185 protein-coding genes, 2 pseudogenes and 1 CRISPR repeat array (1 of these 188 cut by a window edge) are annotated in these 230,686 nt (G+C 42.1%); of the genes and pseudogenes, 96 read left to right on the top strand and 91 right to left on the bottom strand.

The genetic code is table 11. The annotated features are described in order from the left end of the window. Window positions 1-28: the 3' end of a hypothetical protein gene (locus EAG18_RS07870; protein ID WP_125251824.1), read on the top strand. Its footprint begins 869 nt before the window's first position; 28 of the gene's 897 nt are visible here — the last part of the coding sequence; its start codon lies beyond the left edge, outside the window; the stop codon is at window positions 26-28. Here the strand turns inward: EAG18_RS07870 and EAG18_RS07865 are convergent. Further along, window positions 6-884, bottom strand: a complete 879-nt coding sequence (locus EAG18_RS07865) for a tetratricopeptide repeat protein (protein WP_125251823.1) — start codon at window positions 882-884, stop codon at window positions 6-8. The genes EAG18_RS07870 and EAG18_RS07865 overlap by 23 nt on opposite strands. Before the next feature lie 114 nt (window positions 885-998). On the opposite strand from EAG18_RS07865, the gene EAG18_RS07860 reads away from it, so the two are divergent. Beyond that, window positions 999-1,700, top strand: coding sequence for a transporter substrate-binding domain-containing protein (locus tag EAG18_RS07860; RefSeq protein WP_275557247.1), 702 nt, complete (start codon window positions 999-1,001; stop codon window positions 1,698-1,700). Window positions 1,701-2,036: 336 nt separating this feature from the next. Here the strand turns inward: EAG18_RS07860 and EAG18_RS07855 are convergent, their stop codons facing one another. The 3 genes from EAG18_RS07855 to EAG18_RS07845 all read right to left on the bottom strand — a co-directional run bounded on the left by EAG18_RS07855 (window position 2,037) and on the right by EAG18_RS07845 (window position 4,846). After that, window positions 2,037-2,942 carry a histone deacetylase gene (locus tag EAG18_RS07855; protein WP_125251821.1) on the bottom strand — a complete coding sequence of 302 codons (906 nt, stop codon included), beginning with the start codon at window positions 2,940-2,942 and terminating at the stop codon, window positions 2,037-2,039. Window positions 2,943-3,114: 172 nt separating this feature from the next. Continuing rightward, complete coding sequence (locus EAG18_RS07850; protein ID WP_125251820.1) at window positions 3,115-3,741, bottom strand: response regulator transcription factor; 627 nt, start codon at window positions 3,739-3,741, stop codon at window positions 3,115-3,117. Continuing rightward, window positions 3,734-4,846 (bottom strand): histidine kinase, encoded by a 1,113-nt coding sequence (locus EAG18_RS07845; RefSeq protein ID WP_125251819.1) that lies wholly within the window; start codon window positions 4,844-4,846, stop codon window positions 3,734-3,736. Before EAG18_RS07845 ends, EAG18_RS07850 begins: the two co-directional genes overlap by 8 nt. A 202-nt stretch (window positions 4,847-5,048) precedes the next feature. Between EAG18_RS07845 and EAG18_RS07840 the strand changes: the two genes are divergently transcribed. Then, the gene (locus tag EAG18_RS07840; protein ID WP_125251818.1) at window positions 5,049-7,814 is read left to right on the top strand and encodes a methyl-accepting chemotaxis protein; all 2,766 of its coding nucleotides are present in this window, start codon (window positions 5,049-5,051) and stop codon (window positions 7,812-7,814) included. Between the two features lie 57 nt (window positions 7,815-7,871). Here EAG18_RS07840 and EAG18_RS07835 read toward each other — a convergent pair whose 3' ends face one another. Beyond that, a complete protein-coding gene (locus tag EAG18_RS07835; protein WP_125251817.1) occupies window positions 7,872-8,600 on the bottom strand; it encodes an alpha/beta hydrolase in 729 nt (242 codons plus the stop codon). Between the two features lie 361 nt (window positions 8,601-8,961). Beyond that, the gene (locus tag EAG18_RS07830; protein ID WP_125251816.1) at window positions 8,962-11,553 is read right to left on the bottom strand and encodes a M1 family metallopeptidase; all 2,592 of its coding nucleotides are present in this window, start codon (window positions 11,551-11,553) and stop codon (window positions 8,962-8,964) included. A 1,098-nt stretch (window positions 11,554-12,651) separates the two neighbouring features. On the opposite strand from EAG18_RS07830, the gene EAG18_RS07825 reads away from it, so the two are divergent. The 3 genes from EAG18_RS07825 to EAG18_RS07815 all read left to right on the top strand — a co-directional run bounded on the left by EAG18_RS07825 (window position 12,652) and on the right by EAG18_RS07815 (window position 14,675). After that, window positions 12,652-13,554, top strand: a complete 903-nt coding sequence (locus EAG18_RS07825) for a LysR substrate-binding domain-containing protein (RefSeq protein WP_125251815.1) — start codon at window positions 12,652-12,654, stop codon at window positions 13,552-13,554. 388 nt (window positions 13,555-13,942) lie between these two features. Beyond that, the gene (locus EAG18_RS07820) at window positions 13,943-14,191 is read left to right on the top strand and encodes a hypothetical protein (protein WP_125251814.1); all 249 of its coding nucleotides are present in this window, start codon (window positions 13,943-13,945) and stop codon (window positions 14,189-14,191) included. Between the two features lie 325 nt (window positions 14,192-14,516). Beyond that, the gene (locus tag EAG18_RS07815; RefSeq protein ID WP_010369885.1) at window positions 14,517-14,675 is read left to right on the top strand and encodes a YqaE/Pmp3 family membrane protein; all 159 of its coding nucleotides are present in this window, start codon (window positions 14,517-14,519) and stop codon (window positions 14,673-14,675) included. A gap of 33 nt (window positions 14,676-14,708) precedes the next feature. Here the strand turns inward: EAG18_RS07815 and EAG18_RS07810 are convergent, their stop codons facing one another. Beyond that, entirely contained in the window at window positions 14,709-15,314 is a 606-nt protein-coding gene (locus EAG18_RS07810) for a LysE family translocator (protein WP_125251813.1), read from the bottom strand. A 145-nt stretch (window positions 15,315-15,459) separates the two neighbouring features. On the opposite strand from EAG18_RS07810, the gene EAG18_RS07805 reads away from it, so the two are divergent. Next, window positions 15,460-16,812: a hypothetical protein gene (locus EAG18_RS07805; protein ID WP_125251812.1), complete on the top strand. Its 1,353-nt coding sequence runs from the start codon at window positions 15,460-15,462 to the stop codon at window positions 16,810-16,812. Between the two features lie 242 nt (window positions 16,813-17,054). Here EAG18_RS07805 and EAG18_RS07800 read toward each other — a convergent pair whose 3' ends face one another. From EAG18_RS07800 to EAG18_RS07790, 3 genes are read right to left on the bottom strand one after another with little or no spacing between them, the layout of a single operon-like run. Then, the gene (locus EAG18_RS07800; protein ID WP_125251811.1) at window positions 17,055-17,549 is read right to left on the bottom strand and encodes a GNAT family N-acetyltransferase; all 495 of its coding nucleotides are present in this window, start codon (window positions 17,547-17,549) and stop codon (window positions 17,055-17,057) included. 18 nt (window positions 17,550-17,567) lie between these two features. Continuing rightward, a complete protein-coding gene (locus tag EAG18_RS07795; protein WP_125251810.1) occupies window positions 17,568-18,170 on the bottom strand; it encodes a TetR/AcrR family transcriptional regulator in 603 nt (200 codons plus the stop codon). A gap of 3 nt (window positions 18,171-18,173) precedes the next feature. After that, window positions 18,174-19,034 (bottom strand): alpha/beta hydrolase, encoded by an 861-nt coding sequence (locus tag EAG18_RS07790; protein WP_125251809.1) that lies wholly within the window; start codon window positions 19,032-19,034, stop codon window positions 18,174-18,176. Window positions 19,035-19,209: 175 nt separating this feature from the next. On the opposite strand from EAG18_RS07790, the gene cas3 reads away from it, so the two are divergent. The 12 genes and pseudogenes from cas3 (at window position 19,210) to EAG18_RS07730 (ending at window position 33,133) form a co-directional block, all read left to right on the top strand. Next, window positions 19,210-21,690, top strand: coding sequence for a CRISPR-associated helicase Cas3' (cas3, locus tag EAG18_RS07785; protein ID WP_125251808.1), 2,481 nt, complete (start codon window positions 19,210-19,212; stop codon window positions 21,688-21,690). A gap of 31 nt (window positions 21,691-21,721) precedes the next feature. After that, the gene (cas5c, locus tag EAG18_RS07780; protein ID WP_125251807.1) at window positions 21,722-22,426 is read left to right on the top strand and encodes a type I-C CRISPR-associated protein Cas5c; all 705 of its coding nucleotides are present in this window, start codon (window positions 21,722-21,724) and stop codon (window positions 22,424-22,426) included. After that, the gene (gene cas8c, locus EAG18_RS07775; RefSeq protein ID WP_125251806.1) at window positions 22,423-24,390 is read left to right on the top strand and encodes a type I-C CRISPR-associated protein Cas8c/Csd1; all 1,968 of its coding nucleotides are present in this window, start codon (window positions 22,423-22,425) and stop codon (window positions 24,388-24,390) included. The genes cas5c and cas8c overlap by 4 nt, the downstream gene beginning before the upstream one ends. A gap of 16 nt (window positions 24,391-24,406) precedes the next feature. Beyond that, window positions 24,407-25,276 carry a type I-C CRISPR-associated protein Cas7/Csd2 gene (gene cas7c / locus EAG18_RS07770; protein WP_125251805.1) on the top strand — a complete coding sequence of 290 codons (870 nt, stop codon included), beginning with the start codon at window positions 24,407-24,409 and terminating at the stop codon, window positions 25,274-25,276. Next, complete coding sequence (gene cas4, locus EAG18_RS07765) at window positions 25,276-25,899, top strand: CRISPR-associated protein Cas4 (RefSeq protein WP_125251804.1); 624 nt, start codon at window positions 25,276-25,278, stop codon at window positions 25,897-25,899. Before cas7c ends, cas4 begins: the two co-directional genes overlap by 1 nt. Beyond that, complete coding sequence (gene cas1c, locus EAG18_RS07760) at window positions 25,896-26,927, top strand: type I-C CRISPR-associated endonuclease Cas1c (RefSeq protein WP_125251803.1); 1,032 nt, start codon at window positions 25,896-25,898, stop codon at window positions 26,925-26,927. The genes cas4 and cas1c overlap by 4 nt, the downstream gene beginning before the upstream one ends. Window positions 26,928-26,939: 12 nt before the next feature. After that, complete coding sequence (cas2, locus tag EAG18_RS07755) at window positions 26,940-27,233, top strand: CRISPR-associated endonuclease Cas2 (protein WP_125251802.1); 294 nt, start codon at window positions 26,940-26,942, stop codon at window positions 27,231-27,233. A gap of 176 nt (window positions 27,234-27,409) precedes the next feature. Beyond that, window positions 27,410-28,567: a CRISPR direct-repeat array (repeat unit 32 nt; unit sequence GTCGCGCCTCCCGCAGGCGCGTGGATTGAAAC). A gap of 521 nt (window positions 28,568-29,088) precedes the next feature. Beyond that, complete coding sequence (locus EAG18_RS07750; RefSeq protein WP_125251801.1) at window positions 29,089-29,958, top strand: helix-turn-helix transcriptional regulator; 870 nt, start codon at window positions 29,089-29,091, stop codon at window positions 29,956-29,958. A gap of 228 nt (window positions 29,959-30,186) precedes the next feature. Then, a pseudogene (locus EAG18_RS07745) lies at window positions 30,187-30,459 on the top strand (helix-turn-helix transcriptional regulator); the annotation flags it as partial. 141 nt (window positions 30,460-30,600) lie between these two features. Beyond that, window positions 30,601-31,221 carry a hypothetical protein gene (locus tag EAG18_RS07740; RefSeq protein WP_125251799.1) on the top strand — a complete coding sequence of 207 codons (621 nt, stop codon included), beginning with the start codon at window positions 30,601-30,603 and terminating at the stop codon, window positions 31,219-31,221. 151 nt (window positions 31,222-31,372) lie between these two features. Further along, window positions 31,373-32,236 (top strand): helix-turn-helix transcriptional regulator, encoded by an 864-nt coding sequence (locus EAG18_RS07735; protein ID WP_125251798.1) that lies wholly within the window; start codon window positions 31,373-31,375, stop codon window positions 32,234-32,236. A gap of 30 nt (window positions 32,237-32,266) precedes the next feature. Further along, window positions 32,267-33,133, top strand: coding sequence for a helix-turn-helix transcriptional regulator (locus tag EAG18_RS07730; protein WP_125251797.1), 867 nt, complete (start codon window positions 32,267-32,269; stop codon window positions 33,131-33,133). 486 nt (window positions 33,134-33,619) lie between these two features. Here the strand turns inward: EAG18_RS07730 and EAG18_RS07725 are convergent, their stop codons facing one another. Together EAG18_RS07725 and EAG18_RS07720 are read right to left on the bottom strand one after the other, a co-directional pair. Then, on the bottom strand, window positions 33,620-33,853 hold the full coding sequence (locus tag EAG18_RS07725) for a hypothetical protein (RefSeq protein ID WP_125251796.1): 234 nt from the start codon (window positions 33,851-33,853) through the stop codon (window positions 33,620-33,622). Window positions 33,854-33,942: 89 nt separating this feature from the next. Then, window positions 33,943-34,842, bottom strand: a complete 900-nt coding sequence (locus EAG18_RS07720; protein WP_125251795.1) for a LysR family transcriptional regulator — start codon at window positions 34,840-34,842, stop codon at window positions 33,943-33,945. A gap of 396 nt (window positions 34,843-35,238) precedes the next feature. Here EAG18_RS07720 and EAG18_RS07715 point away from each other — a divergent pair, with 396 nt between their 5' ends. Then, window positions 35,239-36,393, top strand: coding sequence for an iron-containing alcohol dehydrogenase (locus tag EAG18_RS07715; RefSeq protein ID WP_125251865.1), 1,155 nt, complete (start codon window positions 35,239-35,241; stop codon window positions 36,391-36,393). A 206-nt stretch (window positions 36,394-36,599) separates the two neighbouring features. Here EAG18_RS07715 and EAG18_RS07710 read toward each other — a convergent pair whose 3' ends face one another. The 3 genes from EAG18_RS07710 to EAG18_RS07700 form a co-directional block, all read right to left on the bottom strand. After that, window positions 36,600-37,424 (bottom strand): hypothetical protein, encoded by an 825-nt coding sequence (locus tag EAG18_RS07710; protein WP_125251794.1) that lies wholly within the window; start codon window positions 37,422-37,424, stop codon window positions 36,600-36,602. Window positions 37,425-37,715: 291 nt separating this feature from the next. Continuing rightward, a complete protein-coding gene (locus tag EAG18_RS07705; protein WP_125251793.1) occupies window positions 37,716-39,683 on the bottom strand; it encodes a TonB-dependent receptor in 1,968 nt (655 codons plus the stop codon). A 296-nt stretch (window positions 39,684-39,979) separates the two neighbouring features. Beyond that, window positions 39,980-40,330 (bottom strand): hypothetical protein, encoded by a 351-nt coding sequence (locus EAG18_RS07700; protein WP_125251792.1) that lies wholly within the window; start codon window positions 40,328-40,330, stop codon window positions 39,980-39,982. Between the two features lie 414 nt (window positions 40,331-40,744). On the opposite strand from EAG18_RS07700, the gene EAG18_RS07695 reads away from it, so the two are divergent. Next, complete coding sequence (locus tag EAG18_RS07695) at window positions 40,745-41,524, top strand: transporter substrate-binding domain-containing protein (RefSeq protein ID WP_125251791.1); 780 nt, start codon at window positions 40,745-40,747, stop codon at window positions 41,522-41,524. A 40-nt stretch (window positions 41,525-41,564) separates the two neighbouring features. Here EAG18_RS07695 and EAG18_RS07690 read toward each other — a convergent pair whose 3' ends face one another. Beyond that, window positions 41,565-42,500 (bottom strand): DMT family transporter, encoded by a 936-nt coding sequence (locus EAG18_RS07690; RefSeq protein WP_125251790.1) that lies wholly within the window; start codon window positions 42,498-42,500, stop codon window positions 41,565-41,567. A gap of 93 nt (window positions 42,501-42,593) precedes the next feature. Here EAG18_RS07690 and EAG18_RS07685 point away from each other — a divergent pair, with 93 nt between their 5' ends. Both EAG18_RS07685 and EAG18_RS07680 read left to right on the top strand, forming a co-directional pair. Next, complete coding sequence (locus tag EAG18_RS07685) at window positions 42,594-43,487, top strand: LysR family transcriptional regulator (protein WP_125251789.1); 894 nt, start codon at window positions 42,594-42,596, stop codon at window positions 43,485-43,487. A 319-nt stretch (window positions 43,488-43,806) separates the two neighbouring features. Further along, the gene (locus EAG18_RS07680; RefSeq protein WP_275557246.1) at window positions 43,807-44,463 is read left to right on the top strand and encodes a LysE family translocator; all 657 of its coding nucleotides are present in this window, start codon (window positions 43,807-43,809) and stop codon (window positions 44,461-44,463) included. Between the two features lie 178 nt (window positions 44,464-44,641). Here EAG18_RS07680 and EAG18_RS07675 read toward each other — a convergent pair whose 3' ends face one another. From EAG18_RS07675 to EAG18_RS07655, 5 genes are all read right to left on the bottom strand, one after another. Beyond that, on the bottom strand, window positions 44,642-45,775 hold the full coding sequence (locus tag EAG18_RS07675; RefSeq protein WP_125251788.1) for a PepSY-associated TM helix domain-containing protein: 1,134 nt from the start codon (window positions 45,773-45,775) through the stop codon (window positions 44,642-44,644). 227 nt (window positions 45,776-46,002) lie between these two features. After that, window positions 46,003-46,845 carry a helix-turn-helix domain-containing protein gene (locus tag EAG18_RS07670; RefSeq protein ID WP_125251787.1) on the bottom strand — a complete coding sequence of 281 codons (843 nt, stop codon included), beginning with the start codon at window positions 46,843-46,845 and terminating at the stop codon, window positions 46,003-46,005. Window positions 46,846-46,938: 93 nt separating this feature from the next. After that, entirely contained in the window at window positions 46,939-48,474 is a 1,536-nt protein-coding gene (locus tag EAG18_RS07665) for a S8 family serine peptidase (protein ID WP_125251786.1), read from the bottom strand. Window positions 48,475-48,940: 466 nt separating this feature from the next. Continuing rightward, window positions 48,941-49,933 carry a helix-turn-helix domain-containing protein gene (locus EAG18_RS07660; protein ID WP_125251785.1) on the bottom strand — a complete coding sequence of 331 codons (993 nt, stop codon included), beginning with the start codon at window positions 49,931-49,933 and terminating at the stop codon, window positions 48,941-48,943. Continuing rightward, window positions 49,933-50,838, bottom strand: a complete 906-nt coding sequence (locus EAG18_RS07655) for a diguanylate cyclase (RefSeq protein ID WP_125251784.1) — start codon at window positions 50,836-50,838, stop codon at window positions 49,933-49,935. Before EAG18_RS07655 ends, EAG18_RS07660 begins: the two co-directional genes overlap by 1 nt. Window positions 50,839-51,482: 644 nt before the next feature. On the opposite strand from EAG18_RS07655, the pseudogene EAG18_RS07650 reads away from it, so the two are divergent. The 6 genes and pseudogenes from EAG18_RS07650 to EAG18_RS07625 all read left to right on the top strand — a co-directional run bounded on the left by EAG18_RS07650 (window position 51,483) and on the right by EAG18_RS07625 (window position 60,051). Beyond that, window positions 51,483-54,150 (top strand): annotated as a pseudogene (locus EAG18_RS07650) (TonB-dependent receptor). 104 nt (window positions 54,151-54,254) lie between these two features. Beyond that, on the top strand, window positions 54,255-55,514 hold the full coding sequence (locus EAG18_RS07645; protein ID WP_125251783.1) for a metallophosphoesterase: 1,260 nt from the start codon (window positions 54,255-54,257) through the stop codon (window positions 55,512-55,514). 265 nt (window positions 55,515-55,779) lie between these two features. After that, complete coding sequence (locus EAG18_RS07640; protein ID WP_125251782.1) at window positions 55,780-57,714, top strand: diguanylate cyclase; 1,935 nt, start codon at window positions 55,780-55,782, stop codon at window positions 57,712-57,714. A gap of 338 nt (window positions 57,715-58,052) precedes the next feature. Beyond that, a complete protein-coding gene (locus tag EAG18_RS07635; protein WP_125251781.1) occupies window positions 58,053-58,520 on the top strand; it encodes a hypothetical protein in 468 nt (155 codons plus the stop codon). 102 nt (window positions 58,521-58,622) lie between these two features. Beyond that, window positions 58,623-58,988 (top strand): VOC family protein, encoded by a 366-nt coding sequence (locus tag EAG18_RS07630; RefSeq protein ID WP_125251780.1) that lies wholly within the window; start codon window positions 58,623-58,625, stop codon window positions 58,986-58,988. A 181-nt stretch (window positions 58,989-59,169) separates the two neighbouring features. Next, window positions 59,170-60,051 (top strand): hypothetical protein, encoded by an 882-nt coding sequence (locus tag EAG18_RS07625; protein ID WP_125251779.1) that lies wholly within the window; start codon window positions 59,170-59,172, stop codon window positions 60,049-60,051. A 56-nt stretch (window positions 60,052-60,107) separates the two neighbouring features. On the opposite strand, the gene EAG18_RS07620 is transcribed toward EAG18_RS07625, so the two are convergent. The 3 genes from EAG18_RS07620 to EAG18_RS07610 form a co-directional block, all read right to left on the bottom strand. Then, entirely contained in the window at window positions 60,108-60,575 is a 468-nt protein-coding gene (locus tag EAG18_RS07620; RefSeq protein WP_125251778.1) for a hypothetical protein, read from the bottom strand. Window positions 60,576-60,835: 260 nt separating this feature from the next. Further along, the gene (locus EAG18_RS07615) at window positions 60,836-61,420 is read right to left on the bottom strand and encodes an FMN-binding negative transcriptional regulator (RefSeq protein WP_125251777.1); all 585 of its coding nucleotides are present in this window, start codon (window positions 61,418-61,420) and stop codon (window positions 60,836-60,838) included. Further along, entirely contained in the window at window positions 61,417-61,992 is a 576-nt protein-coding gene (locus tag EAG18_RS07610) for a GNAT family protein (protein ID WP_125251776.1), read from the bottom strand. The genes EAG18_RS07615 and EAG18_RS07610 overlap by 4 nt, the downstream gene beginning before the upstream one ends. A gap of 94 nt (window positions 61,993-62,086) precedes the next feature. Between EAG18_RS07610 and EAG18_RS07605 the strand changes: the two genes are divergently transcribed. From EAG18_RS07605 to EAG18_RS07585, 5 genes are all read left to right on the top strand, one after another. Next, window positions 62,087-63,532, top strand: a complete 1,446-nt coding sequence (locus EAG18_RS07605; protein ID WP_275557245.1) for a PLP-dependent aminotransferase family protein — start codon at window positions 62,087-62,089, stop codon at window positions 63,530-63,532. Window positions 63,533-63,724: 192 nt separating this feature from the next. After that, window positions 63,725-65,836 carry a multicopper oxidase family protein gene (locus EAG18_RS07600; protein WP_125251775.1) on the top strand — a complete coding sequence of 704 codons (2,112 nt, stop codon included), beginning with the start codon at window positions 63,725-63,727 and terminating at the stop codon, window positions 65,834-65,836. Window positions 65,837-65,857: 21 nt separating this feature from the next. Continuing rightward, window positions 65,858-67,690 carry a tyrosinase family protein gene (locus tag EAG18_RS07595; protein WP_185745570.1) on the top strand — a complete coding sequence of 611 codons (1,833 nt, stop codon included), beginning with the start codon at window positions 65,858-65,860 and terminating at the stop codon, window positions 67,688-67,690. Between the two features lie 12 nt (window positions 67,691-67,702). Beyond that, complete coding sequence (locus tag EAG18_RS07590; protein WP_125251773.1) at window positions 67,703-68,218, top strand: hypothetical protein; 516 nt, start codon at window positions 67,703-67,705, stop codon at window positions 68,216-68,218. A 456-nt stretch (window positions 68,219-68,674) separates the two neighbouring features. Next, the gene (locus tag EAG18_RS07585; protein WP_185745569.1) at window positions 68,675-69,223 is read left to right on the top strand and encodes a hypothetical protein; all 549 of its coding nucleotides are present in this window, start codon (window positions 68,675-68,677) and stop codon (window positions 69,221-69,223) included. 100 nt (window positions 69,224-69,323) lie between these two features. Here EAG18_RS07585 and EAG18_RS07580 read toward each other — a convergent pair whose 3' ends face one another. The 3 genes from EAG18_RS07580 to EAG18_RS07570 all read right to left on the bottom strand — a co-directional run bounded on the left by EAG18_RS07580 (window position 69,324) and on the right by EAG18_RS07570 (window position 70,811). Further along, complete coding sequence (locus EAG18_RS07580; protein WP_125251772.1) at window positions 69,324-69,587, bottom strand: hypothetical protein; 264 nt, start codon at window positions 69,585-69,587, stop codon at window positions 69,324-69,326. Between the two features lie 210 nt (window positions 69,588-69,797). Beyond that, window positions 69,798-70,313, bottom strand: a complete 516-nt coding sequence (locus tag EAG18_RS07575) for a TRAP transporter TatT component family protein (RefSeq protein WP_125251771.1) — start codon at window positions 70,311-70,313, stop codon at window positions 69,798-69,800. A 42-nt stretch (window positions 70,314-70,355) separates the two neighbouring features. Further along, on the bottom strand, window positions 70,356-70,811 hold the full coding sequence (locus tag EAG18_RS07570; protein WP_125251770.1) for a DUF6326 family protein: 456 nt from the start codon (window positions 70,809-70,811) through the stop codon (window positions 70,356-70,358). Between the two features lie 347 nt (window positions 70,812-71,158). On the opposite strand from EAG18_RS07570, the gene EAG18_RS07565 reads away from it, so the two are divergent. Further along, on the top strand, window positions 71,159-72,205 hold the full coding sequence (locus EAG18_RS07565; RefSeq protein WP_125251769.1) for an AraC family transcriptional regulator: 1,047 nt from the start codon (window positions 71,159-71,161) through the stop codon (window positions 72,203-72,205). A gap of 92 nt (window positions 72,206-72,297) precedes the next feature. Here the strand turns inward: EAG18_RS07565 and EAG18_RS07560 are convergent, their stop codons facing one another. After that, window positions 72,298-73,017 carry a DUF4386 family protein gene (locus EAG18_RS07560; RefSeq protein WP_125251768.1) on the bottom strand — a complete coding sequence of 240 codons (720 nt, stop codon included), beginning with the start codon at window positions 73,015-73,017 and terminating at the stop codon, window positions 72,298-72,300. 221 nt (window positions 73,018-73,238) lie between these two features. Continuing rightward, window positions 73,239-75,521 carry an InlB B-repeat-containing protein gene (locus EAG18_RS07555; RefSeq protein WP_185745568.1) on the bottom strand — a complete coding sequence of 761 codons (2,283 nt, stop codon included), beginning with the start codon at window positions 75,519-75,521 and terminating at the stop codon, window positions 73,239-73,241. A gap of 485 nt (window positions 75,522-76,006) precedes the next feature. Between EAG18_RS07555 and EAG18_RS07550 the strand changes: the two genes are divergently transcribed. The 3 genes from EAG18_RS07550 (at window position 76,007) to EAG18_RS07540 (ending at window position 78,232) form a co-directional block, all read left to right on the top strand. Further along, the gene (locus EAG18_RS07550; protein ID WP_125251766.1) at window positions 76,007-76,537 is read left to right on the top strand and encodes a GNAT family N-acetyltransferase; all 531 of its coding nucleotides are present in this window, start codon (window positions 76,007-76,009) and stop codon (window positions 76,535-76,537) included. A 72-nt stretch (window positions 76,538-76,609) separates the two neighbouring features. Continuing rightward, window positions 76,610-77,080 (top strand): energy transducer TonB, encoded by a 471-nt coding sequence (locus tag EAG18_RS07545; RefSeq protein ID WP_125251765.1) that lies wholly within the window; start codon window positions 76,610-76,612, stop codon window positions 77,078-77,080. 186 nt (window positions 77,081-77,266) lie between these two features. Next, window positions 77,267-78,232, top strand: a complete 966-nt coding sequence (locus EAG18_RS07540; protein WP_125251764.1) for a hypothetical protein — start codon at window positions 77,267-77,269, stop codon at window positions 78,230-78,232. Window positions 78,233-78,393: 161 nt separating this feature from the next. Here the strand turns inward: EAG18_RS07540 and EAG18_RS07535 are convergent, their stop codons facing one another. Next, the gene (locus tag EAG18_RS07535) at window positions 78,394-81,000 is read right to left on the bottom strand and encodes an ExeM/NucH family extracellular endonuclease (RefSeq protein ID WP_125251763.1); all 2,607 of its coding nucleotides are present in this window, start codon (window positions 80,998-81,000) and stop codon (window positions 78,394-78,396) included. Between the two features lie 304 nt (window positions 81,001-81,304). Here EAG18_RS07535 and EAG18_RS07530 point away from each other — a divergent pair, with 304 nt between their 5' ends. The 3 genes from EAG18_RS07530 (at window position 81,305) to EAG18_RS07520 (ending at window position 85,236) form a co-directional block, all read left to right on the top strand. Then, the gene (locus EAG18_RS07530; RefSeq protein WP_275557252.1) at window positions 81,305-83,284 is read left to right on the top strand and encodes an alpha-amylase family protein; all 1,980 of its coding nucleotides are present in this window, start codon (window positions 81,305-81,307) and stop codon (window positions 83,282-83,284) included. 339 nt (window positions 83,285-83,623) lie between these two features. Continuing rightward, window positions 83,624-84,409, top strand: coding sequence for a hypothetical protein (locus tag EAG18_RS07525; protein ID WP_125251762.1), 786 nt, complete (start codon window positions 83,624-83,626; stop codon window positions 84,407-84,409). Between the two features lie 644 nt (window positions 84,410-85,053). Next, window positions 85,054-85,236 carry a magnesium transporter gene (locus tag EAG18_RS07520; RefSeq protein ID WP_125251761.1) on the top strand — a complete coding sequence of 61 codons (183 nt, stop codon included), beginning with the start codon at window positions 85,054-85,056 and terminating at the stop codon, window positions 85,234-85,236. A gap of 61 nt (window positions 85,237-85,297) precedes the next feature. Here EAG18_RS07520 and EAG18_RS07515 read toward each other — a convergent pair whose 3' ends face one another. The 7 genes from EAG18_RS07515 to EAG18_RS07485 all read right to left on the bottom strand — a co-directional run bounded on the left by EAG18_RS07515 (window position 85,298) and on the right by EAG18_RS07485 (window position 94,641). Beyond that, window positions 85,298-85,510: a cold-shock protein gene (locus EAG18_RS07515; RefSeq protein ID WP_010369631.1), complete on the bottom strand. Its 213-nt coding sequence runs from the start codon at window positions 85,508-85,510 to the stop codon at window positions 85,298-85,300. 252 nt (window positions 85,511-85,762) lie between these two features. Beyond that, a complete protein-coding gene (locus EAG18_RS07510) occupies window positions 85,763-86,581 on the bottom strand; it encodes a transporter substrate-binding domain-containing protein (RefSeq protein ID WP_125251760.1) in 819 nt (272 codons plus the stop codon). A gap of 261 nt (window positions 86,582-86,842) precedes the next feature. Further along, window positions 86,843-89,014: a S9 family peptidase gene (locus EAG18_RS07505; RefSeq protein ID WP_125251759.1), complete on the bottom strand. Its 2,172-nt coding sequence runs from the start codon at window positions 89,012-89,014 to the stop codon at window positions 86,843-86,845. Between the two features lie 110 nt (window positions 89,015-89,124). After that, window positions 89,125-91,083, bottom strand: coding sequence for a methyl-accepting chemotaxis protein (locus EAG18_RS07500; RefSeq protein WP_125251758.1), 1,959 nt, complete (start codon window positions 91,081-91,083; stop codon window positions 89,125-89,127). Between the two features lie 329 nt (window positions 91,084-91,412). Beyond that, window positions 91,413-92,741, bottom strand: coding sequence for a sigma-54 dependent transcriptional regulator (locus tag EAG18_RS07495; protein WP_125251757.1), 1,329 nt, complete (start codon window positions 92,739-92,741; stop codon window positions 91,413-91,415). Beyond that, entirely contained in the window at window positions 92,738-93,274 is a 537-nt protein-coding gene (locus tag EAG18_RS07490; RefSeq protein ID WP_125251756.1) for a hypothetical protein, read from the bottom strand. Before EAG18_RS07490 ends, EAG18_RS07495 begins: the two co-directional genes overlap by 4 nt. Next, window positions 93,271-94,641 (bottom strand): ATP-binding protein, encoded by a 1,371-nt coding sequence (locus EAG18_RS07485; RefSeq protein ID WP_125251755.1) that lies wholly within the window; start codon window positions 94,639-94,641, stop codon window positions 93,271-93,273. The genes EAG18_RS07490 and EAG18_RS07485 overlap by 4 nt, the downstream gene beginning before the upstream one ends. A 373-nt stretch (window positions 94,642-95,014) precedes the next feature. Between EAG18_RS07485 and EAG18_RS07480 the strand changes: the two genes are divergently transcribed. The 6 genes from EAG18_RS07480 to EAG18_RS07455 all read left to right on the top strand — a co-directional run bounded on the left by EAG18_RS07480 (window position 95,015) and on the right by EAG18_RS07455 (window position 96,624). Then, window positions 95,015-95,236 (top strand): EF-hand domain-containing protein, encoded by a 222-nt coding sequence (locus tag EAG18_RS07480; RefSeq protein ID WP_010369619.1) that lies wholly within the window; start codon window positions 95,015-95,017, stop codon window positions 95,234-95,236. A gap of 43 nt (window positions 95,237-95,279) precedes the next feature. Next, window positions 95,280-95,501, top strand: a complete 222-nt coding sequence (locus tag EAG18_RS07475; RefSeq protein WP_125251754.1) for an EF-hand domain-containing protein — start codon at window positions 95,280-95,282, stop codon at window positions 95,499-95,501. A 64-nt stretch (window positions 95,502-95,565) separates the two neighbouring features. Then, window positions 95,566-95,787, top strand: a complete 222-nt coding sequence (locus EAG18_RS07470; protein WP_125251753.1) for an EF-hand domain-containing protein — start codon at window positions 95,566-95,568, stop codon at window positions 95,785-95,787. Between the two features lie 57 nt (window positions 95,788-95,844). After that, window positions 95,845-96,066 (top strand): EF-hand domain-containing protein, encoded by a 222-nt coding sequence (locus EAG18_RS07465; protein WP_125251752.1) that lies wholly within the window; start codon window positions 95,845-95,847, stop codon window positions 96,064-96,066. A gap of 57 nt (window positions 96,067-96,123) precedes the next feature. Then, the gene (locus tag EAG18_RS07460; RefSeq protein WP_125251751.1) at window positions 96,124-96,345 is read left to right on the top strand and encodes an EF-hand domain-containing protein; all 222 of its coding nucleotides are present in this window, start codon (window positions 96,124-96,126) and stop codon (window positions 96,343-96,345) included. 57 nt (window positions 96,346-96,402) lie between these two features. Beyond that, entirely contained in the window at window positions 96,403-96,624 is a 222-nt protein-coding gene (locus tag EAG18_RS07455) for an EF-hand domain-containing protein (RefSeq protein ID WP_125251750.1), read from the top strand. Between the two features lie 440 nt (window positions 96,625-97,064). Here the strand turns inward: EAG18_RS07455 and EAG18_RS07450 are convergent, their stop codons facing one another. From EAG18_RS07450 to EAG18_RS07425, 6 genes are all read right to left on the bottom strand, one after another. Beyond that, on the bottom strand, window positions 97,065-97,406 hold the full coding sequence (locus tag EAG18_RS07450) for a hypothetical protein (protein WP_125251749.1): 342 nt from the start codon (window positions 97,404-97,406) through the stop codon (window positions 97,065-97,067). 42 nt (window positions 97,407-97,448) lie between these two features. After that, complete coding sequence (locus EAG18_RS07445; protein ID WP_125251748.1) at window positions 97,449-98,024, bottom strand: hypothetical protein; 576 nt, start codon at window positions 98,022-98,024, stop codon at window positions 97,449-97,451. 447 nt (window positions 98,025-98,471) lie between these two features. Further along, window positions 98,472-98,918: an Hsp20 family protein gene (locus EAG18_RS07440; RefSeq protein WP_125251747.1), complete on the bottom strand. Its 447-nt coding sequence runs from the start codon at window positions 98,916-98,918 to the stop codon at window positions 98,472-98,474. 256 nt (window positions 98,919-99,174) lie between these two features. Then, complete coding sequence (locus EAG18_RS07435; RefSeq protein ID WP_125251746.1) at window positions 99,175-99,387, bottom strand: 4-oxalocrotonate tautomerase family protein; 213 nt, start codon at window positions 99,385-99,387, stop codon at window positions 99,175-99,177. Window positions 99,388-99,397: 10 nt separating this feature from the next. Then, window positions 99,398-99,766 carry a nuclear transport factor 2 family protein gene (locus tag EAG18_RS07430; protein ID WP_125251745.1) on the bottom strand — a complete coding sequence of 123 codons (369 nt, stop codon included), beginning with the start codon at window positions 99,764-99,766 and terminating at the stop codon, window positions 99,398-99,400. Window positions 99,767-99,773: 7 nt separating this feature from the next. Then, entirely contained in the window at window positions 99,774-100,388 is a 615-nt protein-coding gene (locus EAG18_RS07425) for a glutathione S-transferase family protein (protein WP_125251744.1), read from the bottom strand. Between the two features lie 124 nt (window positions 100,389-100,512). On the opposite strand from EAG18_RS07425, the gene EAG18_RS07420 reads away from it, so the two are divergent. The 3 genes from EAG18_RS07420 (at window position 100,513) to EAG18_RS07415 (ending at window position 101,990) form a co-directional block, all read left to right on the top strand. Further along, window positions 100,513-101,394 carry a LysR family transcriptional regulator gene (locus tag EAG18_RS07420; RefSeq protein WP_125251743.1) on the top strand — a complete coding sequence of 294 codons (882 nt, stop codon included), beginning with the start codon at window positions 100,513-100,515 and terminating at the stop codon, window positions 101,392-101,394. 125 nt (window positions 101,395-101,519) lie between these two features. Then, a complete protein-coding gene (locus EAG18_RS22150) occupies window positions 101,520-101,678 on the top strand; it encodes a hypothetical protein (protein WP_185745567.1) in 159 nt (52 codons plus the stop codon). A 60-nt stretch (window positions 101,679-101,738) separates the two neighbouring features. Further along, a complete protein-coding gene (locus tag EAG18_RS07415; protein WP_125251742.1) occupies window positions 101,739-101,990 on the top strand; it encodes a TIGR03643 family protein in 252 nt (83 codons plus the stop codon). 35 nt (window positions 101,991-102,025) lie between these two features. Here the strand turns inward: EAG18_RS07415 and EAG18_RS07410 are convergent, their stop codons facing one another. From EAG18_RS07410 to EAG18_RS07400, 3 genes are all read right to left on the bottom strand, one after another. Further along, window positions 102,026-102,571 carry a GNAT family N-acetyltransferase gene (locus EAG18_RS07410; protein WP_125251741.1) on the bottom strand — a complete coding sequence of 182 codons (546 nt, stop codon included), beginning with the start codon at window positions 102,569-102,571 and terminating at the stop codon, window positions 102,026-102,028. A gap of 60 nt (window positions 102,572-102,631) precedes the next feature. Next, a complete protein-coding gene (locus EAG18_RS07405) occupies window positions 102,632-104,686 on the bottom strand; it encodes a S9 family peptidase (RefSeq protein WP_125251740.1) in 2,055 nt (684 codons plus the stop codon). Between the two features lie 118 nt (window positions 104,687-104,804). Beyond that, entirely contained in the window at window positions 104,805-105,110 is a 306-nt protein-coding gene (locus EAG18_RS07400; RefSeq protein ID WP_125251739.1) for a hypothetical protein, read from the bottom strand. A gap of 95 nt (window positions 105,111-105,205) precedes the next feature. On the opposite strand from EAG18_RS07400, the gene EAG18_RS07395 reads away from it, so the two are divergent. Next, window positions 105,206-106,111 (top strand): LysR family transcriptional regulator, encoded by a 906-nt coding sequence (locus EAG18_RS07395; RefSeq protein WP_125251738.1) that lies wholly within the window; start codon window positions 105,206-105,208, stop codon window positions 106,109-106,111. Here the strand turns inward: EAG18_RS07395 and EAG18_RS07390 are convergent. Next, complete coding sequence (locus EAG18_RS07390; RefSeq protein ID WP_125251737.1) at window positions 106,094-108,694, bottom strand: TonB-dependent receptor; 2,601 nt, start codon at window positions 108,692-108,694, stop codon at window positions 106,094-106,096. The two genes, EAG18_RS07395 and EAG18_RS07390, sit on opposite strands and share 18 nt — an antisense overlap. Before the next feature lie 99 nt (window positions 108,695-108,793). Between EAG18_RS07390 and EAG18_RS07385 the strand changes: the two genes are divergently transcribed. Next, the gene (locus tag EAG18_RS07385; protein WP_125251736.1) at window positions 108,794-110,899 is read left to right on the top strand and encodes a winged helix-turn-helix domain-containing protein; all 2,106 of its coding nucleotides are present in this window, start codon (window positions 108,794-108,796) and stop codon (window positions 110,897-110,899) included. Between the two features lie 35 nt (window positions 110,900-110,934). On the opposite strand, the gene EAG18_RS07380 is transcribed toward EAG18_RS07385, so the two are convergent. The 4 genes from EAG18_RS07380 to EAG18_RS07365 form a co-directional block, all read right to left on the bottom strand. Next, window positions 110,935-112,263 (bottom strand): TonB family protein, encoded by a 1,329-nt coding sequence (locus tag EAG18_RS07380; protein WP_125251735.1) that lies wholly within the window; start codon window positions 112,261-112,263, stop codon window positions 110,935-110,937. Between the two features lie 258 nt (window positions 112,264-112,521). Next, window positions 112,522-115,098: a TonB-dependent receptor gene (locus tag EAG18_RS07375; protein WP_125251734.1), complete on the bottom strand. Its 2,577-nt coding sequence runs from the start codon at window positions 115,096-115,098 to the stop codon at window positions 112,522-112,524. Between the two features lie 443 nt (window positions 115,099-115,541). Further along, window positions 115,542-116,768 (bottom strand): threonine/serine exporter family protein, encoded by a 1,227-nt coding sequence (locus EAG18_RS07370; RefSeq protein WP_125251733.1) that lies wholly within the window; start codon window positions 116,766-116,768, stop codon window positions 115,542-115,544. 543 nt (window positions 116,769-117,311) lie between these two features. Beyond that, complete coding sequence (locus EAG18_RS07365) at window positions 117,312-118,319, bottom strand: LacI family DNA-binding transcriptional regulator (RefSeq protein WP_125251732.1); 1,008 nt, start codon at window positions 118,317-118,319, stop codon at window positions 117,312-117,314. A 304-nt stretch (window positions 118,320-118,623) separates the two neighbouring features. Between EAG18_RS07365 and EAG18_RS07360 the strand changes: the two genes are divergently transcribed. Together EAG18_RS07360 and EAG18_RS07355 are read left to right on the top strand one after the other, a co-directional pair. Next, window positions 118,624-121,074: a prolyl oligopeptidase family serine peptidase gene (locus EAG18_RS07360; protein WP_185745572.1), complete on the top strand. Its 2,451-nt coding sequence runs from the start codon at window positions 118,624-118,626 to the stop codon at window positions 121,072-121,074. Window positions 121,075-121,224: 150 nt separating this feature from the next. Next, a complete protein-coding gene (locus EAG18_RS07355) occupies window positions 121,225-121,833 on the top strand; it encodes a MarC family protein (RefSeq protein ID WP_125251730.1) in 609 nt (202 codons plus the stop codon). Window positions 121,834-122,127: 294 nt separating this feature from the next. On the opposite strand, the gene EAG18_RS07350 is transcribed toward EAG18_RS07355, so the two are convergent. From EAG18_RS07350 to EAG18_RS07330, 5 genes are all read right to left on the bottom strand, one after another. After that, window positions 122,128-122,976: a DMT family transporter gene (locus EAG18_RS07350; protein ID WP_125251729.1), complete on the bottom strand. Its 849-nt coding sequence runs from the start codon at window positions 122,974-122,976 to the stop codon at window positions 122,128-122,130. Between the two features lie 178 nt (window positions 122,977-123,154). Beyond that, entirely contained in the window at window positions 123,155-123,943 is a 789-nt protein-coding gene (locus tag EAG18_RS07345; RefSeq protein ID WP_125251728.1) for a class I SAM-dependent methyltransferase, read from the bottom strand. A 261-nt stretch (window positions 123,944-124,204) separates the two neighbouring features. Further along, window positions 124,205-125,287, bottom strand: coding sequence for a methyl-accepting chemotaxis protein (locus tag EAG18_RS07340; protein WP_125251727.1), 1,083 nt, complete (start codon window positions 125,285-125,287; stop codon window positions 124,205-124,207). A gap of 148 nt (window positions 125,288-125,435) precedes the next feature. After that, window positions 125,436-126,278, bottom strand: a complete 843-nt coding sequence (locus tag EAG18_RS07335; protein ID WP_275557244.1) for a GGDEF domain-containing protein — start codon at window positions 126,276-126,278, stop codon at window positions 125,436-125,438. 67 nt (window positions 126,279-126,345) lie between these two features. After that, the gene (locus EAG18_RS07330; protein ID WP_125251726.1) at window positions 126,346-126,768 is read right to left on the bottom strand and encodes a DUF3429 domain-containing protein; all 423 of its coding nucleotides are present in this window, start codon (window positions 126,766-126,768) and stop codon (window positions 126,346-126,348) included. Between the two features lie 228 nt (window positions 126,769-126,996). Here EAG18_RS07330 and ahpC point away from each other — a divergent pair, with 228 nt between their 5' ends. The 3 genes from ahpC to EAG18_RS07315 all read left to right on the top strand — a co-directional run bounded on the left by ahpC (window position 126,997) and on the right by EAG18_RS07315 (window position 130,031). Beyond that, the gene (gene ahpC / locus EAG18_RS07325) at window positions 126,997-127,566 is read left to right on the top strand and encodes an alkyl hydroperoxide reductase subunit C (RefSeq protein ID WP_125251725.1); all 570 of its coding nucleotides are present in this window, start codon (window positions 126,997-126,999) and stop codon (window positions 127,564-127,566) included. A gap of 106 nt (window positions 127,567-127,672) precedes the next feature. Next, window positions 127,673-129,241 (top strand): alkyl hydroperoxide reductase subunit F, encoded by a 1,569-nt coding sequence (gene ahpF, locus EAG18_RS07320; RefSeq protein ID WP_125251724.1) that lies wholly within the window; start codon window positions 127,673-127,675, stop codon window positions 129,239-129,241. Between the two features lie 667 nt (window positions 129,242-129,908). After that, the gene (locus tag EAG18_RS07315) at window positions 129,909-130,031 is read left to right on the top strand and encodes a DUF4177 domain-containing protein (protein WP_275557243.1); all 123 of its coding nucleotides are present in this window, start codon (window positions 129,909-129,911) and stop codon (window positions 130,029-130,031) included. A gap of 50 nt (window positions 130,032-130,081) precedes the next feature. Here the strand turns inward: EAG18_RS07315 and EAG18_RS07310 are convergent, their stop codons facing one another. Then, a complete protein-coding gene (locus tag EAG18_RS07310; RefSeq protein ID WP_275557242.1) occupies window positions 130,082-130,564 on the bottom strand; it encodes a DM13 domain-containing protein in 483 nt (160 codons plus the stop codon). A gap of 648 nt (window positions 130,565-131,212) precedes the next feature. On the opposite strand from EAG18_RS07310, the gene EAG18_RS07305 reads away from it, so the two are divergent. Continuing rightward, window positions 131,213-132,787: a lytic polysaccharide monooxygenase gene (locus EAG18_RS07305; RefSeq protein ID WP_125251723.1), complete on the top strand. Its 1,575-nt coding sequence runs from the start codon at window positions 131,213-131,215 to the stop codon at window positions 132,785-132,787. Window positions 132,788-132,878: 91 nt separating this feature from the next. Here EAG18_RS07305 and EAG18_RS07300 read toward each other — a convergent pair whose 3' ends face one another. Continuing rightward, on the bottom strand, window positions 132,879-133,415 hold the full coding sequence (locus EAG18_RS07300; RefSeq protein ID WP_125251722.1) for a YaeQ family protein: 537 nt from the start codon (window positions 133,413-133,415) through the stop codon (window positions 132,879-132,881). A 355-nt stretch (window positions 133,416-133,770) separates the two neighbouring features. Further along, on the bottom strand, window positions 133,771-136,446 hold the full coding sequence (locus tag EAG18_RS07295; RefSeq protein WP_125251721.1) for a hypothetical protein: 2,676 nt from the start codon (window positions 136,444-136,446) through the stop codon (window positions 133,771-133,773). A gap of 954 nt (window positions 136,447-137,400) precedes the next feature. On the opposite strand from EAG18_RS07295, the gene EAG18_RS07290 reads away from it, so the two are divergent. The 17 genes from EAG18_RS07290 (at window position 137,401) to EAG18_RS07205 (ending at window position 155,489) form a co-directional block, all read left to right on the top strand. Then, entirely contained in the window at window positions 137,401-137,991 is a 591-nt protein-coding gene (locus EAG18_RS07290) for a UpxY family transcription antiterminator (RefSeq protein ID WP_125251720.1), read from the top strand. Window positions 137,992-137,999: 8 nt separating this feature from the next. After that, complete coding sequence (locus tag EAG18_RS07285) at window positions 138,000-139,742, top strand: hypothetical protein (protein ID WP_125251719.1); 1,743 nt, start codon at window positions 138,000-138,002, stop codon at window positions 139,740-139,742. Between the two features lie 30 nt (window positions 139,743-139,772). Continuing rightward, a complete protein-coding gene (locus EAG18_RS07280; RefSeq protein WP_125251718.1) occupies window positions 139,773-140,372 on the top strand; it encodes a type VI secretion system contractile sheath small subunit in 600 nt (199 codons plus the stop codon). After that, the gene (gene tssC / locus EAG18_RS07275) at window positions 140,369-142,348 is read left to right on the top strand and encodes a type VI secretion system contractile sheath large subunit (protein ID WP_125251717.1); all 1,980 of its coding nucleotides are present in this window, start codon (window positions 140,369-140,371) and stop codon (window positions 142,346-142,348) included. The genes EAG18_RS07280 and tssC overlap by 4 nt, the downstream gene beginning before the upstream one ends. A 28-nt stretch (window positions 142,349-142,376) precedes the next feature. Continuing rightward, complete coding sequence (locus EAG18_RS07270) at window positions 142,377-142,952, top strand: hypothetical protein (RefSeq protein ID WP_125251716.1); 576 nt, start codon at window positions 142,377-142,379, stop codon at window positions 142,950-142,952. Between the two features lie 83 nt (window positions 142,953-143,035). Continuing rightward, window positions 143,036-144,493 (top strand): type VI secretion system baseplate subunit TssK, encoded by a 1,458-nt coding sequence (gene tssK, locus EAG18_RS07265; protein ID WP_185745566.1) that lies wholly within the window; start codon window positions 143,036-143,038, stop codon window positions 144,491-144,493. Beyond that, entirely contained in the window at window positions 144,477-144,821 is a 345-nt protein-coding gene (locus tag EAG18_RS07260; protein WP_125251714.1) for a GPW/gp25 family protein, read from the top strand. Before tssK ends, EAG18_RS07260 begins: the two co-directional genes overlap by 17 nt. After that, window positions 144,818-145,246 (top strand): hypothetical protein, encoded by a 429-nt coding sequence (locus tag EAG18_RS07255; protein ID WP_125251713.1) that lies wholly within the window; start codon window positions 144,818-144,820, stop codon window positions 145,244-145,246. The genes EAG18_RS07260 and EAG18_RS07255 overlap by 4 nt, the downstream gene beginning before the upstream one ends. Before the next feature lie 4 nt (window positions 145,247-145,250). Then, window positions 145,251-146,801, top strand: a complete 1,551-nt coding sequence (iglH, locus tag EAG18_RS07250) for a type VI secretion system baseplate subunit TssF/IglH (protein WP_125251712.1) — start codon at window positions 145,251-145,253, stop codon at window positions 146,799-146,801. Continuing rightward, window positions 146,798-147,037 (top strand): hypothetical protein, encoded by a 240-nt coding sequence (locus EAG18_RS07245; protein ID WP_125251711.1) that lies wholly within the window; start codon window positions 146,798-146,800, stop codon window positions 147,035-147,037. The genes iglH and EAG18_RS07245 overlap by 4 nt, the downstream gene beginning before the upstream one ends. Then, window positions 147,030-147,875 carry a type VI secretion system baseplate subunit TssG gene (locus EAG18_RS07240; RefSeq protein ID WP_125251710.1) on the top strand — a complete coding sequence of 282 codons (846 nt, stop codon included), beginning with the start codon at window positions 147,030-147,032 and terminating at the stop codon, window positions 147,873-147,875. Before EAG18_RS07245 ends, EAG18_RS07240 begins: the two co-directional genes overlap by 8 nt. Next, a complete protein-coding gene (locus EAG18_RS07235) occupies window positions 147,862-148,920 on the top strand; it encodes a type VI secretion system protein IglI family protein (RefSeq protein ID WP_125251709.1) in 1,059 nt (352 codons plus the stop codon). The genes EAG18_RS07240 and EAG18_RS07235 overlap by 14 nt, the downstream gene beginning before the upstream one ends. Before the next feature lie 5 nt (window positions 148,921-148,925). Then, complete coding sequence (locus EAG18_RS07230) at window positions 148,926-150,521, top strand: hypothetical protein (RefSeq protein ID WP_125251708.1); 1,596 nt, start codon at window positions 148,926-148,928, stop codon at window positions 150,519-150,521. Window positions 150,522-150,523: 2 nt separating this feature from the next. After that, on the top strand, window positions 150,524-150,913 hold the full coding sequence (locus EAG18_RS07225; protein ID WP_125251707.1) for a DUF4280 domain-containing protein: 390 nt from the start codon (window positions 150,524-150,526) through the stop codon (window positions 150,911-150,913). 93 nt (window positions 150,914-151,006) lie between these two features. Further along, entirely contained in the window at window positions 151,007-152,320 is a 1,314-nt protein-coding gene (locus tag EAG18_RS07220; protein WP_125251706.1) for a hypothetical protein, read from the top strand. 670 nt (window positions 152,321-152,990) lie between these two features. After that, on the top strand, window positions 152,991-153,746 hold the full coding sequence (locus EAG18_RS07210) for a hypothetical protein (protein ID WP_125251705.1): 756 nt from the start codon (window positions 152,991-152,993) through the stop codon (window positions 153,744-153,746). Between the two features lie 264 nt (window positions 153,747-154,010). Next, on the top strand, window positions 154,011-155,489 hold the full coding sequence (locus EAG18_RS07205) for a hypothetical protein (RefSeq protein WP_125251704.1): 1,479 nt from the start codon (window positions 154,011-154,013) through the stop codon (window positions 155,487-155,489). Here EAG18_RS07205 and EAG18_RS07200 read toward each other — a convergent pair. The 18 genes from EAG18_RS07200 to nudB all read right to left on the bottom strand — a co-directional run bounded on the left by EAG18_RS07200 (window position 155,486) and on the right by nudB (window position 180,220). Further along, window positions 155,486-156,223: an AraC family transcriptional regulator gene (locus EAG18_RS07200; RefSeq protein WP_125251703.1), complete on the bottom strand. Its 738-nt coding sequence runs from the start codon at window positions 156,221-156,223 to the stop codon at window positions 155,486-155,488. The genes EAG18_RS07205 and EAG18_RS07200 overlap by 4 nt on opposite strands. A 618-nt stretch (window positions 156,224-156,841) precedes the next feature. Then, window positions 156,842-157,978 (bottom strand): hypothetical protein, encoded by a 1,137-nt coding sequence (locus EAG18_RS07195; RefSeq protein ID WP_125251702.1) that lies wholly within the window; start codon window positions 157,976-157,978, stop codon window positions 156,842-156,844. Window positions 157,979-158,083: 105 nt separating this feature from the next. Then, complete coding sequence (locus EAG18_RS07190; protein ID WP_125251701.1) at window positions 158,084-159,592, bottom strand: hypothetical protein; 1,509 nt, start codon at window positions 159,590-159,592, stop codon at window positions 158,084-158,086. An 11-nt stretch (window positions 159,593-159,603) separates the two neighbouring features. Beyond that, window positions 159,604-160,443 carry a GEVED domain-containing protein gene (locus tag EAG18_RS07185; protein WP_125251700.1) on the bottom strand — a complete coding sequence of 280 codons (840 nt, stop codon included), beginning with the start codon at window positions 160,441-160,443 and terminating at the stop codon, window positions 159,604-159,606. Window positions 160,444-160,454: 11 nt separating this feature from the next. Then, window positions 160,455-161,696 carry an internalin gene (locus tag EAG18_RS07180; protein ID WP_125251699.1) on the bottom strand — a complete coding sequence of 414 codons (1,242 nt, stop codon included), beginning with the start codon at window positions 161,694-161,696 and terminating at the stop codon, window positions 160,455-160,457. 57 nt (window positions 161,697-161,753) lie between these two features. Next, on the bottom strand, window positions 161,754-163,703 hold the full coding sequence (locus EAG18_RS07175; protein ID WP_125251698.1) for a Hint domain-containing protein: 1,950 nt from the start codon (window positions 163,701-163,703) through the stop codon (window positions 161,754-161,756). Window positions 163,704-163,713: 10 nt separating this feature from the next. After that, window positions 163,714-167,385 (bottom strand): PKD domain-containing protein, encoded by a 3,672-nt coding sequence (locus EAG18_RS07170; RefSeq protein ID WP_125251697.1) that lies wholly within the window; start codon window positions 167,383-167,385, stop codon window positions 163,714-163,716. A 352-nt stretch (window positions 167,386-167,737) separates the two neighbouring features. Further along, the gene (locus EAG18_RS07165) at window positions 167,738-168,274 is read right to left on the bottom strand and encodes a hypothetical protein (RefSeq protein ID WP_125251696.1); all 537 of its coding nucleotides are present in this window, start codon (window positions 168,272-168,274) and stop codon (window positions 167,738-167,740) included. A 783-nt stretch (window positions 168,275-169,057) separates the two neighbouring features. Further along, complete coding sequence (locus EAG18_RS07160; RefSeq protein ID WP_125251695.1) at window positions 169,058-171,475, bottom strand: PAS domain-containing hybrid sensor histidine kinase/response regulator; 2,418 nt, start codon at window positions 171,473-171,475, stop codon at window positions 169,058-169,060. Between the two features lie 236 nt (window positions 171,476-171,711). Next, window positions 171,712-172,284, bottom strand: coding sequence for a hypothetical protein (locus EAG18_RS07155; RefSeq protein ID WP_125251694.1), 573 nt, complete (start codon window positions 172,282-172,284; stop codon window positions 171,712-171,714). Window positions 172,285-172,525: 241 nt separating this feature from the next. Continuing rightward, on the bottom strand, window positions 172,526-173,761 hold the full coding sequence (locus tag EAG18_RS07150; protein ID WP_125251693.1) for an ABC transporter permease: 1,236 nt from the start codon (window positions 173,759-173,761) through the stop codon (window positions 172,526-172,528). After that, window positions 173,761-174,951: an HlyD family efflux transporter periplasmic adaptor subunit gene (locus EAG18_RS07145; RefSeq protein ID WP_125251692.1), complete on the bottom strand. Its 1,191-nt coding sequence runs from the start codon at window positions 174,949-174,951 to the stop codon at window positions 173,761-173,763. Before EAG18_RS07145 ends, EAG18_RS07150 begins: the two co-directional genes overlap by 1 nt. After that, a complete protein-coding gene (locus EAG18_RS07140; protein ID WP_125251691.1) occupies window positions 174,948-176,102 on the bottom strand; it encodes an HlyD family efflux transporter periplasmic adaptor subunit in 1,155 nt (384 codons plus the stop codon). The genes EAG18_RS07145 and EAG18_RS07140 overlap by 4 nt, the downstream gene beginning before the upstream one ends. Next, complete coding sequence (locus tag EAG18_RS07135; RefSeq protein WP_125251690.1) at window positions 176,092-177,042, bottom strand: HlyD family efflux transporter periplasmic adaptor subunit; 951 nt, start codon at window positions 177,040-177,042, stop codon at window positions 176,092-176,094. Before EAG18_RS07135 ends, EAG18_RS07140 begins: the two co-directional genes overlap by 11 nt. Beyond that, window positions 177,024-177,710, bottom strand: coding sequence for an ABC transporter ATP-binding protein (locus EAG18_RS07130; RefSeq protein ID WP_125251689.1), 687 nt, complete (start codon window positions 177,708-177,710; stop codon window positions 177,024-177,026). Before EAG18_RS07130 ends, EAG18_RS07135 begins: the two co-directional genes overlap by 19 nt. Window positions 177,711-178,078: 368 nt before the next feature. After that, the gene (locus tag EAG18_RS07125; protein WP_125251688.1) at window positions 178,079-178,531 is read right to left on the bottom strand and encodes an NfeD family protein; all 453 of its coding nucleotides are present in this window, start codon (window positions 178,529-178,531) and stop codon (window positions 178,079-178,081) included. A gap of 5 nt (window positions 178,532-178,536) precedes the next feature. Continuing rightward, window positions 178,537-179,487, bottom strand: coding sequence for an SPFH domain-containing protein (locus EAG18_RS07120; RefSeq protein WP_125251687.1), 951 nt, complete (start codon window positions 179,485-179,487; stop codon window positions 178,537-178,539). A 280-nt stretch (window positions 179,488-179,767) separates the two neighbouring features. Next, complete coding sequence (gene nudB, locus EAG18_RS07115) at window positions 179,768-180,220, bottom strand: dihydroneopterin triphosphate diphosphatase (RefSeq protein WP_125251686.1); 453 nt, start codon at window positions 180,218-180,220, stop codon at window positions 179,768-179,770. A 505-nt stretch (window positions 180,221-180,725) separates the two neighbouring features. Between nudB and EAG18_RS07110 the strand changes: the two genes are divergently transcribed. The 4 genes from EAG18_RS07110 (at window position 180,726) to EAG18_RS07090 (ending at window position 187,350) form a co-directional block, all read left to right on the top strand. Further along, entirely contained in the window at window positions 180,726-182,627 is a 1,902-nt protein-coding gene (locus tag EAG18_RS07110; protein ID WP_125251685.1) for a M6 family metalloprotease domain-containing protein, read from the top strand. 699 nt (window positions 182,628-183,326) lie between these two features. After that, a complete protein-coding gene (locus EAG18_RS07100; RefSeq protein WP_125251684.1) occupies window positions 183,327-184,628 on the top strand; it encodes a PAS domain-containing methyl-accepting chemotaxis protein in 1,302 nt (433 codons plus the stop codon). Window positions 184,629-185,131: 503 nt separating this feature from the next. Then, the gene (gene tmpT / locus EAG18_RS07095) at window positions 185,132-185,767 is read left to right on the top strand and encodes a thiopurine S-methyltransferase (protein WP_125251683.1); all 636 of its coding nucleotides are present in this window, start codon (window positions 185,132-185,134) and stop codon (window positions 185,765-185,767) included. 206 nt (window positions 185,768-185,973) lie between these two features. Beyond that, complete coding sequence (locus tag EAG18_RS07090) at window positions 185,974-187,350, top strand: glycerophosphodiester phosphodiesterase family protein (protein ID WP_125251682.1); 1,377 nt, start codon at window positions 185,974-185,976, stop codon at window positions 187,348-187,350. A 480-nt stretch (window positions 187,351-187,830) separates the two neighbouring features. On the opposite strand, the gene EAG18_RS07085 is transcribed toward EAG18_RS07090, so the two are convergent. Both EAG18_RS07085 and dgt read right to left on the bottom strand, forming a co-directional pair. After that, window positions 187,831-189,225 carry a hypothetical protein gene (locus EAG18_RS07085; protein WP_125251681.1) on the bottom strand — a complete coding sequence of 465 codons (1,395 nt, stop codon included), beginning with the start codon at window positions 189,223-189,225 and terminating at the stop codon, window positions 187,831-187,833. A 1,588-nt stretch (window positions 189,226-190,813) separates the two neighbouring features. Next, window positions 190,814-192,337 carry a dGTPase gene (dgt, locus tag EAG18_RS07080; RefSeq protein WP_125251680.1) on the bottom strand — a complete coding sequence of 508 codons (1,524 nt, stop codon included), beginning with the start codon at window positions 192,335-192,337 and terminating at the stop codon, window positions 190,814-190,816. A 616-nt stretch (window positions 192,338-192,953) separates the two neighbouring features. Between dgt and EAG18_RS07075 the strand changes: the two genes are divergently transcribed. From EAG18_RS07075 to EAG18_RS07060, 4 genes are all read left to right on the top strand, one after another. Further along, window positions 192,954-193,556 carry a class I SAM-dependent methyltransferase gene (locus EAG18_RS07075; protein WP_125251679.1) on the top strand — a complete coding sequence of 201 codons (603 nt, stop codon included), beginning with the start codon at window positions 192,954-192,956 and terminating at the stop codon, window positions 193,554-193,556. 4 nt (window positions 193,557-193,560) lie between these two features. Then, window positions 193,561-196,551, top strand: a complete 2,991-nt coding sequence (locus EAG18_RS07070) for a DEAD/DEAH box helicase family protein (RefSeq protein WP_125251678.1) — start codon at window positions 193,561-193,563, stop codon at window positions 196,549-196,551. Between the two features lie 16 nt (window positions 196,552-196,567). Then, window positions 196,568-196,969, top strand: a complete 402-nt coding sequence (locus EAG18_RS07065; protein WP_125251677.1) for a PD-(D/E)XK nuclease superfamily protein — start codon at window positions 196,568-196,570, stop codon at window positions 196,967-196,969. Between the two features lie 145 nt (window positions 196,970-197,114). Beyond that, window positions 197,115-197,489, top strand: a complete 375-nt coding sequence (locus EAG18_RS07060; protein ID WP_125251676.1) for a hypothetical protein — start codon at window positions 197,115-197,117, stop codon at window positions 197,487-197,489. A gap of 1,696 nt (window positions 197,490-199,185) precedes the next feature. Here EAG18_RS07060 and EAG18_RS07055 read toward each other — a convergent pair. Together EAG18_RS07055 and EAG18_RS07050 are read right to left on the bottom strand one after the other, a co-directional pair. Then, a complete protein-coding gene (locus tag EAG18_RS07055; protein WP_125251675.1) occupies window positions 199,186-200,877 on the bottom strand; it encodes a hemolysin D in 1,692 nt (563 codons plus the stop codon). A gap of 387 nt (window positions 200,878-201,264) precedes the next feature. Next, window positions 201,265-201,570, bottom strand: a complete 306-nt coding sequence (locus tag EAG18_RS07050; RefSeq protein ID WP_125251674.1) for a hypothetical protein — start codon at window positions 201,568-201,570, stop codon at window positions 201,265-201,267. Window positions 201,571-201,684: 114 nt separating this feature from the next. On the opposite strand from EAG18_RS07050, the gene EAG18_RS07045 reads away from it, so the two are divergent. Further along, window positions 201,685-202,569, top strand: a complete 885-nt coding sequence (locus tag EAG18_RS07045; protein WP_125251673.1) for a LysR substrate-binding domain-containing protein — start codon at window positions 201,685-201,687, stop codon at window positions 202,567-202,569. A gap of 183 nt (window positions 202,570-202,752) precedes the next feature. On the opposite strand, the gene EAG18_RS07040 is transcribed toward EAG18_RS07045, so the two are convergent. From EAG18_RS07040 to azu, 6 genes are all read right to left on the bottom strand, one after another. Next, window positions 202,753-204,663 (bottom strand): S9 family peptidase, encoded by a 1,911-nt coding sequence (locus tag EAG18_RS07040; protein ID WP_125251672.1) that lies wholly within the window; start codon window positions 204,661-204,663, stop codon window positions 202,753-202,755. Between the two features lie 159 nt (window positions 204,664-204,822). Continuing rightward, on the bottom strand, window positions 204,823-207,009 hold the full coding sequence (gene katG, locus EAG18_RS07035) for a catalase/peroxidase HPI (protein ID WP_125251671.1): 2,187 nt from the start codon (window positions 207,007-207,009) through the stop codon (window positions 204,823-204,825). A gap of 318 nt (window positions 207,010-207,327) precedes the next feature. Continuing rightward, a complete protein-coding gene (locus EAG18_RS07030; RefSeq protein WP_125251670.1) occupies window positions 207,328-208,920 on the bottom strand; it encodes a PepSY-associated TM helix domain-containing protein in 1,593 nt (530 codons plus the stop codon). A gap of 3 nt (window positions 208,921-208,923) precedes the next feature. Continuing rightward, entirely contained in the window at window positions 208,924-209,178 is a 255-nt protein-coding gene (locus EAG18_RS07025; RefSeq protein ID WP_125251669.1) for a hypothetical protein, read from the bottom strand. Further along, window positions 209,168-209,503 (bottom strand): hypothetical protein, encoded by a 336-nt coding sequence (locus EAG18_RS07020; protein ID WP_125251668.1) that lies wholly within the window; start codon window positions 209,501-209,503, stop codon window positions 209,168-209,170. Before EAG18_RS07020 ends, EAG18_RS07025 begins: the two co-directional genes overlap by 11 nt. A 423-nt stretch (window positions 209,504-209,926) precedes the next feature. Further along, window positions 209,927-210,382 (bottom strand): azurin, encoded by a 456-nt coding sequence (gene azu, locus EAG18_RS07015; protein ID WP_125251667.1) that lies wholly within the window; start codon window positions 210,380-210,382, stop codon window positions 209,927-209,929. A 124-nt stretch (window positions 210,383-210,506) separates the two neighbouring features. Between azu and EAG18_RS07010 the strand changes: the two genes are divergently transcribed. Continuing rightward, window positions 210,507-211,181 carry a TorF family putative porin gene (locus tag EAG18_RS07010; protein WP_125251666.1) on the top strand — a complete coding sequence of 225 codons (675 nt, stop codon included), beginning with the start codon at window positions 210,507-210,509 and terminating at the stop codon, window positions 211,179-211,181. Window positions 211,182-211,338: 157 nt separating this feature from the next. After that, the gene (locus EAG18_RS07005; protein WP_125251665.1) at window positions 211,339-211,758 is read left to right on the top strand and encodes a DUF4920 domain-containing protein; all 420 of its coding nucleotides are present in this window, start codon (window positions 211,339-211,341) and stop codon (window positions 211,756-211,758) included. Between the two features lie 29 nt (window positions 211,759-211,787). Here the strand turns inward: EAG18_RS07005 and EAG18_RS07000 are convergent, their stop codons facing one another. The 4 genes from EAG18_RS07000 to EAG18_RS06985 form a co-directional block, all read right to left on the bottom strand. Beyond that, window positions 211,788-212,087: an AzlD domain-containing protein gene (locus EAG18_RS07000; RefSeq protein ID WP_125251664.1), complete on the bottom strand. Its 300-nt coding sequence runs from the start codon at window positions 212,085-212,087 to the stop codon at window positions 211,788-211,790. Continuing rightward, entirely contained in the window at window positions 212,084-212,767 is a 684-nt protein-coding gene (locus tag EAG18_RS06995) for an AzlC family ABC transporter permease (protein ID WP_125251663.1), read from the bottom strand. The genes EAG18_RS07000 and EAG18_RS06995 overlap by 4 nt, the downstream gene beginning before the upstream one ends. A 2-nt stretch (window positions 212,768-212,769) precedes the next feature. Next, window positions 212,770-213,570: an AraC family transcriptional regulator gene (locus tag EAG18_RS06990; protein WP_125251662.1), complete on the bottom strand. Its 801-nt coding sequence runs from the start codon at window positions 213,568-213,570 to the stop codon at window positions 212,770-212,772. Window positions 213,571-213,642: 72 nt separating this feature from the next. After that, window positions 213,643-214,116 carry a nuclear transport factor 2 family protein gene (locus EAG18_RS06985; RefSeq protein WP_125251661.1) on the bottom strand — a complete coding sequence of 158 codons (474 nt, stop codon included), beginning with the start codon at window positions 214,114-214,116 and terminating at the stop codon, window positions 213,643-213,645. Between the two features lie 509 nt (window positions 214,117-214,625). Here EAG18_RS06985 and EAG18_RS06980 point away from each other — a divergent pair. From EAG18_RS06980 to EAG18_RS06935, 10 genes are all read left to right on the top strand, one after another. Then, the gene (locus tag EAG18_RS06980) at window positions 214,626-217,280 is read left to right on the top strand and encodes a glycoside hydrolase family 16 protein (protein ID WP_125251660.1); all 2,655 of its coding nucleotides are present in this window, start codon (window positions 214,626-214,628) and stop codon (window positions 217,278-217,280) included. 67 nt (window positions 217,281-217,347) lie between these two features. Further along, window positions 217,348-220,347, top strand: a complete 3,000-nt coding sequence (locus EAG18_RS06975; RefSeq protein ID WP_125251659.1) for a TonB-dependent receptor — start codon at window positions 217,348-217,350, stop codon at window positions 220,345-220,347. Window positions 220,348-220,764: 417 nt separating this feature from the next. Beyond that, the gene (locus EAG18_RS06970; RefSeq protein WP_125251658.1) at window positions 220,765-221,013 is read left to right on the top strand and encodes a helix-turn-helix transcriptional regulator; all 249 of its coding nucleotides are present in this window, start codon (window positions 220,765-220,767) and stop codon (window positions 221,011-221,013) included. A gap of 34 nt (window positions 221,014-221,047) precedes the next feature. Further along, complete coding sequence (locus tag EAG18_RS06965) at window positions 221,048-221,458, top strand: hypothetical protein (RefSeq protein WP_148098521.1); 411 nt, start codon at window positions 221,048-221,050, stop codon at window positions 221,456-221,458. A gap of 9 nt (window positions 221,459-221,467) precedes the next feature. Next, a complete protein-coding gene (locus tag EAG18_RS06960; protein ID WP_125251857.1) occupies window positions 221,468-223,000 on the top strand; it encodes a type I restriction-modification system subunit M in 1,533 nt (510 codons plus the stop codon). Then, the gene (locus tag EAG18_RS06955; RefSeq protein WP_125251656.1) at window positions 222,990-224,234 is read left to right on the top strand and encodes a restriction endonuclease subunit S; all 1,245 of its coding nucleotides are present in this window, start codon (window positions 222,990-222,992) and stop codon (window positions 224,232-224,234) included. Before EAG18_RS06960 ends, EAG18_RS06955 begins: the two co-directional genes overlap by 11 nt. Window positions 224,235-224,288: 54 nt before the next feature. After that, window positions 224,289-225,650, top strand: coding sequence for an AAA family ATPase (locus EAG18_RS06950; RefSeq protein ID WP_125251655.1), 1,362 nt, complete (start codon window positions 224,289-224,291; stop codon window positions 225,648-225,650). A 2-nt stretch (window positions 225,651-225,652) separates the two neighbouring features. Next, the gene (locus EAG18_RS06945; protein ID WP_125251654.1) at window positions 225,653-226,282 is read left to right on the top strand and encodes a retron system putative HNH endonuclease; all 630 of its coding nucleotides are present in this window, start codon (window positions 225,653-225,655) and stop codon (window positions 226,280-226,282) included. Between the two features lie 24 nt (window positions 226,283-226,306). After that, entirely contained in the window at window positions 226,307-229,633 is a 3,327-nt protein-coding gene (locus EAG18_RS06940; protein WP_125251653.1) for an HsdR family type I site-specific deoxyribonuclease, read from the top strand. Window positions 229,634-229,653: 20 nt separating this feature from the next. Further along, window positions 229,654-230,436 (top strand): SprT family zinc-dependent metalloprotease, encoded by a 783-nt coding sequence (locus EAG18_RS06935; RefSeq protein ID WP_125251652.1) that lies wholly within the window; start codon window positions 229,654-229,656, stop codon window positions 230,434-230,436. Window positions 230,437-230,686 lie beyond the last annotated feature (250 nt).

Raw genomic sequence — 230,686 nt, 5'->3', positions numbered from 1 at the left:
ACACCTTAACTATTCACCAGCTCGTTAAAGCTTTGGTTGTCTGCAAGGCTAGCAAAAGCTGGTTCATGCTGTAACTCATTCTTTAAGTTCGGTGCATACTCAAGCGCCATACGAATATCAGCCATTGCATCTGCATGTTGATAGAGCATGGCGTATGCACAAGCCCGTTGCCAGTAGGCATAGCCGTAATCGCTGTCGATTTCTAATGCCTGATTACATAGGTCGATAGCGGTGTTAGTTTGCCCAAGCTCCAATAGCGCATCGGCTTTGTAAGCAATAGCCTCAACATCTTCGGGCTTACGGTTGAGGATCTCATCGTAAATTTCAATCTTAGAATTCATATCACTTTCTAGGTTTGCTCGCATCCAAAGTGAGTGTACTTCGTTGGTGATTGAAATTTTCTTTTGATTATTGAGGATCTCCTCAGAGCGCTCACGTAGTTTTTCTTCTAATACTTGTAGGCGCTTTTCGTATTCATCGGTAATAGTACCTACACGCTGACTAACAATATCTTCAACTTTACTTTTTATGTCTCTAAATGATGACCATCCAACGACCACTAAAATTGAAGCAGCTGCGGTTATAAGAAAGAGCACGTTATTAATGGTGTCGGTGGTATAAGTGATAGCACGATCAGCGGTATCTAATTGTGAATGGCTGATTTTTTTTTCAATGTCAGCTCTAAGACGCATTTGATCTTCTCTTACCGCTTTTAGCTCATCAAGGATGTAACGCTCGATTAATGGACGGTACATGGGTTCTTGTAATTGGCTTAAAGCCTGTTGTTGTTGGTTTTCTGATGGCTTGTTCTGTGAGGGCGGCTCTGAAGCTGAAGAAGTCAAACTAAAAGCGGCAAGAAAAATAAATAGTACTATGCTTTTCATATTAATAATCTAAAAATTATATTTTGCAATATGGTGCATGAGTTAAATAGGAATTGCAAAAGCTTAACTGAGAAAGCCGCTTGGCGTTGTCCTTTTTTCGTAATGCGGCCTTTATTGCTGATATTACTATTAAGTGGTGTAAGTTATGCCAACACTTTGCTTGTGGTGACTGAGGAGTGGCGTCCCTACAACTATACCAATGATGAGGGAGTCATTGTCGGTAGAGCGACCGACAAAGTACGTGAAGTGCTGTCGATGGCAGGGGTTAACTATGAAATAAAAAGTTTTCCGTGGATCCGCGCAATGGAGACGGCAAAGAGTAGGCCGAACACCTTGATTTATACCATCTACCGCACGACGCAGCGTGAGGAAGACTACGAATGGGCGTGTCCCTTGATCCGTCCCGTACCAATGTACTTTTTTAAACTGAAATCAAGAAAGGATATTAAGGTTACTCAACTTGAAGACGCGAAAAATTATACTTCGGCAGTGCTCAAGGGCAGCCTTTATCATGAATTTTTGCTTAAAAATGGCTTTATAACTGATAAACATTTGATAGTTTCAGCGGAGCCTACTAGTTTTTACAAGCCATTCTTTAGAGGACGTATCGATCTTGTTATGTCAACGGAGTACTTGATGGGGGAGGCGCTTGCTGCCGCTGACATGGAATACGAAGATGTTGAACTGTTAGTAGAAGTAACAAAAGCGAATCAACAACGCGGCTGTATGGCTTTTAATAAACAAACCGATCCGCTGATAATTAAAAAAGTTCGAAGAGCATTGGCTGAACATAATAATAACTTTGTTGGTCCATAGCTGTTACCTTTGTTATTTGCAGGCAACGTATGAGTTATGTGCTGTATTTTTTATTGAAGCTTAAAAACCTTGCCTCGGATTACCTAGATGACACTTTTAGTTCTGTTATTGCAGTGGTAACGCTAACGCTATTGTCTTCAAGCTGTGCGATATATTTATTCAGGAAGAAACTTCGTTTATTTGAGTGACGGGGAGTAATACCAAAAAAGAGAAACGCGCACCATTGGTGCGCGTATTCAGTGCCATCGTGAAGGGGGGTTGTCCTAATAGCCCGAGGGCTGTTCAAACCCTTCATGATAGTAAACGAAGAGTGACAGAAAAAAGATCAATTATTTTTTAAATTTTTGCAGCTTGTTGAACTACTATTGCGTGACGCTTTGCAAGACGCTGATGATTTTTGTCGTAGCCACCGCCAATCACGGTGGCTACGGGAACACCATGTTTATGGCACAACCCTAAAACCAGCGCATCTCGTTTTGCAATGCCAAGCCAAGATATATCGAGTTTTCCAAGGCTATCTCCTTGCCAAACATCGACCCCAGCATCATAAAAAACAATATCAGGGTTAAGGTCCAGCAGCAAAGACTCTAGCGTGTTCGCTACGATATCGAGGTAGCGGCTATCTGTTAAACCAATATCTAACCCTATATCTAAGTCACTTTGGTGTTTACGAAATGGAAAATTCTTTTCACAGTGAATTGAGCAGGTGAATACGTACGGGTTGTGCTTCAGCATAGCTGCTGTGCCATCGCCTTGGTGAACATCTAAATCAAAAATGAGCGCATTGGTGATCTTTTGTGTGTTGATAAGCTCTGTTGCGGCAAAAGCAAGGTCATTTACCATACAAAAGCCAGAACCAAAATCGAAATGTGCGTGATGTGTGCCTCCTGCAAGATGGCAAGCTGTACCGTATTGCAATGCTAACTCTGCTGTTTTCAGTGTGCCAAGTGGCGCAGTAAAGGTACGTGCCATCAGTGCATCTGACCACGGTAAGCCAATTCTTCGCATTGCCTTTGGGTCAAGTCGATTATGCCACAAGTCCCAAAGGTACTGTTCACAATGCACCAACTCAAGAGGCGATGGCGAGCCAAGCTCTGGCTCATAGACATTATTTTGTATTAGCCCTAGTGTCTTGAGCTCTTGATATAGACGTGCAAACTTACTCATCACAAAGCGATGTTGCGGATCAAAGTTAAATGAGTAATTGGGGTGGTAAACCAGCGGTAAGTTTGGGTTGTTCAAAAAAAGCTCAGGAAAAGTTACAAATAGGTATGTTAACCATTGTATTAGCGAACGGCGCTATTTTGAAGCATGGGAAGACACAAATCGTATGGACTGACATACTGCCACGTCTTCGTACTGTCCGTTTGAGTAAGCAAATAGAAGCAAAATTACCTCACTCTAATTAGTAATTCTACTCTCCAAACCCCAATTCTTTTGCTTTTAATGTTGCTTGTGTCCGGTCTCGAACTTGCAACTTTGATAGCAAACAAGATACGGAGTTTCGGATAGTACCTTCTGCTTTATATAAGGTGTTGGCTATTTCTTTATTAGAATAGCCTTTGGCAATTAGTTGTAATATATCTCGCTCGCGGGTGGTCAGTTTGTCTAACGTGAGATCTGGCTTTTCCATTGTCTCAGCCAACTCTTCTTGAACAATAATCTCACCTTGATGAACTTGTCGGACAGCGGCGATTAGCTCTTCTAATTCTATATCTTTGAGTAAACAGCCTTTGGCGCCAAGCGCCATAGCTTGTTTCAGCTTGGTAGTGTCATTAAACGTGGTGAGAATAATCACTTTAAAATTCACGTTGATATTATCTAATGCGCTCAGTACATCAACACCATCTAAAGTAGGCATGCGCATATCCAAAAGAACAATATCGGTACTGATCTTATGCTGTCGTACTAGCTGTAAAAATTCGTCGCCACTGCCGCAGTGACCTGCACACACGATGTCATCACTAAGTGACAGCAATGCTCGCATTCCCTGTCGTACAAGCGCTTGGTCGTCGACCAGGTACACCGAAATTTTAGTCATTAGTCACCCCAAATTGGATAGTTAATGTGACACCTTGTTTGGTTACAACCAACAGGCTGCCACCAAGCTCTTCAATCCGCTCTTGCATACCGACTAGTCCATTACCAAACCGTATACTGTTAAGTGTGATACCATTATCACTGATCTTTATGGTTAACCCATTGTGGTTATATACGGCCACCTGCATTTTGTCAGCTTTTGCATGTTTTAACGTATTGGTAATCGCTTCTTGGCAGCACTTTAAAACACAGTTTGCATAACTCAGCTTTTCAAGTAATGGATGATGTTCGTAATCAAGTTCGATGTTCAATCTAGGTATAGACTCAGTTAGTTTGATGAGGGCATCGTATAAATCTATATGCTCATTGCTACGCTTATCACTTACTAGGTCACGAATACACGTAAGTGTCTCTCTGGCTTGCTGGTAACAACTATCAAGCAATTCGTTCAGCGGCTGCGCAGCGGTTCGACGTGCAACGTCTAAGTTGACAATGAGGCTGGTAATTTGGTGTCCAACATCGTCATGTAACTCACGCGCAAGTTGTAACCTTTCTTGCTTAGCAATACTTTGGCTGAGTAGAGACTGGGTTGCAGAAAGCTGACTATGCGCCAGTTGTAGCGCTTCTTTAGCCTCTTGCTCTTTTTGCATTCGCTTGCATACAACAAAAGCAAAAAGTTGAAAGCATGCAAACAACACGGCATTTAAGTATTCAAATCCATTGTGCCAGAAGAAGTACTGCGAACCGACGTAAAAGCACGATGTAAATATAATGTAGCCAAGTGCAAAGCTAAGGGGCACATAGAATGCCAGTATACCGACAACTTTTACATTATAAATGAGATGGATGGCAGCAGGCGAGGTGATACTGATAGACTGGATCAGTATTGCAAGTACAACGAGCATTGCATATCTTGCCTTATATCCATAGTGCTTTTCAGATTCGTTGATACATAATAATACCAATAGCAGTATTGCGATATGCTGAAACCAAGGCAGCCACTGAACACTTTGCTTTACATACGTTAAGCTCGGTATAGCAACCGCTAGCCAAGTGACAAGCGTAGTTATTAGCCAAGAAGTTGGGTAGCGAAAAAAGCCAGGCATCTAGTTACTCCTACCCAACAGCTGTTATTGGGTATCGTTATTCCTTTATCACTCAATAAATTATCCTATCAAATAAATATGACGCTGTGATGATGACGAATGTCACAACTTTTACCTTATGAATAAAATTGCAATATTTGTGACATCCCTAATCCTGCTCTATCTTTATGTAATAATCTTTTCATAATTAGGGATACGTGCGATGAAAAGTGTCAAAGCAAAACTGATCATAGCAGTCACGGTTGGGTTAGCGGTGATGTTAGTCGGAGCCATGATGACCGTTTTTACGATGAAACAGGTTTCCGAGCAATATGATGAACTTATCGACAATGAGTTGACGGCCAGAGAGCAGATTAATTTAGTGCTGGATGACTTTAAAACTCAAGTACAAGAATGGAAAAATGTACTAATTCGAGGTAGTGATCCTGCCTTATTAGATAAATATTGGACAAGATTTGAAGCGAAAGAGCGTAACGTTCAGTCACAGGTGGACACAATTTTATCGCGCTACACATTGCCACAGTCTCTTCAAGATAAGCTTAAAAGCTACCAAAAAGAGCATCTCATATTAGGACAAAAGTATCGCGAGTCTTTTGCTGTATTTAAACAATCAGGGTTTGATACTCAACTAGCAGATCGCCTTGTTCAAGGAATTGATAGAAAAGCAAGTGCTTACTTACTTGAAATAAACAAACAGATCAACACCCTTGTTGAAGAACGTACAGCCGTGACTGTAGCGACGAAGCATCAGGTGATCCTGTTAAGCACGATCGGCTCTATTATAAGCGCATTGCTGACTTTAGCGCTATTGACATGGTATATGCAGCGTTTAATTACGCGACCAATTCATCATGCTTCTATTGTTGCTAAAGCTATTGCACAGGGACGACTCGACAATGAGGTTGAAGTTCACAGCAACGACGAAATTGGTGACTTACTACTCAACCTGCGGCAAATGCAAACTAACCTACTTGACGCGACTAAAAAACTTGAATTACAAGCTCGAGAAAATCAAAGGATCCGTTATGCGCTCGACAATGTAGCGGCTCCTGTCATGCTATGTGATGACCACAATCAAGTTATTTATGTAAACCGTCAATGTGAGGCTTTATTCCAGCGCTATCAAGCACAACTAGAGTTACCACAGCAAGTAGTACACAGCGCGATTCCCAGTGCATTACTCCATAGCTCAGATGCCCTTGCGCAAGCCGCCGGGTCGCTGCTGAAGCAACTGGAGTGGGAATGGTGTGTTGACACCGTCRTTATTGCAGCGACGGCCAATCCGGTCACTGATCAAAATGGTGTGTTGCTTGGAACCGTGTTTGAATTTGCAGATTTGAGTCAAGTAAGACGCGCCGAAAAACAAGTTGAACAGCTTATTCAATCAGCATCTGATGGCAAGCTGTCTGAACGTGTGAATTTGGAAGGCTATGTCGGTTCAATGAAGCTGATTGCCAATGGTTTAAATAAACTGCTTGATGCAGTAGAGCAACCTATAAAACAAACAAAACAGCACCTCATCGCACTTTCTAAAGGAGAGATCCCTGAGCAAGTTAATACGCAATTTAAAGGCGAGTTTGCCCAGATCCATACCGCATTAGAACATGCAACGGCATCCCTATCGCTACTGATTGAAGATACGTATAGCTTGGTTGAAGCAGCAGGCAAAGGAGCCTTATCTACACGTGTTGATGAAACCAAGCATCAAGGTGAATTTAGAAAAATTATCCGTGGTGTTAATGAAACATTAGATGCGGTATCAAAGCCCGTAGCATTGACGAGTGACTACCTAGAAAGTATAGCAAATGGCCAACTTCCAGAGCTAAATAAAGCTGGCTACAAGGGTGAATTTGAGCGTATTTATCAAAGCTTGGTGCGTAGTATTGATGCGATTGAGAAAATGCTGACAGATGCAGAGAAGCTTGCAGAAGCTGCCAGCGAGGGGGATTTACATCATCGAGCAAAGGCTGATACACATCAGGGCGCTTATGCCAGCATAATTTTGGCGATGAATGAGACCTTAGACTCCATTGAAGCACCACTAACTGAGTGTATGAATGTGATGGACGGCCTGTCGCAGGGAAATTTAACTCGACAAGTCGAGCAAAGTTACAGTGGAGATTTTGCCTTGCTGAAACAGTCTGTGAATACCAGTGTTGCGAATTTGGCAGATATGATCCAAAAACTGATTGCGATGGCTGAGTCGATCACTGTTTCAGTTCAGCAGATCACCACAGGTATCGAAGAGCTAAGTGAGCGCTCATCTTCACAGGCTGCTTCTATTGAAGAAACACGTGTATCTGTGGGAGAAATCACCGAAACCGTACATTCTAATGCTAGTAATGCACAATCAGCGAACCAACTTGCAATTTCGGTTAATCAACAAGCAAAACAAGGTGGAGAAGTGGTCGAAGCGACGATTGGGTCAATGGCAGAAATCACGAAAAGTGCGAGCGAAATCCTTACGGTGATAGAGGTTATTGATTCAATTGCTTTTCAAACCAATTTGTTGGCGCTTAATGCGTCTGTTGAAGCTGCAAGAGCTGGAGAAAAAGGCAAAGGGTTTGCAGTAGTAGCTGCTGAAGTGAGGAATTTAGCATTACGCAGCGCAAGTGCCTCAAAAGACATTTCAAAGCTTTTGAGCGATAGTACCAGTAAGGTGAAGCAAGGCTCGAAATTGGCTTCAGAGTCAGGCAAAACCTTGAAAACCATAGTTGAAAATGTCTATGGTTTAGCCTCACAAGTGCAAACAATAGCAGAAGCTTGCGATACACAATCTTCTGGCATTGAGCAAATCAACCTTGCAATTAAGCAAATTGATGGCATTACACAGCAAAATAATACATTGGTTGAGATGACCAACGCCTCAGGACTTTCTTTACTGAGTAAAGCGAATGAGCTTCGCGATATGGTTGAGCAGTTTGATATTGGGAAACCCAAAACCGAATTAATAAAATGTGTGGGCTAACAAGACCTTACCAATAAGACAGTGTGTTTTTGATAAAGTCTTTACTATAAGTATCGTTTAATTCTGGCAGGGTGACCCGTTAAGGTGGGCGGTCACCATTTGCGCAACACTGTGCTTCAACCAATGAGGTCCTTCATCTGACATATCGTTATGCTTTGCTTTTGCTATGGTCACTACGCAGCTATGATACTTTTTAAGCTCTTCGTTATTTGGCAATACGCCCGGATCTGCTGGGAAATCACTTGCTCGGATGGAAAGCACCTTGATTTTTGGATCCCTTGGTAGCGGTACGCGGCGGTGATCCAATGTAATAATATGATCAGCAAATGTAGCACCATGATTGATAAGCCATGCGGATATATCTCCACCATTGGAATGTCCAATAAGCAATACTTTATCGAAGTTATACGCTGGAAGCTGAGTTTTAAAATGGGCGCGAATAAAAGATAAGGTGTCTGCACCTCTTTGCCAATTTTCAGCGCGTGTTTCGTATAAGTTACCTTCTACAGACAGCGGTGGATCGCTTGGTAATTCGTGTCCAACCGCGACGACTAAATAACCGGCTCGATTGAGCGTTTTCGTCAAAAATTGGTAGTCTTTATGCGACACTCCATACCCTGCACTTAACATTGCAACGGCGCAGCGAGCAGTGGGTGAGCAGTTAACCGCGTTATCAGGAAAGTAGGTTTCAATGGGGATCTCTCTATCACGAGAGGGATCTGTTACTGTTTGTGCAAGTGCACAAAAAGGTAGAAAAAGTAAGCAGATTACTAACGCTCTGAACATGTATGCAGTCCTAAAAATGGCGGCGTCTAATTGCTACGCCGCCTTTGGTTGGTGATTAATATCAATTAGACTTAATACTTGCTCAATTTGAAAGAGTAAATCTGACGCTAACCGCGTTAAAAATTTCTTATTTAGAACAACTAAATAGCGAAATTTTTGCCTTGCCTACAGGACGTAGGTACCTTGGCGTGAGCAGGACGCGGACAAGATTTTCTCGCCTCAAAACAGACCACTTAATTAAGATAATTGGTATAAATATAATTTTGTTTTAGGATAATTATTGGTTGCCCTTAGCTATTATCCTTTGTCGAAGTTTTAAATCGACTTTGTGTCAACACTGTTGGGTATAACTACCACAAGCTCAACTTAATTGGTTTAAAAATGCCGTTATTGAACTTAATTCTCTTTGCTTTTTATTGACGCATGTTTTTGTAGCTAACTCAAGCTGWTGTAAACTCTTTTCTAGCCCATCAATATCGGAACGCATCGGTTCGAAAAACTGCTTAGCTTGATTGAGGTGTGATGTATCACAACGCGAAAATAAATAGAAAGGTAACCTTGGAACCGCAAATGGCGGGAGTTTTGTTTTAAGGCTTGTAAAGTTGTTATAAAACCATTTTTGATAACGCGCTTTTCGCGCTTTACCTTGTTTGTTACCCGCTAAGATATACCCTAAATCAGAGGCCGTGATCTGCTTAGTGAGCGCATACTTAAGCATTTCTTGTTGCAAAGCTGGCTCACCAAAATAACCCATCGCTGACAGCAAGTGCGTACGTTTGCTTGGATTAGTCGTTGACTCAAACTGCTGCTGATATGCCTTTAATAGCTCAGCACTGCCATAATAAGCTGCTATTTTTAAAAAGCTTTCTACTAGGTATGGGTCAACCTTATCTGCGTCGCTGAGATAAAGTAGCGCTTGCTTTTTGGCGTGGGTAATAATCTCACTATGCTTAGTCTCAAAAGCCAGTATTTCTATTAGCTGAGCGCGGATCTCAGAGCTAGCTGGCTGCTCCTCTTTAGTCGCTGTTAGCCCATAATGCTTAAATGCAGGCTCAATATAGGTGGCAAAAAATGCCGCCCAGCGCTTTTGGTCAATATTCTCTTTATACAAATGATATTGACTGAGTAAACTCGTCAATGCGGTTTTAGCGACCTCAGGGTGATCATCATTCGTATAGTGGCCTAATGTTGTCATGAGGGTGGCAGTATCAATCTTTCCGGCATCTAATAGCGCCTCGACATTATCAAGCACATCCAGTTTTTCACGTGTATTGAGCTTGCTGGTGGCGTGCTGCGTTAAGCCAATGAGGTTTTCCGATGAAAGCTGCCAGCGGTAGTAACCTGTGACATTGGCATTAGGTAATATCCACTCAGGTTCAAATGCCAGCGTGACTTGCTTAGATTGTGCGTCGAGTAGCAGCGATGTGGTGGCCGATTGTTCCCCTTTCCCATAACGTAGAATGATTGGAATGTGCCAAGTTTGAGATGGTACTGTTTGCCCGTGAATAGCAAAACGTTGTTGTGATATTGTCAGTGTTGTGCCCTTTTGTTCCACGGTTAAAAGTGGAAAAGAAGCTTGAGAAACAAAAGAGTTTAACACAGCGGCAACCTCTTTATTCGAGACTTTACTCAATGCGCTCCAGAGATCTTTTGCCTCGGCATTTTTATGTGCATACTGGCGGACATAGTTTCGCATGCCTTGCTTAAAAACGTCCTCTCCTAACCATTGTTCGACCATATACAAAATGGCACTGCCTTTACTGTAAGCTAGCCATAAGCCATCCATAATGTCAGCTTCGGTATTGATTGGTTTTTGAATAGGAGAGGTCGTGGCTTGAGCATCAAAGTCCATCGCGTAGTGTTGCAGCAATGCCAAGTTAGATTCCAGTTCAGGATGGAGCTGGTGGGTGATTTTGGATGCAATCCATGTCGCAAATGCTTCGTTGAGCCATAAATCGTTCCACCACTTCATTGTTACTAAATTTCCATACCATTGATGTGCTAACTCGTGAGTAATAATATTGAGGTGATCAATACGAGCACGTTGAGTTGAACGAGCTGGGTCGATAAGTAAAATATCTTCTCGGTATGTTACTAGGCCTGCGTTTTCCATTGCTCCAAAAGGAAACTCAGGTACGGCGACTTGATCCAATTTTTTATAGACATAGGGAATGTCAAAATACTTTTCCAGTGCTCTTAATATTTTTGGCGTATTTTCAATGCTATATGCGGCAAGACTTGACTTGTTTTGCGGTGTAATTAGGTTTCCAGGAACAGACATTCCCGGTACTTTTAGCACTTCAAATGGTCCAACCGCGATCGCTAGTGAATAGGATGGTAGTGGAAGTGTTTTATCAAAGTAATGAGTAACCAGCCCTTTTGATTTTGTTGTTTTTAGCAATGGTGTATTGGTAAAGACTTTTTGATCTTCAGGCGCTGTGATGGTTATTTTAAAGGGGATCTTATATTCAGGTTCATCAAATACAGGAAATGCACGGCGTGCGTCGCTCATTTGAAATTGGCTGAATAGATAGGGAACTCCATTATCAATCGTTTTATATAAACCAACACTTTTCCGATTATAAGGTGCAGTATAATCCATCGTCAGGGTGTAACGACCTTTGGGGAAGCTATGCTCACAGCTGAGCTTAACTTTACCAGTTTTAAGCATTTGACTTTCAAGATTGCAAAATTGTTTACCGTTTAATTTTGCGGTTTCAATGTTGTAATCAAGGCCGTTAACTTCAATGAATGACGTCTCGTTTAAAACCTCCAGTGTAATGACTGTACTGCCCGAAAATACATCTTTTTTGGGATCTAAATTAAAAGCCACAGTTTGCGATAGTGGCTTTGCTACTGGTGCCAAGCGATGGAGTGCTGCGTTATCCTGTGCGAGAGATACAGTACTTATCATTAACAAGACAGTACCGACTGATTGATGTGTATTTAGCATAAAATTCCTTGCCTATTGTGATAGTGTTATTTTTGCTTGGCTAATTATCAATTTGACCAGAAAACCCCTAAATAAAACAGGTGAGTCGCAATGCTGCTTCTATGTCGGCATGGCTTTCTTACATCATAGCGATAAGTTAAATTAACCTGAGTTTCGGATCATTAATGCCTTCCTAGCAGCCAGTTTTAGCGCTAACTGCGTTAAATTCACCTCCAATAGCCAGCTATTGGTACGTAAATTCGCCTTGCCTACAGGATGTAGTTACCTTAGCGAGAGCAAGATGCGGTAGCGGTGTTTCCCCCAAAACTGTCTAACTAGAGAAGGGATAATTTAATGTGGTTTTGAAAACAATGAGTTAGCCCACTCCTTATCCAAACCTCAGGTTAAATTGAGCAAAAAATATTATTATTATAAGGGCTTGTTGATCTTTACCGTTTTACTTTTTTCTCCTGAGTGAGTTTTAGTCGCAGCGCTCGGTTTGCCGTTTAGTGATCTAGGCAAATGTTGAGCAACAATGAACTAAGTGCACTCAAGTGAACCCAAGCTGCTGTAAAAACAAACTTGAAAGATAAACAGAGTCCAACTTTTCAGCACGTTGAATGGCTTATCGATACCAAGCAATCGTGGTGAGCAGGGGTTACCTGCGTCCCCTTTACCATAACAATTTCTCTGTCTGTAGGTAGGCAATTTATCGTTAAATTTTATGTAACAAAAAGTGTTCTTCAACAGCTTTTGTGCTTCACCTTGAAAGTTAACTACAGGATAGTTTAAATAGCAAAAATACAAATGTATTGCGCGTTTTAGTATCTAATGTGCTCAAGGTATACCACGGCTAAATAAGCAAATTTACGTGCAGAATGTAGGTGGCTCGAAAAGTAATAATTATCGAGCGCTTGGCTATTTATGCTTTATCACGTGTTCAAGTTTTAAGTATGAGCCAATGAAATTTAACCAGTTCACGATCGTCCATTTAGGCTTGGGTTTGCTGTAGTGCATCGTCTTTCCTTTACTAATTTTACGTAATCAATAACTGTATATTGGTTCAAAATATGGCAGGATACCAACGATGTTTAATTACAATTAATATAAGTTGAACTTATGGATAAGAGGCTCAGATACCTAAATGCGTTACGTTGCTTTGAAAGTGCAGCTAGGTTGCAAAGTTATACACAAGCCGCATCAGAATTGAATATTACACAAGCTGCGGTGAGCCAACAAATGCGCCAACTAGAAACAGCCCTGGAAGTTAAATTATTTGTTAGAAAAGGTCGTAACATGCACCTAACTGAAGCCGCTGAGGTACTGTTGACGTCAACTCAAGGTGCATTTAACCGTCTAATTGATGGCTTAAATCAGATCCAAATGCAAGAAATGGCAGGGAGTTTAACTATTACTTCAACACAGTCATTTTGTTCACTATGGTTAATGCCCAATTTATGCTCCTTCTATGACGCTTATGATGATATTCAAATTCGTGTACTTGGCTCTAACCGCTTAGAAGACATCAGGCTTAATCATATTGATGTAGCGATCAGGTTCTCAACTAAGGCCGATTTAGCTTGCCCTACAGGACTTGAACAGATTTACTTGGGGGGAGATAAAAGTTACCCAGTTTGCTCAGCAAATTATAAAGCAAAACTCGATCTTAAAACGCCCGCGGATTTAGCAAGATGCGATTTAATCCATCACGATGACAATAAAGTGAGCTGGAAGGAGTGGTTTGAGGCGCAAGGTTTATGTGCCACGAGTGCTTGTGCAAAAGGGCCGCATACACGTGTTTCATCCAATGATTTAGCGCTGAGTGCAGCATTAAAAGGGCAAGGCGTTGCATTGGTTTCTAAGGAATTATTTTTAGACTTTCAACAAGCAGGGCTTATTGTACAGCTTTTTGATATTCCGCATCCTGTAGTCTGGCAGCGTTATGTACTTTATGACCCTCATTCACCTAAACGCAAACGTATTCAAGTATTTATAGACTGGCTAATCGACAGCCTTCCTTAAATAGCGCTAATCGGTATGCGCACTAGCAAAGTCATATTATGTCTTTCTTATGGCTAGTTTTCACGTTTTTCGCATAAATTCGCCTTGCTTACTTTGGGAGGCACCCAGCTACCGCTAAGGTACCTACATCGATGTAGGCAAGGCAAAAGCTTTGCTATTTAGTTGTTCTAAATAAGAAATTTTTAACGCTGTTAGCGTCAGATTTACGCCTTCAAATTGAGCAAGCATAAAGTCTAATTGGTATAAGTATTGCCATTATCTGGCTATGTTAATTTTTGGTTTTTATTCTGTGTGCTTTTTGTATTGTTTGTATATTGCGTGCAATCGCTATAAAAAGGAGGTACACTGCCAATAGGTTGCTTAACGGACAAATTAAAAGGACATTAATTTGAAATTTATTATTTCGCTATTTCCAGCACTGATCTTAACCAAAGTGGTCTTTTATGTATGGGATTTCGATTATCTCATGATAGGTGAACCCTTGGATGTTGGTAAGTTGCTAATAGATATTAGTGTGTTCGGTTTTTTCTATTTTATTGCGCTTTTAGCATACGATCACTTCTTTGGTGAGAAACTACAATTGGAGCGCTCATCGGCAAAACAAGTTGTTAATAAAAAGAGAGGAAGTTCAACTTAATATTTACACTTCTCCTGTTTTGGTTTAACGATTTTTGAATGTGCATGTCAATTACTTCTACATGGTCAACTCACTTATAATTGTTGGGTATAATTTACATCCCTCTGCATTTTTTATCTTCTATACTGTAAATAATTCTCTAACTAACTATGGCCAGAGCTAGTTGTTAGTCCAGCAACGCATAATATTACGAGACAACCGATTAGATGCGAACGCCTGATTAACGCCGGTGTTACCCCCGTTCTCTCTGGCTAGAAAGGAAGTAAGTTTATTGCTGGCATCAWTGTTGCTGCTACATCGTATTCATCACGTCTAGGAGAAAAATATGGATTTATTGAGAATTATTATCGCAATTTTACTACCACCTCTGGGGGTTTTCTTACAAGTAGGCCTTGGTGGTGCTTTTTGGTTGAACATCTTGCTTACGTTACTTGGATACATTCCGGGGATTGTGCATGCTGTATGGGTCATTGCTAGAAGGTAATAAGCGTCACGGTCATCTTTGCAGGTCTGCCGTTTAACCTGCAAAGATCTCAATGATGATGGGGACAACTGAAAGTACCAAGAACATTGCCATTATAAAATTAAACCACCGACGTGCTTTAGCACTCTTCAAAACATGTTGGAGTGTTGAACCGAACACCAGCCAAACTCCCACGCAGGGAAATGACACCAAAAGAAAGACGACACTAATCATGACATGCTGATGCGTAAACTCTGTACCCGTCGTTGTATAAGTTGAAACCGCCCCAACTGCAACTATCCACGCTTTAGCGTTCACCCACTGAAATAATGCACCTTTTAGAAATGAAAATGGCATTGTGTGGGTTTCGGCGAGTTTGATACTTGATGACTTGGCAATTTGATATGCGAGGAAAAGCAGATAAACAACGCCTATGCACTTGAGTAAATAATGCAGTATGGGATAGCGGGCAAACAGTGTTGCAAACCCAAGACCGACTAGCAGTAGCATGATGGCAAAGCCTGCACATATACCACTAAGTAATGGGATACTGTTTTTTAACCCAAAGTTCATGCCTGACGACATCACCATGATGTTGTTGGGTCCGGGGGTTACTGAAGAAGCAATAGCAAATAAGGTGACTGCAATCAGATAATCCAAGTTTCTTTCCTTAATACTTGTCACTTTACTTTTTTATATCACAACGCAGTAGAAAGCAAATTAAACCTCGAGTTGTTTTTTGTTTTGTTATAATGTAGCATTTATTAAAGTTATAACATCACATATGTATGAGTAGGACTCTTTCATGGTACTAAAAGGTAAACTTTTGGCTGTTGCCATTTCTGCACTTGTTCTTTCTGCTTGCGGCGGTACTGAACACACAATTGTAAAAGCTGAGTCATCAACTCATGATGATAGCAGCCACAATGATGATCACGATACCGATCACCACACTAGTATTACAGATACACTGGGCCGTATCCTAGTTACTAGCGCTGAGAGTAACGTTGTCAATTTGTATTCAGCAGCAGATAAGTCATTAATTGATGCAATCGGTGCGACTAGCTACCCACAGTATATTTACCCATCAGAAAATCATCGCTTTGCAATTTTAGTACAGCGCGATGAGGGTAGAGTTGAATTTGTTGATGGTGGCTTATATCAAGAAGCACACGGTGATCATTATCATGCCTATCAACATGCGCCTGCTTTGGTTGATTTTCAGTTAAGTTCGGTAAAGCCTACTCATGTAACCGTTGGCGAGTCAGGTATTGCGGTATTCTCCGATGGTGACGAAGAAACTGCACAAAATGCAGGCGTTACTATGTTTAGTGAGCATCACATTAGTGGCGAGCAAAGTGAGGCTGCAACACTGCATTATAACACCTATATGCACGGCGCTGCGCAAGCTAGAGGCGAGTATTTGGTCAGCACTATAAGAGCACCAGAGAGTGAAACGTCACTGCCTTCGCAAATCGGTTTGTATCATGCCCATGGCGACCACTTTCATCAAGAGCAAGTGTTTGACTTGAGCTGCCCTGCTTTACACGGCAGTGCACAAAACGAAGACGTTGTTGCGTTTGCGTGTGCTGACGGTGTTGCACTTATCAGTCAGCAAGGCCCAAGTTTTAGTGCTACTAAAATAACAAACCCCGACTTTTTTGCACAGGGGCAGCGGATCTTCGCCATAAAAGGGCACCATGAAGTAAACCAGTTTATCGCTGCTGCCGGTAATGATCTTGTGCTGCTAGCGCCAGCAACTGGTCATATTGAGAAGTTGGAGTGGCAAGCGAGTGAACAATATCGTATTGCTAGCTATGGCTTTAGTTTTGGTGGAGAGCACTTGGTAGCAATGGACACCGCGGGTAAATTGAGCGTTTTCACAGCCCATGAGCATGACAATGAACAGCACTGGGAAATAACCGGTGTGACTCAAGTGAGCGACGCAGATCTTACCGCCATGCCGGCAGGCCACAAGTTTCAAATGACATTTTCTCAAGCAGAGCAAGCGGTCTACGTGAGTGACCCAATTGCTCAGCAAATTAAAAAATATGACTTAGCATCAGCAACATTGCAAGACACTATCGAGCTTGACTATGTACCTGAAAAGCTTGTTTGGTTAGGTATTGCTGAAGAAGCGTCTCACGACCACGAATAACTCCCTCGACGAGTTCTATTAACCCAAGCATGTGGGTTGATATAACACACTGTAGATAGTGGTTTTGCCACCTTAGTAACGCTAAGGTGGCATTTTTTTGGCGTTAAAGAATAGAGGATGAATTCGGTAATAATGTGCCTAGTTAATACCTATCTTAAAACTTGCTAATTTGAAGGAGTAAATCTGGCGCAAGCTGAACTACTGGCGCTTGCTAGAGTACCAAGTCCTAATAACAATACATATTAGCGCTTTGCGTTATAAGTATAGATGTTGCGTTCAGCGACAGAGCCATTCATTGTTGTGGTGTAATTTGCGACCAATTCAAAACCGTGGGTGCTAAACAGGTGATTTACAGCTAATGCGTCCACGCGACAGCGTGTATGGATCTCTTGCTGAGCTTCACTTAATGCAGCGTGTAATAGCTGCTTACCAATGCCTTTACCACGAGTTTCGGTGTCTACCATAAAATTAGAAATATATAAGCCAGTTTGTAATTTGAAACGTGCTCTATCTTTAAAGTGTGCTATTGGTACAATAGACAAACTACCGATCAACTTTTGTGTTGAGGCATCAAAAATCACATGTACATCGCCTTCTGTGATTTCCTTTATCATCAGTAAACGGATCTCAGCACTATCAATTTCCTCATTACGAGGAGGGGCTGAAAAGGTTGCAATGTACAACTCAGTCAGTTGTTCAACTATCTCATCGGTTGGTGTAGAAACACGTTCTATCATGCCCTAATGGCTCCTGTTTTAAGTTTTGTTGGTATAGCTGGTGAGTAAGTGCTCAATATTGCGTTTAAATAGTTCACTTGCGTGTTCGGTTAATACGGTGTTTTTTGCGATGGCATGTCCTAAATACAAGTTGTACAACTCGTAAGCTGCACACTGAGGATCCAACTGAGGGTTAAAAATACCAGCACGAATACCGAGCTCTACTTTGTGTTTTATGTAACCAAAAAGCCGATTATGCTGCTCGGTAACTTTTTTGTGAATGGGGCTATTGGTATGGCAGTTAAACTCAACCAAGGCTTTTATAAAAGGACAGGTTAAATGCGGCTCGTTAAATAACTCACGTGTCCAATCAGCCCAAATAGAGAACAATTTTGTTAACTGAGTCAGTGGTTCGTCATCTCTTGCTGGCGCTACAACGTGAAGCATAAACTGCGATTCGCAGTAATCTAAAATCGCCAGCTGCATATCTTCTTTACTGTCAAAGTGAGAGATAAGTCCACTGCGAGATAAGCCACAAAGTTTTGCCATAGCGCCGATAGTTACTTCAATCAAGCCATATTGGCTACTAAAGCGCATCCCTTGTTCTAATATGCTTAGCCGTGTTTTCTCGCCTTTATTCATCAGTTACGCGGTTATTCTTTGAGTAATACTTTTGATAACGCCAGTATCGCCTAAAATGCGGCGATGTCCAAGACCTGAAGTTTGAATTAAACGCTCAGGTGCTGTCGCTATGAGCGCATGCACATGCTCAAATGGCGCAAATTTATCCTGAGTATCGTGAATAAAAGTAGGTTGAAACTGAGCCACACTATCATGAAACTTATCTCGGATACGGTGCCAGTGAGTACCATATTTAGCTGTAATAGCGTCTAACACTTGGGCTAGCATTTTTTCAGAAATTCCCGCACGGGTTACACGCTCGAACATTAACTCAAAAAACTGTACCGGTGTTGCAATATTGATGATAACACGGTTATGCAAATGGTAATCGGGTAAGTTCATTAATGCTACCGCGCCCATGGAGTGCCCAACTAATGCTACAATTTCATGGCGTTGTGCTTCAAGCTGCTCTATCAAGGTGTCAAGGGCTTCAATAAACGCCAGCAAATGTGCACGTTTACCACAAGATTGACCATGACCTGCATGATCTATGGCAACCACGCAATAGCCTGCTGCGACTAGCTCAGGTATTAAGGTATCGAAACAACTGCTATTATCGGCCCAGCCATGGCTGAGAATAACCGTTTTTGAACCAAGCCCAAAGATGTTCACATGCACACGCCCAAGAGAAGTCAAAATATTCATCTCGCCACTAGGCTTTTTATTTTTAAACCGATAGTCACGTTTACCATGTGGACTCATTAATAGTACTTGCCCAAGCCTTGCCGTTACTGGTGGCGCAAGCGTACACATCAATCCTGTTATCCCTCTGCTTGCACGAGTTAATACAGACCCATCTTTATCGTTAAAGTAGCTGAATTTCATCCTTATCTCCAAAAAAGAACACTTGTACTTTTTTAAAATAGAACACTTGTACTTTTTTGTAAAGCGCAATTTTTCGCCACTAGTTTTCTTGCTTAGGATGAATTTACTTGTTTCCAAGAAAGTAAATAGATATGTTTATTATGTTAATGGATGGTGTGAAAAGACAGGGATGGGAATGAGTAACTTTCAGCAGGCAAAGTCATTAGCGCATATTGCGCATCCAGATATTCAGCATGGTAATCATCAAAGTGTATTTGCACACTTGCAGGGGGTAAGCCAGATTAGCGCGGTGCTAGCAACTAAAATAGGCTTTACTGAGCAAGGACAGTTAATCGGTTTACTGCATGATTTTGGTAAATACAGCAGCGCATTCCAGCATTACATGCGCCTTATTATTCAAGATCAAACAGACTATAACCCTGATAATGATGAAGGAAGCACTGAGAGTTCAGCGAGTAAACGTCTCAAAGGTAAAATTGACCACTCCAGTGCGGGTGCGCAGTGGGTCTATCAGGCATTACTGGCGCATTTGGACAAGTTACAGCAACAAGACCAAACGCTAGTGCCTTTCGGCCTTGCGATTGTACAAGCGTTAAGTATCTGTATCGCATCTCACCACAGTGGATTAATTGATTGCTTGTCAAAAAATGAGCATGTGTTTGCTAATCGGATCAAAAAACACGACGACTTAACGCATCTGAGTGAATGCGTAGAAAAAGCTGATCCTGAGGTACTTACGCAAGCACAATCTCTTGCCAGCTATAACGGTCTTTTTAAGTGCAGTCAAAATCTTAAAAGTATGTTTCAAAAGTACGAGCTTTCTGTAATTGAGCAGGATTATTATTTTGGCATGTTTACCAAATTGCTATTTAGCTGCTTAATTGATGCCGATCGGATCGACAGTGCGGACTTTGAGCAACCAGATAATCGAGCTGAACGCTTTAAGCCAGCTGATTGGGGGCTGGCATGCGATAAAATAGAAAGTTTCATTGCTAAGTATGTACCAGTTAACCCGATAGACCACATTCGCTCAGAAATATCAGAAAACTGCGTTAATCGCGCCCAAGAAGAGATTGGTATTTATAGCTTAACGGTACCTACTGGTGGAGGAAAAACTTATGCGAGCCTGAGATTCGCTTTGCACCATGCCAATAGGCATAACCTTGATCGGATCATCTATATTATTCCATTTACTTCAATTATCGAGCAAAGCGCCGCGGCTATTCGTGATGTACTCAAGGGGCTAAATACAGACGATTGGGTGTTAGAGCACCATTCTAATTTGGAACCAGAGCAACAAACGTGGCGCTCAAAGCTGGCCTGTGAAAATTGGGATAAGCCCATCATACTGACCACCATGGTGCAATTTCTTGAAACAGTATTTGCAAGTGGTACACGTGGCTCAAGGCGATTACACCAGCTTAGTAATGCGGTGCTGGTGTTTGATGAAATTCAAACGCTTCCAATTCGTTGTGTGCACTTATTCAATAATACCCTTAATTATTTGACGCGCTTTTGCCGCACCACAGCACTGATGTGTACAGCAACTCAACCTTTACTTAATCAATTACCACAACAGATAAAACATTTCGGCGAGCTGCAATTACCACAAGAAAATGAATTAACTCCAAATATTGCCGAGCTTTATCAGCAATTGGAGAGAGTAAGTATAAAAGACATCACTAAAAAAACAGGGTGGAATGCAGCTGAGATCACCGAACTTATTCAAAAACAGCTAGCGGCAGAGCAAAGCTGTTTGGTGATTGTGAACACCAAAGCGTGGGCTAAAACTCTATTTCAAGCGTTGCAACACCAAGTTAGTGATGAAATAGCAATATTCCATTTAAGTACGGGGATGTGCCCTGCGCATCGTAAAGCGATTTTAGATGAGATCAGAATGCGGTTATCAGAGGGGGGGATGACACTTTGTATCAGTACACAACTTATTGAAGCGGGTGTTGATGTCGATTTTGGCTGTGTGATCCGCTTTGTGGCAGGCCTTGATTCGATTGCTCAGGCGGCGGGGCGTTGTAACCGTAATGGTAAGCAGCAAAAAGGTAACGTGTTTGTGCTTAATCCAAATGACGAGAATATTGGCATGTTACACGATATTAGGACTGGAATTGCAGCCACAAACCGCATATTTACGGAGTTTGATGAAGCTGATTTACTAAAACCAGAGGCGATGGAGCGCTATTTCCAATACTACTTTTTCGAGCGTCTTAAGGAGATGACATATCCACTCAAGGGCGACCAAAGCTTACTGAATTTGTTAAGTAGCAACCTAAATAATATCAACCCAACACAGTTTACTTTAAAGCAGTCATTTATGACTGCCGCCAAACAATTCAAAGCGATAGATGCGCCGACCCACTCAGTGATCGTGCCATTTAATGATGAAGCGCAATCCATCATCACACAGCTATGTGCTATCAATAAGGCTTTTGATGCAGTGACCTTTCACAATTTATTAAAAGCTGCGCAAAAGTACAGTGTGAACATTTTTCCTAACGTATGGCAAAAGCTCAATGAGCAACAGGCTGTATACCCAATCGCGCAAGACGAAGCTGTGTTTTATTTAAGTGAAGCATTTTACAGTCAAGATTTTGGCTTGAGCCTAGAGGTAGCAAATGCTCAGCAAGATTTAATTTTTTAAAAATAATTGTGTTTTTAACAAGGAGAGCTAAGTGAAAAACAGTATTAGCTTTAGATTATGGGGAAGGTACGCATTGTTTACCGATCCTATAACAAAAGTAGGAGGTGAAAAATGCACATACCACCTTCCAACTTACGAAGCAATAAAGGGGGTACTAAAGTCAATTTACTGGAAGCCGACGCTCGTTTGGCATGTTGACCGAGTTAGGGTGATAAAACCACTACGCACTCAAACCAAGGGTACCAAACCATTAAACTGGGGCGGGGGAAATACCTTAGCTTATTACACCTTTTTGCATGAGGTTGAATACCAAGTAGAAGCCCATTTTGAGTGGAATGAACACAGACCTGAACTAGCACGAGATAGGGTTGATGGAAAGCACTTTGCCATAGCAAATCGCATGCTTGAAAAAGGTGGCCGACAAGACATTTTTTTAGGCACTCGTGACTGCCAAGGATATGTTGAGCCTTGCGTGTTTGGCGAAGGAGAAGGCGCTTACGACAACATTGACGAGCTAGGTTTTGGCCTAATGTTCCACAGTTTTGGGTATCCTGATGAAACCGGCAACAACGAATTGACCAGCCGATTTTGGCATGGCGTAATGAAAAACGGAGTGATTGATTATCCTCATGTAAGCGCATGTCCGGTTACGCGCCATGTGAGAAAAATGAATGCCAAAAGTTTTGAGCTTGAACATAATATTCAGAGCGCTGAACAAACGGAGCGCTGCCTATGACTTGGTTAACAACACTCTATAAAACTTACGATGAGCTTGAAAAACGCAACGATACATTGCCGTTTGAACAGCAAGTCATGCCGATTTGTCATACTCTTCAAAATGCACACATTCATATTGTCATCAACAATCGAGGTGAGTTTCTTCGTGCTGAGGTGCTTGAAAAAGCGCAAATTGTATTACCTGCAACCGAGCAGTCTGCGGGGCGTAGTAGCGGTTTATGTGCACACCCGTTGGCGGATAAAATTCAATACGTTGCGAAAGACTACGCTGATTTTGGTGGGGTTAAAAAGCCAGGGTTTGAATTATATCAAGCGCAATTAAAAGCGTGGTGTGATTCAGAGTATAGCCACCCCGCTGTAACTGCTGTGCTTCAATACATTGCCAAAGGTACTGTGGTAGCAGACCTCATTGCTGAAAAAGTGCTGCATCAGCAAGATAGAAAGTTACTGACAAAGTGGCAAGATGCTGGAGAAGCTCCCACATTACTCAAAACACTACCAAAAGAAAAAGGACTATTTGATCAAGGCTCAGCACTTGTGTGCTGGAGCGTAGAAACTCCCGGCGAACCGCAAGCGAAAACTTGGCGTGACCCCAGTATTCAGCAAAGCTGGATTGCTTTTGACAGTCAAAATGGTGATAACTCAGCGTTGTGCTATGCCACCGGAGAAAACAAACTGGTTGCTAGCAATCATCCTGCAAAAATACGCCACAGTGGTGATAAAGCCAAATTAATCTCCGCAAACGACAAAAGCGGTTATACCTTTAGAGGTCGTTTCTTATCTAATGAAGAAGCGTGCAACATTAGCTTTGAAGTGACACAAAAAGCCCATAATGCACTGCGTTGTTTGTTAACGAAGCAAAGTGTATTTAGAAATGGTGATCAAGTTTATCTGGCATGGGCGGTGTCAGGCAAAACGGTGCCAAAAGCCACCGAGCCAGACTTTATTGACTTCGTAAACTTACTAGAAACAAGCAACATTGTTGATCATACACAGGATTTAGGGCGGGAATATGCCAGTCAGTTAACGCGCTATTTTAACGGCATAAAAGTAAAAAACCAATTAGACGATAATGAGCAAATTGCTCTGCTGGGGTTAGACTCTGCCACACCGGGGCGTATGGGTATTTTGTATTATCGTGAAACCATAGCAAAAGAGTTTTTAGCTCGGTTAGAGCAATGGCAGCGAGATCTGGGTTGGCAGCAAAGAGTCAAAATCAACGAGCATTGGCGATGGGTGTATAGCGCACCGAGTTTATTCAGGGTACTTGATGGCGTCTATGGAGACGTGCTTAAGTCAGCCGATACACTAAAGAAAAACCTGATCACACGCTTATACCCCTGCATTGTTGAGGGTAAATCTATTCCGCAAGACATCATGCAAAGCGCTTTCCACCGCGCCATTAACCGAGCTGCATATAAATCGGATCAAACATGGCTTTGGTTACAAAACGTGGGGATAGCTTGCTCACTGATCAAAGGGTTTTATATCAGAACCACCAATTCAATTCTTCAAAAGGAATACCCAATGGCATTACAACAAGATAATACCAGCCGCGACTACTTGTTTGGTCGCTTACTGGCGGTGGCAAATAAGATTGAAAAAATTGCGCTTTCAAGTAGTGAGACAAACCGTTTAACAACAGCTGAGCGTTTTATGACGCAATTTGTCAACAAACCTTCTGATACTTGGCTGAATATCAGCAATGCGTTAGTGCCTTACCAGCAAAGGCTATTTAATAATTACCAAGGATATGACAAAGCAACTAAAACAGTAATTAGTCAAATAACGGATATGTTTGACCCCGCTGACTTTACATCAAACCAAAAGCTAAGCCCCGAGTTTTTACTTGGCTTTCACAATCAAATGATGTGGTTAGAGAGCCACAAGGTTGAGCAAGGTCTGTGGGTTAAAAAAGTAACTGATACGCAAACAACAGCGCCACTAGAAGAAACCGTTTAAGAAAAGGAATATCACAATGAGCTTACAAAATAAAATCGACTTTGCATTAATTTTTAACGTGTTAAACGCTAACCCAAATGGCGATCCACTCAACGGCAATCGTCCTCGAACAGATTATGATGGTTTTGGCGAAATTACCGATGTGTGCTTAAAGCGCAAAATACGAGACCGTTTGCAAGAAGTGGGAGAGAGTATTTTTGTACAATCTGATGAAAAGAAAACTGACGGTATGACTAGTTTACGCAACCGTGCTGAGTCTGATGAATTTGGGTTAGGCAAAGAGACGTTTAACAGCAAAAAAACAGCGCCTGATGAAGCTGCTAAAAAGTGCTGTGAAAAATGGTTAGATGTGCGTGCATTTGGCCAAGTGTTTGCGTTTAAGGGGACAGGTACGGATGGCGTATCTATTCCGATCCGCGGCCCCGTCACTATTCAAAGTGCCTTTAGTATTGAACCTGTGAGCATTACGAGTACCCAAATTACCAAAAGTGTCAGCGGTGAAGGGGATGGCAGTAAAAAGTCCTCAGATACGATGGGGATGAAACATCGAGTTGACAAAGCCACGTATGTTGCATTTGGCGCGATGACTCCGCAACTGGCTGAAAAAACCGGCTTTAGTGATGCAGATGCAGAAAAGATAAAAGCAGTATTAGTGAAATTATTTGAAGGAGACGCATCATCAGCTCGGCCTGAGGGGTCAATGGGGATTTCACACCTTGTGTGGTGGCAGCACGGCTCAAAGTCGGGGCAATATTCTTCAGCCAAAGTACACCAAAGCCTAAGAGATCATATTGAGAAAGGTTTACCACTTGAAACCGCAGCATTAAATGATTCATTGATCAGTGCATTGCAAGGGCTGGAGCCTGAAGTCATAGAGGGCTTCTAGTGACTGACGCACGCCTTATCAACATTTCCGCTCTACAACACTTTGCTTTTTGTCAGCGTCAATGTGCGTTGATCCACCTTGAGCAAGTGTGGCAAGAAAATTATTTAACCGCGCATGGTAGGCAGCTACATGAGCGAGTAGATAATGGCGAGCCAGAAACGCGAAAAGGCGTGCGGTTTGAACGTGGCGTAGTGGTGACTGCGCCCATTTTAGGCTTAACAGGAAAACTCGATTTGCTTGAACACCATAAGACAAGTAACCAGTTTATTCCTGTTGAATACAAACGCGGTAAGCCAAAAACTAACGACATAGATAAAGTGCAACTGTGTGCGCAGGCAATGTGCATTCAAGAAATGCTCGCCGTTGAAGTAAAGCAAGGTGCGCTGTGGTATTGGCAAACTCGTAAACGCATTGAAATTGAATTCGACACAAGCTTGCGAAGGCAAACTAAAGATTTAATAGCACAAGTACAACAATTATTTATAAACGGCAGCACACCCGCACCGACAACAGGCAAACATTGTAAAGCTTGCTCACTCATTGATATTTGCCAACCAAACTTAACTGAACATGATGCTTCAAACCGTTATATCGAGTCGTTATTTAACATGGAGGCTGAATGAAAAAGCTACAAAATTCGCTCTATATCACCAAAGACGGCGTGTATTTACACAAACAACGAGAAACTTTGTTGATTGAGCAAAAAATAGCAGGCGAAAAGCAAAAGTTGATGCAGCTGCCAATCCACTCCATAGGCAGTATATTTTGCTTTGGTAACATTATGGTTTCGCCGCAGTTATTGGGTTTTTGTGGCGAAAACGGTACACACTTGGCTTTTTTTGATATGCACGGCCGCTTTTTAGCTAATGTAGTCGGTAAGCAAACGGGTAATGTATTGCTGCGCAGGCAGCAGTTTAATGTTGATGAATTAACCGCAAACGAACTGGCAAAACATACTGTTGCTGCAAAAATTCGTTCATCACGTATGTTACTGTTACGTTTTAGGCGTAATCACACAGCCACACCACAAATCGAAAAAGCCATAGAACGCTTAAAACAAATTATTGAGCAACTAAAAGGTGCAACTGCCTACGAAACCATTTTAGGGCTAGAAGGTGAAGCCGCATCGCATTACTTCGCTGCATTTGCTGATATGTTCAAAGGCAATGCTGAAAAGCAGCTATTTGATAAACGCACACGCAGGCCACCTAAAGATCCAGTCAATGCCGTTATTTCTTTACTCTATTCAGTCCTTGGGCAAGAGATAAGCGGTGCATTGCAAGGCGTCGGGCTTGATCCTCAAGTAGGTTTTTTACATAAAGAAAGACCCGGCAGAAACAGTTTAGCCCTCGATATTTTAGAAGAGTTTAGAGCCTATATCGTCGATAGTATTGCGTTAAAACTGTTTAACAACCAAACCCTCACTTTGAGAGATTTTGAAACGGATTGTTTAGGTGGCGTGACCATTAAAGATGATGCTCGAAAGCAAGTGTTCCAAGCATATCAAGCCAAGAAACAAGAAGAAGTACTCCACCCCTTTTTACAAGAGAAAGTGCAAATTGGTTTGTTGCCTCATGTGCAGGCAATGTTATTAGCACGCCACTTACGTGGTGATTTAGCAAGTTATCCGCCATTTGTGATTAAAAAATAAGGATTATGAACCATGATGGTATTGGTCACTTACGATGTCTCGTTTACTAGTGAAGATGGGCAAAAGCGCCTTAGGCAATTAGCAAAAGTATGTTTAGATTATGGCGTTCGCGTACAATACTCTGTATTTGAGTGTGAAATAGATGCAACGCAATGGCTTATTTTTAAAAATAAGCTTTTATCTATCTATGACCCTGAAGTCGATAGCCTGCGTTTTTACAAGCTTGGCAAAAATTGGCATAACAAAGTTGAGCATCATGGTGCTAAAGTTGCGTTAGATATTTTTCGTGACCCATTAGTTTTGTAATCGCTAGGGCTTGGTTCTCATGAAATCCCTGTGGATCTAGCGATTTTATAAGCTCTTTAAAAATATAAGAAAAATTTTATTCTTGGTGATTAGCTTTAAGGATATTGATACATTTGCTCATGGCTAGCGGAAACCTCTACACCATGATAGTGTATTTGTGCCTTTGAGAGAAGGCCGTCGCGCCTCCCGCAGGCGCGTGGATTGAAACAAATATAATTCAAGTATTTGATCCACAGTGCTAGGTCGCGCCTCCCGCAGGCGCGTGGATTGAAACTCAATTTCTTTGGTAAAGCGCTCAAACTGCTCAGTCGCGCCTCCCGCAGGCGCGTGGATTGAAACTGAGTAAGTGGGGCTGATGTCTGTTCCGCCTGCTAGTCGCGCCTCCCGCAGGCGCGTGGATTGAAACGAGTTATCGGTTTCCCTTGCTTTAATAAAAGTAGTCGCGCCTCCCGCAGGCGCGTGGATTGAAACAGGGAACCAGTTCATAAAGTAACGCTGAAACTCGTCGCGCCTCCCGCAGGCGCGTGGATTGAAACATCATCTATCGATTGAGATGTTTAATTAAAATAAGTCGCGCCTCCCGCAGGCGCGTGGATTGAAACAGGTTTAGTGTTGAGCCAAGCCATCACTCTTGAAAGTCGCGCCTCCCGCAGGCGCGTGGATTGAAACAGGCACCTCCGCCCCCGTTTGGTAAATGTCACGACGTCGCGCCTCCCGCAGGCGCGTGGATTGAAACCGACGGCTTTTTGGTCAAGTTGGTGTAGTGCAAGCGGTCGCGCCTCCCGCAGGCGCGTGGATTGAAACCAAGCCTGAGAAATAGTGGGTCAGTATCTGAAAAGTCGCGCCTCCCGCAGGCGCGTGGATTGAAACTTCCTGACGCCGCCAAAGCTGGACACGATCCTTTTTAGTCGCGCCTCCCGCAGGCGCGTGGATTGAAACTCCATATCAAGAGAAACAATGTATTGAGCCAACGTCGCGCCTCCCGCAGGCGCGTGGATTGAAACAGAGATTGAACCTTTTCCTTGTGCAGTTCATGCGGTCGCGCCTCCCGCAGGCGCGTGGATTGAAACATCAAAATTAGCGCCTTATTTCTTTAAGTCATACGTCGCGCCTCCCGCAGGCGCGTGGATTGAAACATTGTGTTAGGTACACACTCTGCAAGCTCTAACAGGTCGCGCCTCCCGCAGGCGCGTGGATTGAAACTCGCAAACCAGCGTCATTACGCCACAATTAACTGGTCGCGCCTCCCGCAGGTGCGTGGATTGAAACTCGTACAGGTTAATAAACGTGTCGTCGTGTAGGGTCGCGCCTCCCGCAGGCGCGTGGATTACAACCTCAGTGAGTAATGTGAAATTCAGTGTTTAAGCTGATTTTGTCTTTGTTTGGTAAAGGAGACGTAATGGGTTTTTGATGTGTTATCGCTTTCTTTATTCAAAAGAGGAGATGGCGGCAGGGCGAGACTCGAACTCACATCATGTACTGTGTATAACCGTTACCCATTGGAAACACTGCCGCACTCTCCTACTTTGTCATACTCTTTACAAAATAGCTAACACGTTCTTAATTGCTTTTGCAAAGTTCATGACGATTATTGGCTGCTAAAAAGTTAGCTTTTATTTCAAAATTTTATTGTATAGGTGAGGTTGTAATTGTACTTACTGTGATGGTGATGCGTAGAGTATTTCCCATGTTAGGGGCTGGTATGCTTGTTAACATATTGGCATTTTGCCTCTTCGATAGTGTACTTTTGCAATTTTATCTATGTACTTTACCGTGAGAGACTTGTCTTTATAATTAACTAAATGTAATGTTTGGGTTAAATGTAAAAGGATAGCAACACAATCATGGTAGTACAATGCAAACACCTGAAGAGTATGAGGTAAGCCAACGTATTGGTCGGTTAATTGCTGGCCTAAAAGATACACGTGGTATGACCCGTGAATCAATATGTAAACGCTTGGAAATTAGCACTCGTACGTTAGACAACTATTTAAGTGGGGTTAGCTCTTTTAAGCTTGGTACGCTGCTAAAACTTGCCGATTTATGTAAAGTAAAACTTGCCGATATTTTAGATGACACAGATGCGCTGTCGCGTTTGTACTCAAAAAACATGAAAGACAAAGGAGGTATATTTACCATATTGCTTGGCTCATTAGCAGGCGTAATGGTATTTGAGTCGACAGTCTTTTTATTATTGGTTGCGTTATTCTTCTACGCACATAAAGATAAGAATAGTTTAAGTATTATCTCTATACTACTTGTGATTTATTTCCTAACGTTGATTTCAGGTTATTGTCTTAATTACATCATTTTTCCTATGGCTGAGAGCTATTATATGCAGAATACTTACGCTTTTAGCTTGCATTTATTACTCAGTACCATGATGGCGCTATCGATAAAACACAGAATGTTGATAGCTGCTTGGGTAACAAGGGGTAAAGTGCCTAGCATTTTTGAGCGAAATTATGTTGATGCCCCGCTATTCTCTTTAGCTTGCTGCTTGATGTTTGTAGATTTTGCGGCGCTTATTGAAAACTTTATTCGTAGTAGTGAACGGTTAGGAGTACCACTTGAAATAGCGCAACAATTTTGGGAAGTCACCTTTTTTTATGATTATTTTTGGTATTTTAAGGCAGTCCCTTCATTAATGATATTATCAGTATTGTACATGGGGATCGAAATTAGAAAAAGAGCGGCGAGCAGCGAGGGTGTAATAGCAAGCTAGTATGAAAATAATGAAGTAAAATAGATTTTACCCCTTTTTATAATGAGTATTTTTTACAAACCATTTATACCAAAAATTACAAGATAGTGATAAGGTATTCAGCTGAAGGCGTACTTTTGTATGTCAGTCTGCATAAAAATAATACCGTCATCTACTTGTCTTTAAATTTAACCGCATGTAAACTTTTGGTTAACTTTGGTTGGGGTGAATGAGAGATATGGTGGGGCGATGCAGACGCCAGAAGAATATGAGGTAAGCCAGCGTATCGGCCGACTGATACAAGGGCTAAAACGTAAAAAAGGCTTGACGAGAGAAGAAGTCAGCCGCCGTATCGGCGTGGGTAACAGAACTTTAGACAATTACTTAAATGGCTCCAGCTCGTTTAAGCTTGGTACATTGCTTAGGTTTGCTGAAATCTGTAAAGTAAAGCTGTCGGATATTTTAGAAGATACAGATAAGCTCTCAGGCCTGTACGGAGAGAAAAATGAGGAAGAGAACAATGAAGGCTGTTCAGAAGAAGCCAAAAAAGATAGTCCTTAGTCATTCATTGTGTGAACATGTTTGCGGAGGAGTTGGGACATCTTCAGGAGATACGCCCAAAGTGGCTCAAGCAAGTTCTAAATCAGGCAGTTAAGGTGCGGTATGAATAGTGTATTTAATTTGGCTCTGCTCACTAGTTTTTGTGCGGCTGTGTTGGTAGCGCTTATGAGTGCTCCATTAATTGAAATTATTATGACGGCTTTATTGTTAGCTTTGGTGTTTTTTTCCAAAGACGACCAGAACAGTCAACTGTTAACATTTTGTTTTGCTGTAGTGTTTGTTTTATCCTCGATTGTTGTTTATATACTTGAAACTGTTGTTTATCCATCCGTAAATGGTGGTTTTTTTCAAAACATCTACGCCTTTTCTTCACAACTACTGTTAAGCATGCTGCTTTTATTTATACTGAAACACAGAATGACGGTAGCTGTACTTTTAACAAGAGGTAAATCAGCTTCAGTTTTTGAAAAAAACTATGCTGAGGGGCCTCTTTATTTACTCGTTATGGTTTTGGTTTTTGTTGACTTTATGGCGCTGATGGAGAATTTTCTTCGTAACCTTGAGCATATTGGTGTTAGAGAAGAAACTGCTAGAACGTTTTGGGAAGTCACATTCTTTTACGACTACTTTGCATATCTCAAAGCTGTTCCGATGTTACTTTGCGTAACGATTCTATATGTAGGGCTAATTGTTCGTACGAAAAGGCAACCAATTCAGGGTTAGAGTCTGATTAACGTAGTGTTTTATTGTAGCACTGCGTTTTTAACTGCTCATATTATCCCTCTGTTTACGCAATTTAACCACATTTAATAAATATCAATCTTATATATTAGACTCATATGATTTCAATTTAGCGTAAGGAAATATCAGGACGATGCAAACGCCAGAAGAGTATGAGGTCAGTCAGCGAGTCGGGCTATTAATCCAAGGGCTTAAGCATCGTCGAGGCATGTCGAAAGAGAGAATATGTCGGCACCTAGATATTAGCACACGTACACTGGACAATTATTTGAGTGGTGCAAGTTCTTTTAAGCTGGGGACGTTATTAAAGTTTGCAGATTTATGCCGCGTAAGACTTGCTGATATTTTGGATGACACTGAGGAGCTTTTAAAGCTTAATCCTGATAGCTTTAAGGATAAAGGAAATATTTTGGCGCTTCTTATGAGCTATGTGGTAAGTGCCGTTATCTTCGAACCCATAACATGCGTATTACTATTTATATTAGTCTACCTAGCCAGAAAAGATACGAATAGTTTTTTGTTGATCTCTATTTTTACAGTGGTTTTGACATTAGATGCCTTCTTGGTTTTTTGCTTAAAAATTATTGTTTTTCCAAAGGTAGAAAGTTTTTATATAGAGAATATTCTCGCCTATGGCGTTCAGTTAATTACAAGCCTTATGTTGTTGCTGTCAATTAAATATAAGATGACAATCTCTTTACTTTTAACACGCGCTAGGGTGGCGTCCGTATTTGAGAAAAATTATGTAGAGTCGCCATTGTATTTCCTTACAGGAGTACTTGTTCTAGTTGATTTTTTAGCTTTAATGGAAAACTTTGTTCGTAATATGGAGAGGCTTGGAGTTGCAGAAGAAACTGCAAAGACTTTTTGGAATCTAACCTTCTTTTTCGATAACTATTCATATCTTAAAGCTTTCCCTATACTACTATGTATTTCATTACTTTATATCGGTTTTCTGGCCAGAAGTACCTATGCGGTAAGCCCTCAGAGAGTTTAGCTTAATTATATAAAATAACGTGGGGAGTCGATGCAAACACCAGAAGAGTATGAAGTCAGTCAGCGAGTCGGGCTATTAATCCAAGGGCTTAAGCATCGTCGAGGCATGTCGAAAGAGACAATATGTCGGCACTTAGATATTAGCACACGTACATTGGACAATTATTTGAGTGGTGCAAGTTCTTTTAAGCTGGGGACGTTATTAAAGTTTGCAGATTTATGCCGCGTAAGACTTGCTGATATTTTGGATGATACAGAGACGCTCTCAAGGTTATATCCTAACAACTTGAGAGATAGGGGAGGGATATTGTTACTGCTCGCAGGCTCGATAACAGGCGCTTTGGTTTTTGAGCCAGTTACTTGTGCATTATTATTTCTGATCCTGTTTATGGCGAAGGAAGATAAGAATAGTCAGTTGCTGACTTTTATTTTTGCGGGCACTTTTGTTCTAGAGGTGCTTGTTGCGCTTGCTTTAAGGTATGTCATTTTTCCATCGGTAGAAAGCTTTTACTATGAAAATATCTATGCATTTTCGATTCAACTTGCTATGAGCTTACTTCTACTTTTCTTACTTAAATATAGAATGGTTATTGCTGCCGTTATAACACAAGGTAAAACGGCATCTATATTCGAGAAGAATTATGCTGAAGGGCCACTCTATATTTTAGTTGGCTTTTGTGCTTCAGTGGACTTTCTTGCGCTCATGGAAAACTTTTTGCGTAATTTAGAGCACTTAGGTGTTAACGAAGAATTCGCGAAAATATTTTGGGAAGTAACTTTCTTTTATGATTATTTTGAGTATTTAAAAGTGTTACCTATGTTGTTGTGTGTAGCGGTACTTTATATTGGCTTTATTGTTCGACAGCAACCATTACAAAATCCACTGCATTTAATTTGAGCATTGGAGAGTTCATAACGGTACATTAGCTAAATGCTGTATTGGTACGTAAATTAGATTCCAACAGCTGGTTATTGTATTGATGGGGGGCGTAAATTGACCTTGTCTACAGAGTTTTAGCTACGAGGAATAAACTCATACTTACTGCTAAAATGCACTGACTAGATAAGTAATACCAATTTTACTTAATACTTGCTCAATTTGAAGGAGTAAGTCTGACGTGAGCAGCGTTAGAAAATCCTTATTTAGAACAACTAAATAGCAAAATTTTTGCCTTGCCTACAGGACGTAGGTACCTCGGCGTGAGCAGGACGTGGAAGCGGTGTTATCGACAAGGTTTTCTCGCCTTAAAATAGATCACTTAATTAAGAAAATTGCTATAAGCTGACTGTTTTTCCGTCCTAAGATTAGGCTCGCCAGTTTTAATAAAAAAGGTGCTTTTAACTGCACCTTTTTTATTTGCTTTATAATTGAACCGCACGGTGATTATTCTAAATTTGGTGCACTAGAGTATACCATTTCAATCAGGTTATTCATGGTTCTTGATTTTTGAATATAGGCTTTTTCCATGTGGGCAAGCTCTTGTAATTCAAATAATGTCGTTTCAACCAGCCTGAGCCACTTTAGCGTTGTGTCTGGTACAGCACCATTTTTTTTGGTCGCTTTTTTTAGCGCGTTATAATAAATTGTTAAGTCACGATATTGGCTTTGATAGTCCATTGTTGTTCCAACCCCGTCTCTATTCGTTCACATGAAAGTAACAGGGAAACCGAGAAAAAATCTGCGGAGAATTATTTTTTTACAAGTTTTTAATTCGATAGGTAGTTAATATTTGCAAATGCAGAGATGACATCTTTTGCAAATGCAATACGCGGGTGCTTCAAAGCGCCTTTTTTCCATACTAAGTAGATGTTGTTCTCTGGGCCAACAGATCCCAATTGGATAAGCTCTCCAGCTTTAATTAAATCACGGCATAAGTAGTCTGGTAGTACTGAATAACCAATGCCCGAGCGGATAATGTGTGCGATGGCGCGAATGTCTGGACAAATTGCAATAACATTGGAGTTACAGCTGGCATTAAATACGCGGTCAAAATATTGTCGTACTAGTGGCAAGTCTTGATCGTAAGTTACAACATTATAGGTTGAGAGTAACTCTGCGGTGATCTTACGGTCTTGGATCTCTCGTCCTTCTAGACGATTCATGACGAGCCATAGTTGCTCTTTATCTAACACTAGATAGTCGAATATTGCAGGATCGGGGGTTGATGCAGCAATTGCAATATCAGCGGTATCGTTGAGCAACGCATCAAAAATATTAATCTTATTGCCAATATGTAGCACTACATTGATATTACCTGCTTGGAGTAAATTAGCAATTTGTGGGCCCGACACAAAGCTGATGTATTCAGCAGGGCCTGCAATGTTTAGTGTTCCAAACACAGCGTCTGATCTCGCCCGTATAGAGGTTATCTTCTGCTCTAAAATGTCAATATGACTAGATACCTGAAGTGCTAAGTCATGTGCTGTTGGAGTTGGTTTTACACCTCTTGCTTGGCGTTCAAATAAGGCTTTTCCGACCACTGATTCCATTGTTTGAATATGTGCCGTGACTGCGGGTTGCGACATGCCTAAATTGGCAGCAGCCTTGGTAATATTTTTGCAGCGGTACACTTCAACAAAGGTTTTTAACTGGGTTAGATGGGACATAACATATTAAGCCATAAAAATTCTGATTGCTCCTCCAAWCTTATCCGAATTCTCCTCAATTCGCAAATCACGTATTATGCTTCCATTAACACAGGTAAAGCGCAACGACATCAGACTTTTAAATCGCCGTGCTTTATTTACAGCGCTTTGTATTAAAAGAGTAGTGGTGCAATGTCGAATACCGCCTTGCATAGCTTGCAGGCTCTCACCGTTTTTGGTTACTCGCCTAAACATAAAAATATTTATCGCTACTGCAAGTATTGGGCGCGATTAAGCCACAACCAGCAGCAGACAGCGACAATAAGACAAAAATCAATAAAAACTACACTGAGAATGAGCCAAAGTGTAGAGAATGAACGTTATATCTACCGTATAGACAACACAGAGGAATTGAGCATGCTTAATTTTGTATTTAAAAACCAAACCGAAATCCTCTTTGGTAAAGGCCAAATGAGTGAAATAACATCAAGATTACCAGAGCAAGCAAAAKTGCTATTGCTGTTTGGCGGTGGTTCTATCAAAAAGAATGGGGTATACGACCAAGCAATGAGCGCACTGGCTGGTGTTGATGTCATTGAGTTTGGGGGGGTAGAGCCTAATCCAACCTACGAAACATTAATGCAGGCGGTGACCACGGCAAAGGAGCACGACGTCAACTTTATTCTTGCTGTGGGTGGTGGTAGCGTGATTGATGGTGCAAAGTTCGTTGCAGCTGCCTATCATTTTGATGGCGAGCCGTGGGATATTTTGGTTAAAAGCGCAAGCTTTAGCGACCCTTTACCTATCGGAGCTGTATTGACTTTACCAGCAACAGGTTCAGAAAGTAACGGCAACTCAGTGGTGACAAAAAAGGCCACTTCGCAGAAGCGCGCATTTTCATCGCCCACAGTACAACCACAGTTTGCAGTACTTGACCCTGAATACACCTACTCGTTACCGCCTCGTCAAGTAAGTAACGGTGTAGTAGACGCGTTTGTTCATGTAATTGAGCAATATCTAACTTATCCGGTAAACGCGCCGCTACAAGATAGATTTGCAGAAGGTATTTTACAAACACTCATCACTGAAGGTCCAAAAGCACTGAGCGAGCCTGAAAACTATGATGTCAGAGCTAATGTGATGTGGTCGGCTACCATGGCGTTAAATGGCTTAATTGGTCAAGGCGTACCACAAGATTGGTCTACACATATGATAGGGCATGAGTTAACGGCACTATACAACCTAGATCATGCACAAACGCTTGCTATTGTTTTGCCAGCGCTTATGTATGTACAGAAAGAGCAAAAAGCAGAGAAAATCCAGCAGTTAGGTAAACGTGTTTTTGATATTAACGAAGCCGACACGGCGGTGCAAATTGATAAAACAATTAAAGCAGTGCAAGACTTTTTTGAAGCGATGTTAGTTAAAACGCGTTTAACAGACTACGATTTGGACGAAAAAGCAATCTCGGCGGTAGTTGCCAATCTTGAAAAGAACGGCATGACTGCTTTGGGTGAGCACGGCGATATCGATTTAGAAAAAGCAGCGCAAATACTAGGATTAGCGCTGTAACAGCTTAGGTAATATAGCTATTGCATCAAAATAAAAGCCAGTGATAGCGTCACTGGCTTTTTTACTTAACTTGAACTTAGCATAAAAGGGAGTTAATCAACTAAAATAGCTATGGTTAACAGCGTAATATCGCTTTAGCTAAAAGTTAAAGTTATGCCACGTTCAGCGTATTTATAATGTACGCGAGTACGCAAGTATGCGATACGTTACAGGTTTCTTAACTGGTCGATAACGGCTTGGATCTTATCAAACTTTGTTTGTTTGTATTCCAGCTCAGCTTGTGCTTTTTTACTCTCCCAATAAGCATGGTCTTCAGGGTACTGAGGTTCAACCACATAAGATGCTAGGTGATTGCCGTATGGGTCTCTAAGCCAGCATCTATATTCAACCGCTTGATCATAAGGATCTGGGTCGTCACAGCCTGATCTAAGTGGGAGGTCAGCTTGTTTTTTCTGTGCGAGCATTGTGCTGAGTTGGTTGGCTAAATTTCTGGCTGCGGTCACGACGGTAGACTTAGGTACCAGCCCTGCTAAGTGACGCTCAGTATATATTGCAACTACTACAGATGCCGCTAATGCGTAGGTGTCAGCAAGATAGAAGAAATCGTCATTATAGCTACTGTTAAGTGCTCGGTGGTTAATTAAATCATTGGCTTTAATTAACAGACCACCTAATAACACTGGATCTTCACCCTTGTATTTTACGGTATCTCCATAATGTTTTAGGCTTGCCTCTACACTGCGAAACTCTGCAATAAAGTCATACTCAGCATCACGAACAATTTCCTTTCTAACTCTATCTTGTATCGCTTGTAGGCTTTCTTCGCTAAGCATCACATATTGCGGACCACCAGAACCAAATACAGCGTCGGCAAGTAAAGAGCCAAAACCAGTTAATAGTTTGCTTTTTACTTTATCTAAGATTTGTTCGCCGATTGTTGCTGTTTTTTCTTCTTGTTCGGTAGCACCAACAGAAAATGTTGCACTGCATAGCGTTAGACTGACTATTGCGGCGATTGAACTAAGTTTCATTAAAATAATCCTTATTAATACATACAGTTATCAACTAACCTGAGATCTGGATAACTATTCCGTGGCACGCTTTTGATACGTGAAGCTACTCTCCAAGCGTGCTAGCTAAATGGGGCGAATAGAACCTATAACGGCTTAGCGCTTTTTATCCAGCCTCAGGTTAACTACGTAAACTCAGTCATTGACTTAATATATTATTCTAAAAGTAATGAATTAACATTGGCTTTTGTTTTTAAGTTAATTAAAAATGACTAAGTTTAGATAGTTTACTCTATTTTTGTTAAGGGATCATTAAAGTCCAAATTTTATTCGTATACCAGCGTTGACGGTAAATCCATCATTGCGTGACCAAATGTCAGTTGTCCAGCGGCCACTTGGCGCTTGTGCAGTTAACAGCAGCGGTTCCTCTTTAGTTTGCCTTACATTGAGTAAATTTTCTGCGTTCAGAAAATAGCTAATATTTCCCACTGTAATTTGCCCAAGTAGACCGAGATGCCAATAGGCATCGCTTTTGGTTCGGTATGGGTTGTTTTCAAGGTGTTGTGTGCCCGTGTAGTAAGCTTCAAAACCCAATAAGTGGCTGCCATGCTTCTCCCACATGATAACTGCACCAGCGGTGTGTGTTGGGGTTAAATAGAGTGGTACACGAGAGGCATCAAACATGCTGTTTTTAGTAGCATCTGTGTATAAATAGCTTCCTGTGAATTTGATATCGTGCCAACGATAACGCAGTAGTAACTCTGCGCCCCGTATTTCGCTCTGGCCACTCGTATTTATTAAGCGAACCTGTTGCTGCTGTGAAGGCGTATTCGAATTAACAACTTCTAGCGCCGTGACATTTTCAACGTCAGAGGAAAATAAAGTAATGCTGCTCTCAAATTTATCAGTGACATAACTTAGGTCAATAGAGGCAGTTGTTGCTTCCTCCTCCTCAAGATCGGTGATGGGCATAAGGCGCGACAAGCCCGTATCTTCGATGTCTTCAATAAAAGGTGTTGGGGCAAAAAAACCTTGTCCGTAAGAGCCTCGAACAATCCAATGTTCCGGGTTGTATAATACCGAAATACGCGGGCTAAACTGAGTGCCGAATTCATTATGCCAATCTGTACGCGCGCTCAATGACACAGCGAGATCTTCACTTGCTTCATAATCTACCTGTGAAAATAATCCCGGTACCTGATAGCGATAATTAAAAGTTGAAAAGTCCTGTGAATCAAAGCTATCTTCTTGATATGCCATACCAATAAGCCATGCAATATGGTCGTTATACCCGGATACGCTAGACTCAATTAAGTAGCTTTCATGGGTGTCATTTTCTTCAACGATACCATAAATATGATCATGCTCTTGGTGCATCATCGAGCCTCGTAGGTTTAGGCTCAGTGTTTGTGCTAGTGGCTTATCAAAGATAAAGCCAGCGTCTATACTTTGTGAATCCTGACTTTGAACAAAGGGATTACCATCTGCCAGAGTTGCCCCTTCTCGAGTACCGCCTTCACGATTTTCTGTCATTGCGCCAAGCGTAAAATACAAGCTTTCTCCATCTTCACCTTCCCAATATAGACGAGGGCGAACTGTTGCACGTTCATATCCTGCCATATCAAGCCAGCCATCATCATCTAAATCCTGTTGAGCTTGATGGTGTATCCCTGCAGTTAATGACATGCTTGTGGTGTCATGAATAGGTGTTGCGAAGTACGAGGTGATGTCTTGACCACTTTTTGATGTAGCATTGAGTAATACTTCTCCTTCAAATTCATCTGAAGGGGTACGAGAGATCAAATTAATCACTCCACCAAGTGCGGAGCCACCGTAAAGCGAGGAGGCTGAGCCTTTGATAATTTCAACGTTGGCTAAATCAGTGGGCGGGATTTGCAATAACCCAATTGAAGCTGTTTGCCCGCCATAGAGTGGCAATCCATCACTCAATAACTGGGTGTATCTACCATATAAACTTTGTAGACGAATATTGGCGCTGCCAAGGGCTGGGGAGGTATTTTGCACTCGCACTCCGCCTGTTTCGGCAACTAACATGGAAATATTACCCGGACGCATTAGGGCTTTTTCTTGGATTTCTTCACCATTTATAATCTCTGTTCTTGTTGCTGACTCGGTTACGATCCGTCCTAAGCGTGATGCCGTTACTTGAATCTTTTCAATTTTATTGTCGTCATGCTCGTGGTGATGCTGTTCTCCAGCATGAGATATAGATGGAGCTAATAAGATGGCGAGCGCCACTTTAGAGTATGTATATCGCATTTTTACCTCTAATAATACAAAACGTTGGGTGTGACACCAACGTTTAGCAATGTCTACTTCATTTGAATAGCAATACCAAGCACTCAAGCTGTAAAGTTCAGTTACAACATATTTTGCTTTTATACCAACTTGCTTTATTAAGTCTAATTGGTATTACTCGCTCAAGTTGAGCAAGTATTAAGACAAAGTGGTATAACAACGCATGCTGTGTCTGTTGCACACTGACGGCTACGCACATTGGTATTATTTTGTATTGGTTGTAGTTAGCCTACGGGATATAAAACCTGAGGTTCAGGCTATATCGGTATTAATGGAGAAGGTAAAATAGGTGGTCGTTCAAGGGGCGGCACATGCCGTCCGGTGTACCGATGCGTCAGACCAATATCTAGGTCATGAGTATGTAATCGATATGGAACGTTGAGCCGAAGTGTGATGAAAACAAATGTAGTACATGCGTTGTCTGGACAAATGCAGTCATTTTCACAGCACTGTGTATCACAACAGTCATCGGTATCTGTAGACAGGTTACCATCGCTCAATGCTACAGTTTGATGCTCGGCTGCTTCTATGATTGAAGCTGAAACCTTGCTGCCTACAAAGTCAAAAGCCATGGTTTGGCCAACAAGGGCAACCAATAACGATATCATTAAAACTAGCTTTGACAATGGGTTATACATAACTATCTGCAACAAAAATGGCCTCGGTATTGTAAGAGCTTTTACGTGATAAGTGAAGTCTTTGGGTGTCTATGTGTTATTTGCACATCGCTAACACGCTATTTCAACCACAAAAGGCGGGAGTTATACCAATTTGACTTAATACTTGCTCAATTTGAAGGAGTATATCTGACGCTAACCGCGTTAAAGATTTCTTATTTAGAACAACTAATTTAGAACAACTAAATAGCAAAATTTTTTCCTAGTTATCGACAAGATTTTCTCGCCTCAAAATAGACCACTTAATTAAGAAAATTGGTATTAAAGCTGGCAATTAGCTTATGGAAGAAGGTGTTCGAAAAAGCAACTATAGTTAAAAGAGACGTTTTTTATAGTGAAGAAACAATGATTCAACTTTTGAGTTTAATTTTATTGGCTTGTTCATTGTTCGCTTCGGCTCAACCTAAGCGTGTAGTAACGGTTGCCACCGGAGAATACCCTCCATATACGGGCAAGCAACTTGCAAACGATGGTTTTGTTAACCATATCATCCGTCTAGCACTAGAAAGCCAAGGCTACCAGGTACACTTTGAGTATTTGCCTTGGAAGCGTAGCTTTCAATCAACTAACTTGGGGCAATTTGATATGGCGTCTTACTGGGTGTGTGAGCCTGAATATGCTGATTCGTTTTATTGTAGCGATGAGATTTATAAAGGCAATTTGCTCGCCTATTTTAGAAAGACAACTCCTTTGCCAAAATGGGAAAACATATATGATCTGAAAAAGTTTCGGATTGGTGCAACATTGGGGTATGAATATGTGCCAGAGTTTCATAAAGCGGTAGAGCAAGGTGAGTTGGATGTGTTGATGGTGACGGATGATAAACACAGCTTAAACATGCTATTCAACGACCGCGTTGACTTGGTGCTGCTAAGTGATGTCGCGATGCAGGCACTGCTCATTAAAGCCTTTACACCAGAGCATGCCACGTTAATTCATGCGAGCGACAAACCATTTTTGGCCTACACCGCTCACGTTTTATTTCCTAAATCTCGAGAGGGTAGCCTGGTGTTGAAAAACGATTTTAACAAAGGCTTAAGCCAGCTAAAGCGCTCTAGAGAGTGGGATCGCCAATGGCAGCGACTGCTCAATGCAGAATTTCACCCTGATGCTGCTATCAATTGAAGTAATACCCCAACTAATATAAAAGAGCCATTATCCAATTTTAACTTTTAATTTTTGAGGCTGTGACAGCTGCATATTTGGTATTAATAAAGCGCAGTAGGGTGGGCATCATTAATCCAGTTAATACAACACACATCCCCATTAACTGAATTGCGCTGACTGCTTGTCCCATCAACGCAGAAACCAAAGCAGCAAATACCGGCACCAAGTTGAAGTATAACGAGGCTTTTGCAGAGCCAAACGCTTTCACTCCACTGTTCCAGCACAGGTATCCAACCACGGTGCCAAAGACGCCGATGTAAATTAAACTCGCCAATGAGAAGTTAGGCAAAGTGATAAACGATTCCCAAGGTGTTACTTCTACCCTAAACAAGCTAATTATTAACAAGGTCGTCAGTCCCATAGCCATCGTTATTAATGAAAATTCAAGGGGGGCTAACCAATGTGATACCTTGGATGCACATACCGTGTAGCATGACCAAGCCAACATACCGATGAGAATAGTCACATCGCCTCTATTGATTGTTAAATTGATAAGGCTGCTTAAATCACCCTTGGTAATGACCAATAAAACCCCTGATAAGGCGATGCCAAGTTGGCACAGCTGTAATTTCCGCAAGGAGGTTTGATCAACGATGGCTGCCAGAAGTGCAGTAACAATGGGGCTTAAAGCCATGATTAACGCGCCATTTGTGGCTGATGTGTGCTCCAGTCCAGAGAACAGAGCAAAGTTTAACCCTCCAATGCCAATAGAGCCGATGACTGCTAACGCAAGATACTGAGTTAGTGATAATGAAACTATGCGCTTTTTGGTTATATACATAAAAACTAAAAGGCTAGAAACAGCAATCGCAAAGCGCCAAATGGACAGCGATAAGCCTGACATATCTTGGAGTACAACTTTTGCTAAGGGGAATACGCTGCCCCAAGAGAATGCACATACAAGCATCATTACGATAATGGCATTTTTTTTCATATAAATGGGTAACTAATTGAATGAAATTAAGATAAGTTTATATATTCCAATATCAACAAGATATAAGCGTTTTTGATATATTAGATTCCAAATATGAAAATTAACTATTCTTTAGATGATATGCGACTATTTTGGGTCGTTGCGAAGCAAGGTAGCTTTAGTAAAGCAGCGCTTGAATTGAGTATGCCTATTTCCACATTAAGCAGACGTATCAAAAACTTAGAGCAATCATTACAATTGCGATTACTGAATCGTGATGCGCATAGAGTGACATTAACAGGAAGCGGTGTGCAATATTTTCAGCGCTGTGGCGGATTATTAGAAGCATTGCAAAGTGCAGGTGATGCGCTATTTGATGAAAAAGGAGAGGCGAGTGGGACGATTAACGTGTCAGCACCGAATAATTTTACTCAATATAAGTTAGCGCATATCTTTAATGCGTTCTTGCGCGAATACCCAAAAATATCTATTAACCTTTCACTGTCTAATAAAAATATTGATCTTGAAAAAGAGCATATTGACCTCGCTTTCAGAGCCTGTGACGAGGTTCCGCTTGATTGGATAAGCAGGCCGTTGAAGCAAGTAAAGTCAATAGTGTGTAGTAGTCCAGCTTTAATTGAAGCAAATACAATTAGCCACCCTAAAGAACTACAAAAGCTGCCTGTTATTTTAAGTAACCCTGTCAGGGTTTGGGAGTTGGTTGAGACCACCACCGGTGAAAAATTTAGCTATACGCCTTTGCCTCCCGCTAGACTAGAAGCGGATGATTTACATGTTGTTTCTCGAGCTGTGATTGAAGGGCTTGGTGTGGGTTTTATCCCTTATTTTATGGCTAGTGAGTGGATAGAAAGTGGCAAGTTAGTTCGTTTGCTACCAAAGTGGTCTGGGCAACCGAGAACGGTTCACTTGTTATATCGAGATAGAGACAACATGCCACATCGGTTACGCTTACTTATTGATTATTTAATCAGAGCTTCGGATAATTAATGCCTTGCTAGCAGCCAGATTTAGCACCAACTGCGTTGAATTCACTTCCAATAGGCAGTTATTGGTACGTAAATTCGCCTTGCCTACAAGGTGTAGGTACCTTGGCAAAAGCAGGACGCGAAAGCGGTGTTATCTCCAAAGCAGTCTGGCTAGAGTAGGGGATAATTGAATATGGTCTTAAAAACAATGAGCTAGTTCACTCTTTATCCTAACCTCAGGTTATTTAATTTCTCATTACTAAAAATGCTTTAAATATGAGCGGTGATGTGGTTATTATGCAAATGTCTATATTTTGGGCACTAGTTGAAACCGTGTCTAAATGAATAAGCTCATCTCTGAAATAGGTCGTTTTATGACAATTGAAAGTTGGCTAGCTTTTTGTACTATTGCGCTGCTGGCCACAGCGACACCAGGTCCTGCTGCACTGTTGGTGGCGACGAATAGTTTAGCTGTGGGTTTTAAGCGGGCGTTGCTAACTGTATTTGGTAACGTTTCAGGGTTGTTGCTGATGTCGAGCTGTGCCGTTATTGGTTTGAGTGGCTTATTGCTCCACTCAACAGCGGCATTTACGGTTGTGAAAATATTAGGCGCGCTCTACTTGATTTATATTGGGGTCAACTTATGGAGAAAAGGGTTAGATCAAGTATCTCTTCCTGATAGTGTAAAAAAACAAAAAAGTGCAGTGAGGCTATATCTAGATGGCGTGCTGGTGGCGTTAACTAACCCAAAAGCTATTGTCTTTACAACGGCGTTATTCCCTCAATTTATCGATACTTCAGCACCACTCTTAGCGCAGTTTTCGTTGCTGGTCACTACTTTTATGTGCCTTTCTTTTTGTTGTTTATGTATGTATTCATTTTTGGCTCAAAGTGCTAAAAAGCGATCGATAAAATGGGTGTCCGGTCACGTAATTGGTAGAGTATTTGGTGTGACATTTATTGGTGCTGGGTGTGTTTTAGCTAGCGCTGAGCGCTAATTATACATAGCGAAAGCTGCCTCAAATTCACTTCCCAAGCTCGCCTATTGGAAGTGAATTTGTCTAGCCTAGAAGGTGCAGGTACCTAGGCTTTAGCAAAGCGTGCTGCCAGATAAGGGATAGCGTAACGCGAGTCCAAAAACAAAGTGGCAGCTCCAGCCTTTACCCCTGCCTTAGCTTACTGAGAAGCGAATTTACGCAAACGTCGACTTTGATGTTTTTTGCGTTTTCGTTGCCACCATAAATAGACACCACTAAAGCCAAGTAAAATAGGCGCAAGCCCCATTAAAGACCAAATAATTTTACTGGGAAGCCCCGCAAAGTGACCAAAATGTAGTTTTCTAAAGCTATCAATTATCCTCTCTAGAGTGGTTGCTGTGCGAATGTCATACACGGCATTTTGTACGCCTGTAGTGGCATCGAAGCTTACAGTAGAGGCGTAGTTACTAATAAAAGGGTTCGCATCTGCAACGCTGCCAAAAATAGTGATATGTTTTTGTTGTGGTTCAAACGGAAATAACCAGTAAGTGGGGGTAAAGCCGCCAATTGCATCAAGGCTCTGCGCCATCATTGCATCAAAGTCGAGTGTGCGATTAAACATTGCTTGACTGACAATATGATGATCAGCTTCATCATGTTCAAAAGCCTCATGGTAGTAATCTACGGCGTTAAAATAGACACCTGTTATCCCAAGGCACAGTAATACCGGTGCACTCCATATTCCAATTAATTTATGTAACTCAGAAAACAAGATTACTCTTGGAGTGTGTCGTCTAAAGCTAAAAAAACGTCGCCAAAAACGACGGTAAATAATTAAACCAGACACTCCTAAAAAGGTAAACAGAATCGCAATAAACAAGCCGATAGCGACGCCCATATTTGGAAAATAGCGGTTGCTGTCGTTGAGCAACAAGGTGTAATGAAGGTGAAGTATAAAGTCGGTAAAGTCGCTGTGTATCCCCACAGGCGTACTCAGCATTTCTCCTTGGTAGGGATCGAGGTAGGTTTTAAACCAAGTATCAGTACCATGTTTTAGCAGATAAACTCTATCGGCCTCGTAGCCGTCATCAAATAGCTCCCAACTACCAATTTCATAGTTGGGGTGCGCATCGGCAACCAAATTGACTAACTCTTTCATTGGCTTGCGCTGAATATCTTGGCCTACATAATTCAAGGTGGCTTGATCTTTGAGAAGGATGCTATCTATCTCAAATTTGAATACCAACATGCTGCCAGTGAGTGAAATGATGAGTAATGGCAACATTGCGATCAGTGCCATTAGGCTGTGCCATTTAAATAATGTTTTGCGCATTATTATCCTTTAAAAACTAAACCACCTTAGCTGATGCGCTACCTAAAACTCAGGTTAAATACGCTGAATATCTATATCAATCTGCTTACATCACGGATTTTTATCATTCTGTTTGGCCAATGTTGATAACGAACCTAGGATAGTTGCGACTATCACAGTGCCAGTGATTTATTGCTATAAAAATGAGAGTGATTCTTATTATACCATGTTGTAGTGGAAGGTTTTGCCTAAGAGTGCACTCTTTGTGGAATTTGCTTAGGAGAAAGAGCAAAAAGCTGTTTAAAGCGACGGCTGAAGTGCGCTTGGCTCTTAAAACCCGAGTTAATGGCGATTTGGTTAAGTGATGAATTTTGCTCTACCAATTCAAAATAAGCGTGATTTAAGCGTGTACGAATTAAGTATTCTGAGGCACTGAGATCAGAGCGAGTAAAAAGCTTATGAATATACCGTTTTGACCAACCTGAATACTCACACAACATATCGATACACAGCGCATCATTACTCGCATGTTTAACTATCAGCTGCTTCAACGCTGTAAGCGGTGAGTGTAGATGACAACATTGTAGGGCATGGCTCAGGCTTTTAAGAATATTTGCTTCAAGCCACTGGGCTTGGGTTTTAGTTAACTGCTTAACGAATAGTGCTTGAGTAAATAGCTGTGAGAGCGCTGGAGTTATTTTGATTGCTTGTCCATGTGTTAGCCTTTTGCCGGTATGTTTAACCAACCAGCTAATAGGAAAGTTAAAGCTAATGGCATGATAATGTGCTGGCAGGTGAAAGATATGCTTTTGCTCTGCTTCAATAAAAATCAGCTGCATGTTATCTGCGGCACTTATGGATTGCTGAGTAAGCCACCAGCCCGACCCTTTTTGGATTAAAATGAGACTGCCATAATCCTCTGGCATTGACGAGGCAACCTGAGCATTACGATGGTAGATAATGCCACGTAATTTAACTTGGGAGATACTTGTTGAAATCAGTGGAACTTCAGTGTGCAGCTCATGCTGAGATACATGATCGTAAAAGTGTTGCTGTAACAACTTGGAATGGAGATCTAAAACTATACTCATCAATACAAACGTGGCAACCCAATAAGGGCTACCACTGTACGTGTTTTCTCAATAAATCCCAAACGAAATGAGAATTATTGATAACGTATTACCTTAATAACTTGCAACTAGTGATACGCCTGAGAAGCTTGTATAACCGCGCAGTTTAATATAGTAAGTACCACCTTGGCCTGAATTTGAAGTACAAGATTCATTGTTACCATAGCGGTAAGGGCGACAGTCGAATACACCTGTTGTTGGCTCAGCACCCTTTCTTACATAAAGGTCTGCATCACCTGAACCACCTGAAATAGACACGTTTAGCGTTACATTAGCAGGTACATCAATTGTATAAAGCAACTCTTGGTTCGTTGAACCTGAAGCTGTAACTGCTTGTCCATTTTCTAGCTTAGGAACCGGATCTGGATCAGGGTCTGGATCTGTGCCTCCGGCAAGTGTGTATAGTAACTCATTTGGCGAACCACTTTGAGGGTTAGATACTTTACCTTTAGAAGCGCGTTGGCTAAGCAGTGAATCAACTTGAGATGGGCTTAAACTTGGGTTTTCATCCAAGTATAGTGCAATTGCACCTGCAACATGTGGTGCAGCCATTGACGTACCACTGATGGTGTTTGTTGCTGAGTCAGAGTTGTACCAAGCAGACTTGATACCTGAGCCAGGTGCGTAAATGTCAAGACAGTTACCATAGTTTGAGAAACTAGAGCGAGCGTCGCTACTTGTTGTTGAACCAACAGTGATAGCATTAGCTGCGCGTGCTGGAGAATAATTACAAGCGTTGCTATTGTCGTTACCCGCAGCAACAACAAAGCTAACACCTGCTGCCACAGCATTATTCACGGCATCATCTACTGCCTGAGAAGCACCTCCACCTAAGCTCATGTTAGCAACTGAAGGGCCTGAAGCGTTATTCTTAACCCAATCAATACCTGCGATCACGCCTGAATATGAGCCTGAGCCGTTACAGCCTAGCACTCGTACGCCAACAATGTTGACATTTTTAGCGACACCATACTCTCCGCCACCAATTGTACCCGCTACATGAGTACCGTGACCGTTACAGTCTGTTGCGTCGTTATCATTGTCTACAAAATCATAACCATGAGTGGCACGGTTACCAAAATCATTGTGACTAATACGAACACCGGTATCGATTACATACGCTGTTACGCCCGTGCCATCAAAATCATAATGATAGTTTGAATTGAGCGGTAAGTTGCGTTGGTCAACTCGGTCTAAGCCCCAAGTTGGGTTAGCTTGATCACCGTTTGCAGAAATTGAAGGGGTTACGGTGACAGTCTGATCTTGCTCGATATAATCGATATTCGGGTTTTGGATTAGCCCTTTGAGTTGTTTTGCTGATGCGTTTATCACAACGCCATTAAGGATACCGCCAAACTCTCTTGTTATGCTGACATTATGCTTGTTTTGCAACTCGTTAGCTTGCTTTTTAGCAAAAGCTGCAACGGCTTTACTGTCATTTACATCAAGTACTGAAGGTGTAGAAAACACCACAATATACTGGTTCTCTATTGCTTTTTCAGCACTTACGCTAACGAGCTTAGCCGCTTGAGCATTAACCGAGGTCATGCCCGCTAAAATGGCAAAACTAATTGCACTTAATTTACGCATTTTGTTGTTCCTTACATGTTGTTTTATTTAGTTGTGTTATCTAGTACAAGTTCGGTTTGGCGCAGTTGCTGTAGACACTCTACTCACCATTCAACTCAATTTGATTAAAAAGTAACAAATGAATATCAAGGTAACCAAAGTCAACTTAACCTGGGTACATCAACCCGTACTAGTTACATTATAATAGAACAGAAGATTAAAAAATAAACAAATAATACAAATAAAATTTACAAAGTGTTGTGGGTACACTGAGTAAAGTGCTACTTAGTTCATTACGAGAATTAGACAAGTAATTTATAAGTATAAAAGACAAAAGGTTACGATAATTTTCTGGAAAGCATTAAAATATATAGTGTATGGTTACAGGGAAAATTTTTTCAAAGATATCTACGAATTTTCTATCTGTTAATGTTTTTTGTAATTTTCTGGTAAATAATTCTTTACATTTCAAGTTGGGAAAATGTTATTAGGTTTTACGAAAATAAGAAGGAGTAAGCCCTGTCCAGCGCTTGAAAGCGCGGCGAAAATTTGTAATATCACTAAAGTGTAGTGCACTGGCGACTTGTTCATTTGAGTAGCCTTGTTCAGCGACATAAAACATAGCTTGTTGACGGTGTACCCTATCTTTTTCTGTTAAGAAAGTCGTGTTGTGAAGTTTGAGTTTACGCTTGAACGTTGCCGCACTCATGCCCATTAATGATGCTATCTGCTCACTGTGATACTTTGGGTATTTCAATTGCAGCCGGTGTAACTGTGCAAGAAATCCGCGTGTGTTTTTTGGTGTTATTTGTAATTGCTTGTTGACCAAAAATGGGAAGTTATTGATCTGCTGCTTTATTAATGTTGGCTTGTTGATGGCAACCACAAAGTCACTGTGCTGGAAGCTATAGCTTTGAGATAAATAACTGAGATATTGCGCAATTTCTTTTGGTTTATCGAAAGGAAACTGTATGGTAAAGCGTGCCTCAGGGCAGCGCCATTTAACATATCCGCAGAGGATACTAGCCAGTACTTCATATAGAAAACGCAATACTGTGGCGTTAGTTTGGGCGATAGCCGGTGAAAAAGTTAAGTGATAACCATCTTCTTTATGCAACTTTCTAAAATGGAAAAGCGGAAATATCGTCAGCCCTCTGAGCAGTAATACATTGATGAGATGTTGTATACTGCGACAATTAAACAGTAAAGAACCGTAGTGACTGATAAGTGTGTTGAGTAGATATTGGCCGTATATAAAGCTTAACTCTCGACAGCTTGGCTGTGCACAAATATTGATGATAATGCGCTCAAGTTGCTCAAAAGAAATGGTTGTAGTGTTTGCAAAAAGATCTGAGCGAAATAGCTTGCTGCCTTTTAGTGTAATGTCGGCATGGACACCACACTGCTGCGCTAAATCGACGAGAGGCTGTGCAAAATAACAACTTTCTAATTGCTTCATATGACATTCAAGCGTTTGCATCAAGCGGCGACCTTAGTGCGATTTAATGCAGTGACAAGATTTGTCATGAGCGACTCAAATTCCCACTGTTGGTTATGTATTTCAATACAGCTCCACCTTACCGCGCTGAATTGTGGTTGATTTTTGTCGTCATGGTAGTTGGCGTGGCGAGCAATAAAAGCGGTTGCGCGGGCGGCAAAAGCATTGGCTTGTGCTTGTGTGGTTTGAGGATGAATGATGACAAATTTATCTGCCGCAAATCGACATAGTAAGTCGCTTTCACGCATACTTAAAGAAAGCATATCAGCAGTATCTCTGAGTAGTTGATTGCTTTTTTGTAGACCATGTTGACGCGAAAAGGCGGCGAAATTGCAAATATCAAACATGGTTAAACAAAAAGTACAATGTTCGCTTTCTAAGCGTGCCAATTCATGGCTTATCTGATTTTTCATGTACTCGATGCTGTAAAGTCCAGTCACAAAATCAGTGATACTGTGATCGCGATAAAACCGCTCCTTTTTCATCAATGTTTGATTAAATATACTTTGCTCTTTGTACCAATAGTGAGCAGCAATACTCATCAAGATCATACCAATACAGGCGGGAATAGCTTCAAAGCTAGTTAAATAGGGCGGCGTAAAAATCACCATTTCGTCTAAAAAATCCCATAGCATTGATACATACATAGCACTTAATCCTGCAAACAATAGGTTAGTTACCAGACCTTTTGGACGAGTAAGGAGAGTAACGACTATCCACATTAAGGTTATTAATGCCAGTCCACCTTCACCAAGACAGTCGAGTAAATTAATATCTGCTAAGGGTTTAGGCACAGAGGTGTGGTAAGTGGCCGTTATCGCAAGCAACGTCAATCCCACAAGTGTGCTCCATTTTGATTGGTGTAACAAAAAAGGTTGCAGTTTCATATTAATCGTTCGTTTCTAAAAGGCGTGCCATGGTAAAAACTTGTGCTTGGACTCGATAGGGTCAATTTAGCGCAGTAAAGGCGGTATTTTTATGACAGGCACTGCAATTTTTAAAATTTAAGACCATCATAACTTTTGACTAGCGTGATATTACGCCTTTTGAACTTTGGTATTAGTTTGATTAACTTACCTATTAACTCCGAATTTAGGTTAAGTAAATCACCCATTTCTACGCACGGTAAGTGTTATGACTGTGCTACAAGCATTTAATGCTTGCACCATCGAGCGGCGAGGTCTAACGGTAAGAAAAGGCGCAGCGATGCTAACTTAAAATTTGTATAAGGGCTTGTTAGTAAGAAGAATATTCTTTATTTACTAAACCAATCAACTGGTAAGCATGTACCCTGCTTGTAAAGGGGTCTAATTGGCTCAGACGGCTAATTTATTCATATTTATTCAGTAAAGTCATGAGTTTGAGCATCTACGTGAAATAAAAACGTCACCTTTTCGCACTAGGGTAGCCACGATGTTTTATCGAGGTATCAAAACCCAATATCAATTTGTTTGAATATTTGCTCAATTTTTCCTCAAAATAGTTCACTTAATTAAGCAAATTGGTATAACTCAACCTGTGCGAGCAAATAATGAAAAAAAATCTACCGACGAGCTTTAAACTTTCAGCTGTTGCAATGATCTGTGCCGGATCTGTGCTTAGCTCAGCAGCAAGCGCTAACACGTTAACTGGCCAAGTTAGCTCCGTATCACAAAAAAGCCACTTTGAAGGGGCGAAAGTATTAATAAAAGAGCTAGAAAGAACGCTTATTTCTGAGCGAGATGGTCGCTTTACAGCAACCAATGTACCGGCTGGCACTTATACACTTGAGATAAGCTATCTAGGCGCGAAGACAGTAACAAAAACCATCACCATTGATGAAAACCAGGTGACTAATGTTCAAGTGCAATTAGGCTCACAGTCGAACCAAATGGATGACATCATTGTTATTGGGCAACGTGCAGGTCAAGCTGGCGCATTAAACAGACAGAAAAATGCTTTATCGTTAAAGTCTATTGTCAGCGCTGATTCGATTGGCCAATTGCCAGATCAAAACGCAGCAGAAGCACTACAGCGCTTACCTGGGCTGTCCATTCAGCGAGATCAAGGTGAGGGGCGCTTTGTCGCTATCCGTGGTATCGATCCAAACTTGAATAATGTGACCATTAATGGTGCTAATGTACCTTCACCAGAAGCTGGTGTGCGCTCAGTTGCAATGGATGTGATCCCCAGTGAGCTTGTGCAAAGTTTAGAGGTAAGCAAAACAGTGACCCCTGACATGGATGCCTCTGCGGTTGGGGGTAGCATCGAAGTCAAAAGTCTAAGTGCATTTGACCGCGAGCAACAAAGTTATAGTGTTACGCTGCAAGCATCGCATAACCAACAAGTTAGCGAAACTAGCCCTAAAGCCTCCTTCAGCTTTACTGATATTTATACACTGAACAACAACACTGAAGTTGGCGTTGCGACAGCGGTTTCTTGGTTTGAGCGTGAGTTTGGCTCTCATAATATTGAAACAGATGGCGGGTGGAAGACACTTGAGATGGACGATGTCAACACTGGTGCAGAAGTGAGTTTTTTCGGTGCCGAAGAAATGGAACATCGTCATTATCGAATCACTCGGGAGCGTTTAGGGGCGGCACTGAACGTAGACGTCCATCACAAAGGGTTTAATAAATATTACTTGCGTACACTTTACAGTCAGTTTTCTGATGATGAGTTTCGCCAGCGTAATGAATACAAATTTGACAAAGGTGATGTGTTAGCTGACGAATTAAGTCAAAGTGCAGCGTACTTTCGAGGCGCAGAGATGGACAGAGATACCAAGGACAGATACGAAGAACAAAGTATTTTATCTTTGGTATTAGGTGGAGAAAACCTAATACAAGATTGGTTTATTGAATACAGCTTAGGCTACTCAAAGTCTGAAGAAAGTGAGCCAAATCGTTTAGACACCGCATTTGCTGGAGAGGACTTTACACTTGGTTATGTACTTGATGGCAAGACACCGACTTTAGCCGCATACGAAGCATCTGCTCAGCTTAATCAATTTGTATTAGATGAAATCGTATGGGAGAACAACTTAAGTGAAGATGAAAATATCAGCTTTAGGCTGGATTTAAGCGCAAGATTTCAGCGCAGCGGAGCCAGAGTATGACCTTGGTAAATTTGGCCTTGGCCTAAGTCGCAACCAGATCAAAGATTACTTCTTTAGCAAGCGTGATACGCTTACGATAAATCAACTTGAAACAGATATTGAAACCAAAGGGCGTTCATACACCAGTGAAGAGACTGTGACAGCGTTATATGCCATGTTAACGGTTGATGTTGAAAAGCTGAATGTCATTGCAGGATTTAGGTATGAGGATACTGACTACGCAACCACAGGCAATCGTGTCGAGTTGATAAATAATGAAGTCAGTGACATAGAACGTGTAGCAATAAATCAGTGGCAAGTGGAAGATAGCTATGATCATTTACTTCCGAACTTGACTTTGAGGTATGAGCTAAGTGAACAACTGATCACCCGATTTGCGTATACACAAACCATTGCACGACCCAGCTTTGAAGATGCCGCGGCATTCCAACTTATAGAGACCGAAACTACACAAGAAGATGATGCGATTGAAATTGAACGCAAAGCTGAGGTGGGGAATCCAGACCTAGATCCATACAAGTCGAGTAATTATGATTTTTCTTTGGAGTATTACCCAGGTTCTATTGGGGTGCTATCAGCTGGGGTTTTTCATAAGAGTATTGATAATTTCATTATCAAAGCGCAGGTACAAGATAATGGCAAATGGGAAGGCTACAAAGAAGTTATCCAAAGCATTAACGGCGGTGCAGCTGATTTAACAGGGGTAGAATTAGCCTACACGAAAAACTTCCAAAATGGGTTGATGATCTCGGCAAACGGCACATTAATTGATGCTGACGATAACTTGCCAAATCAATCTGATACCATTGCTAATCTTATGGTTGGCTACGAAAGTAACCTCATTAGTGCTCGTCTAAGTGCATCTTATAAAAGCAAAAGCTTTTTATTTGAAGAAAACAATCAAGCTGTTTATCAAGACGACCATCTGCAACTCGACTTGAGTATGAAGTATTTTTACACGGACAAGACGCAACTTTATTTTAATGCAATAAACATCACAGATGAAGCGATGAGTATTTACCAAGGGGATAGACGGTATAACTATCAATATGAGACTTACGGTCGTTCATTTGAAATTGGGGTGACAGTGACCTCATTTTAATTATTTTTGGTTAATTTAGAATATGCTGCTGTTGAGTTATCCCTTAAATACCGCAGCCCACTTCCATAGGTAGGAGCGCACCGTGGTAACACGGTGCAATAATAATGAAAATAACCCTTGTTGTTTTACTATTGACGCTAAATAGCACGGCACTGGCCGCAAATAATATTAATTTTTTGGCTTTTGGAGATGGTGGGTACCACCCTGATTATCCCAAGGCTAAACATATTCATTCTCCAAAAACGACGGCCGAGTTTATCGCGGCTGAAAAAGCGGACTGGCTTGCAGAGCACCGTCCAATTGCAGAGTTTAATCATGCGCCGATTTATATTTACCCAGGAACAGAAACAGCAACTGAAGCATCAGGTGCCGCAGTGGTTGGCAAAGCGATGGCTGAGTTATGTCAAAAAAAACCTTGTGATTTTGCGATTCAGCTCGGTGATAACATTTACCCTGACGGCGCTGCTGCAAACGATGGTAAGGATGATAAGCAGCGTATGGACGATTTAATTTTAGCGCCACTTAGCCCTTTGTTGCTTCAAAATCCTAATTTGGTCGTTTATTCGGCTTTGGGGAATCATGATTGGAAAACCTCTCGCCGTGGTGTCAAATTACAAACACAATGGATGGAAAAGCACGCTAACTTTCATATGGGCAGGAAAGGATACTACAGCTATACCATAGGAGAACAAGGCAATGACGTTGAGTTTTTTGTGTTAGATACTAATATGCTGCTCTCTGGTCAGCATTATTACGAAATTCCTCTAAAGCCTGATGGTAGCGAGCAAGGATTGGCCAGTGCACTGGCTAGTGGCCAAGCTAAGGTTGAGGATATTGAAAGACATGAGCAGCCCGTCAATGGTGAAGATCATAAACAGCTGGCATGRCTTGCAAATGGATTAAAGCACTCCACAGCAAAATGGAAAATTGTGTATGGCCATCACGTGATTTGGTCTGTGGGTGGCACTAAATATGATGAAGCACACGTACTTCGCCGCCTGATTTTACCTGAATTATGCGAATATGCTGATGCCTATATCGCGGGTCATGAGCATGATTTGGAGCTACTAACAGATGACTGCTCACGGGTTTTACCGAGTAATAAAAAGCCTAAATTACCACTTATCATTAGTGGTGCAGCCTCAAAAATGCGTGGCATCCATTCTCCGCTTGCTCACTACCAAGCACTACGTTACCCAGAATATGACTTAGTCTGGAACAAAGCTTTTATCTGGGGGTTTGCCCATATCGAGCTTGATAACCACAATGATACTCTTAACGTGGCATTTTATACCACACCACGCGACTTAAGTGGTCAAGTTGTACCTGAGCAACGTTTTAGTTTTGCACATCGTAGCAACTGATACGTGTCTGTGGGTTTGATTCCAGCTCAAGTTGAACGAAAAGCTAAGGTATTAGCTGGTTAATAATTAGTATAAAGCGTTTGTATCTAAAAGTGGGCTTTTACACAAAGTAAATCGAGGTAAAATGACAGGAGCGTGTTGTCGAAATGGGGGCCAACACGCAAAGGTACAGGCACATTTTCGACTCCAATCTGCGAAGAGAGGTCATGGCAAGCCAGTGACATTATTGTATAATTTAGATAAGTTCTGATTATCAATATCCAATATGTACAAAAAAGTATCTATAGCGCTGCTCCTTACCCTTTTGTTATTGCTCGTCGTTGCAACGCTAGATACATTTTGGTTTCATCAAGTCGACAAGGCAACAAACACAGCCACAGCAAAATGGCTGACGCCTGAAGCACAGTTAAAACGTATTGCACCTGACCACCCGCTGTTGAGCATTTATGAGCGCGCAAAAACTGAACCTGCAACGGCGCTTAAAGCACTATCAGCTTGGCGTGAAAGTCGTCAATCTTTATCACACATAGAGCAAGTTTATCTGTTGTGGACGCAAAGACGGGCGGCACAAAAGATGGGAGACGATACTAAATTTGCACAGATAAAGCGTGAGATTGACACTTTTGCAGTTACAAACCAGCTAGATTGGTTGGCAGCATGGAGTGCGCAGGAGGATGCCAAGCGAGCGATCAGAGCCGGCGAGTTGGCACAAGCACAACTTGCCATTGAGCACAGTGTTAATCTGGCAAAAAGCGCGCAAGCTGAGCTTTTATTGCTAGAGATTTATAACACGGCTGGTGTTGCATATAATGCGACAAATGATTTGATTAAGGCACAGCAGTATTTTTTACATGGTATAAAGCTGGTGGAGGCATACCCAGAAAGTGACTTTAATGCACTTTTTAATAACAACTTGGGTTTGCTCTATGTGCATTTAGAACAATGGCAAAATGCGTTATTACATCTTGGCAAAGCACAAGAACTATACGCGCTATCACCAAATAGTAACCCCAATTATATGCTGGTTATTCTGTTAAATCAGTCATTTGCGTATGGTCGTCTTGGCCAACTTAGTGACGCGAGAGAAAAGTTCCAACAAGCGCTGGCCTTCAAAAATAAACAGACAAGTGAATTCTACAAGGCAATATTACTCAAAAATGAAGCGAGATTACTGTTACTTGAAGGCGATACTAGGCTTGCTATAGCAAAAGCTCAGTTATGTATACAGCTCGCCAAACAGGAAGTACTTGCCAAGCAGCAGGGGATCTGTGCGCTTATTCAAGCACAGGCGCTTTATCAGCAAAATAGCTTAGATGAAGCAGCCATTTTGATTAACCAAGCGACTCAAATATTTACTACGCTGAATCATCAAAGGTGGTTGCTTAGAAGTCAATTTACACGCTCACAAATACTGGAAGGGCTGGGGGAGTCCAGCAATGCACTGAACGTGTTAAAAGCTGCTCATACACAAGAAAAAGCAATGATTATAGGGCAGTTATCTGCATTAAATAGCGCATTAGAAATTCAGCAGATCGCACAAGAAAGAGATCTATTGAGTGCCAAGCATCAACTTTCTAAGCTTGAGTTACTCGTAGATAAACAGCGCTTAAGGCTCCTTGCTCTGTGGTTGTTTGCTGCCGTGATCATCCTAATTTGGCTTGGAGTAAACACCAGATTGATGCGAAAAGATAACCGCAGATTACATGACTTAAGCTATCGAGACCCATTAACGGGAGCGTCAAATCGTCGCCTTTATCACCAAGAAATACACACTCCCAGTGTGCTGGACAAAAAAGCAGAGTATCACTTAGTGATCATCGATCTGGATCATTTTAAGCGTATCAATGATACCTATGGACACGATAAAGGAGACATTGTACTGGCGATAGCAGCCGCTCGTTTACAGCGTTTTGTTCAGCCTCAAGAGCTATTTATACGCTGGGGTGGCGAAGAATTTTTGATGGTGTTAAAAGCCCGAGAAAACATTCAAGATGCTGTTGAAAAAATGGCTTCTGCATTGCGCTCTGAACCTTTTGAATTAGGTGAGCTGCGCATTTCTGTCACTGCATCATTCGGTGTGAGCGCTAGCCGACCAATCGCAAATTTGGATGATGATAGCGCCTTTAAAGCTGCTGACCAATGCCTCTATCGTGCCAAAGAGTTAGGCAGAGATAGGGTTGAAGTACAAACAAAACCATAATGCTTTACTTTTATGAGAGTTGTTCGAACTCTGATATATTATCGCGAGTGCGACAGTGTTGTTGAGTAACATTAGGGTTAATACCAATTAGTCTTAATACTTGCTCAATTTGAAGGCGTAAACCTGACGCTAACAGTGTAAAAAACGTCTTATTTAGAACGACTAAATAGCACCATTTTTACCTTGCCTACACAGATGTAGGTACCTTGGTGATAGTAGGACGCGGTAGCGGAGTTATCGACAAGGTTTTTTCGCCTCAAAATAGACCACTTAATTAATAAAATTGGTATAACAAGCTCATCAAGCGAATTGGTATTTTTATAAAAAAGGATTGTATTATGTTGTGGCTATTGTTGAGCTTTATATTGTTTTCACCATCAGTTTCTGGTGCGCAGCCCGGTCCAGTTAGAAAGGAAGTGGTTTCTGAATGTGGGGACTATCAATTAAAAATAGTTTCTCTTGAGTTAAATCGTAACATCCCTGAACAATCCATCTTAGATGAGTCGGCGGGTCACTTTGGCAACCCTTACCTGTTGACGCAAGAACTGGTTTATATCTCAAAAGCTGGCGTCACAACACATTCAATATCTAATGTGTGGCCTGAATATGAACGCATAGACCCCACCAGGTATTATTCTGCGACGATCAAGCAATGTACAGACAAACGAGAGGCTATTATTGCCTTTTGGAGCGGAGGTAATTGTAGAGATGTATGTGAAGCGTGGGCTCTGGTGACATTCACAGAGGATGGCACAATAGAAAGCTCCAAAGGTTTGTCTTATCAGGAGTTTAAACTATTTAACTGAGCTGAAAGCTATTTACCTTGTTATCATGCGTTGGTTTTAAAACCCACAGGTTAGCCGTGCAAACATGGTTTGCCCCCATATATTTTTCACAAGGACAATAAAATGTATAACCTCAATACAGTTGAAATAAAATCGTTCGTGCCTGCTAAAAACTTTGCACTTTCTAAGCGATTTTACCAATCTATTGGCTTCGAGATGGCCTCTGAGTTTGAGGGCGTTGCTTATTTTAAATTAGGCATGTGCTCATTTTTACTCCAAGACTTTTATGAGCCAACTCACAGTCAAAACTTCATGATGCACTTGCTCGTCGAGGATGCGCAAAGCTGGTACAAGCATATTTTACAATTAGATTTGGAACAAAAGTTTAGTGCTCAGATCTCTGAACTTGTTGAACAACCGTGGGGGATGCTTGAATTTTGTGTGACGGATCCAAGTGGAGTACTATGGCGTATTGCCGAGAATAAGTGACACTAGCTTAGCTTTTAATAGTGTTTTTTCGCCTCATTTTAGCGTGCTTAATTAAAAAAATTGGTTCTACTTAGAAAGACTTAGCTTTCATAAATTTGGCGTATTTTTTGCTAAAAAATAAAAAGGCGCTACCATGCGGCAATAAAACACCGATATTGATTTTTAATCAAGGAGCTAGGTCATGTATTTTAATTCGGTAAGTCCAAAGGGTGCATATAACTTGATGTTGAGCACCGGGGTCGAATCATTATCCTCAAAAAAAGCACACGCTACTGAACAATCCACAGACCTTGTTGAAAAAACTAATCTGATGTTTCAGATAGAAAATAAAGCCATCAACAAGATTTCAACAGAAGCCCTCAATTATATTAAGCAGATCCTAGAAAGAAGTCAGGTGTTACCTGATGTAGCTCAATCAGCCTATTTGAAGCATGGGCAAGCACAGGAAGTTGTGCTTGGTATTACTATCAACGGTGAGCTGAAGGCATATCAAAATCAGCAGGGTTACATAACAAGTAAGGATGAAGCTGGAGAGCTTATCAAACAAGCTAATGGCGATGTAAAGCAGCTGCAACGACTAGTTCAGCAAAAATATGGCGATGGCGCTATGGTTGAGGTTTTTCAAGGTTCAAATCGGCCAACTAATGCCGAAATCTTTGAGCGATACACTGGCCGAAGCTTTCAGAGATTTGTGGCAGAAGAAATCACTTCACGTCAGCACGCAAGCGATCAAGCGAAGCTGGAGCAAGACCAATATCTGCGTAATAAAATCATGTTTGATCAAGCCCCTCAAGTAGCAGTATTTAAAGTGGAAGGGCAGATAGTGGGTGGTATAGATGAAAATGGCTTTGCTGATATGGGCAGAAAGCTATTGGATATAGCGCAGCAAAAAGGTATTGATAACGCTGAACTTGAGCCTTTGTTTATGATAGATCCCAAGCGCTCCCCCTCGCAGGTAGCCAAACTGTTTACGCAAGCCTTTGGGGCGGATGCTGAAGTTGAATATTTTACACCATCCAATGCGCCCACAAGAGCGCAGATCAGGCAACAAAGTGAACTGTAGTAGCCCACAGTTACGCTTTACGTGCTGTGAGGCTAACGCATATTCACAATGTCAGATTATAGACGGCTTTTAATTACTTCTGACTTTGCAATTAATTTTGTGGAATGTTTGCCCGTTTTTTGATGGATTGTAACAAAGTACTCAATTGGATATTTCATTCTTGATAGCACCATTTGAGGTGCATTTCTGCTCTTATCCAGTGGTGTAGGCCAGCTTACAGAAATACTGCCGTTGGCACTATCAAGTATACAGGGATGTTTTTTACCGCTTTTGGTGCTGGTGACGGCTGTACCATCAACGTTAGTAAATAGCACAGAGCAAGTGTATAGGTTTGTTGCTTCATTGAAATTTTCAATGGCGTAATCAAACGAGACAGTAACCGTGTGCTCTCGTTGCTGTATGTTCCCTGTTTCTGACGTTTTTAGATTAGATAGCGAGGCGTTGCTGAGGGGGATAGTAGTGTAGTCTGTTGTTGCACAACCGCTGAGTAAGCAAAAAGAGACAAGCATGGTCAATTTTTTCATTATTTTATCCTTAAAATAGAAGTTTTTTATTGAAACATAGCAGCTGGTGCGGTGAGAAACTATTAGCAGCACCAGCCTAATATATTCGGTTTTGGTGAAAATTAGCCTTACAAAGTAACTTATCCGAAGATCAATCTAACAGTATAGATACAGATTAATTGTTATCCAATCCGTTGGATAACATAGTAAAAACAGGCATAGATGTCACCTTTTTTTAATGTTAGTGATTACTATTAAATTACGTTCAACTCGCAGGTTATTTATATAATTCGTTGACTCAATGTGGGTTTATACTGCTCAAGGTGAGCTTTAATCTGCATGCGGGTATGTGATGATTTGTTTTGGCTTAACTTAAAAGCGCCGTGCAGTTGTGTGATCCTGATTTGAAAGAAGTTAATGGCGTTAAAAAGAGACCGTTGTTGTGGTTGTGGTACACTATCAAGCTGCCAATTACTTCGTGAAAACTGCTCGAAGTGCTGTAATTGGTTTTGCATTAGTGCGTATTTTTCATTGTCTTGGTTGACCAAGGTTAGCTCACCTTCAACAATCACGTTGGCATATAGCCAAGTCGGTAATTTGATGTCGGGAAGCAGCGCAGGCGATAGGTAATGATTCTGACAATGAAAAATGGCTTGGAAGCTATCATCATCCTCACTAAAGAGTGGGTTATCTTTAGTAGCGTGCCCCAGTAAATAGGTTTTATCATCACTTAGGGTGAGTGGTATAAAAACAGAACGAACTTTGTTTGCTTGGATCACGTTAATCGTCGCAAGGGGGTTCATCGCAATGAGTGCATATAGTGTTTCTTGGTTGTTTTCGGTGTAATACTTTCTTGGATAGCTCATAGCTTAGCCTCTAAATTCATTTTTACGTCTGACCACATTTCATCAGTAATAGAAAAGCGTGCGGTGTTACGATAGTTGCCATTGGGTAAGCGCCTATCTTTGAGAGATATACCTTCAAACTGTGCGCCCAATCTTGTGATGGCATCACGAGATTTTTGATTTTTTTCATGAGTTTGGAACTGCACCCGGACTAATCCAATTGCTTCAAATGCGTACTTTAAAAGCAAGTACTTGGCGTGGGTATTTATATGAGTGCGCTGAAACTGAGTGGCAACGAAGGTATGGCCAATTTCTGCGCTTAGATTTAACTTATCGACTCTAAAAAGCCGAGTATTACCTGCTACTTTACCTGATGCTTTGTCTAYGATTGCTACCACTAATTGTTCGCTTTCATCAAATTGAGCAGAACCATAAAACCATTGCTCTATAGTGCGTTGATCTCGACAATAGTTAGTGAATACCCACTTCCAAAGCTCACTATCCTTACCGCAGCGTAGTAATTCAGAAAGGTGTTCACTCGCCAGTGGAACCAATTTTATCCGGTTAGATTCTAAGGTTTGTTTTGATAGCATTATAATTGCACCTCTTGTGTTTTAATGCTTGCATAATGCGCTGTTTTTGGTTGATATAAAACAACCAGAATTTACAATTTAATTAGACCAGTTTGTGATTTCGATAGACACTAACTCTCATCCGTCAGAGGCAAAACATAAACAGCTTGCTAATCAATTACGGAGCATGATCAAGCAAGGTAAATTAAAGCCAAGTGATAAGCTTCCTTCTGCACGTAAACTTGCGCAACTTCACGGAATGAACCGCCACACTGTGATGTCCGCCTTACAAAATTTAGTAGCCGAAGGGTGGCTAGTCGTAAAGGAAAGAAGTGGGTATTGGGTAAATGCTCAACTGCCAATATCAAGTAGTGAGCAGGTGAGCACAGCATTGTCTCCAAACGTTGTAGTCGCGCCAAGGTTTGCTGCTGTTCTTAACCCTCCTAAAGACAGCGAGCGCAGTGGCTTTCGCTATAATTTTGCAGGAGGCTTGCCTGACTTGAGCGCATTTCCATATGATGAGTTTAAGCGCTGCTTAGTGAAAGCTTGTCGTAAGAGTAATATTGAGCATTTCCATTACGCAGATGGTGCCGGTTGTGGGTTATTAAAAGTCCAAATCCAAACGTACCTGCGCCGAGCCCGGGGTCTTATTTGTGACGATTTATTGGTGTGTAATGGTGCTCAAGAGGCACTATCGTTGGTTGCCAGTGCGTTTATCAATAAAGGCGATGGAGTGGCAATTGAAATGTTGGGTTACCCTCCAGCAAGACATGCTTTTAAAAGTATCGGTGCTAATATTTTTGCGTTGGCACAGGATGATGAAGGGATCAAAGTTGAGGCTCTAGCGCGTTGTTTGCGGCAAAATAATATTAAATTGCTGTACTTGACACCGCTGCATCAATACCCGACAACGGTTACGTTATCTGTACCACGGCGGATGGCTATTTACCAGCTATGTCAACAGTACGGCGTGTTCATCATTGAAGATGATTATGATCATGAATTTCATTATTTGTGTCCACCGCTTCAGCCGATGGCAGCAAATGACCCCAGTGGCATTGTGATTTATATTTCTAGCTTTTCTAAAATCATGTTTGCAGGCGCAAGAGTCGGATATTTGAGTGCTCGGGCTGATGTGTTAGCGCAGCTTGTGGCTCGAAAGCAATTGTTGAATCATAAGAATGACGCGCTAACTCAATTGGCAGTGGCTTACTGGATGGAAGAGGGCGGGTTTGAGCGGCATATGAGACGCATGACTAAAGCGTATCAGACGCGTCATCAAGCCATGAATACACATTTAAGTGAACTTAAGGAGCGTTTAAATATTGATTTTATTGTCCCCCAAGGTGGTATGGCATATTGGGTGGATAGCAAACGTGATGTCTCCAAGTTGTCTCGTTTGGCGAAAATGCAGGGTATTTATGTGCAATGCGAACCTGAATTTTCACTTGATAAAGGAAGTCGGTTTAGCCATATACGCTTGGGTTTTGCTGCACAAGCCATTGAGCAGCAACGTACTGGGCTTGACGAGTTATTTGAGTTAGTGGAAAGGGTTTGCTGAATTTTGATATTGAGCCACAAAGTATCCAGAGCTAAGGTGYTCGATGTCTCGCCGAGAATATGATTTTTATTCGAAAAACTTAGCATTAACAGTTTGACGCTCGTAATTTGATGTAATGCCATGTAATAGCGCTATATTTTTTTTGCTTTTAATATTGTTTTTACATACTTGTAATACATATAAGCAGCGCATATGAAAAACCCGATACTACCGATTTTAGGTGTGGTTATGACCGCCTCATGTACTTCAGTAGAACACTCACATGAGAGCCACACAGCGGATCACCCAAACCATAGTGAGCAGCACAAAGTATTCGAACCGAATTACTTTGATCTACGAGATTATAACCCCGTTAACATAACACCCGAGTTTATATCAGCAGCCCATACCCAAGGGGTAAATAGCTGCGACTATCAGTATATTGCGCCAGAACTGGATAAGTTTGTAGCGCCTGACGTCATCCAATCAAAAGATGGATCACTTAACTTTACTTTAGCGGTAAAGTATCACGAGCGAGAGATAGCAGGGTGTAATACGTGGTTAAGAAACTATGCGTATAAACAAGACGGCCAAAAAGAGTTTAAACCTGCTCCAGTTGGACCGACGCTTAAGGTTGCTCCGGGAGATGTGTTGCGTTTCACGCTTGAAAATCGCTTACCGAGCTGTGAACTTGCACCTGATTATTTATGCTCAGGAAAAGGTCATGCGGGTCATCACTCAAATGCCATGCTATCAGATGAAGAAGCCAATCACATCAACACCCCGCATAACTTTAATGTGACTAATTTCCATACCCATGGCTTATGGGTATCACCGAGCGAGCGAAGTGACAACGTACTGCTTGAGATCCAGCCAGGTCAAGGGTTTGAATATGAAGTGAGAATACCTGAATCTCATCCTCAGGGAACATTCTGGTATCACGCCCATGTTCACGGCTCTACAGCATTACAAGTTTCTAGTGGTATGGCAGGTGCCATTATTATTGAAGGTGGTAACCCTAAAAAAGATATTGGTACTCAAGCTCAGATCAAAGATAAAACAGATCAGCTGTTTGTGCTTCAGCAGGTTGCCTATGACTGTAATGGTACCATTGAATATTATGAAGCCGATGAACGACCTGAGTACGTCAAGGATTGTAAGGCTGACGATAAAGCACTCAATATTTTTGGCCCTGGAGACTGGCAAAAAACCAAACGAAGAACACTGATTAATGGTCAGGTTGTACCACAAATTGAGATGCGACCAAATGAAATTCAGCGCTGGCGCTTTATCCATGCAGGTGTACGAGAAACGATAAAGTTGTCTGTGATCGATAAGCCTGAGTGGGAAAACAATATGAACCCAGTTTCACTGGGCTTTTTGAACCAAATATCGGTTGATGGTCTCAATACCGGCCGCATCGATAGATGGCAATTAGACGGTCAAAAGACTGAAATTGAAGCTCTTCAACCTGGTTATCGTGCTGACTACCTGTATCAAGCACCAAGTAAAGCGGGGGTGTACTGGTTAGTGGATTTAGACTCTGCACCGCAAAAATCTTTGCAGGGTGTACCAGAAGACACCGCTGAGTTACTACAAATAGTAGTAAAAGGTGAACCTGTTGCCAGCAAAGACGCGGTGTTACCAACCAGTGCTGAGCTAATATCTTATCGTGCTCATGATGCACCAACTCAAGGTGAAATCGCCGCGATGGATAATAGCGAAAATAAAGAAAGCATGATGTTTTATCTGGGATCTCGCGTGTCAGTCAATGCAGCGATAGCAACGGCAAAACAAGAGAAAAAAGACTTTAATTGTCAGAACATTTGGAATGAAGATATTAACAATGGGGTGCTTTTAGATAACCATCATCTCAGTGATAAAGAGAAAGACAATGACACTATTTTCTCTGTAGATGGTAAACCTTATGGTCAAATCGAAACTCGAGAATTGACACTGGGCACATGGCAAAGATGGGACTTATGTACTCGAGGGCTTGCTCCAATGCACCCGTTTCATATTCATGTGAACCCTTTTTATGCCCCAAGAGTGGGGCCTGATGGAAAAGAGCAATGGGTGTGGCGAGATACATTAGCGATAGAAAAAGGCGCAGATAAGCCTCAAACTGACAAAAATGGCGTCAATTTATCAGGCTCGGCACCGCATACTGTGGTTTATAGCAAGTATCGCTATCCGGAGTCTCTGCCAGGCTTTAACGGCAATGTAAAACAACAATACACCGGTGAATTTGTATTACATTGCCATATTCTGGATCATGAAGATCAAGGCATGATGCAAAAAGTGAAGTTAATAGAGAGCAAGTAATACTCGTTAAGGAAAATGAAGATGAAAAGTAATACATTAAGCTCATTGGCGTTAGCGACTCTGGCGGCTTTTATTGGGGGCTGTAAGTTAACTTCACCTCCAAGCGAGCCGCCACGCCATGATGAAGTGCTAACCAGAAAAAACATCGATGCCTTGACGGATAATGAGCTAAAGGCCTATGAGCACGCTATTGCCAGAATGAAGCAAAAGAGTCGTGACAATATTTACGATCCTCAAGGCTTTTTGTGGCAAGCTTGGGTGCATAATTGCCCTACCGTGTGGCAACCTAAGAACCAAAGTGTAGTGCCATTAGCAGCATTGAGCACGCAACAGGACTGGATTGGTAATAGTAATGAGTTTTTGCAATATTGTGACTTTAGACCCTTGCTGAAAAGCAAACTCGGGCTGGGTGATGATGATTTTGTGAAAGTACATCCTGGTCAGTGTGAACATGCCAAAGATACATTTTTGCATTGGCATCGAGCGGAGTTTTACTTCTTTGAAAAGGCATTACAAAATGCTGATCCCGAAGGCAAATTTGGCCCAAGCACTAAAAATGTAACAGTCCCTTTTTGGAACTTTACCAAAGCACCGACTGGCCAGCGCTACCCTAAGGCATTTGAGAATACACAATCACCCTTGTATTCAATTCATCGAAACATGAAGCCAGCGCTGAGCCCTAGTAACAATAGACGCAGTTCGACGGTCTCTGATCCAAATTTCTGTGGCTTCAATCGCTCAGACTCGACAGCGGACAAACCACTTAGTTGTGGTTATACCTCACCCTATCTTCTAGCATACCAAATCCACTTTAATAATTGGCGTGAGTTTGGTGGCTCTCCTTATAACCGCGCGGGTAATTTTGGCGCGTTTGAAGCGCAAATTCATAACCCAATGCACGCCATTTATGCTGGATGTGAAGGGCAGTCAAATCGACCAGTTTGCTTTATGGAAGATAATAGCCAAGCAGGTTTTGATCCGGTTTTCTATTCGTTTCATGCTTTTATCGACTTTGCGTACGATCAATGGCTGCAAACAAATGCTGCTAAATGTGTAAATAATAACGAATATTGTGTCACTGGTGGGCGTATGTTCATGCGCGGCACACAAAGTGACTCATTACCTGTACCACAAGGTTTTAGTGAAGGAAAAACCAAGCCTGTTGAAGGACGGTTTGCCAATATGGGCCGTGCAGAGTTGTACTTTGATAGTGAGAAAGTTGGCTATAACTATGCGGATCCGAGCAAGGAGTTTATAGATGGTGAAGTTATCGCGCAGCTGATTAAAAAGCATCGCGATGCTGGCTTTGACTTCTATCTTCAAGATGGCACTACACGTCAATCCATTGATACGACTGCGTCATTATTCAGTGAGTTATTAAGCTATGGCGCACATGCGCCCGCGTCGCGCGTAACTGAGTCGCAAATCAAAACAAGTAAGCTGATATTACCTGAGGCTAATTCTACGACGATTAATACGGCGCAGTTAAAGATTGTTCGCAAGCCAATGGACATTGAAGACTACAGCTTTCAAGCTGACATTTATTTGGTTCCAGCAAGCATCAAAGTAACGCCAGAGGTGATTAAAAATGATGACTTTAGGGCGAGCCACTTAGCGGTCAGTACGGCGTATTGGGCGCTAGGTGATCATAGTGCACACGATGGTCATGGCGGACACAGTGAACATATGAGTAAAGCCTCATCAGTCTCTTTAGATCAAGAGTTAGTACATCTAATCGGAGCCATCTTGCGTGGTAAAAATAAAGCCAAACCATGGCAATTGGTACTGGTAGTAAGCGGTCATGAAGCTGCAACTGCTGACCACTTTGAACCATTAAAAATTGAGTTTAAATAAGGGGGAATGGACATGGCTCAAGTGACTTTTGATCAAGTCAAAAATAATTTTGCCAGTGCAACCAATTGCATGAGAAACATCCAAGTTTCGGATGATGATGGCACAGAGTTTTTAGACTTGTCTGATTATGATGTTGTGGTACGGTTTGCCTCACAAATACAAGTGGCAATTCATGGTCACGATTTGGACAAAACTAAAGCGGCAGATACCACCGAATACCTTTCACAAATAATAGACGCGCGAAATGTATTAGCCCAGTTACGAGCGCTGCGTACTACTGAGACCTATGTATTATCTAATAATATTGAGGGTTTCAATGTGAACTTTGAAAGTCGTCTTATTGATATCATGGATAGTATTCATAAATTAGAGGCTATTGTGAAAGGTAATGAGAGGGCTGTCGAAGTCAGTGTCGAACAAGCCATTATTCACGTAAACGCAGCCCATGCAATGCCACCGTCGGGTCGCCTGAGTCGAAATAAAATTACAGATTTTGATAGTTGGATTTCGACAGGAATGCAAAAGTAACCGGAACTAGAAGTCAAAGCTAATCTCATTTTCAACGCTGGCGCGTAGCAAAGTTAAATTGAAAAAGGCAAAAACGCAGCCTGCTTGGTTAAATCAAGCTAAAGTTCTGATTATTAATGCTTTTATGGGATTTAGTTTTAGCGCTAATTGAATTCACTTCTAATCCCAACTATTGGAAGTGAATTCGGTTTGCCTACATGATGTAGGTACCTTATACCACTGTGTCTTAATACATGCTCAATTTGAGGGAGTCAATCTGACGCTAACTGCGTTAAAAGTTTGTTATTTAGAACAACTAAATAACAAAACTTTTGCCTTGCCTACAGGACGCAGAAGCAATGTTTTCGCCAAAACTCTCTGGCAAGAACAGTAATAATTCAGTGTGATTTTAAAAACCAGAGTTAGCGCATTTCTTATCTAAACCTCAGGTTAAATCAGTAAAATTAGGTACTTAACATGAAGAAGGTTTTTATTTTTATTGCACTTGGTGCGCTTCAAGGGTGTGCCAATACCCATACAGTGGCAACAGCAGAGCAACAGTCATACTGTATCGGCAGTACTGCGGTGCAAAGTGAATTTAGCGATAAATTTTTGCCCATCCAAGACGACGCTTTACTTTCCAAGGCGTTAGGAGCGCCATTGCAAGGTAAATTGTGTCAAGGAGCCGTTTATCAAAGCACCCACGACATTGTTGTGTACAGAGCATGGAACAGCACCAATCCAAAAAGCCAGTTTGGTCAATGGTGGTCATTTTCACGCCCATCTGGCCTCACAGCGGACTATCGCAAAGATTTTGAGATTTGCTACCAATGGTCACCTCTGGATAAGTTGGTAAAATGCACGTTAAAGGCTGGAACCAAAGTCGTGGTTGGCAATGGCCAAAGTGCAAAATGTTCGGAATATCTCAGTTATCCTGTTTCTGAGTCTCAGCAACTTTTTATTGTAGAAGCGCAAGACGCTATGCAGTATTGTGAAACCTACGATAGTGTGATGCGCTGGGAGTAATGCAGAGCGGTCACAATCCTAGTGCGGCTAATTTACGCACAAAAAGTGAGAGTGCAGGTAAGCCCTCTTACTTTATGTTGCTGCAAAGCGAAAGTACTCGTTACGAGCGAGCCAGCTTCTTGAGTGCGGATTTCGCTTCGCGTTTGAGTTTGTTGCTTGGCGTTTCCCGTATTACCGCTTGTAGCCATTGCCGGGCAATTTCACCATTGTTTTGCTGTATGGCGATGGTTGCTAACTTAAATTTAACCTGACTCTTATCAGGCATATCATGACTAGGGGTCATGTTATTTAGGTATTGCTCTAACGCTTTTTGGCCTTCATCATAGTGCGCTTCAAGTTGCAGACTAACAGTCCCTATCAACACTAACGACAAGGCTTTGTATTTTTGTTGTGTTTTGGTTTGTGCTTTTATCTCGGTGGCTTGACGTAAATATGATAAGGCAAGTTGTGGCTTGTCTAATTCGTAGTACAGTGCACCTAAAGTATGATAAAGCGCAGGCTCTAGAGGGTATTGCTGTACTCCTTGTTCAAGTTCATAAGTAAACTTTGCTTGCTCGTCTAACCTTGCATACAGCTATAGCCGTGTTAATAGAGCAGAGAAAGCGTCTGTTTTTTCTAGTTTTTCAATGTGTCTTTTAGCTTTTTGTTTATCACCGCCAAACATCGACGGGGCATTAATGTAAAACTTGATGAGAGCGCTACGATAATCGGCGTGCTCTGGTGCAAGCTCAACAGCTTTGATAAGAGATTGCTTGAGGGATTTGATATGTCCTGCAACACTAAAAATACTGGCTTGTTCAGCGATTTTTGCCACCACTTGAGAGTGGGCAAAATAAAGTTCTGGCACTGTTGGGTAAAGATTGAGTGCCTCTTCGATTTGCTGTCGTGCCGCTTTATAATCATCGCGCCTCATGGCAATGTGGGCAAGCAGCAATGGTTTTTTATAACTTGAGGCCGGTCGCTCGATTAACAATGACTGAGCAAGGTGCAGGTTTCCTTCATCAAACGCTTGTTGACTGAGTTCAAGGTTAGCATGGGTAAGTGTGCTATGGGCGAATAACAGAAATAGTAATATAGCGTGAATATACATAGTTTTATTCCTTAAATTCAACAATATGTAATGGCTGCGAGTTTATGAAAGTGTTTTGTGCACAGAAAGGGTGAGTGGATTAGGCCACCAAATGGCTGTCCATGCGATGTATAAAAGTAAAGTGAGCTGAATGGTTGCCAAGAAAACATAAAATGGCTCAGTTTCAACGCCTGCGAGTATAAATACAAAGGTTAATGGGGCGGCAATCAGATTACATACTCGGTTCCATGGATAGTTAAGAAACTGAGATAGAAAAATCATGGCGATTGGGATCTCTATTAATATTGCAGAGATCAGTAGTAACGGTTGTGATAGCTTAACATCGCCAGAGTAGCCGGCCATGAGTGAGTCAATCACACCAGGTGTGATAAACGCTGATACAAAAGCAAGAATGTCAGCGTATGCCATATTGAGCATGACTAAAAGCCATAGTGTTGCTAGTTTAATTCGTATTTTTGGGTCTTGTTTGTATTCATCTGCTGGTGCTGAATGTGTCATACCAATTCCTTAAGTCGTATGAAGTACCCATTTAGGTTACTTTTTGTTTCGTGGTTGCTTACAGAGCCATTTAAGGATAAGTGTTATGTAGGAATGGATCGTCCATGCGTAAAGGCACGGACATAAAAGTGCCAAAATAAAATTTAAAAGTATTAAAAACAAAGGACTATATAAGTCTGTTTATAACATTTCAGGGGTGAAAAGTGACAGATCCGATAGTGATGGTGTTAAGCGCAATGCTTGTTGGTCAAATTGTGTTAAGTGTGCCGGTATTGCTGAGTCATCAATGAACTCGGACTTTTCGCTTACCTTTAGTACTATTTTTGTCAGCTTGTGGTGTGCTGGCGATGAACACCTTAGTGCAGACGTTTTTACCGACGTGGTATCAAGCCTACACAGTTTTTGGGTTTGTCATGCTATTTGTATTGTGCCCCGCAATGAGGTTATATATTGAAGGGATCACAACGGTAGACAGCTGGACGTTGCATCGCTCACAATTGCGCGCATTTTTGTTGTTATGGCCCGCGATGCTCGTTGCTGCGATGATAGCCGTGCTTCCACCTGAGCAACACCATGCACTTTTCGTTAAAAATGAAGAGCCAAGTGCACGCTTTTCTATTTTATTAGCGGTCTCGATGTTGTTACTTGTATGTATGTGGTTAATTGAATGTGCATATACGCTTATTATCATCACAAAGCGGCTGTTTGTATTTAATGCACATATCAAAGGCTACTATTCCAACCTAGACAACCATCACTTTTATGCTGCTAAGCGCTTAGTCTTTGCGTTGATCTGTATTTGGATATTTGTACTATTTATTACGTTTTTATCTAATTTATTGGGTCAGGCCATACTGACACTGAGACTTGAGGTGTTTACAGCATTGGTATTGATCTGGTGTGTGACATTTTTTGCGATGCAACAAAAGCAACGGCTACTTTTGCCTTTGGAGTTTCAAGCTGCGGGCACCTTGCAAGGAACCGATGGAACCATAGTAAACGAATTGGACAATAAAAAATACGCTAAATCTGCACTTGGGGCTGCTCAGTCAAAACGCATTGTGAGCAAAATAAACGAGGCTATGCAAGATCAGGCATTATTTTTAGATCCCAACCTGACATTACAAAAGTTGGCGCAAGCCACGGGGGTGTCTCCAAATTACCTTTCCCAGACACTAAACGAGACCTTAGGAGTTAGCTTTTTTGATTTTGTTAATCAATGGCGCATAGAAGCGTCAAAGTCACATTTGCTATCAAGTAAGTCATCAGTGCTTAATATTGCGCTTGAAGTAGGGTTTAATGCCCGCTCGTCATTTTACAAGGCATTTAAAAAAGAAACGGGTATGACCCCAAAGGCTTTTAGGCAAAAAAATACTGAACACAGACGCATATAATACCGGTGGAGATAGTATCCAAAGCTCCCGCTAGTAACCAGAAGCTTTGGAACGGAACAAAATTAAACGGTTTTTCTCATGTAAGCTACTTTTTATATGGCTGAATGGTTGTGAGGTTGTCCTTGATATGAGTCAGATGACCCAGCAGGTGCGTGTTTGATGAGAATAATACCAAGTGCAATAAACCATACTATCTGTCCCAAACCAAATATAGCCGTGGTGACTTCAAAAAACGGGTTTTCGATGAGAAAAGACAAACCAGAAAACAAAGTTAAGACCCCAGCTAACCCGACTAATAGCCCCCAATAATGTAATAGTGGGCTAAATACACTATGTTTTATGCCAACATAACTGATAGCCAGCACCCACAAGGCTCCCACTAATTCAATGCCTCCTCCGAGCGCATTCACAACGATAGAAATGGTTTGTTTTATCGTTAGTGCCAAGGTTGGATCTTGCTCATATAATGTTGCAATTACTTCAATACTGGTCAAAAACACTAAAGTGCTTGCCAGCACGATTGTAGCCCAAATATAACCAATAATACTGGTGAACTTCATCAGTTCGGGCGAAAGCCGCTTAAAGCGTTGGTAAATAGCCTGCACTAACACAATTAAGGCTAAACTAAAGATAATGCCGATAACAATATAGCCAAGAAAAAATGTATCTCGGTTTTGTATGAGGAAATCTAAAGAAAGTTTAGGAGTATCATACTTGCTGGTATCTAATACACCAAAAAAAAGCACAAAACCAAATAGATAAGTTGCAGCTTTGGTGAGTGCTGCAATACCTCCCCATTGTTGTAGTGACATAGAGGTTCCTCCTAACTGATAGGTGATTGTTGTTAGCAGTTTAGCAACATATAACGCAGAACACACCAAGGGGCATCGCTTTGTTTGTAACAAGAGGTGTTATATTGGGTTACGCTCTGTAGCGAAAATCAATTGAAAAGATATGCAAAGAAAAATCTATGATACTTAGAAAAGAAACAGCACAATACGTTATATTGAGCCGTTTCTTTCATCACTTTTAGTTAAGCACGATACTTACGTCTAAACGAGATTAATAAGGCGCTCAATAACGGAATGAAAAAGCCAACACTACCACCAGAGCTACCGGCATCATTTTGTACAGCATTCTCGGTGCCTTGATCCGCCTGATACTTTGCTTTTACCACCATCTCACCGGTTACGCGTTCAAATGTCGTATCCCAGCCAATAAAAGTATAGCCACTGCGTGTTGGTGCACTCGGAGGTGTTGCTGCGGCGCCATGCTCGACCTCAACGGTTGCTATTGACGCATCATTCCAATCTACAAATTTGACTTGGTATTTATTAATTTGAAACTTTGCAGTAATAGTGAGATTTTGCGTAATTTTACTAAAGTCAGCGCTCCAGTTTGAAAAGGTGTAGCCCTCTCTAAGTGGTACTTCTGGGGCTGTTGCAGGGGCATTTTCRGCAATGCTTTGAGTTGAGAGTAAGGTGCCATCCCAGTTCTTAAAAATAACTTCAAATAACGTTGGCTCATCAACCAACACAGCTAAAGTGCGTTGATTATCACTATACTTTAACTCATGATTTTGGCTTGTCAGTCTCAAAGATACAGGGAAAGTACCTATTTTATTTGGCGTGATAGTCAGCGCCGCAGAAGTTGATTTAACTCCACTAATACCACTAAACAGACATGATTTAGTTTGGCCTTCATTACTACAGGTCACGGAATAATTTTGATCTTCTGATTTAACATCCACAGCCAGTTCAGAAGCGGCGTCTATTTCTATGGTGAAATAGTCAGGCAACAAACTCAGTGTCTGCTCCGATACTTCAAAATTTATTGTCTGTGAAGCACCTAGTTTAATGGAATGCGGATCTGGTAGGTTTAATATTGCAAGGTTACTTACATTATCAACATCAACAAACAGGTATGGTGTTGCCCCTAAAGTTGTTAGTTCGCGAGCCGTTGCACCGAAGCTGTAATTTCCCTTCGAGTCGATTTGGATACTTGACTCGAACGTCCACACCCCTTGAGCGCTCTTTAGCTCTTCACCACTAAACTGGATTGTTGCAGTGCCTATTTGTTCATGCTCCTTGTCGCCTTGTTGCCACTGCTCGATGGTAAATAGTTTATCCTGAGCCGTGCTGCCTTCTGGTGAGCGCAGCACATAGTAGCCTTTTTCCATAGCAGAAGTATCAGACATAGTGACTTGTAAAGTAATACTTTGCTCTCCTACTGCGGACGACAATTCATTTGTAGAAAGCGCAACAAATTCAGTGCGCGGAGGGAAAATGTCTAACTGGTTACTGTTGCTTACTTTGAAAGCAACAGGCACACCAAGTTGGTGTAACTGTCCATGGTTAAAAACGCCGGTATTGCCACTGCTATCTGTTAATGTTGCAGAAGAAATAAGCCACTCACCAGGCAGAGCATCCCCAGAAAATACGAATGAATAAGTCGATTTATAAATCCCTTCTTCCTGCGTTTCTTGCCACTGTGTAGATTCTGCCTGTTTAGTTGCTACTGATTTATACTGAGTTGGTGGCGATAGCTTTACAACCCCTTTGGACATTCCTGATTGATCATAAGCCTCAATGGTTATATCAATGTTTTTGTCACCAGAATCTACATCAATTTCTGATGCTGAAATGGTGATATTCTTTATTTCTGGTGCAACTGTTTCTGAGACTTTACTATTCACCACGGTGACATACGGGTCGAAGCCTGCGGCTTTCATTTCGCTATCTCGTACCCAAAAACGTGCTGCGTTGTTGTTATCTATTAGCATCGCTAAGGTTAAAAACCATGTGCCGTTAAGGTCTGTTTCGGTAAAATTAAAGCTAACCGTACTTTCATAAACGCCTACTTCATCCGTTTGTTGCCAATTTGCTGCAACCGCAGATTTATTGGTCCCCCAGTTAAACCCTGTTGGAGGAGATAGATACACACGTGTACTCTTGATACCGCTTTCGTCGTACAGCCGAATGGTTGCATTAATAGTCTTATCGCCTTGTTCAACATTAACAGTTTTGCTACTGAGATAAATGGACTTTAATTCAGGAGGTGTACGGTCGGCAGTTGTATTAGGTTGCGCTTGCTGACAGTCTGTAGCGATTAGCTCTAGTTGCGCCTTTGCGGGGATAGAGTGGTGACCTATGGTTGTTTTAAGGTTGTCGGTGAGCAAGTCTATCTTGCTATTACAGTCGACTGCCGATCCTATAACGTTATCAGTCTGTAACTGCGCTTGAGCATGGGTAGTTGTTATGGTTATGCCACATAGCACAGAGAGTAATTTGATGGAGTATACATAGTTTGAACTCATTGTTATTCCTTTAGAGTTATTATCTAGCTTGCTAGTGAGCATAATCTAAACTGCTGGAGTACTGTCTTTGTTAAGACGTTAATTTATATCAATTAGTCTTAATTCTTGCTCAATTTGAAGGCGTAAAGCTGATGCCAACTGCGTTAAACATTTCTTATTTAGAACACCTAAATAGAAAAACTCTTGCCTCAAAATCGATCACTTAGTTAAGCATATTTGTATTACAAATCTTTTACTTGCCCGCTGATGTACTTTTGCAGCAATCTGACATTGCGTTACTAGCACTTAAATTGGAGTAAACAACCTAATTTATCATGATGTATAGGTTTTACAGAGACATCACTGACTCCAATTTGTGAACAAATGTAAAAAACGATAATCTTTACGATTAACTAATAGTCCTTGTGGTGATGTAAAGTATGTAACGCTGGCGTTTGAGTGGGCCGCAAGGTTGTGTTTTACGTTGGTTAATAAGGAAAGAAAAGATGCAGTTTGAAACAACACGGTTATCGATAAGGCGAATGAAAATGGCAGATTTAGATGCTGTATTCGCACACAGAAAAAGCCCGAACACCTCTAAGTATATTGGTTTGCCAGCTACTCGAGAGCTGGCTAAAGAAAGGTTGATACAAGCATGTAAACCCTGGAGCGCAGAACCTGGTGAGCGCCTTATTCTTGCGATTATACATAAAATACGGGCGCAACTTATCGGTGAGCTGGTGTTTAAATATGTTGATAAAACGCAAAAAATAGGGGAAATTGGATTTCGTTTGGCTGAACGTGAGATTGGTAAAGGATACGGATTAGAGGCAGCAAGCGCTCTCATTGAGCAGGGGTTCAACAGCTTTAATGTTGATATTATTCAAGCCGTATGTGCTGTCGATAATCTTCAATCTCAGAGACTTATGGTTAAGTTAGGCATGAAACGTAAAAGCTGTTTACCGGCATTTTTAGAGATAGCGGGTGACAAGCATGATGCTTATATCTATCAGATCTACAATAAAAAAATCCGTTAAGCGCAGCAAACAAAACATGTAAGATTCATCTACACACTCGTTATCGCTTTTATTTAAAGGGAATCATTAAATATGAAAAAAATCTCGCTTGTAGCATTACTACTACTTTGTGGGTGCCAAAGTAACAATGCGACTACCACAGCAACCGAAAAACAGCCAGAACGTTTCCAATATCTTGATATGAGACATTTACCGATGAAGGAACAAGCTGATGGATATTGGGTGCAAACCCAAAGGAGTGAGCCATTATACCCAATAGATGCAGCTAGAAAGGGTCTGTCTGGGTGCGTTACTTTATCAATAGCTATCACTCCTGAGGGAAAAGCTGGAGGCTATAAAGTGATCCAGAGTTACCCAGAAGGGGTTTTTGACGACGCAGCACTCCAAGCAGTAAATAAATGGCGCTGGGAGCCTGAGCCGGGTAATTCTACCCGTCAAGCTATTCTTATTGATACTAAGCTCGAGTTTTGGGTTACCCAAGGGCAAAGCAACGCAGATGAAGCACAGCGAGTATGTCAGTTTGCATCACAACTTAGGCGTTAGTATTTTGCCTCGTTTGTCATATAGCTAGGCATTGCAGCTAGGATGAAAACCCTAAAATAAAACATTTAGGTAACAATTTGTTGCGCCTCCCTCTTAGTTGTTAACTAAATTGATTATTCTTTGACAATGAAGTTTAGGAATATTAACGTGTACCCGAAATCTGAAATAGACCAAAGGAGATGTAAAATGATTTCAAAGTCACTTGTGTTTGCAACTGTGCTTACCGCTGGCGTTGTACCAACAGCCGCTTCTGCCGCAATTAATAATAATATTGGCGAATGTAACCTATATAACTTGTTCGAGCAGCATAACCGTGATGATTATGTTACACGTGTTTCGGCTTCAGTTGCGTATGGTAGCTATCAAAGCTGCGCATTGGATCAAAACAATTATGTAAAATCAGTGCTGGCTAAGACTTCGGCGCGTAGAAATGAGCTAGAAGCGGATATCAAACAGCAAATGTATCAGATGATGGATGCAAATCTTAATGGCAGCTTTGACCTAGACTATGTCTCAACGAGTATCAATGGGCCTTTGGTATTTGAATTGAAAGAGTCGAGTGGTCAAGTAACCGCTAAGATCGGCGGCATTGGTATTAATTCAAAGTCAAAAATTACCCTTAAAAACACACCTTCCATTATATTCAAAGCGTATGGAAGAATAAGTACACCTGAGATTTGGGCAACCGCAACTTACAACCCCTACAGTGGTGAAGTATCCAACTTAAGTGTTAGACCTATCAATTTAGATGTTGATATTGAAACACGCTTTTTGGGGATCAGCATTCCTGGTCTTTCTAACCTCGTTGATTCATTTTTTGAGTCAAAAATGAAAAAAGAAATGGCAGGGTTTGTAAATGACGATAAACTCAGCGGCGCTCGTACCATCTTCTCTTTGGATAAAGCGATCCCCAGTGGTGAGTTTTTCTATGCTGGTGAAGACTTGGGTGTCAAAGCCAAAGATGCTATTCGCAATATGAGTAATGGTCAATCGGTTCGCATCTCTGTGTCTGGTAATTCATTAACATATGGTGATCAGCCTCATACAGCTTCACTAAACGTAAAAATCTCAAATGCGATTGAAGTACAATTAGATAGCGTACGTAGGAAAAACCCACTTGGCCCCGACACTTGTCCAGTCAGCTGCGTTTAACGGTTAGCGCATTTCAATAAGAAAATTGGTTTAAAGCCTTTGCTTAGCTCAACTTGTTAAGGAAAGGTTTGAAAAGTGATGAATTGGCTTATTTAGAAAATCTAAATAAGCCAATTAGTAAAGGTAGGCTGATAAGTGTTATTAACTAGCCAAACCTTAGATTAATTTGCTTTGGTTGCCTTGTACTTAATTGTGACATTGTAATACGGCAACAAACCGTGCACACGTATGTTCCATTTCCCTTCAGCTGGCTGATTAAATGTGCAACTTTCAGTACTACCCCAAAGATAAGGGCGACAGTCATACTGGAAAAAGCTTGGCATGTGCTGGTGGCGTACGTACAGATTAGCTTCACCTTTACCTGTCATTGACACTTCTAATTTATCAAAACCTGCTGGCAGTTCAATTTCGCGATGTTGCCACCAAAACCACCCTGCAAGGCCAGAAAATTCACCCTCGATAACAGTAGGCTCTACCGCTAGGTTAAGATCGATAACAACTGGATCATGATCTGACGCGCGATAAGGGTGTGGCGCGTACAAGCTTGCCTTATGGTTATCTGATTTGTATTCAGTATTGTAGTCCAGCGCAACAGGCTCATCTGCATTAATATGCCAATCAGTCACAGACTTTATTTTTGTCATCATAGAAGTTGAAGCAAACGCGTGGTCTAGGCTACCAATACGTCCTTGGTATACGTACGAGTAGTCTAAATTATCACCATGCAAGGCTTGTTTGATATTAGCATAACCATTTGTAATATAGGCGTTAATTGGATCTTCTTTTGCGTACGCGTTCATATCACCTAATATAATGACATCGTCTTCTACCACCCCTGTTGGATTTGTATTTAACCACTGTGACAGCGTATTTACTGCATTGACACGCGTTTGATTCCAACAGCCTTGACCATCGTTCTGATCTTGATCTAAGCCTTCGGCTTTAGAGCAACTTCCTTTTGAACGCAAATGAGCCATTACGACAGTGAATGTTTCTTCACTAGTGATGTCTTTAAAAGTTTGTACTACTGGTGGACGGTTACCATAGTCAAAGGGGACAGTTTCCGTATAAGCTGGTGTGCCCACTTCGGATACCTTATTGCTGCGATAGATAATGCCTGAAGTAATAGCATCACCACCAACTCGCTCAGTATTTAGGTTAACAAACGCATAGGTATTAACAGGATCTGACACATTTAGCGCATTAACCAGATCAGCAATCGCACTGCGCTCATCAAAACCGTCGTTTTCAAGTTCGAGCAAGCCAACAATATCAGCATCGAGTGCAGTGATTGCTGCGACTGTTTTTGCTTTTTGTCGTTCGAACTCTTCAGCGTTGTCAGCACCTCGAGGAGTAGGGAATCCGGCTCCTTGGCCATCTCCATTAAAATAATTTAGGACATTAAAATTGGCAATACGTAGATCGCCACGGGATTCCACTTCAGGGGCTTGTGTACGTAAATTGGTATGAACAAAGTTTGGTGTTTTGGTTGGATGAATACGGTATTGACTATAGCCATAGCCTATGACCCCTTCGAGACTAGTCACCGAATCACCCAAACGTAACGTGTTATAAGCGTCAAGAGTAGGGGAAGGGTATGGGATCACCTCAGGATTTTGTACTGACGAACCATCATCTAACAAAATTTCTTTGCGTTTGTTCTGTGCTTCTAATTGATTTGCTGGCTCACCAGGCGCTGCGATTTGAGTCGCCTGATACAAGCGCTCGGTAGCTAAACGCACTTCGCCGTAACGTGCAAGTCCGTATGTATCGTTGACGACCAACTCGTTAGTAATAGAAACAAGCATGCCCTCGTATGCCTCAAGGCTGCTTTGAACAGGCAATGTTATGGCGGTTGAAAACACGTTTGTTGTACCACAAAGTTCAATTGCATCAACATTTATAAGTTGCGTTTGGCCATATTTTTCTTCAACTTTACCACGCAGCTTCACAACATCTCCGGCGCTAACCGAGGTGTTGTTATATGCGACAAAGATACCCTCTGAAGTATTTTCATCGCTGTCGTAATCAGCGCTTTCTTCTTGAATAAAGAAGCCTTTAAGACCTGTGTCAGACTGCAAGCTTGAGGTGACCACAGCTTGAACCTCAACGACCTCACCCGCAACTGGGCTAGAATCGCCCGCACCTTGAATTGTACTGATTAAGGTATTGTTTTCACCACACTTTACAGGTTCTGGCTCTGGTATATCATTACCGTTTGAGTGTACACCTAGGTTACTAAAGTCATCTTTAGACAGCGCGAGCCATTGCCCTTCACCTATAAATGCCTCACCAGGATCGGTGCGTCCAAGCGTTACCGCCGGATCTCTGACTAGAGTTTTGTCTTTTGTTCTGATTTCGCCATCAATCCATTCACTACCTGGGTCAACACCTAGCTGACCTAAGCTATCAATAGTATTGCCATCAAGTGTTAGTGTGATCGCATCATCACCATTAAACCAGCTGCTAGAGTTAGTTAACTGCGCTTTGGCTATGATTTCTGAAGCTGCATCAGCATGTGCGATAACGTAAGTAGACTTTGGCGCTAGCGCTCCAGATAGTTCGATTTGTGTGCGGGCTTCGGTTGCACCATTAAAGAAGAAGTTTATTGAGTATCCACTCAAGTCTACCGCAGTATTGCTGCCATTATAGAGCTCTACTGCTTTGTTATAGCTACTACCCTCAATATATTCGGAGATAATGACGTCTGCTTGAGCGTTTAGGCAAGCTAATGTAACAGCAGAGGCCAAAATTGATTTTTTAATCATTTTTTATTTTCCCGTGTCTTATAATTTTTCGAATATTTATTCGGGTCGATATTCTAATCACTATTGATGACAATTCAATTAAACTTGATGTTTTGTTTACATTGATTTACTTAATGTTTGTGGTTGTAGGTCAAATGTCATTGAAGTTATGCAAAGTCGTGTTTATGCCCCTTTTCTAAGTGCATTGACAAAAAACCACTGCTGCATACGTATTCAATGGATCGATCATTATTGATACCTATATTGTTAAATTTGTGTAACATGAAAAGGTGCAATAATGATGACAACAAAACGAATCCAATCTATGGCTACAGCACTACTTGCGTTAGGCTTAGCTGCCCCTATCAATGCCTCGCAGGGCGATCCAACAACATTTGTTCACTTATTTGAATGGTCTTGGCGTGRCGTTGCAACTGAGTGTGAAACATTTTTAGGACCAAACGGTTATGCAGCCGTGCAAGTATCACCACCGAATGAGCATATAACGGGCTCACAATGGTGGACGCGTTATCAACCGGTAAGCTATGAGATTGTGAGTCGCGGTGGCAATCGCGCTGAGTTTGCCGATATGGTCTCACGTTGTAAGTTAGCTGGAGTTGATATATATGTTGATGCTGTGATAAACCACATGGCACACGGGAGCGGTGAAGGCGTTGCTGGAAATGCCTTCGGTAACAAGCAGTACCCAATATATAGTCCTCGGGACTTTCATAACACATGTGCAATCAATTCTGAAGATTACGCAAATAATGCTTGGCGAGTTCAGCATTGTGAACTGGTAGGGCTTCATGATTTAGATACTGACGCAGACTACGTACAAAACACTATTGCAGGCTTTTTAAATGACCTCTTGTCACTGGGCGTTGCAGGCTTTCGTCTTGATGCCAGCAAGCACATGCCGGCAAATGATATTGCCGATGTACTTGCTAAATTAAATAAGCCAGCGGTGATTTTTCAAGAGGTGATTGATCAAGGCGGTGAAGCCATTACCGCATCTGAATATCATCAAAATGGGTTAGTCACAGAATTTAAATATAGCATAAAGCTCAGTAACGCCTTTAAACAAGGCAAGCTGGCGTGGCTAAAAAGTTTTGGTGAATCATGGGGATTAATGCCGAGTCATAAAGCGGTAGTGTTTACGGATAATCATGACAATCAACGCGGACATGGAGGTGCAGGCTCGATTGTGACCTTTAAAGATGGCAACCTCTATGACTTAGCTAATGTATTTATGTTGGCGTTTCCTTACGGCTATCCAAAAGTCATGTCTAGCTATGAGTTTAACGGTAATACTGATGCTGGCGCGCCTTCATTACCTGTACATCAAAACGGTAATCTAAATTGTAACAGTGCACAATGGCAATGTGAGCATCGTCGTCCAATGATCTCTGGAGCAATGCAGTTTAGAAACCATACATCGGGAAATTGGAATGTCGATAATTGGTGGGATAACGGCAATAACCAAATCGCTTTTTCTCGAGGTAACTTAGGATTTGTCGCGATAAACAGAGAGCCTTTTGGAATGAACCAACAATTGCAGACAGGCATGGAGCCAGGTACTTATTGTAATGTATTAACAGGTGCAAAGGTTGAAGGACAGTGCTTAGGCCAAAGTATAAAAGTGGACGAGAATGGCTATGCGCATGTGTCAATTGAGGCGATGCAGGCACTTGCAATTCATCACCAAAGTAAAATAACAGCGCCACCACCGGATTTAGAGGATTGGCAGCGCACTTTAGTATTTATCAAAGCACAGACACAATCAGGACAAGATATGTTCATTCGTGGTGGCCTTGACCATACCGCGGCATTACAGCGTGGTGTTGATTGTTCTGCTAATCCCATGCGCTGTGCATTACCAATAAAGCATCTAAATATGAGAAATGTAACCACTGCGCCTTGGAAGGTAGGTGACACCATGTTGGACTGGTCTGAAGCTCAAAACGGGCAAGCAAATGGTGCAAAGGGGAGCCCACTCGATTGGACCTCAGATGTATGGCCTGCTCAGTGGGGAGCTGAAAAACGTTATGATAGAGATGGTTTTGGTGTGATGCCGCTTAATCAGTGGGGCGCTCACTACTGGCTTTTGGAAGTCGAGATGAATTGCAATCATACCTTTAACGGTTGGTTTGAAGTTAAAGCTTTTGTGAACAATGGACAAGGTTGGGAAGCTGATATTAATCAGCAGGGTACACCTTATATGAGTAACAACCACTTTGCACAATGTGGAAAAATGAATGTATTTGAGTTTGGTAAAGACTCAGCGATGATTTTACCCTTATAAACTCTATTCTTTATAATAAGGTGAGTTGAGTGTCGAGATAAAAGTACTTAGCTCACTTTTTATTTTAAATCGCCTTTCCTCTGTTATTTACTGTCTTCTACTTTCTTGCTTGCAATAATGATAAGTTTAAAATTAACCCAGATTAAAATGTAGTCATATAAATTCAATAAATTAACATTTTAAAAATAAAATTAGATAAATTGATTTAAATCATTAAAATGTGTTCACAAGCTATTGTCAGCGCTGTCATTGGGAATTATTATCAACTCGTTGTTTACGAACGGGCCCTTTCAAATAGACAACAATGCCCTCTATGAGATTAAAAAAGGAAAATTTAAAATGAAGAAGTTTTGTTTCGCACTATCCTTAGCAGCTGTATTTGTCTCAGCAAATAGTATGGCTTTACCAAGTCAGGCACATGATATCGATGGATTTGAACGTGTAACTGAATACGCCAACGGCCCTTTAGCAACAGCGATCCTTTCAAGTGAATTTGCACATAACCTAAAGGTTGATTTACACCCACGAGGAGAGGGCGATTTTTGTAGCTACGCGAACGTATATCACCATACAACTGGCGAACAAATCGCGCATGCTAACGTACAAGGGTTATCAGGAAGTAATTACATTCAGCAGGCAACTGCTACTATTCCTGAGCAGTACTTAACAGCAAATAAACGCGTTGAAGTCTCTTGCACCAGTTCATCAGGCGAACAATACGACGTATATGTGAATGTGCCCGGTGCGCCACTCGTACAGTGGGATATAAGCGCACAACCTGTAGGTGAGTTTGTACACCGTCCGAATACTTACGGCTATCATAGTGCGTTTCATGTTGAGAGTCGCTTAAGTGTAGATAGTCAAAGTAATAGTGGTCGCTGCACAACACTGTCTAACCGCGGAGTTGAACTTGGACTCTTCCACGGTGAAAGTGGCAAAGGTCCTTTCCATTCAGATGTATTTATGACAGATATCACAGTTGATAATTCTCATGCTGGCCAGCCAGTCTTATATCAAATCATTGAGTGTGAAAATGCTGCAGGGAAAACATTAGCTGTTAAGGTTTTATCATTAACAAACCCAAATAGCATTTATGTTGTCCATGAAGAACATGTGATTAAGTAACAAAAATAAAAAGAGCGTAGCTAACGCTGCGCTCATATTTATTTTTATATTTAAGTTTCTTTTATATTTAATTATAACAATGAAAAATTAGTTATTAAATCTAAGTGGATTTAATAATTTTTGTGGTTTTTCTAAATGCCATTATTAATGGCATCAATGATAGCAGCCTCAGTATAACGGCAGCCTCATTCAGGATGGTAATAGGTTGAGCGGCTGCGCCCCACAAATAATCATGATTTTACAATACTCAGGTTTGCTTCAGCTGAGGTGTTTATGCAACAACGCTTGCTTGCTGTCACCGACCTTTTTAGTAAAAAGCTCCTTTATTGCACCATTCTCTTGGTTGACTTCTGCACACATTTTTTAGCTTAAGGTTTTTCCTTCAAACTCATTGAGTTTTTAACATCAAAAGCTTCCATACCATCATACGTCGACTTCAAGTTGTAAACCGTCATTTTGTCGTAGTTATACCTATTAATCTCAATTAAGTTTGCTATTTTGAGGTGAGAAAACCTTGTCTATTGGCAGGTGAAATTTTGCTATTTAGTTGTTCTAAACAAGAGGTTTTTAACGCGGCTAGCGTCAGGCTTACGCTTTTAAATTGAGCAAGTGTACAGGCTAATTGGTATTAACCTCTTGCTTTAATGATTACAGAAAACCCCAATAAGGTATGCCTCATTCTATGGAAGGCAATCGCACTGAAAAAGCTTGGATTAGACCCTGCACAATCTTCATCAATAATGTTGACGATTATCACTGATATTGCGGGCTTTATGTCGTTTTTAGGAATTGTACTGTTGTTATCAGATATGCTGCCGAAAGGCTAAAAGAGGTGAGACTTAAGATTTTAAAGAGCTGGTGTAAGCACCAGCTCTTTTGCAAAACGTATTAGTTAACTACTACGTTGCTTGCTTGAGGACCTTTCTGGCCTTCTTCAACTGTGAAAGACACTGATTGGCCTTCAGTTAAAGTTTTGAAACCGTCAGAAACGATAGCACGGAAGTGTACGAATACATCTTTACCGCCGTTTTCTTGAGTGATGAAGCCAAAACCTTTCTCTTCGTTAAACCACTTAACTGTGCCGTTTACTGTGTTAGACATAATTGAAACCTTTTTCAAAAAATTAATTGTGTGGTGAAAATCACCGTTAAAGCGATAGATAAAACTTAGCTAGTAACGCATTGGTATATCTATAAACGACTTTTTAAAAAAAAGAGTATCAAGAAAAAACAGTGCAGCAGTAGTAAGTGCTCTAAGTATCTAAAGCGCTATTATAATATAGCGTTCTTACATGGCTGTCCAATGAAGTTTATAAAATAGTTCAAAAAGTAATCGTCATGAGGTTGCAAAGTGTTATTTGGATGGACTCTGCGGCCTGAGTTCCTCAGCCGTATCGCTTTGGAGTACCTGCCTAAGCGCATTGTCCATTTGTAAAATAAAGTGTTGCTTATGTGGATATTTTCCTTCAAAACCTTTTAAGTAACCAATATGTGCAGTACGCCTCATGATCACTTTATCTTCAATAATGTTTCCACTGCTAAGCTGAGCAGAAGCAAAAGATGCTTTATTTATTCCAAGTAAAGTAGAAAGCCTATCATTTACATAGCAATCAATGCGGCCGCGGGACAGCTTTTCGATATTTGAACTTGTGCTTTTATTCTCCCAGAGCTTAATCAAGCCTAATTTTTGAGCTTCCATTAAGTCTTCATCCAAGATCATATATCCTGCGTTTATGCCGACATTGATGGCTTGTTCCGGTTTTATGTGCGGAAGCTTTTTTAGCGTGAATCCTTTATTACAAAAGGCGACCACCACTTCTTCTTGTAGTGGTACAGAGTACGGCCAGATGTAGGGTCTTTTTTTTATATGAATATAGGGAGGCATGAGTGCCATCGCCTCTGCTGATTCCATAGAAGAGAGTCCTCGTTTCCAAGGTATGGCCTGCAAAGTAATTGAATACTCTTTACTTAGTATTCGAGCGGCTTGTTTGACAATATCAACATAAATGCCATACAGCTCGCCATCTATCTGATAGCTATATGGTGGATAAGCATCATCCACTAAAATGGTGACAGCAATTGGTGCAGCTAGCTCCGGTTTATGAGGGGTCGCACAGTTATCAAAGGGAAGAATTAAACAATACCAGATAAAAACATAGCGAAATACGTTCATTTTTCACTGATATAAAAATGTGTCGTTTATTTAATATAGTCAACAATGGCGCTATTTGTTAGTAATCTCCATTGTGCCAATTGAGTCGGGTGCTTGGAATCATTTCCCCATAAATAGATCACGTAATTTGGTAAATTGATATAACAGGCGGGAATATCATGAGCGTTTATGCTTTAGAAACGCAGACCAACATAACAGGTTGAGCTAGCGGGCAACACCAAAAGAAGCATTGCCTCTTTTGGTGTCTAGAAAAGCTAAAAGCTAGATTTTATTCTCAGCAAGTGCGATAAAGTAGCTATAGCTCAGTGCTATATCATGGATCCCTTTAAATCGACCCGATGCACCACTGTGACCTGCTTCCATATCGGTTTTAAATAGTAGCAAGTTATCATCAGTTTTAAGATCTCGTAGCTTTGCAACCCACTTGGCAGGTTCAAAGTATTGTACCTGCGAATCATGTAAGCCAGTTGTAACTAGCAAGTTCGGATATGCTTGTGCTTTCACTTGGTCATAAGGTGAGTAAGATAGCATGTAATCGAAGTAGGTTTTATCATTTGGATTGCCCCACTCATCGTACTCATTAGTGGTAAGTGGCAAGCTTTCATCCAGCATAGTATTAATGACATCAACAAACGGCACCGCTGCATGAACACCGTCATAAAGCTCTGGAGCTTGGTTAATCACCGCCCCCATCAACAGACCTCCGGCGCTACCACCTCTGGCATATATTCTAGAGGCATCACCGTACTTTTGTTCTACTAATGCTTTGGTCACGTCAATAAAATCATTAAAAGTGTTCTTCTTATTTAACTTTTTACCATCTTCGTACCAAGGGCGGCCAAGTGTTTCTGACCCTCGAATATGGGCGATGGCGTACACAAAACCTCTGTCTAACAAACTTAAGCGACTGATAGAAAAGGTTGGTTCGACATTCAATCCATAAGACCCATAGCCATATTGCAGCAGTGGATTAGACCCATCTTGCTTGAATTTGTCTTTGCGATACACAATTGAAACGGGTACTTTAATCCCATCACGTGCTGTGATAAATATACGCTCTGATTTGTAATTTTCAGGATTAAAGTCGCCCAGTACTTTATTTTGTTTTAATAACGTTTTATCAAGAGTTTCCAAATTAACGTCAAACACAGAAGCAGGTGTGGTCATACTTTGATAGCCGATTCTCACCGAGTCAGTGTCTATGTTTTTGTTGCCTGTCAGGTATGCCGTATACGCTGGGTCATTAAACGTCAAGCGCTTGCTTTTACTGTTATCTAAATTACTAACTGTGATTTGAGTTAGACCGTTTTCGCGTGTTTCGTAAACCAGGTGCTGGTTGAACAAGGCAATACTTTCTAATTTTGCATCAGGGTTATGCTCAACCACCGTCTGCCATTTTGACCGATCTTTTACATCAGTTGCCTTAACACGCATTAGTTTAAAGTTAATAGCATCTTTGTTTGTATGAACGTAAAACCAATCACCTAGTTTGTTAATGCTGTATTCGTGACCTGCTTCTCTTGGAATGAAACGCTCTGGTTTGGCTTTTGCATCGTCAGCACTGATAAGAGACACACCAGACGATTCGGTACTGCCGTGGTGAATGTATATAGTGCTTTTATCTTTGCTCTTAGAAATATTGGTGAAGTAACTGTTGTCCGTTTCTTCATAGACTAATTCATCATCGCTTTGTGGTGTACCTAAAGTGTGACGAAAAACTTGGAAGCCAAGCAAAGTAACGGGATCTTTTTTAATGTAGTAAAGTGTTTTGTTGTCATTTGCCCACACGACCGAACCAGACGTACCCTCGATTTTGTCTTCTAACAATTTACCTGTTGTTAAATCTTTAACTTGAATAGTATAAATTCTGCGGCTGAGGGTATCTTCGGCAAATGCTAACAGGTTTTCGTTAGATGAAACTTGTAGCGCGCCTACACCATAATAATTCTGGCCTTCAGCACGAGTATTCGCGTCAAAAATTGCTTCAGCATTTTTACCGTCTTTATGCTCGCTACGGAAATAGGTAAAGTACTCTTTGTCGCCTTCCGTTGCTGTGAAGTAGTAATAGCTACCGTTTAATGTCGGTACGCTACGGTCATCTTTAACAACTTTGTTTTTAATTTCTTCAAAAAGTGTTTGTTGGAGTTGCTTGGTCGCATCAAGTTTACTGTCTGCGTAGGCATTTTCTTGATTGAGATGACCTAGTACTTTCTCATTGCTTCTAGTGTCGTCGCGTAACCAATGGTAGTTATCAGTAAACTCTTGCCCATGAATCATCACTTTATGTGGAACTTTTTCAGCGATAGGTGCTGCCACGGCTACCTGTTGTTGTGCTTGAGTTTGCGCTTCAACTTGGTTTTGTTGCGGAGCTTCTTGGCAACCAAGAACTGCAAATAGAGCAGTAGAGATCAATGTGAATTTAAATTTCTTCATTGTTATTTTTCTATAGATAAATAAGTTTGCCCAGTCTAAACCAGTTGTCAATATGAGGACAACTGGGCAGTACACCATTTTTGTAACAATAATTAAATGGGATAGGTTAACTATTGTTCATCAATATCAAAGCGGCCAACTAATTGCTCTAGATCTTTAGCAAGTGCCACCAATTGGTCAGCTCCGGCATTAAGTGCAGCCGCACCGTCACCAACTTGTCTTACCGAAACATCTACAGAGCCAATCAACCGTTTGGTTTGACCAGCATTTTGACCTTGCTGTGTTGCTTGTGCTGCAATATTTGATACCGAAGACTTAATGCGTGATACGGCTGCTGTAATGTCTGAAAATGCTTGTTGAGCGCTTTGTGATTGCGTAATTGTGGTTTCTGATTCGCTTACACTCACCGTCATCTGGTTAGATACATTTCTAGTTTGCGCGATAAGATTAGTTAGTACCTGCTCAATCTCTTGCGTGGCATCATGAGAACGTTGTGCCAGTGTCCTCACTTCATCTGCAACCACAGCAAACCCTCGACCTTGCTCTCCTGCTCGAGCCGCCTCGATGGCTGCATTTAACGCAAGTAGGTTGGTTTGTTCTGCAATCGAGCGGATCACACCAAGTATATTGGTAATGTCTTGGCTTTCACTCTCAAGTTGATTCATCGCACTTGCAGACTCAGCAAGTGACTGATTGAGTCTTGCCACCTGTGACACGGTTAATTCGATGGTTTTGTTACCGTGTTGGGCATGCTCGTCAGCGCTAACCACATCTTCAAGTGTCTGGGTGCAATGTTCAGTCACTTCTATTGCAAGCTGCTCCACGGTTTCAGTTGTTGTTGCAGCATTGGCAGAGTCATCCGCTTGAGCATGGCATTGTCTACGAATATCGTTAATACTTTTTTGGGAGTCTAGTGCTGCGCTGTTGAGTGTCGCGGCATTATGCTGAATGTCTTTCACTAACAGGTTAATCGAATCGAGAAATTTGTTGAACCAGGTTGCAAGTTCACCAATTTCATCGTTGCTGATCACCTTTAAACGTTTCGATAAGTTTCCTTCTCCTTGGGCAATTTCTCTCAAACCCAAAGAAACCATTTCTATCGGTTGGACAATTTTATTTGCCAGTGTGATAGCGGTAATGACAAAAATAATCACCATTAACATCGCAATTACCGCAATACTAATAGTCATATCGTATGCAGCAGCTAAAATTTCATCTTCATCAATAACTGCAATAAACTGCCAGCCAAGGTTTGATGAACGATAAATTTTAGCAACGTAGGTTTTATTATCGGTTTCAATGGTAAGGTAGGCTTCGTTTTTCACATCTCGAATTGCGTTATAAAGTGGGCTGTTGAGATCTTTGCTGTGTTTAAAGTTGTTGTCTTTGTTTTTTGGGTCAGCCAGTACAATACCGTTACCGTCGAGTAAAAGTAGATAGCCAGATTCCCCCAAGCGAATGTTACTAACAATATCAGTGAGAGTGGAGAGCGTCACGTCCAGCGATTGTGTACCTATCATTCTACTATCACGCTTAATTGCCGTCGCGACTGAGACCATAGCTTGCCCTGTAACACCTTGATAAGGCTCTGTGAGGATAACGCTATTGGGGTTTGCTGCGGCTTTTTTGTACCAAGGGCGTTTAGTTGGATCATAGTTGCCCAGAGGCTCTGCTGGGTATTGGATAAAGCCACCAGAACTCGTACCTAAATAGACAAACAGTAGCTCTTCATGGGTTTGTCCGAATGCGCGATAAAGCTCATAAATTTGCGCTTCACTCTGACCATTTTGCAACGGAGTCATTGGTTTCTCTGCACCAAAGTAAGTGGTGGTATTATCACTAACATTTTGTACAGCCTCGGCCTGTGCTAAAAACCGGGCGCTCTTTTTCATTTGCTCAAAAAATAATACAAATGACCGTTCCGCTTGCCGAATTTCATTGCCGGATGCGTCTAAAAACTTTTCAAGAGAATCTTTCTTGGTTTGCGAAATACTCACAATCGAAATTGCCAAAATAGGAATAATAACGGTGAGTACAAAGCTAATTATCAGTTTTTTGCGCATTTTCATCGCAGAGACCCCATTAATTGGACTATGTTGTCAGGTGCCATATCACGGCACTGTATTTAGGGAAGGAAGTACTTTGGAGCTGGCGACACTATGATTTGCCGTCTTTTGCTTTACTACCTGCTCAATTTGAGGAGGTAAGTTGGGCGCTATTTTTGTTAAAAACCTCTTGTTTAGAGCTACTAAGAGCGTAACTACATGGCAACGCATTTTACCCAAACCCACTCTCTTAATTGAGCGAACTGCTATGTCTTAGGCTTCACTACAGTCGGTTGCAGGCGGTGGGCATCCGACCGTGTGAGGCATAATTTTATCTTCCCCTATAAATAGGTTTAGCATTGGATCTCGTGTTTTTTAAGTAATTTATAAAAATCAGAGCGATTTCGTTGTGCAAGTTTTGCAGCTTCTGAGACATTCCCCTCACAAAGCGCGAGTACTTTTTGAATGTAGTCATATTCAAATTGACGTTTAGCTTCGTTCAACCCAGTAAAAGCATTTTGCGCACAATCTTTTGGTAAGGCTTTTTGTACAATATCTTCGGTTATCACTTTACCTGGGGTGATGGCGACACAGTGCTCTACAATATTATGGAGCTGACGGATGTTGCCCGGCCAATGGTAATTCAACAAGTGCGTAATACTTTGTTGGTTAAATTGCTTTTCGCCATCGCTAAGAGCACTTAAGAAACGTGATGCAAGCAGCGGAATATCCTCTAATCTTTCTCGTAGGCTTGGGATCTCAACGGACACTACATTTAGTCGGTAGTATAAATCTTCACGAAATTGCTTTTCCGCAACGGCGCTTTGAATGTTCTTATGGCTTGCAGAGACAAAACGAACATTGACCTTATGCTCGGTTTGGCCGCCCACCGGACGAACGGTTCGCTCTTGTAAAACACGCAGTAGTTTAACTTGCAAATCAAGCGGCATATCACCAATTTCGTCGAGGAATAAGGTGCCGCCATCGGCGGCTTGTACTAAACCTTCTTTGTCGCTCACAGCGCCAGTAAATGCTCCTTTTTTATGGCCAAATAACTCTGACTCTAAAAGGTGGGCAGGCATTGCACCACAGTTTATCGCGATAAAAGGCCCTTGAGATTGATTACTTGCCAGATGGATCGCTTTTGCCGTCACCTCTTTACCAGTACCGCTCTCGCCTTGGATCAGGATGTTTGCGTTACTGCTGGCAAGTGCTTGAATTTGCTGTACTAACTGGCGCATTGAGGCGCTTTGAAACAACAAGCCATGAAAGTTGTTAGGATCTGAAGTCTGCGCTGTTCTTACTTTTCCAGCAAGCGCCTCATTGATGACATCAAGCATTTGCTGAGAGTCAATGGGTTTGGTTAAAAAGCTGACAAAGCCTTGTTGCATAGCGTCGACAGCATCTGGAATTGAGCCATGAGCGGTCATCATCACAACGGGCATTCCTGTATAGTGTTTTTTGATCTGTTCATTAAGTTCAAAGCCGTTCATGTGCGCCATCTTTAGGTCTGTGATAACCAAGTCAATGGGCATTTGTTTGAGGATGTTTAATGCTTGCGTACCACGATGCGCTACTTCAACTTCGTATCCATGGCTTTCTAACCGTATCGCCAGCAGCTCTGTCAAAGACGTATCGTCATCTACTAAAAGCAACTTTGCACCCTGTTGTATTTGACTCATAGTACATCCTCCTCAAGTGATGGGGTTTCAGATAGATCGGTTTTCAGACGTTGAGTTTCTATGTCTGCCAACTTTTGTTTCAGCTCAGCAAGCTGCTTCTGTGTTTGTAGCAATTGTGCTTTGTGCTGTTGTGCTTTATTGTCAGCGTAATAATTGCTGATTTTTTGCTCACGAAGGTTTTGAGTATGCCAAGCTAATGATTCAAACCAAATGTTATAATCTTCCGGCCAATAATCTTGTAGTCTTAGCGCTTCAATGGCTTTAAGTTGCTTGGTGGTTGAGTCTGTACCGCAATAGGTGTGAATAAAGCCTTGTAAGTGCTGCGCACCTTTATAGTATTGGTTAAATGTCACGTTATGTTTTTGGGCGCATTGACTGACTAAGGCTTTGATCACCTCAGTTAAAGGCACAAATCTAGCGCTAGTTTCTGTTTTCACAGGGCCAATAAACTGCTTTGTTTGCTCGACGTTATGCTCCGTTGTGGCACAACCACTGAGCAAAAATAGCATGATACTTAATGCGATGTATTTCATTTTGGATCCCTTTTTGGAAAGGCGACTTGAATACTGGCGCCAGATTCTACTGATAGCCATTTCACATAGCCTTTTAATTGCTTCACACACTCAGAGACAATGGCTAAACCTAAGCCACTGCCATTATTATTTTTATTTTTCTCACCACGAACAAATGGCTGGAATAATGAATCTGCTTCATTAATGTCGATGCCATCACCGTCGTCACGGACTATCAACAATACTTCGCCATTTTGCTCTTTAATTGAAATAGTGACATTACTTTTAGCGTGATCGATGGCATTGCTCACTAGCTGAGTTAACACTAATTTGCAGGGAAGATAAGGCACTTTTAGGTCATTATGGTTTTGCCAGTTCACTATTACATCAGTCTTTCCTAGCTTATCGCTAAGATGCGTTGAGACTTCTTTTTGGATAAGATTCATTTCGGCGTCGTGATGTAGGCTATCAGGGTGACTGGCCGCGCTATAGCTGAGTAAATCGTCGATCAGCGATCCAAGCTTTGCAACAGAGTTTTCCATTATGGTGAGAATACGTTGCTGCTTTGGATTAACAGCTCCAAGCAATCCACTATTTAACAAGCTGCTTCCCTCGTTTAGTGATGCTAAAGGGGTTTTAAGCTCATGAGTAACATGGCGCAAGAAAGTTTCTTTTTGTTGTTGAATGCGTTTAAGTTCGAGCCTTAACCAATTTAACCTGTCGCCCAGTTGCTGTAACTCATGACTACCAGAAAGTTCTACCGACTTATCAAAATTACCTTTACCCACCTCAGATACCGCAGACTCTACCTGATTAAGCTGCTGACAAATCCGGTTGATCAAAAAGATACTGATCACGATAAGGGTGGGTAGCAGGATGATGAGGCCAAACATAAACCATGTTTGCAGCTGCACGAAATGGGCTTCTTGATCTGATAAGCGCTTATTCAGTGTTTGCTGAAAGCTTTCCTCGAATTGATTAAGCACTTTAACCAATCGCTGAAACTCTTCAGCTTTTGAGGTGGCATTGATTTCATCTGGCGCGAATTGTCGCCATTTAGCAACAAACAGCGAATCGGGTAGGTTTATTTTTAATAATTGAATACGCTTTTTGGTGTTTTGCCACTTCTGCTCGATGCTGTCTTGCAGTGTTTCACTTTGCAGCAGCTGATTATTTTGCAGTGCTTTTTCAAGCGCACTGATATCTGCTTTTACAAAATTGTATTCAAGAATAAGCTTTTGATTTTTATTATAAATACCCTGCGTTTTTTGTTGGTTTTTGGACAGTGCTTGGGCGTACCACAAAGTCAGTGTGAGTATTGGAAGCACACCAATAAACATGGCAATAAGTGCCTGTTTTTGTAAAGACTGAGAAAAAATTTTTTTCACGATACCAAACCCTTCCAAAAGGTGAATTAATTTTGACCAAGTAGCGCTGTTCGGTTTGTAAAACTTAGTGTGAAAAAGTGGCGTTGTTGCAAAGATGCGACAACCTAACACTCAGAGAAATAAAGACTTTTTATTTTCCATACCTTCAGCTGTTGCCATTTAGCAACAGTTGGCCTTAATCCAACCTTAACCTTTCCAAGCAAACTTCTTTAACTATCTGATAAATATTGCTTTTTTAATTTTGGCATCAAAGTTGGAATAGTTATCTCGAAAGCGAAAAACGAAACGCAAAAACAAATGCAAAATCAGTTTTAGCTTTAATAGCAAAACGGTTAACACAGAAATTAGTTTTTAGTCTTATGAGGTAGACACGATGAAAAATCTAGCAATCGCAGTATCAGCAGCAGTAATGACTTTGGCATCAGTAGGTGCACATGCAAACACTGATTTCGACAAACTAGACATGAATGGTGATGGTTACATCTCTATTGAAGAAGCAAAAGCAGATGAAGGCCTTCTTGCTCAATTTAACGAGCTAGACGCAGACCAAGACGGTCAACTAAGCCAAGCAGAATTTGATAACTACGAAGGTTAATTTGCCGAGTTATCACATCACTTTAATCGTTAAGGAGAAGATCATGAAAAATTTACTAGTAGCACTATCAATCACAGGTACGACATTGGTTTCAGCATCGGCAATGGCGATGGATGACTTCGAAAAGTACGACAACGATGGCAGCGGCACAATCAGCATGAGTGAGGCGCAGGTTAACCCTAAGTTGGCTGAGCAATTCAAGACACTTGATGTCGACGGTAATGGCGAGCTGAGCGAGTCAGAGTACGAGCACTTTGAAGGCTAATTTGAAAGTTTAGTATCGGTGAGTCTTCGGACTCTCCACCAAGACGGAATTTAAGGAGAATATGATGAAAAATTTACTAGTAGCAGTATCCCTTGCTGGTCTATCAATGGCGTCGGTTAATGCGATGGCCGGTGACGACTTTGCTAAATACGATGCCGATGGCAGCGGCACAATTAACATGAGCGAAGCAAAGGTGAATCCAAATCTTGTTGAGCAATTCACTCAGCTAGACGGTAATGCTGACGGCGAGTTAAGTGAATCAGAATTCGCAAACTTTAAAGGCTAACTAAAAGCCTCCAATTTTATAAAACGAACAGTATTTACATTTTTTGAGGAATAAATCATGAAAAACGTACTAATTGCACTATCAATCTCAGGTTTATCTTTCGCGTCTGTTAATGCAATGGCGAGTGAAGACTTCGCAGCGCTAGATACAGATCAAAGCGGCACAATCAGCATGAGCGAAGCACAAGCACACACGGTACTTGCAGAGCAATTTAAAGCACTAGACGCTGATGCAAATGGCGAGCTAAGCACAACAGAGTTCGCAAACTTTAAAGGCTAACTAATAGCTTCCAATTTTATAAAACGAACCGTATTTAAAATTTTTGAGGAACAAATGATGAAAAACGTACTAATTGCACTATCAATCACAGGTTTATCTTTCGCGTCTGTTAATGCTATGGCGGGTGAAGAATTCGCAGCGTTAGATACAGATCAAAGCGGCACAATCAGCATGAGTGAAGCACAAGCGCACACTGCACTTGCAGAGCAATTTAAAGCACTAGACGCTGATGCTAATGGCGAGCTAAGCGAAACAGAATTCGCAAATTTTAAAGGCTAATCAATAGCCTCCAATTTTATAAAACGAACAGTATTTACATTTTTTGAGGAATAAATGATGAAAAACGTACTAATTGCACTTTCAATCACAGGTTTATCTTTCGCGTCTGTTAATGCAATGGCGAGTGAAGACTTCGCAGCGCTAGATACAGATCAAAGCGGCACAATCAGCATGAGTGAAGCACAAGCACACACGGCACTTGCAGAGCAATTTAAAGAATTAGACGCTGATGCAAATGGCGAGCTAAGCACAACAGAGTTCGCAAACTTTAAAGGATAATTAGAGTTCGAGAAGTAGATTTACCTGCGCAAGGGAGTGACAGAGGAAAAGGAGCTGATGTCAGGGAGCAGGGAATAGAGTTCAAAGATTATGATGATTGTTGAGTAACTGACAATATTACTGATTTGTTCAACTAAGCGCCTTTTTTCGGGCAAGTTTAAACAAACTGGTATAAAGGAATACTTACAGCGAGGCATCGCTATCAGAATCTTTGAGCTCCAAATTGAGAGTTTGGATGTCATTAGGGAAGTTGACTGAAGGATAAGAGTCGGTAAGAGTATGGCGGTTATTCGCACCGCACCCAAAGCTTGGCTTAACAGCCAAGCTTTTTTTGTTTGTCACAATTGTTGCACTTGCTTAAAGCTGCATTTTGAACTTTTGGACGCAGCGCAATCTGAACTAGTATGTATAAATATAAACATGCCAGTCAGTAAGGGCAATCACTTACTAGTGAATAGATTTGTAATGGTTGAAACTGCATTAGTTAAGGTGTTAACGGTCGGGGTCAAGGTGATTAGTCCATCCCAGAAGACCTTTAAAATGTGGGCGTCATGCTTATTGGCTATGCCATTTTGAAGCTGTTGAAATATATCTTTAATTGCAGCTTCATTTTCTGAACCCTGATAATTATTACCGATGTGGTCGTCTATGACAGAAATTGCCTCTGCTACAGCCTCATCGTTATCAAGTAACTTATTATATGAGTCTTTTACGATGTAGTTACCCATGACGATAGTACCCGATTGATTACCACCAATATTGATCCTTACATTACCTACCATTATAGAATTACTCCATTTTATTATACCGCCAAATTTAACTATTTAGTGGCCCCAACTACCAGAGTCGCCACCAAAATCATTATTACAGGAAAAAGATGAGTGCTCGTCGATATACAGGTTTTCAGGTTTTAATCCGCAGCTAATAGTTTTAACTGTCTTCTCTAAGATTAGATATGCTGTAAGGTCTTTATTAATTTCAGGGTATTTAGTCAAAAAGTTTTGCCAATTGTTGTTAACGAGCTGCTTATTCTCAGTGGTCAAGGATGCAACCAGTCTCTTAAATGCCTCGTAAACTTCGTTTTTCTTCTCACTTGTCAGTTTTTCTTCTGCTTTTATGACGTTTCCGACTTCGCCGACGGCTGCTGCCAGTACTTTATTGTGCTCTTCAATTTTGTTGAATGAGTTTTTTATAACGATATCCCCTAGAGCAATGACACCGTTTAGATCACCTTTTATATTGACGACGAAGTCGAACGATTTGTTGGCAACATCATCCATGAAGGCTTCAAATCGCTTAACTCTCTCTCTGTGTTGATTCTGCTCATCGGCTTTAACCATAGCAGAGACTATTGCTACTGAGGTCAATATAACGAATAAAAGAAAAATTGCGCCTTCCATAGTTATAAACTCCAAAAATGAGTATCACCACGTGGTCAATAAGTGTACATCACAATCACGGTTATGCCAGTTATATGCTCACTTAGTGCTCTATTTTTAGCTAACTACCACCAGTCGGTAGATTTAACCATTCGGTTTACTAACTAGAGAATTGTAATGAAGGAGGGCGTAACACTAATAGGATCAACCATCTAACTAACTTGAGGATGAGATAGAGTGCTAGCCGTGTTGACAAATTATTATTCGAAAACAAGGAGTAGCAATACCTATACTTATTGCTAAAGCTAGTCCCTCGTTCTATGTTGAGCCAGTATTAAGGCTAATTGGTATAATTAATTTACTTTGTAAAATCGATGTAATAAAGCTCAATTATTCAAAACAAAAAAGTCGCCCGAGGGCGACTTGGAAACGTGACATCATGTAAAAACAGGGGGGGAGCTCAATCGATTATTTATTTTCGATGAGTGCACCTTTGCCAATTTCAATCTTTCTTGGCTTGAGTGCTTCAGGAATTTCGCGCTCAAGGTCAATAAATAGTAGGCCGTTTTCAAGTCCTGCGCCAATCACCTTTACGTGGTCACCAAGTTGGAATTTACGTTCAAAGTTACGCTCTGCGATACCTTGGTGAATAAACTTACGATCGGCTTTGTCTTCTTTGTTTTGCTTTTCACCTTTGACTGTCAGGGTGTTGTTTTCTGACTCAAGGCTAAGCTCTTGCTCGGTAAATCCAGCAACAGCCATGGTAATTTGGTATTTGTCTTCACCGGTAGCTTCGATATTATATGGCGGAAAGCTTGGCTGCTTTTCGTTGCGTGATGCCGCATCCATTAATTGTGCTAAATGGTCAAAACCGATGAATGAACGATAAAGTGGAGATAGGTCTACTGTACGCATAATTTGTATCCTCATAAAGCGATAATTAAGCTATTTATTGCTTCAATTAAAGCCAATAAATAGTATATAAAACATTTACTTAGTTTGGGTTGGGACCCTGTCGGCGTCCTCACAATACTATCTATGGACGAAGCAAATACTTTTCAAGAAACTTTTTAAAAAAAATTTTTATTTACCTGAATTTTATAAGGTTCTTTTTCAAAAAAATGTCTTTGCAGGTTAAAGAAGCATCATTTGATGCCTCCTTCTTAGTGCATTATTTCGGGCTTAAGGTTTGCTGTCGCAACATGGAGACTTGATCAAAGCCTATCCCCCAGTCGTCAGTTTCAATTTCCTCAATGACGACAAAAGTAACTTTCGGCGCTTTATCAAGGACATCCACCATAAGCTGAGTTGCCCCCTTTATTAAGGCTTGTTTCTGAGTAGGTGTAACGTCTTCCTTGGTGATTTTAATATTGATGATTGGCACAGGTTACCTCCTACAGGTCATCGTACATCTTATTGACGATACACCATTGTCCATCTTCTTTAAGTAAACCAATAAAGTCGATGTAGTGATGTTCAAACAGAGGGCAATACAGCTTGACCATTGCTTGATGGTTTACAACATCCACGGACAAAATACGGTAATTAAAAGCTGCATTTTGGCTTTTGGGCGTTTGTCGAGATGAAACCAAATCTAGCCACTGTGATTTAGTGCGCCTCACCCCAGGACTTTTGAGCACCGCGTCTGCGTGAAAAATTACATCCAGCTTTTTAATATCTCCTTGGTGTAGCCCTTCAAAATATTGCTGGATAACCTCGGTTACTTTGTCTAAATCTTGTTGTTTAGAAATAGCCTTAGTCATATTAAGCTCATGCGCCTTTGCTGTGTGCTTGCTCTGCCGCTATCGAGGCGGTAAAACTAGGCCTTGCTTCAACCGCCGCTAACATCTTTCGTACTTTTTCGGGAATGATAATATCGACTGGAAAATAGGCTCCCCAACGTGCATATACAGCCAGCATGATATCCGCAGCGGAAATTTGATCGCCCCCTAAAAATGTTTGCTGTTCGAGCTTTTTCTCGACCAACATCCATAATTCGTTGATGGCAATCGCTGCCGCTTCTAAAAATGGCTGACGTGCACGCTCATCTGCAATTGCACCTGTAGCAAAAAATAGGCGGTTGTAAGCTGGGTGCATCGTGGCATTGGCAAAAAGAAGGTTTTCTATTGCTTGTTGCTTATGAAAAGCATCAGCTTGAGGAAGAAGGTTATTTTCGTGTTTATTGAGTAGATAAAGTAGGATTGCTGCTCCTTCTACTAACGTGTTTCCGCTATCGTTAAGAACTGGAACTTTACCTGTTGGGTTAATGGCTAAAAAGTTATCTACACCGCGTTTGTCAACAAGTTCAAAGGGTTGCTTTAATTCTCTTAGTATGACCTGTGTTGCTAGCGCGCAAGCACCCGGTAGGTAATATAACGTATACATAGTTGCTTTCCTTATTTGCTTCTTGGCTAAAAGATATGCTCAGTGTATAAACTTGATGCTGTTTGATATATAGCTACAATGAGAACCAAGAGTTCACATAGTGGAAACAATTATCAAGGAAAGTATGAACAAGCTACGAGCGATAGAAATGTTTGTAAAACTGACTGAGGTACGCAGTTTTACTCGTGTTGCAGAGCAGTACAATACATCTAAATCCATGGTCAGTAAGGAGATCAGCCGACTAGAAGCTGAGCTTGGCGCGCGGCTTATACACCGCACCACACGTAATTTGCAGCTTACGCACGTGGGAGAAGGCTATTTGCAACGGGCAAAAGATATTCTCAATAAGTTAGAAGACGCAGATACCTTTGTTCAAGAGTCACAGCAAGCACCCAAAGGCAAGTTAAAGGTAAATGTGCCAATGGTGCTTGGGATCACTGACTTGGCTGCAATGTTTGCTGATTTCATGCAAGCGCATCCAGATGTCGACCTCGAAATACATTTAGGAGATGAGGATGTCGACTTAGTAGAGCAGGGGTTCGATTTAGGCTTTCGGGCTTCTAGTCGCCCGTTTGACTCAAGCTATATAGGTAAGGAAATTACTCGATTTACTTATCATGTATGTGCATCAAAACAGTATTTAGAGTGTCATTCCGCTATCCATTCAGCGCAGGATTTAGTGCATCATAATTGTTTTGAATACAGTTATTCAAAACGTAAAAATTTATGGCCACTAGACGACGGTGTGCGAGTAAAAGGCCCTCTTAAAGTGAATAATGTTCTTTTTATGCTGCAAGCAATTAAAAGCCACTTGGGCGTCGGTTTTTTACCTGAATTTGCTTGCAGGGAAGCGCTTGATAAGGGCGAAGTTGTGAGTATTTTACAGGATGCAAAAAAGCCTAAGTTAACTTTATATGCGCTATATCCAGCACGCCAATTTGTGCCAGCTGCGGTACTTCAGTGTATCGAGTTTTTACAGGCTTGGTTTAAACGAGAAGGGCACTGACTATTGACTATGTATCCTAAGTTGCTGATAATTAATGCCTTTCTAGTAGCCAGTTTTACTCCTTCAAATTGAGCGGGTATTAAGTCAAATTGGTATAACTATGGGTTTGGATGATGGAACAGTCGATGAAATGTGATAAGCAAAATACCAATGAAAAAATAGGTTTGGGGCTGGCTATCGGGGTTGGGATTGGTGCAGCGGTAGGCGTTGCATCTGGGCAAATCATGTACACGTTACCTATCGGCATTGCGATGGCAATCTTGATTGGCCGTAAGTATTTTTAATCCTTTTTGACACTTGATGCGTATCTGTGGTTCCGATTAAAAGACAACAAGATTAAGTAAGTGCAATTTAGTGACTCAGAAATTTCCAGGATCATAGAAATGGCGTGGGAAGATAGAACGCCATTTGAAGCTATCGAACGACAGTTTGAACTGAGTGAGCCTGAAGTGATCAAGCTAATGCGTAGCAGCCTAAAACCCAGTAGTTTTAAGCTCTGGCGGCAACGAGTAAGTGGGCGCAACACCAAGCATGTTAAACTTAGAAGCAAAGCGGTCAATCGCGGGTATTGCAAAACCCAATACAAACAAAGGTAAATCTGTATCCATACCTTTGATCTTTACTCTTTTCTTTACCGAGGGTCGCTTGCAAGTAAGCCGTAAAACGCAGAGTCTGATACGTCGCCAGCGATTTCCCAGCGAGCGCGCAAATGTCCCTCTTTAATAAACCCAAGTTTTGCGAGTACTTTGGCTGAGCCAATATTAGCGGGATCAATTTCCGCCTCAATGCGTCTTAACTTTAGTGTTGAAAAGGCATAGTCAATGAGCGCAGTGCCAGTTTCTGGAATAACACCTTGTCCCCATTGAGATTTGGCAATACCAAAGCCAATCTCGGCTCGACGTGACTCTTTATCCCAGCTAAACAGTAAACATTTACCAATTAATGCTTTATCACCTTTTGAAACGATGGCCAATGTGAGCGCTTTTTGAGTGGTCAAATCTTCATGTGATTGCTTAATAAATTGCGTTGCATCATGGAGGCTATCCCAAGGTGGCGTGTTCCAATATCGCATGACGTCTGTGTCTGAGAATATGGCAAATAGCGCTTCGGCGTCTTGTGAGATTAAGGGTCTAAGGGTGAATCGCTCGGTGTCGAGTTTGATTGTAGTTAATTGCAATATCTTTTTCCTTGATAAAAAAGGGCGCAAATTAGCGCCCTTCACAACAAACTGAGTTGCTTATTTATTCGCGTCTTTAACTGCTTTTAGCTTTGCTGCATGGTCAATTTCGTAATCTGGCATGTCTTTTTTGCCTTCGATTAGGTAGTTGTCCATCCACCGCATCAAGCGTAAGCTATAGTCGTACTGTGCAGCTACTTTGCGGTTACCGTGACCTTCACCTGGGTAGTAAACTAGGCGTACGTCTTTACCTTGTACTTTCATGTAGCGATAAAGCTCCATAGATTGTGCAGGGTGTACACGTGGGTCATCTTTACCGTGCATGATGAGTAATGGCGTTTTAGACTGGCCTGACCAGTAGATTGGGCTGCGCTCTAAGTACCACTGCCACTTATCCCAAGGGTAAGAACGAGCGTGTACTAAGTACATTTCGTTTGAGATGTCGGTAGTACCAAACTTAGACAGCTGGTTGGTTACGCCAACAAACATCACGCTTGCTGCAAAGTGTTCGGTTAATTTTGTCGCACCCCAAGCTGACGCATAACCACCGTAAGAGCCGCCAGTAATACCAACGCGCTTAGTGTCTACTAAACCGGTATTGACTAGGTATTCTTTCATGTCTACCAAGTCGTCAAACTCTTTACCTGCGTAGTCACCTTGGCCAAGCTTTGAGTAATCAACACCTTTACCTGTTGATCCACGATAGTTTGGATAGAATACCGCATAGCCGCGTGCCGCGCCCATTTGACCTGGATCAGAATAGCTGGTAAGCCAGCCGTTTTTATCATGGCTTTCTGGACCGCCGTGCACTGACATGATCAATGGGTAACGGGTTCCTTCTTGATAATCCAGTGGGTAAATTAATACACCACCAATTTCAACGCCATCGCGAGCTTTAAAGTTAATAGCCTCTTGCTTTGCAAAGCGCTTGTTATCTAACCATGGGTTAGAGTTTGATAGGCGAGTTGCTTTACTTGAGCGGATCATAAACACTTCATTTGGGTGCTTAGCGGTGTTTGCACGTAGAGCAATGGTTTTGTCTGAATCAGAGATAGATAGATTCGATGCGATGAACTTACCTTCTTTGATAAGCTTCTTGTATTTTTTAGAGCCGACTTTAATTTGGCCTACAAAGCTTTCAGCACCTACGTTTGCAATAAAAGTTAGCTGGTTCTTACGGTTTGACCATTCAAAATCACCAATGTGACCCATAAAGTTCGGGATCCACTCTTCTACTTTACCGCTTTGTGCATCGGCAAGGTATAAGCGACCAGTTGCAGGGTCGTGCTTATCTTCAGCACCTAAAATCGCGATGTATTTACCATCATGAGAAAACTCAGCGGTGCCAAGCTTACCTTCTGTTTTGAACGAAGTGGTGATTTTTTGTGTTTTCGCATCAAGTACATGCCATTGTGACTTCATGTACTTATCATCGATAAGTGCGGTTGGCTGAGTTTTAACGAGCAACTTTGAGGCATCGTCAGCCCAGTTGATTTCACTCACATATCCTTCGATATTAAGAGCCGCTGGGGTCAGCGGTTTTTCAGAAGTCGTAAGGTCAATAATATGAAGCTGCTTGTTTTTTAAACCCAGTTCATATACTTCAGCCATAAAGCCAAGTTTTTTCAGCTCTTTTTCTGATTTCTCAGCGGCTGGCATTGCCAGAACAGCTACTTTTTTGCCATCAGGACTAAGGTTATATGAAGAGATCCCTCTGCCTTTTAGCGCAAGTACTTTTTGTGCTTCACCACCGTTCACGGCGATGCGATAAAGCGCACGTTGCTTATCTTCTTTCTTCTTAGTAAGGAAATAAATAAATTGACCATCGGCCGACCAAGAAATGCTTGAAATACTGACTTTTCCGGTGATAAATGGGCGCTCAACACCTTCGTCATCAACTACGTAAAGTTCGTTGTAGTTTGTACCATTTTTGTCAACGTAAAGCTCACGAGGTACTGAGCGTGTAAAAGCAACAAGCTCTCCATTAGGGCTGACAGACGTTGAACTTACCGACTGGATCTTAGGTATATCTTCAATGTTGATAGTATCACTAGCTAGGCTAGCAGCGCTGGTAAAGCCCATCGCTAAAGCCAAAGCAGACTTAAGTAGTTTCATTATTTATCCTGAATTTTTACTCACTTGTTGTAGCTTCGATATTCTACTTGTCACGAAAATAAAAACCAATGTTTGCGATTAGTTGCCGGTTAAGGCTGATAAAATGAAGCGGTGGCACTTATAATCCAAAGTTCAGCGCACCTGAGTGCTCGACTTGATATGCACTAAGGTGGTTAATCGCATAGGAAACATAACCTTGGTTATCCAAAATATAGATAGATGCACCACAGTGCCCACAAAAACCATGCTCTCGGATTGACTGTGTTTCTGAGCGTGTAGTTACAAACCTTTCCAAAGATTGATTTGAGTTTTCGATAAGGCCATTTGCTTTGATGAACTGTACACCCGTAGAAGCTTGTGTGATGGTGACAGTGGTAAAAATTCGATAGTGGATCTGTCCACAGTGACAAGATGTGCTGATCATGTTGATGTCCTTTTTATTTGATGTGTTAAGTTTACTTTTTATTTTTAGTTGATATATATTGATTTAATACAAAGACTTTTTCCTAATGAGAAACAATGAGGAAGGAATACGACAAACTTCACTTACTTAAGATATTTTGCTGCGTTGCTGAACAGCACTCCTTTAGTCGTGCAGCTGAGCAGCTTGGCACCACAACATCAGCGGTGAGTAAATCGATTGCACAGTTAGAATCTGTGTATGACCAAGTATTGTTAAATCGCACAACACGCAAACTTGCATTATCGGATGCGGGTAAATTGGTTTACGAGAAAGGAAAAAAGATCCTCCGCGCATTACGCGATTTAGAAGAGGAGGTCGAGCAAGTTGGCGTGCATCATTCAGGGCATCTAAAAATTACCTTCCCAAATACGATTGGTCGTATGCTTCTGAGCCAAATCTGTATCGATTTTCAAAAGTGCTATCCACAAATAAAACTTGAATTAATGTTTACCGCGGCAAATCAGGACTTAATCGAAGACGAGATAGATGTGGCTTTTAGGTTCTCAGCAGCATTGAAAAATAGTCAATTTTATGTGTTGAAATTGCTTAGCGTAAACGCGACGTTTGTTGCTGCTCCTAGTTATCTTGCTGCGCGTGGTAAACCTGCACAGCTTGATGAACTAAGTAGCCATAACATATTGTTATCTAAACTTAATCATGTCGAAGATAGCTGGCATGATGGTACTAAGAGTTATCCGCTTCAAGGTAACCTAATAGCAAACAGCCGTTTTCATATTAGAGAGGCAGTATTGGCTGGTTTAGGAATTGCCATACTGCCGTCTTATTTTTGTCAAAAAGATATAGACTCAGGAGCCTTGGTTGAACTATTTACTGAACTACATAGACCACAAGTTCCTTTGCATGCCATTTATAAAGTGAAGCGAGAGCATTCCGCTAAATTGGATTTATTTTTAGGGTTTGTGCAGGAACGATTATCATCGCGATCAGAACTGATATCTTAATCCCGCATAGTAACGTCGACCGTTAACATATACTCCGGTTGGTGCGTACTCGTTGCGATCATAGGTATAGATCTGTTCGTCGGTTAAATTAATAAACTCAAATTGTGCATCGAGATTATCACTTAGTTTCACCGTGAGGCTGCCGTCCAATTGGCCGTAATTATCCATCATGGTCTCGCCTACACCGGTGGCAAACTGAGTTCGATAATTATAGCTAAGCCGAACGCTAAATTGGTGGTTTTCGTAGTAAGCAGTGAGGTTAGTGCTGTGTTTAGAGGTGCCAGGCACTTTGTCCCGTAAGCCAACTTCAGCGTTATCACGTTTTCCATCAACGTAGGTGTAATTGGCGATTAGCCCAAATCCGTACGCAAGTGTTTGCTGATAACTTAGTTCAACGCCACGGATACTGCCGCCAGCGCCATTATTGGGTCTATCGATAGACATTAAAATGCCTTCATGACGCTCAAGTTTTCGTTCAAACTCAATAAAGGATTCCACCTCTTTGTTAAATAGCGCGATTGAGGCGAGTCCAGCATCGTCAAAGTACCACTCAAGGCTGACATCAAATTGCGCTGCTCTATATGGATCTAGATTGGCGTTACCACCTTGTCCTTGAGCTTGCGTCACGTTGTAATTGGTGGAGGGCATAAGATGGTGAAATTGCGCTCGTGACATGACGCGTGCAATGGAAAAACGGCTAATTAGGCTCTCGCTTAAGTCAAACTTGATATTGGCACTGGGTAGAATATCGCTGTAATCCCGAGATTCTTCATGCCAAATATAGCTGTCTGGCGCATCGATGGGGGAGGCGACACGCTTAAATGCGCCAGAGTCTTGAAAGGTTTTGACCACTCGAACCCCAATGTTGGCAGCATAGGACTCACCAGCGAGTTGCATTTGACCGTAAGCAGCGGCGGTTTTTTCTGTAATATGAAAACGACTGGCTTTTTCTATTTCTTGTTCAAAATTGAGCGTATTAAAGTCTTTGGCAAGCAGTGCAATATCTGCAAAACTGTACTTTTTTAAAGTGTTGTCACTACCTACGCCGCGCAAATAATCATCCACAAAAGTGCCCGGATAGGCGGCCAGGGTAGTGCCAAGCTCACCGGCTAGACCATCAAGCCCTCCACCTTTGGAGCGATGGCGCAAAAAGCCTCGTTGATGATTCTTGAGTTTAATGCCAAATTTAATCGCGTCGACCTGTTTAAAGTCGATATCGTAAGTGAAATCGGCTTGCGCGAAGTATGATTTATCTTTGCCATCTTGGCTGTCATTTCGAGCTTCGGTGATAAACCAGCTTGGTGCATCTAACGGTGAAATACCATAACTTGCAACGATGTTTTTTCGCATTGATGTATCAACATGAAACTGGGTGTTAGCAGAAAATTGTGAGGTGACGTCTTCTTTGGTACCGCCTGAACCTTGGCTTAGACCGACTTGAAACTGGCTTGACCAATAAATGCCATCATAGACCAAGTCTAGGTGGGCACTTTTTGTGCTGATCTGCGAGTCTCGCCAAATGGCTTCCATGCTGGTATTGAACGGCTCAGCTGTGGATAAATAGTGGGCGCTCACCAAAGTACCATCTTGTACGTGTAAATCGGTTACCCCGCCGCCTAAGTCAGTAGACTTTGCACTTTGCCATAGAAAGTTTTGATTGTTGTTGTCTGCGTTTAGATGAGAATAAAGTAAGTGGCCATTTAACCGAAGTCGTGGGGAAAGCTGGAACGCGGCATTGACGGTATAAGCCTGTAATTCTCTTTGCTGCTGAAAAATTGCCGACCCCCCACCTCCTGGAAACCACAACGTCTGGCTTTTATCTTGTGGGCTCTGCTGGGTGGCATACCAAGTATCATTATCACCTTGGTATAACGTCCTATCGTGCCATCCCCAAGATTCTATGCCGTCGCGTCTGAGGCTGCGATCTCGTCGTGTCGCAGTAAAAAGCACTGCATAATCGCCACTTTTGCTATGGTAGTTGTAAATTGCAGATAGTTGTGGGTCGAGTTTATCGCTTAAGTCACTGTACTGGAATTGGGCTGTTGCAACGCCATAGCCTGAAGGCGTAAGCAAAGGGTCGCGGGTTTTTATATTGATTGCGCCTCCTAGTGAGCCTTCATCCTGCATAGCTTGTGGTGTCTTGAATACCTCTAGTCTGGAGACGATTTCACTGGGTAATAAGATAAAGTTGAAACCTCGGCTTGGTTGGCTTGAGATCCACCAGTCAGCCGAGGCGAGATATTGGCCATTCAAATAGGTTCTATTTTGCTCAGGAGTTGTGCCTCGCACGCCGATCCGTTCACCTTCACCTTGTGCTCGAGAGAGTGAGATACCAGTGATCCGTTGCAGCGCCTCTGCGACGTTTTTATCCGGAAACTTCCCGATGTCTTCAGCACTGATCGTATCTGAAACTTGTTGATTGTGGCGTTTATTACTGAGAGACTTGACAACGCTGTCATGGAAGGCACGAATTTCGATGCGTTCTATGGAGTTTTCAGCAGTCTGATTTTGCTCAACGGCATCACTTGCAGTTGTAATAAATAATACACAACAAGAAACGGTTCGGATGAGAGATGCTGACATTGTGCTCAACTTATAATACGAGTAAGTTACCTTTGGTTAATGCTTATAATACGCTTTTATTACGAGCCTAACCATAGTTTCACAAATTTTTAGTGGTTGATGATTGAAAGCTTAGATAAACGTTTTTTAATCAATGAGATACTTGTTGACCTCAGTAATTTATCTGTATGTGTTGACGGTTCTTGGAGAAGCATCGAAGCGAAGCATGCTGAACTATTGCGTCTGTTGATTGCCAATAAGGGGCAGGCGGTCAGTCGGGAAGTCATTTTAGACACGGTGTGGCCGGGTACTATTGTCAGTGATAATTCTGTGAGCCAGCTGGTGGTACAGCTACGTAAGCTGCTTGGTGACAGCTCAAGCGAGTCAAAAATAATTAAAACAGTACCGCGCCTAGGTTATCAGTGTATTGCGCAAATTGAAAAAGCCCCGACGTTACTTGAGCAAATAGAGGAGCTGTCTCGTGGGCGCGGTGTACAGTTTGCTTTGCTCGGATTTTTTATTGGTTTACTGGTAACTGTACTTGCGTTATTCATCGCTGAGCAGTGGCAAAGTGACGTGCAACAAGATCCTGTCTCTGCTACTCGGATCACGTCCTCCCCGGGTGCTGAAGTGTTTGTTAGCTTTTCTCCAAATGGTAAATATTTGGCATACAGCTATTTAGCAGAGGGCGCTGATCAGTTTGATCTTGCAGTCTATGATCTTGAGACCAAAACAACCCATACCATTAAAAACAGTGGGTATAGTGAAGAGTCGGCAAGCTGGTCTTTAGATGGTAATTGGCTGATTTATTCGCGTTCGGATCCGGTTTCCTGCGAAGTACGGGCGTTACACGTCAAAGGCCCAATAGAAATGTGGCGACTCGCGCGCGATAGCGTGCTTGGCAGTTGTAATAGTGCACAAGACTCAGCGCCTTGGTTTGAATATCGAGCAGGCCATTTTATCACTAAATCTTGGGATAAAGCCGGAACCTATCTGCAATCTGTAGAGGTTACTTTTGCAGACAATAACCCTATGGTGATCAACATCGTTGCGTTACCTATTCGCGATGTAACACATTACCAAGTGGATCAACAAACGCTGTTGTATCAGATAAAAGAGCAGGGGGTTTATCAGCTCAACCTAAATCAACTTACAGAGTCTGAAAACCAAAAAATCACTCTCTCTAAACAGTCTTTTTCCGCGCTGAGCCATGGGTATCAGGACGATACTATCATGCTTGCCAAACAAAACTTGAGTGTACTTAAAGGTCGCGTTCAACAAGTTTTATACTCTGGATTTGGCGTGATATCTGAAATTGATGTAAATGCGCAGTTACGTGTTTCGGCGCACACTGAGGGGGTAGCTGAGATAAACTATTATCAGCTTGACGTAGACTCACAAAACAAAGCGGCGCAAAAGCAGTTAACGTCGCCCGCAAGGATGGATTTACTTGCTGCTTTATCTGGTGATGGTGCGCATTTTGTGTATGCCTCGGTGACAACCAAAAATAATGATGCGCCACAATTTGAGTTGTGGCATAAACATGCTTTTCGACCAACGTCTAGTTTGCTTGGAACCATGCCCTTGGGGGAAGTGCCTATTTTGTTATTACTTTCGCCTAATAACGAGTATCTCGCTGTATTATCAAAGTCGCATAAAGTGTTCCTAATCAGCTCTTTTACTAAAGAAGTTAAAAAAGTAGTTGATAACTTTACCGAAATTACTGATTTGCATTGGTCACAGGATGGTAGAAAGCTGTATTATCGAGCGAAGCCTGCTATGGAAGCAAAATGGCAGGCATGGCAATTTACCGTATCTCAAGGACGTAGTGAGCAACAGCCCTTGGCGACTTATTCCCCTGATCTACCTCTTACTCAAAAAAACTCTAGCTTTGTAGGGTATAAAGAACAAGTTAGGGAATACCTAATTACGGCACTCGCTGAGATATTTGATATTGAGCAGTTACGCGGATCTTTATCGCTCTACCAACCGGCGGTTTATAGAGATGGAATTTACTTTGTACTAAAAAGAGGTCATCAATTGGTGCTTTACCGCTATTTAAGTAGTGAAAATAAGGTTGAAGAAATTCAACCTATTGGATTACACCTTTATGCAGGGGTTAGCGAGCTACAGATACTAGCAAGCTTTGATGGCAGGCACGTAATATTCAATCGGATCAACAACTATGAAAGCGACATCGTGTTATTGGAGTACGGTAACAAGTGAAGACATTAATGATGCGAAGCGCTAAATAGATGTTGTTAGTTAGTAAGCTTTTGCAGGAATAAGTGTATTGTATGACTACTCCAATTGCGCTGAGATGCTGACTTTAATGCTTGAGAAGCAAGCTTTTTGGCTTCTATCTGATTCTCTGCAAGCTGTGCCAAAAGTAGCAACAGTTCAGGGTGTTCGGGATCTATGGTGAGACCATGGTGCAGCCAAGCCTTGGCCTGAGCTTTGTCGCTGAGACGAGTTAAATACGTATTTACTAATAACAGTGTGGCGCGTAAATGTCCGTTATTCGACGCCTCGATAAGTGCCTGTAGTGCATTAGGAACATCTTGAGGTTCACCGTTGTTAAGTAGGACAGTTGCTAAACGATATTTTGCAATATCCATGGTCTTTGCTGCGTGTTCGAGCCAGAGTACAGCAAGCTGATGTGCTCCTACATTAATAAGCTGAGTCGCTAAGCGATATTGTGCCAAGTCCAAGCCATTTTTTGCGGCAGCGAGATAGAGCTCATTCATCGGTTCGGCAGAACGCCAATGGTAGCGCAGTAACTGATAGGCGTTGTACTCTTTCATACTCAACCAGTTAGCAATATAGTATTGTACTTGCGCCACACCACGCTCCGCAGCGTCGATATTCTGCCTTAGTTGTTTTTCGTAAGCCTTTTTTTGAATAGCCAAAGTTTCGCGATATTGCTCATCTTTATGCGTTGCAAAATGATAAATCAAGGTGTGTGCTTGTTTTGAACCCGTATATCGCCACTTCTCCACAGCATTTAGCAGACTTGCAGTAAATACATGTCTTGGGTAGCTGTCAATAACCTCAATATTGGTTGCTTTACCGCTTTGGTCGATGTCAAATTCCAACCAAACCCAGCCTTCAATCCCTTGTCTTACCGCTTCATCTGGATATTCAGGTAAAACATCGTGGGTTTTACTCAGTGTTGGTGTAGTACTGTGTTGTTTAAGCTTAGTGAGCGTTGAATCAAGCAAGTAGGTGTTTGACAAGCGGCTTTTTTGAAGTTTTAAAAAGTCCTTTAGGCCACTTTGGTCGTTTGACTGTTGCAAAACAAGTTGTGCAGTTTGGAATGCTTCAGCGATACCAAACTCTTTAGCCAATGAAAACCAAGCAAAGGCATTTGCAGCACTTTGTTCGGTGCCTTGCCCATACAAGTACATCACCCCAAGATTATACATAGCGTCAGCATTTCCTAATTGCGCTAAGCGACTGAATTTTGAAAATGCGAGAGTAAATTCTTCGTTTTGATAGGCAAGGGTGGCGTCGTAAAGATCGGCTTTTGTTAGCCAGCTCATACCCAGAAAAAATGAAAAAATAAGCCCAGAAATGAGATTGTTGCGCATTTTATTGATTACTCATCCTTGGTCTGCTCTGTGGGGTTGCTATGGTCATTTTGAATACGCTATATAACCATAATATAAAGGAAATTTAAATAATAAAAGCTGATAGCAAATGCTATCAGCTTTTTGGAACTCCGGGCAGGGAGTTTACTAAGTCGAACCTGTGTTAGCTTGGAAGCGACTTAATTCGAGTCATGAAACTGTTCCTATGCAACTAGTAAGACCAGATTTAGTGGTAAAAGTTTCATTCACTTTTCAGAGTTAGAAGTTAAATCTAACTCCTGCGCTAAAGCGCCTTCCATCGGCATAAACACCGGTCAGTGCTTGTTCAACTCCCTCTTCCTGATAGCTAAATGTATGTTCATCCGTCAAGTTGATGGCCTCAAGAATAAACGCCACATTCTCGTTGTAGCTATAGGTAAGGTTGGCATCTACTTGACCATAATCGTCAATGTATCCTGGCCAGTCTCGACCGGTATCATACCCTGTTCTGAAGTTGTATGAGATGCGGGCACTAATGAATTCGTTTTCATAATAAGAACTTAGGTTAACGGTATGCTCAGAGTTACCAGGGATAGTGATGTTGTTACCTTCATCATCTTTTGCTTCACCATCAACATAGGTATAGTTAGCGGCAACGCCAAAACCTTCGTATAGCTCTTGTTGATAACCGATTTCTAGGCCTTGAATGCGGCCTGCTTTCCCATTAACAGGGCGGCTGATCAGCACTTCTTTACCTTCGTGAGTTTCAAGTGCTGGTTGGCTCTCGATAAACGACTGAATATCTTTGTAGAAAAATACCGCAGAAAAAAGGCCTGCGTCGCTAAAGTACCACTCGATACCGGTATCAAACTGCGTCGCTCGATAGGGGTCGATGTCAGGGTTACCGCCAGTGCCGGTTTGTGTTTCTAGGTTGTATGAAGTTGATGCGGTCATATCGGCGTAATCTGGGCGAGACATAACTCGTGCCGCAGAAAAGCGCATTAATAAATCATCATCTAAGTCAATTGCCAAGTTAATGCTTGGAAGAATGTCGAAGTAGTCCTTTTCTTCCGTTGTCCAGACCTCAGCACCTGACTCACCTGCAAACGCGGATGAGGTTTGTTTGGTATTTACAAGTCTTACACCTAAATTACCGCGTAGACCATCTGCATCCAGATTCGCTTTAATGTAGCCTGCGGTAATTTTTTCATTGATATCGAAAGTACTGGCCTTCAATACTCGGTAATTCCAACCTAGTGCATCACCTTCTTGGCGTATTTTGTCCGGATCAGTAATCGCATAGCTGCGCGTTGTGCCTGAAGAGCCTATGCCTGATAGATAATCAGATGGCATGGCTTTGGAGTAGTCAGCCAGACTCCAGTTTAAGTCGGTACGATTGTCTGTGGTGTGTTTGGTATTAAAGCGGCTGTGGTCACGGTATTTAAAGCCGACTTTGATCTGGCTGAAGATGGCAACATCAATTGGACGCTTAAAATCGGCTTGAAAGTAAGTTTCATCATCTTTGGCATCATTACTGTCATAGCGTAAAAAACCTAAATTCCACTTTTCTCCGTCGTTTGGATCGGCGGCATAACTGGTTTTTACATCTTCTACTTGTGACGTATCAAAGCTATGAACATAATTGCCTTCCCAGCCAACGGAGCGGTCAGCTTGCGAACCACCAGAACCTTCTGTGTAACCTAAGTGATATGACGATTCCCAAAGTTGTCCTTGATGTTCAACTTTTAAGTCGTACGACTTGGTTTTGAGCTCAGAGTTACGTACTTTGGTCTCATCCAGAATATTATTGGCATTTGGAGATAAGCCAAGTGTGCCGCCGACGGCCATCTTGCCAACTACGGGGTGGTCGATAATGGTAATGTCAGTGTATTGTGAGCCGCCGTAACCGGGTAACCAAAGGAAGTTTTGGTTTTCATTATCGGCTTCTAGTGTAGAGTCTAGGGCATTGAATACAATGTCCATATTTTCACTTGGACGATATTGCAAGGCGAGGTTTATGCCCGTGCGTACGCGCTGCTGTGAGAACATAGCTGAGCCGCCACCGCCAGGGCTGTAGACATTGTTGACGACGGTACCATCTTCAAGTGTGATATCACGATAGGTCCAAGACCATGCTTCAATACCATCGCGGCGCAAGTTACGTTCTTGGCGAACAACAGAAATTAATGCACCAAAAGATTCATCATCGGTTTTAAAGTTGTACATAGCGGATAGTTGCGGATCGGTTTCACCTGATACTTCGCTGTGCTGTGCGATAATTGAACCTGCAATTTTATTTTCCTCTAATTCAAGTGGCTTACGTGTTCTCACAATCACGGTGCCGCCAATAGAGCCTTCATCAATATCGGCTTCGGGTGATTTGTAAACTTCAAGCCCAGAAATAATTTCTGAGGGTAACATTGTATAGTTAAAACCACGACTCGCCGCTGAGTTGGTCCACCAATCTGCTGAACCAACGGCTTGACCATTTAATAAGGTTCGGTTTTGGCTTTCACCTGTGCCTCGAATGCTAACGCGCTCACCTTCACCAAAACTGCGGGTGATTGAAACACCGGTAATGCGTTGTAGCGATTCGGCAACGTTTTGATCTGGAAATTTACCAATATCCTCGGCAGTTACTGCATCGACAATGGCGTCAGAGTATCTTTTAGTATTGAGTGATTGAACAACGCTGCCACGGATCCCTCTGACTTGAATAACTTCAACTTCACCATTTTTAGCTGCTTCTTGATTATTGCTCTCTTCAGCGAGCGCTATACCTGGTGCAAAAAGTACCGAGCCGAGCAAAGATTGGCTGATTAAGACTACTAGTTTTTTCTTATTATTGCGAAACATACATTCCCCTTGAGTGCCTATACCAATTAGCCTTAATACTTGCTTAGTTTGAAGGAGTAAATCTAACGCTAACTGCGTTAAAAATTTCTTATTTAGAGCAACTAAATAGCAAAATTCTTGCCTTGTTATCGACAAAGTTTTCTCGCCTCAAAATAGACCACTTAGTTAAGATAATTGGTATTACTTGTGATTGAGAGGTTGACCTCGAGAAAGATTAAACACCAGCGGGGTTTGTTAAATCTTGAATTGAAATGAATAGTTGTGAATTCAATGGATTTCAACTTCAATAATTACCATCGTATTGAAATATATAGATATAAAATAAGTTAAGTTGGAGGTTTTGTAGTTTAAGTTAAGTTTACTGGAATGATTTTGCTTGGTCTTTTGTTAACATTCACAACTACAAAGAACTGGAAAGTCACCTTTCCAGTTCTTTTTACACGTTATAAGCTCTTTTTAGGTGGCAGCACAACGTTTGAGAAGATAAGGCCAGCAATAAGAGACATAAATATCAAGAAGGTTTGTTGGCCAATATGATCCGCATGGACAAAGCTTTGGCCTTCGATCAGTGAATTAAGTCCAATATAAGTTTTAGAACCAGGGACCAGTACAATCAAACCTTGCATTGCAACAATAGAAGCTGGAGCGTTGACAACGCGGTTAAAGATATTGCTAAAGACACCCACTGCAAATGCACCGACAAACGTACCAAGTGCGTAGTCAAAGTAAACCGCAGAGCTGATGCTTGCTGCATAAGCAATAAAACCTGATGCTAGCGACCAACTCGCATGTCTTAACTTAGTTCTAAATATCACCACAAGACTGCTACAAAGCAAAAGCACAGCAAGCCACGCTGTCCATCTTGGTAATGGTAGGGGTTGGACAAAATCGACTTTCCCGAATAACGCAAACCCTAGCGTGATACCTAAAAAAGCACCAAAATAGAGCTTAAACAGCAACATGATCGAGTCCATGACTCGAGCGGTTCCAGAGACCAAATGCCGAGCTGATAATTCAGCAAATCCAAGTGCGAGTGCTAACCCTGGAATAAACACGATAATCGCCGATAGCACAACCAAACGGATATTTATTTGTGGATCGATATACACAGAGACTGCGCAGGCAGCTACAGCCGAAACAATGGCAACCAAAGGCTCAAGCATATGGGTCACGCGCTTGGAGATACTCGCCCAAAGTACAAACAAAAACACCAACAAGGAAAGTAATGCTGACCACACGACGTCGTTCCAGCTGGTGCCCATTAGCATTGCGAACGCGCCACCAGAAGTAGCAAAAGCAAGTCCAGTGAGGAGTTTATTATATGGGGGCTGGGCATGCAAAATGGCTTCGAGGCATTGCTCGGCCTCTTGCAGTGATAACTCTCCGGATAGCACTCGAGTTACTACGCCATCAGTATCAGCAAGCGAGCCTAAGTCATGATCGCCTGGGTCAACCCGTGCCACATGAGTGTACTCTTCTTCATGGCCTTCAGTCCAAATCACAAATGTGACGGATGTTGGGGACATAACAAAAGAAGACTTTAACCCTAAGTGAGTGGCAACTTCCATTAAGTGTGCTTCGAGCCGATAGGCAGGGGTACCGTATTTATGAAGCATTTTGCCTAACTTCACAATAAAGCGGCGTTTCTCTGTAAAGGTTGCGTTATTCAACGAAAGAGAACCTTAAATGTGTACTACCAGTCGGTTTCAAATACGATTGGTAAAAGTGTTAAAAAACAGGAGTATGACAACAAAAGTAACGTTGTGCCAAGTATAAACTCGCCATTCTAGTATGGTACATCTATTTGCTTTTACTAGATTTATTTAATACCAATTATCTTTAATACTTGCTTGATTTGAAGGAGTAAATCTGACGCTAACTACGTTAAAAGTTTATTATTTAGAACAACTAAATAGCAAAAATTTTGCCTTGCCTATATGGATGTAGGTACCTTAGCGATAGCAGGACGCGGCAGCGGAGTTATCGAAAAGATTTACTCCCTCAAAATAGACCACAGTATTAAGATAATTGGTGTAAGTCGACATCAGTCACTTGTGCATATTTCCTAAATGTAAATATAGACGGCTGAGATTGCTGCGAATTCTATCCAGATTCTCAACAATGTCTATAGGTTTGGCCGCAAATATTTGCATTTTTTTAAAATGTAATTTGATAGTAATCAAAGCGCTTGTCTGTACGCCGATTTCGCATATTTACGAAGAGTCCCTCAATTGAAGCGTTACATCGACTATGGTTGTCGCCGCAGGAGTTGTGCCACTGAGCTGCTCTGAGAGGGTTTGACAAGTGCGTCTACATATCTCGTTAATATCTATTTTTACACTACTCAAGGAGGGGGTCATAAACTGAGAATCAGCAAAATCATTGAAACCAATCACTTTTATATCTCTACCTGGTGAAAGTCCAATCTCCCGCATCGTATCTAAAACGCCATAGGCAATAAAATCACTAAAACACATAACTGCATCTATATTACGATGAGTTTCGATCAGTTGTTTGAATGCCTTTTTGCCGGCTCGACGGTTATTTTGGACGTCAATAACAGTCGCCTGATGCTTAACGTGGTGTGATGTTAATGCACTTTGAAAACCCGCCAGTTTAGCCTGGTACTCAAAGCAGTCTTGCTCACCAAGTGCAGCAATATGTCGAGCTCCAACTTCAATCAAGTGAGAAGTTGCAAGGTGAGTCCCCTTTTTGTTGTCGGGCAGAATCGAGGGTGCTTTGGCAAAAGCAATTTCTCGCATTATTGTGATGACTAAAAAACCGGAGTCATAAAGATTGTCTAGCCACTGTCGGGAAGTACCTTTGGCAGGGATCATAATGAAGGCAGAAACATTATATTCTTTAAATGCCTGTACCGCTTGCTGTTGACGTTCAATACACTCGTTCGTACTCACCAGCATGGGAACCATACCTAACGTATATACCTGTTTTTCGAGTTCAACAGCTAATTGTGCGCACAGAGGACAAGTTAAGTCATTCACCACCAAGGCAACTAAATTGGTACGCTTACTTCTAAGTGCAGCAGCCTCTCGGTTGTAGACATAGCCCAGCTTTTCAATTGCATGTAGCACTTTGGCTTTGCTTTTATCGCTCACTTTCTCACTTTGAGTAAGCACGAGAGAGACCGTAGACTTTGAAACTTGTGCTTCTTTGGCAACATCAAAGATGGTGACATTAGCGCGTTTTTTATCATTTTTCATGCTAATTAACCTGAACTTCGGATCATGAATACTTTATCTAGCATCTAGATGTGATGCTAACGGCGCTGAGTTTACTCCTTCAAATTGAGCAAGTATTAAGTCAAACTGGTATTATCTGTATCAAAATTTTCAGATCGACCAGACTCACCAACAGCGATTTTTCAGGGTCAATGGTACCGCAAGTTTTCTTTACATAACATCGCAAATCTGTGCACATTTTCCAAAAATCATTATATGATCGCACAATGAACGCCCAAGATAGGTGAATACAGTGAAATTATTAAAAAAAGTTGCATTTATCATCATGATAACTGCCGTATCACAAACGGTATTTGCAAATGAACAAGGCTATATGAAGCCTTCTTCAGAACTTGCTAAGTTAGTTGATGCTCCTCTCATTCCTGCTTCAAAGTTGAGCGCTAACGGAAAATGGCTTGCGCTAATGCAGCGTAATCGAGTCCTTTCTCTTGAGGAGCTAGGTAAACCGGAAAAAGCATTAGCAGGCATTAAATTTAATCCTGAGAGCTTTATGAGAACGTCCAGTCGACAATATAGCTCAATTGAATTTAAACATGTGGATACTGGGGCATTGATCAAAGTACAGGGTCTACCTGAGGGTAAAATAAAGGAACCTAGCTGGAGTGCAGATAGCCGTTATCTGGCGTTTATTCTTGAGCAAGCGAACAGCTCTACGCTGTGGGCATTTGATATAGAAAAGCGCGCTCTGAAGCAATTAACACAATCTACTTTAAATGGAATAGTGACCTCAACCCCTTATCAATGGCTGCCTGATAGCACTGCAATTGTTGCAAACATTGCGGTTAACCATGGCAAACAACCGAGCGAGCGTGATAGGTCGCAGTTGGCGCCAATCGTGCAGACAACATCTGGTAAAAAAGCATCGACCAGAACTTATCAAAACTTATTATCAAGCCCTTATGATATTCAGTTGTTTAAATTTTATGCTGAAGGCCAACTGATAAAAATTAACCTCAATTCAGGTGCCCAAAAAATTGGTAACCCCACCTACTTGAAAGACTTTTCAATCTCTCCTGACTCAACCAATCTAATTGTAGGCATGATGGATGACCCATTTTCTTACCAAGTACCGTATAGCCGTTTCCCTGCGGTATGGCAGGTGTGGGGTATGAGAGGGTTCCCGCTATTTGAAGTGGCAAGGCAACCTGTTGCAGACGCCTTACCTGCGGGCTTCGACAGTGTGAGAGAAGGACCTCGTAAAATCCAGTGGCGGGACGACAAAGGGGCAACTCTTATCTGGGCTGAGGCGCAAGATGGTGGTGATATGAGCAAAGATGTTGAATATCATGACTATTTGTACACAATTAGTGCACCTTTCAAAAAAGAGCCTGAATTATTTGCAAAAGTTGAACGACGCTTTGCAAGTATTCAGTGGGCTGATAATAATGTCGCTATTTTAAATGAGTGGCGCTTTTCAGATCGTAGTGTGCGCGCTTCGATATTCTCGCCTCGCAACCCGGATATGAACCGCGTGGTATTTTCAGAGCGCAGTTATAATGATGCCTACAAAGACCCTGGTAATTTTGTATATGAAAACAGTGATTTAGGCTCTCGTGTACTGAAGCTAGTTGGTGGTCGCTATTTATTTTTAACCGGCAATGGCGCATCTGATCAAGGTAATATCCCATTTCTAGATCGATTTGACGTAAAAACGAATACATCGACTCGGCTTTGGCAATCGAGTGCACCTTATTATGAAAGGGTTCGGGCATTACTTGATGACGAAGGAATGCGGTTTGTTACTGTACGTGAGTCGCGTCAAGAGCAGCCTAACTTTTTTGTCCGTGATTTACAGTTTGATACGCTAGAACAGTTAACAAAGTTTCCACACCCATATCCTGCATTTAAAGGTGTCGTGAAAGAGCAAATCAAATATAAGCGCGATGATGGTGTTGAACTATCGGGTAATTTGTATTTGCCAACCAACTATGATCCCTCTAAAGGCAGAATACCGGTATTAATGTGGGCATATCCACTTGAATATAAAGATAAAGCTGTTGCTTCTCAGGTACGAGAGTCACCTTATCAATTTCCTTATATTGGTTATTGGGGACCCATGCCTTACCTTGCCAAAGGTATTGCTATTTTTGATGATCCAACTATGCCTATAGTGGGAGCCGGAGATTCCGAGCCGAATGACACTTTCAGAAAGCAGCTGGTGGCAAGTGCTCAAGCTGCGGTGGATACGTTAGTTGAGAAAGGGATTGCTGATCCTGAGCGTATCGCGATTGCAGGTCATTCATACGGTGCATTTATGGTTGCGAATCTCTTAGCGCACAGTGATTTATTTGTTACCGGTATCGCACGCAGTGGTGCGTATAACCGGACACTGACTCCATTTGGTTTCCAAGGTGAGCCTCGTAGTTTTTGGGAGGCACAAGATGTGTATGCCAATATGTCACCTTTCTTCCACGCGGAAAAGATTAACGAGCCTATGTTAATGATCCATGGTGAGGAAGACCCAAATTCAGGCACTTTCCCAATGCAGTCTAAGCGGATGTTTGCTGCAATGAATGGCTTGGGTGGTAATGCAAGGTTAGTCATGTTACCTGAGGAAGGTCATGGGTATAAAGCACGAGAGAGCATCTTACATGTTCTTTGGGAGCAAGAGCAGTGGCTCGATACCTATTTGTTTCCAGAAAAAGCACAAGAAGAGATAGAAATGTTGCCTAATGAACCGACTTCTATTGCAACACAAGCTATTGTTGAGCAGTAAACATACTTTCATCTAAGCGCAGTACTGCGCTTAGATGAAAACTAAAAATTCGAGATAATTATTGTTCTGTGCAGGTCAGCGGCTGTATCGAGTTTCGAGTGGCTAATGATAGAGATCAGACAAGACAGCTGCGCCATAGAGGAGTACGCAATGATAGATTTACTCGCCACATTCATTTTCTTTTTTGCGGTCATTGATCCCATCGGGACCGTTCCCGTTTTTATTGCTGTGACGAAAAACTATGATGAGGCGCAAAAACGTAAAATAGCACTTTTTGCTACCTTGGTATCTGCGGCAATCCTAGTCTTTTTTGTTGTGGCTGGCGAACTTATCCTAACTGCGATGGGAATTCCTCTGTCAGCTTTTCAAATTGCAGGTGGAATTGTGCTCTTTCTTTTTGCATTGTCGATGATCTTTGGCGAAAGTAAGCCAGAAGAAGAAGTGAGAATGGTTAAAAGTCATAATGATACGGCTATTTTTCCTTTAGCAGTACCATCGATAGCAGGTCCAGGTGCAATGCTTGCTGCCGTTTTGTTAACTGAAAATGCGAGATTCAACATTTGGGAACAGGTGCAAACTGTTGCTATGATGCTAATCGTTTTAGCAATCGTGTGTGTGCTAATGCTATGTGCCAGTTTCATGCACCGTGTTATTGGTAACGGTGGTGCAAGTGTTATTAGTCGAGTGATGGGACTGATATTAGCGTCAGTTGCGACGACAAACACACTCGCAGGCTTAAAAGTCTATTTTGGGTTATAAGGTTTTAGGTATTGAAAGTTCGATGTTCAGTTTGGTGTAATACCAATTTGAAGGCGTAAATCTGACGCTAACAGCGTTAAAATTTCTTATTTAGAACAACTAAATAGCAAAATTTTTGCCTTGCCTTGCTTACACCTACTCGGAGGTAGGTACCTTGGCGATAGCAGGACGCGGTAGCGGGGTTATCGACAAGATTTTCTCGCCTCTAAATAGACCACTTAATTCAGAAAATTGGTATAAAGTCTTGTTTTGAGTGCATAGAAGGCTTCGCTATTGAAGCCTTTTGATGTAAGTTTACTCTTTGCTCGATACTGAGCTGCCAACAGATGCAGTGATAACCATCAATATTGCCAGCCATTGCCATACAGTGAGTAACTCTCCCAAAATTAAAAAACCAGCCAATGCAGCAACTGCAGGCTCCACACTCATTAAGATGCTAAAACCTTGTGCTGGCATTTTTCGCAGTGCGACCATCTCTAAACTGTAGGGTAGGGCGCTTGAAAGCAGGCCGATAGCAATCCCTAACGGGATAATTGACCAATCTAGTAAAGCGGTACCTTGGGAGAACACGCCAAATGGCACAATCGCGAGTGCGGCTATACTCATACCAATGGCAACTGTCGCCCCACCAGAACTCTCACTGCCTGAGCGCTTACCATATAAAATGTACCCCGCCCAGCATGCGCCAGCAATTAACGCCAATACGACGCCTATTGGGTCAAGCCCATTTACATCACCCAGATCAGGCAATAGCAGTAAAATTCCCGCAATCGCAAAGGCTACCCACAAATAGTCACGTTTACGTTTAGAGGAAAATAACGCGACCGCGAGTGGTCCGGTGAACTCTAAAGCAACCCCAATGCCTATTGGAATACGTTCTATAGCATAATAAAAAGTGATATTCATGCCACCCAAACATAACCCGTATACAATAAGCGGCCGCCAATTTGATGGTAAGTGTCGCCAAGGTTTGAATACCAAGCACAAAATTAACGCTGAAAAGCCAAGGCGATATGCGGTTGTTCCTTCAGGGCCTACGAATGGGAACAGCTGCTTGGCAATAGATGCACCTGATTGGATTGTTATCATAGCGCACAGTAGACATAAAATCGCGATGATAAAGTCACGGTTAATGAGTGGCATTATGCCCCCTGTAGATAAAAAAGCAGGTAAAGAGTTTGCAGATGGCGTTAGTCTAATCTTCTGTAGTGAGCGGCTCAAATATTTTTGTATATTTTATTCTTTTTATTTTTCAAACCCTCTGGATATTACCTCTAGGCTGCTTTTAATTGAAGTTTATGTTTTATTTTTTACCTTTGTTTTACTTATGTTGCTGTAAATATAATTGCCACTGGTCTTCGTGTTTCTGCATACTTTTATGTTTTTTTGATTCTTGATGTGATAACGCATCAACTTCGCTGACAAATGGGCCTGCTCTACAAATAGTACAGTGATTTGGCGCTAAGTAATGTGGCATTTGCAGTTTTGAGGTTATTGGGTGCGAGTGATTTATCGACCAGTAATAGCTGACGCCACTAGTATCCTTTACATGTTTATCTCGATCTACATTACGGATAAGATACTCAGGGAATTGTGAAATATCAAAAGTAGACTGACCGAGGTAACACAAGTCTGTGTTTGTTATCAGGCTCTGCTCTATATTCCACTCAATATAGGGCTTGACGTCTTTAGAGGTGATTATCCCAAGGTTTACACCTGCTGGGTCTAACGCATACTTTGTTGCGTTGAGTAAAAACCTTCTTAGCAACTGGCGATTTAACGTGTTTACGCTCAGTGTTTGCTGCTGGAAGCTTTCATAAGAGGCAAATGCCGGGATCAATGGAAACTGAAATATCACCGCATCAAAGCTTTGCTTAGAGAGCCTATGCCAGCAGCTCGCCTTGGTAACATCAAACTCGGTGATAATATCAATACCAATATTTGCAAGTTTATCAAATGCGTTGTCTTGGTATTTATGTTTAAGCGCACTTTCGCTGTCATAAATACTGGCAGTGAGATGAATTGGCTTTAGGTACTTTGCTAAAGAGTAAGAAAAGCTTAAATCACCATCGCCAACAGTGAGAATACGCCAGTTTTTATCAAGGATCATGGAACTGTCTAAATCAGCAAAACGTAGAGTTTACCAAATTAGGCTGGTATCTTGTAGCGGTTGGCTCTTGTCTGGGGGGATTAATACCAATTAATGAATATAATTCGTATAAATTAGATAAATTCGCCGCGGCAGCAAATGTTGCAATACCCGCAAAATACACAAAGAAACATACAGCCTATAGGTCATTTACTATGGCGTCGTATAATTTCCCTTAGTGTTAAAGCGGGTATCCGATAAAACAGCATATCGCTTTACTTATCAATGCCCTAGCTGATCAAGTAAGTCCATTACTTCGACACTTGCTCGTTCCATTTGATTAAGCTGCTTAACTGCACCTTGAGGRTCACCGGATTGGAATTTTCTAATTGCTTCCACGCCTGCACGGTGTACCTCTTTATGTGGCGCATCTAAACGTTTAAAGGCATTGTGAGATCCAAATTTGTCAGCGCCTTCGCCGCTCCACCACTTTCCTAGTCGGCACATTGTATGGTCGGCAAAATCATTTACTCCCTTGTGACTATTACCGATAATCACGTTGTAAACATCCCCCTTCCACACCACATGGTCAAGCTTCACTGTTTGGATAAATGTCTGTGTTGTAGACACTAAAATTGTGTCTTTCATTGAATCACAGCATGCAACAATCCCTTCATATTCATCATTTAAATGTCCAATACTGTCGGACAGGGTAATATTGGAGGCTTGAATTTCCTCTACAGCATTCACGGTTGTGTGCGTCGTGTCGATGATTTTCTTCACGAGATCTGAAACTTCATTAGCTGATTCATTCGTGTTGGTGGCAAGTGCTCTTACTTCATCAGCTACAACAGAAAACCCTCTTCCAGCTTCGCCAGCTCTCGCCGCCTCTATGGCGGCGTTAAGTGCCAGTAAGTTAGTTTGATCTGAAATCTTAGAAATCGTGGTTACAAACGTATTTATACTATCAGCCATTTGCGACAAGCCGGAGATGTTGGCCGTCATTTTGTCCATATTTGTTCCAAGCTGATCCATGCCTACGAGTATTTTTCGTAGTGCCGTTTCCGACTTAGAAAAGGCGGCGTTTACTTTCTCAATAGAATGGCTTTCTTCTTCGATCCCCATAAAGCTTGCGAGTACTGTTTCGCGGATCCCCTGCACTTGACCAAGTCCAGTCAGCGCACATTGAAGTAATTGATTATCTGTGTTGTCATTCAGAGACACCTGAGCGCTGACCATCTCTGCTTTGAGTGATTCATTTTCGGCACTTAACTGTTCATTTTGTTGTTTCAGTTGGAGCAGTTCTTGTTGCGCTTTTTCGAGCGCTTGCTGGGTCTCGTTGTTTGTAAATAGCTTTGCAAACACTGCACATTCCCTTATAACTTAATATTAACGATAGCTTAGCAATTATTGTGTGTTAGTGCTACAAATTTAGTGAGGGCTGCAAGTCAACTGATGATTCTTACTGCAAAAAAGTCAGTTTTTGTTTACAAATTTACCGCTTCTGGGTTTTTTAGCCTCTAGAGCTGGAACGAAGAGATTTACCTTTCTTATCACCGTACATTTGTTTATCTGCTTCATGGATAAGTAAATCAGCTTGCTTTGCAGGGTCGACCATAACCTGCCCTATACTGACATTGATATTATATTCAAGCAGCCCGTTTAGTAATGCACTTCTGATTTCATCTAGGTTAGGTTGCTCACAATCCACATAAGCAATGAATTCATCCCCTCCTATCCGAAAGCAATGCGACAAACCAAAATATTGCTGCATATTTTGTGTGAAGCTAATGAGTACCTTGTCTCCAACGTGATGTCCATACGTGTCATTTACTTGTTTAAAGTTATCGACATCGAGATAGAGTAACCATAGACCCGCAAACTTATGTGCTTGTAGCCCTTCGAAGCAAGCCTTGCGACTGCCCACTCCGGTCATCGAGTCGTGATTTGCTTCGTAACGCATCTGCTGTTCGAGCTGCCTTCTTCTTTCCACTTCTGCTTTTAGCTTGTAAACGTCTTTACGCTTTTCTTTGATCATGCGATAAAAGCCGACACTTATTAATAAAAAACCTAGATTTTTCAAAGATGTATCCAACCCTAAAATAGGCAGATTAGTGTTGCCGATAAAGCTGTCAAAAATATCCAGCAGTAAGCCAATGGAATAGACAAGTAATGCTACACGTAATAGTTTATTGACGACTTCTTTGGTAATGATAAAAAATAACGTGAACGAAACAGCAAACCAAAAAAGCTCCTCGAAACTCTCGTAATCTGTGTGACCATTGGTGTACATAAACACCGCTAACGCGATATTCACTATCCAGATCAGTAGCAATGGAACTGCCGTTTTTATCAAAGTAATGTAGCTCGCTATGGTTCGCCTACAGTTAGTTATAGTTAATGGGTCATGGGACGCAAGTTTCCTAAGCGCTGAGTTCAAGGGCTTGAGAAATCATAAAGAGGTGCCCGACGAAAACCATTGCGCTTAGCACGGTGCGCATTTTCTGGTAATCCTTATGGTATTCTTTCCACATTGGGGATAAACGTTCAATCAGATAGACCAGCCAGTACGCCACGGATAAGTATACTAGTGACCACTCGAGCGTTAGAAAACTCAGTAGTGGATAGGGGATCACAACAACAACAGCCAGTATCGCTTGGCTTTGCGTTTGTTGACCTGCACGCCATAAACTGCCAGCCATAAAGGCTAAAATACCAAAACTATAAAATTGAAACGCTTGTACTGTGTTAGCTGATGCGCCGGTCATTAAGGTCCATGCAATACAGGCAAGAAAGGGAACAAAACCAAGGTAGCCAAGTTGGATATGATTAAAATAGGGGTGCATAGTAACGCTCTGTTATATCTGATGATTGGATCATACCGTATTTACAGTACTTTTATACTCTTATGCTAAATTAGTTGATCACTCAAAAAGCTATTATCAGTTTTTTCGATTACAGTGATTCAAACAATCCATTTTATTTAAATATCACTTCCCCTTACCTTTGTACTCAAGCCAAGGCGAATAGCAATCGCCAACATTAATTCAAACTAAACAACAGTGAGGAAAGCGATGAGCACTTCATTAATCAACACAAAAATTAAACCTTTTAACGCAACAGCATACCATGGTGGCGACTTCGTAGAAGTTTCTGAGCAAGACCTATTAGGTAAATGGTCAATCGTATTCTTCTACCCAGCCGATTTTACTTTTGTATGTCCGACAGAGCTTGGTGATTTAGCTGATTATTACGCACAGCTTCAAGAAATGGGTGTTGAAGTGTATTCAGTATCAACAGACACACACTTCACACACAAAGCGTGGCACGACGCGTCAGAAACGATTAAGAAAATCCAGTTTCCTATGATTGGCGACCCAACAGGCCGTATTACTCGTAACTTCGGTGTAATGATCGAAGAGGAAGGGTTAGCGCTTCGTGGTACTTTTGTAATCAACCCTGAGGGTGAAATCAAAGTTATTGAAACGCATGACCTAGGTATCGGTCGCAGCGCTAAAGAGCTAGTACGTAAAGTACAAGCTGCTCAATACATCGCATCTCACGATGGTGAAGTATGTCCAGCGTCTTGGCAGCCAGGTGAAGAAACATTAGCACCTTCACTAGACCTAGTTGGCAAAATCTAAATTGTCAAAGGGAGTGCAGTATGCACTCCCAAGTCAACCATCCAGATGAACTGAGTTCATTGTTTTTGCGAATTTTTACTGTAGTTTCTGCAGAGGGTTACCATTTATGTTAGACAACCAAATTAAAACTCAACTACAAAGCCACTTTAGCTCTCTACAACGTCCGATTGAACTCGTCATTAGTCTTGATGACAGTAAAAAATCGCAAGAGCTAAAAGAGTTAGCGCAAGATTTAGCGTCTTTGAGCGATAAAATTTCACTATCTGAATCGAGTGAAGGCAAGCGCATACCACAAATGTCAGTTCGCGGTATAGACACAAAGAGTGAAATTACGTTTGCGGGCGTACCTATGGGGCATGAATTTACTAGCTTGGTTCTTGCATTATTGCACTCAGGCGGGCATGCCACTAAAGCATCGGCAGACGATCTCGAACTGATCAAGGGTATTGATAACCCATTGAACTTTGAGGTGTACATTTCACTGAGCTGCCAAACTTGTCCACAAGTCGTGCAGGCATTGAATCTCATGGCGGCTGTTAATCCAAATATTACGACTACGATGATTGATGGTGCTTTGTTCCAAGAGGAAGTCGAATCACGCAACATCATGGCCGTGCCAACCGTATACTTAAATGGTGAGCAATTCAGTCAAGGCGCAGTAAGCCTAAGCGATATTTTACTAAAACTTGATAGCAAAGCTGGCGAAAAACAAGCAGCTGTACTTAACAACAAAGAGGTGTTTGATGTGCTCGTTGTTGGTGGCGGCCCAGCTGGTGCATCTGCTGCTATCTATGCCGCTCGTAAAGGACTAAATACCGGTGTTGTGGCTGAGCGCTTTGGTGGTCAAGTTGCGGATACTCTGGGGATTGAGAACTTTATCTCAGTGCAAAAAACTGAAGGCCCTAAATTGGTTGCACAGTTGGAAGAGCATGTTAATCAGTATGGCGTTGATGTGATGAAGAATCAGCGTGCAGCGGCAATTAACAAAGGTGAAACTATTGATATCACACTTGAAAGTGGTGCGGTATTAAGAGCCAAATCTCTAGTATTGGCAACCGGTGCGCGATGGAGAAGCATGAATGTACCAGGCGAAACCGAGTATAAGGGTCGAGGTGTAGCATATTGCCCACATTGTGATGGTCCGTTATTTAAGGGGAAACCTGTAGCGGTAATTGGTGGCGGTAATTCGGGTATAGAAGCTGCCATCGACTTGGCAAATATTGTTGAGCATGTCACGGTATTAGAGTTTGCCGATACACTTAGAGCTGACGAAGTGCTGATCAAAAAGGCAAAAAGCCTTACCAACGTTACCATTATCAAAAACGCACAAACCACTGAAGTCGTTGGAGATGGTAACAAAGTAACCGGTCTTAACTATATAGACAGGGTAAGCGGTGACACTCATTCGTTAGCACTCGCTGGCATCTTTGTACAAATTGGGCTGGTGCCAAATACTGAATGGTTAAAATCGAGTGAAGTCGAACTTAGTCGCTTTGGTGAAATTGAAATTGACAGCAAAGGGGCGACAAGTTTAGCGGGCGTTTACGCGGCAGGCGATGCAACCACCACACCGTTTAAGCAAATTATTATTGCGATGGGTGGGGGAGCGACAGCAAGTTTAGGCGCTTTTGATTATCTAATTCGGTTAGGACAAGACGACGAGCAAGCTGCTTAAGTATTTGCATTATCACAAAGAATCATTGCAACTATACACCCATGCAATGCTCCCAAGCCACACTCCAGCAGTGTGGCTTTTTTTGGCTTATAGTCAGAAGGCTCGATGCTGCTTTGTATTCTATTTTGGTCTTTACGATAGTGGTTTTTAGATCAATTTATCCTGTTGATTAGGCTGGTAATATTTTCCCTCTTAGGCCGTTAAATAAACGGAGCTTACGAGCGACAAAAAACATAAGATCGCTGCGTAAAGCAGCTCCTACTCAAAGTGTAGTGGGCTGTGGGAGAGGTTATTTACCCAGCGAGACCAAATTGTAGTGGGCTTTGTGGGAGGTGGTTTAACGGGCGAGAAGTTACTCGCTTAGTAGAGTAGATGGTCGGTTGGTTAAGGAATACAAGATCGCTGCGTAAAGCAGCTCCTACCCAAAGTGCAATGGATTGTTTGGGAGATGGTTTATCTGGCGAGAAGTTACTTGCTTAGCAGAGTGGATGATCGGTTGGTTAAGGAATACAAGATCGCTGCGTAAAGCAGCTCCCACCTCAAAGTGCAATGGGCTGTTTTGGGGGTATCTGGCGAGAAGTTACTTGCTTAGCAGAGTGGATGGTCGGTTGGTTAAGGAATACAAGATCGCTGCGTAAAGCAGCTCCTACCCAAAGTACAATGGGCTGTGCAGTCGCTATTAAATGCTGAAGGGCAAAATGGCTGGCAACTAAAACAGGTTGTTATTCCTGCTTCAGGCTTTGGTGAATCTGATTCCATGGTTGTTATTTTGGAGCGAGAGACAGAATAACTGAGCTAGCGTTGACTCGTTTTTTTGCCTGTCACACCATCAATTCAAGTCTATTTACTACCTGTGGGTTGTAATGGTGCTGCGGAGATAAACTGCTCAAAATGTTCACACCAAATAATAGCACTCTGAAACTGAGTCAGATCAACTTGGCGATACTTGGGCTGCACAAACTGTGAAAATTGATTTATGTTGGCTATTTCTATCATGGTATGTTTTTGCGCTTTAAAGTCGGCTTCCGTCTCAATAAATGTCTTGGCGAGGTAAAGGCGATAATCAGGACCTGGAGCTATCTTACCCACGAATGCAATGTGGTTATCCGTAAAATAAATCTCCCCGACGGCGTAGTGCAATGCGTCTGAATCTTTAAGCTTTTTCTTGAATTGACCTTTGTATGATGCAGCTTTACTTATCTCAAGTATTTCCGCGTGGCTTGCCGCCGGWGGTTGCGTCATTATCGGCAAAGTGTACACACCCATAATAAACCCTGAGATAAACACCAAAATGAGCACCAGTAAGGTAAATAGCGTTCGCAAAATTATTCCCAAGTAAGCAATAGAGTTTAAGTATAGCCAAATCATAGAGTTATAGTAGGAAAATTAGATAAGTAAAAAGGGTTATTTTTAATTGTATTTATAGGGATAAAGTGTTTAATTGAATGTAATCTAGCATCTAATGTATATAAAAATTTACAAAGAATGGCGCCTTCTAATTGTTAATTATTAGAAAATAAAGTATTTCAATTGTTTTTATTATTGTAATAGTCAAGGTAAACAGGTGTTTAGGTAAAATTTAGATCGTGATGGTGTTTTTTTGATTTAATCATAAAGTATTGAATGTAATTAATAATCTCATCTATTGTTATTGATTTTTGCTTGAGTAAAATGCCCAAATCCAAGTTGGTTACTTAAATAAAATTAACCTGGATACTTTTTTGTTACAAAAGGATAAGGGCGAGAGCACGCCATGGACGAGCAAAAGCTTATCAGTTTTTAAAAAATGACAGCGTTGTTTTTATTGTCGAAAAACAGTGAAGTGGCCTAGGTAAGTCGTGTTTATCAACCAATAAAACCTTAGTACGCAGAGCAAGGCTGAATTTCGTGAGATAAGCAACAATAGATCCTCGCCCGTTCTAATCTAAATCGAAGTAGCTGTAGTTATTTCTCTAATCCGAGTAGAAGAAAATGAAAAACTCAATGTTAACAGTCAGTATTGCCATAGCGCTTGGTATGGCAGCATCGAACGCATTCGCACATGGCTATATGGATAGCCCAAAGGCAAGACAAGCGATTTGTGAAGAGCAAGGCGGGTTTTGGTGGCCAAAAGATGGAAGCAATATCCCAAACGCAGCATGTAGGGCGGCTTACCTTGCGTCTGAGCACGTGCAGTTTGTTCAAAAGCACGAGTTTGCAGCGAATGTACCTGATTACTTTAATTTGCACGCGGTGCAGGCTGCAATCCCTGACGGACAACTTTGTGCAGGGGGCGACAGAAGCAAAGCGGGCATGAATATCGCATCGAGTGAGTGGCAAAGAACCGCGATAACACCAGATGCTCAAAACCAAATTAAAGTTAGATTTCGTGCAACAACGCCTCACAACCCCAGCTTTTGGCAGTTCTATCTTACCAAACCGGAGGCTGATATTCAGTCAACGCCCCTTGCGTGGCAAGATTTAGAGCTGGTGCAAGAATATGGCAATGTTGACTTCTTCGTTGCGCCAGATGGTAAGCGCTATTATGAAATGCAGGTGGCGGTACCGAGTAAATTTAACGGGGATGCTATCTTATATACGCGGTGGCAGCGAGATGACGTTGTTGGTGAAGGCTTTTACAATTGTAGCGACGTCACTATAGTACGCGATACCACGCCAACTGAGCCGGTGAGTTGGACATCTGCGGGCTTCTTCATCAAACCCGGTCAACAAGCCAATGTAGGTGATACGGTGTGGTTACGTGTATTTGATGGTGATGGTCAAGAGTTGGTGCAAGAAAAACTGCTCATAACACAAAGCAATATCACCCACTGGGCTGCGCAATTTGCCAGTACACTTAATAATAATCATGCAAATACGTTGCAAATTGGCGTTCAACAAAGTGACGGCAGTATCACTTTTGATACTGCACAACTTGCTGCTAACCAGCTGTTTGTTAGTGATCCCCAGCATACTTTTAATCTTTCAATTTTGGCTAAGCCACAAAACCGTGCTCCTGTGGTGCACACCCCCGCGGATATCATGCTAAAAGAAAACGCTAGTACATCAATTCATGTTCACGCATTTGATGATGATAAAGATCCGCTCACCTTTTCATGGCAGATCCCAGCGCCACTGAGCTATAGCGGTAGCGGTGCAACTATCACGTTGATTGCACCAGAGGTTCAGCAAAATACCGACTATCAAGGGCAAGTAATCGTCTCTGATGGCACATTTGAAAAAGCTGTGAGCTTCACCATTACAGTCACCAACCAAACCGCACCACCAAATGGTGATACGTGGCGTGCCGATCAAGTTTATACCGCTGGCGATACCGCGGTGTATCAGGGCAAAAGCTATCGTGCTAAATGGTGGGTGAGAGGCCAAAAGCCTGATCAAAGTGATGCGTGGGAACTGGTCGACAAGTCTGATGCGAGTAACACATGGAATGCCAATAAAGCATATACCGGCGGCGACAGAGTGAGTTATCAAGGTGCTGAATATCAAGCGCGCTGGTGGACCCGTGGTGAGCAACCAGACACTACTTCTGTATGGCGTAAGCTTTAATGTAAAGTCCCTCTAACAAATCACTGGCAGGTATTGCTGCCAGTGAGATCAAATTTTCAATGATTTACATCATCTAACACAGAGCAGAATGTTACATCAGCTGCCGTGGTTTGATTTCAATATTAGCGCTATCAGAGCTGACCCATACCTCGCCATCTTGAATGGTAATAGTAAGCTTAATGCTGCGATCTGCTAACTGGGCTAAAGCCTGAGTCGCACTATAATCCAAGCTGAAAATACTCAGATTGTTGAAGTCGTATAACTTAGGCTGATGTTTTTGCCACCAAATAGCTTGATTGTTCTCACCATAAGTATAAAGGATCACTCGCTTTGATTTATTGCACGCTTTTTTAAGGCGTTTTTCATCAGGCAGTCCTAGTTCAATCCAAAGCTCAATCTCTTCGCTGTAATTCTTAACCCATAGCTCAGGTTCATCATCAGCGCATAAGCCCTTTGTAAACTCAAGTCCTTCACAGGCATTTAGTGCATAAGCAAGTAGCCTGATCATTAAACGTTGCTCATTTTCAGAGGGGTGTTGAGCCAGTGTTAAATTAACATCTTGGTAAACATGCCTGTCCATATCACTGAGAGATAGTTGGGCTTTGATAATTGTAGATTTGAGCGCCATAAAATTGCTTAAAAAATTTTTGCGCCAGTATAGCGGATTTTATACCAGTTGTATTAAGTAAATGCGCTATTTTGAGGCAGGGCAATAGCTTAAGTAGCACCGCTCTCGCGTCCTGCTATCGCCAAGTTACTTATATCCATATAGGCAAGGTAAAAATTTTGCTGTTTAGTTGTTCCAAATGAGCAATTTTTAACGAAGCTAAGAGGGCATTTAACCCTTCAAATTGATCAGAGAGTTAATTCAATTGGTATTTAATTTGGGATTGAGATAATAACACTGCAGAATGCGATGGTGGATACGAAACACAGCCTCGCAATGAGACTGTGTTTACTTGAATTACCTAACGTCTTAGCAGTTAATTACAGCTACTTGAGATATTCCAAATATTGGGTAACGACTCTTTTAGTGTGCTTACTTGAGCACAGTCGATATTTGGGTTTCCATATAGACTTAAATAATTCAGATTGGTCAACTTGAATAGCGGCGACAGATCTGAAACGTTGGTATAGTTCAACTCTAAGCGGGTAAGTTCGGCATAATCTTTAAGTGAGCCATAGTTTGTCAGCTTGGTGCTATCCAAGTCTAAATAAATTAAGGTAGTAGGCAAGCCAAAAAGCGCGAAGTCATATACGGTTTGGCGATTTGTATTTAACTCAAAGGAGGTCAATGATTGAGGAAGTGTAGCCTTAGCCGTTAGTTCACCCGTGAGTCTGTAGATATCTAGACTTTTTAAGGTGTGTAGCTGAGCTAAGCTAGGATCCCGCAACAAGGCACTGTTTACGGAGCCACTTAGTGTTAAACTATTAATAGCTTCAAACTGTGTAATTCCATTTAATGATTCAATTGCTGAGCCATCACAAGAGAGTGAAGTATTACGTATAGCATCTTGGTATCCGCGCTTTTCAATACATTGCTTAAATGCTTCATCGGTAATTAAGCTCAAATCGACCGGCTTCATAATACAGTTAGAGTTATACATACTTGTTGTTACACCACCAAGAGACTTTAGTAGCTCCTGATCATCACAATAAATGGCACTACTTTTTATTTCAAGTCTTTCAAGAGTGTGTAAACTGGCAAGCATGTCAGCTCTAAAAAACGTTGAAAAGTTTTTCAGTTTTAATGACTTAAGTTTAGTTAATGATGCTATCTCTGAGATATCAGCCGCTTGAGCATAGTCAATAAAGAGAGTTTCTAAGTTTTCAAATTGAGATACCTGGGTGATATCTTCTAGTTCTGTAAAGCCGCCTACCTTTAACGATTTCAGGCTCGTATTTACACCTAAAGCGTCAAGAGTTGTAATTTTGGTTTTATTACTATAATGGTATTCTTTTAATAACTCAGCTGATTCGAGCGCAGGAAAGTTAGCCAAGTTGACCATGTTTGAATATCGGTTACTTTTTACGCTTAATGTCTTTAAGTTCGGTAACGTTGCCTCATTTGAAGCCTCAAATAAACTAACTTCTAGGTTAAGTGTTTCTAATGCTTGCATTTTACTTAACATATCTAGTGCAAAGCTTGAGTAATCGTTGTAGACGGTGAGGTTGCGAATATTTTCAAGCTCAGACAATGCACTAAAATCTGTGTCACTATCCAATCCACGAATGTACAATTCGGTTAGGTTTGTTGTGAAACTTAGCCAGCCTAGGTCATTAACGCTGTGTAACTGATTGAGCTTCAATGATGTTAGCTTTGGCATCATTTGCAAAAACCGAAGAGAAGAAAGGTTCAGGCTCTCCAAAGATAAGGATTGTAGTTCCGTAAAAGTTGAAAGCTTGCCGGCATTATCAACGGTTAAATTGTCTAATGACAGAGATGTCAGCTTCGCATTACCACTGATGTCCGCGATATCAAACTTAACATTGTCGGAATAAGTACGAAGATCTAGTTTTTCCAACTCACTAAACTTTTCTAAGAATGAGAAATCTTCAATCTGCGTCCTGTTGAGTTCAAGAGTTGTCAGATTTGTTTTAGCTTCTATTGCCGTTGAGTCAGCGGCTTCGATATTATTAAGTGTTAATGCTGTGAGGTTAGGTATAGAGTTTAAAAATGACAGCGAGCTCAGATCGTACATATATGTCAAAGATAAACTTTGCAAGTTACTAAAGCGTTTTAGAGTATTTTTATCATCAATGTTTAGAGTATTTAAAGCTAAACGAGTGAGCTTATCACTTGGAAGTTGACTAAGCTGTATCGTTTCATATTGGTTACTGTCGTTGTCTATTTCAAGCGTATGAAGCTGTGCAAAGCCTGATAAATCTAACAAAGAAAAATCTAGGCGTTTACTATAATTATCACTTCCTTGGGCTTCAACAATAGACAATGACTCAAGTGTATTGAGCTTACTAATTTGTTCTAAATGTGCATCATTATTTGAGCTGTGCTGGGGCGCGGCAAACGCGTTATCGAGCTTTAACGTGGTGAGCGTAGAAATTTCAGCTAACTCTTCAAGATTATTCAGCTCAGCGTTTTTAATAGATACCGTAGATAAACCACTAATACCAGAGAGCCCTGCTAATGTTGCAATTGGGTAGTCTGTACAATCAACAACAGAAATACCCACGTCTTGATGTGTATCTGATAAACATTGCGCTAGCGCTGCGTCTGAAATCGTCAAGCTTGAAAGTGGAGCGTACGCACTTAGGTTGACCGTTAATTCTTGTGAGCTTGTGCTTCCTTTATCGTCGGTAGCCGTTAGCTTAAACGTGAGCGTAGTTGTTTCATCAATATCAGGAGCTCTAAATTCTAACGTTTCACTATTGTTTTTTGCTAGCTCAACAGTTGTACCTGCTGTTTGTTCCCATAGAAATGTTGCGATACTGCCATCTTCGTCATTTGCACTCGCTACAACGGTGATATTGTCTCGTTCCATAGCGGTGACCGGGGCTAGACTTGCAATAACGGGGGGGTTGTTTGTTGGCGTAGGCAGAGCGCTATCCGTATTATTATCGCTACTGCCTCCACCACAGGCTGCGAGAGTAGATGCTAGGAGAGAAGTGAAGATCCCTTTGTATATAGAGCTTTTTATCATCTTGATATCTTACTTAGTGTTATTGTTGAATTGGTTATCCGGCGTAGTGTACTTGATTAGGGTAAATGTTTCCAATAAGTGCACAATTTAATGAGGGCCACCAAGAGGAAGTGAGGCTTATTTGGCCAGTGTTAGCCGGGTCATAGTGGCCGGAATCCTCATGGCTTTCGACTTGCTATTTTTAAACGTTTAATACCAATTTGACTTAATGCTTGCTCAATTTGAAGGAGTAAATCTGACGCTAACAGCGTTAAAAATTTTTCATTTAGAACAACTAAATAGCAAAATTTTTGCCTTGCCTATGTGGATATAGGTACCTTAGCGATAGCAGGACGCGGTAGCGGAGTTATCGACAAGATTTTCTCGCCTCAAAACAGACCACTTAATTAAGCACATTGGTATAAATATTCATCTCTGAGGTCGTTTACATAGCTACTGCCATTTAGTAAATAACTGAATAAGTCATCCAGCGTATTAAGAATGAACCGCGGTTGTCTTGCATAAATTTAAATAGAGCTACTTTTGGTTTTTCGCGAAAATAGGTGGCCAACTTTTTGAGGATTTTTAGCTGCTCTGTTTGTTCAGCTAACTGGCGTTCTTTTCGCGCAGCCTGCGCAATTCCGATTCTGGTCGCCAGCTTCAGGGTGCTACTTTAAATTCGGCTGAATAAGTTTCTTTGGGGGTTCATTTTTTTATCTCTATGAGTTAGTTAACTAATTTAATGAGGTGTTCAAAAGTGTTGGAACAGTCAAAATAAAGCTGGTTATTGTGGAATTCTCTGCTTTGTGCATTACACAAAGAAATACATGTATCCGGCAAAGCTTCCTATTTCCCAAGCACATTACACTACTGCTAATCGCTCTTTATGCCTGTGCGCAAAGTTAGAGCCGACACAACCAGACATAATCAATAACTACTTCAGCACACTGTGACTGACGTGGCGGAGCTTGCCAGATGTTTGATGACAAAAAAAAATGGTTTCAGATTTACACTCAGCCAAACTGTGAAAAAAGGCTCAACACAAAGCTTGAAGCATTGGGCTTAACGAGCTATTTGCCACTGCGAAGATTAACAAAGCAATGGTCCGACAGGGTCAAGACAGTCGAAGAGCCTGCGTTTAAGTCTTACCTGTTTGCCAAGCTTCTCCCCGAGGAAATGCGCCTAGTCGAGCGACTGTCTGAATTTGGCTTTTTCGTTTCTTATGACGGCAGAAATAATGGTCATGGTAAGGTCTTTCCAAGCATTACAGATCAGGATATTGAGCAGATTGAGGCTGTTTTGCAAGCGTTCCCGGAAGCACTGGTATATGAAGACAGACGCCTTAAAAAAGGCGTGCAAGTGGTTATTCGCGAGGGCAGTTTAAAGGGCTATCGCGGGGCGCTGCTGGCTGATGCAACAGGTAACAAAGTCGCGCTTGCGCTGCAAGGTTTGTCACAATCTTTGGTCATCACTATCCCGGTTGAGTTACTGGACCTGGATCCACAGGCGCAACCTGAACCGCCAAAAAAGCGCTGCTCTGGTAAAAGTAGTATTGCAATTGAATAGGGTATGTCGTGTTTGTGAAACTTAAGGGCGAAAGTTTGCTGGATATCGAGCAGGTTGAAGCAAGTGCTCAGTCGCCCGAGCTGGTGATCCAGCAACTTTATCGGGATAAACGTGTCAGGCAAAAGCAAAGCAGCCCGACTCTGGGGTTCAACTTTATCCAGGATCTGATCATACAACCATTGCAAAACGGTGGGAAAACGGCACTACAGCTAACTGAATCCCGCTCTGACGATGTCAGTTACTCAGCGCTGGCAAGGGCGATTGCGATTACCACACTTGACTTGCAAGAAAACGGCGTGACCAGCGGTGATACTTTGATGCTGGTGAACTTGCCCGATCTGAGTTTACTGGTTCATATACTCAGTGCGATGCATCTGGGATGCGTGTTTTGTGTAGCAGATATGCCCCGAGATAATCGTTTTGAGCGATTTTTGCTCGGGCAAAAAATAGCGTCAATCACACCGCATCACATCATTGCTAATACCCAAGCAGAGCTACTGTGGCTCAGTGAGTCTGTCGAGCCAGCAAAGTGCAGGCTGCATGTCGCTGACATAGTGTCAACGCCACTTAGATGCTCAGACGATTTTCTGCTCAATAGTGTGAAAAAAGACGCGGCCATATATGGCGCAGATGAGCTTGTGTGTATCGAGTTCGACTCCGACTCATCAGACACCTGTAAACCCTACCAATTAACGGCTAGGATGTTTTTTGAGAGCCTGATGTTATCCAGTATTTATACGCTTAATCTGAAAAAAACCGACACGCTGGCGGTGCTGAATCCCGGGGCGCTGCGATATCAGCTGATGCTCACCAGCCTGTTCACCGGAGGTTGTTTTAAAGCACTGAGCCCAAGCAGCAGCATGCTGCGCGGCAACGGCTCCCTGCGCAAATTTAAGTGGTTAAGCAAACTGCTAGACTGGCGCGCCAACACGGTTTTGTTGTTGACTCCGACACTTCGGGATCTAGTTACTGCACAGTCCCTTTATATCCGGCAATGCAGGCGTTATTTTGTTCTCAACGACGATAACCAAAGTCAGCGCTGGCAGCGCTTTTATCAGTATAAGTGCCTGCACGCAAAACCGGAATTAATGGGAGTTTTTTGGCATAAAGTACTCGGTGGGATTGGTGCATTAAGCTATAAAAATGCTGAAACGGACACATTAAGTGTGCTCCCACTGCCAGGCAGAACCCATATGCTTATCGACAGGCAAACGGGCGCAGCGTCACTGAATGGGTTTGGCTACTGCGCTTATCTTCTTGCTGCTAATACGCTTTATATCACCCGTTATGGCAAGCTGAGTTACGGCGATAAAATCAGTTACTTCAATGAGCTAAATACTTCCAACTATCCGTGTACCGATATTCTTGGTTATCTGACACATAATACAGCCAATGAGCGTTGGTGGGTGTCTTATCATTTTTTAGCCGATAATCCACCTCAATTACAGGTCTTGTATTGTGCCAAACCCAACGGCGAAAACACCACAGACAGAGTCACCTGCTATTACGATGTAAAACACGCAACGCAAAGTCTGCTCACCGAGGCGTATGCAGAGGCTTGCGAGCAAAGCGATACGGCACCGACCGTCCGCTATGTGTATCGTTATCTGGGACATGAAAGCAGCCCTGACAAGCTAATAGCTAACCTTCAGGCCAGCCAGCATGTATTGGCAGCCAAATCCAATTTAGCGATTTACAACACCCTAAGTGAAATTCGCTATCTACTCGATATCAGACGCACAAAGTCTTAAACGCTTTATTTAAAACAAACAGGAGTTTTTATGGCCATTCAAGATGATAAGAATATGCCTAAATCCCGCGTAACCTTGCGTTATCGCACCCAAATTAACGGTGTACCAGAAGACATTACTTTGCCGATGCGGATCCTTATCGCCGGCGACTTTTCTGGTTTTTCAGGTCATGAACAAAACACTGTAGCCAAAAAGCAAATCGGTCAGGCCGATGAGCAAGGTCAGCGGTTATCACTGGACAAACGGCATATTTTTGATGCAACAGAAATCACCGATATCAAGCTGCACAGCGAAAACGGCACTAAGCTGACATCCATTGAGCAATATAACCCAGTGATGAAGTTATTGCGGGTTAAAAGCGTGGTAGGCGGTGATCTTCAGTTTACCCATCTGGATGCTTTTAGCCCCGACAGGATCCTCGAAAACAGCCGCTCGGAGATCAAAAACAAACTTGAAATCAAGCGCCTGCTGAATGAAGTGATGTCAAATCTGACCAACAACAAGCGCTATCGACAGGCACTGCAAGACTTGCTGACCGCCAGTAACTCACAAACGGTGCAAGACGAATTGAAAGAAATTATTGGCATTTACCTCCCAAAAACTGAGCAGAGCGAAGGAGATTTACGATGAGCGATCAAACCGCAACCAATTTTATTGATGACGTACTCCAAAGTGTCAACCTCATCACCAAGGAAGAGAGCGCAAGTCCTTCATCGACTGTACAAGTTTTGTTAGCCAAAAAGAAGCAGAAACTGACCATTGATGCATTGATACTGGCTGTCAGCCCTCTTGCCAGTGTGCTAAAAGATCCTAGCAAAGAAAACCTAGAACAATATAAAGAGGCTTGGCAGCAGTGTTTCACTGCGCTCGGTAAGGTGGAGGCGCATTTTGATGATGGAGCAGGGAATACGCTACTATTTAATATCGACGATCTGAAGGCTGCCTTGCCCTCTTTGGCTATGGCAGACAATAATCTTGATGAAAGCCTGAAGAAGCTATCCAAAGTTGTTGGCGATAAGGAGAAAGTGAAGGTACTTGAAGCAGCATATAATAAAGTGGTTGCGGCTGTTGAGAGCGGCGACCCCGAGAAAGTCACACAAGCCATTGAAGCGCTTAAAGCATTACCTGAATATCTGGATTCTATCGGCATATTAGCTACCTGGACACCGGCACTCCTTGGCGACAAAGACAAACCGATGTTTGAGCTGTGCATCAAAGAAACAGAGGTAGATCGTCTACTGATGCAAATTGCGGCATTGAGCCACACGGGCTGCCTACCGCAGAGCGAAGCTGCTGACGCAAGTGGTGCAGAACTACTGTTTGAGCTAAAAGAAAACATCACCAATAACACCACGGCGATAGACAACGCAATTCAGAAAGAGCTCGACAATGTACTTCATGAACCTGCCTTTCAGCATCTGGAAGCCAACTGGCGCGCACTGGAGTACCTCATTGAACAAACGGACTTTTCTAAAGACATTAAGATTGATCTGCTCGATGTCACTAAAAAAGAGCTGGAAGATGACTTTGCCGAGAACCGCCGCGATATCGCCAACAGCAGCTTGTTCAAAAAGCTCTATACCCAAGAGTACGATCAGTACGGTGGTCAGCCTTACAGTGCCATGATAGGGCTTTATGAGTTTGAAAACAGCGAGCGCGATATAAATTGGTTAAGAACCATGGGTAAAATTGCCAATGCGTCACACTGTACCTTTGTGTCTTCGGTGGGCCCTAAGTTTTTTGTTGGGCAGGACGACATCAACCAGTTGGCGGAAATTAAAAACTTAGAATCACACATGCTACAGGGCAAGTTCTCTAAGTGGAACGAATTTAGAGACTCGGATGAAGCCGCCTATTTGGCTTTTACAGTTCCAAGGTTCATGATCAGGGCGCCTTATCATATTGAAGATAACCCGGTGCCGGGTCTCAACTACACGGAGAAAGTCGACGACCATCACCATTATACTTGGGCCAATGCGGCGATGCTATTTGCCCGAAATATTGTGCATTCGTATGAAGAGACCTCCTGGTGCCAGACTGTTCGCGGCCCTAAAAACGGTGGCCATATACCCAACCTTGCCAGTCATACCTTTAAACAAAATGGTCTGACTCTGACCAAAGTACCGGTTGAGCTGGTGATGCCGGATTATCGTGAACTAGAGTTTGCCAAAGCTGGGTTTATGCCGCTGGTGTACCAAAAAGACACCACTAACGCGTGCTTCTTTTCTTGCCAGTCGATCAAAAAGCCCAAGCGTTTTAAAGACCCAAGAGACACAGAAAACTCCCAGCTGGTTACAAACCTGTCTTACACACTGTCCATTACCAAAATCGCTCACTACATCAAATGTATTATGCGCGACAACATAGGTGGTACGGCCGATGCGCCATACATTACCAACACCATCAGTAACTGGCTGAACAACTACGTAACGACGGTGGTCAACCCGGACGACCTGACCCTGCGAAGCTATCCATTTAAAGCCGTTAATGTTGAAACCGTTGCCCAAGAAGGGGACATCGGGTGGTACAAATGCACCGTTAGTGTCTCTCCTCATCTGCAGTTTGAAGGACTGGATGCCGAGCTGAGACTGGAAACACAACTTTAAAACTTAACTTATTATTGCGGAGACTATTATGGCTTCAACAAATCTGGCTTGCAGCGTTGAGCAGGGGTTTAACTTTCAAAAAGATGCGCAAATACAGGTAGGTCACATTACCTCACTGAAAATTGGCGACAAAGAATATAAAAAAGACTTGGCGGTCACTGTACCCACAGACATCAGTGGCGACAAGGTCAAAGTGGTGGGTGTTATCTCAAATATTTTTTGGGAAGGCGGACACGCCGACCCTATTATGTTCGCCTGTCGCATTTCTACAGACAACAAGGAAAGCAGTGTATTGCTGCAACATACCTCGATGAGCGATACCAGTGTGTCATTTTCTTTCGTCATTTACGATTATGACCCGAAAGAGAAGAAGTTCTATCCTAACTTCCACACCAATGAAACCGACCTGAATGGTTTGGTGGCCAAAAACGGCGGCGAACTGGACTTTGGTGTTGACCTGGATCAGGCCGAGGATGTGGTCTCGCCAAAAAACTTTAGCTTCTTCTTGGGCGTTATGCCAACAGAGGAAGAGCAGGAAGCGCACTTTGCCGTCAATACCAGTGCTAAGTTCGTCAAGAAATGGGGTGTCAGCGTCGCTGAATAACCCGCTCTGCATCAAGGGGCGACTTATTCTGCATGGTTGCTCCCTTATATTCTGGTTCTAATATTTTACATCTGGAGAGATACATGCTGGGAGAACTGGCTCAGGTCCACTGGCAGCTTGGGCAAACTCTATTGCCGGAACATTTTGTCGCACAAGAAACTGCTCTGTTAACCGATAGTTCAATCAGGTTCAGTCTGACTGGTAAACCCTTTTATGGGTTGGCGCAGCTGGCCCTAGACCTATCCGAAACTGCGAAGGACATAGTGGGGATCTCGGAGTTTTGTTGCATTTTACCCTCAGGGGAGCTCATCAAGCTTAACGCCAATGCTGAGTTTTTGTTTAACCGAGGGCAAGTGATCCTGCCTAAAAGCGCCGTTTGTGCCGATCTGTACATCAATATCTATGAACACAATGCTCTGACCGCACAAGATATTCGACTTGAATTGCAACAGGATACTGAGTGCAATATCGCGCCCGGAAATGACGATGTGGTACGCAAAGGCTATGTGCTGGAGGTTATCTCAGTGCCAAACGTTAGAGACGAGGCCACGTCAGAAATTGAAATGCTCTCCAGACGCGCAAAACTGACCCAGATCCATCAGTTTAAACTGGTTCACTTTGCAAAGAATAGCGCACAAAACTGGTTGCCAGATGAGCGTTACTTACCGCCACTGCTGGTACTATCACACTCCTCACTGTTTGCTAAGCGGGCTCAGAAACTACAACAGTACCTGACCTGCTTCAAAACAGAACTCGAAGAGCCGATTTTACAAGCTATCGAAGCTAAAAATTCGCAGCAAGCGGCATTGTCAGCCATTGAGTGCCAACAACAAAGAGATGCCAGTGACCAGCACTCGGCAGAGGTGATCAAAACACATCAGCTGAGCTTGCTAAGCAGCTTGTATAAAACGCAGCGAATGCTCAACACCATCACGCAAACCGACAGCGAGGTGTTAGTGCACCCGTATGAGCTGTTCTGTCAGCTCGAAGCGTTTTATATCGACTGTAAACTTTATCGCAATGGCTTGCCCCACACGGATGCTATCGTCTATCGCCATAATGCCTTGGCAGAGGTGTTTGATAAACTCATTGACTTGCTGGATGAGGTGATTTTCCTCAAAGAATACAGCTACCGCCATAGTGCTTTGCGCGAAACCAACGGCATTTACTCCTGCGCGGTTGATGCCGATGCAGCACAAGAAAACACACGTTTTTATCTGGCCATTTATCATGAAAGTCAGGCTCAGGTGGGACAATGTCCGGTACCGAGTTTGGTCAGTTCAGAAGCCAGACTTCGCAGTGCCACCCCAGATACTATTGAAAGTCTGAAGCTGACTCAGGTTACCAGCGATACAGTGCTGGCTCGGCTGAACAAGAATCGCCTATATGATTGCGGCGCACAATACTATGAGGTACATAAAGATGGCGAGTGGCATAACATCGTTAAAGCACACAGTTTCGCCTTTTATGGGCAAAGTGAGTTCAGGGGCTACCTATTTGAATTTATAACGGAAACCAAAAACTATGCGGCTCGTCGGTAAGTTTTGTAGTAAGCCGGTTTATGCCGCCCATACGGTTACCGATGCGGTGAAAAATCACCTTACAGTCCTGCTTAATGCCACGGCTGGGTTTAGCCATTTCGATTTTGATTATGGGATCCCCTGTGAAATAGGTGAGCGTCTTTCACCGCAACTGATGCAAAGCCTGTGTGAGCATATCAGGATCCAGATAAATCGTTGGGAAAGCCGCTTTAGCCTGACAGACGTGCGCTACGAATTAGACGCGCGCGAGTCGAGCATTTTGCTGTGCGGCGAAATTGACGGCACGCCTTGTCAATTTAGGGTGCAACTACGCGGGCCGATAATATGAGTACTCTGATCTGCACCATTGAGCTCAGCAAAGACGAGGGTGAAGGGATCACGGTGCATGTTAAAAATAAAGATTCTAGCGACGAGCATCAGATACAACTGAGTAATACCAGTATCACGCTCATCAGTAAAAACGATTCGTCGACCACGCAAACAACGCAAACCGCAGACTCACTGAGCATTAACGTAGACGGTAAAAAGAGTGTGCTGTCGATGCATAAAGATGCGATTGAAATGAGCTGCACAAACTTTTCCCTTAAAGCCAGTGGCAGCGTATCGGTTGAAAGCGGATCAGAAACCAGTATTAAGGCTGGCAGCAACTTCAAGGCGCAAGCTAATGCGCAGGTGAACGTGAAGGGCAATATGACGACCCTAGAAGGGCAAAGCATCACTAACATCAAAGGCGCGCTGATAAAGCAAGGTTAAATACATGTCTGATAGTCATCATATCCATCAAATTTATCTTTCTCAGCTACAAGGCCTGGAGCAGTTCAGGTCTCAGTACCAAAGTGCGTTTGCTACCGCAGCGCTGGACAGGGACGACCCAGAGCTCAAACGGCTGACAGAGGCCATTGCCTATTGCACCGCGCATACTCAGCAGGCTGCGCTGTCTTCACTGCGCCGTCATGAGCAGCAGTTATTGATACAGACCCACCCCTACATGGCGACCGCGCTGCCGGCAAAAACCATTATTCAGGCGCATCCAGATGCAAAAATGACGATGCGCTATCAAATTGAGGCGGGAACCCCGTTTGCGATACAAAATGAAGACTTTAAAACCGCCATGTTTAGCACCTGCAATGCGCTTGCTTTGCAGCCTGTGCAGCTCAGCCAGTTGGACTGTGCGCCGAGGGGATTAACCGATCAGACGCTCAGGCTGAGGTTTGACGCTTTCACCCAGATGCACGAGGCGCCCGCAGAGCTGCCGTTTTATCTGAATGTGTGCAATGACTTTAATGCCACACTGGCGTTGCTCACTGCGTTGCAAGACGAAGAAACTCGCCTTGAAGCGACTTTTGATAACGACACGCAGCGCATCCCCTGTACACTGGTTTTTCGCCAGCCTGAATGTCAGTTTGGGATGCACCCTATAGAAACCGTTCGCAACTTGCTGCACTTTCCTTATGCTTACTTTTGTCTGGCACTGTCAATCAAGCAAGCACCTAAGCACTGGCATAGTTTCTATCTGAACATTCACTTAAAACAGCACCGCACGCTGCCAGCGCTGTCGAAAGACTGTTTCAGACTGTTTTGCACACCGGCAATTAATTTATACCAAACTCAGGCGAAAAGTATCTGGTGTGATGGCACTCGCTCGCAATATACCATTGTTGGCGACGAACCAGAGGTTGAGATACATTCGGTGCATGGGGTTTTTCAGCATCTGGGCGATAAGAAGTTGCCCTTATTGCCCTCACTGCTCAGTCAGGCAGACAACACCTATAATTTGACAAAAAATGATCAGCAACATTGGGATCTGGATCTTAATCTGCCTGATGCTTTTGCCGAGCCGCGCACCGTCAGCATCCATGCCAACGGACATAACCCAGCGTTTAGCCCTTGGCTGTGGCATAAGCTGACGGCAACACCGAATAAAATGGAACTTCCCGGTGTAACTTGGTCATTAAACGAAGCTCGGCAGGCCTGCGCTTTAGCTCATAAAAACAGTGCCTTACCACCCATGTATTTGCTAGCTATTAGTAGCAACGAGGTGGTTACCACAAAGCATCTGACCGAGCTTTTTTATGTCTTTACCACACAACTGGCGCGCGAGTTTGACGTTATCACACTCGGATTCAGAGGGGTTGAAGCAACCTCAGATCCGGCGCACTTTACGATGCTCATCAGCTATGGCGATGCCAGTGAGCTAACCGCTCGTCTGTTTGTCCGGATATTTGAGGTGGGGGTTAATCACTGGTTTGGGGTTCAGCACATTCGTTTACACCTACAACAAGCAAATCCCGAGGGACGTAGAGTATGACAGCGCCCGTGTGCGATACAGCGCTGTTAACACAGCTTATCGGTCAGCTTCAACAAGATATCAGCAAACTGGACTACCCCCTAGAGCCTGCGCATAAGGCCTGCTTGGTGATGCTAAGCAACGAGCTGTTTGAGTCTTCCCAAAACGGCACTGCGCAGACTGAGCTGATTGAGCAACTGCAACTGCTCGAAGACTTTCTGGATGTTTGTGTACTTAGGCAAGTGACTCATGGATAAAACAGCACAACAGATCAAAGACAATATTCAGCATTTTGACTTACTTGCGTTATTGCGATTACTCAGGCATCTGGGTTACAGCAACATTTGGTTTGCCAGTCACGACAGCCTGATCTCTGAGCAGCGCATTGTCGAAACGATAGAATTTACTTCAGATGCCGTGGTGATCAGTCTGAATCTGGGGTTGCTGAGCCCGCAAAGCCCGCTGCCTGGATATATTTTGCAATTGAGAGACACCCTGATGGATCGCGCTGAGGAGTTCAGGCACTTTATTGGCTACTTTGATCACATTATATTGCAACAGCTGGTGCACAGCCTGTTCCCTGAGTTCGATCACAGTGCATTTGGTCACTGGCACAATTATCAGTCGCAAGCGCTGGCAATGACAAACCTCAAGTCAGTGCGCACTATCCAGAGTGTGTTTGACTACGTTTATCCCGAATACCACATACACACGCAACCCAACCAAAAAATTAAAGTACAGCAGCTTGCCAGAACCCCGTTAGGTCAGGTCGTGACTGGTAACCATTACTTGCTGGGTGATACCGACTTTGTCAAAGAAGAAGGGATTGTTGTGACCTTATTTGAGCAGGACAAGCATTTTGACATAGCGCAGCTACAACGGCGGCTCCGGCTGCACATTCTGCCTTTGCTAGCACCTCTATCATTGCATCTAGAAGTGCGGTTCCAAGGCAGGCTGAGACCATTAAAAACGGGTAATGCGGGCTTTATGACCCCACTTGGCTTTCACGCACTGGGCAGCGCACAACAGGCGGGTAAAGTAACGCTGTTTTACGGACAAACCCATGGCTACGGGAGGTCGAGTGAACAATCATAATCAAAACCACTTAAACGATCTGGAAGAGGGCATGGGAGAGCGAGAAGTCTACGCTGCGGTCTATGAGTCGTTGCAAGGGTCTTACTCTTATCCTGATGATTTTGACCAGACGGTGTTAGCGCCAATTGACGAACACATGCGTATTCGGGCATTACCTGCGGTCACTCAAACTTGTCTGACGTTATTCTCTCAGGGATGCAGCGATATCAGGGTGATCTGCCTGTATCTGTATGCCAGCGACCTTTGGCTTTGCCGGGCTGGAATGTGCGCTTTGCTTCCCTTGTTGGCAGAGTTACTCACTGAGCACCGTCATCAATTGCTGCCGGACACGTTTACAGCGGAAGCTGCACTTGCGGAAATTGACCTCAACCTGGCGCTGTTATTTAAAAAAGTCACTCGCAAACTGGGGTTTCAGCTCACGCAAAGTAGTTCGACATTGCAGCAGCTTGTTGATGAGTTAGATACGGACATGCTAAGTGCACATCTGGAAGAAATCGAGGACTTTACGCAAGGGCTGCTGCAATATCTAGATGGAACTGAACTAAGCGCTGTCATGTACCTGAAAATGTATCAAGAAAAAATTGCGTTGTTAGACGTATCACCAGGCATGGTTGAGGCACCTCACTCGGCGTCTGTGTCAGAGGATGAGAGCGAGCAGGATATTGAGCAAACGACTACAAAGCCCCAAATCGGTAGTGACTTGCCAGTTAAGAGCAACTCATTTGCACAGCCAGAAACATCACATGCTCTGGCACTGCTGCTCAAAAAAATGACTGTGTTTCAAAACTTGCTACAGCAACAAGATTACCTCAAAGCTGCCATCATTAAAGAAGACATCGCGCACATTATTGAAAACTTTGATCCACGTCTTTATTTTCCGACGTTATTTGGTCCTTTTGTACATGCACAAATCAGTCATGGAGAGGCCTTGATGGAAGCGCAGATGGCGCTGTCTCAGCAAGCGAGCATTGATGCGCTGAATGAGTTGTATCAGATGGATCTAGACGCTTTTATTGCGCTAGAACTCAACTCTTTCTACGAGTAATCATCATGTTTACTGACAAAGTAGCGCTTACGCTGACACTCACAGTTAAGCAACAAACCCACACGGTGGCCGGCGGCAACATTAAGTTCTGTCAGCTTAATTTAGGTAAACAAGGCTTTAACGGAGAAGTTCACTTTTGGCTGTCGGACGAGTCGGACAATGACTCCCTCATCAGTGACTTTACCAGCGAGCAGTTGATTGACCTGACATTGGGGGTGACCCAGGATTCGAGCAATCCGGACAAAGACACCCTGACACTGAAGGCGCTGGTGGCTGAGCGCTCTGTCTATGAACAGACCTTTAGGGATGTAAAGGGCAACAAGGTGCTGTATCGCAAATATCAGTGTCGCTTTTTTGATGCTGCACAGTTTTTGTGGCAACAGCATTTTCCATGTGAACTGTACGTGGGTAAGTCCATGAAAGAGGTGATCAGCGCCCAAACAACCGATGCGCTCAATATTCAGTTTGGCAGTCAGATATTAGAGCAAGTTCAGCCACTGATTTGCCTGTCGATGGGGGCAACGGATCTGTGCTTCTACCAGTTTGTATTGAATTATCTGAAACAACAGGGCGTTTTCTGGCGCTATGATTATAAAAAGCATAGTTACACCATAACCGATGACAAGGTACGCCCAGCGGATAACTTGGATTTACTTCCGGCCGATAAGCCGAGGTTTAAAGTCCATTACCCCAAAGTGGATATTAAGTCGCAAAATCTGCTGAATGCAAATAGTGCGCAGGCAAAAATCATTCCTCTGTCGCAGAACTCGCTTGTTCAGGGAATTAAAAATGACCGGCTAATGTGTAGCCCATTCACCGACACCGAAAATACGCAGAAAAAGTTACAGCTCAGGCATAGTACACCTCAAATGGCAAAGCTTCAGTTTACACTGCGTGCGATACCGGTAAATCAGCTTTACCCGGGTGTGGGATTAGAGCTCAAGCACCCAGGCTGGAGTAACATTTCGCTGGCCTATCAACAACCCTATCAGGGAGTCAAAACCGGGATTAAGCTCACCGCCACCCGGCAAAACGCGCCGGATGATCTTAATATGCCAGCGACTCAATATCAGTGCGAGTATCAGGGGATATTTGAACACCAACAAGACAACAGCAGCGATGGTGAGGCCCCGTTACCAGAGCCATGTTTTGTTGAAGGGACTATCCTCTCTGAGCCAGGTGCTGACGAGGACAAAAGCTACCAATATGTACAGGATGAAAGCACCAAACAAAACCAGTACCGTGTTCATATTCCGCTTTGGGATCAGGAGATTAAGCTATTATTTCGGCCTGATTTTCTGCCCCCTCATTTTTATTTTCCATTGTATAAAGGGTGCCGAGTACTGCTGGAAATAAGCTTGTTTGAAGCACAAATCTGTCGGGTACTGGACTGGGGCGCTTCGGTTTTTTTGGAGCAGAACACCCAAGGAAATCATTTGCTGCTGGGCAATAATGACAAAGATCAGACTGCGATTAAACATGAGTATCAGGACGACAAGCCCGTATTCAGTATCAAACGAACCAAAGACAAAGACACAGAACTGATGCAGTGGCAGGACGGAAAAATTACCATTCAGACACAAGAAGCAGACGGAGACTAACCATGGCACAGGCCGTAGCAATGGGGGCAGTACTGCAATGTTCATGCGGAATGGCACCTTCAACCCTGATAGTGACACCAGAAAACAAGGTCATACAAAACACCCCGATGGCCAATATTATGGACCACATTCCCTTTAAAAATATTCTGCCCTTTGGCATGTGTAACTCGCCTGCCAATCCGGCGGTGGCCGCTGCAACAGCTGCTGCATTTGGGGTACTCACCCCCATGCCCTGTATGCCTTCGATACCTGCTCCCTGGATCCCCAGTGCGCCAACGGTTTTGCTCGCCAATAAGCCCATCTTAACCGACAGCTGTAAGTTGATGTGCATGTGGGCTGGGGTGATCAGCGTTACCAGCCCGGGGCAAATACCTGTGCAGGTTAAGGGGTGAGTATTAATCAAAAGTATAGCTTTAATTAGGTTTCTAATAATTAGTATATCTATTTTAATAAATTTTTAATAAATTTTTAATTCGGGGTGGTAAATGCCAGATTCAAAAAATAAATATTTGGGAAGACTGAGAAGTAGTAAAAAGAAAAGAAATTTTCAAAATAAAGTGGTAAATAAAAAGAAAAATGAGAATAAAAAGAAAGATGAAAATAAAGATGTTAACAATGAAAATAAAATAACAAAGAAGATAAGTAAGCGCTATGTAAAAAATAAAGAAAAGTTAAAAACTAAAGAAAAGTTAAAAGCTTCCGAGGGGAATGTGCAAGTAGGAACAAAAAGACCTAGAAGTAACAGTATATCAGGGAGATTAGAAAATGGAAAAATAATTGAGGAAAGTATCACACTTAATTCAAGGAGCTATATATACAAAGGAAATGATGTGAATTTAATAAAAGAAAAGCATGGTTGGCTTACTAAAACAGCGGTAATCTCGACTGAAGCCTCCGCAAACTTCAGTAAAAAGTATGGTGAATTAATGCTAGGTAAAGAAGCAACTTCAAGAATGTTTAATTTTCTTGAAAAAAAACCTTCTAATTTTGATAGTATTTTTTCTAAATATAAAGATGTATTGATTAATAAAAATAAAATAACTAAAGCTCGTGATTTTAATGGCTTTATAAATGACTTTTTTGAATTTAAGGATATACCTCATGTCATAGTTATTGTCGAAAGCGGTTCTCGTGAATTTCCAGAAGAATTCAATTTAAATCATGGTGGGTGCAATTATTTATATGATATGAAAGTAAGCGATATTAATAGCAAAATCAAGCAGAATATGACTGCATATCTTAGAAGAGATATGGGAAAGGTTTATACCGTAGGTGTTGAATCGGTTGATGTGAATAATGTGTTGAATACTAAATGTATATCTGTGAGTTACAACTTGATTAAATCTAACTCTAAAGAACAGAGAGTGTCAAAAGAACTCATTGTGCATCTGCCAAACAAGCAAGCAGCAGGGAATAAAGAGCTAATGGATAATTGCATAAAAGCATTCCAAAGTCATGCTAATCAACCTAAATCAAAAGGAGCACAATACATAGCATTTCATGGTGACACCAATTTTAGTAGTGCATTATCTGCGAGAAACTTACCTAGTGTTGGAGGAAATATAAAGTATGGAGAAAATACTTTCACATTTGCACCAGCATCAAGTGGATCTGAAAAATTTACTACCTTTATGCAGTCTAATGTAATATCCCCGCCTGACGATGTCATTGTTTATCAGCCTTCTGCATTAAACTTTGTTCAGGCGAGTACCGGCTTGTTTGGTAAGCACGTAGCAGTCGATCACCCATCAATGCTGTGTCGTGTTTTTCATAATGGATGGAGACCAAAAGGAATGTAGGGCAAGGTTATGAACTTTATCTTGACATAAATTTATGATCTTCCAATACTTTTAAGATTAAGCAGCCGAATTATGTCAGCCAATATGTTGCTTGAACACTTTTCTTCCATTGATGACCCACGCCGGTAAGGCAAAGTACAACATCCATTATTCGATATTCTGTTTCTAACTATCAGTGCCGTAATCGCAGGCTGCCAAGGTTGGGAAGAAATCGAAGATTTTGCCCATGATACACTATCTTGGTTACGTAAATTTATAACGTTAGCTAACGGCGTGCCGTTAGGCCAATGCAAGACTGACTAGAAGTCCAATGAAATCATCGCGATCCCAGAGTCGCTTCAGCTGATCGAGCTAAAAGGTTGTATAGTGACCATTGATGCTATGGGCTGCCAAAATGAGATTGTGAAGCAAATTATAAAAAAGAAGCGGATTATTTGCTGGCACTCAAAGTTAATCAAAGCCGCTTATTTGAACAAGTAAAAYAACTCTTACATCCAGAAATCACACGCCAAGATGTGGGAGATATGAATAGTTATAGGCAGAGCCGTAGTCGAAAAAACACTAGAGACAGTAAGTGCAGACTATGACAGATCGGTAAAATCAAAGTTCATTGAAAATAGAATAATGTTTAAGTAGAAAAAAGCTGGTCATTTTAAAAGAGAAAAATATTATGTACAAATTGCTAATAGATATTTTGAAGAGAACAAAACCCTTGATGGACAGTGCTGAAAGCGGAGTCCGCATAAGCAGAAGTAAAGCTACAACAGTAAAATCTTTTCAGTACAAACATGAAGTTCAGTTTAACGGAACTATGAAAGCTTCAATAGATACCCTAATTCCTGCATTAATTAATAACCTACAATTTAGATTTAGTGAACTAAAGCCAGAAAAAGAATCGGGCTTGAGGGAGCTCAAGAGTATTGCATTTTCTTTAAACTTCACCAATTTTAAGTCTCCCAGCATGGGGGTTGAGATCTTCTGGGGAGAAAGGTTCGACATATTTGGACTGAGTGTTGTTAAAAAACTCAGTACTGAGCACATCAGCACAATTATCAAAAACAAACTATTAGAGTCGACCTATGGCTCGACAAGCATAGACATGAAAGGGCTTAAAGTTTGGGATTACCTTATAGAAGATGTCCTGGAGATAAACAATCAATACAAGTACGATCTTCAGAAGCTTTGCAACCATTTAGTACTATCCGATGAATGCACTCCCCAATACTTGCGCATGCGATTAGACCTTGGAAATTATTACGGTGACTATGAACTACCCATCTGGAATGTACACGATGGTGATGCTTCTAGCCTTTTAAAAAATAAAATACTAAACTCCAACTTTACAAGGGAAGTAACATTAGAACAAAGAAAACTCTTACAACCACACTTTAAAGAAAAGCAGGGCAAAGAGCCTTATCAGTTATAGCTATACGAGACTGTAGCTAAATTTGTGTAGCTGCCTATCACAACATACTCTACATTGAGTTAAGGAAAGGCAGATGCAAATGAATAAAAAGAGCTTGAAGCTTTCGCAAAGTAAGCAGACAAAGGCATCAAAAGGCCTAAGGGTTTAAACACGCTTTTGCTTACACCCCTCTCTTTCCAGGGAAATCAAAAAAGCTCACTAAAACTAACTCATAACGTAATTTAATCAAAAACATATCCCTGAACCCAAAAATTAAAAGTTAATATGCTAATAAACAAACGTATTGATGAACTCAACGCGATGCACCGCTACGCCAGTATGCAGGGTATCGCGGTTAATCCCGAAACCAATGCCTTTCTCGCTGCTGTGACATGCAAGCAGCAAAATGGTGAGAGGTTATCAGAGCAAGACACTGCGCAGCTTGAGCAAACGCACAAACAGCTTACTGAGTTGATAGCCCCAGCAAAGCCTGACTGTATTGAACTGATCCAAGCGCATGAAAACAGCTGGTTAAGGTTTTTAGGGGCAATCCCGCTGGTGCGCCAGTTGCTTCTGGTACTACTGGTTTGTTTACTCAGTGTCGGCGCGCTGGCAATGTCACCTTATGTCACCAGTGCGACATTAAACCAAACGCTGTCCAGCCTGTATGGCTGGCCACGGCTAGCTAATTTTATGCTTTATCTGTGCGCTGCCAGCTGTGGGGCTGCGGCCACCAGCTGGGCAATTGCTGGGCACTATCTAAAAAGTATGCGTTTCCTTGACGAGTTTACCTCCTGTTATTGGGTAAAACTGAGTATCGGCACGAGCAGTGGGCTTGTGCTATGTACCTATCTGCCGATTGAGCGCTTGCATGGCATAAAGAGCCAGTTCATGCTGGATATCGATAAACCTTTACTTGCTTGTTTAGGCGCCGCAGCCACGGTTTTGCTTATGCACTTTTTAGTAAAAGGGTTAAAGCGTCTGAGTGGCGCACTACAGGTTGTTTACCGTCATGTGGTCACGGGTATTGAGGCATTGGGCTTGTTTCGCTCGAAAGACAACTCAGGTCAAACTTGGTCACATGATCAGACACACATAGAGCCCGCTATGCCTGATATGGAAGAAATTGATGCACCGGCACCATCAGTGCAGCCGGAGGTTGATATGACCACTTCACCCAGTGAGTTTACCTGGTGGCAGGAACATACCCGCAAGGCTTGTTGCCAAAAAGGCGTTTTGTGCGCGCCGGGCGATAACGCTGGGCTGATACTGGTGAGGGGGTATGACTGTAAAGACCGCTCTGCTGAGCAGATCATTTATGATTTATCCCGCGCCGGATTAGACTTTGCTACGACTTGTGTGCTGGCAAAAGCGGCGGGTTTAGTTGGCGAAGACGTGAAACGGTTTATCTTGGTTGAGCAGTTATCTCAGCTTAGGCTGAGTAAACAAGTACAGCACAAACTATTTGAGGTAGTCTGGCGTTCTATTGAAGAGGAGGTGCGAAGTATTTGTGCCAAATCCGACTGCGTGGCGGCCTATGGCAAGGTAAACTGGCGCGCACTGGATAGCAAGATTAAGGCAATGGTCGGCGATTTACACTTTTGCGGGCACTATACACCGCTTAGCCGCAAAGTGATCCAAGAATACATAGTCAAAAACGATCTGAGCGGCTTTACGCAGGTTTTATGCAACGAAGACTACTGGCCGTATGTACCAGCAGCACGCTTTGAGGCGCGTAGACAGTTTTTACAATCAACACATTAAAGGCTCAATCGGTTTATGCTATTTTTTCCATACAGCGCTGTGGCACTGCATTGGCGCGCTTTGCGATAGTTCAAAGGCGACATATTAAACTGTTTTTTAAACGCAGTAGAAAAATTATTGCCATCGGTATACCCCACGCGCTCTGCAACCTGTACCACACTTAACGACGTTTCGGCCAATAATTGTGCGCCTTTGAGCATTCGTTGCTCTCTCAGCCAGTTAAAAATCGATGTATTCATATGTGTTTTAAACGCTTCGGCCAGGGTATTTCTGTTCGTTGAGAGGGTCGTACTCAGCTCAGCTAAAGTGATATTCTCAGACAACCTGGCGCGCAAAATCTCAACCGCCTCGCTCGCCAGACGCGCTTTTTTATTTCCCAGATCTTTACTATTTAGACCGGCATCCTGTTTAAAGGTCAGTAAGTGTTTAAGGCAGTTAAGCCGATGTAGTAGCTCTGCGGGAATTAGGGGATAGCTCACATAGTCCAGCGCGCCCCGATCAAATAGCACCTGTTTATGCCCACACGACTCGCTAACCATAGCTATTACAGGTACGAGGAAGCCAAATTTTTTTTGAATACCGGCCACTACTTTATCCAACATAGCACTGGCGACGATCTTGGTTTTTGCAACGACATCAATTAAAAATGCCACGGGTGTCACAGTAAAGCTTTTTTTGCTAAATTCCTTATCACTGATATGCACAGTGCTAAATCCTTGTGGTGATACCAACATATTAATATCCCTGTGTGCTTTGATATTAAAGTTAATCAGGCATATATTGGGCTCTGCATTTTTGGTATACACCTTTTCCTCTCAACATGACCTGTACTTCGCACTCTGTCTTGCTTGATTACAATCCAGGTTGCTCAATAGGCAGAAAAAGACTGCATATTCTATTTTATGAGCTTGTTGATATTTACTATTTTTCAGCCGGGTATTGTCGGAGTTAATGCTTAATTCGCGTAGTTGTTAATTGGCTGAATTTAGCGCAATATCATAGTGGCAAAAGTAACAAATTAAATAGGCTTTCTAGTCTATTTTGTTAAAAACCCAACATCAATTACACCCTATTACATGTTGATTAAATAAGAACTAATAATTAATTAAGCGTTTATTGTTGCTTATATTGCAAGGGGAGTGTGGCGCATCAGTTTACCTCAGGTCAGCTGACTGTATAACTAGCCCAAAGTGCAGGGGCGATTCATCTTGCCATTAGATATCTCTGTTCGAGGGGAGTGAGTAGTAATAATGCCACCTAGAATAGTGTGCGGATTTTTTGAATCATAACAGTACGTGATGACCAGAATTGGCAACACGTACTTTATTATCACAATTTAAAAACACAATGATTTAATCTACAGTGGCGATGGCTGATTCAACTCTATTTTCACATAAGGTTGTGCCGGGTAAAGTTGCACAGTATTCTCCCGCTTGCTCTAAGCTGATACGCTGGTTTTCTCGAGCTTGAAGGCGAGTATTGAGCTGTGCAATTTCGCTGGGATCCTCAGATACAGCTCTAAAAGCAGTTAAGCGTTCAATTTCATCGTATACCAGGTCCTGATAACCCCTTAGTCGAGCCGATAGAGCAATATAACGCTCTGATATTGCTGGTTGGCCTGCGTAAGCTAGGTCATAGTGGCCGGAATCCTCATAGCTTTCGACTTCGTATTTTAAAACGTTTAAATGTTCATCTTTAAGGTCGTCTACATAATCTCCACCATCTAACAAATAGCTAAATAAGTTGTCTGCGTATGTTATGCAAGGAGTTAGATTATCGGTTTTGCAGTGCATTGTGCCATTTTTAGTTAGCCTTGCCAGCTCTGGTGTCATGCCACCGTCGGTATTTACTTGAATAGTGTATACAGCATCTTTGGTTGCATCTTGGAACACTTTTGTTTTGGTAAATGTTTTACTAAAAAATAAAAATTTTACTTTGATTTTAGTTTGAAACCATTCGTATTTGGTTTGATCTGCAAAGTGAAGCTTTGCAGTGACATAAATACGAGAACCTAGCTTTATATTGTGGATAAAACTATCGCCGCAGCGACCTCTGACTTCAGAGGGGCTGGTGTTCAATAGGTCAGAGATGTTGGGCTTTGTAGTTCTATTTTCAAAGTTGTAGCTGCCTTTTTCATAAGTTAACTCGACCGCTGAAGCTGCTGAATTTCTATTTTTGGTTACTTTTCTGCGCATGGAAAATTTGGCTGAGCCACCAAAAATAACCAAGTTGATACCAGCCTTTACACTACCAGTAATGGTATTGATCATGGTATCAGAGTCAAAATCGCCACGATAAGCCAAGTCGCCCATGCTGCCGCCTTGAAATTGCCATTGACCATCCAAACAGGGCTCTAAGGGAATGCCAAGCGTTTGTTCGAACCCTTGACCTAGCGTTTCTTTTGCTGTGTTTAATGAGTAGTAGGTGTGTGCATTTGCTGTAGAGYTCAACAGGCCACAGAACACTATTAGTATGGATCTTAAGTGCATACATAAATTCCTGTAAATGGTTTGCTGTGGAAAAGGGCGAGAAATAGCATTATTCAATAAAATGAATACTACTTTTCGCCCGAGTGAACAATTGAGTATTAGCTATTAATTCTCAAAAGCAGTTCCATAGGTGGGGAGCGCTGTTTTACATGGCAGCCACACCATCACTCCAGCTGCTGGGTCGTTAGCATCAACAAAAGAAGGTGCCCAACCAAGCTGTCTAAACCCGAGTGAAACGTGATTTTCCTCGACACCGAAGTTTGCTGTTGCTTCTCGCGCATTTTCACATTTGAAATATTGCGTCATATTATCTGAAGGAATATTCAAATCAGCCAGCGTGTAATTCTGAATACAGCCAACACCGCTGCCACTACAGGTATTTTGATAATCATTCCAGGCATCTGTACATGCTGTACCATAAGGGTTATCACGACAAATTCTGGCATACTGCTCATAGATCCACGCATTGTTATACGCCGCGGTCTGCACCCCTTGCGCTTTTTGTCTTTGCTCATCATTCATCCAACTGGCGTATTGTGCAAGTACGCCTCTAGCACGATGTTCATGATTAACTGACTTTTTAAATTGATCTTCCAGCCACAAAGTACGGTAGGTCGTTTCAAAACGAATATCTTTATTACCAGAATCTAAACGACGAACATCTTGTGAGCTGATCTCGTATGGAGTCGCTTTGTAACGCACTACGTTGTAATCAGATAACGCATTAAACTGATCACCAAAGTCATTTTTTGCATAATTTACCGCTTGCTCAAACAAGGTAAAACAAGGTTCATAGTTATCAAGCGAACAGGTGATAATATTGTTTGGAATGATGCTCAACAGTTGTTTCGGATCACCGCCTTTTTGTAACGCCCTGACGGTAATTCGGACACTCTTTTTGAGGTCTTCATCTATGTAGTTAAGTTTACCATCAACGCTTATCCCTATATTTCCAGCACCGTAGCTGACGCCTAAGTAACCGCCAATTTCGCTCTTATGCTGCTCACTCAAATATTCAATTTTCATATTAATGAGTAGCTGGGCACCATATTCAATTTCACTGATAAACGCATCGCCAGCCATGCTCATTAGCTTGCTTTGATATTCATTGGCTAATGTGTTTCCTGATGGAGTCAGGGTATAACCGATATTAGGATCGGCTGGCATGAGCACACGCTTTTTCGGTGTTAATGATGCCTGAAAGGTGTAAGTATTTGAAAACTCAGTAGAGGACATTTCTTTAGCTAAGTGGCCTCCAGCTTTGACGCGAATGACGGGAAAGCCTACATCAACATCAACATTTCCGTTTAGTTGGCGCAGAACTTCATCGTAGCTGCCGTTATTAACGAGTTCGAATTGTACGCGGGTATTACCAAGAGTTTCTACGGTTTCACCAGCAACAGTTTGTACATTTAGAAATCGTTTCTGGTCGCTGTTAAACGCGGTACCCAATACCACGTGATCATTCATCAAGCCGGGTATTTCACTTTGAAACGTATTTACATTTTGTGCTTTTTGCATCAATGCGGCTTCATTTACAAAGTTGGTTTCAGCCCAAACAAATGGAGCTGAGCTTGCAAGTAGTGCCACGATAGTGTTTTTGTATAAATTCATGTTGCCACCTATTACTTCACGTAAAGGAGGTAATCTTCTACCTCACCTGAGTCTACTTCTTTACATGCGTCATTACTGCCACCTAAGTAGTCCATAGTTACGCGCATTTTTGTCATTCCTTTCTTCGCTCCTGTCGGAGGAGTGATTTCAACTTGTAGCGCTTGTTCAGAGACACCTGCAAATAGCATCTCTTTGCTATCTTTAAAGTCACCATCTTGGTTCCAGTCAATAAAAACATGCCAAGTTTCAGGGTATGTTTCAGCATCACTGAACCCTGGAGTAAGTGTCAGCTGGTAGCTTTTGTCCGCATATATTTTTGCCGTATCACCAACATAATTACTGTAGAAAGTATTACCACTGGTGTTATCGAGATTTGAAAACTTCACCGATTTGATGTGTTCATAATCGCGCTCGCGCGAACGAGTCTCACAATAGTTAGGCATTGTTGGGGTGACCATTACAGCGCTGATACGGTAATCTGAAGGAATTTGTAAGCAGGAAGTTGTTGGAGATATGCCAGCAAACCAATTTTTTGGGTTGGCGTTGTCTTCATCCCCAAAGGTAATGTACTTCGCATCATTTCTCAGCGCGCTGTTCTTATACAGCATGACTTTTTTGAGGTTAGCAATTTTTTCTTCGTTGGGAATTGGGGTTGTGGGATCAAATATATTGTCAGAGACCTCCACCAGTAACCCCGGATAGCATTTCTCTAACCACTGGAAACGCCCAAGCGCCTGCTGGGGAGTTAACACATCACGGGATTCAAATAGCGTTGTATTTGCCTGTACGGTCGGCGCAGTAATGGCCGCAACAGAGGCAATAAATGTGCTGGTAAGCATGACTTTTAACATAGTCTTATTCCTTATAATTCTAGCCATTTGCGGTCATACTGATGAACGCGATCACGGGTTTGTAGCTCTCTATCGCGACAGTAATTACCAATTGGATTACGTTTACAATAATCAACTGCGTCAGCAAGGATGAACGAATTGAATAACGCATTATCACGAATGGTTTCTAATGCTGTGCGGTGTGCGTTATTGAGCTCACTTGCATAGTAATTCAGGAGGTTGTCCGCGCGGCGGTTATCAAGGATCGCCTGCACCCAATCATCGCTCATATTTTTAAGTGCCAGTTTGGTTAAGATACTTTTTGCAGGGTAGATATCATCTGGTACCAATGCAGATAAACTTGGCCCCGAATCGGTATAGCTTTCAGTGAATACACGGCTGACGTTATATTTGTCTAAAGTGTCAAATTGAGTGACATAGTTGGTTTTGATGTAGTCAATACTGTTTTTGAACACATCAAAACATGGTGTAGGATTTTCCATCGTACAATTTATGAGCTGGTTTGGGATCACCTTCAGTAGCTCAGTAGGGTCACCGCCAAGCTGCAACGCTGAAACGGTGATTTTAATATTACGTTTTACGTCTTCATCAACTTTTTGTAGTTTACCGCTAACACTGACTTTGCCGGCCCAGTCAACACCAAGCTGGCCTCCCCATTTCACCTTATCTTCATCATTTTTATATTGAAATTTGAGGTTAATCATCACTTGAGAGCCATACTCAATCGTTGATACAAACTCATTACCAATATTGTTAAATTTGTCGCCAGGATTGGCGTTTGCTAAGTCCAATGCAACTTGAGTTGGTCGAAAGCCAATTTGCGGATCGGCAACCAACATGCGCTTTTTTGGCTTCAAAGAAAGAAACAGAGTATAAGTACCGGTGTAGTTATCAGCGGCGTTTTGCTTGGCGTAGCTGGCTCCGACTCCAACTTTGATAACGGGAACATCTAGCGCTGCACCTAAGTTACCATCCAACATACTAGAGAGTTGGCTATAACTCATGTCGACGCCAACGACAAAATCCATTTCAGTGTTACCATAGGTCTCATCAACCATTCCTTGTACACTTTGCAACGCATAAAAGCCTTCTTTTTCGCTATGATATGCAGTGCCCAATGTTACCGAATCTAGGTTTGAATTGTTTTTTTGGGCAGTGAACTCTTTGGTATCGGCTGCGTTTGCTGACAAACTACAGGCAAAAAGTCCCACCACCCCCATGGCCTGTGCCAATGGAGAATAACTAAATTTCATATTGAATTCCTTACAGAGAAGTGTGACCTTTCAAGCAGAAAGGTCACCGGGTAGTGATTAGTTCAAACTATTGATGTAATCTGTTTTCCATTTTTCAGGAAGACGTTGCAGGATTTCTTCTTCTGACATGCGAATTTCCTGATCTTTATAGTTAAACTCATCTTGAGTTGCTAAATCACCAACCGCCATACCGTTGGCAAACATGGCAAAGTTACGAGACTCAGACAATACAGACTCTGCTGTTGGCGCAAGTTTTAAGTTGTATATCTTGTCTTTATATTTTTCTTTGGCTATGTCTGTGACGAGTACAGAACCCTCTTCAGTCAAAATACGGTCGCCCACTTTAAGCTCTTTTGCCCACACTATGCCTTTGTTAGACGTAGAGATTGGGTGTGTTTCTGTCATTAAAATATCAGAGCCATCTGCACCTTTAATGCGATACATTTTGATAGCTTCAATACCGACTGACACATCGACCACTTGCATCGGCTCTTTCACATTTGCGTTGGAAGCCAATGCCCCAAGCACAAGATCTCCTTTACCGATATTTTCAATGGCTTGCTGAGAGCCATCTGCCATGGTGATTAACGTACCTTTTGCCAGGCAGCTATAACCCAATTTCATCATAGGTAGTACTTCACTATAGAAGTTACCAAAACGCGTTGACGCCTCAGACGTTAATGAAACTTGGAAAGCCACCGGCCCACGTCGGCCTGTTTTGAAATATGGGTTCCCTTTAACTGCAAATGTCATGTACCAGTTTGCTGTTGCAATATTGGAAAACAACTTAGCGTTGCCAAAGCGTCCTTCGTTGCGAGGGATATTCCAGCGAATAATGGATTCTTTATTGACCGGATCGACTTCCACGTCTAGATAGTCAGAGAATTGCTTGATTGCATTTTCGATACCTCGGTAGCTTTGTTTTGTTGCCCCACCGTATACCCCCTCTTGGAGGTAGATATTAGTAGGTTCATCAATACCATTTGGTAACGCGCCCTCAGTAGGGTAGATCTCTAAAATTTCATGAGGGACACGAAGCTCACCATTGAACGGAATATTTACATCGGTGATTTCATTTGGATCGCCAACTTGATCTGGCATGTAATCACAGTCTGAGTGTTGGCGGTTTAAGCAAACTTTAATTACTGCGTCGTTATTTTTATCTATTGGTGCCGTTGCGTTGTATTGAGGGCGACCATCATAAAGAGCGGGCGTAATACCCATTTCTGCTACATTGGATTTATTTGCACTGTCTTTAGCAACCACGCCATATATTGTCTCAGCGTGTTCCCATGAGAATGGGTACTCAGTATATTTTATGGTCGAGCTGATGGTGCCATCTTCATTCTCTAATTCTACAAAAGAGCTAGCATAGATAGTGTCGATGTTTGGAAAGTGCTTCTTTAAAGACTTAAGTGAAATAGTCGAAACAGCTGTGGTATCTTTACCGTCAAGCACATTCAATGTAGACCCCGCTGGTGCCAATTGGTTACCGTGCTCATCTTCAAGTAGTAGGTCAATATAAGTCGCTTTTGTGCCCCCAAACCGTGTGCTTTTTGCTCTGACAATGATGTAAGGCTCATTGGTATCTGCTGAAATAGCCAAGTTCATATCCATAAAGAAATGTGCTTCTTTGATAATATCAACTTCCGATTCACTCACCGGTGGTGGCGTTGCTGTCAACTTCGCTGTCTTTGCTACGAGATGTTGCTGTTTGGCAACCTCCAGTGTTTTATGTAGCTGTGGGAACTGACTTTCTTTTCGCCCAGCTTGATTGAGGCGTGATGTAGCCAACTTATAATGAAGCGGGTTACTCATGTCTAATTTACGGATCCCGTATTTATCGGGTGTTGTAACTGCTTGACCATATAAAGCAGCAGGCCCTGATTGAGTTGACACAATGCTACTGTCTAAGTGCGACTCGTTGATAGTATTGGCTGCGACTGCATTGCTAACGGCCAGCGCGACTGTGAGCGGAATGAATATCTTTTTGTTAAACTTTTTCATATTATTTTCCTTAATTTTTATAAATTTCTACTAAGTAGTCTTCAATTTCTCCGCTCCCCGAGGTAGCGGCACTGCTATAGTCAGAGCAAGGGTCAATACTATTTACTCTGCTAAATCCGTAGTACTGCAAAATTCTCATTCGTGTTGTTGTGACAGGTTGTGAGAGTTGATTACTTGGGATACTAAATTCTCCCTCAACATAGCCTTTACCGTAGTCTTGGTTTGTTTGATCAAAGTCCATAATGAGTAATTCAGACTTGTCATTTCTCCAATCACCATTGCCAAACTGGCCGTCACCATTGAGGTCTATCCAAACATGATAATTTTCCGCGAATGCCTCACTACCGGCATAACCTGCTTCAATCCGATAGGTATTATTTTGCGTTGCATATAGCTTGATGGGGTTGTTAGGGTTTACCACACCAGCTTGTTGGTTATTATCAAATGGCCCATCTTGGTTAAAGGTGACGTTTGCAATGTGTTCATAATCGGTCAGACCGGCGGCTGTGCAATATTCAACAGGCTGCGCAGACTCAAGCGTTATCAACATATTCTTGGTACCTGTCACTCTTCTCCACCAAGGTTTGTCATAACTGATTGAGAGACTTGCACTAAACGCTCCGGCAGACTGATATATGTGTTGTGTATCTTGGCCAAAGTCGCCGTTTTGGGTCAGCGTAGTACCATCGCCAAAGTTCCAGACTAAGGTGACATCTGGATTGCGAGCGGCATTATCTGGTTTTGAGGTAGTGTTATTAAATGTGACCATAAACGTACCATCACTCAACTCTGTTACTGTAAAACTGACTTCTGGAGTAAAAGAAGATTGGCCGATTTTTACTGCTTTACTGAGCGCTTGCTCGCCATCTTCATGGCGTATGGTTAGTGTGATCGTATATTCGCCATCATTTTGATAGGTGTGCTGGGTATCTTGCATCGACGAAGTTGCACCATCTCCAAATTGCCACTCCACGGTACTTCCTGCTGGCATCACACTTTGGTCGGTATTTACAAACACAGTGTTGCCTGAAGTACTAGGAGTAAACAATGGCGTAATCGTGGTACTAAACGGGACTTGTTTATTCCAGCTACCAATTTCTTTGTTAAATCTGTCGTACGCTTTTACGCTAACGGCATAATTTCCTGATTTTGTGTAGGCATGTGATGGCGACATTTTCGAGCTTGTTGCTCCATCTCCAAACTGCCATTGCCAACGCTTAACGCGATCATCAACAGTGTTATTAACAAAGTTGATCTGGTTGACACCTTGATTTGCAGCGATCTTCATCTCTACTGGATCGTTATTTTCAATTAACTTGACGGTGTAGTCTTCGATTTCACCCCAAGAGATATCGCCGCATGCCGACTTAACAATTCCAAATGACACCATGGTACGAATGCGATAAGTTTGGTTTAATTCGCCGCTTAGTGAAATGTCTCCGCTCAACTGTGTTTTATTGCTGCCAAAAAGCGCCAGCTCTTCAGTTTTATGAAACAGGCCGTCGTTATTCCTATCCAACCAGACATAAAAGTTTTTAGTTTTATCCTTTGTATCTGGATGAGGGGCTGCCACGAGTGTGATGTTCAGCGCTTTTCCATCTTTAATATCAATGACATTGCTTGAGTAATCACTGTAATTACTGGAAGCAGATTCATTTATGTAATCATTCAATGTGACTGAAGAAAGGTAGTATTTACTATGGTTAACCCCTTGTGCCGAGCAATAGTCAGCGTACACGTCAATAGGGAGTGTGTAGGTATCTGACTGACCAGATGGGTCGGTTGCTTTCAAGGAGACATCATACTTTCCTGCGGCGTTATAGCTATGGCTGATTTCAAAGGCACTATTGGTTGCGCTACCATCTCCAAAGTTCCATTCCCATTGCCAACCTTCACTGTTTTCTGCGGAAATGTGCTGTCCATCTTTTCTGGTTAAGTTCTTAAAATCAAAAGATAAAAATTTACGTTCAAAGTTAAGCTCGGACTCTAGCCCTTGATTAACTGTTAGCCTAATTCCCACTTGTGAAAAAGCTTTGCGAACATGGTTTTTCAGCTCAGAGGTTTGCCATTGGCTTCCGTCTTGCTTGCTGACGCCGTCTTGTCTTAATCGATCGCTTATACTGCTGGCTTGTCGCATCACGCAATCTGCGGCTGTAAGATAGGTGCTGTTACTCGTCCAACAGTTCTTGTTAGCATTGGCGAAAAGAATAAAAGAATATTTGGTATTCCATGGCGAAGGTTCATTGGCAAGCTCTGCTGTAGAGAGGTAATAAAACGCCTTATTAAATACACCGGCACCATGGTGAGACGTGATGGAGTCATCATAATCATCTATATGATCAATCGAGTTGCCATCGAGGGTGGGGGTTTTGAAATAACGCAAAGCATCACCGAGCCGAAACGTTTCATGATTACTTTTCCAGTCATTGACACCGGAATAAAAAAACTCAGCAGCTTCTCCAGCCATATCTGAAAATGCTTCGTTAATTGCTCGAGCCTGCCCAGTGAGCATAGACTTTGGTGTATTTGACCCATATTCTTCAGTAAAGCCATGAGCTATTTCATGCGCGACTACATCAAGAGAAACCATAGGGTAAAAGAGATAATCACCATCACCAAAATACACTTCACCACTTTCATAGAATGCTTGATCCATGTTTAGGCCGTAATGGACATTTTGAATGATCTTTTTATCAAAATAGGGTTTCTGACCGAGGTAAGCTTCAAACATCAAGCTTGCTGTTTGACCAAAGTGGTGGGCATCATTCAATGCCGAACGAGCGCCATGATATTCTTTATAGTCGTTTCTTGTTGAATTTGAACAATCGTAGCTATAGGGGACACTTATCTGTGCCGTACTATGATTGTAGTTGCGTGTTTCAACATTTTTTGCATCGAACAAGCAGTTGGTTTGCTGTCCATTTGCTTGCATAGACACTACAAACGTTTTTGGTGGGTATGATACATAGTCGGCTTGTTTGTAATCTTGACGAGAAACTTTGTCGTTTCCAGACGGACCACTACCACCTTCATGAACGATTTTTTGTAATACATCTGCCTGAGTTATAACTTCGTTGCTGGTGAGATCCACAAAAGTTAAAATTCGTTGAGGCTGATAAGGCGCTGAGTGAAAGTCAGTGAAAAAGCTTACTTTTGCCGCATGTCGGGCTTTGCCTTGATCATCAATGTATATCACCTCTTCAGCGTGTTTGCGTTTAAAAATCCGTGGTCGCTCTGCTGGAAATTTGGCAATAACAGCGGCTAAAGCATCTTCGAGTTGCTGCGCTTTTACTTCAGCAATGCGAGGAATATCTTTTTCAATGTTAACGATAATGTCGCCGTATACTTGCTCGACAACACCATTATTATCAGTTAGTACAACGAGATCCTGATCCCAAATTGGGATGTTGTGATATTTTTGAGTAATTGTGTGGCTGTGCTGTGTTTCGCTTATTTGTTCTTGGTGAAACTCCAACGACTGACCTGTGTATTGAGTTGCGAATGTGTTTAATGCGAGCAAATAGTTATGCTGTTGCACGTCCATACGCCCCAACAGTGGTTGTTTTTTTTGTAATGCAGATGTAATGTGATCTGCGTTATTAAATAGAGAAATTCGTTCAGTTGCGTGGCTATGCAACGAAAACATTGACGCTAAAACGCACAGATATTTAAACCCTTGCATATTAACTCCATAATTATTTTTAAGATTCCTTCCCACCTAAACGTCACTGCTCAATTTGAGACTACTTCTGTGCGAATGAGTGTGGTCTGCAGTTAAATCTCAACGGTTTTGTGCTGTAAAAGTTGTGGGGACTTGACGGAAGTATGGAGTTAATCACTAAGTTAATGTAAATAATAGTTATTTTTTTATTTTTTGTAGTGGCGATTGTTCTTTTATTAGGAACTTTTTTTGCAATATTGATGAAATAAAATGAATAAGGAGGGTCGCTTTTAAGTGGGATAATTAGATTTATCAGTCTCTGGTAAAAAGTACCTAGGCTGTAAGGGTGGGCTAGGTACTTTTTATTGCTATATTATTGTACAGTGACGTTAATATAGTTGGTCACAAAAGGGGCTATCTCAATAGTACCTGTGGCATAAACATCTTTACTCACGTCCTTGCCTTCAATTTTAATATAATATTGACCGGCTGGGATGACAATGTCTGAATAATGGTTTGTACCAAAATGAATGGTATCACCTTTTACAAGCCACCCCTCAGGTGAGACCTCATATAAGTAGCCTCTACATTTTATATTTCCGATCCGAGGGTGCTTGCACTCATTAAATTTTAGCCTGGTTTTCCCATCAGGGTTTTTAGCGGTTTTAACAAACGCAAGTGAGCCATAGTTACGCGCAGTTTTCTCCGCGTGATGTGTCCATACTTTTTCCTTTTTAACTGAGTAGTCACTGCTCGAGCCACTACTATTTGCTGACACTACGGTGCCAGAGCTGCCAAAAATACCGTTGATAGCACCGTCTACACCATCATTAACTACGCGGTTTATATCGTTGCTTTTGCATGCGGTTAGAGAGGCCATTGAAAGCGCAATAAGTGTAAGTCTTTTCATTATTTATCCTTGAAGTTCCATGAGTATCGCCACTGCTCACTTGCTTGCCCCTTGACTGTACAACTATTGCGTACATCACGGCGCTAGTCTGTGTGAGAGTATGAGCATTTAGCTCTAAAGTGTATTTATTCTTGTGATGTGGTTTTTTTCATTGTTAGTGATCTGACTTTTGAGTAACTGGTTTTTTTAATCAACTATTTAAGAGCTAATTTTGCTGCCTACTTTCCAGTATGGGGGGCTTTAATTCACCAGATTACTCACTTAATCGACTAGACTGATATTCAACCACTCCTTATCCTAATCTCAATTCAATACCAGTCCTCTCCCTCAAATTGGGCGAATATACCCGATAATGCTTCCTGTTATACCAATTAGACTCAATACTTGTTCAATTTGAAGGAGTAAACCTGACGCTAACAGCGTTAAAAGTTTCTTATTTAGAGCTACTAAATAGCAAAATTTTTGCCTCGTTATCGACAAGATTTTCTCGCCTTAAAATAGACCTCTTAATTAAGATAATTGGTATTATTTTTGATAAGAATCGCACAAAAGTTTACCGTGTGGTGAAAAAAAGTCCAACAAAAAGCGGATTATTTATTGGTTTAGGTCAATTTGCCAGCGGATCAAAAGGCTTAACTATCCGATCAATTTAAACAGTAGTATGTTTGTCCAATTCAAGCTTATTGATTCCAGTAAATGGCTACTTTGGGGGAGTCGAATAACAAGGCGATGAGAAGTGGTATAAGGGGGAGCTGTTCATTACAATCCGCAGCGRTGTCGACTTTAGCTCGTATAGTCCGATAACACTCCGTAGAGGATAGACAACTCAATTGGCTTTGGAATATGGGCGTTAAAACCAATTTTAAAGTATCGCTTTACATCTTCAACCATCACATTAGCAGTAAGAGCAATGACTGGTATCTTAATATCTAGCTTCCTTATCGCTTTAATCGCATCAACACCATCCATTACTGGCATATGTATGTCCATCAGTATTAGATGGAAAGAGTTTTCGCGGCAAGCTTTAACAGCAAGATCACCATTTTCAACGACCGTAATAATTGCTCCCGTTTCTTTTAGCATGGTTTTCACTAATATCTGATTAATCGGGTTATCTTCAGCAATCAGGATCTCTAGGTTTTGTAAGTTTGGTGGAGTCAGCGCTTTTGTTTGTGTTACTTGTGATTGAGAGTTGGATTGTTCAAGCGGAAGTGTTACATCAACGGTGGTTCCTTTTCCTGCCTTACTGGTTAGATTAATCGTGCCGTTCATAAGTTTGATCAAATTAACGGTGATAGACATACCTAATCCTGTACCACCGTATTGCCTAGTAGTAGAGGTATCTGCTTGAGAAAACCGCTCAAATATTCGCTTTTGGGTTTGCTCATCCATACCAATCCCTGAATCTTGGATACTTAGATGAATTGCCGCATTGTTATTGTGTATGACGTTAGTTGCTGTGATCGACACTTTACCTTTGTGTGTAAACTTTACCGCATTTGATGCTAGGTTTAGTATTATCTGTTTGACTCGAACCAAATCACCAAGCCAACCATCTTCAAAGTGTTTGTCAATGTTAACAACAAAGTCTACCCCTTTATTACTAACTAAAGCGTCGAGATCATACTTAACGGAATCGAGAATATTGCGAATTGAAATCGGCGCGCTTTCCAGCTCTATTTTGTTAGACTCTATTTTTGAATAATCCAGAATATCATTGATGATGGTCAACAAGCTTTTTGCTGAAAATATTGCGTTAGTGAGTACTTTCCTTAAGTCACTGTCTAAGCTTGCATTTTCTAATAATTGCAAGCCACCTAAAATAGCATTCATGGGGGTTCTGATCTCGTGACTCATATTCGCTAAGAAATCACTTTTTGCTTTAGAAGAATGTTCAGCAGCAAGTCGTGCTGTTTCAGATACTTCGATAGCTTTGATTTTCTCTGTCACATCATAATTCACACCAACTACTCTGGTTGGCTTGTTATCCTTATCGCGTATGATTTGGGCACTGGCTTTTATGGTTCTAATATCACCGTTTGGATGAACGACTCTAAACTCGGGTTCATATTCACCAGTTCCAGCGATGGCGTCTTGTAGTTGTGTGCTGGCAAACTTTATATCATCAGGATGAACAGCACGTTCCCACGCTTCATATACCTTTGAAAATTGTGCTTTTTGGATCCCGTATAAATTAAACATCCAATCATCCCAAATCAGCTCATTGGTGAGTAAGTCCCACTCCCAAACCCCGATTTGGGCAGAGTTATTTGCAAGCTGCATTCTCAGTGCCAACGAGTCCGCTTGGTTTCTCGCTTTTTTGAGTTGTGTTTGTGCTTCAATTTGTAGTGATATATTTTGGATAACTGACCAAATGAAGTTTTTACCGTTATTATCTGCTACTTTAATCCCAGACAAGAGTACTGGAAATACGTGACCACTTTTGTGAATATATTCTTTTTGATACGGGCCATAACGGCCAGTTTTTTGCAAATTATCGAGCTGTATCTGTTCTTGTGCCTTATATTTTTCGGGAGTGATTTTCCAATAGTCAGTATTGTTTAATTCCTCTACCGAGTAGCCCGTCATCTCACTAAATTCGTCATTAACATAATGGAAAATGCCATCGTCCATCGCGTTTACTGCGATCCCAATAGGTGCGGAGTTAACAAAGCGCTCGAATTTCATTTTTTCTGTCTGGTAGGCCGTTTTATACTGTTTAGCATCGGTACTGGCTTTATCTAATTTCTCTTTCGTTGCAATAAGTTCAGAGATATCTCTCACAGTAGCGAGCACCAAGCGTTTATCTTGTATGTGTACGGCAGTAAGGGAAACAGAGCAGGGGAATACCGTGCCATCAGTTTTACTGTGGATCCAATGAAAAAGCTGTGCGCCATCTTGATGGCATTTTTGTATAAAATAGGTGGCTAATTGTTTGGATGATGTGCCGCAAGGTTGATATGGTGGGGATATATCAGAGGGCGCAAGCTTTAAAAAGGTGTCCTTACTATCGATGCCATGTAAGTCTACGGCGGCTTGATTACACTCCACAAACTTCCCTGAATCCAAATCAACAATAGACTGCGCGTCGCCTGAGGCGAGAAATAGCGTTTTATATTTATCCCGCTCAAATGTCGTTGCTGCCAAGCGTGCTGTTAGTGTTTGTATTTCTTGTTCCAATTCCTGAGGGCTACGATTCATTCTTTATGTCCTAGCTTGCATCAATGAAAAAGCACTCAGATTGACGCCGCGTTACTTGGGGGTAAGTTCTTCTATTAATGTAGCAAATAAATACCAAACCTCACGAATAAATTACGCCGAACAAGCGCTTCACATTAATAACTGTGGAGAGAGGAAAAGTGTGTCAGTTTAGTAATGTGTATTTTGGTAAGCCTAGATTGGCAAACTACTCAGACAAGGAGCGCCCACTTCGTCACTTATTTGTCCAAGTGTTTGCTATTATCAATCTCAATCCTAAATGATTGGTCTTGAACATTTGAGTATATCGCATTGTCTTTCCAGTTTTTATTCTCTTTTAAGTTTGATATTACCTTTATTGCATACTCAACAGATGAGCCGTTATCTGGGGTGTAAAAATCGATAGTACATGTTTCTTTTGAGCATTTTATGTCGTCAATTCTTATTTTGGCTAACCGCTCATTTTGACGCAAAAAATGGAATAGTTCATCTTGATGTTCAATCTCTGTTTTTTCGTAGTCACTTGCGTTACCGGAGTTTGTTTCGTCAGTAGCGTTGACTAAGCTTTTGCGCTCATGCGTAAAGCCTTCATTTGAATATGGAACACCTTCTATTGAGACCGTTTTTACTGCTGCTTTCGCGTCTCTTTTTTCCTGTTTATAAGCATTTGAACCCGCCTCAGGCTCAGTTGCGTTAAGGATCTGCTTGTCATCCTCGACTATCAGGTCAGAACCATTCACTGAGGGCTGGAAATATAGGTAAAGTACTGTTGTGATTAATAAAAAAATGATTAAATCTTTTATTCTATTCATGTCTATCCTTGATAAGTCTGGTTATTTTTGCTCTAAATAAGGTAGCCTCAAGACCGTGAGTGTCAATCTTGCTCCTTCAGCTTGAGCAAGTATTAACGCTAATTGCTATCATTACACAGCACAGGCCTGTCGGTGTTTAGATTTTCTTTGCGCTAGAATTAAGTCCTTGTAACATAAATTAATTTTTCTATTTTTCATTTAGCTTTCAAAAACAAAATTAAAGCGCATACAAAATATAAAATTAGTCACTCTGTAATGCTTCGATAGGATCCAGCTTTGAGGCTTTAATGGCGGGATATACACCGAATATTAAGCCAACTAATGCACAAATACTAAAAGAGAGCACAATTGCACTGAGAGACCAAGACACAGCCCAATTTGAATAAAATGCAATGATCTCTGAAAGCACAATGCCAAACACCACCCCGAGCAGCCCACCTAAGATTGAGATAGTAAAGCTCTCTGTAATAAACTGAACCTGAATATTTTTCTGAGTGGCACCTATTGCACGTAATAATCCGATTTCTTTGGTTCGTTCAAGTACAGTCGCGAGCATGATATTCATAATACCAATACCACCAACAAGGAGGGATATACCGGCTACGCAAGACATCACCATATTAAAAATGGCCTGCGTTTGTTTTTGCTGAGCAAGCAAGGCAGCTGGTATGGTTAACTTATAGTCGTCAATGTCGCTATGGCGATTCATGAGAATGTTAGCAATAGCTTGAGATGCTAAAATTGGACTGTGAGATTTGTCGATGGCCAGTTTCAACTCAGTGATCTCTGGCTCCAGTAGCCCCTTATTAAAACGGTAAATAGCGGTTGTCAGAGGTACAAAAATACGACTTTGCTCACCACCTAATGCCACGCCCTGAAACTCCTTTTTATTCAGGTGTGGTGCTTGCAAAATACCAACAACTTCAAACCATAAATGATTTACTTTTACTTGTTGACCAACTGCGCCTCCTAAGGGAAAAAGCGTTTTTGCGGTATTTTCACCAAGTAACGCAACTTGCCTATATTCCTTGCTATCTTCTGCATTAAGTAGGCGACCATCCGCAAGCTCATAATGGGCAAGACTAAAATAGTTTGCAGTGACACCGGCAGCTTCACCATCAAAGCTGCCGAACTCGCTATATATCTGAAAGGTATCTACCAGTCGTTCAGCAGAAAAATCATTAACAAAGGGCAAGGCATCGACTATCACTTGGCCGTCTAATAAGTTAAGACCTTGTGAGTGTTTCCGTTGTTCTTTTAGGTCATTCTCTTCAATGTCTTTGGCGCTGACAATAACATTATTAATCCCCATGGAATCAATCATTTTAAGCGCTTCTCGTTCAGCACCTTCACCTATGTTTAACATAGCAATCACGGCGCCCACACCAAAAATCATACCGAGCAAGGTCAATAGGGTTCTGAGCTTATGCTGCTTTAATTGCACCATGGCGTCGGTGAATAACTCTACATATTTCATTACAATTCCTTATTCGCGACCAATGCAATTTGTTGGTTAGGGGACAAACCTTCCAGTACTTCGGTGTGGCTTAGGTTGCTTTGCCCTAACTCCACTTTTACACGTTGAAACTGGCTACCGTCTTTCACTAGCACAAAAAACGCATTGTTGTCATTGATAATGCTATGTTTCGGCACAAGTAGTGCTTGTTTACGTTCTTGAACAAGCAATTTAGCGAGTACTTTATTGCCGGGTGTAAAGTGGCTTGGAGTTTCGTTGAGGCTAGCTATAACCTCATAGTATTTTTGTGGATCTCCACGGCGAATAGATTGTGGATAGGGCGATACTTTTGTGACTTTACCATCAAAGCGTTCATCACTATTGGAGAGTAAAGTAAACTTAACCGTTTGCCCAACCTCAAGGCCAAGCGCTTCTTTTTCATGAACAAAAAGCTTAGCTTGCAGAGACGAAATGTCTGGTAACCCGCCAATTTTTTGCCCAGGCCATAATGCTTGGCCTGCCTTTGGCTTCTCTCCACGCCAATCCGCGTTTAGGGTAAGTAAGCCGTCATGTGGCGCGATAACTTCGAGACTTTCCAAATTTGCGTTGTACATCGCAATTTTGCTTTCATGCTGTTTTGATTGCAGTTTCAGTAGCTCCATTTCTCCCAGTGCAGAGGAGGAAAATTGGTCTGTCTGCCACTCAAAATATGCTTCTTTTGCGTTGAGATACTCAACATTTTGTAGTTGATCTAAAATATCGAGCTTTGAGCGGATCCGTTCGTCATCTATTGAAAAGGTTTCGGCAAAGCGCTTCTCTTCACTGACAATGCTTTTGTCGCTATCTAAATGGGACTTTCTTGTCGTTAAGTCACTATCTGTCACGGTCATGTCTTGCGCTACTTTGCCTTTGTCGAATTCGCTAAAACGTTTTCGTCTTGCTAACTGGCTGCCATCGAAGCGTGCAATCACATCGCCTTTTTTCACCTGAGAATACTCTGGTACTATCCAAGCAAGTGTTTGCGCTCCTCTGGCTGAAGTTGGGGCAGATATCACTGTTTCGCTTGCGGCTTCTAGTTCGCCTTCGGCATCCACTGTTATCGAAAATGGCTTTGACTCAACAGTGTAGAGCAGTTGTGTTGGTTTATCCGATGCTTCTTGACAGCCAATCAACCAAATAGGGACAAGCAACGCGAGTAATTTTTTGCTCATAGCCTTACCTCCGTGCCTTGGCTAATGCCAGAAGAAACCACGGCAAGCGTCGGTGTTGTATGAGAAATTGTCACCTCTTTTTCACCGTAATTTGTGTTTAGCAGCACTTTGCCAGCACTTTGTTTTAAAGCGTTAAGCGGAACGGTTAAGGCGTTATCGAGTTGGGCTGTCACAATCTCTACACGAGCACTTAATCCGGGCCTTAGCTTATCAGTATCGATTTTATCCAGTTCAATAATCGCATCAACAATACGGCTTTTATCTTGATACGACTTCTCCCTGAAGGCCTTTCCTATTTCAACTAGTTTTCCACTTATGACATAACCGTCGGCACTGTCAATGGTCACTTTTACTGTTTGCCCTAATTTAATCCGCCCAAAATCGGCTTCCTTTATTTGCGCTTTTACTTGCATTTGTTCAATAACTGATAACTCGACCACAGGCTGGCCAAACTGCATGGACTCACCAACACTGGGTTTTTCACCTGCTCTATTTGCTCTATAAGCAACTAAGCCATTCATTGGTGCTTTAACTTTTAAACGCTCAATATCACGTTTTAGTGCTTTTACTTCAGCATCTGTTCGTGCAACTTTACTTTTTGCCAATTGGATACTCAGTTCTTTGTTGTCTAGATGAAAAGCAAGTTTGCTGCGGGCAAGCTCTAACTCATTAGTTGCAATGGTGAAGTCGATTTGCGCTTTTTTACGATCGTTGTCTGAGCGTGAGTTATCTATGATCTCTGCCCGTCGTTTTGCCTTATCGAAGTTCATCTGCGCTTCAGCCAGTGCAAGTTTGTATTCTTCTTCTTGCTCCTCGACTTGAGCTTGTTTATTTTCCAGTTCTTTTTGTGCTTGGCTAAGCTTTGAATTGTATTCCATCAGGCGATCTCTCACGCTCTGATCGTCAAACGAAACAACAACTTGGCCTTTTTGAACTGGAGTATTTTCAGGCATTAACTGTTTTATCTTGTATTGCCACATACGCTTGATTGAAGGAGGTGCTATCAACGCTCGGCTTTTTGATTCCAATTCACCATTCGCTTCTACTGTGATAGTGATTGTCTGTGACTTAACGATATGTGTATCGCTGGGAGCCTGGCTACAGCCAAGTAAATAGAGTGGAATGATAAATGCCAGTACCTTACTTTTCATTTTTCCCTCCTGGCAAAGTGATGCTTCCGCTCATGCCTGGTAGTAGTGGCAAATCAGTGTTGAATGTGAATTTAGCTCGGTAATACATACCTTGGCCCCAGTCTTGGCGTTTTTCAGGTTGTGTTGATAATTCTGTAAGTGTACTTGGCGTTGATGAAGGGCGAAATGCGTCAAACTTTAAATCAGCAGTTTGACCTTCTTTGATACCAGCAGCATCCACTTCATGTATCCAAGCTTCTAAATACAGGCCCGCTGTAGAAGGGATCTCTGCTACTTTCCACCCTGGTTGTACGGTTGCACCTGCAAATAATTTGTTGCCATTCCATGGGTGATCCGCATACAGAATGGGGCCGCTGTTACTGGCCATTAGACTCATTTTTTCTAGTTGCTCTTGGTTGTGCGTGAGACTTGCTTCTAACCGCTTTATCTCCAGCCGCTGTTTCTGAGTATTTGCCTTGGCTTCAGTTTCGGCTTTGCTTAAACTAATTTCGGCTTTATGGTTTTCAATGATCGCTTTTTCTAAGGTCAACTGATGCTGTTCGTAATCATAAATACTGATATTGGCTTTTGGCACGCTTGCATCAATTTTGGCTCTTTCAACGAGCAAAATGGTTTTTTTCAACTGAAACTGGGCTTCGAGTATCTTTTGGGCGCCGTCTTGTTCAATTCGCTTGTATTCATCTTTTGCGGCATCAAGCGCGACTTTGTCTTGGTCGATTGAGGTAGCAATGGAGCCTGAATCGTAGACAACCACAACATCCCCTTTGTTGGCAACTTCCCCCTCGGGTAGCATCCATTGAACTTGCGTTTTCCAAGAGTCGCTCATTGGTGCGTGAAAGACTTGAGTTTCACCAGCTTTAATAACACCTGAGATAATAATTTGCTTGGCAAAAGCCTGCGAAGAGGTGAGCAGGGCTAAGCTTATAATATAACTGCGCATTGGCTATCCTCCACTTTCTCACCATCTTTCATTCTGATGATCCGTTCAGCATATTCGGCAATATCGTCTTCATGCGTTACCATCACAATGGTATGGCCTTGCTGGTGCAGCTGGCAAAGTAATTCCATGATTTCATGTGAAGTTTTACTATCTAGGTTACCAGTTGGCTCATCGGCAAAAATAACTTTAGGTTCATTGATAAGCGCACGAGCAATTGCAACACGCTGGCGTTGTCCTCCAGACATTTCGAAAGGTTTGTGATGTGCTCTACTGTCAAGGCCCACTTTTTTTAACATAGCAAGCCCTCGACTTTTGGCCTCTGATGGAGAGGTATTGGTGTACCTCAGTGGTAAGATGACATTGTCCAATGCAGTTAGTCGAGTGAGCAGATGAAATGTTTGAAAAATAAAGCCGATTTTCTGATTTCTAATTTGTGACAGCGCTTCATCTTCTACAGCTTGAATTTCTTGATCTGCCAGATAGTAAGCACCGGAAGTTGGAGAGTCTAAGCAGCCAAGTATATTCATTAGTGTGGACTTTCCAGAGCCAGAAGAGCCCATCACTGCGACAAATTCGCCTTCCATCACTTCAAGAGAAACGGATTTTAGAGCATGCACTTGCGTTTCTCCGCTTCCGTACACGCGACTTAAGTTTTCGACCCGAATCATTTTTATTTTAATCCTTTGTTTTTTTATTGGTTTTATAGCTGGTTTAGTGGTGTTAAACCTAGTCCCTAAATTCAGTGTAACAAGGCATTAACTCAGAGTAAATCTAGCAAACACAAAGCGAAGGGAGATAAGAACGGCTGATAGTTATAATATTAATTTGCTAAAACAAGTTTTCTATTGTTAGGTTATTAGCAAAGAAAGCCTAGGCGATAACCTGACTTGTGCGCCTTGCTACTGCTTTGAAGGCAAGGCAAAAATTTAGCTACTCATTTGTTCTAAGCTGGTCTTAATTAACCTGAACTGGAGTTCAGGTTAATTAGCGTCATAGTAACTTTATAAAATTGCCCCGGCTTCCTGACAACTTGGTTTTAGTTAGGCTCCACCCAAAACGCACCAACTTCTTTTTTTACTACTTTGACTTCTGTTCCTGCGCTAATTGGCTGCTTACTTTTTAGTTGCCAAGCAATCCCTGAATAATTGTGGAATATTCGGCTGTCTGTGTTGAGATCCTTTTCTAATGTAAAAGTGAGCTCTGCAAAGTCACTATTTACCTCTTTGTTGTCGGTAACTTCTTGCATTCGTTTGAGTGGCTTCCATAAAAAAATAGCCAATAACGTAGTAACTAAAGCATTAAACCACAGTGCGGTAAGCCAAGTTTGCTCTAGCAACTCTGCATACATTAATCCACCACTTATGACTAAAGATAAGCCTAGAAAAAACAATACAAAAGTGGCAAAGCCTAGCACCGTCACTTCAATAATTAGGCAGGCGATCCCAACAACAATTAAAGCTTGAGCTAAATGTTCAAGTAAAAAGGCCATGAAGATCACCCTTGTTTTTTGTTCAACGAGTTGATAATCGACATGCCTTGGGCAACTAATGAGCTGGCATCGGTTCCATTATCAGGAAGTAAGACCACCGAAGACTCTTTAGCAATCGCTTCTTTTGCTGCAATTGCTTTTGTTGCTAAGTCGAGCTGGATCGCTTTTTGCCCTTCGTCAGTGTTTGCTGCTTCACCCACCTTTCTAAGTGCCTCTGCTTGAGCATCAGCAACGGCAATGATGGCTTTTGCCTCACCTTCTGCTCGTAAAATTTGTTCTGCTTTTTCTGCTTCAGCAGCCAGCACTTGTGCTTGTTTCTTACCTTCTGCAACATTGATAGCAGCCTGGCGGTCACCTTCCGACTCTAAAATTTGAGCGCGTTTTACACGTTCAGCTTTCATTTGCGCTTCCATTGCTTCCATTACCGAATTTGGCGGTACAATATCTTTGATCTCGTAGCGTAATACTTGGATCCCCCACGGATCAGATGCTGAATTAATGGCGGCGACAATATTGGTATTCAGTAGGTCTCGCTCTTCAAAGGTTTTGTCTAGTTCCATTTTGCCTAATTCACTTCGCATGGTGGTTTGCGCAAGTTGTGTTACCGCAAAAATATAGTCGTCCACACCGTAAGTTGCTTTGTAAGGGTCTAGCACTCTGAAGTAAAGCACGCCATCAACAATCAGTGAGATATTGTCTTTGGTGATAGCCGATTGCGAAGGTACATCAACAGCCTGCTCTTTTAAACTTCTATCAGCGGCAACGCGGTCAATAAATGGCAGGATAAAATTAAGACCAGCTTCTTTGGTAGATTGGTATTTACCGAAACGTTCAATAATCCACGCTCGGTTTTGTGGCACAAATTTGATACTCCCTTTAAGTACGACAACGACAAAAATCAGCAAAAATGCTTGAATAGTAAAAAGGTATTCAATGATAAATGTGACTAAATCCATGTAAGTTCTCCCGAGTCTATAAGTCCTAATAATTTCGTACTTTGCATATTAAGCTTAGTTGATTGGTATAGGTAACCTGAGCTTCAGATAGATGAAGTTTGAGTTATTCTTTGCATTAAATAACTTAAATTCTGGATAATCAACAACTTTATATTAATTTGCATGGATTGAGTCAGTTAATTTGTTACCTTGAGTCTAGGCGAATGTAGTCTATCGTGTATCAGGTTAGGAGACGGCTTTATTTATCAATAGGAAGCACATTTGGCAGCGTGGATGTGTGCTAGCATTTCTGTGGCTCAACGATGGTAATTGCTTGTATTTCCTCTTTATTACTCGGTGACCATGCGCGTTCACATGCTTGTTGTTTATCTAGCCAAACAAAGTCCGTATGCTCGTCTTTAGCAAGTTGAATAGGGGTGTTCGACGGCACCTGAACACTAAAAACATATTCGGTATTGAGTGTTACACCGGGTTCGTAGCGATGAAGCCACTGCGGCCTGATCTGGTATCGGTTGGTTTTATGGTGGGCATGTATCTCTATTCCAAGCGCTTTTGCGTCGATCCCTGTTTCTTCTTTGAGTTCTCTATAGGCAGTTTCAATTGGCAGCTCGTCATGATCTATACCTCCGGTAACCGATTGCCAAAAATCAGGGTCATCAGCTCTTTGTAGCAACAAAAATTGCTCAAGCTCATTATAAATCACAACTAAAACTGAAAAAGGTTTTCGTAACATAGATACAGTTTATAGAGATTAAAAGTCTAGGTCTGAGTGTAGCGAGATGAACAGGGGGGAGCAACTAAAACGAGATGGCATTTTTGCAAAAAAAAGCAGGCCATCTGGCCTGCATAAAAACTCCAATAGCAACAAGCTGTGCCAAGGAAATCCCAATAATGCCAACGTCCTGGTTAGCAAGCTCTACTTCTCGGGAGTTCAATTGTGACTTTAGGCACGCCTAAGTACGCAGGTAAAAAGGTGCAGCCCCAAAGGAACGAAACCAATGCTAATGCAATGTTTATCTCTTGTAAACTAAAAATTGAAAAAAATAGTTTAAATGCCCTTTTTTTGTTCACTTTTAAATACTGAGCTGTAAAAATATACTATCTAACCTAATCTCGTAACTAATTGTTATTTATGTGATTGATGAAATTTGTACCTGTAATTATTCAAAGGATGTTGCAATTTTGTATGTGGGTTGTATGTTAATGGTTTGTACAACATGTAACCTAGGAACAAAAATATGAAACTCACATCAGCCGCAATGACTGTGGCATTACTGACCTGTACTTCGCTAGTAAACGCTGCTATCCCTTACCAAGATAAGCACTACCAATTTACTCAACCAGATGGCGAGACTATTACGTTAATCTTGAATGGTAATAACTATTTTGCTCAGCAGCGCACAGTAGGAGGTAAATTAGTTGTCTATGATGATGCGCTGCGAGGTATGGCTTATGCGCAGTTATCGGCAGACGGCGAGGCGTTAATTTCCACCGGTGTTTTAGTCTCAAATCGTGCTAAGCAGGGAGTAAAAGTTCGTCAGTTGGAGGACTACCAGCAAGGGTTATCGTCAGCCATTATTGCAAAAAAAGTAAAAGCTGCTCAGCAAAGCATGCTAGGGCTACTAAGCCACGATTTGGCTCACCGTCGACACGAGGAGCATAAAACCGAGCTTACACAGTTGAACACCTCAATTACAGGTAAAGTAAAAGGACTTACGATTATTATCGATTTCCCTGATGAACGCGGTACGATCACAAAAGCGCAGATTGAGCGCTTTTTGAATGACGAAAATTACTCTGAATTTGGCAATGCGCAATCTGTGCGGGGCTATTTTACGTCCGTGTCGGGCGGTAAACTAGACTATACCAATACGGTAACGGCGTACTACACAGCTAAAAATAATAAAGCATACTATGCTGACAGTTCGTTAAGCTCAACGGTTAGGTCACAAGAGTTAATTAAAGAAGCATTGAATTGGTTGGAGTTTAACCAAGGGTTCGACTTTCGCTCGTTGACAACCAACAGCAGCGGCCAGATCCGGGGCTTAAACATCTTCTATGCAGGCAACTCTGATAGTGCTTGGTCTAAAGGGTTATGGCCGCATATGGCAAGGTTAAGCCCACGTTTTTGTGCCGACGGTGTATGTACAGATCGGTATCAAATTACAGATATGGGTGATAGCTTAGCAATAGGCACCTTTGTACATGAGTCTGGGCATCTGATCACAAATTGGCCTGACTTATATGATTATGATGGGAGCTCGGAAGGTTCAGTAGCAAGTTTTGGGGTGATGGGTTTTGGTGCTATCGGTACGTCAAACCGTTTTGAACCTACACCGCCTGTTGCACACTTCAGAGCGCTTGCTGGGTGGGATAATGTGATTGAGCTAAACCCCGCGTTAAATAGTAACGCACCATCAGGGCAGCTAAGCCATATTTCAGGTTCGAATACCTCTTATAAATGGAGTAATCCCAATAACACCAATGAAACGTTTTATATCGAGGCGATTCATCAATCTGGACAGCATTCACAGCAATTGGACTCGGGCTTGGCGATTTGGCATGTAGACCCAGCTGGGAACAACTCAAATGAATGGTATCCATATATACAGATGGAGCATGGCGATGCTAGCCGTGATCCAGAAAACGGTCGAAATCGTGGTGATAACGGTGACTTATTCAATGTAGCAGGGGAGTTTAGTGCTACTTTACCCAATGCGCTAGCGCAAAGAGGAACCAATGCCTTGTGGTGGAATGGTGATGATTCGGGCTTACGGATCAGTAATATTTCAGATCCCGCTGCTGAGATCCGTTTTACCGTAAGTGCTACACTACCGCCTCCTCCTAAAGGAGATATTTATCGCGGATATTTGGCTGATAAAGAGCAAGCTATCCAGCCAAATGGTCGCTGGTTTCAATATAATGGCGGCGTGATAGACGCTGTACTCTTAGGGCCTGAAAGTGCTGATTTTGATTTAAAACTGGAAGCATGGAAAAATGGCCAATGGCAGCAGGTCGCTATCTCCGAGACTCCCTCGTCACAAGAAACCATACGCTATACCGCAAGCGCTGGCTATTATCGTATTATCATTTATTCCTACCGTGGAGCTGGGGATTACCGCTTAACCATACAAAAATAGCTAAATAATACCAATTTTCTTAATTAAGTGGTCTATTTTGAGGCGAGAAAGTCTAGTTGATAATCCTGCTACCGCGTCCTGCTATCGCCAAGGTACCTACCTCCGAGTAGGTGTAGGCAAGGCAAAAATTTTGCTATTTAGTTGTTCTAAATAAGAAATTTTTAACGCTGTTAGCGTCAGGTTTACTCCTTAAAATTGAGCAAGTATTAAGTCAAATTGGTATAACCTAAGAATTGAGCAGCAGCGTGGTTTATCGCTGCTGTTTTGTTTGGTAACAGTGTTAAAAGTATTTGGTGTCAAAAATAACACCTGCTGAGTGTGGGCTAGCTCAATTTTGATTCTTGTTTATCCACCTCATATCAACTTTTTGTTTATATAAACTGAGCTTATTACTTCAAATCACCCATTTTTATATTTCATCTATAATTCATACTTTATTATCAAAAGTGTGATAGTACTAGATGCAGTTTTTTGATGTTGGATTGATAAAGATTAAATCCGATATCGAGCAAGTGTATAGAATAGCTTGGTATCTACAGGGGAGTGGTCTAGATACGAATATGTCCGTTTTTTAACTCTGCTTTTACATTCAGCGGTTTGATTAAAATTGCATTAGGTATCGATAAGGTTTCCCAGCCTACAAACACACTACGTAATAAAGCTAATTTGCCTGTATCAGATTTGCTTTGGAGTTTATTTATGTTCTTTTTTCGCAAACCAACCCAAGAAGTTGAAAGCCTAACGACGGAGCTTAGTCGAGCACGGGCACTGTTATCAGCAATAGATGAAGCAGTAGCAAAAATAGAGTTTACACCTGATGGCCAGATCATCGCGGTCAATCAACATTTCTTATCAGTGATTGGCTACTCAAGCACAGAAATCATTGGGAAACATCATCGGATGTTTTGCCACACTCAATATGTTAACTCACCTGCTTATAAAGCCTTTTGGTCTGACTTACAGCGCGGGCAAGCTCAGTTTGGTCACTTTGAGCGAATCGCTAAAAATGGTGAGACTGTTTGGTTGGATGCCACTTATTTTCCCGTTGAAGAGAATGGTAAAGTAGCACGCATCGTCAAAATAGCCACTGATATTACAGAAGAAAAACTAACCATTAAAGCACAAGCTGCCATTGCTCAAGCACTTGATAAATCTATGGCAACTATTGAGTTTACGCCTGATGGTGTGATTTTAACTGCCAACCAAAACTTTGTGACAACCCTTGGTTACACACTCAATGAAATTAAAGGTAAACACCACAAAATATTCTGTAATGAGAGCTTTTATCAAACACACCCACACTTTTGGCAAGAGCTTGCGAAGGGACAGTATAAAAGTGGTAGTTTTCATCGTATCAGCAAACAGGGTGAAGATGTTTGGATTGAAGCGACCTACAACCCCATCTTTGATGATAAGGGTAATGTTACAAAAGTCATAAAATTTGCAACCAATATTACTGAAAGAGTGCAAAGGGCGCATCAAGTTGCACAGGCTGCCGAGATGGCACAAGTGACTTCTGAGCAAACAGAGCATATCGCAGGACGAGCAGTAAGCCTATTACAAGATTCAGGGAATACTTCAAACCTGATTTCTGAACAGGTTCAACATGCAATGTCTACGATTGCCCAGCTTAATGAACAATCGAAAGAGATTTCATCTATTGTTTCGACGATAAGTGCTATAGCTGAACAAACAAATTTATTAGCGCTTAATGCTGCAATTGAGGCTGCGCGTGCAGGAGAGCAAGGTCGAGGATTTGCTGTGGTTGCTGATGAGGTAAGAAGCCTTGCTGCTAGAACTTCACAATCGACAAATGAGATCAATGAAGTCGTAAAGAAAAACGAATTACTAACGAAGGAGGCGACTGAACTCATGAATACAGTATCTCAAAGTACAGAGCTTGGGTTGGCGCAAGTTGATGAGGTTAATAAAGTCATGACTGAGATACAGCAAGGCGCTGAAAACCTAACCAATACTGTGAAGCGACTCGCTGACAAATAGTTGCAACTAAAAACTCTTGACCTCAAGTTAGCTTTAAGTAGTAGCATCGTGCCTGTAATACCAAGCTGTCTTAATACGTGCTCAATTATAGGAGAAGATTAGGTGCAAATAGCGTGAAACATTTCAGGTTTAGAGCGACTAAACAATCTGAGCTCTGGATAGTTAATGTCTTTTTAGTTTACTCCTGACGCAAACCTAAGGTTAACTCACAAACTTTTTCACCTTGTCTCTAGATAGAAGATGTAAAAAAAGCAAAGTGGTCTAATACCAATTAGACCTAATACTTACTCAATTTGAAGGAGTACGCCTGACGCTAACCGCATTAAAAATTTCTTATTTAGCACACTAAATTGCGAAATTTTTGCCTTGCCTATATGAATGTAGGTACCAAAGCGATAGCAGGACGCGGTAGTGGAGTTACCGACAAGATTTTCTCGCCTCAAAATAGACCACTTAATTAAGATAATTGGTACAAGTAAAGGTATTGATAATAGGAGAGCAAGATGGAAGCAACATATTGGCAAGACTTGTGGGTAAGTGGCCAAACCGGGTTTCATGAAGGGCAAGTTAATAGGATGCTTAACAAGTACTACCACTTACTCGATTTGAAAGTGGGGGAGCGAGTGCTAATACCACTTTGTGGTAAATCTATGGACATCACCCATTTCTTATCGCACGGCCAACATGTGGTTGGCGTAGAGCTATATGAAGGAGCCGTTGTAGCGCTATTTGAATCATTAAAGGTCAGTCCTCGTATTCACCAACAAGGTGCGTTTCGAGTATATCAAGCGCCAAACTTAACGATATTTGTCGGCGATTTTTTTGCTGTTAGTGCGCAGCTACTAGGGCGTATTGATGCAGTGTACGATCGCGCTGCATTAGTTGCCTTACCTGAGCCAATGCGGACTGATTATACAAAACACTTAGTATCGTTGACTAAAGCAGCTAAGCAACTTCTCATTTGTTTTGAATATGAACAAGGTTTAATGTCTGGACCTCCATTTGCTGTATCACCGGAAATGGTTGAGCGATATTATGGTGCCCACTACCACATCGAGCTTCAAGAACGCACGGTTCTTGAAGGAGGGTTAAAAGAAGTGAGCCTCGCCTTTGAGAGTGTGTGGTTACTGAGTAGTTAACCTATTGAGTTAACATAAATATCACTAATTATTCTTACAATTGTCACCTTTTACTTATAGCGTATGACCAAATTTGCTACGGTAATCGTCCCTTTTTGGGAGATTTACCGATATTCTGAGCCGATAGCTTTACATGTCGCTCCTCATTTAGAAAAGATGGTCAGCAAATTTATGTTAATCCCTTTTAAAATAAGCATAGGTTTACAATGAATAAGATTAGTATTTTGTCAGCACTGACAGCGGCGCTCGTACTTTGTGGGTGTGATGATGACTCCGTCGAAGTAGTACAGGTAGAAAAACCAGTCGTTACGACAAAAACCGAGGTGAAGGTAGTAGAAGTTCCTGTCATTGTTGAAGTACCTGCGGGAAGTGCTGACAACATACAAGTTGGTACACGACCAGACTTTCTGGTGCAAGACATGCAAAGCAGTCCACTGAAAACCAAGTTAGCTCAATGTGCTAACGGACCTTTTTACAAAACTGACTTTTCTATCGGGCACCGTGGAGCACCGATGCAGTTTCCTGAACATACCAAAGAATCTTATATAGCAGCTGCAAAAATGGGGGCTGGCGTGTTGGAATGTGACGTAACTTTCACAAAAGACAAAGCGCTTGTGTGTCGCCACTCTCAATGTGATTTACATACTACAACCAATATTTTAGCCACTGAGCTTGGTAAGAAATGCACAACACCGTTTGTACCCGCAGATCCCGCCAATGGCATTGCCGCGCAAGCAAAATGTTGTACCAGTGACATCACACTTGCGGAGTTTATTACGCTGCAAGGTAAGATGGATGCAGCAAACCCAAATGCCACTACAGTAGATGAATATTTAAATGGTACCGCAAACTGGCGCACAGACTTATACGCAAGTCGAGGGACTTTGATGACACATGCGCAAAGCATTGAGTTATTCAAAAGCCTAGGTGTCAAAATGACACCTGAGCTAAAAGCACCCTCAGTATCGATGCCTTTTGATGGGTTTACACAAACTGACTATGCGCAAAAAATGATTAATGAGTACAAGACTGCCAACGTTGATCCCAAAGATGTTTTAGCACAGTCATTTAACCTAGAAGATGTACTTTACTGGATAAAAGAAGCGCCTGAGTTTGGCACGCAAGCGGTGTATCTTGACGATAGATATGAGGCACAATCGGTTGCTGCTGAAGCAATGCTCTCATCTGAACAAATAATACATAGCCCCGAGCTATTATCACCAACCATGCAGGAGCTTGCGGCTGATGGTGTGAAAATTATTGCGCCACCTCTTTGGATGTTATTAACAGAAGAAAATGGAAAAATCGTACCTTCAGCATATGCCAATGCAGCCAAAGCAGCAGGACTTGGCATAATAACATGGACATTAGAGCGTTCAGGTCACTTAGCCAATGGTGGCGGCTGGTATTATCAAAGCATTAACGGCAGCCTAGCGGGTGAAACGATGATAAACAACGATGGCGATACATTCGAAGTATTAGATGTGTTGGCAAAAGAAGTCGGTGTGTTAGGTGTGTTTTCAGATTGGCCGGCAACAACGACTTACTATGCCAGTTGCATGGGGATGCCTGCGAGTATTTGATAGTTTACGGTCAATTTGAGCTGCAAATAGTTAACACCTTGTCGCCGCTAGTTTTAGCGCTAGCGGCATAAACTTTCCCTGCCCTCGGGCTACGAACAACTTGGTAGCTCGTCGAATGGAGATTGAAAGATTATACCAATTTGACTTAATACTTGCTCAATTTAAAGGCGTAAATCTGACGCTAACCGCGTTAAAAATTTCTTATTTAGAACAACGAAATAAGAAATTTTTGCCTTGCCTATATAGATGTAGGTACCTTAGCGATAGCAGGACGAGGTAGCGGAGTTATCGACAAGATTTTCTGGTCTCAAAATAGGCCACTTAATTAAAAAATTGGTATTAGGCTAGGCATGAGTTGATAGCCTATTAAATAGAGACTGAAAAATTAGGCTTCAGATAGGTTGGTAGCCCATCGAACAGAGACTAAAAAATAGGCTACGCATGAATTGGCAGCCTATCAAATAGAAACATAAAAACACACTACGAATAGCTTGGTAATCCGTCAAACAAAGACTGAAAATAAGCTGCAATAGATTGTGTTTTATTGTCAACAGTGTCTAGCGCCTGATAAAACTGCTCGAGTAGTGTCGAAACGTACAGGCGTTGTGCTGTTAACTGTGCATCTAAAGCCTGTAACTTTAACTCTGCCTTGAGTTTTTCTTGATCGGAAGCAGGTGTTTTAAGCTTATTTAATTCATCAATATAAGCCGCTTGGATTTTTGTCTCAAAGTCATTATATTTTTCATCAATTGCATCTAACCAAGTTTTGCCTGCCGACTTTTCTTCATCCATTAGTGCAAATAGCTTTTCGCTTATTTCCGGCTTCGCATATGCTTTTGTATACAGCGCTTGTATTAAATTTCCTTTTAATGAAACAAAGTGCGTTGCAAATGGCATGGCTACCGTGTCTTGGCTTGGAGACTGAGAAGCCGCGCCTACATTAGCCAGCTTATCAAATGTAAATTGTTCTGGGTTTGTGCCTTTGAGAATTTCTTCAATGTGCCGGCTTTTGTATAACGTTTTAGCCATCATATCCAGACCAGGATTCTCTACTTTTTCGATAGCTGACTCAGCAGCTTCCAGGCCAGTTAAAATATTGCAGGCTCCATGGTACTCAATTGCATCAGCTATCGCGGCTTGTAATGTATATACGGTTGTATCTTCATTATGTTTAGCTTGTAATTTTTTGCGTAACTCATTGCGCCGAGAGGTAATACCTTTTGTGATTACTTGCGCGGCCTGACTGGCAAGGTAAGCTTGGTTAAACTCAGCACGAACACCACTGCTTATACCTGCAAGACCCGATAGAATGCGATTACCAACTTGGTTAGTAAAAAGTGCGCCTGCACCACCAAGTACAGTGGTTAATGTGCCCAACCAAAAGTTATTTCGTGACTCTGAGCGTTTCAAATACATTTTATACACGTTACAGCGCTGCTCTGATGCCGCGATAATACGATCTTGTAATTCATTTCTGATTTTTTTTTGTGCTTTTGGTTGTTTCTGAGTGTAAAGCTCAAAAGCGTAATCTAGTCTCGCCCGAGCGAGGATACAAGATTTGCTACTTGGATCACTGTCTGGTTCACAAAATAATTTTTTGCTGGTAATGACAGTTTTATGTTTGCCCTTTGGAGGGGTTTGAGGCTCCTGGCTAATTTCATAGCCTAACACTATATAACCGTTATCTGTTTCCCACTTTTGCAGTTGTGTGTCGTTGGCAATTTGCCGTGCCAAGTCGATGGTAACAAACTCTCCATGAGGAAATAGCTGTGATGCACCAGCCATATTTACTCTATTGTCCCCTGTATGAGAATACTCTGGGTTACCGCTACAGCCAGCAAGAAGTATTGAACATACCAAAATGGAATGTTTCATTGGATATTCCTTATTTTTATTATGTTATTAGCTGTCCTTATACTGCATGACTAAAGACGAGAAAGTCGAAATAGACTTATTTGTAACTTTAGTAAACCACTTGTGAATTTCAAGTTTTAGAATAATCGTATCTTACTACGGCTGGGGGCGGCGCACTAAAAACGTTCACAGACGGATAAACCTCAAACACCACCCACTGGATAATTCTTCAAATGCCAGCACCGGTAGGAGCCGTTTTACGCGGCGATCTTTTCAACAATATCGAGGGGTAAACCCGCTCCCACCACATAACTCTTCAAATGCCACCACTGGTGGGAGCCGTTTTACACGGCGATCTTTTCAACAATATCGTGGAGTAAACTCGTTCCCACACCATATCATCACCACTGGATAACTCTTCAAATTCCACCGCCGGTAGGAGCCGTTTTACACGGCGATTTTTCAACAATATCGCGGGGTAAACCCGCTCCTACAGCATATCATTACCACTGGCTAACTCTTCAAATGCCACCGCTGGTGGGAGCCGCTTTGCACGGCGATTTTTCAAAAATACCGCGGGGTAAACTCACCCCCACCACATAACATGACCACTGGGTAACTCTTCAAATGCCACCACCGGTAGGAGCCGCTTTACGCGGCGATTTTTCAACAATATCRCGGAGTAAACTCGTTCCCACAGCATATCATCACCACTGGGTAACTCTTCAAATGCCACCRCYGGTRGGAGCCGTTTTACACGGCGATTTTTAAAAAATACCGCGGGGTAAACTCACCCCCACCACATAACATGACCACTGGCTAACTCTTCAAATGCCACCGCTGGTGGGAGCCGCTTTGCACGGCGATCTTTTCAACAATATCGCGGGATAAACTCACCCCCACCACACATAACATGGCCGCTGGGTAATTCTTCAAATACCCCACCGGTGGGAGCCGTTTTGCACGGCGATCTTTCAACAATATCGCGGGGTAAACCCGCTCCTACAGCATATCATTACCACTGGATAATTCTTCAAATACCCCACCGGTAGGAGCCGTTTTACACGGCGATTTTTCAACAAGAATGCGGGGTAAACCCGCTCCCAACACATAACATGACCACTGGATAATTCTTCAAATACCCTACCGGTGGGAGCCGCTTTACGCGGCGATCTTTTCAACAATATCGCGGGGTAAACTCGCTCCCACCACATAACATGACCACTGGGTAATTCTTTAAATGCCACCACCGGTAGGAGCCGCTTTACGCGGCGATCTTTTCAACAATATCGCGGGGTAAACCCGCTCCTACAGTATATCATTAGCACTGGATAATTCTTCGAGTACCCCACCGGTAGGAGCCGCTTTACGCGGCGATCTTTTAACAATATCGCGGGGTAAACTCGCTCCCACCACATAACATGACCACTGGGTAATTCTTTAAATGCCACCGCCGGTAGGAGCCGTTTTACACGGCGATTTTTCAACAAGAATGCGGGGTAAACCCGCTCCCACAGCATATCATCACCACTGGGTAATTCTTCAAATGCCACCGTTGGTGGGAGCCGTTTTACACGACGATCTTTTCAACAAGGCTCAAACATCAACCTCAATCCAACGCGGTCAACGCACGATAGGTATCATAAGCAAACTGGTCAGTCATGCCGCTGATAAAATCTTGAATAAGGCGGCAGCGATAATAAAACTCAAAAATCGGCTCGGCTCGTTCAGCTTCACTAAGCTGCGCTATGGTCTCGCGGTATACCGCAACATACTTTTTGGAAATCCGATTAATCAATCGCGACTCTATCGCAAAACTATGCTCGCCATTTAATGCAGCGTGAAAATCATCGGCATCTAAATCAAGCACCCGCTGATATTCGTTTAATATACTGCTGGTGATCTTATAACCTTGAAGCTCCAACTGCTCTACCTCTTTGTTCGAAAACACGTTTTTGATTGCCACCGTTTTCAGCGACTTTACAATGGCATGAAGGTGGCTGTTATCTTCCAATAACGAAGCGTTAAAACYCCCTTCGTAGATCGCTTCAATATTATCGATAAAACGCGTTTTGGCATGTTCGGCAAGCGGGTGTAACAACCCCACGCGGAGCCAAATAAAAAACTCATTATCAAAATTTGCCATATGCTTACTGGCTTTATCATTGGCATAGTGGAGCTTTTTACTCATTAGCTCCAAGTGTTTATCATCAGTAATACCAAACCCTGCGGCGATATTTTGATATTCCTCTATTAAACAGCCCGTTAACTCATCTACGCAAATAATGCCTTTTTCTACAGCGTCTTCCATATCAGCAAGGCAATAAGCAATGTCGTCAGCCGCCTCCATGATGTAAGCCACAGGGTGGCGATTACCTACTTGTATCTGCAATTTGTCGCACAGCTCACTGACAAACCCACTTTCACTAAAGTAATATCCAACTTTCTTTTGTAGATAAGACTTGTCAGTAGCCACAGTTGATTTAGGTGTAGTTGCGCAGCGGGTATATTTCATCACAGTGGCACACTGTGAATAGGTAAGATTAAGGCGAGAAAGCGTATGAATAACGCGAATGGCCTGCGCGTTACCCTCAAAACTACAAATATCGAGCAGTAACTCCATTTCTTGATTTAATACCGCCAAGTCCGACGCTTTGCTCTTATTTGAACCATACCTAAGCGCCGCCCGAGCACTTTTTGCAAACCGTTGATGTTGACTTAAATAACGCTTAAACCAATCATTGATAGCGGCCTCGCCAAAGTGACCAAATGCAGGGTTACCAATATCGTGCATCAAACAGGCCATTTCTGACAGAGTGACCAAACACTCAGACAAACCCACCTGCTGGCCGTTTTTATCTTCATATTGCAGCAAATCTTGCCTACCTTGCTGCACCAGCGCATCAACAATTTTTTTAGCAATGTAACGGCCATTTTGCTGTACCTCCAGCGAGTGCGTTAAGCGCGAACGCACCGCCGCATTACGCTCAAGCGGAAATACCTGAGTTTTTTGTTGCAGCCGTCTAAGCGCAGCACTGTTGATAATACGCCCACGGTCGCTTTCAAGGCTACTCGCCTCACTGCCACCGGTATTATAAGAACGCTCGTTTGTTATTTTATTTTTGAAGTGCATGCGACTTTCCTGTTGAGACCCAAGCTACATTTCCAATGTAGGTGAATGTGGAAAAGTTGTAAACCGAATAAACACTTCACCAAGTCAGCCTACAAGCAAGCCCTCATACAAGACAAGCTTGCGCAGTAACTCTGAGCTGAAGTAACCGCAGGAAAAACACAACAAATACCAATAGAATCAGCAAATCGATAAAAATAGCTGTAATGTACTGTAATAGGCTAGTTCATCTATATTTGTTACTTTTATCAGTTTGAATTAACCCTGGCTTTAATGGTTTGGTAAAAAACACCTAACACTTTTATGACAAAAGCATCGGAATTTGACGCAAATCACTACAAAACGTATGGATTTTCGGGTTTAATACCCACAGCATTCGTTTACATCTAATTTCAAATGAATATATACAGCGGTTAAGGATGAAGTAACCGCTCACGAACAGGATCTTTATGTGTTTGAGCGTTTATCCAACCATTTAGATTAGTAATATCAGCTTTACTGTGGCATCACATTGGTAATGGACAGCAAATGTGATCTGACGGAGTTTCAATGGTGACATGGAAATCATACTTTTCGTCATTTACACTGCGCCACTAAATGAAGTTATGTTAGGTAAAAAATGTCCAAAATTACGCTCGCTTATTACGATCAACACGCAGAAGAATTTGCAAACTCAACACTCAATGTGGACATGCAACCGCTTTATCGGGAGTTTCTTCCTGAATTACCAAAGCGTGATAAACGCCATATTCATATTTTTGACGCTGGCTGTGGCAGTGGCCGCGACGCGGTAGCGTTTAAGCAACTTGGCTTTGAAGTCAGCGCAATGGATGCGTGCGAAAAGCTAGTGAGGATTGCCGCTACACAACTAGGCCAGCCAGTGAGGCACCAATTCTTTGAAGAGATACAAGATATTGCTGCTTTTGATGGTATTTGGGCCTGTGCTAGTCTTTTACATGTCGCAGAGCAAGATCTACCCAATGTTTTTGTGAAGTTACAAGACGCGCTTAAATCTCATGGCGTGTTGTATGTTTCGTTCAAATATGGTGCAGGTGAACGAGAGCACAATGGTCGCAGATTTACAGATCTCAATGAAGAGGGGTTATCAAAAGTTATCGCAGCATGTCCAAATCTCAACATCATTAAGCTATGGGTGACGGAAGATAGAAGACCCAACCGAGATAATGAGCTTTGGTTAAACGCTCTACTTAGGAAGGATTAATCAAGTGAGCAGTAATTATCAAGGAGGAAAACTTGCGCTGTGCACGGATAAGCAACTTTATGTAGGGGGCGATGACCCCTTACTGCCTGCGTTGCTTCATGCCATCGAGCAAGCTGACGAGATTGAAATTACCGTTTCATTTATTCAGCGCTCTGGTCTTGATTTACTCTTTGATGCTTTGTATGACGCCCTAGTAAACGGCACCATCTTAAAGTTACTTACTTCAGACTATCTAGACTTCACTTGCCCGCTCGCACTTAAAGAATTGATGACACTACATACTTTAGGGGCTGAGCTGCGAGTATATGAAACACGCGGAAATGAGAGTTTCCATATGAAGTCATACATTTTCACCAAAACCAAAGGTGAAGATGGCCAAATTTATGAGGGTAGTGCGTTTATTGGTTCAAACAATATAAGTGCAGTGGCACTAACTCAAGGGTTAGAGTGGTGTTTTCGGCATGATTTTATAGCTAGTCACAGTGCTAATAACAAGGCAACGTTCTTGCAGTTTAAGGCTGCGTTTGCCAGTTTATTTACTCACTCTCAAACAGTATGTTTGAGCTACCCATGGATACTGCACTATCAAAAGCGCCGTAAGAAGCCACAGTTCAAAACCGTTAGTAATAATGTCGATGACGACATAAGTATTGAGCCAATTAGCCCAAGAGTAGAACAGCAAGAAGCCTTAGAAAAGCTGAATAACGCAAGAGCACAAAGCTATAAAAGAGGCTTAGTGGTATTAGCGACAGGAATGGGCAAAACATGGCTTGCTGCTTTTGATGTTCAGCAAGTCGCTGCGAAAAAAGTTCTATTTGTGGCACATAGGGAAGAGATTCTCAAGCAAGCGGCCAAGACGTTTGCACGATTAATTGATTGTACCGCAGGGTTTTATACCGGCAAGCAAAAACAAAGTGATGCCGACTTTTTGTTTGCCTCTATACAGAGCATTGGTAAAACAGAGAGTTTGAGGCAGTTTGCAGCTGATTACTTTGACTACATTATTGTTGATGAGTTTCACCACGCGAGTAGTAAACTATACCGAAACTTGCTGTCTTATTTTGAGCCACAATTCTTACTTGGGTTAACTGCTACACCAGAGCGAACTGACCAAGCCGATATTTTAAGTCTATGTGACAACAACCTCGTCTATGAGCGGAATATGGTGCAGGGGATTGATGCCAAAACGCTCGCACCATTTCACTACTATGGTATTTGGGATAAAAGCGTTGACTATACCGTAATTCCTTGGCGTAACGGCAAGTTTGATCCAACCAGTCTAAACAACCAATTTGCCACAGAGCACAGGGCAAAACATGCTTTACAGCACTGGAAACAGTTAGCGCAAACACGCACGCTGGCATTTTGTATTTCGACCGCACACGCCGACTACATGGCAAACTACTTCAATAAAGCGGGAATTGACGCGGCTTCGGTACATGGAAAGTCAAGCATAAAACGTAGTGAGGCTTTAGCGCATTTAGCATCTGGAAAACTACAAATTATTTTTAGTGTTGACCTGTTTAATGAGGGCACTGACTTACCCTGTATCGACACTGTGATGATGCTGAGGCCCAGTGAATCTAAGGTTTTATTCTTACAGCAATTAGGCCGTGGACTGAGAACCCATCAACAGAAAACGCACTTGGTCGTCTTAGATTTTATTGGCAACCACCACAGTTTTTTGAACAAGTCTTATGCACTCTTTTCTACGCACTCACCTAAAGATTTAGTTACAAAACTAAATAAAGATAACCAAGTAGTTCAGCTACCTGAAGGATGTTTTGTAAATTATGACCTAGAAATTACCGACTTTTGGCGGCAACTCGCTAAAGAACAGCGAACCACGGCTCTTGATGATTATCAAAATTTAACAGAGCAACTAGGTCATGCGCCCGATGCGTGTGAGTTTTTCCATGAGTTTGGTGAATTTAAGAAGGTAAAGGCTTATGGAAGTTGGTTTGAACTCGTTGTAAAAGCAAAGAGCGTTAGTAGTATTTCAGCTACGTGGCTTGCGCCCTACAAGGTGTTTTTAAAAGAGGGTGTAGAAGTGACCAACATGACAAAATGCTTTAAAGCCATTTTGCTTGAAGCCTTTGTTCAGCTCGATGGTATAGCTTACCCTCCTACATTGAGAGCGTTGGCAGATAAGAGTTATGATGTGCTATTGCACTACCCTCAGTTAAGAAAGCTAGATATATCAGAAAAGGACAGAAGCAAAAGTAAAGGTAGTAAAGCTTGGTTCAATTATTGGTTCGATAATCCGATTAACGCTTTCACGCAAGCAAAAAAACCTGCACATAAGCGCAAAGCACACCACTGGTTTTCTATTGAACAAGCACTAAATCAATCCATTGAAGAAGCGCAGTTCAAACTAAACCTTAAAGTTGAAACGCAAGATATTGAACAACTGACCGACTGTATATTGGAGTTAAGTCACTATCGCCTTGCTAGATATCTTCATACCAAACGTGACAGGCTAGCCGAACCCGAAAGTACACAGACGGTGATAGATGATGCGATACCAAACCAGCTACAAAGCACAGATGTTGTGGAACACGTGGTACAACTGCCATATTTTCCTAATTTAAAAATTGCTTGTGGTCACTTTAAAACAGGAGACTGTAGCGAAATGTCCTTCGTGCCTGCGCCACCGAGGTGTGGAAAAGTCGACCCTGAAAAACACTTCTTAGCTCATGCTAGTGGCAATTCTATGAACGGTGGGAAACACCCGATTTTCGATGGAGACCTGTTATTACTCGAGCGGATCACATCGAGCAATGCAGGATCAATTACAAATACTACTATTGCCATCGAGCGATTTGACGCAGTTGGCGACGAACAATTTTTATTACGAGATGTAAAAAAACAGATTAATGCGCAAGGTGAAGTAACCTACTTACTTGTGGCAAGAAACCCAGAGTATGCAGTAATGGAAGCCAACGATGAGTTTGTGACGTTTGCGCGGTTGAGAGAAGTGTTAAGAGCTTTTTAATATTGTGGAGGCTGATATGGCTAGAAATGAACTGTTAAAAGATATTACGAATATAATTGAAGGTTACGGATTTGAATATGCGCCAAATTTTAAGCCAATGACTTATCAGAAGTCGGTTAAATATAGCGGCTTAATTGAGAATAAAATGGAAACGGCACATTTTTTATTATTTACAAATACTGAGAGTATACAGATTACTGCCAAGTGGCAGGAGGTAGGTGGTACCACGATCGAAAAACTTGGCTATACGGTACTTGATGCAGCGAGAACGGAACATGGTAAGTTCTGGGTAGTATGTGGTGGCAATAAGCTTGTAACGAAAGCAATTGATTTTCTAAACAGTAATGTGAGTCTAGCACCAAAGTTAAAAGCGATGGATGTAGAGACATTAGAACTGCATTTATTAGAAGTTATTTAGCTAATCACCGGATGAAAAAATGGTATTTACTCCGTACTTGTCAGTAGTGCTGGGTGCAGAACATCATGAAGAAAAGCATCTCAATTTTAGAGTGATGAAGGTTGTAGACTATATTCAGTAGTCTGCGGTTTTGTAAAGGTGAATTATGAACCAAGCCCTTAAATTTTTACTGTCTATTATGATCGTCGTCGTAACTTTTATCGTGTCAGCCACCTTGGCCGGGATGTTGGCGGAGTATGCGGGCTGGTGGAAGAAGCCGGTGATAGGTGGTGTTGCAGCGGCTTGTGTGGTGCTGTCGGGTTATATAAGTGCGCCGGTGTATAAGCTGTATTCTGCGGCGGTGTGGTTATTGATTGGTGCAGGTGCCGCTTGGGTGATGTCGAGTGTGTTTATGTATGCTGAGGATGCCGACACCTCAGTGCCTTTGTATGTAACCTACGCAAGTGGTGTGTTTGCTTTGGCACTTTGTTGGGGTTGGGAGCGTCGAAAGGTTGTGCGAGGGATTGGTTTTCAAGAATAGTGCGCAAGAGATCGCCGCGTAAAGCGGCTCCTACCGTGGGGCTGGTGTGGTGGGAGCGGATTTATTCCGCGATGTTTGTAGCAGGGTTCGCCGCGTAAAGCGGCTCCTATCGGTGGGGCTGGTGTGGTGGGAGTGAATTTATTCCGCGATGTGTGTTGTATGGATCGCCGCGTAAAGCGGCTCCTACCAGTGGGCTGGTGTGGTGGGAGCGGATTTATTCCGCGATGTTTGCTGTATGGATCGCCACGTAAAGTGGCTTCTACCTGTGGGCTGATGTGGTGGGAGCGGATTTATTCCGCGATGTGTGTTGTAGAGCGCGCCACATAAAGCGGCTCCTACCGGTGGGGCTGATGTGGTGGAAGTGGATTTATTCCGCGATGTGTGTTGTATGGATCGCCGCGTAAAGCGGCGCCTATCGGTGGGGCTGGTGTGGTGGAAGTGAATTTATTCCGCGATGCTTGCTGGCTGGTTCGCCACGTAAAGTGGCTCCTACCGGTGGGGCTGATGTTGTGGGAGCGGATTTGTTCCGCGATGTTTGCTGTATGGATCGCCACGTAAAGCGGCGCCTATCGGTGGGGCTGATGTGGTGTGAGCGGATTTATTCCGCGATGTTTGCTGTATGGATCGCCACGTAAAGTGGCTCCTACCTGTGGGCTGGTGTGGTGGGAGCGGACTTATTCTGCGATGTGTGTTTTATGGATCGCCACGTAAAGTGGCTCCTACCGGTGGGGCTGATGTTGTGGGAGCGGATTTATTCCGCGATGTTTGCTGGATGGWTCGCCACGTAAAGTGGCTCCTACCGGTGGGGCTGATGTTGTGGGAGCGGATTTGTTCCGCGATGTTTGCTGTATGGATCGCCACGAAAGGTGGCGCCTATCAATGGGAAGCCAAGGGCCGGCAGAGCCTCAAGGCATTAATGTTGCACGAGCAAATTGAGCGTTGCAGATCGCTCAACCATCAAGAATCGAGCAAGTTGCTAGCTGAGCATTTCCCAAATTTACATGACAGATTTTTACGGTTTGTACAGAGCCCGGTAGAACCACATCGTCTCTGAGTTAAAATAATGTTACTCATTAGACCAAAGGATAATGTACCTATACTTCCATATTCCTTTATAAAATGGTTATATTATAACTATCGACACTAAGGAAAAACACAAAAATGAACAATAAAAAGTTACCGTTAAACCTAAATAAAAAAGTTATAAAACAACTTGATAGTAAAATGTTGAGCCAATTGGTTACCAATAAAATTGCAGGCGGTTCTAATAGCTATAACGGCCCTTGCTATACACCGGCCACATCGCAACGTTACTGTTAATAAATTGTTTTTTATGGTGGTGCGGTCATTTTCATTTTTACGTCATAATGAATAAATGTGTTTGCAGTAGAATAATAACAGCCTAAAACACCTTGATATTTTGCAAATAACGACGCTGTCACCATCAAGCTAACGGGTACATACGTTGGTTTATACCTAATCTCATGTGACCATTGTCACCAAAGACTCTAATTTATTAGGGTCTTTTTTTATGGCTGGCGATAAGGTGGTCACTACAATCTGTAACCTTAAATGCGGTGTTAATTGGTTTGATCCTATTTAAGCTAGTAGGCTTGAATACAGGGTGCAAACCCCTCTACATTAAAAGCATAAAAGGCTCTATAAAATGATGCTATAGAGCCGTTTGGTTGGGGAATTATAGCGCTTCAAGCATCCATTTTGCGTTTAAGTTTTCTGGCTTGCCATGACGGTTTAGCTCTGGCCGCTCTTGTGCTTGATTAAACCAAATGTACTGCTGCCAAAATTCATTTTTGATGTTCCAAAGGCCACCTTGATAAATTAACGAATACATCGCTTGGTTGGGCGAGTCTACTAGCTTTAAATAACCACTTGCTTTGCTGCTGTAGCTTAAGAACAAAGACGGTGCCTGTGTACTTCTGTAGTAGTGGTAACCTTGTGGGCTGGTGACTTCTGTTAGCATTAGCGGCTCGTTTTGGCTTAATGTTACGGGCGCATTATTTGTGAGCGTCTGTGCAGCCATAAATTGGTTGTTAACTGGTGATTTTATAGCAACCTGCTTACCTGTATCTGGGCGGAGTTGTGGGTATGTCCAACCCGCTGGTGGCGTTTGCCAAGTGATTGACTTCCAGCGCCAGTTATAAGGAATATCAAGGTGGGGATCGTTTAAATCTTCATAGCCTGGCTCAGCTTCAATGTTATATAAGCATTGGTTGCGTTGGGCTTCTAATTGAGCAACACGTTCAGCTTGATTGGTTGTCCCCACATTCAGCTCTGCCATACATTCCGCTAAGGATTTTCCCTTTCCAGTCTCATTCGGTGCAAGCACATAAGTACCATCGCGTTTATCCTCGTCTTGATACCAAGCCTGCATTGCTGCTTCATCAAAAGATAACCAGTGGTCAACTAACTGTTTTGCTTCTTGTTCGGCAATGTCACGCCTTTGTGCTTTTGGCGTTGCCATGGTACGGATAAATGCAGCCCACAGATCTTTGCTGGCCTCAAGTGCAACAATTGCCACAGGTTTCATGCTGCTAATTCGGTATGACTGCCAACCTGACTCTAATCTTGTGTCGGGCTGCCAAATTACGTCGCCACTGGAAAAGTCCAAGACATCCTTGGTATCGTGACTATGTTGCTCTGCGCCTTCTGAGCAAAGATACGCCTTGACTTGCCATATTTTTTCATAATTGTCATTCGGTAGCCGAACGGTGTGTTCTGGGCTGAACGAGTCTTGGAATAAGTGCACAGCGCGGCCAAATAAAAAATAGTTGTGGTCAACTTCTGTGAGCGCTGAATGACCGCCGCCATCCCATACCTTCAAGCGTTTTTCTTCCGCCATCGCTGCATCAATAAAGTGTTGAATAAAGCGTTTTTGAGCTCGATATGCGGCGTCAACACCTCCTTGACCACCAATATCATCATAACGGCGCATGAAATGGTCAAGTTGAATATCTGCAGGCTCTTGAGAGACAGCGCTAAAACAATTCGGACCAGTCGGATCTATGCTTGCATTGGTGACATTAAAACCTGCAATATCAACCCAGCGCTCCCCAACAATGGCAGAATTTACACTATCATATCTTGGCTCATATAGTGCGTTGTTGTTTAGATTTGCTTGCAGCTTTGACACTTCGTTAAGTGCGGTATTTAGCGAAATATTTTTTGCAAGACCATCGCGCCATGTATGGCGTGGATCGTTTGGATCTGGACTGATGACATGCTCGGCATCTAGCACTTCAAGTGCAGCGGTTCGAGTTAGCCATTCGTGACCCATAGGCATGACACCTTGGCCACCAAATTGTGTAAATGCGTTGACAGATGAGGTGAGCGCTAATCCGCATACCAGCGCAAGCGGCTTTATTTTCATATCTACTCCTTGAAAATTAAAAGCTAAAAATAGTGCAAGTGCTCTATATTGGTGGCGATTATAGTTTGTGATTAAAATGTTTCAACAGTTTAATTTTTATTTTTAAAGTGTTTTTGGTGTTTAACTTGTAAATTTGGTGGGGCTTGTTTTGGGGTTGATGTGATTAGGTGTCATCGCTTCGCATAATATGGTGTTGTTTTATTGTTTAGTTATTTAAAATTATTTTAGTGGGCTTTAGAAAATACGTCATTATCTTATGCCACGCACTTACTCTTACTTTTTAATACCGTAAAAAATGAGTGTATCTTGCTGGTAAAGTCGGACTCTGACCATAAGTACACTCGAGGTTGAAGTATTCGTTTTGCTATACTCAAGTGAAGTTTAGCACTACAACAAGCTCAAAATACGTTTGGCATTTTCCCTTGAAAGGCAGCTTTGCACTGGCATACGTAAAAACTTGTTGGCGGGCACCTCCTTGGCTTCTCCTTGATGTAATAAATCACCGCTGTATACATTAACCTGACATGTGGTTTTATCTTGTTCTTCTGAATAAACAAGCTCCACTTTTTCCGCTTTCATAATTAAGTTTTTATAAGGGTAACCTGCGTCAGTAAATACTCTCTCGGCCGGTGTTGATATTGCATGCGATGAAAATACAACCATGGGAAATGCCAGTATAATTGCGTATTTCATGATAAAGACTCCTTCCGTCTCTGGTTTAAACGCTAAAAAGTATTGTGCGTATTCATAAAACTGACAAACGAGAAATTGTGCACTATAGTTAAGTTTTTGTTAAGTATGTTTAGAATGAAAGCACCGCCATTAAAAGGACTCTGGTACTTTAAAACCGCTGCTGAGCTTGGCGGTTTTAAGCAGGCAGCTGAAGCGCTATTTGTTACCCAAGCTGCGGTGAGTCAACAGATCAGACTATTAGAGCAACAACTGGGTATTTTGCTCTTTGAAAGACAAACCAGGAAAGTGATGCTGACACAACAGGGTCACGCGTTACTGCCTTATTTACACAAAGCATTTGGCCAAGTTGAAATGGGCTTATTAACCCTTAAAGCCGATCCAAGTCCGTCGACGATTAATCTTACCGTTTTGCCATCGTTTGCGACATGTTGGCTATTACCTCGTTTGGCCAGTTTTAATAAGGCGTTGCCAAACTACCAGTTACGCATCGACCCCACAGAGCAGCTAGCCGATTTCCATCAAGATGATATCGATATAGGGATCCGCTTTGGTTTAGGTGACTATCCAGGTTTAAAAAGTGAACTACTCGCAGAAGATGAGCTAGTTATTGCGTATCGCCCGGGGTTAATAGACCCAAGTCAGCCCATTCGCATGCAATTGTCTAAATTGAATTTTATCTATGACGAAGGGCGCGATAATGAAAAGGCTTGGCTTGCATTAAATCAGCAGCTTGGATTAATGGGGCATACGGTGAGTAACCTCAAAATAGATAATGCGGCATTGGTACAACAAGCGACGGTGGCGGGGCAAGGGTTTTCGCTATTGCGCCGGCGTTTGGTTAACCAATCTTTGGAGCTTGGACAACTAGAGATCTACCCTGACTTTGCGTGGCCTTGCGAATATCGTTATTACTTAGTGGCACCTGAACGGCATTTTGAGTGGCCAAAATTAAAGGCATTTCGAAATTGGCTAGTGGCTGAATTAAGGACAAGTATTTAACTTATACTTTGGATAATGCCAGTTTGCTTTGACGGCAGTAAGACGCAGTAGCAGTGTTATGAATAAGCTTCTTTTGTCTTCATATAGGAGACTGAATTAGGTTAATAACGCAAATAGATATGACCAAAGTGGATCTGAGCGAGATAACTTAAAGCGATATGCTCAGATCCAAAGGCTTATTAATTAAAGGTGTTTTTTAAGAAAGTCGAGATAGGCTTGAGAGGCCTCAATACGATTTTCCTTTTTTGAGAATCCGTGTCCTTCATCTTCAAATAAGACGTATTTGACCGGCACATTGTTTGAGCGAACCGCTTCGACTAACTCATCACTTTCAACTTGCAGTACTCGGGGGTCGTTTGCACCTTGCACCACCATCAGTGGTTTAGTGATATTTTTAGCATGAAAAAGCGGTGATATACGATGCAAACGTTCCTTATCGGTAGCTGGATCGCCTAGCTCATCATACAGTGACTTGCGATATGCCTCCCACCAAGCAGGAATAGACTCAAGAGTTCTGACCCAGTTAGTTACACCAAAGATATTGATCCCAAGCTTAAACTCTTCCGGCTCAAACGCCAATGCAGCAGCTGTCATATAGCCACCATAGCTTCCACCCATGATGCCGATGCGGTCAGCATCGACCCAGTCCAGTTGTTGTAGGTATTTTTTACTCCAAACGATATCTTGTAAATCATCTTCGCCATGACGCTTGTCATCTAAGTGGAAGAAGGTTTTACCGTAGCCAGAGCTACCTCGGTTGTTTACGGCAAAAATGGCATATCCTTGGTTAACTAAGTGCTGAGTAAGTGCACTGTAACCTGTCATGCTCTGGCCTCCAGGACCGCCATGAACGAATACAAGTGCCGGTACCTTATTTGTTGAGCTTGCGAGTTTTGGTTTATAAAGTACTCCAGGGATCTCCAAACCATCAAAACTGTTAAAGCGAGCGATAGTGCTTTCGACCAGGTGGTCAGTATTGATTTTTTCACTTAACGTCGAGGTGAGTTGTTTAACTTTGTCACTTCCAACCTGCCATACGTACAAGTTATTTGGCGATGTATCTGAATTTAAATAAAAAGTCATCAGCTTTTCGTCATCAGAGAAGTTAACACTGTTTATGCTACCAGCTGGGAGCTTGGGTAAATTGATATCCTTGCCTGTTTTCAGGTCGGTGATCGTCACTTTAATACTGGAGTCTTCGTTTACACCCACTACGCGGTAGCGGTTGGAATCGGAGAAATACAAAAATCGTACGTCCCAATTTTTTACGATGTAGGGTGTGTGTTTACCTGTCGCGATTTCATAACGCCAACTTTGAGAGAACTCACCATGGGCATCAGTGCTGTAGTATAAATACTTGTCGTCCTTAGAAAATGCTGAAGCGAAAAAGTTTGCCTCGTGCTCCACGTTTGAGATCTCAACAAGTGGGGCATCTGGGTTATGTAAATCGAGTAAGAATAGGTCGCTGTCTTTATTACCTTGGGCATTGACAAGTGCAAGGTAGCGGTCCGTCTCACTCATTTTTTGGACATTTAAGTTTTTGTCATTTTTATAGATAAGTTCACTTTCGTAAGTGCTGGCATCAAAGCGATATAGATCCATAAAGCGTTCATCGCGCTTATTACTTAACACAAAAAATGCCTTGTTATCCTCAGAGAAGCCGACAAAACCGGCTCTGACCTTTTCTCCTGGTGTGAGGTCTTTTACATTGCCATTTTCGTCACGGACAAAGAGATGAAATCGTTCATTACCACCGCCGTCTCGGGTGAATAAGATACGGGGATCGTTGGGAAAGTATCCAACTGGATAGGTTGAGTCTGCGGCATCGGTTATTTGTGTTCTTTTGCCTGTTTTAACATCAACTTCATAGAGGTTAAATATGCCTGACTCATCAGAGGCCACCAAGATTTTTTTTGCATCAGGGCGAAACGCGTTACCTTGAATATCTGTGGTGTCAAAAAATGTTTCTGCCGAATACGTTTTAAAGTCAGAGATAGCTTGAGTAGTTTGCGGTGGATTAACTTGTTGACTGGTTTGATTGCATGCTGTGAGTGACGCGAGCAACGCACATGCTAGGAGTGATTTTTTAAACATAATTTCCCTGCTTTCGTTATTGTTATTGATTTCTAGCATATAACGATAGAAATCAATGGCAAGCGTCTCACCGAGGATTTATGTAAACCAATGTAGGATTGGTATGTGATTGGCTTTCCAGTCAAAGGGCCAATCACATACTAAGTTTAGGGGGAGTAATTATTTAAGGTCAAACCGGTCTGCATTCATCACTTTGGTCCACGCCTCAACAAAGTCACGAACAAACTTCTTTTTACTATCATCTTGTGCGTACACTTCGGCGTAAGCACGCAAGATAGAGTTAGAACCAAAGACGAGATCAACGCGAGTGGCTGTCCATTTTACTGTGCCCGTATCACGTGTTTTGATCTCATAGAGGTTTTCTTCAATAGGCTGCCAGATATATGACATGTCGGTTAAGTTAACAAAAAAGTCATTACTTAAGCTACCAACATTATCGGTGAATACGCCATGGGTTGTTTGCCCATGATTGGTGCCGAGCATACGCATACCACCAATAAGTACGGTCATTTCTTTGGCTGTCAGCCCCATTAGCTGGGCTTTATCGAGCAGCATTTCTTCTGGTTTTACGCTGTAATGTTGTTTTTGCCAATTGCGAAAACCATCATGGACAGGCTCTAATACGTCAAATGACTCGATGTCAGTTTGCTCGTCTGTGGCATCGCCTCGCCCCGCAGCAAAGGGTACCTGAATTGATACACCAGCATTTTTCGCGGCTTGCTCAATAGCTGCGCAGCCTCCTAACACAATCAAATCAGCTATGCTTATGGTCGGCGTAAAGTTACTTTGCACGGTTTCTAATGCTGTGAGGACCTTCGCTAGGCGTTCCGGTTCATTGGCGAGCCAACTCTTTTGCGGGGCGAGGCGGATCCTTGCCCCATTTGCACCACCTCTAAAGTCGGAGTGTCTAAATGTTCTGGCGCTATCCCACGCGGTGGCTACCAATTCTGAAATAGTGACATCGGTAGCTAGAATTTGTTGCTTGAGCGTACTAATTTCATTGTCATTTAGGGTGTAGTTAACGCTAGGGACTGGGTCTTGCCAAAGTAGTTCTTCGTTAGGGACTTCCGGTCCGAGGTAACGGCTTTTAGGGCCAAGGTCACGGTGAGTAAGTTTGAACCAAGCTCTGGCAAAAACATCGTTAAAATAGTCAGGTTCGGCATAAAACTTTTCAGCAATTTTTCGATAAGCAGGGTCCATTTTCAACGCCATATCGGCATCTGTCATCATTGGCATGCAGCGTTTGGATGCGTCTTCAGCGTCAATTGGCTTATCTTCTTCTTTAATGTTGATAGGTTGCCATTGCCACGCGCCCGCTGGACTTTTAGTTTGCTCCCATTCGTAGCTAAATAGCAAGTAAAAGTAACCATTATCCCATTGTGTTGGGTTGGTTGTCCAAGCACCTTCAATGCCACTGGTGACTGTGTTTGCCCCGACCCCTCTTGATGTATGGTTCATCCAACCGAACCCTTGCTCATGCAGATCTGCTCCTTCTGGAGCTGGGCCTAACTCATCAGCATTGCCATTTCCGTGTGCTTTACCCACTGTATGACCGCCTGCGGTAAGTGCGACCGTTTCTTCATCGTTCATTGCCATTCTAGCAAAGGTGACTCGCATATCTTCAGCAGTTTTAAGTGGGTCTGGGTTACCGTCTACTCCTTCAGGGTTCACATAAATAAGTCCCATCATCACCGCAGCAAGTGGGTTCTCAAGCTCTCGCTCTCCATGGTAGCGGCTATCTGGATTAGCCGATGGCGCGAGCCACTCTTTTTCGCTGCCCCAGTAGGTATCCTTTTCTGGATGCCAGATATCTTCTCGACCACCGGCAAAACCGAAGGTTTTGAAACCCATTGATTCATATGCCACGTTGCCTGCTAATATGATTAAGTCCGCCCATGAAATTTGGTTGCCATATTTCTTTTTAATAGGCCAAAGTAAACGTCGTGCTTTGTCTAGATTGCCGTTATCTGGCCAGCTGTTTAGTGGCGCAAAACGTTGATTACCTGTATTTGCACCTCCTCGACCATCGGCTACACGGTAGCTTCCAGCGGCATGCCATGCCATTCTTATCATTAACCCACCGTAATGTCCCCAATCAGCGGGCCACCAAGGCTGTGAGTCAGTCATCAAGCTAGTGAGATCTTGCTTTAATGCTTGATAATCCAAACTATTAAATGCGGTCTTGTAGTTAAACCCGTCATCCATTGGGTCTGTTTTGGTGTCATGTTGATGTAAAATATCTAGATTAAGGCTGTTTGGCCACCACTGGTGTTGGGTTTGTGCAGAGGAAGTGTTTGCGCCATGTGCAAACGGACAAACTGATGGGGTACTTTGTTGCTTACTCATTATAAATCCTTGGTTATTGGTGACGAAGATTAAACACCAATCTTAGCGACAGGGTGTGGGCACTCACTGTTTTAAAATCAAGCAAAACTGTACTAACTGTATGCCCCAAACCTACGGCAAGCGGTATACCAAGTTACTCCTTCCAATTGCGCAAGTATCAAGAGTAATTGGTATTTCTTGGATTGGTATACAGCATAAAGGTAGTTCTGCTTGGATGCTTTTACCAGTATCTAGAGGGATTTGGGTATCTCCATGCTTTTGCAATAATTGCAAAAGCATGGGTGAAGGTGTGTTACCAACAGCAAAGGTCAACAGACCCTAGTTTATCACTTGCTGAGAGTGGGTATGAGGTGTCGTTTGTGTGTTTGTAGCTGTGGTATTTATCCGTGAGATTGTTTTCCAACAAATTAAGGTCATTAATGTTAAAAGTGCGATGACTACAGCAAAATCAAAACGTGTTGTGGGGGGAAGCGCATCAAATTGTGTTATCAATGAGACCAGATTGATTATTGCTGTGATGCAAAATGTAATGCAGCTAAGACCGAGCAATACTTTGCTATATGACAGCACCTGCTTAGCGAATTGACTGCTGAGCAATGCAAATATAAATGCTGAAAACATAGAAAACTTCACGGTTTCCAATTTATCAATATAACTTACTGGGAGTGCTGTAGTAAGTGCAAATCCAACGCTTATGGCTAATAACACGCCAATAAAAGCGCCACTGGTTAAGCGCTTAACAAAAAGCAAACTCCTTGGACTTTGCTTGCGCTGTTTGGCTCGTTTGTCTATCCACATCAGATTCCCACTGACGATTAAATAAGCGGTGGCAAGGCCAAGGCATAAGAAAGCTAAACGCATGCCATAGCCTGCAAAATCACCAAAATGTAGACTTGCTATCGTTGATAGCCCAGCACGAACGGCATTGTCGTAATTGTTTTCTGTGAGGTAAATTTGTGATTGGTCAGCAAGTTTATATTGCACTTCGTTGTAGTTAGAGAAGGCGTCATTGCTCTTTGCACTAATACTAACTACTGCATTTTTATCACCAAAATGGGTGATTTCAACGGAGGTGATTGTCACATCTCCAAAGGTGTTGAGTGCTTTTTCACGCAGCGCATCAATGCCTGTCATCGTAGCTGGTTGCTCGACAGCTTCGACGGTTGGCTCGTTGAACCCAGCCGCTTGCAGCAGTGCTGTTTGGTTGCCTCCATATAGCAACACCGCATAGGAGATCTGATAGATAATCACTAAATTAAATACCAGACCGGTAAATGCGTACATTATATGAAATGGCAACCCCATGGTGCCAATCAAGTTGTGTGCATCAAGCCACTTGTCTTTCTTGCCTTCAGTTCGATATTGAAAAAAGTTTTTAGCAATTTTACGCCAATGGATAACAAGGCCGCTTAAGATAGCAACAAAGAAGCATAAAGTGATCACGCCAACAAAGTACAGACCTATCCGACCAAGCCCTAAATCATAGTGGAGCTGATATAAAAATGTGGCAAACTCAAATGTATCGGCGTCTGCAAGTACGGCTCCAGAGCTTGGYGAGAGAAGTAGGTGGCGATCTTGGTGGTCTTCACCTGTTACTGGGTGTGGCTCATCCAAATGGGTAGCAAAATAAACTTCAATAAATGGGTTATGTTCACTTGGTTCACGCATGAAAAAGCTATGATGCGTATCGATATTATATTGCTGTTGCAAGCTTGAAATAGCTTTATCATAAGAAATAGACTCTTCTGCGGAGGCTGATTTTACTGCCAGTTGAGCTCGCTCCCACCCGTTTATATTGTCTCTAAAGAGGCTAAGAGAACCGGTAATAAATACGATAAACAGTACCGTTGAAATAATCAGTCCTATCCAAGCGTGCGCCTCAGTCAACGATTTTAGCGTTTGATTTTTCATGTTTTATCTCATTAACAGTAGTGCAGAGTTGAGGAGTATCGAAGGGATCAAAATAGTAAATAAACGCTTACTTGCAGCCCCTGCGGTGGTAAAAGCATAGCTCCATGTCATCACGCCAGCCCAAATAGGAAAAGCAAGAATAAGGCCTAGCATAAGCTTAGCGGCTTCAGAAAACGGCAAAAGTAAATTCAAGTTTAAAACTAAAGAGATAGACAGTAGCAGCCCGAGAAAAAATCCAAGTAAAGTTTTAGGCCACATATGCTATGCCTCCCAATAACAATGAAAAAGCACAAACCATTGTGGCGGTCAGATAAAAGCGTCTTTTTGGATAAGCACTAAGCAGAGTGACCGACACTAACGACGACATCAGCACAACGACGACAGCAAGCATTGCTGAAACGATGGGAAATTGTAGCGTTAAAATATAAAAACCAGATAAAATCAGTAGGGCTGCGATAGCATAGCTCGGTGAGCGCTTTAGCGAAGTTGCCAAGTAGCGCTGTTTTGGACTCGCGAAGTAGAGTAAGGTTGTTGCAAACCAAATTGGTATAATTGAGAAAAAGCTCATGATGCTGATAATCATTATTGTTTGCAATTGATTGTAATGATTATGGGTAGGCACTGCAAGAGGGAGAGTGATAATTGTTATTTGCGAGATGCGAGATTAACTATTCGCCCTTTACAAACTCTATAGCTTCATGTTGGTGAGGGGGTAACTCTCATCTACACCATAAGCTCTAGCAGCTTGTTCCAATAGTAGTCAAGAAGGCTTAGTGGTGTATTTGCCGAGTAAAGCCGTGCGGCTAATGACAAGAAAGCACGGCTTTTGATTGTGAATTATACCAATTTGGCTTAATACTTGCTCAATTTGAAGGAGTAAACCTGGCGCTAACCGCGTTAAAATTTCTTATTTAGAACAAGTAAATAGCAAAATTTTTGCCTTGTTATCGACAAGATTTTCTCGTCTCAGAATAGACCACTTAATTAAGAAAATTGGTATTAGCTTTTAGATAAGTGAGAAGCTACCTTGCATGATGGCAAAGTGGCCAGGGAATGAGCAAAAGAACCGATAGTCTTCACCCTTTTTTAAGCGTTCAGTCGAAAAAGTGACCGTAGTTTGTTCGCCACCACCAATGACTTTACTGACCGCATATACGCGATCATCACCTGGTTTAACATAACTATTGCTTGCACCTGCGGTCATGCCGTCTGTGGCGACTGCTTGCACATCTGCTGCCTTACTCAACACCCAATTATGCCCCATGGTTGTTGCTGGTAACTTTCCTGTGTGTTTTAAAGTGAGAGACACTTCTTTACAGCTGCTTGGAGCGCTAAGCGCCTTTGTTGAAAATTGCATCATGTCATTTGCTTCAATAGTCAGTGCGCATTCATTGGCTGAGGCCGCTTTTGATACTGTTCCCGCCGCAAGAGAAATCAAAAGTACAGAAAAAAGGTGTTTCATAATTTAACTCCTAAATAAAAATCATTTTTATTATCAAATGTACGTTATTGTTTGTAAATGGATCAAGATCAAAAAAACTGTTCTATGCTTGATGCTAATACGGAACTTAGCAATGGAATCGATCATGAATAAATATTGGCTTGTACCACTTTTACTCAGTCCACTACTTGCAAATGCTGATACCTCTTCAACCATTACATTGGCTTCGGATTACTTGTTCAATGGGGTAAGTCAAAGTAAAGAAGACGAAGTAATACAGGTCAGTTTAGATTGGCTTGGCGATACTGGGTGGTACGCAGGGGGCTGGGTTTCAAAGGTCGATTTTGGTGATGGCACTGACTTTGAAGGAGATATTTATGGAGGATATAAATTTACACTTGTTGACAACGTAACATTAGATATTGGTGTTTCTCAATATACCTACCATGGCGATGACGTGAGTTCAGAGTACAATTATGCTGAAACTTACGCCAAGCTTGGTTATGGCCATACCAGCTTGGATTTTTGGTATGCGTGGGATTACTTTGGTACCGGTGCAGGGCACGGTATTGTAATGTTAACTCACACTCTAGTACTTGACGATAACTGGTCTATCACACTAGGAGTTGACCATTCTATGAGCTTTGACAGTGATAAGTTTGAATGGGAATCTGAGGATGATGACTACACACATTGGCATTTAACTGGAACATACGCGATAAACAGCTGGAGCATGTCATTAGGATACGAAAGTAATGATATTGACAGCTACGCCGACTCTACATTTTTGCTATCCATTTCAACAGTTATTGATTGGTGATTTAACTTTTGGTTTAAGTTTTATTAACTTTTGTATTGATTTTAGCTGCAAATTGTACTTTTATATAATAGTGCAATTAACGTCACTAGGGAGCTTTTTTATGGTGCCTGACAAGTGACGCGTATTAAGAACAACATATACGCTGTGGAGCTGAAATATGAAGGATTCGATAAAATTAACAGCACTGTCTCTTGCGATTTTCTCCCGTTTTAGTTTTTCTAGCCCTCTAGAATTTGCGGGGGGAGCAGACATGTCAAAATTGATAGATGTACAGCATATCTTACCCAATTTGAATGAGTATTGTAGTGATGTCATCACGCTCAAAGGTGTCGTGACCAGTGTGTGCAAAAAGTTAGGTTGCTGGATGACGTTACAAGTTGCCGACGGTCTTGATGTGAATATTCAGGTGGAACAAGGTGATATGGTTTTCCCTACCGCTGCAATTGGGCGTGAAGCCCATGTTACTGGGCGCTTTACCCGCGTTGAGCAAGCCGCGCAGCCGCAACTAGAGCTACGCGCTGAGCAGAGCGTATTAATGCAGCTGGGATTTGAGCCCACCGCAGTGACTATTTCTTAGCACACCATTGGCTAAACATCGGGCGGGTGTTAATACAGTAGATAGAAGAGTACAAGGCTACCAAGCGTGGTGATATATAAGTTTTTAAACCGATATGCGAGTATCACAGCAAAGGTTGCAGCGATTAGGTAAGGATTATGTACGCTCAGTGCGAGTTGTTCATCTTGAATAAACACAATGGGTACCCAAATTGCGGTGAGTACACACGGAGCGCTAAAGCTTAAAAATCGCTGCAATTTAGGTCCGATAGTAAAGGGCAGTTGCTTTGCGAGAAATAAATATCGTGTCGCGAATGTGACGCAGGCCATTGCTAAAATCGTTGTAATCATGTGCGCTCCTTGTAACTTTGTAGCAAATATCCAACGGTCATGCCTAGTAACGCTGATGCGATTAACCCAAACTCAAAGTGGACTAGCTTAAATATCAGAATACTGATGGCAGAGCAGATACAGGCGCATAAAATAGGCACTGTGGTAATGCTTGGTATAACCAGCGCGATGAATATTGCTGCAATAGCAAAATCTAACCCCAAATTGGTCAAATCTGGTAAGAACTGACCTGCAATAATGCCAATGAGTGTCCAAAGGTTCCAAGCGACATAAAAGCTTCCGCCAGCAACCAGAGCATAAAGCAGCCTGAGTTTCCCCTGATATGCGCGATGGTGGTGAGAAAATGCAAACAGTTCATCGGTTAGAAAAAATGCTATAGAACTTCGCCATTTGAGTGGCTTATCTACCATCTTATTGCGAATAGCAAGACCATACAGCAAGTGTCGAGCACTAATGATAAATGTGGTGATGAGCAAGGTGATCAAAGCGGTATCTTTCGCAATAAGCTCTATTGCCACCAACTGCGCAGAGCCGGCAAAAACGAGTAAAGACATAAGCTGCGCTTCTAATGGCGTAAAACCATTTTGTACGGCCAGAGAGCCACATAATATTCCCCATGGGAGCACTGCTAGGTTGAGCGGTAGCATATCCCAAAAACCCTTGTATACAGCAACTTTCATGGTTAACAGGCCTTACTGTATTGACTGGGCGTGATCCCCATATTTTTTTTAAAATGACGATTAAAGTGGCTTTGATCGTAAAATCCTACAGTCAAAGCTGCATGTGCAACACTTTTACCACAGCGCATAAGTGCTTTTGCGTGATTGAGGCGATGCTGAATTTGAAATGCGTGGGGAGTGAGGCCTGTTTGTGACTTAAATACTCGAATAAAGTAAAAAGGACTCATATCAACAAGGCTGGCAAGTTTATCGAGTGAAACCTCTTCAAACAGATTGTCCAATAAAAACTGCTGGGCGGTGCGGATGCGCGCTTTTACCGATTTTTGTTTCCCTTCAAGCCTCACATTACCTTGCTTTTGGCTCAGATAAGACAGTAAGGCTACCAGCTGAGACTGTTTTGTTAATAAGCCATTTTCAGACTCTAATATATTGAATGTAGCATTCATTAGTTGTACAAGCGTTGGATCATGTACTACGGCATCTTGAAAAAACGGTGCTATGGCGCTGCCACTTCCCAAAAGTTGATTAAAAAGCTCGGGCGTTGGGTACAAAGAGCGATATGAAGAAGGGCCTGCGGAAGCTTTTCGGCAGTCATGTACTTGCTCTGCGTTTATCAAAATAATGCTATGTTGCTGAGCAACGTGCTCTCCACCAGAGCGATAAAATTTCTGCGCCCCACTCTCAACTAAGGCTAGGGTGTAGCCACTGTGACTATGTCTGCCAAAGTCCTCTTTTTTATCAATGTTATGAAGTACTTCTAAGCCACCGAGATCACGGTGAAAACTAAACTTTGCATGTTGCATATTTCTCTCCCCATTGATAAGAAGGGTATCCGCCTTAACGCGATATGTCTTGTACAAAATTGCACAATTGGCTCACCAGACTTGTTTTTTTATAATATTGACCTGACGGCTTTTTATCAGACACCGACTATTTTGCACTATTAATATATCTTCATAAGTACCGTTGAAGATAGTGGTTGGTGCATGTGGCTGTCCTATTGCCTGTTGATGGAGCACAAAGTAACTGTTTGCCTCATACAGATTAGATTTTATATGTTTAATATTGGCACTAGTCATCATGTGCATACTTTTTGTCTTGCTTATGGCTTGCTGTTGCCGCAGTACGATGTCATCTGCACCTGTTAGACTAATCTTGAGTGCGGGTATGGTAAATGTAGCGTTATCAGTGAAAACACTGCGGTAATCAGCCGCTGATTGAGCATCTCGATACGTTATGTATTCTTGTAGTGTCTTTTCACAGTTTTTGAGATGGATATTGTTAGGTTGTGTAGAGGTACATCCAGTCGTGAGTAAAAGTGTGACAAAAAGCGCAGCGAATACTTTCATATTTATTATCCATGTTGAGTGATGATTGTTAATTTCAGGTAATGCTGGTTTCTTGTCAAGCAACACCATTCTTGCCGTTTACGTTAGAAATCGCCGAATTTAACTGTAAACTGCTACTGCACCGTTGACGTTGCAAGGTTTAACGTCAATTTATTATTGACGAATAATTTAACTTGGTTTACTTTTATGAAAGCGCTTACATTTTGCGTGTGTTTTTTTATCTCTTTTTGTAAGCGCTTACATTTTTATTGCGAGTAGGTGAGTCAACTAAACTCAATCGATAGCTACATAATAACATTCGCAGTAATTAACCTTTTGACAACGAAGCTTTATACCACTTTGCTTGATTTCGTGAACTATGTTGAGGTGAGTAGATCTCGTCGATAGCTGAGAAAATTTAGCATACTTGGCTTTGCCAAATACGCAATTTTTAACGCAGTTAGTGTCTGAACTACATCCTCAAGTAGCGCAAGCATTTAAGACAAAATGGTATTACATCGGGGTAACTGATGAAACATGCAGCAAAAAAACTTTCCACGGCATGCTGTGCTATTTCGATAGCGCTGATAGCCGGTTGTGGCGGAAGCGCCGAAACAAAAACAGATGTGAACTCCATAGATACGACACTTGCTGTTGATGATTGGACATTGGTGTGGAGTGATGAATTTGATGGTGACTCCATTGATACAGCCAAATGGACCCATGAAGTAAATTGTAGTGGGGGTGGCAACAACGAAAAACAGTGTTACACCGACAGTGAACAAAACGCGTTTATTGCCGATGGCATGCTGAATATTGTTGCTATACCCGCCTTAGAGGGGGCGATACTACCATACACTTCAGCCAGACTAAACACCAGATACAAAGCTGACTTTAAGTACGGGCGATTCGAAATGCGGGCCAAGTTACCAAGCGGGCAAGGTAGCTGGCCTGCGTTTTGGATGTTGCCAACAGATGAAGTGTACGGAAGTTGGCCAAAGTCTGGCGAAATTGACATTATGGAGGCAGTAAACCTGAAAGTTGCCAACGAAGATGGCACCTTTGAGTCTACTATTCATGGCACCTTGCATTACGGTAGAGATTGGCCCAATAACGTGTATTCAGGCAAAGGTCATACGTTACCCGATGGCTTGAACCCTGCTGATGACTTTCATACTTATGCTATTGAGTGGCAAGAAGGAGAGATCCGGTGGTATGTAGATGGCCACTTGTATGCCACACAACGTCAGTCAGAAGTGCGCTACAACTCAAAGCAAGAAGCAATTGGTTTAAAGCACCGAGGCTGGTTTGCTGAATATTTTGAGCAAGGGACAGGAGAGCTGGTAACGCACTGGGACAGTGCACCATTTGATCAACAATTTCATCTAATTTTAAACCTAGCCGTGGGTGGAGATTGGCCTGAAAATGTGAACAATAAAGGCATTGACGGCAACGCATTCGTTAACGGTCAAGCTTTTGTGGTCGACTATGTTCGCGTATACGAGTGTGCCTCAAACCCACAAACCGGTCGCGGCTGCGAAACGGTGCGTCCAGGTTATGACGATCCAGAGGATGCGTTAGTCGAAGGGAAGGCACCGATCCCTTCAGCCCCCTCTTCTGGCACTGCAAAAAATCTCATCATTTTTGATGATAATTTTAACGCCAATTGGCCTGCGTGGGACTGTTGTGGTGGTTCAACACCGGCATTAGTTACTGATGATAACCGCGGTAACGTTGTCGAGTTTGTTGTTGGTGAAACACCGACTGTGAATGGTTTTACCAGTCGTGCTGAATTTATTACAGATCCAAACGGTAAGGCATCACCGTTTGATGCAACGAGTATGCTAGAGGCGGGTTATATTCGGTTTGATATGCAGGTTCTAGAAATGCCATCAGATCCAAGTACACCTTGGAAAATTAAAGTAGAAAGCCAAGGTGCTGCAAGCGCGGCTGAGCTTGATCTTTTTGCAAGCACCGAAGGGGTTTCGCCTATCGCTGGTGAGTGGCAAACATATACTTTTTCGCTCCAGCAATTGGCAGATGCAGGGCTTGATGTATCTGCCATTGACGTGGTGATGATCTTCCCTGCTTGGGGGGCGGGCAATGGCGCGGTGTATCGTGTTGATAAAGTAGAGGTTGCCCAAGGTTCGAGCCTACCCTCACTCACCTTATTTGAAGAGGGGGTCAATGCTCAATGGCCACTATGGGATTGCTGCGGCGGATCCACGCCTATAGAAGTATCAGATGATGCCGAGCACGGTATTGTTGCAGAGTTCTCCATCGGCGAAGCGCCGACAGTGATGGGTTTTTCCAGTCGAACTGATGTTGGCGGTGGAGGTAAGCCGTTTGACGCGACCGCCATTTTAGATGCAGGCGTGGTTCAATTTGAAATGAAAGTCATGAGTTTACCCAACACAGCTGACACGCCTTGGTTATTAAAAATTGAGTCAGATAATGCTGCGAGTGCCGTTGAGTTACCGTTGACGGACTCGCAAGAAGGCGCTGCCCCGGCCATCGGTCAGTGGCAAACTTATACCTTTTCAATTGCTGCGTTGGCGCAAGCTGGACTAGACCCAAGTGCCATTGATGTTGTGATGGTCTTCCCAGCATGGGGCTCTGGTAATGGTGCGGTATATCGTCTTGATAATGTAAAAATCTTTCACCCCGAAGGTGATTCATCGCCTAGCGGTTTTAGTTTATTCAAAGACACTGCTGCTGAGCTGTGGCAGATCTGGGATTGCTGCGGTGGCTCTACGCCAACCATTGAGACAGACGAAGACGCTTCTCACGGTCAAGTTGCACAGTTTGTAATTGGCAGTACACCCACAGTAATGGGGTTTCTGGCGGATGAGACAGTGTATTTCGATGCCTCAGCGCTAGTAGACTCCGGTGTTGTAAAGTTTGATATGAAAATTACGTCGCCGCCGTTAAACGCACAAGCGCAGTGGTTGTTCAAAATTGAGTCAAATGATGCCAGTGCTGCGGTTGAGTTGTTATTAAGTGAGAGCAATGAAGGGCAGATCCCTGAAGTTGGGCAATGGCAAACCTATACCTTCGCACTTCAGACACTATTTGATGCGGGCTTGGATATCAGCGCCATTGATGTGTTGATGGTGTTTCCGAGCTGGGGTTTGGGCGAAGGTGCAGTTTATCGTCTAGACAATGTTGAAATTGTCAACCAATAAACAAGTAAAGATCATCGAGTTGTTGCACTCGATGATCTAGCAGTAAGAATAGAATCGCAGGTCAGTCATGAACACTAAACAATTCAACAAAAGCAAACTCGCTATTCACTTGTCGTTAGCGATAGCGGCAAATGCCGGTGTGGTCGCCATAGCGCAAGCAGAAGAAGCGCCACAAGCTGCGGATAAAGTAGAAGTTATTGAAGTAAAGGGGATCCGAGGTAGCTTGATCCGCTCAACAGATTTAAAGCGCTCTGCAACGGGTGTGGTGGATGCTATTTCAGCGGAGGAAATGGGGAAGTTTCCTGACACCAATTTAGCAGAATCGCTACAGCGGATCACTGGGGTATCGGTTAGCCGCTCAAACGGTGAAGGGAGTCAGATCACTGTGCGGGGCTTTGGCCCGGACTTTAATCTTGTAACACTAAATGGTCGGCAAATGGCGGGTACGGGTTTTACACGCTCATTCAATTTTGAAAATTTGTCTTCGGAGGGAGTTAGCTCACTTGAAATAATGAAGACTGCTCGGGCAGAAGCCCCGACCGGTGGACTTGGTGCAACGGTGAATATAGTAACGGCCAAACCATTACAAAACCCTGGTGAAAAATACTCTTTTATGGCCAAAGGGATCCACGATTCATCGGTGGAAGAGGGCGATGAGGTCACTCCCGAAATTGCGGGGATATATAGTAATTCATTTGCTGATGATACCGTGGGTGTCAGCGCAAACTTTTCATATCACCGTAGAGATTTTCAACGTCAAGCGGCTGATATTCGTTCCTGGTTGGTGAACCCCACTTTATCTGTAGATGCAGAAAATATTATCGACAACCGTCCTCTTGGCGCTGATGGAGAAGCTGCAAAACAATTTTTTGATCCGACCGTCGGTGAAAATGGTGAATATATCTCTGCTGCTTTCTTTCCTCAGGAAATCAGTTTCTCTAAAGATGATATCAAGCGGGAGCGTCTCAATGCCCAGCTAACGCTACAATATGCGCCTACTGATGATTTAACGTTTACCGTGGATCACACCATTTCTAATGCCATAACAGGTACTAACTCGTTTTCTTGGGGAATTTGGAATGGTTCATTTGGCGGCAACGGTAATGCGTATGAATTAGACGAAAATGGTACCGCTATTTATTATAACTCAGCAGGCGATGATGCCTCTTTTACGGCATTTCGTGAGACCAATGAAGTCGACTCTAAGGCGACCGGTATTAATATTGCGTGGCAAGCAACCGATAACCTCAGTGTATCGCTTGATGCCCACACTTCTAAAACGACAACCGATAATGGCAAAGATGCAGGTTTACATGCCAATGCTCGAGTGATCCTTGGTTCCGCTGCAATATCAAACAAAGAATACTTTTTCCGTGATGGCGATGTACCGGGGTTTAATGTCAACTGGCAAAACGGTACGCAAGAAGTTAATCCCAGTGAAATTGGCTCTAACTTTAGTATCTTCACCAGAACGCCTGGGGAGTCTGAAGTTTCTCAGGTGCAGCTCGATGGTAAATTATTTACCTATACAGATATTGGGCTAGAAACCGTTAAGTTTGGTGCAGCATATACCAAACAAACATTGAGTGGATGGGGAGGCTCAAACAACGCCAATGCACCCGGATTTAACAATGGCACCTTTGCGGAAATTTTCCCTGATGCCATGTTTGAAAGAGTCGATTTAGGCAGCTTTTTGGATGAATTTTCGTTTGGGGGCAATGGTGTAGCACCGGGCTACACTTATATTTTCGACCTTGATGAAGCCTTTGCAAGACAAAGCGCATACCTAACGGAAGAGGTTATCGGAAGCGATGTATATCAGATTGGTACGTTTGATGGTTTCCCAGTAAACAGGGTAGAGGAGGAGACCATTAGCATTTACCTTTCTAGTAGCTGGGTATTTGAGTTAAGTGACTACGACGTCTTTGTGAATCTGGGTCTTCGCTATGAAGAAACAGACATCCTCAGTCCAGCTAAAAGCCGAGTTGCGGAACAAGTCTATTGGGCTGGTGGTTCAGAGTGGTTAACAGAGTTTGCCAGCGGAGGTGAGTTAGTTGAAGTAGACTACGAAGGCGAATATGACTTACTACTGCCGATGATTGATATAAAAGTTGACCTAACGGATGACTTAGTATCAAGAATATCTTGGGGGCAAACAATTACAAGACCAACATTGGATGACATGCTCGGCAATCTGAGCTTAACCCCATCACCAAAGTTAAACTCCAGAAGTGGTAGCCGAGGCAATCCAAATCTCGAACCATTTAAGTCAACAAATTTTGATGTGAGTCTCGAGTATTATTACAGCGAAGCCAGTTACGCTGCCATTGGCTTATTTTGGAAAGATGTCGACAACTGGATAGATAACTCCCAAGTCAAAACCACATTCGATGGTTTGCACGACGTCTACCTAGGCCAGCGTTGGAACGACGCGGTTGCAGCCATTGAAGGACGTGGTGAACAAGCAACCGATGCTGCCATTTATAACGAGATTGTGGCAAATGGAGTGGGTATTGGTGAAAACAACCGAATTTTGCCAGACCCTGCTACCGATCCGCTGATCGAATGGACTATCAACTCTCCAGAGAACGTGGGATCTCGCAAAGTTAACGGTATAGAGTTTGCGATACAACATCTGTTTGGCGAGTCTGGATTTGGTGCAGGCTTAAACGCTACCATGGTTGATGGCGATGTCGAATATGATAACTATATGTTGGCTTCACAAGCGGTGCTTGCAGGGTTAAGTGACTCAGCCAATTTACAGTTATTTTACGAAAAAGATGGGTTATCAGTTAAGCTCACAGGGGCATGGCGAGATAAATACCTTATTGCACAAGGCCTTCCTGATGCAGGTGGCAGCGCGCCACCTCAATATGCACAAGCGTATTTGCAATGGGATGTTAGTGTGAACTATGAAGTAAATGAGAGTACCACCCTCTTTTTTGAAGGGGTGAATTTAACCAATGAAACAGAGCGTTCATTTAGCCGCTTTGAGAGTCAATTTTTAAATGCTGCGCAATATGCCCCAAGATACGCTGTTGGATTTAGATACACCATGGGTGATTAAGCCCGTCCTTAATTAACCTCAACTTTTGGTTACTGATAAAACCCCTGCTAAATTTTTAGCGGGGGTTTTTGTATGCGCTAAACCCAGAAATTAACAGCGATAAAAGAGCACGACGGAGAGTGAACTGGGTAATTGAAGCTTATTTTATGGCTCAAAGGCGTTGAGGGTTAGCGGCAGCTGTTTCTTTTATGACTTAAAATGCAGCCCTTACTTCCCCCCACAATGAAGTGGTCAAAAGTAAGATATCGATAAAAGCTGTCCAATTGTTTTACTAATCATAGATATACTCACATATTATCTGTGGTATAAAAACCTCTAATTGTGGTGTATATTCCGCACTTGGTGGGGTATACGCTATACATTGTACAGCCACAATATGTGACCATAGTGCTTTTGCCCTACAGCATAGAGCACATAATGAATGAAAATTTTGAGAAGAAACTTTCAACTGCTTTTGGTGCAAATTTAAGAGCAGCACGAGCTAAAAGAAACATTAAACAAGAAGAACTTTGCGGTAGAGCAAATATGGATCGTAGCTATTTAAGTAAAGTAGAATCAGGTAATTACAAAATTACTTTGGCAAAAGTTTACGCGTTGGCTGCGGCATTGGAATGCTCACTCGATGAATTACTTCCTGATCTACAAGACGTGAAAAACGCAGACTAGTTTTATTGTTCGGCAAAGGAAATCAAAAGATCAGATGAATACACTTTTCCATAAGGTCCTGGAACCTTTCATTGAATACATACACTCCTATCAACCCATGATAGTTATGCGACTTGAACATAAGAACTTTTACCATAGTTTTGGTTGGTGCATACAAGAAGGAGATGGTGAAGTATGCAGTGCGGTTAAAGATCTCCTAAACAATTATGTAGAGAATTTACCTACAACATTAGTTGATTACCTTTGGTGGCAAACCTCGGACGGAAGATTAGAAGCCAAGTATATACAGAGACTTGCTGAATCAACTTCGTTTGATACAAGTATGATAAACCTGTTTGAAGATGGCTATTTTAAGCAAGAAGTCGTAGTACAAGCGCTTTACGAAGAATTACATAAAAAAGCAGATAAAGATTATTCAGAGTTTGAAAACTCATTAGATTATTAAGAAAAGATGATGACCAATATTCAAATTAACCAAGACGAAATAAACAAAGCTGTTTGGAATGCCTGCGATACCTTTAGAGGCACGGTAGACCCGTCTATTTATAAAGATTTTATCTTAACCATGTTGTTCTTAAAGTACATTTCTGATGTATACCAAGATGAATACGACAAGCTTGTAGAGCAATACGGTGACAACCCTGAACTAATTCACGCAATGATGGCAAAGCAACGCTTTGTATTGCCTACTGGCTCAAGCTTTTGGGATTTATACGAGAAACGTCATGAAGCAGGTAACGGCCAGCGTATTGACCAAGCACTTCACGCCATTGAAGAAGCAAACGGCACTAAGCTAAAAAATGTGTTCCAAGACATTAGCTTTAACACTGATAAGCTAGGTCAAGAAAAGCAAAAGAACGACATTCTCCGTCACCTGTTAGAAGACTTTGGTAAAGACATTCTTAACTTACGCCCAAGTCGTGTTGGCTCACTTGATATCATTGGTAACGCCTACGAATACCTAATCAAGCACTTTGCCGCAGGTAGTGGTAAGTCGGCTGGTGAATTCTATACTCCGCCGGAGGTGTCAGACCTACTAGCAGCTATTTTAGAGCCAAAAGAAGGTGATGAGATCTGCGATCCAGCTTGTGGCTCAGGTTCACTATTAATGAAATGTGGCGCGATGGTGCGTAAGAACTCAGGTTCTAAAAAGTACGCGCTATATGGTCAAGAAGCCATAGGCTCTACCTGGGCACTTGCTAAAATGAATATGTTTCTACATGGCGAAGATAACCACCGTATTGAATGGGGCGACACCATTCGCCACCCTATGCTTTTAGATAAAGAAGGTACTGGTTTACTTCACTTCGATATAGTTACAGCTAACCCTCCATTTTCACTCGATAAATGGGGGTTTGAAGGTGCAGCAAATGACGAGTTTGGTCGTTTCCGCCGTGGTGTGCCACCAAAAACCAAAGGTGACTACGCATTTATCAGTCACATGATAGAAACGCTTAAGCCAGCTTCTCCTGGTAAAGAAGGTGGACGCATGGGAGTAGTAGTGCCACACGGTGTGCTATTCCGCGCATCATCTGAAGGCAAAATCCGTACACAACTGATTGAAGAAAACCTACTTGATGCAGTAATTGGTTTACCAGAAAAGCTGTTCTTCGGCACAGGTATTCCCGCAGCGATCCTTATCTTTAAAAAGCACAAAACCGATAATAATGTGTTGTTTATTGACGCTAGTCGTGAGTTTAAGTCTGGTAAAAACCAAAACCAGTTAACGAAGGATAATATTGAAAAAATTATCGACACCTACAAAGCCCGTGAAACAGTTGATAAATATGCTTATCTAGCAACATTAGATGAGATCAAAGAAAACGACTTTAACCTTAACATTCCTCGTTACGTAGATACCTTTGAAGAAGAAGCTGAGATTGATTTAGTGGCTGTGCGCAATGAGCGTGTTCAACTTCAGAATGAGCTAAAAACACTGGAAGCGGAAATGGAAGGCTACTTAAAGGAGCTGGGTTATGGTGCCTAATGGTTGGCTTAAAACTGATCTCAATCCCTTTATAGATATCAAACATGGCTTTGCCTTTAAGAGTGAATATTTTAGAGAGGAAGGTGAGTATGTTCTTTTAACTCCTGGCAATTTCTATGAAATAGGTGGCTTTCGCGACCAAAAGAGCAAAACTAAGTATTATGTGGGCGATATTCCCAAAGGATACTTACTATCAAAAGGCGAGTTACTAGTTGCTATGACCGAACAAGCTGCTGGGCTTTTGGGTAGTACGTTGTTTGTCCCTAGTCATGATCGCTATTTGCATAATCAACGGCTTGGTCTGATTCAAATAAAAGATAAAAATGACATTTGCCCTGAGTTTCTATACCTAACTTACAACTCCCAATATGTTAGAAAACAAATTGCAGAGCAATCTACAGGAACCAAAGTAAAGCACACATCGCCAGATAAGCTTAAATCAGTGATTTGTTTGCTTCCACCACTCCCTGAACAACGCAAAATCGCAAAAATCCTATCTACTTGGGATAAAGCGATTAGTACCACTGAGCGCCTAATCGACAACAGTAAGCAGCAGAAAAAAGCACTGATGCAGCAACTGCTCACAGGCAAGAAACGTTTGCTTGATGATTCAGGTAAGGCGTTTGAGGGTGAGTGGGAACTAGTTAAGCTAGGTGACGTCTGCACAAAAGTTACAGATGGCGCTCACCATAGTCCAAAAAGTGTTGAAGTTGGTTACCCTATGTTTTCAGTGAAAGATATGAGACCAACAGGATTCGCTGAAAATACAGCTCGACATATCAGCGAGGATGACTTTAAAGCCTTAGAAAAACAAAACTGTAAGCCTGAAATTAATGATATTTTGATAGCGAAAGATGGCTCTATTTTAAAATACTGTTTTGTTATGGAAGAGGAAATTCAAGGCGTGATTTTATCCTCCATTGCTTTATTAAGACCAAAGCTAAACAAAATTTCGCCTCATTTCATTGCTCAGTATTTTTCACAAGAATCAGTTAGGTTCTTTGTTGGGAAGGCTCTTACTTCGGGTTCAGGCGTCCCCCGTATAATTCTTAAAGATTTTAAGGGTATTCACCTTAGAATTCCTAGTCTTTTGGAGCAGCAAAAAATCACAACCGTACTAACTAACGCAGATGAAGAAATCGAATTATTAGAAAACCAACTAGCCGATTTAAAACAAGAGAAAAAAGCATTAATGCAGCAGTTGTTAACTGGCAAACGACGGGTTTCATTGTAATGATAAAACTTATAAGCTTGTTATCAGGCACAGATTTTTAAAAGAAGAGTATCAATGAAATTAAAGCACTTATATTTAGAAAACTTTAGAGGTTATAAGAAGTTTAATTGTGATTTTGAAGCTAACATCAATGTGCTTGTTGGACTGAACGGTGCAGGTAAAACATCTATTTTAGATTCTATATCAATTGCTTATGGGCAATATTTTAGCGCTTTAGGCACAGGAGTGGATAGAGGAATTAATGAGCATGAGATCCATTTAAAAATGACTCAGATAGATGATGTGTCCCAAATGAATCATCAATTTCCGGTTATTGTTAGTTGCGAAACCTTTGACGATAATAATTTACGTTTTCCTCAAAAGTGGCAACGCAAACGAACAACCCTCAAGGGAAGAACGACTCAAGTGAAAGAGTTAAAAGAGTATGCTCACACAGTACAACAGCACGTCCAACAAAATAAGATATCTGACCTACCAATGTTTGGCTACTACGGTACTGGTAGATTGTGGAAGCAAAAGTCACTTTCTTCTAAAAAAGTACAGTCCCTAGTTGATTCTAGTCGATTAGAAGGATACAGAGATTGTATGGATCCTGAGTCTAGTTATTCTGCATTTGCAAAATGGCTAAAAGATGAAACGTTAGTAGAAATAGAAAGAAAACTCGCAGCATTTGAACAAAGCGGCTTTTCAGCTGACTCTGTATTAGAAAAATCGACAAGAGGACTATTATTATTGGCTTTGACTGAAGCTGTTAACAAGGTTCTTGCACCTTCAGGTTGGTCTAATGTTCGATATAGTGCAACCCAAAAAGACATTGTTGCCACTCATCAATCACATGGCGTGATTTCGGTCTCCAATCTTAGCGATGGTGTTAGAAATATGATTGGTGTTGTATGTGACATTGCCTATAGGTGTATTAGATTAAATCCTCATTTGAAAGAGTATGCCGTTAAAGCTACTAATGGTATTGTTTTAATCGATGAAGTTGATATGCATTTACATCCACAATGGCAACAAACAGTGGTAGAAAGTCTCGCAAATGCTTTTCCCAATATTCAATTTATTTTAACAAGCCACAGCCCTCAAGTCATTGGTAGCGTGAAACCTGAATGTATCAGTATTATAAAACAAAGCGAAAGTGGTGATTTTTATGGTGAGAAACCCTCGCAAGCTTTCGGTTTATCTAGTAACGACATACTAAATGAACTTATGGTTGATAAATACCACACAGCCACTCAATTATCACGAAATCAGTCGGTTAGCGAAAAGCTAGAGTCTATTTATGAACTAATTGCTCAGTCAGAATTTGAGCAGGCAACGAGCGAAATAGAATTATTGCAAAAAGAACTAAATGGAGAAATTCCTGAGCTTGTCAAAGCAAAGTTATCTGTTGAGTTAGCTGAGTGGGATGATTAACGGTGCGCCAAATAACCAAAAATGTTCAACCTAATAGCCTAACAACATATAAAAATGATGTTGACGCAGCATATGGAAACCTTCCCCAGATGGTTAGAGATGACCTTAAACAGTCATTATTAAATGAACAGGGCTATGTTTGTGCTTATTGCATGAGTCGAATTAAAGAAAATGCTATGCGAATTGAGCATTGGGCCTGCCAAGATGACAATGATGAACTAGCGCTTGAATACTCTAATTTACTAGCTTGCTGTACTGGAAATGAAGGCAAAGATAAAACTACTTACACGTGTGATAAGAAAAAAGCAAATGATCCCTTAAAGTTTTCACCAGCAAATCCTTATCACAATATAAACTCCCGCATTTTTTATCATGAAGGTGGGGTTGTAAAGTCTAATGATAAAACTTTTGATCAAGAGTTAAATAATATTCTTAACCTCAACGAAACTAGGCTCAGGCAAAACCGTGTTTTTGCACTAGAGGCAGTTCAAGAGTTGTTAAATGCAAAACGTGGTACTAGAAGCAAGTCTCAAATTCAATCACTACTGGACAATGTTATGGCAGTCAACCAAAAGAACCAGCACAAGCCTTACTTTGGTTTTTTAGCAGATTATCTGCAAAAGAAGCTGTAAATTATTTACGTTTAAGGAAAGTTAGTGTCATCAATTGTTCCCAATTTCAAAGAAGAATTCAGTTCAAAAATCCCAGCGCTTACCCTACTAAGCAAGCTTGGTTACTCGTTCATCCCACCTACTGGTTGTGAAGAAGTTAGGGGTAATTCGGTAGTAGAAAAATCGACAAGCCAAGTGATGCTATTGCCTGTTATGCGCGAGTTTCTGAGCAAACAAACATTCCCGTTTGCAGGCAGCGAACATAAACTTTCGGGTGCTGCCATTGATAAAATTATACATGACCTCAGCCCTGCAATGAACGAGGGGTTGAAAGCCGCAAATGAAAAGCTTTACAACGCCATGATGTATGGCGTTGGGGTTACTGAGTTTATTAATGGCAAGAAAGCATCGCCAACTATTCAGCTTATCGACTGGCAAACAACTTCAAATAACTTTTTCCATTTTACTGAAGAAATGGTGGTGCAAAACAGTGAAGGCACAGGTAACCGTATTCCCGATATTGTTTGCTTTGTTAATGGCTTGCCTTGGGTAGTGATTGAGGCGAAGCGGCCTGATTCTTCAACTGAAGGCAAATCAACATTAAGCGGAGCGGTCTCGCAACATATCCGTAACCAAGGCCAAAAAGAAATCCCACACCTTTTTGCCTACAGCCAATTACTGTTTGCTGTGAATGGGCATGAGGGCTTGTACGCCACCTGCGGCACGCCTGAAAAGTTTTGGGCGAAATGGAAGGAAGAGGAAATCATTGAAGCCGAGTTTATTCAGTTAAAAAATGCAGGCTTAAGCACCGAGCAATTGGATGCTATTTTCAACCACCGACCTGCCGCAGCCAAAGACGAGTATTTAACTTTATTGGCAGGAGGCGACCTCGCTGTAACTGATCAAGACAGACTAATTATTAGTTTACTAAGACCAGACCGCCTTCTTGAGATGGCACGTTTATACACTTTGTTTGACCAAAAAGCAGGCAAGATCGTGGCGCGTTATCAGCAGGTATTTGGTATTAAAGCATTGATAAAGCGCATTACCAGCTTTGATGACTCTTCATCGGCTAACGGCTCTGGCGAACGTCCAGGTGCTCGTAATGGCGGTGTAATTTGGCACACCACAGGAAGTGGTAAATCGTTTACTATGGTGTTCTTGTCAAAGGCACTAATTTGGTTGCGAGAGCTTTCACAATGTCGTGTGATTATTGTCACAGACCGAGTTGACCTTGAAGATCAGTTAAGCCGCACTTTTGCCTCAGGTGGTGTACTCACCGAGCGCGATAAAAAAGGTGCAATGGCAACATCAGGCAAGCGCTTAGCGGAACAAATTGGTAAAGGTAATGAGCGAGTTATTTTCTCAATTATAAATAAGTTTGGTTCAGCGATTAAATATGATGAATGCTATAACGATAGCCCGAATATTTTGGTGTTGGTTGATGAAGGCCACCGAAGCCAAAACGGTGAAAACAACATTCGAATGCTGCAAACCCTACCAAAGGCAGCGTTTATTGCTTTCACTGGTACGCCGCTACTTAAAGACGACAAAACTGAAAACAAATTTGGCTCGATTATTCACTCTTATACCATGCAGCAAGCGGTTGAAGATAAAACGGTAACACCGCTGCTTTATGAAGAGCGTATTGCTGATCTTAATGTGAATGACAAAGCGATTGATGCTTGGTTTGACCGTATTACTGAAAAGCTCACGGAAAAACAAAAAACGGATTTAAAGAAGAAGTTTTCTCAGAAAGGTCAAATCTATCAAACAGAAGGCCGAATCGAGCTAATTGCACATGATATTTCTGATCATTTTCAAAACTTTAAGCAGCAAGGCTTAAAAGGCCAGCTTGCATGTGGCTCTAAAGCTACTGCAATTCGTTACAAAGAGCTTTTAGATAAAATAGGTAAAGTTACATCAGTTGTTGCAATGTCTCCTCCTGATACGCGTGAGGGACACGAGGCTGTTGATCAAGAAAGTAAAGATATTGTTCAAAACTGGTGGAAGAACAATGTTGCCGAAACTTATGGGCAAGACGAAAAAGAATACACAAAAGCAATAATCAAAGACTATGGCCGAGATGACGGCCCCGACATCATGATTGTTGTAGATAAACTCCTTACTGGGTTTGATGAGCCTAAAAATACCGTGCTGTATATCGATAAGCCTTTAAAAGAGCACAACTTGATTCAGGCTATTGCTCGCGTAAACCGCTTACACAGTAAAAAGCAATTTGGCTACTTAATTGATTATCGTGGCATTTTGAAAGAGCTTGATATGACGATTGAGAAGTATCAAGAACTTGCTGAGCGTAATCAAAATGGCTTTGATGTTGACGATCTTAAAGGTTTGTATAACCGAATGGATACCGAATATAAAAAGCTACCAGGTTTGTACAACGATCTATGGGCTATTTTTGACGGTGTTGCTAACAAAAAAGATCATGCCGCATTACGTCAAGCACTTGCACCTAAGATCGAGGATGTTCAAGGTCAGCTTTTAGATAAAAACCTTAAAAAACGTGACGAGTTTTATGCTGCGTTAACAGCCTTCTCTAATTGTATGAAAGTAGCTTTACAGTCGGCGACTTTCTTCGACGATAAAAGTTTTGATAACAAACGCGACCACTACAAAGAAACACTGAAAATGTTTGTTAACTTACGTAAGCAGGTGCGTGAAGACGCTAACGAAACCGTAGACTATGACGAATATGCTGAAGATGTGCGTCAGTTGTTAGACAAACATATTGCAGGCATTGAAGTAAAAGAACCTGATGGTGCATACCTCGTTGGCAATTTAGGCAAAGATGTAAAACCTGAAGAGTTAACTGACGACGAAGCTCGAAACCAAACCGATAAGATCACAGGCCGTATCACTAAAATGATCGAGCAAGACTTGGCTGATGATCCGTATGCACAAGAATATTTCTCAAACTTACTCAAAAAAGCGATAGATGAAACCAAGGCCATGTTCGATGCGCCTGTGAAGCAATACATGCTATTTGCCGACTTTGAACAAGAGGTTAAAGAGCGTAAGGTTGAGGGTATGCCTAGTGAGTTTACTGATACTGACGGAAAGCTAAACAAACATGCGCAGGCTTATTTCGGGTTGTTTAAACTACTATTCGAAAAAGGCGCTCACACAGGCAGTGATATTGATGAAGATACACTTGTGAAATATGCCTTCGACATTGACGAAGTAGTTAAAACCGCAGTGGCAGAATTTTCAATTAACCCAAGTGAAATTGAAAACGCTATCAGCGTAAAACTACTACCTATGCTATTCGCGGACTTCGGTATTGAGAATGCTCAAAAGCTTATTGAAGAGGTGCTGAAGATCACGCGATTAGGACTGTCTCGTCAATAATAATGAAGCTGTTGTTTTAAATGAGTGAAATTAAAAAAACTACGCAAGAACAAGGCGTATTTATGTACGGTGATGAGGTTATTAACTATGACATCATTCGCCGTACCTTTGAAAAAAATGATGCCAAGCCAAAGGCACGAAAAGTCATCATAAAAGTGCACCCTGACCAACGTGTAGTTGCAACTGTACCGCATGACGCAACACCAGATTCAATTCGAGAGGCTATGCTAAAGCGTGCTCGATGGATCTGGGAAAGCATTTGTGAGTTTTCAGCTCAACATGAGTATGTAATGCCACGTAAATACGTTAGCGGTGAAACCCAGTTTTACCTTGGCAGACGCTATGTTTTAAAGGTGATTGTTGACGCTGAACAAGTACCCAGTGTGAAGCTTCAACGGGGGAAATTAACTGTTACTCTCAAAAAAGATTGTGATGAACGGGTGGTTAAAATTAAAACACTTTTAGATAAGTGGTACACCCATAGAGCCAACGCTATTTTTCATGAAAGATTACAAGCAATGTTGCCCAAAGCCTCATGGGTAGACGGGCTACCTTCATTTCGTATCATGGCGATGACTAAACAATGGGGAAGCTGCTCAACCAAGGGTAACTTGATGCTCAACCCTCACTTAGTTAAAGCTCCAAAAGAGTGCATAGATTACGTGATTCTGCATGAGCTTTGCCACATCGCTGAGCACAACCACAGCGACAGATTTTGGCGCTTATTAACGCAAGTGATGCCAAACTGGAAAGAAGTTAAGGCGAAGTTGGATGATATGGCAGAGTTGTATTTGAATGATTGATATAAACTAAAGTTAATTTTTACCAAATATCGGACTGAGCTATAAAAACCTACTCAATTTCCGCGTTGGTGCTTGTGCTTACAATCCGGCTCACGCTGTTATTCCTTACTACACAGTTAAAACAGTTTAGGACAGCTGTGAAGGCAATTGCTTTAAGTAATACCAATTTGACTTAATACTTGCTCAATTTGAAGGAGTAAATCTGACGCTAACAGCGTTAAAAATTTCTTATTTAGAACAACTAAATAGC

Origin of the sequence: Pseudoalteromonas sp. J010 (assembly GCF_003934235.1) — a bacterium.
GTDB classification, from domain to species: domain Bacteria; phylum Pseudomonadota; class Gammaproteobacteria; order Enterobacterales; family Alteromonadaceae; genus Pseudoalteromonas; species Pseudoalteromonas peptidolytica.
Note: the sequence above shows the minus strand (reverse complement) of the source record. Positions and strands in the feature narration are given on the sequence as shown.

Bases quoted from the DNA above. Each gene is read 5' to 3' on its own strand.
- EAG18_RS07865 (WP_125251823.1), bottom strand. From the start codon at position 884: ATGAAAAGCATAGTACTATTTATTTTTCTTGCCGCTTTTAGTTTGACT.
- EAG18_RS07850 (WP_125251820.1), bottom strand. From the start codon at position 3,741: ATGACTAAAATTTCGGTGTACCTGGTCGACGACCAAGCGCTTGTACGA.
- EAG18_RS07845 (WP_125251819.1), bottom strand. From the start codon at position 4,846: ATGCCTGGCTTTTTTCGCTACCCAACTTCTTGGCTAATAACTACGCTT.
- EAG18_RS07835 (WP_125251817.1), bottom strand. From the start codon at position 8,600: ATGTTCAGAGCGTTAGTAATCTGCTTACTTTTTCTACCTTTTTGTGCA.
- EAG18_RS07825 (WP_125251815.1), top strand. From the start codon at position 12,652: ATGGATAAGAGGCTCAGATACCTAAATGCGTTACGTTGCTTTGAAAGT.
- EAG18_RS07815 (WP_010369885.1), top strand. From the start codon at position 14,517: ATGGATTTATTGAGAATTATTATCGCAATTTTACTACCACCTCTGGGG.
- EAG18_RS07805 (WP_125251812.1), top strand. From the start codon at position 15,460: ATGGTACTAAAAGGTAAACTTTTGGCTGTTGCCATTTCTGCACTTGTT.
- EAG18_RS07800 (WP_125251811.1), bottom strand. From the start codon at position 17,549: ATGATAGAACGTGTTTCTACACCAACCGATGAGATAGTTGAACAACTG.
- EAG18_RS07795 (WP_125251810.1), bottom strand. From the start codon at position 18,170: ATGAATAAAGGCGAGAAAACACGGCTAAGCATATTAGAACAAGGGATG.
- EAG18_RS07790 (WP_125251809.1), bottom strand. From the start codon at position 19,034: ATGAAATTCAGCTACTTTAACGATAAAGATGGGTCTGTATTAACTCGT.
- cas3 (WP_125251808.1), top strand. From the start codon at position 19,210: ATGAGTAACTTTCAGCAGGCAAAGTCATTAGCGCATATTGCGCATCCA.
- cas8c (WP_125251806.1), top strand. From the start codon at position 22,423: ATGACTTGGTTAACAACACTCTATAAAACTTACGATGAGCTTGAAAAA.
- cas7c (WP_125251805.1), top strand. From the start codon at position 24,407: ATGAGCTTACAAAATAAAATCGACTTTGCATTAATTTTTAACGTGTTA.
- cas1c (WP_125251803.1), top strand. From the start codon at position 25,896: ATGAAAAAGCTACAAAATTCGCTCTATATCACCAAAGACGGCGTGTAT.
- cas2 (WP_125251802.1), top strand. From the start codon at position 26,940: ATGATGGTATTGGTCACTTACGATGTCTCGTTTACTAGTGAAGATGGG.
- EAG18_RS07750 (WP_125251801.1), top strand. From the start codon at position 29,089: ATGCAAACACCTGAAGAGTATGAGGTAAGCCAACGTATTGGTCGGTTA.
- EAG18_RS07740 (WP_125251799.1), top strand. From the start codon at position 30,601: ATGAATAGTGTATTTAATTTGGCTCTGCTCACTAGTTTTTGTGCGGCT.
- EAG18_RS07735 (WP_125251798.1), top strand. From the start codon at position 31,373: ATGCAAACGCCAGAAGAGTATGAGGTCAGTCAGCGAGTCGGGCTATTA.
- EAG18_RS07730 (WP_125251797.1), top strand. From the start codon at position 32,267: ATGCAAACACCAGAAGAGTATGAAGTCAGTCAGCGAGTCGGGCTATTA.
- EAG18_RS07725 (WP_125251796.1), bottom strand. From the start codon at position 33,853: ATGGACTATCAAAGCCAATATCGTGACTTAACAATTTATTATAACGCG.
- EAG18_RS07720 (WP_125251795.1), bottom strand. From the start codon at position 34,842: ATGTCCCATCTAACCCAGTTAAAAACCTTTGTTGAAGTGTACCGCTGC.
- EAG18_RS07710 (WP_125251794.1), bottom strand. From the start codon at position 37,424: ATGAAACTTAGTTCAATCGCCGCAATAGTCAGTCTAACGCTATGCAGT.
- EAG18_RS07705 (WP_125251793.1), bottom strand. From the start codon at position 39,683: ATGCGATATACATACTCTAAAGTGGCGCTCGCCATCTTATTAGCTCCA.
- EAG18_RS07700 (WP_125251792.1), bottom strand. From the start codon at position 40,330: ATGATATCGTTATTGGTTGCCCTTGTTGGCCAAACCATGGCTTTTGAC.
- EAG18_RS07695 (WP_125251791.1), top strand. From the start codon at position 40,745: ATGATTCAACTTTTGAGTTTAATTTTATTGGCTTGTTCATTGTTCGCT.
- EAG18_RS07690 (WP_125251790.1), bottom strand. From the start codon at position 42,500: ATGAAAAAAAATGCCATTATCGTAATGATGCTTGTATGTGCATTCTCT.
- EAG18_RS07685 (WP_125251789.1), top strand. From the start codon at position 42,594: ATGAAAATTAACTATTCTTTAGATGATATGCGACTATTTTGGGTCGTT.
- EAG18_RS07680 (WP_275557246.1), top strand. From the start codon at position 43,807: ATGAATAAGCTCATCTCTGAAATAGGTCGTTTTATGACAATTGAAAGT.
- EAG18_RS07675 (WP_125251788.1), bottom strand. From the start codon at position 45,775: ATGCGCAAAACATTATTTAAATGGCACAGCCTAATGGCACTGATCGCA.
- EAG18_RS07670 (WP_125251787.1), bottom strand. From the start codon at position 46,845: ATGAGTATAGTTTTAGATCTCCATTCCAAGTTGTTACAGCAACACTTT.
- EAG18_RS07665 (WP_125251786.1), bottom strand. From the start codon at position 48,474: ATGCGTAAATTAAGTGCAATTAGTTTTGCCATTTTAGCGGGCATGACC.
- EAG18_RS07660 (WP_125251785.1), bottom strand. From the start codon at position 49,933: ATGCAAACGCTTGAATGTCATATGAAGCAATTAGAAAGTTGTTATTTT.
- EAG18_RS07655 (WP_125251784.1), bottom strand. From the start codon at position 50,838: ATGAAACTGCAACCTTTTTTGTTACACCAATCAAAATGGAGCACACTT.
- EAG18_RS07640 (WP_125251782.1), top strand. From the start codon at position 55,780: ATGTACAAAAAAGTATCTATAGCGCTGCTCCTTACCCTTTTGTTATTG.
- EAG18_RS07635 (WP_125251781.1), top strand. From the start codon at position 58,053: ATGTTGTGGCTATTGTTGAGCTTTATATTGTTTTCACCATCAGTTTCT.
- EAG18_RS07630 (WP_125251780.1), top strand. From the start codon at position 58,623: ATGTATAACCTCAATACAGTTGAAATAAAATCGTTCGTGCCTGCTAAA.
- EAG18_RS07625 (WP_125251779.1), top strand. From the start codon at position 59,170: ATGTATTTTAATTCGGTAAGTCCAAAGGGTGCATATAACTTGATGTTG.
- EAG18_RS07620 (WP_125251778.1), bottom strand. From the start codon at position 60,575: ATGAAAAAATTGACCATGCTTGTCTCTTTTTGCTTACTCAGCGGTTGT.
- EAG18_RS07615 (WP_125251777.1), bottom strand. From the start codon at position 61,420: ATGAGCTATCCAAGAAAGTATTACACCGAAAACAACCAAGAAACACTA.
- EAG18_RS07600 (WP_125251775.1), top strand. From the start codon at position 63,725: ATGAAAAACCCGATACTACCGATTTTAGGTGTGGTTATGACCGCCTCA.
- EAG18_RS07595 (WP_185745570.1), top strand. From the start codon at position 65,858: ATGAAAAGTAATACATTAAGCTCATTGGCGTTAGCGACTCTGGCGGCT.
- EAG18_RS07590 (WP_125251773.1), top strand. From the start codon at position 67,703: ATGGCTCAAGTGACTTTTGATCAAGTCAAAAATAATTTTGCCAGTGCA.
- EAG18_RS07585 (WP_185745569.1), top strand. From the start codon at position 68,675: ATGAAGAAGGTTTTTATTTTTATTGCACTTGGTGCGCTTCAAGGGTGT.
- EAG18_RS07575 (WP_125251771.1), bottom strand. From the start codon at position 70,313: ATGTATATTCACGCTATATTACTATTTCTGTTATTCGCCCATAGCACA.
- EAG18_RS07570 (WP_125251770.1), bottom strand. From the start codon at position 70,811: ATGACACATTCAGCACCAGCAGATGAATACAAACAAGACCCAAAAATA.
- EAG18_RS07565 (WP_125251769.1), top strand. From the start codon at position 71,159: ATGAACACCTTAGTGCAGACGTTTTTACCGACGTGGTATCAAGCCTAC.
- EAG18_RS07560 (WP_125251768.1), bottom strand. From the start codon at position 73,017: ATGTCACTACAACAATGGGGAGGTATTGCAGCACTCACCAAAGCTGCA.
- EAG18_RS07550 (WP_125251766.1), top strand. From the start codon at position 76,007: ATGCAGTTTGAAACAACACGGTTATCGATAAGGCGAATGAAAATGGCA.
- EAG18_RS07545 (WP_125251765.1), top strand. From the start codon at position 76,610: ATGAAAAAAATCTCGCTTGTAGCATTACTACTACTTTGTGGGTGCCAA.
- EAG18_RS07540 (WP_125251764.1), top strand. From the start codon at position 77,267: ATGATTTCAAAGTCACTTGTGTTTGCAACTGTGCTTACCGCTGGCGTT.
- EAG18_RS07535 (WP_125251763.1), bottom strand. From the start codon at position 81,000: ATGATTAAAAAATCAATTTTGGCCTCTGCTGTTACATTAGCTTGCCTA.
- EAG18_RS07525 (WP_125251762.1), top strand. From the start codon at position 83,624: ATGAAGAAGTTTTGTTTCGCACTATCCTTAGCAGCTGTATTTGTCTCA.
- EAG18_RS07520 (WP_125251761.1), top strand. From the start codon at position 85,054: ATGATTACAGAAAACCCCAATAAGGTATGCCTCATTCTATGGAAGGCA.
- EAG18_RS07515 (WP_010369631.1), bottom strand. From the start codon at position 85,510: ATGTCTAACACAGTAAACGGCACAGTTAAGTGGTTTAACGAAGAGAAA.
- EAG18_RS07510 (WP_125251760.1), bottom strand. From the start codon at position 86,581: ATGAACGTATTTCGCTATGTTTTTATCTGGTATTGTTTAATTCTTCCC.
- EAG18_RS07505 (WP_125251759.1), bottom strand. From the start codon at position 89,014: ATGAAGAAATTTAAATTCACATTGATCTCTACTGCTCTATTTGCAGTT.
- EAG18_RS07500 (WP_125251758.1), bottom strand. From the start codon at position 91,083: ATGAAAATGCGCAAAAAACTGATAATTAGCTTTGTACTCACCGTTATT.
- EAG18_RS07495 (WP_125251757.1), bottom strand. From the start codon at position 92,741: ATGAGTCAAATACAACAGGGTGCAAAGTTGCTTTTAGTAGATGACGAT.
- EAG18_RS07490 (WP_125251756.1), bottom strand. From the start codon at position 93,274: ATGAAATACATCGCATTAAGTATCATGCTATTTTTGCTCAGTGGTTGT.
- EAG18_RS07480 (WP_010369619.1), top strand. From the start codon at position 95,015: ATGAAAAATCTAGCAATCGCAGTATCAGCAGCAGTAATGACTTTGGCA.
- EAG18_RS07475 (WP_125251754.1), top strand. From the start codon at position 95,280: ATGAAAAATTTACTAGTAGCACTATCAATCACAGGTACGACATTGGTT.
- EAG18_RS07470 (WP_125251753.1), top strand. From the start codon at position 95,566: ATGAAAAATTTACTAGTAGCAGTATCCCTTGCTGGTCTATCAATGGCG.
- EAG18_RS07465 (WP_125251752.1), top strand. From the start codon at position 95,845: ATGAAAAACGTACTAATTGCACTATCAATCTCAGGTTTATCTTTCGCG.
- EAG18_RS07460 (WP_125251751.1), top strand. From the start codon at position 96,124: ATGAAAAACGTACTAATTGCACTATCAATCACAGGTTTATCTTTCGCG.
- EAG18_RS07455 (WP_125251750.1), top strand. From the start codon at position 96,403: ATGAAAAACGTACTAATTGCACTTTCAATCACAGGTTTATCTTTCGCG.
- EAG18_RS07450 (WP_125251749.1), bottom strand. From the start codon at position 97,406: ATGGTAGGTAATGTAAGGATCAATATTGGTGGTAATCAATCGGGTACT.
- EAG18_RS07445 (WP_125251748.1), bottom strand. From the start codon at position 98,024: ATGGAAGGCGCAATTTTTCTTTTATTCGTTATATTGACCTCAGTAGCA.
- EAG18_RS07440 (WP_125251747.1), bottom strand. From the start codon at position 98,918: ATGCGTACAGTAGACCTATCTCCACTTTATCGTTCATTCATCGGTTTT.
- EAG18_RS07430 (WP_125251745.1), bottom strand. From the start codon at position 99,766: ATGACTAAGGCTATTTCTAAACAACAAGATTTAGACAAAGTAACCGAG.
- EAG18_RS07425 (WP_125251744.1), bottom strand. From the start codon at position 100,388: ATGTATACGTTATATTACCTACCGGGTGCTTGCGCGCTAGCAACACAG.
- EAG18_RS07420 (WP_125251743.1), top strand. From the start codon at position 100,513: ATGAACAAGCTACGAGCGATAGAAATGTTTGTAAAACTGACTGAGGTA.
- EAG18_RS22150 (WP_185745567.1), top strand. From the start codon at position 101,520: ATGAAATGTGATAAGCAAAATACCAATGAAAAAATAGGTTTGGGGCTG.
- EAG18_RS07405 (WP_125251740.1), bottom strand. From the start codon at position 104,686: ATGAAACTACTTAAGTCTGCTTTGGCTTTAGCGATGGGCTTTACCAGC.
- EAG18_RS07400 (WP_125251739.1), bottom strand. From the start codon at position 105,110: ATGATCAGCACATCTTGTCACTGTGGACAGATCCACTATCGAATTTTT.
- EAG18_RS07395 (WP_125251738.1), top strand. From the start codon at position 105,206: ATGAGGAAGGAATACGACAAACTTCACTTACTTAAGATATTTTGCTGC.
- EAG18_RS07390 (WP_125251737.1), bottom strand. From the start codon at position 108,694: ATGTCAGCATCTCTCATCCGAACCGTTTCTTGTTGTGTATTATTTATT.
- EAG18_RS07385 (WP_125251736.1), top strand. From the start codon at position 108,794: ATGATTGAAAGCTTAGATAAACGTTTTTTAATCAATGAGATACTTGTT.
- EAG18_RS07380 (WP_125251735.1), bottom strand. From the start codon at position 112,263: ATGCGCAACAATCTCATTTCTGGGCTTATTTTTTCATTTTTTCTGGGT.
- EAG18_RS07375 (WP_125251734.1), bottom strand. From the start codon at position 115,098: ATGTTTCGCAATAATAAGAAAAAACTAGTAGTCTTAATCAGCCAATCT.
- EAG18_RS07365 (WP_125251732.1), bottom strand. From the start codon at position 118,319: ATGAAAAATGATAAAAAACGCGCTAATGTCACCATCTTTGATGTTGCC.
- EAG18_RS07360 (WP_185745572.1), top strand. From the start codon at position 118,624: ATGATAACTGCCGTATCACAAACGGTATTTGCAAATGAACAAGGCTAT.
- EAG18_RS07355 (WP_125251730.1), top strand. From the start codon at position 121,225: ATGATAGATTTACTCGCCACATTCATTTTCTTTTTTGCGGTCATTGAT.
- EAG18_RS07350 (WP_125251729.1), bottom strand. From the start codon at position 122,976: ATGCCACTCATTAACCGTGACTTTATCATCGCGATTTTATGTCTACTG.
- EAG18_RS07345 (WP_125251728.1), bottom strand. From the start codon at position 123,943: ATGATCCTTGATAAAAACTGGCGTATTCTCACTGTTGGCGATGGTGAT.
- EAG18_RS07330 (WP_125251726.1), bottom strand. From the start codon at position 126,768: ATGCACCCCTATTTTAATCATATCCAACTTGGCTACCTTGGTTTTGTT.
- ahpC (WP_125251725.1), top strand. From the start codon at position 126,997: ATGAGCACTTCATTAATCAACACAAAAATTAAACCTTTTAACGCAACA.
- ahpF (WP_125251724.1), top strand. From the start codon at position 127,673: ATGTTAGACAACCAAATTAAAACTCAACTACAAAGCCACTTTAGCTCT.
- EAG18_RS07305 (WP_125251723.1), top strand. From the start codon at position 131,213: ATGAAAAACTCAATGTTAACAGTCAGTATTGCCATAGCGCTTGGTATG.
- EAG18_RS07300 (WP_125251722.1), bottom strand. From the start codon at position 133,415: ATGGCGCTCAAATCTACAATTATCAAAGCCCAACTATCTCTCAGTGAT.
- EAG18_RS07295 (WP_125251721.1), bottom strand. From the start codon at position 136,446: ATGATAAAAAGCTCTATATACAAAGGGATCTTCACTTCTCTCCTAGCA.
- EAG18_RS07290 (WP_125251720.1), top strand. From the start codon at position 137,401: ATGTTTGATGACAAAAAAAAATGGTTTCAGATTTACACTCAGCCAAAC.
- EAG18_RS07280 (WP_125251718.1), top strand. From the start codon at position 139,773: ATGGCCATTCAAGATGATAAGAATATGCCTAAATCCCGCGTAACCTTG.
- tssC (WP_125251717.1), top strand. From the start codon at position 140,369: ATGAGCGATCAAACCGCAACCAATTTTATTGATGACGTACTCCAAAGT.
- EAG18_RS07270 (WP_125251716.1), top strand. From the start codon at position 142,377: ATGGCTTCAACAAATCTGGCTTGCAGCGTTGAGCAGGGGTTTAACTTT.
- tssK (WP_185745566.1), top strand. From the start codon at position 143,036: ATGCTGGGAGAACTGGCTCAGGTCCACTGGCAGCTTGGGCAAACTCTA.
- EAG18_RS07260 (WP_125251714.1), top strand. From the start codon at position 144,477: ATGCGGCTCGTCGGTAAGTTTTGTAGTAAGCCGGTTTATGCCGCCCAT.
- EAG18_RS07255 (WP_125251713.1), top strand. From the start codon at position 144,818: ATGAGTACTCTGATCTGCACCATTGAGCTCAGCAAAGACGAGGGTGAA.
- iglH (WP_125251712.1), top strand. From the start codon at position 145,251: ATGTCTGATAGTCATCATATCCATCAAATTTATCTTTCTCAGCTACAA.
- EAG18_RS07245 (WP_125251711.1), top strand. From the start codon at position 146,798: ATGACAGCGCCCGTGTGCGATACAGCGCTGTTAACACAGCTTATCGGT.
- EAG18_RS07240 (WP_125251710.1), top strand. From the start codon at position 147,030: ATGGATAAAACAGCACAACAGATCAAAGACAATATTCAGCATTTTGAC.
- EAG18_RS07230 (WP_125251708.1), top strand. From the start codon at position 148,926: ATGTTTACTGACAAAGTAGCGCTTACGCTGACACTCACAGTTAAGCAA.
- EAG18_RS07225 (WP_125251707.1), top strand. From the start codon at position 150,524: ATGGCACAGGCCGTAGCAATGGGGGCAGTACTGCAATGTTCATGCGGA.
- EAG18_RS07220 (WP_125251706.1), top strand. From the start codon at position 151,007: ATGCCAGATTCAAAAAATAAATATTTGGGAAGACTGAGAAGTAGTAAA.
- EAG18_RS07210 (WP_125251705.1), top strand. From the start codon at position 152,991: ATGTACAAATTGCTAATAGATATTTTGAAGAGAACAAAACCCTTGATG.
- EAG18_RS07205 (WP_125251704.1), top strand. From the start codon at position 154,011: ATGCTAATAAACAAACGTATTGATGAACTCAACGCGATGCACCGCTAC.
- EAG18_RS07200 (WP_125251703.1), bottom strand. From the start codon at position 156,223: ATGTTGGTATCACCACAAGGATTTAGCACTGTGCATATCAGTGATAAG.
- EAG18_RS07190 (WP_125251701.1), bottom strand. From the start codon at position 159,592: ATGAATTTATACAAAAACACTATCGTGGCACTACTTGCAAGCTCAGCT.
- EAG18_RS07185 (WP_125251700.1), bottom strand. From the start codon at position 160,443: ATGTTAAAAGTCATGCTTACCAGCACATTTATTGCCTCTGTTGCGGCC.
- EAG18_RS07180 (WP_125251699.1), bottom strand. From the start codon at position 161,696: ATGAAATTTAGTTATTCTCCATTGGCACAGGCCATGGGGGTGGTGGGA.
- EAG18_RS07175 (WP_125251698.1), bottom strand. From the start codon at position 163,703: ATGAAAAAGTTTAACAAAAAGATATTCATTCCGCTCACAGTCGCGCTG.
- EAG18_RS07170 (WP_125251697.1), bottom strand. From the start codon at position 167,385: ATGCAAGGGTTTAAATATCTGTGCGTTTTAGCGTCAATGTTTTCGTTG.
- EAG18_RS07165 (WP_125251696.1), bottom strand. From the start codon at position 168,274: ATGAAAAGACTTACACTTATTGCGCTTTCAATGGCCTCTCTAACCGCA.
- EAG18_RS07160 (WP_125251695.1), bottom strand. From the start codon at position 171,475: ATGAATCGTAGCCCTCAGGAATTGGAACAAGAAATACAAACACTAACA.
- EAG18_RS07155 (WP_125251694.1), bottom strand. From the start codon at position 172,284: ATGAATAGAATAAAAGATTTAATCATTTTTTTATTAATCACAACAGTA.
- EAG18_RS07150 (WP_125251693.1), bottom strand. From the start codon at position 173,761: ATGAAATATGTAGAGTTATTCACCGACGCCATGGTGCAATTAAAGCAG.
- EAG18_RS07145 (WP_125251692.1), bottom strand. From the start codon at position 174,951: ATGAGCAAAAAATTACTCGCGTTGCTTGTCCCTATTTGGTTGATTGGC.
- EAG18_RS07140 (WP_125251691.1), bottom strand. From the start codon at position 176,102: ATGAAAAGTAAGGTACTGGCATTTATCATTCCACTCTATTTACTTGGC.
- EAG18_RS07135 (WP_125251690.1), bottom strand. From the start codon at position 177,042: ATGCGCAGTTATATTATAAGCTTAGCCCTGCTCACCTCTTCGCAGGCT.
- EAG18_RS07130 (WP_125251689.1), bottom strand. From the start codon at position 177,710: ATGATTCGGGTCGAAAACTTAAGTCGCGTGTACGGAAGCGGAGAAACG.
- EAG18_RS07125 (WP_125251688.1), bottom strand. From the start codon at position 178,531: ATGGCCTTTTTACTTGAACATTTAGCTCAAGCTTTAATTGTTGTTGGG.
- EAG18_RS07120 (WP_125251687.1), bottom strand. From the start codon at position 179,487: ATGGATTTAGTCACATTTATCATTGAATACCTTTTTACTATTCAAGCA.
- nudB (WP_125251686.1), bottom strand. From the start codon at position 180,220: ATGTTACGAAAACCTTTTTCAGTTTTAGTTGTGATTTATAATGAGCTT.
- EAG18_RS07110 (WP_125251685.1), top strand. From the start codon at position 180,726: ATGAAACTCACATCAGCCGCAATGACTGTGGCATTACTGACCTGTACT.
- EAG18_RS07100 (WP_125251684.1), top strand. From the start codon at position 183,327: ATGTTCTTTTTTCGCAAACCAACCCAAGAAGTTGAAAGCCTAACGACG.
- tmpT (WP_125251683.1), top strand. From the start codon at position 185,132: ATGGAAGCAACATATTGGCAAGACTTGTGGGTAAGTGGCCAAACCGGG.
- EAG18_RS07090 (WP_125251682.1), top strand. From the start codon at position 185,974: ATGAATAAGATTAGTATTTTGTCAGCACTGACAGCGGCGCTCGTACTT.
- EAG18_RS07085 (WP_125251681.1), bottom strand. From the start codon at position 189,225: ATGAAACATTCCATTTTGGTATGTTCAATACTTCTTGCTGGCTGTAGC.
- EAG18_RS07075 (WP_125251679.1), top strand. From the start codon at position 192,954: ATGTCCAAAATTACGCTCGCTTATTACGATCAACACGCAGAAGAATTT.
- EAG18_RS07065 (WP_125251677.1), top strand. From the start codon at position 196,568: ATGGCTAGAAATGAACTGTTAAAAGATATTACGAATATAATTGAAGGT.
- EAG18_RS07060 (WP_125251676.1), top strand. From the start codon at position 197,115: ATGAACCAAGCCCTTAAATTTTTACTGTCTATTATGATCGTCGTCGTA.
- EAG18_RS07055 (WP_125251675.1), bottom strand. From the start codon at position 200,877: ATGAAAATAAAGCCGCTTGCGCTGGTATGCGGATTAGCGCTCACCTCA.
- EAG18_RS07050 (WP_125251674.1), bottom strand. From the start codon at position 201,570: ATGAAATACGCAATTATACTGGCATTTCCCATGGTTGTATTTTCATCG.
- EAG18_RS07045 (WP_125251673.1), top strand. From the start codon at position 201,685: ATGAAAGCACCGCCATTAAAAGGACTCTGGTACTTTAAAACCGCTGCT.
- EAG18_RS07040 (WP_125251672.1), bottom strand. From the start codon at position 204,663: ATGTTTAAAAAATCACTCCTAGCATGTGCGTTGCTCGCGTCACTCACA.
- katG (WP_125251671.1), bottom strand. From the start codon at position 207,009: ATGAGTAAGCAACAAAGTACCCCATCAGTTTGTCCGTTTGCACATGGC.
- EAG18_RS07025 (WP_125251669.1), bottom strand. From the start codon at position 209,178: ATGTGGCCTAAAACTTTACTTGGATTTTTTCTCGGGCTGCTACTGTCT.
- EAG18_RS07020 (WP_125251668.1), bottom strand. From the start codon at position 209,503: ATGATTATCAGCATCATGAGCTTTTTCTCAATTATACCAATTTGGTTT.
- azu (WP_125251667.1), bottom strand. From the start codon at position 210,382: ATGAAACACCTTTTTTCTGTACTTTTGATTTCTCTTGCGGCGGGAACA.
- EAG18_RS07010 (WP_125251666.1), top strand. From the start codon at position 210,507: ATGAATAAATATTGGCTTGTACCACTTTTACTCAGTCCACTACTTGCA.
- EAG18_RS07005 (WP_125251665.1), top strand. From the start codon at position 211,339: ATGAAGGATTCGATAAAATTAACAGCACTGTCTCTTGCGATTTTCTCC.
- EAG18_RS07000 (WP_125251664.1), bottom strand. From the start codon at position 212,087: ATGATTACAACGATTTTAGCAATGGCCTGCGTCACATTCGCGACACGA.
- EAG18_RS06995 (WP_125251663.1), bottom strand. From the start codon at position 212,767: ATGAAAGTTGCTGTATACAAGGGTTTTTGGGATATGCTACCGCTCAAC.
- EAG18_RS06990 (WP_125251662.1), bottom strand. From the start codon at position 213,570: ATGCAACATGCAAAGTTTAGTTTTCACCGTGATCTCGGTGGCTTAGAA.
- EAG18_RS06985 (WP_125251661.1), bottom strand. From the start codon at position 214,116: ATGAAAGTATTCGCTGCGCTTTTTGTCACACTTTTACTCACGACTGGA.
- EAG18_RS06980 (WP_125251660.1), top strand. From the start codon at position 214,626: ATGAAACATGCAGCAAAAAAACTTTCCACGGCATGCTGTGCTATTTCG.
- EAG18_RS06975 (WP_125251659.1), top strand. From the start codon at position 217,348: ATGAACACTAAACAATTCAACAAAAGCAAACTCGCTATTCACTTGTCG.
- EAG18_RS06970 (WP_125251658.1), top strand. From the start codon at position 220,765: ATGAATGAAAATTTTGAGAAGAAACTTTCAACTGCTTTTGGTGCAAAT.
- EAG18_RS06965 (WP_148098521.1), top strand. From the start codon at position 221,048: ATGAATACACTTTTCCATAAGGTCCTGGAACCTTTCATTGAATACATA.
- EAG18_RS06960 (WP_125251857.1), top strand. From the start codon at position 221,468: ATGACCAATATTCAAATTAACCAAGACGAAATAAACAAAGCTGTTTGG.
- EAG18_RS06955 (WP_125251656.1), top strand. From the start codon at position 222,990: ATGGTGCCTAATGGTTGGCTTAAAACTGATCTCAATCCCTTTATAGAT.
- EAG18_RS06950 (WP_125251655.1), top strand. From the start codon at position 224,289: ATGAAATTAAAGCACTTATATTTAGAAAACTTTAGAGGTTATAAGAAG.
- EAG18_RS06935 (WP_125251652.1), top strand. From the start codon at position 229,654: ATGAGTGAAATTAAAAAAACTACGCAAGAACAAGGCGTATTTATGTAC.